This is a genomic window from Ruminococcus sp. NATIVEDY160, assembly GCF_045819885.1.
GTDB lineage: Bacteria > Bacillota > Clostridia > Oscillospirales > Acutalibacteraceae > Ruminococcoides.
The window spans coordinates 1,551,591-1,782,276 of the sequence record NZ_CP162391.1; the positions used below are offsets into that span (position 1 = coordinate 1,551,591).

224 protein-coding genes, 1 tRNA gene, 2 pseudogenes and 1 riboswitch (1 of these 228 running past the window's edge) are annotated in these 230,686 nt (G+C 47.4%); of the genes and pseudogenes, 64 read left to right on the plus strand and 163 right to left on the minus strand.

Annotated elements, in window-relative coordinates:
* Window positions 1-67 precede the first annotated feature (67 nt).
* Both AB1I49_RS07635 and AB1I49_RS07640 read left to right on the plus strand, forming a co-directional pair.
* Complete coding sequence (locus AB1I49_RS07635; RefSeq protein ID WP_316632204.1) at window positions 68-661, plus strand: response regulator; 594 nt, start codon at window positions 68-70, stop codon at window positions 659-661.
* On the plus strand, window positions 658-1,866 hold the full coding sequence (locus tag AB1I49_RS07640) for a sensor histidine kinase (RefSeq protein ID WP_407720587.1): 1,209 nt from the start codon (window positions 658-660) through the stop codon (window positions 1,864-1,866). The genes AB1I49_RS07635 and AB1I49_RS07640 overlap by 4 nt, the downstream gene beginning before the upstream one ends.
* A gap of 451 nt (window positions 1,867-2,317) precedes the next feature.
* On the opposite strand, the gene mobP3 (AB1I49_RS07645) is transcribed toward AB1I49_RS07640, so the two are convergent.
* From mobP3 (AB1I49_RS07645) to AB1I49_RS07720, 16 genes are all read right to left on the minus strand, one after another.
* Window positions 2,318-3,694 carry a MobP3 family relaxase gene (mobP3, locus tag AB1I49_RS07645; RefSeq protein WP_407720588.1) on the minus strand — a complete coding sequence of 459 codons (1,377 nt, stop codon included), beginning with the start codon at window positions 3,692-3,694 and terminating at the stop codon, window positions 2,318-2,320.
* Window positions 3,687-4,097, minus strand: a complete 411-nt coding sequence (locus AB1I49_RS07650; RefSeq protein WP_407720589.1) for a hypothetical protein — start codon at window positions 4,095-4,097, stop codon at window positions 3,687-3,689. Before AB1I49_RS07650 ends, mobP3 (AB1I49_RS07645) begins: the two co-directional genes overlap by 8 nt.
* A 1,297-nt stretch (window positions 4,098-5,394) precedes the next feature.
* Window positions 5,395-5,664 carry a hypothetical protein gene (locus AB1I49_RS07655; RefSeq protein ID WP_407720590.1) on the minus strand — a complete coding sequence of 90 codons (270 nt, stop codon included), beginning with the start codon at window positions 5,662-5,664 and terminating at the stop codon, window positions 5,395-5,397.
* Between the two features lie 20 nt (window positions 5,665-5,684).
* The gene (locus AB1I49_RS07660; RefSeq protein ID WP_407720591.1) at window positions 5,685-6,047 is read right to left on the minus strand and encodes a helix-turn-helix domain-containing protein; all 363 of its coding nucleotides are present in this window, start codon (window positions 6,045-6,047) and stop codon (window positions 5,685-5,687) included.
* A complete protein-coding gene (locus AB1I49_RS07665; RefSeq protein WP_407720592.1) occupies window positions 6,047-6,376 on the minus strand; it encodes a type II toxin-antitoxin system RelE/ParE family toxin in 330 nt (109 codons plus the stop codon). The genes AB1I49_RS07660 and AB1I49_RS07665 overlap by 1 nt, the downstream gene beginning before the upstream one ends.
* Before the next feature lie 327 nt (window positions 6,377-6,703).
* Window positions 6,704-7,267: a hypothetical protein gene (locus AB1I49_RS07670; protein WP_407720593.1), complete on the minus strand. Its 564-nt coding sequence runs from the start codon at window positions 7,265-7,267 to the stop codon at window positions 6,704-6,706.
* A gap of 15 nt (window positions 7,268-7,282) precedes the next feature.
* Entirely contained in the window at window positions 7,283-7,771 is a 489-nt protein-coding gene (locus tag AB1I49_RS07675) for a DUF5684 domain-containing protein (RefSeq protein WP_216523784.1), read from the minus strand.
* A 117-nt stretch (window positions 7,772-7,888) separates the two neighbouring features.
* Window positions 7,889-8,983: a hypothetical protein gene (locus AB1I49_RS07680; protein ID WP_407720594.1), complete on the minus strand. Its 1,095-nt coding sequence runs from the start codon at window positions 8,981-8,983 to the stop codon at window positions 7,889-7,891.
* Window positions 8,984-9,008: 25 nt separating this feature from the next.
* Window positions 9,009-10,307, minus strand: a complete 1,299-nt coding sequence (locus tag AB1I49_RS07685; protein WP_407720595.1) for a M56 family metallopeptidase — start codon at window positions 10,305-10,307, stop codon at window positions 9,009-9,011.
* A gap of 1 nt (window position 10,308) precedes the next feature.
* Window positions 10,309-10,671, minus strand: a complete 363-nt coding sequence (locus AB1I49_RS07690; RefSeq protein ID WP_316613178.1) for a BlaI/MecI/CopY family transcriptional regulator — start codon at window positions 10,669-10,671, stop codon at window positions 10,309-10,311.
* Between the two features lie 190 nt (window positions 10,672-10,861).
* On the minus strand, window positions 10,862-11,353 hold the full coding sequence (locus AB1I49_RS07695; RefSeq protein ID WP_316613179.1) for a hypothetical protein: 492 nt from the start codon (window positions 11,351-11,353) through the stop codon (window positions 10,862-10,864).
* Between the two features lie 14 nt (window positions 11,354-11,367).
* Window positions 11,368-11,892, minus strand: coding sequence for a hypothetical protein (locus AB1I49_RS07700; protein WP_407720596.1), 525 nt, complete (start codon window positions 11,890-11,892; stop codon window positions 11,368-11,370).
* Complete coding sequence (locus tag AB1I49_RS07705; RefSeq protein WP_316610986.1) at window positions 11,889-12,104, minus strand: helix-turn-helix domain-containing protein; 216 nt, start codon at window positions 12,102-12,104, stop codon at window positions 11,889-11,891. Before AB1I49_RS07705 ends, AB1I49_RS07700 begins: the two co-directional genes overlap by 4 nt.
* Window positions 12,105-12,116: 12 nt before the next feature.
* Window positions 12,117-12,596: a DUF2975 domain-containing protein gene (locus AB1I49_RS07710; protein WP_407720597.1), complete on the minus strand. Its 480-nt coding sequence runs from the start codon at window positions 12,594-12,596 to the stop codon at window positions 12,117-12,119.
* 315 nt (window positions 12,597-12,911) lie between these two features.
* Entirely contained in the window at window positions 12,912-13,223 is a 312-nt protein-coding gene (locus AB1I49_RS07715; RefSeq protein ID WP_407720598.1) for a type II toxin-antitoxin system RelE/ParE family toxin, read from the minus strand.
* Window positions 13,220-13,531, minus strand: a complete 312-nt coding sequence (locus AB1I49_RS07720; RefSeq protein WP_407720599.1) for a type II toxin-antitoxin system RelB/DinJ family antitoxin — start codon at window positions 13,529-13,531, stop codon at window positions 13,220-13,222. The genes AB1I49_RS07715 and AB1I49_RS07720 overlap by 4 nt, the downstream gene beginning before the upstream one ends.
* 220 nt (window positions 13,532-13,751) lie before the next feature.
* Here AB1I49_RS07720 and AB1I49_RS07725 point away from each other — a divergent pair, with 220 nt between their 5' ends.
* The 6 genes from AB1I49_RS07725 to AB1I49_RS07750 all read left to right on the plus strand — a co-directional run bounded on the left by AB1I49_RS07725 (window position 13,752) and on the right by AB1I49_RS07750 (window position 19,240).
* Window positions 13,752-14,279 carry a hypothetical protein gene (locus AB1I49_RS07725; RefSeq protein WP_407720600.1) on the plus strand — a complete coding sequence of 176 codons (528 nt, stop codon included), beginning with the start codon at window positions 13,752-13,754 and terminating at the stop codon, window positions 14,277-14,279.
* Window positions 14,280-14,299: 20 nt separating this feature from the next.
* Window positions 14,300-15,001 carry a LytR/AlgR family response regulator transcription factor gene (locus tag AB1I49_RS07730; RefSeq protein ID WP_407720601.1) on the plus strand — a complete coding sequence of 234 codons (702 nt, stop codon included), beginning with the start codon at window positions 14,300-14,302 and terminating at the stop codon, window positions 14,999-15,001.
* Entirely contained in the window at window positions 14,998-16,305 is a 1,308-nt protein-coding gene (locus AB1I49_RS07735; RefSeq protein WP_407720602.1) for a sensor histidine kinase, read from the plus strand. The genes AB1I49_RS07730 and AB1I49_RS07735 overlap by 4 nt, the downstream gene beginning before the upstream one ends.
* A 17-nt stretch (window positions 16,306-16,322) precedes the next feature.
* A complete protein-coding gene (locus AB1I49_RS07740; RefSeq protein WP_407720603.1) occupies window positions 16,323-17,171 on the plus strand; it encodes a hypothetical protein in 849 nt (282 codons plus the stop codon).
* 263 nt (window positions 17,172-17,434) lie between these two features.
* The gene (locus AB1I49_RS07745; RefSeq protein ID WP_407720551.1) at window positions 17,435-18,760 is read left to right on the plus strand and encodes an IS1380 family transposase; all 1,326 of its coding nucleotides are present in this window, start codon (window positions 17,435-17,437) and stop codon (window positions 18,758-18,760) included.
* Between the two features lie 201 nt (window positions 18,761-18,961).
* On the plus strand, window positions 18,962-19,240 hold the full coding sequence (locus AB1I49_RS07750) for a hypothetical protein (RefSeq protein WP_407720604.1): 279 nt from the start codon (window positions 18,962-18,964) through the stop codon (window positions 19,238-19,240).
* Between the two features lie 395 nt (window positions 19,241-19,635).
* Here AB1I49_RS07750 and AB1I49_RS07755 read toward each other — a convergent pair whose 3' ends face one another.
* From AB1I49_RS07755 to AB1I49_RS07765, 3 genes are all read right to left on the minus strand, one after another.
* The gene (locus AB1I49_RS07755) at window positions 19,636-20,046 is read right to left on the minus strand and encodes a CopG family ribbon-helix-helix protein (RefSeq protein WP_407720605.1); all 411 of its coding nucleotides are present in this window, start codon (window positions 20,044-20,046) and stop codon (window positions 19,636-19,638) included.
* 301 nt (window positions 20,047-20,347) lie between these two features.
* Window positions 20,348-20,710, minus strand: a complete 363-nt coding sequence (locus AB1I49_RS07760) for a helix-turn-helix domain-containing protein (RefSeq protein ID WP_407720606.1) — start codon at window positions 20,708-20,710, stop codon at window positions 20,348-20,350.
* Between the two features lie 472 nt (window positions 20,711-21,182).
* Window positions 21,183-21,839, minus strand: coding sequence for a tyrosine-type recombinase/integrase (locus tag AB1I49_RS07765; protein ID WP_407720607.1), 657 nt, complete (start codon window positions 21,837-21,839; stop codon window positions 21,183-21,185).
* Between the two features lie 43 nt (window positions 21,840-21,882).
* Here AB1I49_RS07765 and AB1I49_RS07770 point away from each other — a divergent pair, with 43 nt between their 5' ends.
* Window positions 21,883-23,157 (plus strand): relaxase/mobilization nuclease domain-containing protein, encoded by a 1,275-nt coding sequence (locus AB1I49_RS07770; RefSeq protein WP_207752118.1) that lies wholly within the window; start codon window positions 21,883-21,885, stop codon window positions 23,155-23,157.
* Here AB1I49_RS07770 and AB1I49_RS07775 read toward each other — a convergent pair.
* Window positions 23,154-23,315 carry a hypothetical protein gene (locus tag AB1I49_RS07775; RefSeq protein ID WP_201426591.1) on the minus strand — a complete coding sequence of 54 codons (162 nt, stop codon included), beginning with the start codon at window positions 23,313-23,315 and terminating at the stop codon, window positions 23,154-23,156. The genes AB1I49_RS07770 and AB1I49_RS07775 overlap by 4 nt on opposite strands.
* Before the next feature lie 148 nt (window positions 23,316-23,463).
* Here AB1I49_RS07775 and AB1I49_RS07780 point away from each other — a divergent pair.
* The 3 genes and pseudogenes from AB1I49_RS07780 to AB1I49_RS07790 form a co-directional block, all read left to right on the plus strand.
* A pseudogene (locus AB1I49_RS07780) lies at window positions 23,464-23,655 on the plus strand (IS3 family transposase); the annotation flags it as partial.
* 238 nt (window positions 23,656-23,893) lie between these two features.
* Window positions 23,894-26,491: a hypothetical protein gene (locus AB1I49_RS07785; protein ID WP_407720608.1), complete on the plus strand. Its 2,598-nt coding sequence runs from the start codon at window positions 23,894-23,896 to the stop codon at window positions 26,489-26,491.
* Between the two features lie 90 nt (window positions 26,492-26,581).
* The gene (locus tag AB1I49_RS07790) at window positions 26,582-29,743 is read left to right on the plus strand and encodes a leucine-rich repeat protein (protein ID WP_407720609.1); all 3,162 of its coding nucleotides are present in this window, start codon (window positions 26,582-26,584) and stop codon (window positions 29,741-29,743) included.
* A 145-nt stretch (window positions 29,744-29,888) separates the two neighbouring features.
* Here AB1I49_RS07790 and AB1I49_RS07795 read toward each other — a convergent pair whose 3' ends face one another.
* The 4 genes from AB1I49_RS07795 to AB1I49_RS07810 all read right to left on the minus strand — a co-directional run bounded on the left by AB1I49_RS07795 (window position 29,889) and on the right by AB1I49_RS07810 (window position 32,800).
* A complete protein-coding gene (locus AB1I49_RS07795; protein ID WP_201426594.1) occupies window positions 29,889-31,016 on the minus strand; it encodes a hypothetical protein in 1,128 nt (375 codons plus the stop codon).
* Between the two features lie 249 nt (window positions 31,017-31,265).
* Window positions 31,266-31,862, minus strand: a complete 597-nt coding sequence (locus AB1I49_RS07800; protein WP_407720610.1) for a dynamin family protein — start codon at window positions 31,860-31,862, stop codon at window positions 31,266-31,268.
* Window positions 31,819-32,214, minus strand: coding sequence for a hypothetical protein (locus AB1I49_RS07805; RefSeq protein ID WP_201426596.1), 396 nt, complete (start codon window positions 32,212-32,214; stop codon window positions 31,819-31,821). The genes AB1I49_RS07800 and AB1I49_RS07805 overlap by 44 nt, the downstream gene beginning before the upstream one ends.
* A 151-nt stretch (window positions 32,215-32,365) precedes the next feature.
* Window positions 32,366-32,800 (minus strand): XRE family transcriptional regulator, encoded by a 435-nt coding sequence (locus AB1I49_RS07810; protein ID WP_407720611.1) that lies wholly within the window; start codon window positions 32,798-32,800, stop codon window positions 32,366-32,368.
* 214 nt (window positions 32,801-33,014) lie between these two features.
* On the opposite strand from AB1I49_RS07810, the gene AB1I49_RS07815 reads away from it, so the two are divergent.
* The 4 genes from AB1I49_RS07815 (at window position 33,015) to AB1I49_RS07830 (ending at window position 37,053) form a co-directional block, all read left to right on the plus strand.
* Complete coding sequence (locus AB1I49_RS07815) at window positions 33,015-34,340, plus strand: IS1380 family transposase (protein WP_330054891.1); 1,326 nt, start codon at window positions 33,015-33,017, stop codon at window positions 34,338-34,340.
* Window positions 34,341-34,543: 203 nt separating this feature from the next.
* Window positions 34,544-35,599, plus strand: coding sequence for a serine/threonine protein kinase (locus AB1I49_RS07820; protein ID WP_407720612.1), 1,056 nt, complete (start codon window positions 34,544-34,546; stop codon window positions 35,597-35,599).
* A gap of 117 nt (window positions 35,600-35,716) precedes the next feature.
* Entirely contained in the window at window positions 35,717-36,205 is a 489-nt protein-coding gene (locus AB1I49_RS07825) for a TFIIB-type zinc ribbon-containing protein (protein ID WP_407720613.1), read from the plus strand.
* 26 nt (window positions 36,206-36,231) lie between these two features.
* A complete protein-coding gene (locus tag AB1I49_RS07830) occupies window positions 36,232-37,053 on the plus strand; it encodes a DUF6591 domain-containing protein (protein ID WP_407720614.1) in 822 nt (273 codons plus the stop codon).
* A gap of 203 nt (window positions 37,054-37,256) precedes the next feature.
* On the opposite strand, the gene AB1I49_RS07835 is transcribed toward AB1I49_RS07830, so the two are convergent.
* The 7 genes from AB1I49_RS07835 to AB1I49_RS07865 form a co-directional block, all read right to left on the minus strand.
* Window positions 37,257-37,526, minus strand: coding sequence for a DUF6809 family protein (locus AB1I49_RS07835; protein WP_407720615.1), 270 nt, complete (start codon window positions 37,524-37,526; stop codon window positions 37,257-37,259).
* A gap of 526 nt (window positions 37,527-38,052) precedes the next feature.
* Entirely contained in the window at window positions 38,053-39,582 is a 1,530-nt protein-coding gene (gene mobP3 / locus AB1I49_RS07840; protein WP_407720616.1) for a MobP3 family relaxase, read from the minus strand.
* Window positions 39,575-39,985 (minus strand): CopG family ribbon-helix-helix protein, encoded by a 411-nt coding sequence (locus AB1I49_RS07845; protein WP_407720617.1) that lies wholly within the window; start codon window positions 39,983-39,985, stop codon window positions 39,575-39,577. The genes mobP3 (AB1I49_RS07840) and AB1I49_RS07845 overlap by 8 nt, the downstream gene beginning before the upstream one ends.
* A gap of 274 nt (window positions 39,986-40,259) precedes the next feature.
* The gene (locus AB1I49_RS07850) at window positions 40,260-41,474 is read right to left on the minus strand and encodes a tyrosine-type recombinase/integrase (RefSeq protein WP_407720618.1); all 1,215 of its coding nucleotides are present in this window, start codon (window positions 41,472-41,474) and stop codon (window positions 40,260-40,262) included.
* A gap of 696 nt (window positions 41,475-42,170) precedes the next feature.
* Window positions 42,171-43,550 (minus strand): caspase family protein, encoded by a 1,380-nt coding sequence (locus tag AB1I49_RS07855; RefSeq protein WP_407720619.1) that lies wholly within the window; start codon window positions 43,548-43,550, stop codon window positions 42,171-42,173.
* A 277-nt stretch (window positions 43,551-43,827) separates the two neighbouring features.
* Complete coding sequence (locus tag AB1I49_RS07860) at window positions 43,828-45,153, minus strand: IS1380 family transposase (protein ID WP_407720620.1); 1,326 nt, start codon at window positions 45,151-45,153, stop codon at window positions 43,828-43,830.
* Between the two features lie 80 nt (window positions 45,154-45,233).
* Entirely contained in the window at window positions 45,234-45,476 is a 243-nt protein-coding gene (locus AB1I49_RS07865; protein ID WP_407720621.1) for a hypothetical protein, read from the minus strand.
* A 622-nt stretch (window positions 45,477-46,098) separates the two neighbouring features.
* Here AB1I49_RS07865 and AB1I49_RS07870 point away from each other — a divergent pair.
* A tRNA-Trp gene (locus AB1I49_RS07870) sits at window positions 46,099-46,174 on the plus strand.
* A gap of 394 nt (window positions 46,175-46,568) precedes the next feature.
* On the opposite strand, the gene AB1I49_RS07875 is transcribed toward AB1I49_RS07870, so the two are convergent.
* The 11 genes from AB1I49_RS07875 to AB1I49_RS07925 all read right to left on the minus strand — a co-directional run bounded on the left by AB1I49_RS07875 (window position 46,569) and on the right by AB1I49_RS07925 (window position 61,536).
* Window positions 46,569-47,276, minus strand: a complete 708-nt coding sequence (locus tag AB1I49_RS07875; RefSeq protein ID WP_407720622.1) for a M48 family metallopeptidase — start codon at window positions 47,274-47,276, stop codon at window positions 46,569-46,571.
* Complete coding sequence (locus tag AB1I49_RS07880) at window positions 47,276-50,407, minus strand: type I restriction endonuclease subunit R (RefSeq protein WP_407720623.1); 3,132 nt, start codon at window positions 50,405-50,407, stop codon at window positions 47,276-47,278. Before AB1I49_RS07880 ends, AB1I49_RS07875 begins: the two co-directional genes overlap by 1 nt.
* A complete protein-coding gene (locus tag AB1I49_RS07885) occupies window positions 50,407-51,600 on the minus strand; it encodes a restriction endonuclease subunit S (RefSeq protein ID WP_407720624.1) in 1,194 nt (397 codons plus the stop codon). Before AB1I49_RS07885 ends, AB1I49_RS07880 begins: the two co-directional genes overlap by 1 nt.
* Window positions 51,594-54,236 (minus strand): type I restriction-modification system subunit M, encoded by a 2,643-nt coding sequence (locus AB1I49_RS07890; RefSeq protein ID WP_407720625.1) that lies wholly within the window; start codon window positions 54,234-54,236, stop codon window positions 51,594-51,596. Before AB1I49_RS07890 ends, AB1I49_RS07885 begins: the two co-directional genes overlap by 7 nt.
* Before the next feature lie 149 nt (window positions 54,237-54,385).
* A complete protein-coding gene (locus AB1I49_RS07895; protein ID WP_407720626.1) occupies window positions 54,386-56,338 on the minus strand; it encodes an AAA family ATPase in 1,953 nt (650 codons plus the stop codon).
* A gap of 47 nt (window positions 56,339-56,385) precedes the next feature.
* Entirely contained in the window at window positions 56,386-57,378 is a 993-nt protein-coding gene (locus AB1I49_RS07900) for a hypothetical protein (RefSeq protein WP_407720627.1), read from the minus strand.
* Between the two features lie 477 nt (window positions 57,379-57,855).
* Entirely contained in the window at window positions 57,856-58,788 is a 933-nt protein-coding gene (locus tag AB1I49_RS07905) for a DUF4268 domain-containing protein (protein ID WP_407720628.1), read from the minus strand.
* A 174-nt stretch (window positions 58,789-58,962) separates the two neighbouring features.
* Entirely contained in the window at window positions 58,963-60,180 is a 1,218-nt protein-coding gene (locus AB1I49_RS07910; RefSeq protein WP_407720629.1) for a site-specific integrase, read from the minus strand.
* A gap of 60 nt (window positions 60,181-60,240) precedes the next feature.
* Window positions 60,241-60,651 carry a ribbon-helix-helix domain-containing protein gene (locus AB1I49_RS07915; protein WP_407720630.1) on the minus strand — a complete coding sequence of 137 codons (411 nt, stop codon included), beginning with the start codon at window positions 60,649-60,651 and terminating at the stop codon, window positions 60,241-60,243.
* A 300-nt stretch (window positions 60,652-60,951) separates the two neighbouring features.
* Window positions 60,952-61,314, minus strand: coding sequence for a helix-turn-helix domain-containing protein (locus AB1I49_RS07920; RefSeq protein WP_407720631.1), 363 nt, complete (start codon window positions 61,312-61,314; stop codon window positions 60,952-60,954).
* Window positions 61,315-61,344: 30 nt separating this feature from the next.
* Entirely contained in the window at window positions 61,345-61,536 is a 192-nt protein-coding gene (locus tag AB1I49_RS07925; protein ID WP_407720632.1) for a helix-turn-helix domain-containing protein, read from the minus strand.
* Between the two features lie 264 nt (window positions 61,537-61,800).
* On the opposite strand from AB1I49_RS07925, the gene AB1I49_RS07930 reads away from it, so the two are divergent.
* From AB1I49_RS07930 to AB1I49_RS07940, 3 genes are read left to right on the plus strand one after another with little or no spacing between them, the layout of a single operon-like run.
* A complete protein-coding gene (locus AB1I49_RS07930; protein ID WP_407720633.1) occupies window positions 61,801-62,556 on the plus strand; it encodes a DUF4298 domain-containing protein in 756 nt (251 codons plus the stop codon).
* Window position 62,557: 1 nt separating this feature from the next.
* A complete protein-coding gene (locus AB1I49_RS07935) occupies window positions 62,558-63,271 on the plus strand; it encodes a DUF5131 family protein (protein WP_316613441.1) in 714 nt (237 codons plus the stop codon).
* Between the two features lie 12 nt (window positions 63,272-63,283).
* A complete protein-coding gene (locus AB1I49_RS07940) occupies window positions 63,284-63,847 on the plus strand; it encodes an NAD(P)H-dependent oxidoreductase (protein WP_316621025.1) in 564 nt (187 codons plus the stop codon).
* A gap of 359 nt (window positions 63,848-64,206) precedes the next feature.
* Here the strand turns inward: AB1I49_RS07940 and AB1I49_RS07945 are convergent, their stop codons facing one another.
* From AB1I49_RS07945 to AB1I49_RS07985, 9 genes are all read right to left on the minus strand, one after another.
* Window positions 64,207-64,476: a DUF6809 family protein gene (locus AB1I49_RS07945; protein ID WP_216523429.1), complete on the minus strand. Its 270-nt coding sequence runs from the start codon at window positions 64,474-64,476 to the stop codon at window positions 64,207-64,209.
* A 68-nt stretch (window positions 64,477-64,544) separates the two neighbouring features.
* Complete coding sequence (locus AB1I49_RS07950; protein WP_407720634.1) at window positions 64,545-65,540, minus strand: tyrosine-type recombinase/integrase; 996 nt, start codon at window positions 65,538-65,540, stop codon at window positions 64,545-64,547.
* Window positions 65,541-65,636: 96 nt separating this feature from the next.
* Window positions 65,637-66,209, minus strand: coding sequence for a hypothetical protein (locus AB1I49_RS07955; RefSeq protein ID WP_407720635.1), 573 nt, complete (start codon window positions 66,207-66,209; stop codon window positions 65,637-65,639).
* A 57-nt stretch (window positions 66,210-66,266) separates the two neighbouring features.
* Window positions 66,267-67,349, minus strand: a complete 1,083-nt coding sequence (locus tag AB1I49_RS07960; protein ID WP_316620817.1) for an acyltransferase — start codon at window positions 67,347-67,349, stop codon at window positions 66,267-66,269.
* 31 nt (window positions 67,350-67,380) lie between these two features.
* On the minus strand, window positions 67,381-67,551 hold the full coding sequence (locus AB1I49_RS07965; RefSeq protein ID WP_216523422.1) for an HAD hydrolase-like protein: 171 nt from the start codon (window positions 67,549-67,551) through the stop codon (window positions 67,381-67,383).
* Between the two features lies 1 nt (window position 67,552).
* The gene (locus AB1I49_RS07970) at window positions 67,553-67,894 is read right to left on the minus strand and encodes an inorganic pyrophosphatase (RefSeq protein ID WP_407720636.1); all 342 of its coding nucleotides are present in this window, start codon (window positions 67,892-67,894) and stop codon (window positions 67,553-67,555) included.
* Window positions 67,895-68,012: 118 nt separating this feature from the next.
* Entirely contained in the window at window positions 68,013-68,753 is a 741-nt protein-coding gene (locus AB1I49_RS07975; protein ID WP_216523420.1) for an EFR1 family ferrodoxin, read from the minus strand.
* Between the two features lie 191 nt (window positions 68,754-68,944).
* Window positions 68,945-69,226, minus strand: a complete 282-nt coding sequence (locus AB1I49_RS07980; RefSeq protein WP_407720637.1) for a hypothetical protein — start codon at window positions 69,224-69,226, stop codon at window positions 68,945-68,947.
* A gap of 2 nt (window positions 69,227-69,228) precedes the next feature.
* Window positions 69,229-70,317, minus strand: coding sequence for a ribonuclease III family protein (locus AB1I49_RS07985; protein ID WP_407720638.1), 1,089 nt, complete (start codon window positions 70,315-70,317; stop codon window positions 69,229-69,231).
* A 415-nt stretch (window positions 70,318-70,732) separates the two neighbouring features.
* Between AB1I49_RS07985 and AB1I49_RS07990 the strand changes: the two genes are divergently transcribed.
* From AB1I49_RS07990 to AB1I49_RS08000, 3 genes are all read left to right on the plus strand, one after another.
* Window positions 70,733-71,050 (plus strand): nucleotidyltransferase family protein, encoded by a 318-nt coding sequence (locus AB1I49_RS07990; protein WP_407720639.1) that lies wholly within the window; start codon window positions 70,733-70,735, stop codon window positions 71,048-71,050.
* Complete coding sequence (locus AB1I49_RS07995) at window positions 71,037-71,399, plus strand: HepT-like ribonuclease domain-containing protein (protein WP_407720640.1); 363 nt, start codon at window positions 71,037-71,039, stop codon at window positions 71,397-71,399. The genes AB1I49_RS07990 and AB1I49_RS07995 overlap by 14 nt, the downstream gene beginning before the upstream one ends.
* Before the next feature lie 220 nt (window positions 71,400-71,619).
* Window positions 71,620-72,207, plus strand: coding sequence for a hypothetical protein (locus AB1I49_RS08000; protein WP_330055516.1), 588 nt, complete (start codon window positions 71,620-71,622; stop codon window positions 72,205-72,207).
* Between the two features lie 505 nt (window positions 72,208-72,712).
* On the opposite strand, the gene AB1I49_RS08005 is transcribed toward AB1I49_RS08000, so the two are convergent.
* From AB1I49_RS08005 to thiS, 9 genes are all read right to left on the minus strand, one after another.
* Window positions 72,713-73,096 carry a hypothetical protein gene (locus AB1I49_RS08005; RefSeq protein WP_407720641.1) on the minus strand — a complete coding sequence of 128 codons (384 nt, stop codon included), beginning with the start codon at window positions 73,094-73,096 and terminating at the stop codon, window positions 72,713-72,715.
* Complete coding sequence (gene thiC / locus AB1I49_RS08010; RefSeq protein WP_407720642.1) at window positions 73,096-74,400, minus strand: phosphomethylpyrimidine synthase ThiC; 1,305 nt, start codon at window positions 74,398-74,400, stop codon at window positions 73,096-73,098. Before thiC ends, AB1I49_RS08005 begins: the two co-directional genes overlap by 1 nt.
* Before the next feature lie 26 nt (window positions 74,401-74,426).
* Complete coding sequence (thiD, locus tag AB1I49_RS08015; protein WP_407721659.1) at window positions 74,427-75,224, minus strand: bifunctional hydroxymethylpyrimidine kinase/phosphomethylpyrimidine kinase; 798 nt, start codon at window positions 75,222-75,224, stop codon at window positions 74,427-74,429.
* Between the two features lie 82 nt (window positions 75,225-75,306).
* Complete coding sequence (locus AB1I49_RS08020) at window positions 75,307-75,951, minus strand: HAD family hydrolase (protein WP_407720643.1); 645 nt, start codon at window positions 75,949-75,951, stop codon at window positions 75,307-75,309.
* Window positions 75,945-76,580: a thiamine phosphate synthase gene (gene thiE, locus AB1I49_RS08025; protein ID WP_407720644.1), complete on the minus strand. Its 636-nt coding sequence runs from the start codon at window positions 76,578-76,580 to the stop codon at window positions 75,945-75,947. Before thiE ends, AB1I49_RS08020 begins: the two co-directional genes overlap by 7 nt.
* A gap of 10 nt (window positions 76,581-76,590) precedes the next feature.
* A complete protein-coding gene (gene thiH, locus AB1I49_RS08030) occupies window positions 76,591-77,844 on the minus strand; it encodes a 2-iminoacetate synthase ThiH (RefSeq protein WP_407720645.1) in 1,254 nt (417 codons plus the stop codon).
* Window positions 77,845-77,854: 10 nt separating this feature from the next.
* Window positions 77,855-78,625 carry a thiazole synthase gene (locus tag AB1I49_RS08035; protein ID WP_407720646.1) on the minus strand — a complete coding sequence of 257 codons (771 nt, stop codon included), beginning with the start codon at window positions 78,623-78,625 and terminating at the stop codon, window positions 77,855-77,857.
* An 18-nt stretch (window positions 78,626-78,643) separates the two neighbouring features.
* Window positions 78,644-79,288, minus strand: a complete 645-nt coding sequence (gene thiF, locus AB1I49_RS08040) for a thiamine biosynthesis protein ThiF (protein ID WP_407720647.1) — start codon at window positions 79,286-79,288, stop codon at window positions 78,644-78,646.
* Window positions 79,281-79,475, minus strand: coding sequence for a sulfur carrier protein ThiS (gene thiS / locus AB1I49_RS08045; protein WP_407720648.1), 195 nt, complete (start codon window positions 79,473-79,475; stop codon window positions 79,281-79,283). The genes thiF and thiS overlap by 8 nt, the downstream gene beginning before the upstream one ends.
* A gap of 75 nt (window positions 79,476-79,550) precedes the next feature.
* Window positions 79,551-79,656: riboswitch (TPP riboswitch) on the minus strand.
* 165 nt (window positions 79,657-79,821) lie between these two features.
* On the opposite strand from thiS, the gene AB1I49_RS08050 reads away from it, so the two are divergent.
* A complete protein-coding gene (locus AB1I49_RS08050) occupies window positions 79,822-80,361 on the plus strand; it encodes an aminotransferase class I/II-fold pyridoxal phosphate-dependent enzyme (protein ID WP_407721661.1) in 540 nt (179 codons plus the stop codon).
* A 38-nt stretch (window positions 80,362-80,399) separates the two neighbouring features.
* Here the strand turns inward: AB1I49_RS08050 and AB1I49_RS08055 are convergent, their stop codons facing one another.
* Window positions 80,400-80,660: a TnpV protein gene (locus AB1I49_RS08055; protein WP_407721662.1), complete on the minus strand. Its 261-nt coding sequence runs from the start codon at window positions 80,658-80,660 to the stop codon at window positions 80,400-80,402.
* A 435-nt stretch (window positions 80,661-81,095) separates the two neighbouring features.
* Here AB1I49_RS08055 and AB1I49_RS08060 point away from each other — a divergent pair, with 435 nt between their 5' ends.
* On the plus strand, window positions 81,096-83,228 hold the full coding sequence (locus AB1I49_RS08060) for a leucine-rich repeat domain-containing protein (protein WP_407720649.1): 2,133 nt from the start codon (window positions 81,096-81,098) through the stop codon (window positions 83,226-83,228).
* A 45-nt stretch (window positions 83,229-83,273) separates the two neighbouring features.
* On the opposite strand, the gene AB1I49_RS08065 is transcribed toward AB1I49_RS08060, so the two are convergent.
* Window positions 83,274-85,214 carry a GIY-YIG nuclease family protein gene (locus AB1I49_RS08065; RefSeq protein WP_407720650.1) on the minus strand — a complete coding sequence of 647 codons (1,941 nt, stop codon included), beginning with the start codon at window positions 85,212-85,214 and terminating at the stop codon, window positions 83,274-83,276.
* Window positions 85,215-85,429: 215 nt separating this feature from the next.
* Between AB1I49_RS08065 and AB1I49_RS08070 the strand changes: the two genes are divergently transcribed.
* Window positions 85,430-86,575 carry an IS5 family transposase gene (locus AB1I49_RS08070; RefSeq protein ID WP_407720651.1) on the plus strand — a complete coding sequence of 382 codons (1,146 nt, stop codon included), beginning with the start codon at window positions 85,430-85,432 and terminating at the stop codon, window positions 86,573-86,575.
* A 433-nt stretch (window positions 86,576-87,008) separates the two neighbouring features.
* Here AB1I49_RS08070 and AB1I49_RS08075 read toward each other — a convergent pair whose 3' ends face one another.
* Genes AB1I49_RS08075 through AB1I49_RS08085 form a run of 3 tightly spaced genes read right to left on the minus strand, consistent with a single transcriptional unit; the run spans window position 87,009 to window position 89,388 of the window.
* On the minus strand, window positions 87,009-87,890 hold the full coding sequence (locus AB1I49_RS08075) for a radical SAM protein (RefSeq protein WP_407720652.1): 882 nt from the start codon (window positions 87,888-87,890) through the stop codon (window positions 87,009-87,011).
* A gap of 10 nt (window positions 87,891-87,900) precedes the next feature.
* Window positions 87,901-88,425 (minus strand): nitroreductase family protein, encoded by a 525-nt coding sequence (locus AB1I49_RS08080; protein WP_407720653.1) that lies wholly within the window; start codon window positions 88,423-88,425, stop codon window positions 87,901-87,903.
* 12 nt (window positions 88,426-88,437) lie between these two features.
* Entirely contained in the window at window positions 88,438-89,388 is a 951-nt protein-coding gene (locus AB1I49_RS08085; protein ID WP_407720654.1) for an NAD(P)H-dependent flavin oxidoreductase, read from the minus strand.
* Between the two features lie 124 nt (window positions 89,389-89,512).
* On the opposite strand from AB1I49_RS08085, the gene AB1I49_RS08090 reads away from it, so the two are divergent.
* The gene (locus AB1I49_RS08090; protein ID WP_407720655.1) at window positions 89,513-90,034 is read left to right on the plus strand and encodes a TetR/AcrR family transcriptional regulator C-terminal domain-containing protein; all 522 of its coding nucleotides are present in this window, start codon (window positions 89,513-89,515) and stop codon (window positions 90,032-90,034) included.
* A gap of 24 nt (window positions 90,035-90,058) precedes the next feature.
* Here AB1I49_RS08090 and AB1I49_RS08095 read toward each other — a convergent pair whose 3' ends face one another.
* The 20 genes from AB1I49_RS08095 to AB1I49_RS08190 form a co-directional block, all read right to left on the minus strand.
* Window positions 90,059-90,448: a rhodanese-like domain-containing protein gene (locus AB1I49_RS08095; protein WP_407720657.1), complete on the minus strand. Its 390-nt coding sequence runs from the start codon at window positions 90,446-90,448 to the stop codon at window positions 90,059-90,061.
* Complete coding sequence (locus tag AB1I49_RS08100) at window positions 90,445-90,702, minus strand: GIY-YIG nuclease family protein (protein ID WP_407720658.1); 258 nt, start codon at window positions 90,700-90,702, stop codon at window positions 90,445-90,447. Before AB1I49_RS08100 ends, AB1I49_RS08095 begins: the two co-directional genes overlap by 4 nt.
* Window positions 90,699-91,913: a MalY/PatB family protein gene (locus tag AB1I49_RS08105; RefSeq protein ID WP_407720659.1), complete on the minus strand. Its 1,215-nt coding sequence runs from the start codon at window positions 91,911-91,913 to the stop codon at window positions 90,699-90,701. Before AB1I49_RS08105 ends, AB1I49_RS08100 begins: the two co-directional genes overlap by 4 nt.
* A gap of 546 nt (window positions 91,914-92,459) precedes the next feature.
* On the minus strand, window positions 92,460-93,689 hold the full coding sequence (locus AB1I49_RS08110; protein ID WP_407720660.1) for a deoxyguanosinetriphosphate triphosphohydrolase family protein: 1,230 nt from the start codon (window positions 93,687-93,689) through the stop codon (window positions 92,460-92,462).
* Window positions 93,690-93,790: 101 nt separating this feature from the next.
* Entirely contained in the window at window positions 93,791-97,087 is a 3,297-nt protein-coding gene (locus AB1I49_RS08115) for a DEAD/DEAH box helicase family protein (protein ID WP_407720662.1), read from the minus strand.
* Window positions 97,088-97,156: 69 nt separating this feature from the next.
* A complete protein-coding gene (locus tag AB1I49_RS08120) occupies window positions 97,157-97,807 on the minus strand; it encodes a hypothetical protein (protein ID WP_407720663.1) in 651 nt (216 codons plus the stop codon).
* Window positions 97,808-97,819: 12 nt separating this feature from the next.
* On the minus strand, window positions 97,820-98,968 hold the full coding sequence (locus AB1I49_RS08125; RefSeq protein WP_407720664.1) for a restriction endonuclease subunit S: 1,149 nt from the start codon (window positions 98,966-98,968) through the stop codon (window positions 97,820-97,822).
* Window positions 98,961-100,463: a type I restriction-modification system subunit M gene (locus AB1I49_RS08130; RefSeq protein WP_407721664.1), complete on the minus strand. Its 1,503-nt coding sequence runs from the start codon at window positions 100,461-100,463 to the stop codon at window positions 98,961-98,963. The genes AB1I49_RS08125 and AB1I49_RS08130 overlap by 8 nt, the downstream gene beginning before the upstream one ends.
* Window positions 100,463-101,521, minus strand: coding sequence for a Fic family protein (locus AB1I49_RS08135; protein ID WP_407720665.1), 1,059 nt, complete (start codon window positions 101,519-101,521; stop codon window positions 100,463-100,465). The genes AB1I49_RS08130 and AB1I49_RS08135 overlap by 1 nt, the downstream gene beginning before the upstream one ends.
* Window positions 101,522-101,761: 240 nt before the next feature.
* Window positions 101,762-102,691 (minus strand): DUF4268 domain-containing protein, encoded by a 930-nt coding sequence (locus tag AB1I49_RS08140; RefSeq protein ID WP_407720666.1) that lies wholly within the window; start codon window positions 102,689-102,691, stop codon window positions 101,762-101,764.
* A 171-nt stretch (window positions 102,692-102,862) separates the two neighbouring features.
* Window positions 102,863-104,080 carry a tyrosine-type recombinase/integrase gene (locus AB1I49_RS08145; RefSeq protein WP_407720667.1) on the minus strand — a complete coding sequence of 406 codons (1,218 nt, stop codon included), beginning with the start codon at window positions 104,078-104,080 and terminating at the stop codon, window positions 102,863-102,865.
* Window positions 104,081-104,140: 60 nt separating this feature from the next.
* Window positions 104,141-104,548, minus strand: coding sequence for a CopG family ribbon-helix-helix protein (locus tag AB1I49_RS08150; protein ID WP_407720668.1), 408 nt, complete (start codon window positions 104,546-104,548; stop codon window positions 104,141-104,143).
* Window positions 104,549-104,823: 275 nt separating this feature from the next.
* Window positions 104,824-105,228: a helix-turn-helix domain-containing protein gene (locus tag AB1I49_RS08155; protein ID WP_407720669.1), complete on the minus strand. Its 405-nt coding sequence runs from the start codon at window positions 105,226-105,228 to the stop codon at window positions 104,824-104,826.
* Window positions 105,215-105,409, minus strand: a complete 195-nt coding sequence (locus AB1I49_RS08160) for a helix-turn-helix transcriptional regulator (protein WP_407720670.1) — start codon at window positions 105,407-105,409, stop codon at window positions 105,215-105,217. The genes AB1I49_RS08155 and AB1I49_RS08160 overlap by 14 nt, the downstream gene beginning before the upstream one ends.
* Window positions 105,410-105,584: 175 nt before the next feature.
* Window positions 105,585-105,983 carry a hypothetical protein gene (locus tag AB1I49_RS08165; RefSeq protein WP_407720671.1) on the minus strand — a complete coding sequence of 133 codons (399 nt, stop codon included), beginning with the start codon at window positions 105,981-105,983 and terminating at the stop codon, window positions 105,585-105,587.
* Window positions 105,984-106,133: 150 nt separating this feature from the next.
* Window positions 106,134-106,631, minus strand: a complete 498-nt coding sequence (locus AB1I49_RS08170) for a hypothetical protein (protein ID WP_407720672.1) — start codon at window positions 106,629-106,631, stop codon at window positions 106,134-106,136.
* Window positions 106,632-106,660: 29 nt separating this feature from the next.
* Window positions 106,661-107,518, minus strand: coding sequence for an AAA family ATPase (locus AB1I49_RS08175; protein ID WP_407720673.1), 858 nt, complete (start codon window positions 107,516-107,518; stop codon window positions 106,661-106,663).
* Between the two features lie 4 nt (window positions 107,519-107,522).
* On the minus strand, window positions 107,523-108,332 hold the full coding sequence (locus AB1I49_RS08180) for an SWIM zinc finger family protein (RefSeq protein ID WP_407720674.1): 810 nt from the start codon (window positions 108,330-108,332) through the stop codon (window positions 107,523-107,525).
* Between the two features lie 648 nt (window positions 108,333-108,980).
* Window positions 108,981-109,247: a DUF6809 family protein gene (locus AB1I49_RS08185; RefSeq protein WP_407720675.1), complete on the minus strand. Its 267-nt coding sequence runs from the start codon at window positions 109,245-109,247 to the stop codon at window positions 108,981-108,983.
* 126 nt (window positions 109,248-109,373) lie between these two features.
* On the minus strand, window positions 109,374-109,802 hold the full coding sequence (locus tag AB1I49_RS08190; RefSeq protein WP_407720676.1) for an XRE family transcriptional regulator: 429 nt from the start codon (window positions 109,800-109,802) through the stop codon (window positions 109,374-109,376).
* 168 nt (window positions 109,803-109,970) lie between these two features.
* Between AB1I49_RS08190 and AB1I49_RS08195 the strand changes: the two genes are divergently transcribed.
* The 6 genes from AB1I49_RS08195 (at window position 109,971) to AB1I49_RS08220 (ending at window position 117,322) form a co-directional block, all read left to right on the plus strand.
* Complete coding sequence (locus tag AB1I49_RS08195; protein ID WP_407721666.1) at window positions 109,971-110,945, plus strand: serine/threonine protein kinase; 975 nt, start codon at window positions 109,971-109,973, stop codon at window positions 110,943-110,945.
* Window positions 110,946-111,108: 163 nt separating this feature from the next.
* Window positions 111,109-112,017 (plus strand): DUF6591 domain-containing protein, encoded by a 909-nt coding sequence (locus tag AB1I49_RS08200; protein WP_407720677.1) that lies wholly within the window; start codon window positions 111,109-111,111, stop codon window positions 112,015-112,017.
* A gap of 205 nt (window positions 112,018-112,222) precedes the next feature.
* Window positions 112,223-112,960 (plus strand): hypothetical protein, encoded by a 738-nt coding sequence (locus tag AB1I49_RS08205; protein ID WP_407720678.1) that lies wholly within the window; start codon window positions 112,223-112,225, stop codon window positions 112,958-112,960.
* Window positions 112,953-114,638 carry a hypothetical protein gene (locus tag AB1I49_RS08210; protein WP_407720679.1) on the plus strand — a complete coding sequence of 562 codons (1,686 nt, stop codon included), beginning with the start codon at window positions 112,953-112,955 and terminating at the stop codon, window positions 114,636-114,638. The genes AB1I49_RS08205 and AB1I49_RS08210 overlap by 8 nt, the downstream gene beginning before the upstream one ends.
* A gap of 26 nt (window positions 114,639-114,664) precedes the next feature.
* Entirely contained in the window at window positions 114,665-116,206 is a 1,542-nt protein-coding gene (locus AB1I49_RS08215) for a YeeR family protein (RefSeq protein ID WP_407720680.1), read from the plus strand.
* A gap of 15 nt (window positions 116,207-116,221) precedes the next feature.
* Window positions 116,222-117,322, plus strand: coding sequence for a hypothetical protein (locus AB1I49_RS08220; protein WP_407720681.1), 1,101 nt, complete (start codon window positions 116,222-116,224; stop codon window positions 117,320-117,322).
* Between the two features lie 103 nt (window positions 117,323-117,425).
* Here the strand turns inward: AB1I49_RS08220 and AB1I49_RS08225 are convergent, their stop codons facing one another.
* A complete protein-coding gene (locus AB1I49_RS08225) occupies window positions 117,426-117,668 on the minus strand; it encodes a helix-turn-helix domain-containing protein (protein WP_407720682.1) in 243 nt (80 codons plus the stop codon).
* 126 nt (window positions 117,669-117,794) lie between these two features.
* On the opposite strand from AB1I49_RS08225, the gene AB1I49_RS08230 reads away from it, so the two are divergent.
* Entirely contained in the window at window positions 117,795-118,274 is a 480-nt protein-coding gene (locus AB1I49_RS08230) for a hypothetical protein (RefSeq protein WP_407720683.1), read from the plus strand.
* A 63-nt stretch (window positions 118,275-118,337) separates the two neighbouring features.
* Here the strand turns inward: AB1I49_RS08230 and AB1I49_RS08235 are convergent, their stop codons facing one another.
* The 4 genes from AB1I49_RS08235 to AB1I49_RS08250 form a co-directional block, all read right to left on the minus strand.
* The gene (locus AB1I49_RS08235; protein WP_407720684.1) at window positions 118,338-118,577 is read right to left on the minus strand and encodes a hypothetical protein; all 240 of its coding nucleotides are present in this window, start codon (window positions 118,575-118,577) and stop codon (window positions 118,338-118,340) included.
* Between the two features lie 2 nt (window positions 118,578-118,579).
* A complete protein-coding gene (locus tag AB1I49_RS08240; RefSeq protein ID WP_407720685.1) occupies window positions 118,580-119,677 on the minus strand; it encodes a ribonuclease III family protein in 1,098 nt (365 codons plus the stop codon).
* Window positions 119,678-120,013: 336 nt separating this feature from the next.
* Window positions 120,014-120,367 (minus strand): hypothetical protein, encoded by a 354-nt coding sequence (locus AB1I49_RS08245; RefSeq protein ID WP_407720686.1) that lies wholly within the window; start codon window positions 120,365-120,367, stop codon window positions 120,014-120,016.
* A 186-nt stretch (window positions 120,368-120,553) separates the two neighbouring features.
* Window positions 120,554-121,747 carry a tyrosine-type recombinase/integrase gene (locus AB1I49_RS08250; RefSeq protein WP_407720687.1) on the minus strand — a complete coding sequence of 398 codons (1,194 nt, stop codon included), beginning with the start codon at window positions 121,745-121,747 and terminating at the stop codon, window positions 120,554-120,556.
* A gap of 254 nt (window positions 121,748-122,001) precedes the next feature.
* Between AB1I49_RS08250 and AB1I49_RS08255 the strand changes: the two genes are divergently transcribed.
* The 7 genes from AB1I49_RS08255 to AB1I49_RS08285 are packed head-to-tail and all read left to right on the plus strand — an operon-like array spanning window position 122,002 to window position 127,014.
* Window positions 122,002-122,556 (plus strand): chromate transporter, encoded by a 555-nt coding sequence (locus AB1I49_RS08255; RefSeq protein ID WP_407720688.1) that lies wholly within the window; start codon window positions 122,002-122,004, stop codon window positions 122,554-122,556.
* Window positions 122,553-123,122 carry a chromate transporter gene (locus tag AB1I49_RS08260; protein ID WP_407720689.1) on the plus strand — a complete coding sequence of 190 codons (570 nt, stop codon included), beginning with the start codon at window positions 122,553-122,555 and terminating at the stop codon, window positions 123,120-123,122. Before AB1I49_RS08255 ends, AB1I49_RS08260 begins: the two co-directional genes overlap by 4 nt.
* Before the next feature lie 48 nt (window positions 123,123-123,170).
* Entirely contained in the window at window positions 123,171-124,364 is a 1,194-nt protein-coding gene (locus AB1I49_RS08265; RefSeq protein ID WP_407720690.1) for an iron-containing alcohol dehydrogenase, read from the plus strand.
* Window positions 124,365-124,366: 2 nt separating this feature from the next.
* Window positions 124,367-125,113 carry a hypothetical protein gene (locus AB1I49_RS08270; protein WP_407720691.1) on the plus strand — a complete coding sequence of 249 codons (747 nt, stop codon included), beginning with the start codon at window positions 124,367-124,369 and terminating at the stop codon, window positions 125,111-125,113.
* Window positions 125,114-125,123: 10 nt separating this feature from the next.
* Window positions 125,124-125,711 (plus strand): metallophosphoesterase family protein, encoded by a 588-nt coding sequence (locus AB1I49_RS08275; RefSeq protein ID WP_407720693.1) that lies wholly within the window; start codon window positions 125,124-125,126, stop codon window positions 125,709-125,711.
* 2 nt (window positions 125,712-125,713) lie between these two features.
* Window positions 125,714-126,481: a nucleoside phosphorylase gene (locus tag AB1I49_RS08280; protein ID WP_407720694.1), complete on the plus strand. Its 768-nt coding sequence runs from the start codon at window positions 125,714-125,716 to the stop codon at window positions 126,479-126,481.
* A complete protein-coding gene (locus AB1I49_RS08285; protein ID WP_407720695.1) occupies window positions 126,478-127,014 on the plus strand; it encodes an RNA 2'-phosphotransferase in 537 nt (178 codons plus the stop codon). Before AB1I49_RS08280 ends, AB1I49_RS08285 begins: the two co-directional genes overlap by 4 nt.
* Before the next feature lie 167 nt (window positions 127,015-127,181).
* Here the strand turns inward: AB1I49_RS08285 and AB1I49_RS08290 are convergent, their stop codons facing one another.
* Complete coding sequence (locus AB1I49_RS08290; protein ID WP_407720696.1) at window positions 127,182-128,111, minus strand: phosphatase PAP2 family protein; 930 nt, start codon at window positions 128,109-128,111, stop codon at window positions 127,182-127,184.
* 32 nt (window positions 128,112-128,143) lie between these two features.
* The gene (locus AB1I49_RS08295; RefSeq protein WP_407720697.1) at window positions 128,144-128,686 is read right to left on the minus strand and encodes a DapH/DapD/GlmU-related protein; all 543 of its coding nucleotides are present in this window, start codon (window positions 128,684-128,686) and stop codon (window positions 128,144-128,146) included.
* A gap of 256 nt (window positions 128,687-128,942) precedes the next feature.
* On the opposite strand from AB1I49_RS08295, the gene AB1I49_RS08300 reads away from it, so the two are divergent.
* Together AB1I49_RS08300 and AB1I49_RS08305 are read left to right on the plus strand one after the other, a co-directional pair.
* Window positions 128,943-130,151, plus strand: a complete 1,209-nt coding sequence (locus AB1I49_RS08300; RefSeq protein WP_407720699.1) for an STAS domain-containing protein — start codon at window positions 128,943-128,945, stop codon at window positions 130,149-130,151.
* Window positions 130,152-130,693: 542 nt separating this feature from the next.
* Window positions 130,694-132,709, plus strand: a complete 2,016-nt coding sequence (locus tag AB1I49_RS08305) for a lipase family protein (protein ID WP_407720700.1) — start codon at window positions 130,694-130,696, stop codon at window positions 132,707-132,709.
* 127 nt (window positions 132,710-132,836) lie between these two features.
* Here AB1I49_RS08305 and AB1I49_RS08310 read toward each other — a convergent pair whose 3' ends face one another.
* The 6 genes from AB1I49_RS08310 to AB1I49_RS08335 form a co-directional block, all read right to left on the minus strand.
* Entirely contained in the window at window positions 132,837-133,625 is a 789-nt protein-coding gene (locus tag AB1I49_RS08310) for a response regulator (RefSeq protein WP_407720701.1), read from the minus strand.
* Window positions 133,622-135,463 (minus strand): sensor histidine kinase, encoded by a 1,842-nt coding sequence (locus AB1I49_RS08315; protein ID WP_407720702.1) that lies wholly within the window; start codon window positions 135,461-135,463, stop codon window positions 133,622-133,624. The genes AB1I49_RS08310 and AB1I49_RS08315 overlap by 4 nt, the downstream gene beginning before the upstream one ends.
* A gap of 238 nt (window positions 135,464-135,701) precedes the next feature.
* Window positions 135,702-136,271 carry a flavin reductase family protein gene (locus tag AB1I49_RS08320; RefSeq protein WP_407720703.1) on the minus strand — a complete coding sequence of 190 codons (570 nt, stop codon included), beginning with the start codon at window positions 136,269-136,271 and terminating at the stop codon, window positions 135,702-135,704.
* 103 nt (window positions 136,272-136,374) lie between these two features.
* Window positions 136,375-136,755 (minus strand): SMU1112c/YaeR family gloxylase I-like metalloprotein, encoded by a 381-nt coding sequence (locus AB1I49_RS08325; protein WP_407720704.1) that lies wholly within the window; start codon window positions 136,753-136,755, stop codon window positions 136,375-136,377.
* 132 nt (window positions 136,756-136,887) lie between these two features.
* Complete coding sequence (locus AB1I49_RS08330) at window positions 136,888-137,526, minus strand: GDSL-type esterase/lipase family protein (RefSeq protein ID WP_407720705.1); 639 nt, start codon at window positions 137,524-137,526, stop codon at window positions 136,888-136,890.
* Window positions 137,527-137,552: 26 nt separating this feature from the next.
* A complete protein-coding gene (locus tag AB1I49_RS08335; protein ID WP_407720706.1) occupies window positions 137,553-138,443 on the minus strand; it encodes an aldo/keto reductase in 891 nt (296 codons plus the stop codon).
* A 316-nt stretch (window positions 138,444-138,759) separates the two neighbouring features.
* Between AB1I49_RS08335 and AB1I49_RS08340 the strand changes: the two genes are divergently transcribed.
* From AB1I49_RS08340 to AB1I49_RS08360, 5 genes are read left to right on the plus strand one after another with little or no spacing between them, the layout of a single operon-like run.
* Complete coding sequence (locus AB1I49_RS08340; RefSeq protein WP_407720707.1) at window positions 138,760-139,575, plus strand: SDR family NAD(P)-dependent oxidoreductase; 816 nt, start codon at window positions 138,760-138,762, stop codon at window positions 139,573-139,575.
* Window positions 139,576-139,597: 22 nt separating this feature from the next.
* On the plus strand, window positions 139,598-140,365 hold the full coding sequence (locus AB1I49_RS08345) for a GNAT family N-acetyltransferase (protein WP_407720708.1): 768 nt from the start codon (window positions 139,598-139,600) through the stop codon (window positions 140,363-140,365).
* Window positions 140,366-140,383: 18 nt separating this feature from the next.
* Window positions 140,384-141,184 (plus strand): APH(3') family aminoglycoside O-phosphotransferase, encoded by an 801-nt coding sequence (locus AB1I49_RS08350; RefSeq protein WP_407720709.1) that lies wholly within the window; start codon window positions 140,384-140,386, stop codon window positions 141,182-141,184.
* Window positions 141,185-141,207: 23 nt separating this feature from the next.
* Window positions 141,208-141,876: an HAD family hydrolase gene (locus AB1I49_RS08355; RefSeq protein WP_407720710.1), complete on the plus strand. Its 669-nt coding sequence runs from the start codon at window positions 141,208-141,210 to the stop codon at window positions 141,874-141,876.
* 5 nt (window positions 141,877-141,881) lie between these two features.
* Complete coding sequence (locus tag AB1I49_RS08360; RefSeq protein ID WP_407720711.1) at window positions 141,882-142,859, plus strand: GNAT family N-acetyltransferase; 978 nt, start codon at window positions 141,882-141,884, stop codon at window positions 142,857-142,859.
* 112 nt (window positions 142,860-142,971) lie between these two features.
* On the opposite strand, the gene AB1I49_RS08365 is transcribed toward AB1I49_RS08360, so the two are convergent.
* From AB1I49_RS08365 to AB1I49_RS08425, 13 genes and pseudogenes are all read right to left on the minus strand, one after another.
* Window positions 142,972-143,142 (minus strand): hypothetical protein, encoded by a 171-nt coding sequence (locus tag AB1I49_RS08365; RefSeq protein ID WP_407721668.1) that lies wholly within the window; start codon window positions 143,140-143,142, stop codon window positions 142,972-142,974.
* Between the two features lie 12 nt (window positions 143,143-143,154).
* Window positions 143,155-143,348, minus strand: a pseudogene (locus AB1I49_RS08370) (Fic family protein); the annotation flags it as partial.
* A complete protein-coding gene (locus tag AB1I49_RS08375; protein WP_407720712.1) occupies window positions 143,345-143,587 on the minus strand; it encodes a type II toxin-antitoxin system Phd/YefM family antitoxin in 243 nt (80 codons plus the stop codon). The pseudogene AB1I49_RS08370 and the gene AB1I49_RS08375, both read right to left, overlap by 4 nt.
* A 218-nt stretch (window positions 143,588-143,805) precedes the next feature.
* Window positions 143,806-144,450, minus strand: a complete 645-nt coding sequence (locus AB1I49_RS08380; protein WP_407720713.1) for a GNAT family N-acetyltransferase — start codon at window positions 144,448-144,450, stop codon at window positions 143,806-143,808.
* 1 nt (window position 144,451) lies between these two features.
* Window positions 144,452-145,489 (minus strand): ribosome small subunit-dependent GTPase A, encoded by a 1,038-nt coding sequence (gene rsgA, locus AB1I49_RS08385; protein ID WP_407720714.1) that lies wholly within the window; start codon window positions 145,487-145,489, stop codon window positions 144,452-144,454.
* 699 nt (window positions 145,490-146,188) lie between these two features.
* Window positions 146,189-146,623, minus strand: coding sequence for a GtrA family protein (locus tag AB1I49_RS08390; protein WP_407720715.1), 435 nt, complete (start codon window positions 146,621-146,623; stop codon window positions 146,189-146,191).
* Entirely contained in the window at window positions 146,620-148,224 is a 1,605-nt protein-coding gene (locus tag AB1I49_RS08395; protein ID WP_407720716.1) for a xylulokinase, read from the minus strand. The genes AB1I49_RS08390 and AB1I49_RS08395 overlap by 4 nt, the downstream gene beginning before the upstream one ends.
* Window positions 148,225-148,230: 6 nt before the next feature.
* Window positions 148,231-148,863 carry a haloacid dehalogenase-like hydrolase gene (locus AB1I49_RS08400; RefSeq protein WP_407720717.1) on the minus strand — a complete coding sequence of 211 codons (633 nt, stop codon included), beginning with the start codon at window positions 148,861-148,863 and terminating at the stop codon, window positions 148,231-148,233.
* 27 nt (window positions 148,864-148,890) lie between these two features.
* Window positions 148,891-150,426, minus strand: a complete 1,536-nt coding sequence (locus AB1I49_RS08405; RefSeq protein WP_407720718.1) for a PP2C family protein-serine/threonine phosphatase — start codon at window positions 150,424-150,426, stop codon at window positions 148,891-148,893.
* 63 nt (window positions 150,427-150,489) lie between these two features.
* Window positions 150,490-150,846 (minus strand): STAS domain-containing protein, encoded by a 357-nt coding sequence (locus tag AB1I49_RS08410; protein WP_407720719.1) that lies wholly within the window; start codon window positions 150,844-150,846, stop codon window positions 150,490-150,492.
* A gap of 364 nt (window positions 150,847-151,210) precedes the next feature.
* Window positions 151,211-151,867 carry a hypothetical protein gene (locus AB1I49_RS08415; protein ID WP_407720720.1) on the minus strand — a complete coding sequence of 219 codons (657 nt, stop codon included), beginning with the start codon at window positions 151,865-151,867 and terminating at the stop codon, window positions 151,211-151,213.
* A gap of 88 nt (window positions 151,868-151,955) precedes the next feature.
* Window positions 151,956-152,171, minus strand: coding sequence for a hypothetical protein (locus AB1I49_RS08420; protein ID WP_407720722.1), 216 nt, complete (start codon window positions 152,169-152,171; stop codon window positions 151,956-151,958).
* 54 nt (window positions 152,172-152,225) lie between these two features.
* Complete coding sequence (locus AB1I49_RS08425) at window positions 152,226-153,146, minus strand: alkaline phosphatase family protein (protein ID WP_407720723.1); 921 nt, start codon at window positions 153,144-153,146, stop codon at window positions 152,226-152,228.
* 184 nt (window positions 153,147-153,330) lie between these two features.
* Here AB1I49_RS08425 and AB1I49_RS08430 point away from each other — a divergent pair, with 184 nt between their 5' ends.
* Window positions 153,331-154,320, plus strand: a complete 990-nt coding sequence (locus AB1I49_RS08430) for a hypothetical protein (RefSeq protein ID WP_407720724.1) — start codon at window positions 153,331-153,333, stop codon at window positions 154,318-154,320.
* A gap of 142 nt (window positions 154,321-154,462) precedes the next feature.
* Here AB1I49_RS08430 and ltrA read toward each other — a convergent pair whose 3' ends face one another.
* From ltrA to rpsF, 4 genes are all read right to left on the minus strand, one after another.
* Window positions 154,463-155,851 carry a group II intron reverse transcriptase/maturase gene (gene ltrA, locus AB1I49_RS08435; RefSeq protein ID WP_186834113.1) on the minus strand — a complete coding sequence of 463 codons (1,389 nt, stop codon included), beginning with the start codon at window positions 155,849-155,851 and terminating at the stop codon, window positions 154,463-154,465.
* A 480-nt stretch (window positions 155,852-156,331) separates the two neighbouring features.
* Window positions 156,332-156,571 carry a 30S ribosomal protein S18 gene (gene rpsR, locus AB1I49_RS08440; protein WP_316610491.1) on the minus strand — a complete coding sequence of 80 codons (240 nt, stop codon included), beginning with the start codon at window positions 156,569-156,571 and terminating at the stop codon, window positions 156,332-156,334.
* Window positions 156,572-156,623: 52 nt separating this feature from the next.
* The gene (locus tag AB1I49_RS08445) at window positions 156,624-157,124 is read right to left on the minus strand and encodes a single-stranded DNA-binding protein (RefSeq protein WP_316610489.1); all 501 of its coding nucleotides are present in this window, start codon (window positions 157,122-157,124) and stop codon (window positions 156,624-156,626) included.
* 45 nt (window positions 157,125-157,169) lie between these two features.
* Entirely contained in the window at window positions 157,170-157,466 is a 297-nt protein-coding gene (rpsF, locus tag AB1I49_RS08450) for a 30S ribosomal protein S6 (protein ID WP_316610487.1), read from the minus strand.
* A 297-nt stretch (window positions 157,467-157,763) separates the two neighbouring features.
* On the opposite strand from rpsF, the gene AB1I49_RS08455 reads away from it, so the two are divergent.
* Window positions 157,764-158,135: a dockerin type I repeat-containing protein gene (locus AB1I49_RS08455; RefSeq protein WP_316610486.1), complete on the plus strand. Its 372-nt coding sequence runs from the start codon at window positions 157,764-157,766 to the stop codon at window positions 158,133-158,135.
* A 52-nt stretch (window positions 158,136-158,187) separates the two neighbouring features.
* Here AB1I49_RS08455 and AB1I49_RS08460 read toward each other — a convergent pair whose 3' ends face one another.
* From AB1I49_RS08460 to AB1I49_RS08470, 3 genes are all read right to left on the minus strand, one after another.
* Window positions 158,188-159,702 (minus strand): asparagine synthetase B family protein, encoded by a 1,515-nt coding sequence (locus tag AB1I49_RS08460; RefSeq protein WP_316610485.1) that lies wholly within the window; start codon window positions 159,700-159,702, stop codon window positions 158,188-158,190.
* A 68-nt stretch (window positions 159,703-159,770) separates the two neighbouring features.
* Window positions 159,771-161,051: an ABC transporter ATP-binding protein gene (locus AB1I49_RS08465; RefSeq protein ID WP_407720725.1), complete on the minus strand. Its 1,281-nt coding sequence runs from the start codon at window positions 161,049-161,051 to the stop codon at window positions 159,771-159,773.
* Between the two features lie 3 nt (window positions 161,052-161,054).
* Window positions 161,055-161,897 (minus strand): ABC transporter permease, encoded by an 843-nt coding sequence (locus AB1I49_RS08470; RefSeq protein ID WP_316611882.1) that lies wholly within the window; start codon window positions 161,895-161,897, stop codon window positions 161,055-161,057.
* Window positions 161,898-162,039: 142 nt separating this feature from the next.
* Between AB1I49_RS08470 and AB1I49_RS08475 the strand changes: the two genes are divergently transcribed.
* Window positions 162,040-162,726: a peptidylprolyl isomerase gene (locus tag AB1I49_RS08475; RefSeq protein WP_316611067.1), complete on the plus strand. Its 687-nt coding sequence runs from the start codon at window positions 162,040-162,042 to the stop codon at window positions 162,724-162,726.
* Window positions 162,727-162,773: 47 nt separating this feature from the next.
* Here AB1I49_RS08475 and AB1I49_RS08480 read toward each other — a convergent pair whose 3' ends face one another.
* The 18 genes from AB1I49_RS08480 to AB1I49_RS08565 all read right to left on the minus strand — a co-directional run bounded on the left by AB1I49_RS08480 (window position 162,774) and on the right by AB1I49_RS08565 (window position 183,697).
* Window positions 162,774-164,921, minus strand: a complete 2,148-nt coding sequence (locus tag AB1I49_RS08480) for a Tex family protein (protein ID WP_407720726.1) — start codon at window positions 164,919-164,921, stop codon at window positions 162,774-162,776.
* A gap of 94 nt (window positions 164,922-165,015) precedes the next feature.
* On the minus strand, window positions 165,016-166,158 hold the full coding sequence (locus AB1I49_RS08485) for a glycoside hydrolase family 3 N-terminal domain-containing protein (protein WP_407720727.1): 1,143 nt from the start codon (window positions 166,156-166,158) through the stop codon (window positions 165,016-165,018).
* An 8-nt stretch (window positions 166,159-166,166) separates the two neighbouring features.
* Window positions 166,167-168,131, minus strand: a complete 1,965-nt coding sequence (locus tag AB1I49_RS08490; RefSeq protein ID WP_316610874.1) for a leucine-rich repeat protein — start codon at window positions 168,129-168,131, stop codon at window positions 166,167-166,169.
* 121 nt (window positions 168,132-168,252) lie between these two features.
* The gene (locus tag AB1I49_RS08495) at window positions 168,253-168,738 is read right to left on the minus strand and encodes a CarD family transcriptional regulator (protein ID WP_407720728.1); all 486 of its coding nucleotides are present in this window, start codon (window positions 168,736-168,738) and stop codon (window positions 168,253-168,255) included.
* Between the two features lie 476 nt (window positions 168,739-169,214).
* Window positions 169,215-170,852, minus strand: coding sequence for a PASTA domain-containing protein (locus AB1I49_RS08500; RefSeq protein ID WP_407720729.1), 1,638 nt, complete (start codon window positions 170,850-170,852; stop codon window positions 169,215-169,217).
* A gap of 253 nt (window positions 170,853-171,105) precedes the next feature.
* Window positions 171,106-171,741, minus strand: a complete 636-nt coding sequence (locus tag AB1I49_RS08505) for a thiamine diphosphokinase (protein ID WP_316611514.1) — start codon at window positions 171,739-171,741, stop codon at window positions 171,106-171,108.
* 5 nt (window positions 171,742-171,746) lie between these two features.
* On the minus strand, window positions 171,747-172,631 hold the full coding sequence (rsgA, locus tag AB1I49_RS08510; protein ID WP_316610441.1) for a ribosome small subunit-dependent GTPase A: 885 nt from the start codon (window positions 172,629-172,631) through the stop codon (window positions 171,747-171,749).
* 2 nt (window positions 172,632-172,633) lie between these two features.
* A complete protein-coding gene (pknB, locus tag AB1I49_RS08515; RefSeq protein ID WP_316611515.1) occupies window positions 172,634-174,715 on the minus strand; it encodes a Stk1 family PASTA domain-containing Ser/Thr kinase in 2,082 nt (693 codons plus the stop codon).
* Window positions 174,716-174,732: 17 nt separating this feature from the next.
* Complete coding sequence (locus AB1I49_RS08520; RefSeq protein ID WP_316610436.1) at window positions 174,733-175,458, minus strand: Stp1/IreP family PP2C-type Ser/Thr phosphatase; 726 nt, start codon at window positions 175,456-175,458, stop codon at window positions 174,733-174,735.
* Window position 175,459: 1 nt separating this feature from the next.
* Window positions 175,460-176,497 carry a dual-specificity RNA methyltransferase RlmN gene (gene rlmN, locus AB1I49_RS08525; RefSeq protein ID WP_407720730.1) on the minus strand — a complete coding sequence of 346 codons (1,038 nt, stop codon included), beginning with the start codon at window positions 176,495-176,497 and terminating at the stop codon, window positions 175,460-175,462.
* Window positions 176,494-177,828: a 16S rRNA (cytosine(967)-C(5))-methyltransferase RsmB gene (gene rsmB, locus AB1I49_RS08530; RefSeq protein ID WP_407720731.1), complete on the minus strand. Its 1,335-nt coding sequence runs from the start codon at window positions 177,826-177,828 to the stop codon at window positions 176,494-176,496. The genes rlmN and rsmB overlap by 4 nt, the downstream gene beginning before the upstream one ends.
* A 12-nt stretch (window positions 177,829-177,840) precedes the next feature.
* Window positions 177,841-178,758, minus strand: a complete 918-nt coding sequence (gene fmt / locus AB1I49_RS08535; RefSeq protein ID WP_316611518.1) for a methionyl-tRNA formyltransferase — start codon at window positions 178,756-178,758, stop codon at window positions 177,841-177,843.
* Window positions 178,755-179,234 (minus strand): peptide deformylase, encoded by a 480-nt coding sequence (gene def, locus AB1I49_RS08540; protein ID WP_316611011.1) that lies wholly within the window; start codon window positions 179,232-179,234, stop codon window positions 178,755-178,757. Before def ends, fmt begins: the two co-directional genes overlap by 4 nt.
* A gap of 87 nt (window positions 179,235-179,321) precedes the next feature.
* A complete protein-coding gene (gene priA, locus AB1I49_RS08545; RefSeq protein ID WP_407720732.1) occupies window positions 179,322-181,760 on the minus strand; it encodes a replication restart helicase PriA in 2,439 nt (812 codons plus the stop codon).
* Between the two features lie 3 nt (window positions 181,761-181,763).
* Window positions 181,764-181,970 carry a DNA-directed RNA polymerase subunit omega gene (gene rpoZ / locus AB1I49_RS08550; RefSeq protein ID WP_316611521.1) on the minus strand — a complete coding sequence of 69 codons (207 nt, stop codon included), beginning with the start codon at window positions 181,968-181,970 and terminating at the stop codon, window positions 181,764-181,766.
* Window positions 181,971-181,994: 24 nt separating this feature from the next.
* Complete coding sequence (gmk, locus tag AB1I49_RS08555; RefSeq protein WP_316611522.1) at window positions 181,995-182,555, minus strand: guanylate kinase; 561 nt, start codon at window positions 182,553-182,555, stop codon at window positions 181,995-181,997.
* Window positions 182,548-182,799, minus strand: coding sequence for a DUF370 domain-containing protein (locus AB1I49_RS08560; RefSeq protein ID WP_316610600.1), 252 nt, complete (start codon window positions 182,797-182,799; stop codon window positions 182,548-182,550). The genes gmk and AB1I49_RS08560 overlap by 8 nt, the downstream gene beginning before the upstream one ends.
* 13 nt (window positions 182,800-182,812) lie before the next feature.
* Window positions 182,813-183,697 (minus strand): YicC/YloC family endoribonuclease, encoded by an 885-nt coding sequence (locus AB1I49_RS08565; RefSeq protein ID WP_407720733.1) that lies wholly within the window; start codon window positions 183,695-183,697, stop codon window positions 182,813-182,815.
* A 460-nt stretch (window positions 183,698-184,157) separates the two neighbouring features.
* Here AB1I49_RS08565 and AB1I49_RS08570 point away from each other — a divergent pair, with 460 nt between their 5' ends.
* Complete coding sequence (locus AB1I49_RS08570) at window positions 184,158-185,189, plus strand: hypothetical protein (RefSeq protein WP_407720734.1); 1,032 nt, start codon at window positions 184,158-184,160, stop codon at window positions 185,187-185,189.
* A 21-nt stretch (window positions 185,190-185,210) separates the two neighbouring features.
* Window positions 185,211-185,942: a YebC/PmpR family DNA-binding transcriptional regulator gene (locus AB1I49_RS08575; protein ID WP_316610597.1), complete on the plus strand. Its 732-nt coding sequence runs from the start codon at window positions 185,211-185,213 to the stop codon at window positions 185,940-185,942.
* 51 nt (window positions 185,943-185,993) lie between these two features.
* Here the strand turns inward: AB1I49_RS08575 and AB1I49_RS08580 are convergent, their stop codons facing one another.
* Window positions 185,994-186,842, minus strand: coding sequence for a DegV family protein (locus AB1I49_RS08580; RefSeq protein WP_316610596.1), 849 nt, complete (start codon window positions 186,840-186,842; stop codon window positions 185,994-185,996).
* 168 nt (window positions 186,843-187,010) lie between these two features.
* Here AB1I49_RS08580 and AB1I49_RS08585 point away from each other — a divergent pair, with 168 nt between their 5' ends.
* From AB1I49_RS08585 to AB1I49_RS08595, 3 genes are all read left to right on the plus strand, one after another.
* Window positions 187,011-187,226, plus strand: coding sequence for a hypothetical protein (locus AB1I49_RS08585; protein ID WP_407720735.1), 216 nt, complete (start codon window positions 187,011-187,013; stop codon window positions 187,224-187,226).
* A 570-nt stretch (window positions 187,227-187,796) separates the two neighbouring features.
* Window positions 187,797-188,003, plus strand: a complete 207-nt coding sequence (locus tag AB1I49_RS08590) for a hypothetical protein (RefSeq protein WP_316610594.1) — start codon at window positions 187,797-187,799, stop codon at window positions 188,001-188,003.
* On the plus strand, window positions 188,000-188,299 hold the full coding sequence (locus AB1I49_RS08595; protein WP_407720736.1) for a helix-turn-helix transcriptional regulator: 300 nt from the start codon (window positions 188,000-188,002) through the stop codon (window positions 188,297-188,299). The genes AB1I49_RS08590 and AB1I49_RS08595 overlap by 4 nt, the downstream gene beginning before the upstream one ends.
* Here AB1I49_RS08595 and AB1I49_RS08600 read toward each other — a convergent pair.
* Window positions 188,290-189,129: an HAD family hydrolase gene (locus AB1I49_RS08600; RefSeq protein ID WP_316610592.1), complete on the minus strand. Its 840-nt coding sequence runs from the start codon at window positions 189,127-189,129 to the stop codon at window positions 188,290-188,292. The genes AB1I49_RS08595 and AB1I49_RS08600 overlap by 10 nt on opposite strands.
* Before the next feature lie 113 nt (window positions 189,130-189,242).
* Between AB1I49_RS08600 and AB1I49_RS08605 the strand changes: the two genes are divergently transcribed.
* Together AB1I49_RS08605 and AB1I49_RS08610 are read left to right on the plus strand one after the other, a co-directional pair.
* On the plus strand, window positions 189,243-190,166 hold the full coding sequence (locus tag AB1I49_RS08605) for a S1 RNA-binding domain-containing protein (protein WP_407720737.1): 924 nt from the start codon (window positions 189,243-189,245) through the stop codon (window positions 190,164-190,166).
* A 79-nt stretch (window positions 190,167-190,245) separates the two neighbouring features.
* Entirely contained in the window at window positions 190,246-191,427 is a 1,182-nt protein-coding gene (locus AB1I49_RS08610; RefSeq protein WP_316610271.1) for a DNA recombination protein RmuC, read from the plus strand.
* 118 nt (window positions 191,428-191,545) lie between these two features.
* Here AB1I49_RS08610 and uvrA read toward each other — a convergent pair whose 3' ends face one another.
* The 8 genes from uvrA to AB1I49_RS08650 all read right to left on the minus strand — a co-directional run bounded on the left by uvrA (window position 191,546) and on the right by AB1I49_RS08650 (window position 204,092).
* Complete coding sequence (gene uvrA / locus AB1I49_RS08615; RefSeq protein WP_316610273.1) at window positions 191,546-194,368, minus strand: excinuclease ABC subunit UvrA; 2,823 nt, start codon at window positions 194,366-194,368, stop codon at window positions 191,546-191,548.
* A gap of 133 nt (window positions 194,369-194,501) precedes the next feature.
* Window positions 194,502-196,532: an ATP-dependent zinc metalloprotease FtsH gene (gene ftsH / locus AB1I49_RS08620; protein WP_407720738.1), complete on the minus strand. Its 2,031-nt coding sequence runs from the start codon at window positions 196,530-196,532 to the stop codon at window positions 194,502-194,504.
* 51 nt (window positions 196,533-196,583) lie between these two features.
* Window positions 196,584-197,126 carry a hypoxanthine phosphoribosyltransferase gene (gene hpt, locus AB1I49_RS08625; protein WP_201427674.1) on the minus strand — a complete coding sequence of 181 codons (543 nt, stop codon included), beginning with the start codon at window positions 197,124-197,126 and terminating at the stop codon, window positions 196,584-196,586.
* Entirely contained in the window at window positions 197,104-198,411 is a 1,308-nt protein-coding gene (gene tilS, locus AB1I49_RS08630) for a tRNA lysidine(34) synthetase TilS (RefSeq protein ID WP_407720739.1), read from the minus strand. The genes hpt and tilS overlap by 23 nt, the downstream gene beginning before the upstream one ends.
* The gene (gene dnaB, locus AB1I49_RS08635; RefSeq protein ID WP_186834301.1) at window positions 198,401-199,768 is read right to left on the minus strand and encodes a replicative DNA helicase; all 1,368 of its coding nucleotides are present in this window, start codon (window positions 199,766-199,768) and stop codon (window positions 198,401-198,403) included. The genes tilS and dnaB overlap by 11 nt, the downstream gene beginning before the upstream one ends.
* Before the next feature lie 2 nt (window positions 199,769-199,770).
* Window positions 199,771-200,214, minus strand: a complete 444-nt coding sequence (gene rplI, locus AB1I49_RS08640; RefSeq protein WP_186834302.1) for a 50S ribosomal protein L9 — start codon at window positions 200,212-200,214, stop codon at window positions 199,771-199,773.
* Between the two features lie 5 nt (window positions 200,215-200,219).
* Window positions 200,220-202,202 (minus strand): GGDEF domain-containing protein, encoded by a 1,983-nt coding sequence (locus AB1I49_RS08645; protein ID WP_407720740.1) that lies wholly within the window; start codon window positions 202,200-202,202, stop codon window positions 200,220-200,222.
* Window positions 202,203-202,307: 105 nt separating this feature from the next.
* Entirely contained in the window at window positions 202,308-204,092 is a 1,785-nt protein-coding gene (locus tag AB1I49_RS08650) for a ribonuclease J (protein ID WP_407720741.1), read from the minus strand.
* Window positions 204,093-204,339: 247 nt separating this feature from the next.
* On the opposite strand from AB1I49_RS08650, the gene rnhA reads away from it, so the two are divergent.
* Complete coding sequence (gene rnhA / locus AB1I49_RS08655) at window positions 204,340-204,777, plus strand: ribonuclease HI (protein WP_186834305.1); 438 nt, start codon at window positions 204,340-204,342, stop codon at window positions 204,775-204,777.
* A gap of 113 nt (window positions 204,778-204,890) precedes the next feature.
* Here rnhA and nrdR read toward each other — a convergent pair whose 3' ends face one another.
* The 7 genes from nrdR to AB1I49_RS08690 form a co-directional block, all read right to left on the minus strand.
* A complete protein-coding gene (nrdR, locus tag AB1I49_RS08660; RefSeq protein ID WP_186834306.1) occupies window positions 204,891-205,349 on the minus strand; it encodes a transcriptional regulator NrdR in 459 nt (152 codons plus the stop codon).
* A 112-nt stretch (window positions 205,350-205,461) separates the two neighbouring features.
* Window positions 205,462-206,802 carry a D-alanyl-D-alanine carboxypeptidase family protein gene (locus AB1I49_RS08665; protein WP_407720742.1) on the minus strand — a complete coding sequence of 447 codons (1,341 nt, stop codon included), beginning with the start codon at window positions 206,800-206,802 and terminating at the stop codon, window positions 205,462-205,464.
* Window positions 206,803-206,812: 10 nt separating this feature from the next.
* Window positions 206,813-208,858, minus strand: coding sequence for an ATP-dependent DNA helicase RecG (gene recG, locus AB1I49_RS08670; RefSeq protein ID WP_407720744.1), 2,046 nt, complete (start codon window positions 208,856-208,858; stop codon window positions 206,813-206,815).
* Window positions 208,859-208,992: 134 nt separating this feature from the next.
* Window positions 208,993-210,645, minus strand: a complete 1,653-nt coding sequence (locus AB1I49_RS08675; protein WP_407720745.1) for a DAK2 domain-containing protein — start codon at window positions 210,643-210,645, stop codon at window positions 208,993-208,995.
* Window positions 210,646-210,774: 129 nt separating this feature from the next.
* The gene (locus AB1I49_RS08680; RefSeq protein WP_186834310.1) at window positions 210,775-211,548 is read right to left on the minus strand and encodes a TIGR00282 family metallophosphoesterase; all 774 of its coding nucleotides are present in this window, start codon (window positions 211,546-211,548) and stop codon (window positions 210,775-210,777) included.
* 57 nt (window positions 211,549-211,605) lie between these two features.
* Window positions 211,606-212,784, minus strand: a complete 1,179-nt coding sequence (locus AB1I49_RS08685) for a sporulation protein YqfD (protein WP_407720746.1) — start codon at window positions 212,782-212,784, stop codon at window positions 211,606-211,608.
* A 9-nt stretch (window positions 212,785-212,793) separates the two neighbouring features.
* Window positions 212,794-213,039 carry a YabP/YqfC family sporulation protein gene (locus tag AB1I49_RS08690; RefSeq protein WP_186834312.1) on the minus strand — a complete coding sequence of 82 codons (246 nt, stop codon included), beginning with the start codon at window positions 213,037-213,039 and terminating at the stop codon, window positions 212,794-212,796.
* Between the two features lie 82 nt (window positions 213,040-213,121).
* Here AB1I49_RS08690 and AB1I49_RS08695 point away from each other — a divergent pair, with 82 nt between their 5' ends.
* The 3 genes from AB1I49_RS08695 to AB1I49_RS08705 are packed head-to-tail and all read left to right on the plus strand — an operon-like array spanning window position 213,122 to window position 216,518.
* Window positions 213,122-214,144, plus strand: a complete 1,023-nt coding sequence (locus AB1I49_RS08695; protein WP_186834313.1) for a hypothetical protein — start codon at window positions 213,122-213,124, stop codon at window positions 214,142-214,144.
* Window positions 214,145-214,149: 5 nt separating this feature from the next.
* Window positions 214,150-215,985 (plus strand): asparagine synthase (glutamine-hydrolyzing), encoded by a 1,836-nt coding sequence (gene asnB, locus AB1I49_RS08700; RefSeq protein WP_407720747.1) that lies wholly within the window; start codon window positions 214,150-214,152, stop codon window positions 215,983-215,985.
* A 32-nt stretch (window positions 215,986-216,017) separates the two neighbouring features.
* On the plus strand, window positions 216,018-216,518 hold the full coding sequence (locus AB1I49_RS08705; RefSeq protein WP_316609557.1) for a phosphatase PAP2 family protein: 501 nt from the start codon (window positions 216,018-216,020) through the stop codon (window positions 216,516-216,518).
* Window positions 216,519-216,668: 150 nt separating this feature from the next.
* On the opposite strand, the gene mscL is transcribed toward AB1I49_RS08705, so the two are convergent.
* From mscL to AB1I49_RS08735, 6 genes are all read right to left on the minus strand, one after another.
* Window positions 216,669-217,106: a large conductance mechanosensitive channel protein MscL gene (gene mscL, locus AB1I49_RS08710; RefSeq protein WP_186834316.1), complete on the minus strand. Its 438-nt coding sequence runs from the start codon at window positions 217,104-217,106 to the stop codon at window positions 216,669-216,671.
* Between the two features lie 61 nt (window positions 217,107-217,167).
* Window positions 217,168-218,394: a tyrosine--tRNA ligase gene (gene tyrS, locus AB1I49_RS08715; RefSeq protein WP_186834317.1), complete on the minus strand. Its 1,227-nt coding sequence runs from the start codon at window positions 218,392-218,394 to the stop codon at window positions 217,168-217,170.
* A gap of 270 nt (window positions 218,395-218,664) precedes the next feature.
* The gene (locus AB1I49_RS08720) at window positions 218,665-220,521 is read right to left on the minus strand and encodes a YgiQ family radical SAM protein (RefSeq protein ID WP_407720748.1); all 1,857 of its coding nucleotides are present in this window, start codon (window positions 220,519-220,521) and stop codon (window positions 218,665-218,667) included.
* Between the two features lie 76 nt (window positions 220,522-220,597).
* Window positions 220,598-223,345: an FtsK/SpoIIIE family DNA translocase gene (locus AB1I49_RS08725; RefSeq protein WP_407720749.1), complete on the minus strand. Its 2,748-nt coding sequence runs from the start codon at window positions 223,343-223,345 to the stop codon at window positions 220,598-220,600.
* Window positions 223,346-223,364: 19 nt separating this feature from the next.
* Window positions 223,365-224,348, minus strand: coding sequence for an undecaprenyl-diphosphate phosphatase (locus AB1I49_RS08730; protein WP_407720750.1), 984 nt, complete (start codon window positions 224,346-224,348; stop codon window positions 223,365-223,367).
* Window positions 224,349-224,410: 62 nt separating this feature from the next.
* Window positions 224,411-225,127: a ClpP family protease gene (locus AB1I49_RS08735; protein ID WP_399552654.1), complete on the minus strand. Its 717-nt coding sequence runs from the start codon at window positions 225,125-225,127 to the stop codon at window positions 224,411-224,413.
* A 208-nt stretch (window positions 225,128-225,335) separates the two neighbouring features.
* On the opposite strand from AB1I49_RS08735, the gene AB1I49_RS08740 reads away from it, so the two are divergent.
* Window positions 225,336-226,610 carry a hemolysin family protein gene (locus AB1I49_RS08740; protein WP_186834320.1) on the plus strand — a complete coding sequence of 425 codons (1,275 nt, stop codon included), beginning with the start codon at window positions 225,336-225,338 and terminating at the stop codon, window positions 226,608-226,610.
* A 66-nt stretch (window positions 226,611-226,676) separates the two neighbouring features.
* Here AB1I49_RS08740 and AB1I49_RS08745 read toward each other — a convergent pair whose 3' ends face one another.
* The 4 genes from AB1I49_RS08745 to AB1I49_RS08760 form a co-directional block, all read right to left on the minus strand.
* Window positions 226,677-227,582: an NAD(P)/FAD-dependent oxidoreductase gene (locus AB1I49_RS08745; protein ID WP_407720751.1), complete on the minus strand. Its 906-nt coding sequence runs from the start codon at window positions 227,580-227,582 to the stop codon at window positions 226,677-226,679.
* A complete protein-coding gene (gene trxA, locus AB1I49_RS08750) occupies window positions 227,582-227,887 on the minus strand; it encodes a thioredoxin (protein ID WP_186834322.1) in 306 nt (101 codons plus the stop codon). The genes AB1I49_RS08745 and trxA overlap by 1 nt, the downstream gene beginning before the upstream one ends.
* Before the next feature lie 14 nt (window positions 227,888-227,901).
* Window positions 227,902-228,441, minus strand: a complete 540-nt coding sequence (locus tag AB1I49_RS08755; protein WP_186834323.1) for a glutathione peroxidase — start codon at window positions 228,439-228,441, stop codon at window positions 227,902-227,904.
* Between the two features lie 143 nt (window positions 228,442-228,584).
* Window positions 228,585-229,142 carry a DUF6935 domain-containing protein gene (locus AB1I49_RS08760; RefSeq protein WP_186834324.1) on the minus strand — a complete coding sequence of 186 codons (558 nt, stop codon included), beginning with the start codon at window positions 229,140-229,142 and terminating at the stop codon, window positions 228,585-228,587.
* 301 nt (window positions 229,143-229,443) lie between these two features.
* Here AB1I49_RS08760 and AB1I49_RS08765 point away from each other — a divergent pair, with 301 nt between their 5' ends.
* On the plus strand, window positions 229,444-230,686 hold the 5' portion of the coding sequence (locus AB1I49_RS08765; protein ID WP_186834325.1) for a flavin reductase. Its footprint extends 548 nt past the window's final position; only the first 1,243 of its 1,791 coding nucleotides appear in the window; it begins with the start codon at window positions 229,444-229,446; its stop codon lies beyond the right edge, outside the window.

Sequence of the window (230,686 nt, forward strand, 5' to 3'; positions counted from 1 at the left end):
TTGTATTTCAAAGGCACATCCCTTATAATAAAATAGATACAGTATACTTCCATGAGAGGAAACGCACATGAAGGATTCCTTTGCCGATACCCTGAAACAATTCAGAACTGAAAAAAATCTGTCCCAGCAGCAGCTCGCCGATATGCTGTTTGTGGAACGCAGCACGATAGCAAACTGGGAGACGGGACGGCGGATCCCCGACGCTGTTCTGCTGCTGCGGATCTCCAAATGTTTAGATATGGACATCAACATTTTATTGGAAACGATCGACAACACCGTAGAGGAACCAAACATCATTATGGTTGATGACGAGAGTATCATTCTAAAGGGCGGTATGTCGGTGATCGGTCATTTGCTTCCCAACGCTTTGGTCACGGGCTTTACTTCTCCGACAGAGGCGATCTCATTCGCCAAATCCAACCGCGTACATCTGGCTTATGTCGATATCGAAATGGGCAAGCTCAACGGGCTTGAACTGTGCCGTGAGCTGCTGAAAATCAATCCCCGCACCAACGTGATCTATCTGACCGCCTACCCCGATTACGCGCTGGAGGCGTGGGATACCGGCGCCTGCGGCTTTGCCGTAAAACCCCTTTCCGCCGAACAGGTGCGCGATCACCTCACGCGGCTGAGATTTCCGATAAGGGGGCTGCGGCTATGATGGATTGGACGACATATTTTTCTGCTGTGATAGATTTGTCGACCTTATTGCTCGGTGTGCTCGGAATACTGATCACTTTTATCCTGCGTGATACCGAAAGTCAGTGGCGGAGGTTTTGCATCGTATTCTTTTCCGCGATGATATTAAAAATGGCTGCCTCTCTGATCGGTCAGCTTGCCGATCTGTATTGGAAAAATATACCGCTTCAAACAGCGTGTGATTTCCTCGGCGTTTTGTTTTCATCTACCATTATTCCGCTGTTGACGCTTTACATCTTACGCTGTTGTTCGCAGGAGCCCCGCCAATCATTCCTGTGGAAGCTTATCCTCATCCTTTGGGGATTATCCGCAGCGGCAGCCGTCGGCGACCTGCTGACACGAACGCTTTTTGCTGTTCCGACGCAGGACGGCACAGAGCAAAAGCGTTGGTTGATACTGGTTTATCTGTTTTTTACGGCAATCAGCCTGATCGTCTGCTTTGTCGCGGTGATCCGCAGAAGAAAACAGCTTTCAAAACTCCAATTCATTCTCATATTGGTATATTTGCTGGCGCCTGTTTCTGTCATGCTGCTCGCGATGGAACTGATGCTGTTTGTCGATCAGGGAAAGCGGTATGTCAAGCAAAAGGAAGAAATCGCTAACCAGAAGGTAAGACTTGCCGTACTGCAAATGCGTCCGCATTTCATCTACAACACAATGACGAGCATTTACTATCTGATCGAGCAGGATGCGGCTAAGGCACAGAAGGTAACGCTGAACTTCACCAATTATCTCAGAAAGAATTTTACGACGATCGCCAAGGAAAGAACTATCCCGTTTACCGAGGAGCTGGAACACACAAAAGCGTATTTGTCCGTTGAGCAGGTGCGCTTTGAGGGTAAGCTGTTTATGGAGTTTGATACTGATTACACGGATTTCAGACTTCCTCCGTTGACCCTGCAGCCCATCGTGGAAAACGCCGTCAAGCACGGAGTTGACCCCGACCTTGATCCGCTTACCATCTATATTCAAACCCGAGAAGTAAAGAACGGCGTTGAAATAACCGTTGCCGACACCGGACCGGGCTTCGGCGCGAAGGACAACGACGAGCCGCATATCGCTTTAGGGAATATCCGCGAAAGGCTCGAAATGATGTGTAAGGGAAAAATGGAGATCGCTCCGCGCGACGGCGGCGGTACCGTAGTCAAAATATATATACCTCAATAACGAAGCTGCATTGAAAGCAAAACCGTTATTTCGATCCTATTGAAAGAAACCCGAATCAACCGAGAGTATAACGAAGCGCTTGACGGGTATTTAAAATATTCAGACTATCTTATAGTAAAAAGGGCGTCTGCTATAGGCAAAAATGGATATGACTGCTACACCTGACAAAACGGGTTGTCTCCCACAAATTGTGACAAATGCCCAACACCGCGCAAACAATCCGGCCGGGCACACACTTGTCTTTGCTCAACAAATCGCACACAGGGCGACACACGGCGAAACATAGTGCTAACCTCGTTGTTCACATGGACATACCGTAATATTCATCTTATTCATCTGCATCGTCTTCATCAAAGCCGTCATCAGCTTCATTCAGATATTCAGAATAGTCGTTGTCGAAATCAAATTCATCTTCAGTTGATACAGATTCTTCAGCATCTTGTGTGCTGTCCTAATTGCCGAGCGAAATCAAGTAGTCAAGCATAGTCAGGATACCTTCTGCGGCTTGGCTGTCATAGACTTCTTCATTGATACCGCTGCTGTCCGCTCCTTCTTTCAGCCCATGAGCCAATTTTTTGTCACGGATTTTATCTCGCTCCTTGCTGTCGGTCAGGGGCATCATCTTATTGAGTTCATCTAACCTTTTGCCTGTGCTGCTGACGATTTGCTTTGCCAACATAGAGAAAAGAAATCCTATACGGGCAGTATTTACAGTTGTCTGTGCGTTGAAATTCATACTCAACGCTGTTCTGATGAGCAAATTTTTCAGCGACCTCAACTCTGTATTCTTCTCAATAGGTACATCAGGTTTGTCCTTCGTATCATAGTACAGGCTGAGTTTTTCGCGATTAACCTCGTTCCATTTGGAATAAATTTCAGATAAATCACCGTCTTTGGCGAACTCATGCAGAGCAAAATCTACCAGCTTTTTTGTCTTTCTCGGCAGATAACCATAGAGCTTCTTACCCTTCTGCTGCTGTACTTCGTCACGGATTTTTCTCAACAGAAAAAGATAATAATCTGCGTTGGGAATCGATTGCCTTGCCTGAAGCTGCTGCAACAGGTCATCCAACTTCTCTTTGAGCTCGTTTCTGTAGCCGGTTTCTATCGTCGCCAGCTTGTACTGTTCGTCACGAAAGATGTCCTGTCCAAAGGCTCGGCGCAGTTCTTTGATTCCCTTCTCGGAGAGAAAACCTTCTTGACCTTTCGAGAAAACAATCAAATGGATATGCGGATGGTGCGTTGTATTATGGAATGCGCCGTACCATTCCAGGTCTTCCACCTTGATTCTATGGGCTTTCGCGATCTCGTTGATATTGCGACGAACAAGATCTTTCAACGCTTTGGCATTGTTAAAATGCAGTCGCTCGGCGTCCTCGCGGCGCAGACTGACTACCTCTGTCCAGATAACGCCGTCATGGTTGGCAACTCGTTCCGCTACCGTATCGAGGTCAATCGGCATATCGAATTGCGTAAACAATCCGTGCGAGCCAAGCTTTTCAACGCCGGGACGGTTGGAGATGTAGCTGACCAAGCCCTTCAATTCATCCGCGCGGTCGGCATATCTTTCAGCGACTGCGTCAAGAAATTCATTGGCATTCTCTCTGGTGGGCATTGCGTAGTAGTCCTCATATTCAAGAAACTTCTTGCTTTGAGGAAAATGTTTTACCACCGAAAGAATAAATTCATCCTGTTTTGAGGATGAGAGATTGTATTTCTTTGTGTCCGGCAGCTTTTCAACTCCCTCGCGGGCAGCCATATACCTTATGAGGTCGGCTATATCTTTTGCGCTCTTTTGGAAGCGACACGAGACAATAATCTTAGCCATTTACTTCTCCATCGATGAAATCTCTCGCCTTTTCCAAGTCGAGAACGCCGTTATGCTCAGCGACAAGCTGTTCAGACACAGCGTTCAAATAGTTCAATGCGTAATCATTCAGGTCGCTGTTACGGGCAGAAAGGATATTGCTTTTGCTCACTTCAACCGCCAACTTGATAAGCAATTCACTCAGATTTTCTTCAAAGCGTGACAGCACCAACTTGATATTCTGACTGATGATTGGCGACAAATAGTTGACGTTCTCCTTCTGAGCGCGGTAACCGAGATAGTTATCCACCTCCTCACGCACTAAAGAACTGCGTGAGTAACCTTGCTCACGCTTCATGATTTCGTCTAATTTATCGAGCTGATTTTTTGTAAAACTGATTGTAACTTTCTTATATTCTTCCATATGTTCCTCCATAAAAATTCTTCGTTCACACAAACGCCGCAAATACCGAGGACTACCTCAGCAAACACCGCATGTGTTCTCCTAAAACTGCACAACGGTCGGCTCTGCTGTCCGATGTCATTCGCGGGTCGTCCACCAAAGGACGGCTCGCTTTTACCTGCTTCAAATAATCACCGGCGTTTTTTCGCCTTTTTCGTGTTGCGGGTGATTAATGCTTTTTTCTTCTGCCATAATTGAAGAGTTGCCGCCTGTGGAAAGCATCCACCGCCTGCTTTATCGGCAGAATCCTGTACATCAGGTTTCCGTTTCGTAAAACCCCGTCGTGTCGCTCCACGATAGTACGCTTCGTTTCGATGAGATCCTTCTCCTCTAGCAGCCTCACATATTTCATTACCGTATTTTTACTCTTCCCAAAAATTATGTCAAGAGTATTTCCTGTCGATTTCTGTTATATAGCGACACTTTGTTTTTCCTATTCGTATTACCCAGCCGCATCGCAGCCGTTGAAAAAAGACGTGCGGTTTTCTACTCAGAAAACGCAGTCGGGCAGTGGTCACAGACCACGACAATGACGTGCGATATTCGGGTTTGGCACACGCGATTATGGATAGAATGAAATGCGCATGACGTGCGTATCACACGCGGTAATACAAGTTCTTACTCAAATCAGCGTTTTCGTGTTGAAAAACGCTTGACAAAACCGCGTGTCTGTGGTATCATATTTCCTGCAAGTGAGCGAGGCTCACCACGCAGCAACAGAACATTTAGGGGTATAGCTCAGTTGGTAGAGCCGCGGTCTCCAAACGTCAACCGCGGCTTAATTTCCCGCATTATTACTGGATTTCTCAGGCTTGAAACGTCGGTTTCAAGCCTTTTTTCGTGTTTACAATTTTGCAAGTTGCTAAAGTAATTTATGCAAAATCGAGGTCGAATCCGGCAAAAGATTTCGGAACAGCATCAAAAAACCGGCATTTTTTCATTAGGTTGGGAAAGGCTGTTTTCCGCTGTCTGAAAATGTCTGACTGATACTTTTTCGAGTTAGAATAACTCCAATTTCAAAGCTCTCTCACCCATCGAAAACTAATTTAATTTAACACTCATCATAAATCAAAATTTCTTCTCGATAAAGTATAAAACGCTGCACTCAACAAGTAATGTCAAGTACAGCGTTGCCGATTTAATTGTAAATGCTCACAACTTGCCGTCAGCAATTGCAGCATAGCGGAAAATGAACTATAATCGGGTTTTCGTTTGAGGGGAAAATTGCTTTTCTTTGTTTATGCGTCGCAAATTTTGACTATTTTATTTCCGATAAATCTTTCGTGTATCGCTCTTCGTTGAACGGGATTTTATATTTCATTGTATCATAAATGTGATTAGTGACTATGACCGCGATTTTTTCTTTTGCCTGTTGCTTTGTATAACCCTCTGACAGCAACCGATTAAATGTTATATCCGTAATCGGTGGATTGTTATCTCTCATTTGGTTTTCGACAACTTCAATAATCAACTTTCTTAGTCTCGGGTTGTAACCGTATTCCTCATCACCGGTAATTCTTGCTTTCATCTCGACAACCTCTCTCCTATTTACGCATTTTGAAGCATCTGAACAATTGACGGTTCTTGTTGAATGAGAAACAATAGTTTTTTAGCGGTCGGCGTGGGCGTAGATTTTCCACCCTCCCATGCTTCTACGGTTCGTGTGGAAACGCCGAGCAGTGCTGCGAAAGCTTTTTGCGTCAAGGACAGCGAATGCCGAAGCTCGGAAACGTTAATTTGCGGAAGTGAGCTTTTGCGTGCAAACGTATCCGCCGCAGCCTGCCCTTTTTCAAACGCCAAAGCTTCCTCCAAGCCGCTCTTAACACCCTCAAAAAAGTCTATATTCTTAAAATTATCTTCAATTTCTTCCATTGATAAATTGGTTTTGAAAGTATATTCAGCCACCATCATCACTCCTCTTTTATGGCGTCAATCAGCATTTGCAATTGCTTTTTCTGTTCCGAAGTCAAATCCTCCTGAACATTTTTCGGATATGCGAAAAGCAGATATAATCGTTCTTTTGTCAGTATATCGATGTAAATCACCCTCGCGCCGCCGCGCTTTCCTCTGCCTTCCAATTGAATTCTCAGCTTACGCGCACCGCCCATACCGGGAATTTTATCTCCCTGTTCGGTGTTATTCAACAGAATAAGCTCCAGCGTCTTCGTATCCTCATCTGTTAAGCCCATTGCTTTCCAGCAAGCTAAAAACGGCTTGGTGTACACAAATTCTCTTGTCAAAGCTCCACTTCCTCATACGATATTTTCGTAGCCTTTGTAATTATTATATACGATATTCTCGTAGGTGTCAAGGATAAATATTATTTCATATGCCAAAAACATGCCCGACAGCACATTTAGCACCGCCGGGCAAATTTTATTTTTCGTTACAAAACACTTCCGCTATCAGCCTGATTCTCAAAAATCACCGAAGTCGCGCAACTTAACCTACTTTCTCAAACAAATCGCACACAGGGCGACACACGGCGCGACAGGGAGTTTATTACTCATAGTATTTTTGCTTATAATATTTGCTGCAAAATAAAACTATCCATAATTGAGCATAATTTACACCCAATATTTCAAATTTTTTAACACTAATATGAAAACAAAAGCAAATACGCTTAAAAAAGCCAAAATCATTGTGACTAATACCAAATAATCGAACACCGGCATTGAATACACCACTTCACCATGATTGCGAATGATTCGGTAGTAGCCTAACATATTTGATTTTATATATACATCGCCTTTTTCCGACTCGAAATGATTGATTCGGCATATTGCGCTATATGTTTGTGTGTCTTTCTCTTTTCGGGTTTCGTTGCCTTGCAAATCAAGATAATACGTATTATTGTTTGCCGAAAGAACGATCTCCTGTCCGTTTTTGATTGTGAAAGCATAATCGGTATACTGTATCGGAATATTGTTTATTAGCTTCTGCTCTTTATATACCTCTATGCTATGTTCTTTTCCGATATAAAGATTGTCGCTTGAATCAACCGCATATCCTTTCAGATTCACAGTTACCCGACCTGATAATATCATCAGGAAACAGAAAAGAACAATCGGAGCAACAATACAGATGAATATTATAACAGGCTTCCAGCTTTTTAGCTTTATTTCATTCATATTACCACCGATTTACTAAATCAAATTATTTAATTCCGATCTGCTGAGCCCAAGCATCATAAAGAAAACCGGCGGAATAAAGGTAAGACCTACTGCAAAACCGGGGATCCTCCCAAATGCTCTCGCAAGGCGGTTGTTCAGCTTAAAAAGTATTACAAACTCCGATACAAGCGCACCTATTGCCGCGAATAAAATAAATATAAAGAACGAAGCTCTTATTATAGGCGTTTGGCTGAAAAGCTCGGAAAATCCAAGCACGGGAGCTATAAAACACAATGCGAAGTACACGGCAAAGATCGCAATATATGCCCAAAACAGCTTGATAGTCCAGAGCTTGCGGAACAAAACGCTTTCGCTGTAAAACGGGATAATTCCCTTCCAGCCGGGCAAGCCCATCTTTTTGAATACAAGCCAGCGTCCGACAGCGGTTGCAATCAGTTCCGCGCCTATGAATAAAGCGTAGATGATCACTATTACTGCCATTTTCATTTCTTCACGGTACATTCCAATAATCCTCCCACTTTTTGAAAACAGATTGTTTCGCGGCTATATCACACTCGCCGCAGCCGAGCAGGAAACTGTGCTTCCAAGTATTCCGATCAATGCAAACTTCCCTGAGCGTTAGTTATCCTTTGACGGAAGCTCGAGCTTGTCAAACACACTTTGGTCTATCTCGCGATCGATTGCGATCATAATCGTATTGATTTCTTCAACCACATCGCCCGAGCCGTTCTTCTCAACTCTGTTAAGCATAACTCCGTTATCCTTGTTTATCTCGGCGGTGTAGGTGTGGCTGTGGGTGTTGTAATCGGAATATTTGCCCTTGATTATGAGCTCGTTTTTGCTGTTATCTACCGTTACCGAAACGTCCGTGCTCTCCTTGATTTTATAAAGGCAGAAGTACCACGGGTGATAGTGCTCCTCGGTGTTTATCAGCCCTATGCAGTTGTGGCGCGGAATGTACGCGTTATAAGATATTTCCTCAATCTCTGAGATATCCTGTTTCAGCATATGCGCAACATCGACATATTTCATAATATCGTCGGTCTCTGCGCCGCTGTTCAACCTCGCTTCATCCGAGACGGTATTGACTTGGTTCAATAAAGGCGTATGAAGCAAAGCGCGCGCTTTGTTCGCGACCGCTTCGCTTTTCAGAGCGGTGTAGTCAAAGGCGAGTTTTTCGCTCTGTTCATTTGAGAAAAATCCCTTCATATGATAATCGCCTTCGGCACAGACATATTGGGTCGGGGTTATTCGTTTCTTGTCCTCATCGACCTTGAAAACTATCTCCTTTGCCTTTTCGCTGCGGCGGTCGGCGAGATAACAGCACAGGTTAACCGTTCGGTTTTCGCGCTTAACATAGACCGCCTCGATGGTGGTAAAGTAGTCAAAGGAGTTGCACATCCTGTCCGTGATATAGAGGTCGTTTTCGTCCTTGTGCTGCAGGGTATCGTCGAAGGTGCGCGGCTTTCTGGCGTAAACATCAAAGTTCAAACCGTATTTGGAAAGCATTTCGTAGTCGGTGGTGATGACCGGCTCAGTAACGTCGATTTTATCGCCGACAGGCACGTCAGGCGTGTTGTCGACAGCTGTGGTTTGTTCCGCAACAGTTTCCGTCTGCGGCGGATTTTCGGATTCCGTATTATTGCCGAACTGACAGCCTGCAAACAAAGCACAGCAGACCGCCGCGAGCAGTAAAATATATTTTTTCCTCATTTCATATCACCCTTTTTTAGAATAATCAGCTCAATGGATCCCACTGAAAAACATTGTTTACCTTCGCGTCCGTGTATGGGTCAAAATTATTATCCGAGTAGCTGTTATGAATGAGATCACCACTGCCGGCATAACCGTTTCCATTTAAGCTAAGGCTGTTCATCACAGACTCTCTGTCAAACTCCTGCGGCTCAAACCAACGGTTAGTTACGGTACCTTCGGAGTCGCCGGAGCTGTCCTCTCCGTAAGTATAGCTGTATGGTGCATCATAGATCTGACTGTCATTGGCTGCGAATTCATACACTTCCTCGATTTCCTCATTTTCAGTCGGTGCTTGCGTGAAAGCTTCCGTCGGAGGCTCGGTGATCATCTCTGTGGGTTCCTCTGTCGGAAAGGTATTCTCGCGGCTCTGCACCGGCAAGGTCGGCTCCTGAATCGGACTGAGCGATCGTGAGATCCGCGCTGTAACAGGGGTTGTCAATAAAAACACAACGACCGCCATTGTCGCAGTCACGGCAAAAATGACTTGATAAAACTTCGGTTTATTATATCTCAGAACACTTTCTATACGCTTTTTTACAGGGTGCTCACCGAAAGCGAACGGACACGCCGCCACGGCAAAGCACTTGGCGCTGCATTCAAGCAACACTTCCGAATATTCCTTACGCTCTTTCAGGGGCAATGACTTTACCGCTCTTTCATCACAGGCAAGCTCTGTATCGCGTGAAAACAGGAAATACGCAAGCCATACGAGCGGATTGAACCAATGCACACTGAGAATCAGAAAGGCAAGCGGCTTCCACAGCGTATCAAGCCGTTTGATATGCGCACTCTCATGCAGAAGCACATACCTTTTCTCGTTGTCATTGAGCGTTGAAGGGATATATACCTTCGGGCGAAATATTCCCAACACAAACGGCGAGCCGATGCGGTCACACACAATCATTCCGTTTTCGTCGGGGATATTTTCACTGACCTTACATCGCAGACGAAGATAGCTGACAATCATATAGATAATCATCGCCGTGGCTCCTGATATCCACACGAAAAACAAAAGCTCGGTGAAAATGAGTGTTTTCGTAGGGAATGAGCTTGACTGCCGTATGATTCCGCCGTCAGCAATTAACCGCTCAGGCTCCGGTACGATGCTGAACACAGACGGCACGAAAAGAGGAACGCTCAAACGCAATCCCGCCAACGCCCACATAATCAGTCGTGATTGCTTCGGCACTCCCCTCAGCAAAAGCCGCAAAATCATCACACCGAGTATGACAAAGCCGCCCGAGTAGCTTAGCCTGAGAAGGGTTGCGACAAAAACGTTCATCTCAGTCCTCCGACAAGCTATCGATCAGCCTTTTCAATTCTTCCGCTTCTTCCCTGCTCAATCTGCGCTCACTCGTAAACGCCGCTAAGAATTTTGGAAGTGAGCCGTTAAAGGCACGGTCAACATAGTTCTCACTCTGCATCGAGTAAAACCTGTCACGCGGTATTTTTACGCTTACAAGCTTACCGTCCTTCTGAAAAATTCCGCGATTCGACAACCGTTTTAGCACTGTGTAGGTAGTGGTGCGTTTCCAGTTGAGCTCTTTTTCGCAAAGGGCGATCAGCTCGTTCGTCGTCAGCGGAGCGTTATCCCAAATGATGTCCGCAAACCTCGTTTCTACAGCCCCAAGTGTGTAATTTTCCACTGCTTCATCTCCTTTGTCTACATCATTTCGACAATTATAGTCTACTACCTATCGACGAGCTTGTCAAGTGTTTCTTGGCAAAATTCATCATAAGACTCGGCGGAATTATTTGCGTATTCTTTGTTATAGCGCCGCCAAAAATGAGATGCGTCCAAAATCGCCGATGTCGTGAAACAGGGCGCAAAAGCAGCTACCACGAAATCCACTCAAAGGAACTGTTATCGGGGTATTCGGATTCAAACGCTTCGATACTGTATTTCTGCAAGTCATACCGGATATCAGCGTCCTCTGTTACTTCGATTCCTAAGCTGTTGGTATAGGAAACCGTCGGATATTCGGGAACAGTAAAACTGCTGATATCCAAAACATAATACACGTTGTCCGAAAGGATAAACAGCCGATCATTTTCAAAGGCTGCTTTTTGAAAATCGGCTTCCAGTATCCGCTGCTCCTTGCCGGATTCACCATCAAGATACAAGCCCACATAATCCTCGCGTCGTCCGCGTGCATACGAAAGGTGGACGTTATGATCATAAATGTAATCCGCACCATTTCTGCCGTATAGAATCCTCAAGTCTCCGTCCTGACTCTCAAAAACAGATTGCAGAAACATTCCGATCGGTTTGCAGCCGGATAGAATCAGAACGATTGCAACAGCCATGATTATGATGCGTTTCTTCATATTGGCTACCTCCTTTATTCGATTGTTTTGCAGTTAATCCACCTGTACCGTTCCTGATTGGGATATGCTTCCTCAAATTCATCAGGCGTATATGTGTGATAGAAATTATTGTTCACAAATTCGTGTAATCTCACGTAACTCACACCACCATTTTCTAAATCCAAGCCGTCTTCTTCTGTCGTGGGATAATGATAATCATCAAGATCAAATACATGATATACGCCGTCACAGAGGATAAATATTTTACCGTCTGTATGGACATACTTTTCAAAATCGCCGTAGACAAGCGTTATTCCGCCCATAACGTCATCTTTTTCTCCCAGCACCTTTAGTTTGTCTTTTGATAGTTGAGCAAACTCGCCATGAGTCGGGTGCTCTAAGGTTGCTTTATCGCTATAGTTGAAAAAATTACAATCTATTCCGCTGTAATCCTTTGCTCCGTCCAACGTATAACATCCATAACACGCAGACAGCATTACGCCAATAAGAGTAATTGACAAAACAGATAGAAAACCGGTTATCAATTTTTTCATCATCATTTCTCCCTATTCCGATATTCGAGCAAATCGCCCGGCTGACAGTCAAGCGCTTCGCAAAGCTTTTGCAGTGTGGAGACCTTTATCGCTTTTGCTTTACCGTTTTTGAGTATAGAAATATTCGCCATCGTAATGCCCACGCGATTTGACAGCTCCGTTACACTCATTTTTCGTTTGGCGAGCATTACATCTATATTAAATATGATTTCACCCATATCCGTCACCTCTTAAATCGTCAAATCGCTTTCTTCCTGCAAATCCGCTGCCTTGCGTGACAAATACGATAGAATCGCCGCGGCAGCCGCGATGGAAGCGCCGATAAACGTCAATACAAAGCTCACCATATACACCGCCGGATGATTCATGTTCAACAGAAAGAAAACGGTATTGCCGACAAAGAAATAGACCGTTGTCGTAAGCGCCAGAAGTGAAACCCGACGGAAACGCTTTGCATTGATTGAAGAAAACGCCCTGTCCCTGCCGATCGAATACGAGATTTTCCATGCGTAGACAAGGACCGCGTAATCCGGAATCACCATTAGCTCCATGAAAATCAGCCACGGAAGGTAGCAGTATTGCGAATCGGGTGCATCGGCAAGAAGTTCGCATCCACCGAACGGAACAGCAACGCCGTAAAAGGCGACGCCCAACAGACAGAATAACAGAATGATGACCTTTGCCAGTTTTGAGAGTGTTTTTTGCGTCATATCTATGACCTCCTTTGCTTATATTATAACCCCAAATGTCGCGAATGTCAATAACCATTTATTGTGTTGCGATATATTTTCGATAAAGCAAGGCATTTTATGTTGATTTCAGTTGTATAAAATTTTTCCCTCATCACAAATCTATATCCCGTTCCAATAAAGAAAAAACGCTGCACTTGACATTACTTGTTAAGTGCAGCGTTTACTGTTTAATTTAGTAATCCGTCATAACTCCCGTCAGTATTTTCAGCGACGATAGAAAATCGCCTTTCTTTGCGTGTCGCAAATTTTGAATGCTCGCAAATAGTAATAAAGTCATATCTCCGACAGTAGGTAACGCAAATAATCCGTCCTGCCATCCATGATACGAATAATACTGACCATAGTATTTTCGACTCTATAAATAGCAATGTAATTTGAGAGGACTAAATATCTCAAGTCTGTTTTCTGACCTATCCTTGATGATAAATCCAATCCCAAATTCGGATTGGATTTCAGATTTGAGCACCCCTTCAGTATTCTCTCGACGATTCTCGCTGCTGCTTGAGAATTTGCCAGTTCGTTTTTGACGTAATTCTTTATCTCATTTAAATCCTGTCGGGCTCGCGGCGTATAGCGCAAAATCATGCCTGCACTCCGAATTCAGTCAGCATATCTTCTTCCGAAATCCAATCCGATTCTGACTTTACACTGTCCTCACCCGCCTTGATATCTGCCAGCAAAAGCGCAATTGCCTGCTGACGGATGACTTCCTCGCTGTTTTGATTCATCAGGAACGGCAGTCCGCCTACATTGAGCGACTGCTGAAAGAATGCGTTTACCGCGTCGGTCAATGTCATTCCGCATTTTGCGTATAAGCTTTCCACTTGCTTTTTTACTTCGGGATTGATACGCATCTGAAATGTCCCCGTTTTGGGCGCGTCTACAATATTCATAATATCATCTCCGTTTTGTTTTCTTCATTATACACCAATCGCAAGGGTGCGTCAATACATTGTTATTACATATCTGATAGTTCATTCATTGTCTAACTTTTTGTATTTTCATCTTTACCATAAATCCCGCAAATTTTACCATTTTATTGAAGTTATCAGAAATAAGTGGTATGATATGCATAATAGAATTGCATTAGCAGAGCCATATAGGAGGTATATCATGAAACAAGTAAAGCTGTATTCCATATTACCGATATATCCTATGTTTATCGCGATGTTAATCCCGCCTTATTCCGGTATCCTGTTGGGATGGAATTTTCTCATTCTTTCTGTTATTCTTGTGATCGTTTCTAAGCTGTGCTTTAAGAAAGTCAGCGGAAAATTCTATTGTGATACCATCTTTTCTGCTTGGCTGTTAGGATTCGCGGCAATCGCGATCTGTTCGTTTGTTGGTCTGGCGGAGTTCTTTCTTGACTATTACATAGACTACGATGTTTCGGAAAAACTCGGGTGTGCCGTTAGCTTCTTTGTTGCGGTGGTGATGATTTTTCTCTTCACCATGATGATCACCTTAAATCCAAAACGGCATAAGGATTTTAAAATGACAATGGTGCAAAGAATCCTTACTTCTCTTGCGATAGCGATTTCAACCGCGCCCTATTCTTTCTTCCTTCCTGAAAAATATGCGGTTTTTCTGAGTGATATTTGGGATAATGTATTTTCATTTAATATTCGATTTAATAGTTAAAGTATACGGAATTAATTAAGATGAAAATTGCGATTATAGACGATGAAAAAGCCTTTGCCGAAAGGCTGCGTGCAACTGTTTTGAAAATCTTTTCCGAGCAGCATACCGCCGCCGATGTAACGGTGACGGATGATCCGGAGAATATCCTGTACACCGGAAAACAATTTGACGTCATTCTGCTTGATATTGAAATGCCCGGCTGTTCGGGAATCGACCTTGCTTCCAAGATCAATGAACAAAAAGGCGGCTCGGGCAAGCCGTATATCATTTTCGTTACGAACCGCGACGGGCTTGTGTTCGACGCATTGAAACAGCAGCCGTTTTCCTTTGTACGCAAGTCGCACTTGGAGGATTTAGAACCGTGTTTTGACCGGCTGATCACGCTTTGCGAAAGTGAAATCTACTATCCTATAAAATCAGGCCGTGATATTGAACGAGTGGCGATGAAGGATATCTTCTATCTTGAAAAGCAGAAAAACTATGTGATTTATCACACCGCGCGCGGAACGATTTCCGAACGGACAACGCTCGACAAGAAAACCGATCTACTGCGCAACGGCTTTCTGCGGACGCATATCGGCTATTTGGTCAATATTCGCTGCATCGAAAAAATCCGGACAGGCGAGATCAGCCTTTCGGACGGCACGATCATCCCGTTAAGCCGCAAATACAGCGAAGCGGTCAGAAAACAGTTTTTTGAATGGATGGCGAAGGAAGTATGAATATCGGATCAGTTTTGGAGATCGCGGCAAATACCATACAGCAGCTCATGTCGCTTGTCTTTTTATACCTGTTCTTCGACAAACCCAACGGCAAAACCAAGAGACTGATACCGTTCCTATCGGCGGCGGTGCTTTTGCTTGCCGTAACGATATACGGAACCGTCAGCGCGTTGACCTCCAATTATTTGTATTACCTCATAACGGCAGTCATAACTATACTCTATACGACCGTCTTTCTGAGAGGAAAGCTTTATCTGAGAATCATCATTCCGATTGCCGTGTCGAATATTTCGATCGCCTATCTGACCGTCAGCGTCATGAGCGCATCCGGCACGCTTCCGTTCGCGAAAGCTGTGGCTCTTCTGGATTCATTCCGATACCCGGTGCTGTTCGTCGCCGATATCATCTATGCCGCTTTTCTTTTCATCATTTACCGATTTGGAAAAGGTAAGATCAATATGCGCAGCAAGTCGGATATTCTGGCTTTCATCGTCATTCCGCTGATCACCTGTACCGTGGGCTTGACAGCTCTGATGCTGCTGAAATCGGTGGATTTTGACGGCACCGTTCAGATATATGTGACCGTCATCGCCCTGTGCACCGCCGTGATGGTGATGATATTCTGGTATCTGATGATCAAGAGCGGAAAAGAAGCGCAGATCAAGACGGACTTGATGTTGAGCCGTCAGCGCGAGGAGCTTTACAAAAGCTCCGTGCTGAGCACTCACGAGCAGATCGAAAAAATATCGGTGATAAAGCACGATATGAAAAGCAAGATAATGTCGGTCGGTATGCTGATTTCTCAGGGAGAGTACGACAAAGCGAAAGCGGTATGCGACAGCGTCGGCGAAACGCTTTCGGCAGCATACACGCCCGTTCACACCGATAACCCCACGCTGAACGCGATTATGAACGTTGAGCTTGAAAAAGCGCAGTCCAATGAAATCAACTGCACCTATGAAATTGCCGACACGCTGAAAAATATACGCGACGCGGATATTATTTCGCTGATCGCCAATCTGTGCGACAACGCGATCGAGTATCTCGCACAGATCCCGAAGGAGCAGCGGCAGATGTCGCTTGCGATAAGCTCCTACAAATCATACTGCAGGGTCGTATGCAAAAACGCTGTTGCTTCCTCTGTTTTAGCGGAGAATCCCGACCTTAATACCACAAAGGACGACAAAACACTCCACGGCAAGGGAATGAATATTCTCCGCACTATTGCGAAAAAGTACGACGGTGAGCTTTTGATCAATGAGGACGGCAATCAGTTGACGGTTTCTGTGATGATGATGAAATAAATAACAGAGGTGGATTTATGAAAGCACCGAACCGTATAATACCCATTCTCGCCCTTTCCGTAACGGCTTGTATTCCCACTGCTATCGCAATATTCTGTGCCGCGGCATTCGATTCGCGCAGTGAGAGCAGCTTGGCTTTGCTGCCGTTGATCGGTATCTCTTTCTTTGCGCAGATCATCCTTCAATTTTATATCGGTATGTTGAGCCCGTCATTTCGTTCTGCATTTGCCATCAGTGTTCCGTCATGTCTGTCATTCGGAACAGCGCTGACAGTGTTTTGTACGCGTGCGCAGCTCTTGGTGATCCGGCGTTTGGCTTCGGGTTACCTCTATGGCATCCATTGGAAGGATGATACAAAAACGTGGTACGTATTCATCGCTTTGTTTTTCTTGCTGTCAGTGACGATAACCATGTTGATCATAAAAGGCGTGTCAGCTTACCGTCGTGAGGGAACTTTATCAATGCCTTTTAGAAACCTGTTTGCAATTCTGGCAGTATTGGTTCCCATTGCGACTGTTGTTTACGCAAATGTGTGCTTGTATTTTCTGCACGGAAGTTTTGAAACTCTCGGCATAGCTGTATGGTCGTATATCATCATGTTTTTCGTCAACATTATTACGGGAATGCTTGTAAAAGGTGATCGCCTGATCCTATTCTTTCCGATTTCCGCAACCGTGTTTTATCTTATATTTTTTTACAGCTATTGGATCGGAGCCGGTGGACTGAATTTTCCGTTCCTGCTGATTTTGCTCATTGCTTCATCGTTTCTTGTCGGAGAAGCCTTAGCGGTCAGCGGTATCCGTCATAAATATGAGGAGCGAAAAGACGAGAAATTATTCGAAGGTGAATATTATGAAAAAAGATAAAAAACTGTACAATATGAATAAAAAAACGAAGCTCTTTTTATTAATGAACATCGGCAACTATGTTCTTGTCTTGCTTGCTTTTTTAGGCTTTAGCCTAAATTATTCACGCAAGTGCCGGTAAGGACCCCAACACCGGGGAAAACACTGATAAAATCGAAAAACGGGCTTTCACCTAAAAGATGAAGCCCGCAGGGTATGGAAAAGGGACTTCAAATTTGGTATAATGTAGTTACCACAACAACAAACCAAAGGAGAGAAGTCCCATGGCTATTATATCAGAAACAGTGTTGGAAAGCAATAAGAAAATTCGCGTAAATTTCGATGGCGGCAATCTTTCTTCGGATGGCGGACTGCTTTTGCTCAAGGAGTTTTATCACAAGCTGGGCGTCAATTCGCTGCTCAGAAATCGTTTCCGCACAACGGACACTGCTTCATTCCGAATCCACAAAGATCATGAGAATCTTTTACAGATGCTCTATCAGATTACCGGCGCCTATTTTCAGGACGATCACGCCGACAGCCTGAGAAACGATCCTGTCCTGAACGCTGTTATCGGCAAAACCGCTTTAGCCTCTCAGCCTACTCTGTCCCGTTTTCACAACCGCATGGATGAACGGAGTTTACAGCAGTTGGAAGAGATACAGCGGATTCTTCGCAGAAGAGTCTATTCCGTCGAGAAGCCGGAGCACATTCTGTTCGACCTCGATTCCACCCTGCTGGCTGCTTACGGCACACAAGAGGGCGAAGCGTTCAACTACCACTACCAAGCCCACGGTTATCATCCCCTGCTTTGCTTCGACGGAATGACCGGAGATTTGCTGAAGGTAGAACTGCGCCCGGGAACGCAGTATTGCAGCAACGGAGCAGCCGCGTTTATGCTGCCGCTTCTGGAGGAATATCAGAGAGATTATCCTCAAACAGCGCTCTTTGCACGGGGAGACAGCGGTTTTGCCACTGATGAGCTCTACAGCCTGTTTGAAACGAACGGTACCGGCTATGTCATTCGGCTCAAGGAAAATCCGGTACTGAGAAGACTTGCTCAAGACTTGGACTCTGAACTGTATGATCTTACCCGGGAGGACACTGTTTCTCATGCCGTCGTGTATGGTGAATTTCTGTACAAGGCGGGTTCTTGGGATTACCCCAGACGCGTCGTCTGCAAAATCGAGAAGCCTTACGGTCAGGCGATTCACATGCATACCTTTGTTGTGACCAATATGGAATCATCTCCTGAGGATTTGATCCGCTTTTACTGCAAGCGCGGAAATATGGAAAACTTCATCAAGGAGTGCAAATCCGGATTTGATATGAGCTATGTCAGCAGTTCTTCCATGATTGTCAACGCCAACCGGGTTCAGATTCATGCGCTTGCATACAATCTCTTCAACTGGTTCCGCCGCCTGACACTGCCTGAATCCATGCGAAAGGATCGTATCGACACTGTCAGACTCAAGCTGTTGAAAATTGCAGCCAGAATCGTCAGCTCCGCGAGATATGTGTATTTTAAACTGTGCAGTTACTGTCCGCATCAATCCCGGTTTTTCGAGACTCTCGCCAATATTAAAAAACTCAGTCCGCAACTCGAATAGACGTTACCCCGTGTACCTTGACAGCTTCAAAGAAATCCCGTTCAAAAATTATCTGACCCCCAAGGGAGTAGTGCGCCTTTTTTCGGTGGAAAACTTTGCAGGATGTCAGTGATATTGATGTCTGATAATGCACAACCATTTGCAGATGCAGTTTCGGATGTGCATGAATAATTCAGGTTTAGACTTGGAGCGGGCATATCTGTGATTTTCTTTTTTTGTCAGCCTGCACTTGTATTTGTAAATTATTATGTTTCGCAACGAATTTGGCAGCTTGCCGTATTGTCGGGACATTTGCTTATTTCAACCATCATAGCCAATATGGCGAGTGTACAGCTTTACTATCAATTCATCAGCAGCGATTCCGAAACGCTGTTAGTAGGACGGATTGAGGCGCAAATAGGAATTGTCTATGTTATCATTCTTTCTGTTATTGCTATCATTATTGCTGCGCTCGAAAAACTGAATAACAGGAAAAAATAGAGATATGTTGCTTTCACTCCCGAAAACGCTCAAGATGATAGTTGGATGCTGCATATTCTCACTCCGGAAAGCGACACTCCAAAAAAAATCTGCAACATCAACACAAGGAATATTTACCTTGTAGATGATAAGTGGGTGTATTTTTCAGACTACGGCAATACGATTTATCGTATTTTACCCTCCGGCGAAAATCTGCAAAAGGTGATGTGAGTAATCTGTAAATTGGAAAAGAGATTACGCTATAGATATTTTGGTTTGATCGTTGCCGACCTTACAAAACGGGCTGTCTCTCATAAAACGCGACAAACGCCCAACACCGCGCGAACAATCCGGTCTGGCACACACTTGGCCTTGCTCAACAAATCGCACACGGGGTGACACACGGCGAAACATGACTACTCTTCATTGTACCAACCTTTGGCAATATCCTCGAGCTTAATTTTGCCGCGCGTTCTGCGGACGTTATTGATAGCTTCTCTGCGCATTTCTTCCAACTCATCATCGGTGAAATGATTTGTCTTTGCGATGACTCTCATCAGCATTTCGAGCTGAACCGCGTAGCGGAACAATCCCTTAGAGATCGCTTTGGCATTGTCCTCGGACACATTTTCAATCGCCTTAGCCAGCTTATCACTCAAAATATCATCGCTTGATTTAAGCGCGCTGTCTGCAATCATATTCTTTGCCGCCGTTTCAAAAAATTCATTTCTCGAACGATAGCCATGCTTTTTGATGAATACATCTACCGTTTTTACCGTTTGTTTATCAAGATACAAGCTTACTCTTTGTTTGTCTTCCGAATCCATATTTTTACCTCCGATAATCTTCAAAATAAATTACACCAACATGGTGATCAACCTAAAAATGCCTGTTTTTTCGATAGCCGTGCGATTGTTGAAAACAACAGCGTTATTTGTTACACCAAACCCAAAACAGGTGTCAACCTAAGAATACTGCACAGGAAACCCTCAAAAACGGCTTGCGGTCGGCGTTGCCGGCCGCTGTGAACCGCAACGGCGCAGCCAAACAGCGCCGTTGCTTTCTCCTGTTTGCCACCCGATTTTGGTACCCACTTTCGGTTTGTGCAATACTAACAGGCACTTGCTGCTATTTGTTTCTGCCGTAATTGTATAGCTGACGTCTGTGAAAGGCTTCCACAGCCCGCTTGATTGGCAGAATCCTGAACATCAGGTTCCCATTTCGAAGCGACCCGTCGTGGTGCTCAACAATGGTACGCTCCGTTTTGATGAGTTCCTTCTCCTCTAGCAACCTCACATATTTCATTACCGTATTTTTGCTCATTCGTAACGCGTTGCCGATGGTTTTAAATGACGGATAGCAGGAGTACGTTTTCCTGTCCTCCATCCGCATCAAGAAAGCGTAGAGAGCAATCTCACCCGCGGTCAGATCCATATTGAAAATTTCGTTCGGCAGCATGAAATAGTTTCCTTGCTTCTTTGGCTGTGACATAAAAAGTCACCGCCCGTGTATCACTCCAATCCTGTTATTTTCTAATCTGTTTGCAAAGAACGTTTTGTAAAATCATATCGTGTTACCCTTACCTCTCGCAATGTTTGTACAAAGAAAAACAGCCGGACGCTTCAGGGAGAATTCTCTCACCGTCAATCGCACGACTATTTCGATACTCGTCTTGTTTTCAATAATCAATTTCTCCTTCCTGGATCGCTGTTTTTTTCTGTCTGTAATATTTTAACACACCTGAAAGTAAAAGTCAAGGAAGGTCAGATTTTTGCGTTCTAAAATGCCGTAGTCTTTGTTTGGGCATTGCAAAAATAGAGACGCGCCCAAAAATCGCCGACACCGTGCAAATATCCTCAGTCTGGTACTTACCCTACTTTCCTCAACAAATCGCACACAGGGCGACGCACGGCGAAACAAGGCTGAAAACTCTTTTCCCTCGTTGTTGGCGAGGGGATTTTTATCACAGGTTGAAGCTGTCGGTCAATCCAACTAATCTGGTTGCGTCACGCTTGACGTAGTAGATTTCCGTAATTTCCGAGGTCGTATGACCGAGCAGTTCCGCCACTTGCTTTACGGATAATGCTTTTACTGTTCCGTCAGGTTGCTTGACTCCGTTGATTAGGCGTGTAGCGAATGTATGTCTGAAAGTGTGCAGTCCTTTATGCGGAAGCCCTATCGCGTCGAGGATACGGTAGAAGCGGTTTCGCATATTTCGCGGATTTGTGAAGCTGCCGTTCTCGTCCGGTATCAGGGGATTGTCCTCGCCGAGATATACTTCCTCGCGCAAGCGTCGTATCATTTCTACTGCCGTATCATTGAGCGGAACGTCACGCTTACTCGTCTTGCTCTTCAGCTTGCCGACCTTGACTTCAAGCTTGGCTACATATTCCAGCCCATCTCTTACATGAACTTCTTTCACACCTCGCTGCAGGTGTATGACGCGATTTTCAAGGTCAATGTCGCTGTTGATGATTCCGCACAGTTCACCCGCCCTCAGTCCGGTGTTGAGCATTAGGAAGTATGCCGCCGACTGCTGATAGACAGGTTTGCCATTGGCGAACCGTTTGAAGGCTTCCGCTTTGATTTGCTCCAGCTCCTCGTCTGTGAACACGACCACCAAATCACACTGCGGCTTGCTCTCCTTGTTGCTTCACTACTGTATGCAGGATAAAAAGACCTTGCACAACGGAAGAAAGTTAGTCACCGGAGTCAACTGCGTGGCGCAATCTGCGTTCAACGAAATGGTGAATACCAAGCTGCAATACCGTAAACCGGGCGGCAGACAGTACTACCACATCATGCAATCCTTCCATCCGGACGAGCCGATTACACCCGAGACCGCGCACGAAATTGCTCTGCGTTTTGCCGAAGAAAACTTCCCGGGCTACGAGGTGTTGGTCGCTACTCACGTCGACCGTCACCACATACATTCGCATTTCATTCTCAATTCGGTGAACGCCGAGACTGGTTTGAAGTTCCATTCCGACAACCATGAAATCCAACGTCTGCGCGACGCCTCGGACAAGCTCTGTATGGAATACGGCTTTTCGGTGGTCGTTCCCAAGAGCAAAAAGGTCAAAGGTATGTCCACCGCAGAGTATCATGTAGCTGAAAAAGGTCAGAGCTGGAAGTTGGATTTGGCGATTGCGATCGACGAAGCGATGCGCTACGCCGTCAGCAAAAAGCACTTCATCGAGCTGATGGAGATGGAAGGTTATAAGGTCAAATGGAAGGATACGCACAAATATCTCACCTACACCTGCCCGAACGGCAAGCCATGCAGGGATATTCGGTTGCATGAGGAAAAATATTTGAAGAAGAATATGGAAGATGAATTCAGAATCAGAAAAGAAATCATTGCCCGAGCTGAAGGCACAGGCACAGAGAAATCTGGACGTAGCAAAGCAGACGACGAGATTCGTTTCCGTACCGGAGAGGTCGTGGACGGCAATGGTGCAACTCCAGCAGACACAAATCAATATGCTCGGTTCGATAGCGGAATCGCTGAAAACTCTGGCAACATGGAGCGACCTCTCGGATATGCAGGAGGAACAGTTGGCGCAGCTGACAGCACGAACCGAGCAGACGGAACAGACCCTGACGGCGTTTCAGGAGACGCTTCGGGAGCAAGCGGAGCAGATTCAAGCGTCGACCTCGACCTCAATGGAAACCTTCCAATCACAGGTTGGGAAAGCGAGCGAGAGCTTCTCACAGCAACTCTCATCGGAGGAACAGGCGGTGAACCCCCACAAGCCCTGACGGGTCTGCGTTTTCTTCCGCGCAATGATAGTAACAACCGCTATGCCGACCACCTCTTTCTGTCTAACAGCTCCGTGAGTTTACGGTTAAGCGCGGCGTATTCTTCGGTCAACTGTTCAAGATTTACGCACGAAATCTTTCCCATGTTACTGAGAACAGTATCTCCTGCTTTTTAACTCTCCGGCTCAAGATTCGGCAGTTTGTCTTCACTCCAATCGTCCCTAAGTGCATACTTGCAGACGGTACGATAGTTGAGATTTGTTGTTCTGGCGATTTCCGCCAAACTTTTCTCTTCCTTTTCGTAGAGATGTTTGATATACTGTTGTTGAGCCATTTTCAACACCCTTTCTTCAACTCCTTAGGTTTTTTCTGTACCCTAAAGAGTAACTGATTTTTCAGGTGCTGACAATGGCTTTTTTTATCAGCCCAGCCTATGCACTTTTCGTGCCCATTTTATGCACTTTTATTTTACTAAAAACAACGATAACTCGGTTATGGAAAACTTCTTTGGTATTATGAAGCAAGAAATGTATTACGGTAAAGTATACTAAAGCTTTGATGAACTGAAACAAGCAATCGAAAAATACATCAAATACTACAACACAAAAAGAATCAAGCAAAAGCTTGGCTGGTTGAGTCCTGTCAACTACAGACTCAATCTTTTAGCTGCATAACAAAAGCGCAGTAGTCGCTAAACTACTACGCTTTGTAAATCTAAGTCCAACTTTTTGGGGTCACGTCATAGAAAAATAACCTTCCGTTTTGTCACTATTGCACATATAAACAGATTCCCATTTGTCGGCGTTTACAAACCATCAGCTATTCGTTGTAAAATTCTTGTAAATTGAATAAAAATATCATATAATTTTTATAGAAAACCGTTCTAAACGGGTAATGTAAAGGAGCATGAATATGACAAGAAAACTCATCAGCCTAACACTAATCTTAGCGCTCATTATGAGCATCACATCCATTTCTGTTGTTTATGCCAATGCAGCAAAAGATGACATTACTGTGGGAGCAGAAACGCTGAATACAAATGATCCTCTCTCAATGATCGGCAAATCAAAGCAAGCTATTGTCAACACTTACGGAAGTGGTTACCGTACCACTACAATGCCCGGCGGCGGTCAAACACCTTATATTTACTACAATAACGCAAATATTCCATATATGTTTGGTATGGATAGAAACGATAAGATTTTTGTAGTAAATATTTATCCGCTTAACGGTTTTACTATATATTTATTTGATGGATTAACCAATCGCTCCACATATAACCAGATTCTTCGCGCGAATACAACGCATTATTATACGGCAAACGACCAAGTACATTATGATGATTATAAAATGTGTATCGAGTTTAATTACACACCATATATCTCAGTAATATATAATTGGACGAACACAGATAAAAACTCAGTCGCTGATTATGTGCAGGTCATTAAGAATAATACTGCCTTTTATCCATCTAACTTGTCTGCCCCCAAACTAAAATCTGCTGTCAGCACAAGTAACGGCGTCAAGATTACGTGGGACAAGGTTCAATACGCTGAAAAATACCGTGTATTTTACAAAGGATCGAACGGCTCATGGAAGCGTCTCGGAGATACAGCCAATACCTCGTTTGTAGACGATGACGTTAAATCCGGCTCAACCTATACCTATACCGTCAGACCAATCAACTCTGCGGGCGATGTGTACACAGGTGCGTTTGACAGCAAAGGAATCTCTGCGACATACAATCCGCCAATGCTCGCTGTACCTCAGATTACCGGATTCGAAAGTACCTCCGACGGCGTAAAAATCAAATGGAACAGAGTTAGTAATGCATATGGATATCGCGTGTTCTACAAAGGTCGAAACGGTTGGAAAGGAATGGGTAACACGTCCGAAACCTTCTTTATTGACACCGACGTCAACGACGAAGTGACCTACACTTATACCGTCCGGTGCATTGATAAAAGCGGTAACTTCGTCAGTGATTACAACAATAACGGCTGGCAGTACACTTATTTAAAGCCACAGCTTGCAACGCCGCAAATCACCAAATTCGAGAGCACCGCTGAAGGCGTCAAAATTACATGGAACAAAGTCAGCGGAGCTTACGGCTACCGGGTATTCTACCTTGGAAGAGACGGATGGAAAGGCATGGGCAATACCACCGGCAACACCTTTGTTGATGATGACGTTCGTGATGGCGGCACTTATACATACACCGTCAGATGTATCGGTCAAAACGGCAACTTCACCAGCCGCTATAATACAAACGGCTGGAAATATACGTATGTCAAGCCTCAACTTGCCACACCGCAAATCACCAAATTTGAAAGCACCTTTGACGGCGTAAAAATCACATGGAACAAGGTTGCAAACGCTTACGGATACCGTGTGTTCTATCTTGGAAGAGACGGCTGGAAGAGCATGGGCAATACCACCGGCAACACCTTTGTCGATGATGACGTCCGTGACGGCGGAACCTATACATACACAGTGCGCTGTATTAACGCCAACGGAGATTTTGTCAGCCGCTACAACACCAACGGCTGGAAATACACCTATAGAGTTCCTTGGCTCACTACTCCGCAAATCAACTCTCTCAAAAGTACAGACAATGGTGTAGAAATCAAATGGAACAAGGTTTCGGGAGCAGCTCAGTACCGTGTATTCTACAAAGGCGCAAACGGCAGTTGGAAGCGGCTTGCCACAACCGTCGCAACCTCATTCACTGATGATGACGTGCGCTCGGGAAGCACTTACACCTACACCGTGCGCTGTGTTGACGCTTCGGGTGAAATCTACACAAGCCTTTACGACAACGCAGGCAAGTCGATAAAGTACGTTAACGCAAAAGCGGACTATATTGATAAGCTGATGGATACCGTTGACAGTTGGTCATATAGCGACATGATAAAAAACGGAGCACAATCCGGGTTTACTTTCATGGATTTGGATTTTGATGGTGTAAATGAGTTCATTGTTCAGCGTGCCGGAGGAACAATGCTAAATCATGACGCAGTTGTCTATACCTACAAAAACGGAAAAGTTACAAAAGTACCTAGTAATGAGGAATTTATACAGAACATGAAGCTTGATTATTACTATAATACAAGTACAAAAAAATATTATATTTTTGGTGAAGCGATTCGAGCAGAAGGCACAATGAATAACCGTTCCCTTTTAAACTATACGCTTACCTATGCTAATAATCGTATCACAACAGAGTATTACTCGGCATACTGGCTAAATATTGCTGCGCGTTCACCCAGCGGCAGAGACGAATATCACTATTACGACGGTGCAGACGGATATCGCCCGGGAATCGGAAATCAGAAGGAGATTACCGAGGCACAGTACAACAGAATCAACTCTGACAAGCTAAAGAACTGTGTAAACTGTAATATGAAACGTAGATTTGTCCTCCAGTATGAGTGGAACCCCCTTTCGAAAGCAGAGAAACGCCGACAGATACTTGACGCTTATAATGCTTTCAGCTATACCAAGCATTAATTGAAAATAATTATAACTCAAATAGTTGTTAAATCATCTAATAAAAGAAATATAAGACTAAGATTACGAACATAGCGGGGAGTTGCTTATATGAAAAAAATATTTATCAGCATACTATTAATACTGGCAATTATGCTAAGTGTAGTTTTCGGTACAGCAATCAATGTCGGAGCAATTAATACAGAGGAATCCGTCGGTACAGAAACGACACACATGAGTAATGGATTCATATATCAGGTTTATAGTGAATCCGCAATGATTACCGGCTATACGGGAACATCAAAAAGCGTAACCATTCCTGCCAAATTAGATGGTTATCCTGTTAGATACGTTGGAGATAATACTCCAAACACAGGTGAAGGATTTCCGTTAACTGGTATTGAAAACATAACTTCTGTTACAATTGGAAATAATGTAATTGGTATTTCAGGCGCCGCATTTAAAAAAGCAACAAAATTAAAAACACTTTCCATCAAAGATAGTGTTTCCGAGATTCATTGGGCTGCTTTTAAAGGTTGTTCTTCGCTTAATACTATTAATATATCATCTCACATAAAGTACATGGGCGCCGGTGTTTTTGATAACACTGCTTGGCTGAACGCACAGCCAAATGGAGTAGTGTATGTTGGCAATTTTGCCTACACATACAAGGGGACTATGCCATCCAACTACACGCTTAATATTAAGAACGGAACGTACGGTATAGTTCCCTTAGCTTTCTATAAATGTAATAACTTAAAATCTATTAATTTACCATCTTCTTTGTGCTGCATTGGCAGAGATGCATTTGAAGGAACTTCATGGTATAATTCTAAATCCAACGGCAGTGTATATGCAGGCAAGGTTCTATACAAATACAAAGGAACCGTGCCCGATAAAGTTGTACTGAATAATGATACTGTTGGGATTGCCGAAAATGCTTTTTGGGAGTTCTCAAATTCAAAAGTAGGCTTAAAAGTATTATCGGTTCCTGACACCTTAAAAGCCATCGGTGCGCAGGCGTTTGTGAATTGTGACAGTCTAAGAAAGCTCTATATTCCAGCAAACGTGGAATACATTGGCGATATGGCATATGGCAAGTCGTATCAATATAAATTCATTCCCGGACAAGGTCAATATCAGATTTATGGAAGTTCTGGTTCAGTTGCTGAACTGTTTGCTAACAATAATGACATTCCCTTTTCTAACCGCATTAATGAATACAAAGCATATGAGGGACTCCCTGCCCCCAAACTAAAATCCGCCGTCAGCACAAGCAACGGCATCAAGATTACTTGGGGCAAGGTTCAATACGCAGAAAAATACCGTGTATTTTACAAGGGTTCGAACGGCTCATGGAAGCGTCTCGGCGATACGGTCAACACCTCATTTGTAGACGACGACGTAAAGTCAGGCTCAACTTATACCTATACTGTCAGACCAATCAACTCCGCGGGCGACGTGTACACAGGCTCGTTTGACAGCAAAGGAATCTCCGCGACATACAATCCGCCAATGCTCGCCACACCTCAGATCACCGGATTTGAAAGCACCTCCGACGGCGTCAAAATCAAATGGAACAGAGTCAGTAATGCATATGGATATCGCGTGTTCTACAAAGGCAGGAACGGTTGGAAAGGAATGGGCAATACAACCGAAACATTCTTTGTTGACACAGACGTCAGCGATGAAGTGACCTACACTTATACCGTTAGATGCATTGATAAAAGCGGTAATTTCGTCAGTGATTACAACAATAACGGCTGGAATTACACGTATTTAATGCCTCAGCTTTCTACTCCGCAAATCACCAAATTCGAGAGCACCGCTGAAGGCGTCAAAATTACATGGAACAAAGTCAGCGGAGCTTACGGCTACCGGGTATTCTACCTTGGAAGAGATGGATGGAAAGGCATGGGCAATACCACCGGCAACACCTTTGTTGATGATGACGTTCGTGATGGCGGCACTTATACATACACCGTCAGATGTATCGGTCAAAGCGGCAACTTCACCAGCCGCTATAATACAAACGGCTGGAAATATACGTATGTCAAGCCTCAACTTGCCACACCGCAAATCACCAAATTTGAAAGCACCTTTGACGGCGTAAAAATCACATGGAACAAGGTTGCAAACGCTTACGGATACCGTGTGTTCTATCTTGGAAGAGACGGCTGGAAGAGCATGGGCAATACCACCGGCAACATCTTTGTCGATGATGACGTCCGTGATGGCGGAACCTATACATACACAGTGCGCTGTATTAACGCCAACGGAGATTTTGTCAGCCGCTACAACACCAACGGCTGGAAATACACCTATAGAGTTCCTTGGCTCACTACTCCGCAAATTACCTCTCTCAAAAGTACAGACAATGGTGTAGAAATCAAATGGAACAAGGTTTCGGGAACAGCTCAGTACCGCGTATTCTACAAAGGCGCAAACGGCAGTTGGAAGCGTCTTGCCACAACCGCCGCAACCTCATTCACTGATGATGACGTGCGCTCGGGAAGCACTTACACCTACACCGTGCGCTGTGTTGACGCTTCGGGTGAAATCTACACAAGCCTTTATGATAACGCAGGGAAGTCGATAAAGTACGTTAACGCAAAAGCGGACTACATTGACAAGCTGATGGATACCATTGACAGTTGGTCGTTTGAAGATTACAGGGGAATGGTGGCTCAATCCGGATTCACATTTATGGATTTGGACTTTGACGGCGTTAATGAATTCATTGTCCAGCGCGAAGGCGGCACGATGAGAAACTTTGATGCGGTTGTCTACACCTATAAAAATGGCAAAGTCGTCAAAGTGCCTGCCAACGAGGAGTTCATTCAAAACAACAACTTCCAATATTTCTATAATACCAGCACGAAAAAATATCTGATTGTCGGAACCGCAGTTTGTGCAGAGGGCACAGTGAATAACCGGAAAATATACAACTACTCACTCACGTATGCCAATAACCGCATTACATCTGATTATTATTCTGCATGTTTTGTAAATGTAGCATGGCGTTCACCCAGCGGAAAGGATGAATATCATTATTATAACGGTGCCGACGGCTATTACAAGGGAATCGGAAATCATAAGGAGATTACTGAAGTACAGTACAATACCATCAACTCGAACAAATTGAAGAATTGCGTAGATTGCAATATGAAGCGTAAATTTGTTATCCAGTATGAGTGGAATCCGCTTTCGAAAGCAGAGAAACGCCGCCAGATGCTTGACGCTTATAACGCTTTCACCTATACCAAACATTAATTTAGAATAATTACAAAAAATGCCGACAGAGCAGATGTTCTGTCGGCATTTAGTATGATTATTTTGACAATACAATAAATTGAGCTATCTTAGGATTAATTTCCTTCATCTTTCAGAATCACTGAAATATATATGATGCACAGATTCACATAAACGCATCAGCAGTTGAATCGCTGATTTTAGTTAATTCAATCTGATCAACAGTCATAAAACCGTATCCCATTGAACTGCGTTCCGTAATATCCGCTTCTAAAATAATAGTGTCGCCATCGAAAGTCAGCGTTCCGCTGCCTTTGTTTGTCCACGAATCGGTATAATCAAAATGCGCGACATTATCTTCAATAAAAAGAGTGCTCTTGGGAACAGTAGCGATGTGTCCTGTTGAACCGGATAAACTCATCGAACACTCAATTTTATTGTCTTCAACCGAGAAAATCACGACATTATATCCGCGCCCGATTTCACCGGTGTTTCCCCAACTGCCGAGGTATTTATCATATTTCCCGGAACCGGAATCATTATATTCGGGAATCGCTAATTCTTGAGGCAGAGCGACAATGGCGTAAATATCCGGATTGACCCGATTCATTTCATCGTCATCTTCTTTCTCGGTTGAGCTGTGTTTTGTTCCGGAATAATTATAATATACCTGGATGGTTTTGATTCGCTCCTTATCATATCGCAATATATGCCCAACACGCTCATTTGGCGGAATGGCACCGGTGGGTGCGTAACCATAGGATGCAATGAATTGTTGATAGTTCATATCTGCAGAAATAGAATCGTTCAGCTTCGCGGAATCATACATTGCAATAAAGCTTATAGTTTGATATTTTCCGCTTTTTAGATTTTCGCGGATTTGCACATTAGCCTTATTTTCGCCTTCCGTATTCTTAAGATTTTGATAGTCTTCCTGCGCTTCGTCAATGTAAAAAACAAATCCGGGGAGCTTTTCATCATTATAAATATAGAAACCACCGTCGGAATACCAAATAACGCCTTTGCTTTGGTCAAAACGAAACTCTCCGCCCATAATATCAATTATTTTGGGAACAGTCATTTCAGATAATTCCTCCGCAGTGTATTCTCTTAAAGTTGTTGCAGGCGCGACGGTAGTCGTGGCGATGCTCGTCGAAATTTCAGAAGTAGGTTGCACGGATGTTCCTCCCTCTGTGGTCGACTTTGTGGCAGCCGAAGTGTTATTCTCGGTCTGGTTGCATCCTGTTAAACTGATAAAAAGAACTACTATCATAACCGCAATTGCTTTTCTCATATCTTTGTCCTCCTCGAAATCAAAATGGGTGCCCAAAAATGAATCACGCAGAAACCTGCACGACTCAATTTATATCATAAATATAGTTTACCATATTTGAAAGTAGTGCGCAATCCAAAAATATTCTGCAAATAGTAGTGGAGTTGCACATAGAAAAACACCGCACAGAATTATTTACTCTGTACGGTGTCCTGTTTTGGGCTCCCAATCGGCTGTTTCTCCGGTGTTTTCAAATCATCCTTATGAGTATCAGCCTTTTGTCTGGCTGTCAAGAGATGACTCCAAAATTTCCAGATGCTTTTTGTTGGTATCAGAGTTGGAGCCGGGTGTATCATAAATCACAAAATCAAACTTTCCTACGGGTAAAGAAGAACGGACAAACGGAACGGAAATATCAATAAGCTCTCCAACCTTATGCTTCTCACCGTCCACCAGCTTTTCCTGATTCAGCATAGAAATCAATCTGTTCATACCTAAAACAGGATTTCCGTTGTAGCTAATCTTCGATAATAATTCTTCCTGCATCACTGAATCGGAAATTCCAAGAACAGAAACGTCGTCACCAAAGCAAACTGAAATGAAGCTGTCATCAAGCTCAAAGGAAACACTGTATGAGTCAGAGCAATTGATCCGAAACACCTTCGCGGTAGTTGGATCGGATCCGCTCGGAAGAATCTCCTCGCCAATCAGACTGTTGATAAAAGCGGATTTGCCGGCGCTGTACAAACCCAGAACGCAAACAGAAACAGACGGTTTGATGGTATCCTCATATTTCTGGATCAACTCAACGATACTGCTTTCCTCATATTTTTCCAGCGTGGTCTTGATACGGGCAAACCTGTCCAATCTCTTTCATGACATAATCAGCGTCCCAATAAAAAGACGAATTTTTGGTGCAGACTATGCAGCTATCAGGATAATACAGCGTAATAACACGGCAGAAATCACCGTAATCGTCCGCGTTACCGATGAAATCAATCTCCAAGCCAATATTGCCACGATTGAAATTGCGGTTAATGATATCCAGGATTTCAAACGCGCGGTTTTGGATTGTGGCATAAATATACTTGTCGCTGACCAGTTCAGAACTGTACTCTTCCAATCCGACATATTTGCCTTCGCCGGGGTCATACCATTTATATTCGATAGTTTTGGCATACGGATCGCAGATTATCCTCATTTTATTAATTGTCGACATACTAACACCCTTTCAAAAGCAACAAGAACCAGCTAAATGAAGTTTAATGCAGTATAATTATATCAACTCTATCAATAAAAATCAATATGATTCTGGATTTTTCATACATATTGTATATTCCAATAGTTTTATTGAAAAAGCTGCTCCACTATCACTCCAATATCTTAAGACTATACTCTCCGAGCTTAATATTTGTATTGACGATGCCGATGTGATGTTCCAGACTGAAAATGATGATGGAATCCCTTGTATCGCGCGCATACAGAGGTGCGTAACCGCTCTTTTTCATAAGCTGCTGCGCTTCATCGACAGTGAGATTCAACCCAAAGCAGAGCATGATCACCTTATCACGCGAGATATTTTTCGTCGTCTTGCCTGCCATTATCTCATAACAATAACCTCGGTTCATACCCGAATTGCGAACTACATCCGCTTTTGTCAGCTTTTTGCGCGCCAGATAGAAATCTATCAGCTCGCTCAGTGAACCGAAAAAGATTTCATTGTCATTTTGGTCAAAGTACTCGTCTACGCTCGGCGTACTCCGAAGGATTTTCATCAAATCATCTGTGCTTTTTTTCATTTTCATCTTCCCTTTTCCTCAATTAGTGATAGAATATAAATATAGTTTACCCTGAATTATTCACGCCATCGCCTGGTAATCGCCCCAACACAGGGAAAATACTAAAAAAATGAAGAAACGGGCTTTCACCTAAAAGATGAAGCCCGCAGGGTATGGAAAAGGGACTTCAAATTTGGTATAATGTAGTTACCACAACAACAAACCAAAGGAGAGAAGTCCCATGGCTATTATATCAGAAACAGTGTTGGAAAGCAATAAGAAAATTCGCGTAAATTTCGATGGCGGCAATCTTTCTTCGGATGGCGGACTGCTTTTGCTCAAGGAGTTTTATCACAAGCTGGGCGTCAATTCGCTGCTCAGAAATCGTTTCCGCACAACGGACACTGCTTCATTCCGAATCCACAAAGATCATGAGAATCTTTTACAGATGCTCTATCAGATTACCGGCGCCTATTTTCAGGACGATCACGCCGACAGCCTGAGAAACGATCCTGTCCTGAACGCTGTTATCGGCAAAACCGCTTTAGCCTCTCAGCCTACTCTGTCCCGTTTTCACAACCGCATGGATGAACGGAGTTTACAGCAGTTGGAAGAGATACAGCGGATTCTTCGCAGAAGAGTCTATTCTGTCGATAAACCGGAGCACATTCTGTTCGACCTCGATTCCACCTTGCTGGCTGCATATGGCACGCAGGAAGGCGAAGCGTTCAACTACCACTACCAAGCCCACGGTTATCATCCCCTGCTTTGCTTCGACGGAATGACCGGAGATTTACTGATGGTAGAACTGCGCCCGGGAACGCAGTATTGCAGCAACGGAGCAGCCGCATTTATGCTGCCGCTTCTGGAGGAATATCAGAGAGATTATCCTCAAACAGCCCTCTTTGCACGGGGAGACAGCGGTTTTGCCACAGATGAACTCTACAGTCTGTTTGAAACAAACGGCACCGGCTATGTCATTCGGCTCAAGGAAAATCCTGTGCTGAGAAGACTTGCTCAAGACTTGGACTCTGAACTGTATGATCTTACCCGGGAGGACACTGTTTCTCATGCCGTCGTGTATGGCGAGTTTCTGTACAAGGCGGGTTCTTGGGATTACCCCAGACGCGTCGTCTGCAAAATCGAGAAGCCTTACGGTCAGATGATTCACATGCATACCTTTGTCGTGACCAATATGGAGTCCTCTCCTGAGGATTTAATCCGCTTTTACTGCAAGCGGGGAAATATGGAAAACTTCATCAAGGAGTGCAAATCCGGCTTTGATATGAGCTATGTCAGCAGTTCTTCCATGATTGTCAACGCCAACCGGGTTCAGATTCATGCGCTGGCATACAATCTATTTAACTGGTTTCGCCGCCTGACACTGCCTGAATCCATGCGAAAGGATCGTATCGACACTGTCAGACTCAAGCTGTTGAAAATTGCAGCCAGAATCGTCAGCTCCGCGAGATATGTGTATTTTAAACTGTGCAGTTACTGTCCATACCAAACGCAGTTTTTCGAGACTCTCGCCAATATTAAAAAACTCAGTCCGCAACTCAAATAGACGTTACCCCGTGTACCTTGACAGCTTCAAAACTCCCGTTCAAAAATTATCTGACCCCCAAGGGAGTAGTGCGCCTTTATTCGGTGGAAAACTTTGCAGGGTGTCAGTTTTGCTGCTGTTTTCTCTTACATATCCATTTTCATACGCAATTCCGGATATCCGTGAATAATTCGGGTTTACCAATTCTTTTTTCCGAGGTCAATATGTACGTAAATCAATCTCAGCTGTGGGATTTCTCTCTTGTAAGCCAAATCCGTAAAAATCTTGACTTGGTGCAAAACAAATTCACACGCCAACTGATGGTCAGACGCATTTCTCCCGCGGCGGATTATCCAGTTTTACAAACGCTTTGCAGAATCAAGCACCGCAATCTCATGGAAATATACGACGTAAAAACGCAGGACGGCGTTTGTATCTCGCTCTGCGAATATATCAACGGCATGACGCTTGACATGCGGGTGGAGTATTATCAGCCTTTTGACATCAGATCCGCCAAAGATATTCTTTGCCAAATCTGCGACGGCTTGTCACAGCTGCACATTAACGGGATCGTTCACCGCGACATTAAGCCCGGAAATGTTATGATCACAGACGACGGAATGGTAAAAATCATTGACTACAGCATCAGCCGACTTATTAAACCGGAACAACGCAAGGATACAACTGTTCTCGGCACGGCAGGTTATGCTTCGCCTGAACAATTCGGCTTTACACAGACAAACGGGAAAACGGACATCTATGCCTGCGGCGTTCTGCTCAACTATCTGCTGACAGGCAAATTGCCAAACGAGCAGCTTCATCAGGGACCATTAACAACCGTCATTCAGCAATGCATTGAAATTGACGAGAACAAACGGTTCGCCTCTGCCGACGAATTAAAAAAGGTTTTACAGGGCAAAAAAATCAATCGCCGCAGACCGTTTCGGCCTCTTCCTGGATTTCGCAGCAAGCATGTCTTTCCGAAAATCATTACTGTTTTCTTCTATATCGTGTGGATTTTCATGCTGTTCGTGTATATAAACGGCTTTCCCATGATAATGAGCAGCAGTCTCAAAAACATCATTCAACAGCTGATTCTCATGGCAGATATTTTGGTTTTCTGGTCAGCACTTCCCTATCTGCTGTTCGGTGACGTGTTCCGTATGTCCGAACGAATCAACCCTGACAATCCCCGCAACGGAAAATATGTATTGCGGATTCTGGGTACAGCGAGTATCATTTTAGGGTTTGTACTGATATTTGTCAGCTTATATCTTTAACAATTCAATTATAACACATAAAAAAATAAATATGTCAGCTGCGAGCTGACCAAAATGAAAGAGCAATCGTGTATGATAAGTACATGATTACTCTTTTAGTTTTATGGAGGTGTTTTCATGCAGTCAGCCATTCGTTTGCAGTGTAAAAGTTGCGGAGGTAATCTTACGATTGACCCCCAACGTGAAGTATTGATCTGTCCGTTCTGCGGCTCTGAAGAGCTGATAACAGACAGCGACGCGGTTGCTGTTGAAAAAATCCGTCAGAAAACGACATTTATGCAATGGGAGCGCGAAGATGCCAAGCGAAAGGAAAAGGAGCGTTCCGCTTATCGAAACAGCAAGGCAGGAATTGTTGCGCTTGTCTTTGTCTTTATCTGCGGCGGAGGGTGCATCGGCAGCTTCACGTCAGCTCGCAACATTTACAACGTATTATATGGGACTGTGCTTTTGATTCAAACAGCAAGTTTTCTGCTCTCTTTTCTGGAGCGAAAGGAGGTTATTCATCTGCAAAAGCTGTTGCCCTTCGACGGAAATAAATTGCCGTCGCTGCTGATGGCAGTCGGATTTCTGCTGTTTATTCCGGCTCTGTTACTATCAACACTATAAAATCACGCAATAAAGGAGAATTGGTTATGAAAGTAAAATCCATTACAGCGGTCGTTTTGTCAGCTTGTCTCGCGATATCTTCAGCGGCAATCATGACAGGCTGCGGCAAAAAGAAAAACGCTTACATTTCTGACACGTTCGCAACTATCAAATGGCCTGACAGCAAGTTAGCGCAAATGCTGCCTGAGCCGGAGTCAACTGTCGGGTTGATCAAGTATGACAGAGCGGACTTGCTTGAGGTGTATATCGGCAGCACAACCTCAGAGCAGTATGAAAAATACGTCAGCAGCTGCAAGGAAAAGGGTTTCACCGAAAACTACGACAGCGGCACCGACTACAACAACTGCCCGTATTACCGCGCCGAGAACAGCGACGGCTACAGTTTATCGCTGGAATATCATAAGCTTGATGATGACACCGATTACGAGCCGATGAAGGATTCCATGACAATACAGCTCAATGCTCCTTACGAGAAAGAAACTGAAGCCGAAACCGAAAAACCGACAGAAAAAGCTACCGAAGCTCCCGCTGAGGAATCATCAAATAAAGAAAGCAAGTCAGAAAACAAATCCATAACTGACAATGATACGGTTACTCCGTCATTCAAGGAAATGATGGACAGCTACGAGGCATTTTTCGACGAATACATAGATTTCATGAAGAAATACAAGGAAAATCCAAGCGACCTGAGCTTGATAAGCGAGTACACGGAGTATTTGAGCAAATATAGCGATTATATGAGCAAACTAAGTGCCGTCGATACAGACAGCCTTTCAGCCGCTGATTTGGCGTATTATACCGAGGTGAACGCAAGAATCACGAAAAAACTTGCAGAGGTTGCAGTATAAAAACATAGGTATAACCCGGCGGGTCAGTCCCAAATTCTGTGTAAACTCTAAATCGCGGTGTAAAATAGAGCAAAAAATATTATTCAGGGGCTTAAGCCCCTTGTCAACATTATAAGCGGGAAACGGAATGCATGTCAAGGGCGGCGGCTCGAGCCGCCGTTCATTTTACCCTGGCAGCGTTAGAGCGTTGCCGGGGTTATGCTTTATTCTCCGCAGCAAAACACTTCCACTATCAACCTAACCCCCAGCCGAAAGCCATTTACAAACCCTTCGCACTCACTCAAGCTGCTCTGCTCCGTCAAAGCGTCCTTGAGCTTTTCCAGAATCTCAACTTCCTGCTCATTCAGTGTTGCTTTGAGCGCGGCGTCATGTCTGATTATCAGTTTGTTTAGCTTATCGCCCTCGCTGTCTTTTGAAATGTCGCGCTCATACGGATGAATATTGCCGTAGAATAATTCTCTGATCGTATCCATCTCGATACCTCCTTTTCAAGCACAACAGGATACCACAGAAAACGGAAAAGTCCAGAACTTATTTCGGACTATCTTTGATTTAGCGTCTCAAATTTTGAACAGTCCTGTTGCTCTGTTTTTACTATACACTACGTGTATAGTAAAAAGGGCATATGCTATGGGCGAATATGGATATGACTGCTATCGACCTGTAAAACGGGCTGTCTCTCACAAATCGCGACAAACGCCCAACACCGTGCAAACAATCCGTTCGGGTACTTTTCTCGCCTTTCTCTAACAAATCGCACACAGGGCGATACACGGCTAAACAGCGCGTTTATTGCTCGCAGTACCGTTTTTTGGTTATCGCTCACTATAGCCGAGCACAAACATAACCTTCAAACACCTCTCAATACGGGCTATCGCTCACAAACCGCGACAAACGCCCAACACCGCGCAAACACTTTTGGTCGGGTACTTACCCTACTTTCCTCAACAAATCGCACACAGGGCGACACACGGCAAAACAGGGCGCTAACCTCGTTGTTCACATAGAAAGACCGTAATATTCTTCGTCTTCGTCATCTACGTTATCATCATAACCGTTATCATCGTTATTCAGATAGTCAGAATATGCGTTGTCGAAATCATATTCGATTGACGGCTGAGCATTCGATTCTTCGACAGCCTGCTCATTCTCCTGATTCCCGAGTGAAATCAGGTAATCAAGCATAGTCAGGATACCCTCTGCGGCTTGGCTGTCATAGACTTCTTCATTGATACCACTACTGTCTGCACCTTCTTTCTGACCGTGAGCCAGCTTTTTCTCACGGATTTTATCTCGTTCTTTGCTGTCAGTCAGGGGCATCATCTTATTGAGCTCATCCAACCTTTTTCCGGCACTGCTGACGATTTGTTTCGCCAACATAGAGAAAAGAAATCCTATACGGGCAGTATTCACAGCCGTCTGCGCATTGAAATTCATACTCAACGCCGTCCTGATGAGCAAGTTTTTCAGCGACCTCAACTCTGTATTCTTCTCAATAGGCACGTCAGGCTTATCCTTTGTGTCATAGTAAAGGCTGAGCTTTTTGCGATTAACCTCATTCCACTTTGCATAGATTTCAGATAAATCACCGTCTTTGGCAAACTCGTGCAGAGCAAAATCAACCAGCTTTTTTGCCTTTCTTGGCAGATAACCGTAAAGCTTCTTCCCCTTCTGCTGCTGTACTGCTTCTCTGATCTTTTTGAGAAGCAGCAAATAATAATCAGCGTTGGGGATTGATTGCTGTGTTTGAAGTTGCTGCAACAGGTTAGCCAACTGATCTTTCAATTCATTTCGATAACCGGTTTCTATCGTCGCCAGCTTGTATTGCTCGTCGCGGAAGATGTCCTGACCGAAGGCTCGGCGTAGCTCCTTGATTCCCTTCTCCGATAGAAAACCCTCCTGCCCTTTCGAGAGAATGATCAAATGAATATGCGGATGATGACTTGTGTTATGGAAGGCACCGTACCATTCTATATCCTCCACCTTGATTCGGTGGGCTTTTGCAATCTCATTCATGTTGCGGCGAACAAGATTTTTCCACGCTTCTGCATTGTTGAAATGCAGACGTTCCGCGTCCTCACGCCGCAGACTGACCACCTCCGTCCAGATAACACCGTCATGATTGGCGACCCGATCCGCAACGGTATCAAGGTCAATCGGCATATCAAATTGTGTAAACAATCCGTGAGAGCCGAGCTTTTCAACGCCGGGACGGTTGGAAATATAGTTGACCAAGCCCTTTAATTCATCCGCGCGGTCGGCATATCTTTCAGCGACTGCGTCAAGAAATTCATTGGCATTCTCTCTTGTCGGCATAGCATAGAAGTCCTCATATTCAAGAAACTTTTTGCTTTGAGGAAAGTGCTTCACCACAGAAAGGATAAGGTCATGCTGACTTGAGGTTGCGATTTTATATTTCTTAGTGTCCTGCAGCTTTTCAACTCCCTCGCGGGTTGCCATATATCTTATGAGGTCAGCGATATCTTTTGCGCTCTTTTGAAAGCGGCATGAGACAATTATCTTAGACATTTTCTTCTCCGTCGATGAAATCTCTCGCCTTTTCCAAGTCGAGGACGCCGTTATGCTCAGCGACAAGCTGCTCAGACACAGCGTTCAAATAGTTCAAAGCGTAGTCGTTGAGGTCGCTGTTACGGGCAGAAAGAATATTGCTTTTGCTCACCTCAACCGCAAGTTTGAACAACATTTCGCTAAGGTTTTCTTCAAACCTACCGAGCACCAGCTTGATATTCTGACTGATGATCGGCGACAAGTAGCTGATGTTTTCCTTTTGAGCGCGGTAACCGAGATAGTTATCCACCGCCTCACGCACCAGAGAACTGCGAGTGTATCCTTGCTCCTTTGACATTATTTCGTCCATCTTTTCCAATTCATCTTTCGTAAAGCTGATAGTAACCTTCCTGTATTCTTCCATATTTTCCTCCGAAATTATTTCATTTCACACAAACGCCGCAAATACCGAGGACGACCTCAGCAAACGCCGCATGTGTTCTCCTAAAACTGCACAACGGTCGGCTCTGCCGTCCGATGTCCTTCGCGGGTCGTCCACCAAAGGACGGCTCGCTTTTACCTGCTTCAAATAATCACCGGCGTTTTTGGTGCTTGTTTTTCTTTGTTTTCTGTATCACAGATTTCAAACGCAAAAATGGGTGCAGAGCAGATTCGGCAATCTCTGCTCTGCTTTTGCTTTACAGGTTGAAGTTATCGGTCAGCCCAGCCAACCTTGTAGTGTCGCGTTTCACATAGTAGATTTCTGTAATTTCCGAAGTCGTGTGACCGAGCAACTCAGCAACCTGTTTTACCGAGAGTGCTTTTACGCTGCCGTCAGGTTGCTTGATACCGTTGATCAGGCGGGTTGCGAATGTGTGCCTGAACGCGTGCAACCCCTTGTGCGGTAACCCTATTGCATCGAGTATGCGATAGAATCGGTTTCGCATATTGCGCGGGTTAGTGAAGTTACCGTTCTCATCAGGTATGAGAGGCTTGTCCTCACCAAGATACACTTCCTCGCGCAAACGGTTGATCATTTCTATCGCATTATCATTTAGCGGCACGTCGCGCTTACTCGTTTTGCTTTTCAATTTACCGACCTTGACTTCCAGCTTTGGCACATATTCCAAGCCGTCACGGACGTGAACTTCTTTGACTCCGCGCTGCAAGTGAATCACCCTATTCTCGAGATCTATGTCACTGTTGATGATACCGCACAACTCCCCTGCTCTCAACCCAGTATTGAGCATGAGGAAGTATGCCGCCGACTGTTGATACACTGGTTTGCCGTTGGCGAATCTCTTAAACGCTTCTTCGCGTATCTTCTCCAATTCTTCATCCGTGAACACGACTACCAAATCACATTGAGGCTTACTCTCCTTGTTCTGCGCGGCGAGGTAGTTATCCTTCTTCGTCATGTCGATCATAGCCATCGGATTGTTAGGGATCGCACCCTCTTGATAGAGTTGCTTAAAGAACATCTTTAGAAGTGAGTACGCTTTCTTGCTCGTTGTAAACGCGTAGCCTTTATTCATGTGCTTGGTGAGCAACTTTTTGATATCCGCAGGAGTGACATCTCCGACAGGCTTATTCCCTATGTAGGGATAGATCTGGTGCTCGGCGGTGCATTCGTAGCGATCATAGGTCGTGCGCTCCACCTCCGGAAACTTATACACCCGAAGCCAATTCTTCATGCTCTCTTTCAGTGGGTTCCGGGTCTCATCCGAGTTGGTGACTTGTTCATTGAAGTTCTTGACATACTCAGTCATCTTCGCCTGCAACGTCTTTTTCTTTTTGCTGGAAAAGCTCTTGCGCTGTGTCGCTCCGCATTCATCACGATAACGAACCATCCCGATCCAGCGACCATCTGACTTCTGCCAAATGTTTCCGTTGTCCAATAATTCTCGTTTCATTGTATCGACCTCCTTTTTTGGTAACCACAACAATACCACAAGCACCGGTCATTATCCAGCAAAATCCCTGACAAAAATCAGAGCAAAAACTTGTGGAAAACCGACTATCTCAACTGCCCTACTTCCATTTTACACGAACAGCTGGGCTATATTCAGGACAATGCTTTTCCGGGCATAAAAAATCCCCATAACCCGACAGTTGTCAAGTTATAGGGATAGATTTCCTCTGTTATCTTCATTATAGCGTATATACAAAAACGTGTCAAGAGCATTTACTGCCGATTTTTGTCGAATCACCCAGCCCCATCGCAGCTGCTGAAACTTCTTACGCAAGACGTGTGATATCGAACATGCCCGAACATCGGTCTTCAAACTTTAAAAGTGACTTCGTATAAAGCCTATTTTTATTGCCAAAACCCGAAACAATGGTTTAAAAACCGATTTCTTCTGCAATCAGTGCATAGCTCTTCACAGCAGAATGAAAGCGATTTTCGGCGCAATAATCGAGAAGATTTTGACCAAATTTTTCTGATAGCAGTACCATAGCATCACTTGAGTAGTACCCGCCCGAAAACGTATAAAAACAACCTCAAAATCCACTCGATCTGGAGTCAATTATTTCTCAAAATCCGTTGTATGACACTCTGAAATCACAGGTTATAGGCATCATCTATAGTTAGTTTCAGCGAATGGTAATCAAGTTTGATCAACTTCAAATTTTGCAATAATTTGATTACCATATATTGGGTGATATTCTACATACCCTCCAACAAGATTTCGTCCTGCTGTTCCAACTATATTTTTTGATTCCTCATTTAAATCATGTAAAGTGGAGTCAATCTGGATAGATGAAACACCTTCGTCTTTGCAGATTGTTATCATTCCATCCTTAACGTGCGCTGTTCGAAACGCTTTATCCAGATTTGTTTTTAATGAAAGCCCCACTCCATTTGGCAGATTTGTTTTTAAGTATACAAAGCTTTCATCAATATGTACTTTAAACAAGACACACAATTCCTTTCCTTCTTCTGGAAGTTTTCTCTGCATGCTAGGAGGCAGGGGTGGTATTTCGCCCATTCGAATTTGTCTGCCATTATAATACCAGGTGTGACTAATATCATGGCTAAAGTATTTTGGAGATTTTATAAACCCTAAAAATGTAACTATTTTTTGTTCTTTTTCAGGTAGCGCCGGCATTTTGATCCCTTTTTTCTCAGCCAAAACATTGTTAACTTTTATATATTTCCAAATAGTATCCAATAAGCTTATTCCAAAGAATTGCGCAGCATCAATAAAAATCAAGTCATCACCTTGAAAGTAACCATATTTCTCATTGTATTCATCTCCATATTTTTCAACAAAATCATAAATCATTTTGTCTTCTGGATCATAATCGATTCTTTCATTTAAAAATACGGGTTCTAACAAAGCATTTACACTAGAGGGTATCTGTGTACCATGTCTAAAGAACACGTTTCTTCTAACGTTAGTAAATAGACTATCAACATCAATATTTGGATATAGTATCTCATCACAAATCGCTTCTGTAAACCAACTAAGCCCTCCTTTATCATAAAAAGCTTTATTGCTAAACATTGTTGCATACGCAATATATACATTTTCAGTTGTGGCCATCTCTGAATAGTTCCCAGAGAAAATCTCCCACTCATCCCTACAGGCATCTATTATAAGAATTAAACGACCCTTATTGCCAAATATGGATATAATATCTTTGATATTTATCGCAGCTTCATCAATGCTTCTGTTTAACTCATATGTTGTTGTAAAATCCACTGGATAAACATAATTATCACCTTCAAAGTGACCTCCATGACCTGAGAAATACACAACATGGATAGAATCTTCAGGTGAAATCTCAACTTGTGCTTGTAGTTTTTCAAAAAATTCGCTTTTAGTTGAATTCTCACAAATGGTAACTTCAAAGCCAATTTGTTTTAGCCTTTTATTCATTGCAAACACATCATGCTTCGAAACAGGTAAATTGAGATCCTTATCATAAAACAGATGTGATTCATTATAATGTTCAGCTGAGAAAAGTATTGCTTTTTTATTCATATTGATCTCCTGCCTAAGTATTCACAAAATTGTAACACGATATAATTATTTCTACGAAAAAGAAATCTTGCTAATGTAATGTTAGTTCAGTATTATTTAGCCTGAATTATTCATGCACATCCGAAACTGCATCTGCAAATGGTTGTGCATTATCAGACATCAATATCACTGACATCCTGCAAAGTTTTCCACCGAAAAAAGGCGCACTACTCCCTTGGGGGTCAGATAATTTTTGAACGGGATTTCTTTGAAGCTGTCAAGGTACACGGGGTAACGTCTATTCGAGTTGCGGACTGAGTTTTTTAATATTGGCGAGAGTCTCGAAAAACCGGGATTGATGCGGACAGTAACTGCACAGTTTAAAATACACATATCTCGCGGAGCTGACGATTCTGGCTGCAATTTTCAACAGCTTGAGTCTGACAGTGTCGATACGATCCTTTCGCATGGATTCAGGCAGTGTCAGGCGGCGGAACCAGTTGAAGAGATTGTATGCAAGCGCATGAATCTGAACCCGGTTGGCGTTGACAATCATGGAAGAACTGCTGACATAGCTCATATCAAATCCGGATTTGCACTCCTTGATGAAGTTTTCCATATTTCCGCGCTTGCAGTAAAAGCGGATCAAATCCTCAGGAGATGATTCCATATTGGTCACAACAAAGGTATGCATGTGAATCGCCTGACCGTAAGGCTTCTCGATTTTGCAGACGACGCGTCTGGGGTAATCCCAAGAACCCGCCTTGTACAGAAATTCACCATACACGACGGCATGAGAAACAGTGTCCTCCCGGGTAAGATCATACAGTTCAGAGTCCAAGTCTTGAGCAAGTCTTCTCAGTACCGGATTTTCCTTGAGCCGAATGACATAGCCGGTACCGTTCGTTTCAAACAGGCTGTAGAGCTCATCAGTGGCAAAACCGCTGTCTCCTCGTGCAAAGAGCGCTGTTTGAGGATAATCTCTCTGATATTCCTCCAGAAGCGGCAGCATAAATGCGGCTGCTCCGTTGCTGCAATACTGCGTTCCCGGGCGCAGTTCTACCATCAGTAAATCTCCGGTCATTCCGTCGAAGCAAAGCAGGGGATGATAACCGTGGGCTTGGTAGTGGTAGTTGAACGCTTCGCCTTCCTGCGTGCCATATGCAGCCAGCAAGGTGGAATCGAGGTCGAACAGAATGTGCTCCGGTTTATCGACAGAATAGACTCTTCTGCGAAGAATCCGCTGTATCTCTTCCAACTGCTGTAAACTCCGTTCATCCATGCGGTTGTGAAAACGGGACAGAGTAGGCTGAGAGGCTAAAGCGGTTTTGCCGATAACAGCGTTCAGGACAGGATCGTTTCTCAGGCTGTCGGCGTGATCGTCCTGAAAATAGGCGCCGGTAATCTGATAGAGCATCTGTAAAAGATTCTCATGATCTTTGTGGATTCGGAATGAAGCAGTGTCCGTTGTGCGGAAACGATTTCTGAGCAGCGAATTGACGCCCAGCTTGTGATAAAACTCCTTGAGCAAAAGCAGTCCGCCATCCGAAGAAAGATTGCCGCCATCGAAATTTACGCGAATTTTCTTATTGCTTTCCAACACTGTTTCTGATATAATAGCCATGGGACTTCTCTCCTTTGGTTTGTTGTTGTGGTAACTACATTATACCAAATTTGAAGTCCCTTTTCCATACCCTGCGGGCTTCATCTTTTAGGTGAAAGCCCGTTTTTCGATTTTATCAGTGTTTTCCCCGGTGTTGGGGTCCTTACCGGCACTTGCGTGAATAATTTAGGTTTAGCTATCTTGAAATGCTCACCTAAGATGGTGGATTCTGTTAACGCATAATCCTTTACTTTATTAAGCTGATTCTTTAGCTTATCTGGAATTTTTATCGAATCCTCTATTAAAAACACTCTGTTTTTTATTTCATTGTGAACCACTTCCATGGAATCTATTCCGTATAACGAAATTGAAACAGCCAGATACTTATTGCTGTTGTTTAACTGCGAAGTAATGTCTTGAATTAAATATGTTTTGCCACACCCCACCCGTAACTAAAAGAGCTCCGTTATTTGAATTTTGGTTTATAAATTCCATTATTTCATGTTTAGTGTCCACATCTAACTCCTTGAATATACAAATAAATTATTGGTTTAGTCTATGTCGTCTTCTACTTAGCATCCCCATTGCACAAACGCAAGCTAGATGTAATCTTCTATAACTATTTTATATTATTTTACCACGTATCGGAATCTATGGCAATAACAATCAATACTTTTCTTTAATGGCTGCCACATCGCAGCCGCTGAAATTTCTTTCGCATAACGTGAGATATCGAACATATCCGGGCAGCGGTCAAAGACCACGGAAAGCGCGTGTGAAAGTGCGGCATAGTTTATCATACAAGATTACCACTCGCATGCGGCAGACGTGCGTTTTCCGGATTAGTACGTGCAAAAGAATTGCGTTTCTGCGTTTTTATCAAGAAAACATCTTGACAAAACCGCGTGTCTGTGTTATGATATTTCCTGCAAGTGACAAGTGTTCATTTGCAGCGATTACATATTTAGGGGTATAGCTCAGTTGGTAGAGCAGCGGTCTCCAAAACCGCGTGCCGAGGGTTCAAGTCCTTCTGCCCCTGCCAAACTCAAAAGTCCGAAAAACGGCTTGAACAAGCCATTTTTCGGACTTTTCTTTTTGCTATTCTCACTTGAAAATCTCACGGCGCACGGTCTAAAAATGCCTTTTTGATGCTTTAAATGAGCAGCAAAAGTGCATCCGGCGGCAACAAATCCAACGTTTCCGTCCGGTATAGCATCAAAATAGCAGCAGTTTTCAGCAGGCTAATAACGTAATTATTCGCAGTTTTCTCCTAGAAATCACTTAGCAACATCTTTTCAGGTGCTGCGGAGTTTTGCGTTATCTTTGATTAGCGTCGCAATTTTTGACTCTAATTTTATGAAAATGAAAACTGTACTAAGCGAAAACCTCAATATAATTATATCAAATTCAGTAAATGCCAGATTTTACAAATTCAATCAATAAATAGGCAAGTAATCTAAAATCTGTTCATTAAGTGATTTTCTTATACTTCTCCAATTTGGCATAAAAGAATCCATCTTAGCTATAAATGATGAGTCATGGTTCTTTTCTTCAAGATGAATTAATTCATGAAGTATAACATACTCAAGACACTCATATGTCTTTTTTGCCAACTGAAGATTAATCCATATCTTTCGTGTATTAATGTTGCAGGTTCCCCACTTTGTAGACATATTTTTAATCTGCCACGATGAAGGATGAAGTCCGGTAATGCCTTCCCACTTAGGTAATGCTTTCTCAATCTCGACTTTTAAAATCTCGCGGTACCATTCGTTAACATATCTCTCACGCTGTTCTGCGGTACTTTCTCTACGGACGGTGAGGATTGCTTTATCTCCATCAAGAATCAGCGAATTGCATTTGTTGCTGTAATTCACCAAAAGGTAATACTGGATTCCCCAAACATAGAAAGCCTCTCCAGACACATATTCCCTTTTTGTTTGGCGAGGTTGTGCATCAAATTCTTCTCTCTGCCGTTTTATCCAACCGATTCGAGTGCGTACAAACATCTCAATACTCTCATCACGCATAGTCAATGGTGCAGAAACCTCTACTCGTCCATCGGGGGGCTTTACATAGAGATGCAAGTTTTTGATTGGTTTTTTAATGACATTAACATCTATGTCATTTACGGTAATCAGCATTAGTATTCCTCTTGTTCAACAATTATTTTAAATATACGTTCAACTTCATTTTTGTCTTTAAGAATCTTATATAACTCTCGTTTTATTTGTTTTTCTTTTACAGGATTATTACGGAATCCATCCATTCTGGAACGAAGAACCGCCTCATGAAGATCTATAGCCAAATCAGCATTATATCCTGTATTATCATATAATGCTCGCAGTGCAGCGGTATGCCGTACCGTTTCCGGGTAATCCTCATTTTCTTCAGGCTTGGTAACATTACGCGCCAAATCAATATATCTTTTGAGAAGCTCCGCATAATCGATAACACCCTGTCTGCGTTCTTGAATTAGCTTATCAAGAATAGCTGACATTTTATCATAGTACTTTGGATTGACCAATTGCCTTTCCACAATTTTTTTGCGAACATTCTTCTCAATTGTTTCTGCGGCACTCTCCTGCTTTCTGCTGTCAGAGTTTTCACCCGTCAGCTTTTCACGTTGGTCAAGGATGAAATCCAACAGCGTAAAGTCGTCGAAGTCCCCTATCTTTTCCGTTCCTTCAGATACAATGTAATTATCAATCAGGAAACGCATATCAGGCTCATATGCTTTGAGATCGATGAAATCTCCACTGGCGCGTCCAATCTGTGCTTTCAGCGCTACATAAAAGTTGACTTCCTTATCCAACTTCTCCTGCTGTTCGGTAGAATACTCAAATTCGGTCATAATCGGCTTGAATTCGGAATAGGCACGAATGAGCGCGTTGACCAATCGATACAGCCTTTCACGCAATCTTGTATACACTTCATCGTCATCAATATCAATGCCATTTTCACCGCAGAAATATTGTTGATAAGCTAGTTCATCCTTGGGAATCGGTACTCCGTCGCAAAGTGAATCAAGCTCATCCAGAATCATTTCAAAGCGAGTTTTAGCCTCTTCCTTGCGATCTTTAAGGAGACCTTCAACATCTTCTTCGGCATATCCTTCAAAGGCGCCTGCGGTGTATTTGTTCATAGCGTCGGTCAATGCGCCGAACAGCTGACGATAATCAACGATATAACCAAAATCCTTGGTTTCACCGTCAAGTCGGTTAACGCGACAGATGGCTTGGAACAATCCATGATCCTGCATTCTCTTGTCAATATACAGGTAGGTACAGGGAGGCGCATCAAAACCGGTCAACAGCTTATCGACAACAATCAGCAGCTTCATATTGTTTGGCTCTTCAATGAACTTCTCTTTTGCTTTGGTCTCGAATTCCTCGACCTTTTTAGCAATACCCGCCGTATCGCCCGAATCCGGGTCAATTCCGAGCATTGTCAGATAAATGCGGTATTTCTCAAAAGCATCTGTTTCATCTTCATCACTGACTGTTTCGGTACGCAAATCACTGATATTTGGTTCGTAAGAAGAGATTATAGCACACTTTTTGAAGTTCAGTCTCTGGAAAATCTCATAATACTTGCAGGCGCTGAGAATACCGTCCGCTACGAGGATCGCATTACCCGTTCCATTTGCAAGACGTGCTTTGGTGCCGAAATCACCGACAATATCCAAAGCGATTTTCTCTAAGCGCGAACCGGAGCTATATACCGATTGCATCGTTCCCCATGCTTGCTTTAAGCGGGCTTTAGCACGAGGCATCAAGCCACGTGTCTTGGCATCAAACCATGTGTCGATGGCGGTCTGTGACATGATCTTTTGCGCAACATCTCTATATTCATACCTTAAATCAAGAATAACGCCGTCATCGACGCCTTCGTTGAATTTATAAGTATGGATAAAACGTCCGAAAACTTCAATACTGGTCGCTTTATTCTTTTTCAGTAACGGTGTACCTGTAAAGCCGATAAGTACCGCATTGGGCATGATCGTTTTCATAGCGAGGTGCAGCTTGCCAGACTGGGTGCGGTGACACTCGTCTACAAAAACATAAATTTCATCTTTTGCGCTGAATCCGGCAGGGAGCGACGCTTTCAGCTCTTCTATGTACCTGTCATAATCTTTGTCGGTCGCTTCGCCGCCACGCTTACCGAATTTATGAATCAGCGAACACAGTAGTCTGTCCTCGTGAGAATTCAGTCTGGTCAGCAAATCCTTTCCGCTTTTTGTACGGATGATCTTTTCATTAACGCCCTTATAGTTCTTTTCAATCTGCTCGTCCAGTTCATCACGGTCGGTAACGACAAGCACGCGGGCTTTCGGATTGTGTGACAGCAGCCACTTGGAAAGCCAGATCATAGTGAGCGTCTTACCGCCGCCCTGCGTATGCCAGATGATACCGCCTTTTCCTGTTGCAAGGCGCTTTTGGGCGCGTCTGATGCCATAATACTGATTATAGCGACAAACCTTCTTTTGTCCCTTATCAAAAATGATATAGTCGTGTATCAGCAACAGAAAGCGCGCCTTGTTATACATCGCATACAAGGAGCGGTCGAGGGGATTACGGATATCGGTGCATTTTTCTTCGATACGCAGCTCCAGATCGTGGCGTTCTTCAGAATACTGTTTGAAGCCGTCATCTTTCCATTCCAAGTAGTATTTCTCTTTAGTTCTGATGGTACCGTAGCGCAGACCTTCGCTGTCGTTGCCCGCCATACAGAACTGGATAGTGGTAAAGAAAGGCTCAATGAACATACCGCGCTGATTGGTCAGGTTCTGACGGATACCGTTTGAGACGGAGACGGTGCTCTTTTTCAGCTCGATCACCGCAACGGCGATACCGTTGATGTAGATGACCAGATCGGGACGCTTCTCGTTATTTTCGATGATAGTGACCTCTTCGGCGATCTCAAAGAGATTATTCCCCGGGGTATCCCAGTCGATAAAATAGACGGTGGTCTGGTTTTCATCGACGGTTTCTCTGACCTGTGCGCCGTATTTCAACAGACGATAAACCTCTTGATTAGCGGCATACAGACCGTTCTGGAGGTTCGTCGACGCTTTGACGAGTTCATCAACGGCACGGACCGCAAGCCCCTCTGTATAACCGTGGTCAGTCAGCCACGCTGTCAGCTTAGCTCTGTCGATATTGGTATTCTCATCATCTCTCAGATTGCCGATATAATCGTATTTTAGCTCGGTCTGAAAGAAGTTGATCACTCTCTTTTGCGTCACAGATTCGGGCTTTCCTACTCTGTCCATTACGCGCCCTCCTTTTCTGTCAGTCTGATATGACCGCTCAGCAGCTCGCTCATCATACCTTGCTTAAGATTACGGTATTTTGCGAGCTTCTTTTCCAGTTCTTCGATCTCATTATCCATGTCGGATAATATGGAGGCGATAGCTGTTTGTTCCTCAATAGTTGATGGCATAAATACAGTTAGTTTTTCAATGCTGCTATGAGAAAGATGTTTTACAGTAGTAGCGCCGACTCCTTTTTGTATTTCTTGCAGTGGCTTAAATAACAAATAATAAACAAATAATAGATCAGCATTCTTAGCGATTAATCTACCAACTCGCTGATTCAATAATGCTGTTCCTCTTTTCCATCTACACGGAAGAAAATCTCCATCCATTCCAATTAGAATATCATTATTATTCACCAAGTATTCATTTTTGTATTGTTCCGTGGTATAGAATACATTTTCGTCATTCTTCAAATCACCGTTTTTTATTAGACGTAGACCTGTTGATTGCTTATTGAAATACTCAGATGAAAAAGGATAGCCAACTTGAAAACTAATACAATCACCTATAGACGCCATTAACCATTCCCCGTCAAATCCAGGTAATCTGCGCTTACCGGTCAGCAGTTCCTGCATTGCGCCCCGCTTGATATTCTTTTTCTTTTCAACCAGCTTTTCGAGATTGTCAATCAAACTATCTATGTCACATAGAGCAGATGAAATTGCTTTTTGCTCAGGTTTTGGAGGAACAGAGATTCTAATAGCAGATAGTTGTTTTCCATTTGTTAATGCACGCGTCGTATAGGTACAGTTACGAACAATTGATTCGCGTATACTTTTTTCAGAAAAGCAATAGCGGCAATACTCCGAAAGGAACATATTATTCTTTGGTCTTCCGCGCAGAACAAAACCGCTGAATACACCATCTTCAATGTCTTCAAGAAGAACAGAAGATATACCGACTTCTTCCGGTGTTTCGGATGTTCTTGTAAAGAATACATCTCCCTTTTTTATATTGAAACGATTGATTTCATTTAAAGACAGAGATACTCTTCCATTAATATCTTTTTTGACAAGGGAACGATTATGATAAACGTCCATGTAATTGACAATAGGTGTACCATAGCCAAAAAACTCTTTGGCTTTATTCAGTCCGTTTTTGAAGTCCAGATAATCACCGATTATTGCAGTTTCCCAACGTTCTACCATTTGAATCCCATCCTTTCCAGATGAGACTTCACCTTGGCTTCATAGCTACTGACTAAGGATTCGAGCGTGGGGAGTGTATCCTCATAGCGTTCGGCGAGCTCGAGGATCCTGTCAGTCATCCGGTGAGAGACTGCTTCATAGAGCATGTCAATACCGTTATAGAGGGAATAATGCCACTTTTTGTTGACGGTCAGTTCCTTGATCTCATCGATCGTCAGCGCAGCGTAACGCGCTTTGACCAGTTCTTCCAGAGCGGCGCGTAAATCCTTGACAAGCTTTGACTGTTCTGCGTTCTTTTCGATCAAACGATATAGCGTCATCAACTGCTCATAATCTTCCGCGTCAGTTTCTGGAGCGGGTGCAGTCTCACGGATAACGCTGATTCGGGCGTTAATGGATGATTTATTAATGTTACCCTTATCATTGCGCGCCAATTCGCACAGAGGATGCTTATTGACATACGCTTCCAGCTCCTTCTTCTTTAAGGGAAGCTTTTGAAGCAGTTTTTTTAGCTCTGCCGATTCTTCCGTTTCGATCTTGTCACGGATTTTATCAATTGCTTTCTTCAATGCCTTTGGCAACTTATCGTCATCATCAATAGCCTCTTTCAGAGCAGAACCTTCTTCCGCGCTTTCAATTATTTCATCTATTTGTGCCTTGGTATCATCAACAATTATTTCAGCTGCTTGAATTGCTTTTGCTTCCTCATAAAAATATTCGTTGATAATAATATCCTTTGGGATAAGCTTGCCATCCCAACTCTTTATTTTATCGGTAACGACAGTAATCTTTTCGCCGTTTTCTTCCTTTTCTTTCGTAACATACTCATAGCTGAGTTCACGACCAACTTTATAACCGTCATGAATAATCAAATAGACGTCATCTGACATTGTTTCCTGCCAATACTCCATGAGCACTTCATAGACATCGTACTTGTCGATGAGCTCCAGCGATTCGTACAATGACAAAATCTGTTCAGAAAGAAACAGTATCAACCGCTTTGGATTATCCTCTTTTGTGAGATTACGGAGTTTTTCGTCTACAGTATCACACCATGCAGTGAACGCGTCCCCGATCTTTTGGGAATAATCGGTGAACTCTGCGTCGGAATAGATCAGCTCGCGAACTTCTTCTTTCGGTAAATTCAGTTGATAATACCCCTCGCGCAGAGGAGAAAAGAGCTTGTTTCTGAGCTCAGAGAAGATTCTCCAGTACACGGCCATGCTGTCGATATCAGAAGCAGGTATGCCTCCTTTGAGATGTGCCTCAATGTTCTGAAAATCTTCCTCAATACCGGAATCAATATAACGCGATATATTCAGGTTATAATTGTTCTTGTTCTTGCCCTTAATCTCGTCATAAGGAACAAATCTGGCATAATGCGGATCATCAATGATCTGATTGTTGAAGGTCGTAACGATTTTATATACATCACGCTCGCGCAAACGGTTCTTGTTACCGTCCTTTACAAAGTCACGACTGGCGTCGATCATAAAGATTCCTGTGCGTTCATCGGCGCATTCTTTGTCAATGATAATAATGCACGCTGGAATACCCGTTCCGTAGAATAAGTTTGCGGGCAAGCCAATAATGCCTTTTATATATCCTGTTTCAATCAACGCTTTACGGATATCTCCTTCAGCATTTCCACGAAACAATACACCGTGAGGCAAAATAACAGCAGCCTTACCGTTTCGTTTCAGAGACTTTAAGATATGCATCAGCCATGCATAGTCGCCGTTCTTTTCGGGCGGTCTTTCAACGTACCCATCAAACCGACCGTATTCTTTCTTTAATCCATCAGTCCAGTTTTTAATGGAGAACGGTGGATTGGCTACGATGTAATTGAATCTTCTGAGCACCGTATTATCTGTGTTCGGTTCAAAATACTGAGGATCTGAAAATGTGTTGCCGGGACGGATTTCTGCGGTAGCTAGGTTATGCAGTACGGCGTTCATCTTCGCTAATCCTGCTGTAGTCGTATCCTTCTCCTGTCCGTAGCCGGAAAGAGAGACGGGAGCCTCGTTGATGGCGCGAATTAACAGTGAGCCAGAGCCGCATGCCGGATCGTAAATAGTCGCGTTGCGATCTTTTTCTTTAGATATTCCGATGATCTTCGCCAGAATACGGGAAACCTCGGCAGGGGTGTAGAACTGACCCTTGCTTTTGCCGCTTTCTGTAGCAAATTTACGCATCAGATATTCATATGCGTCTCCGATCAGATCATCGCCCTCAGCACGATTGCCCGAAAAATCTAATTCGGGACGGCGGAAAATATTGATTAGCTTTCCGAGTTTATCGACCATCTCTTCGCCTTTTCCGAGCTTGTCAGGATCGTTAAATGAAACCTTATCAATGACGCCTCTAAGGTTATTCGCTTCAGCAAGTTTCGCGATAACCTTATTGACGCCTTCACCAATATTCTTGTCTCCTATTAGGTTGACCATATCGTCAAAACTTCCGCCTTCAGGTATATCAATATCAGGATAGTCAACACCTTTGTATCTGTCTGATACATACTTTACAAACAACAAAGTTAAAATATAATCCTTATATTGAGAAGCATCCATGCCTCCCCTGAGTGCATCACAGCTTGCCCAGAGAGAGCTATATAGTTCACTTTTCTTTACTGCCATTTTCCTACCCCGCAAAATGTTATAATTAATATAATTTTATCACATTTTTGCAAGCAAAGCGGTCACATTATTGTAAGTTGAGTTTACAATTTAATCAACTATAACTAATCTGCAGCACAGAATATACCTGTTCAGTCACACACTTGCCACTAATCTTCCAATTCTGCAATCTGTCTATTCAAATTATCACGCTTTTCTTTTAATAACTTTATTTGATAATCTTTTTTGTCTTTAGTACATTGCAGAAGCATTGTCTTTAATTTATTCTTTACAACATCATTACCGATAAGATTTATTCTTTGGGTGAGGGTTTCAATTTGCTCAATCTCAAACTCTCTGTAGTTGTGACTTTCATCGAGCAATATATTTATAATACTGTTTATATAATCCAGTGCATATTTTCCCATTGAATAGTTTTCGATATAAAAGCTATCCTCTAACAGATTATATATATCTAGACCAAAGGTCTGTTTGTGTTGGCTTCGGTTATCTACGACTGTTTTTCCGTCGTTACCTCTGAGATAAACTGTATTCTCTTTTGGTATATCAGAAAGTAATAAAGGAGAATGAGTTGAAAACACCAGTTGGATTTTTTTATCCGGAAATTGCTTTTCAAGCTCATTCAGTAAAACACTAATAAACTCTTGTTGCCACTCAGGATGCAAATACAAATCTATTTCATCAATTAGTAATAAATAGTTATTAGAATACCTGTAATCTCCTGCAATAACAGTGTTCATTTTAGGGACAAGATTTAGTCTTGAAAAAAGGTTTTGAAATGCTCGTTCACCTGTAGACATTCCCATATTATCAAACTTAATATACCGCAATACAAACACTTTATCCTGATTAAACAATTCATTAATGAAATTCACGAATGCTTTATAATTCAACTTGCTTTTATCATAATTAATTATAACATAGTCTTTGTAGCTTGGAATATCTCTTGGTCTGTAACCGTTATCTGGAATTTCGCTATTTTTTATAATTGCAATGAACGATTTTAGTTCGGCTATTGCTTTTATAAAGTATTCTTCATCAGTGTCAATGATTTTTTCAATCCACTCTATTTCATTGTCCAACAAACCATCAAAAGAAGGCATTCCTTCATGATTATAAAACAAACAATATTCAAATACCAATGTAATCGATAAAGAAACCATTAAGAATTTATTAGGTGGTAATTCATTTAAACTACTGAAAAACTTTTCAATTGCACAATAAAATGGATAAAGGTTGTTGCTGGTTGTTCTTTCATCCGGATTTGATTTTCTAAAGTCAGGATTTCTTTCTTCCATAAGACCAACTATATTACGGTATTTTATATAAATCACAGTTGATTTCTTGCCCATGTAATTGTCAAACTTTTCGTCCTCAATCAATTTGAAGTAATACAAATTATCACAAACACTTTGAAAATCATTGGTCGTTAACTCGTTTTGTAAATAAATCTGCGCCCAATGATTTAGATGATTATAATCATCGGAATTAACTGGATGATTTAAGTCCAGGACTCTCCTGTAAAACGCTCTGCTTATATATTCTATATCGCTGTTTGCAATAGATAAATATTTAATACTATCTTCCAGATCTATCCTAAGCCTATCCTCACTGGAATAGTTACTATTCGTAAAGAACAAATCAAATAAATCATAGAGCTTCATTACATTTTCATCCGAAAACATATCCATTTTGAGTTGGCAAGATAAATATGAAGTTTCATTATAAAAATTTTCCTTACCTGTGTTATAAAACACGACAATTGATCCTTCATCTCTACCAACCACGATCAACTCATTTTCGGGCAAGTCGAATTTCCCTTCAGCTCCAGGAATACAACTCTTTATTTGCCTATGCATTTGGTAAAGAAACTTTAGCAAGGTCGTCTTACCCGCACCATTTTTACCAACAACTGCTGTTACATTTACAATAGTATCAGTCTTAAAAATCGATTCAACACCCTGCCAATTCATATCTTCTTTAAAATATACACCAGTTTCGGTTACATCCACAACAAAATTGAATTCGGGAGATAAATTTATACCCTGATTTTCAAAAACATTATTTTCACTCTGATTAATCCAAATATATAATAACTCCATATTTACTCATTCTTTCTTTATAATAATCTCAAAAAATATAATAGTCGTTAATGACTCTCATCATTTCTTGCTTCATTTATTTCAAAAACAATGTCTTGTGTAAGCTTCGATAATGGTCGTTTATGTATGTCATCTCTGGAAAGAGGAACTCCAAATAACAACTCTTTGACTTCTTCGGAAGAAGAAAAAATCTGAGGAAAACTTGTTCGTAAACTGTTTATATACACATCCGAAAACACTTCTGATTTTCGAATAATATCGAAAACAATATCATTATGCAATTCATATAACTTTGAAATTTTAAGCGTTTCGAGTTGATCAGAATACAAATCTTCCGTCGGAGTTGTTTCAACAATTATTGAGTTTTTATTTCTTAAAAAATCCGAATTGATGGGTTTATAAGAGAATCTCATAATATCTATTGCTTTATTTTTCTGATCGTATGGATAAAAATCAAAATCGTTTGTTCCCTTTAACCTATTACAGGTTGAACAGCATGGTATAAGATTGAAAAATGAAACTGCAAGTATTGGATATTTCTCCTTGCTAAAAAAATGATCCAGTTGACAAGTGATGACATTTTCATTTGAAAAAATATAGTTTCTATTACAATATGGACATACAGATATTCCCACTTTCTTTAATAAAAGCAGTTTAGCTTCTTTATTTTTCGAACTTAGACTATTATACAATGTGTCTTTTATATAACAGGAATTTCTCTTTTTTTCATTTTCATTTTTCTTTTTTCTTTTCCTTTTTTTATTTTCTGCTTTATATACTTTATTGTGGTTGTATAAAAAACAATTGTATTGGTCTAAATGATTATCATCAATTTGTTTTTTTAGTTTTTGTAATTCACTATAGTCAGCCTTGACAACTTCCTCAAAAGAATACGGCTCTCCATTATCTTTTCTAAGATAATCTTGACACCATTTTTCAATTTGTTTCTTTTTTTCATCATCCATTTTATCAGTCAATATGCTATAATATTTTGATAAAGCATTACTGTCAACTTTATCTCTTAAATCAATAAAAATCATGTAAATCCACCTCACATTCTCATATTACCATAGATATATAGACTGCGCAACAAATAATTCAACATAAATAATACAACACTTACGTCTAAAGTAATACTTGATTCCTATTTGAATATATTCAAAAATAAAACTACTCCGCTATGACTTAAAACAGTCACTGCGGAGTATAGAGTTATCTTTGTTTACCGCATCACAAATATTGCGATAAATATCTCTTATTATCTTTTGTTTGAGTTGTCAAGAAGAAAAACTTATTTCTTGAAAGCTTTCCTCATCAGCTTGTTTAATATAGTTATCCGCCCCGCTATCACTGTAAACGTATACAAAATGCACAGGTGGTTTTCTTAGGCAAAAGCTTTGGCATACGTATCTAATACATCACTGATAGGTTATTCTTTTACTTACAACCACTGTTTTGACACCTTATTTTCTTTAGTAGAATTGATCAGTAAGTACCAGGCAAATTCCTCAATAGTATCATGATTTGTTGATAAAAGGAGTAAACGCAGAACGCATTACGATAACTAAATCAACAATCTTATTCATCAGTTCCGGGTAATTATCTTGCTTGTTGTAATTCAAACCGGGAATGTATGTGCAGATTATTGCAGCCTTTTTACCATCGAGCCTGTCCCAAACGAAATGACAACCTGCAATATCTTCGATTTCATCCTTGTGTTCAAAAAAATTATCATACAATTCCTTATTATCGGGAACCCAAACTCCAACTCTGATTCTATGTTCTTTGTTCACCAAATCTATCGAAATATGGCATTGTGATGAACCGATTGCAACGGAGTACCAATGATCAGGTGTCGCCTTGCGTTTATTGAACGGCTTACCTCTTTGTTCTATCACATCATTGAACTGTGTCCAGAACTGAATTCGGTTTGTTTGTGTTTCGTTCAATTCTCCTTTATGAGCAATTGATTTGACGGTTTTGGCAAAATCATTTGGCTGCTCGACAATCTTGAACATCGGCGCAGGAGCGGAATCGCCAATGGTATATGCATGCACCTCAATTAAGAAAAATGATAAGTCATCATCAGTGTGTTTGTTCAGCCATTCGATCGCACTGGCGTGTTCATCTCTGGCTTTCGCCACAATCCATACCACAACGCTGGCATCTAATCCGGAAGCGTAAGTAATAATCTTTCCGAGATGGTCGTGATTCGTCTGCTCAAGTTGGTTTTCAATCAGAACGGATTTGCCTGTGAGTTCATCTTTGCAGATAATATCACAACGGTAACTGCCAACAAACCGTTCCGTGTCAACATCCGTCAGTGAGAGGTTCATTTCTTCTCCAAGAGCCCGAATGTTCTCTTCTTCGGCAAGCCACTTTGAAAAATCATATTGCTCATGCGGCCATACAGAACGTATATCAACCTCTTTTATTCTACCGAGTTTCATTTTGCTCCTAGTCCTCCCCAAGCAGTTACAAACTAAACCACCGTTCATATTTTGCTCTTTGGTAGAGTATACCAAAGCTATTTTTAGTTTACACCACTCATAGAATTATTGCAATGATTTATCGAAAATAGTATGAAACAATTTGAGCGTGAGGAGAAAAATCGCTTTGATTTCTTACAACTCAAACCCGTCTGTGATCCCGTTGAGCATATTCGTATCGCGTTTAACGTAGTAGAGTTCGGTGATTTCCGAGGTGGTATGGCCGAGGAGGTCGGCTACTTGCTTGGGGGTGAGGGATTTGATTTTGCCGTCTTTGTCTTTGACACCGTTGATCAATCGGGTTGCGAAGGTGTGGCGGAGGCTGTGGAGACCTTTTGTTTCTATGCCGGCGGCGGTGAGGATTCTGTAGAATCTTTTGCGGAAGTTGACGGGTCGGGTGACTTCGCCGTGGTCGTCGGGGATCAGAGGACTGTCCTCGCCGAAGTAGAATTCTTTGCGGAGGTCTTTGATCATCTCTATTGCTGTATCGTTAAGAGGGATGTCGCGTTTGCTGGTGGCGCTCTTGAGTTTGCCGACGATCACCTCTCGCCCACTCTTTCCGGTGACGCCTTCGCGTTTGGAAGCCTCTTTCACACCGCGCTGAACGTGCATGACGCGGTTGTCTAAGTCGATGTCGGAGTTGAGTAAACCGAGGGCTTCGCCCGTTCTTAATCCTGTGTTCAACATCAGAATATACGCTGCCGCTTGTTGGTATTTTCTCTTGCCGTTGCCGAACACACTGAATGCTTCCGCCTTGAACTTTTCAATTTCTTCCTCTGAAAAGACCGTGATGGTCTCCGTCGGAGGGAGATTTTCTTTGCCCTGGGCTGACATAAAGTTGGCTTTCTTGAGCATTTCCACGTTTGCCATCGGGTTTTTCTTAATGATTTCCTGCTGATAAAGGTATCGAAAATACTCGTTGAGCAGCGTATAAACCTTCTTGACCGTCGTGTAAGCGTAGCCCTCGGTCATCCAATAGTTGAGCAGCTTTTTGATATCCGCGGCTGTGATATCGCCGACGACCTTCTTGCCAAGTTGAGGATAGATCTGGTTTTTGGCGATGGATTCCGCTCTGTCGTATGTCGTTCGTTCCACTGCCGGGAACTTGAAAACCTGTAACCAATTCTGCAAACTCTCCTGCAAGGTCTTTAAGGATTCTACAGAATCGTTTTTATCCTCGTTGAACTCCACGATATATTTTTTCATTTTCTTATTGACTTCCGCTTTCGTGGTACCGGAAAAGCTCTTGCGCTTTCGCTCGCCGTGCTCATCCTTGTACCAGACAACGCCGCACCAGCGACCGTCGGTGCGCTTAAATGCGCTGCCGTTTGTGAGTATTTCACGTTGTGACATGGCAGTTCACTCCCTTCTTTAGCTCAACAATATACCACAGGTTTTTGCGAATATCCAGACTTATTTTTCGTTGTACCAGCCCTTTGCGATATCGTCGAGCTTGATTTTACCGCGCGTTCTGCGTACATTATTGATGGCTTTCCGGCGCATTTCATCCAGTTCATCATCAGTAAACTCATGCGTCTGCGCGATGTAACGCATCATCATTTCGAGCTGAACCGCGTATCGAAACAGACCTTTTGAGATCGCCTTCGCGTTGCTTTCCGTGGCCGCTTCGATGGCTTTGGCGAGCTTTTCGCTCATCACATCGCCGCCTGATTTGATAGCTTCGTCTGCAATCAGGTTCTCCGCTGCCCTTTCAAAGAACTCATTTCGCGAGTGAAATCCGTACTTTTTGATGAACGTATCTACCGTTTTCACCGTTTGTTTATCAAGGTACAAACTTACCCTTTGTTTGTTTTCCGAATCCATATTTTTACCTCCGTCAACCCTCCAAATAAATTACACCAACATGGTGAGCAACCCAAAAATGCCTGTTTTTTCGATGGACATGCGATTGTCGGAAATAACAGCGTTATTTGTTACACCAAACCGAAAACAGGTGTCAACCTAAGAATACTGCACAGGAAACCCTCAAAAACGGCTTGCGGTCGGCGTTGCCGGCCGCTGTGAACCGCAGCGGCGCTCATAAAAGCGTCGCTGCTTTCTCCTGTTTGCCACCCGATTTTGGTACCCACTTTCGGTTTGTGCAATACTAACAGGCACTTGCTGCTATTTGTTTCTGCCGAAATTATTAAGCTGGCGCCTGTGAAAGGCTTCTATTGCGTGCTTGATCGGCAGAATCCTGAACATCAGATTCCCATTTCGAAGCGACCCGTTGTGATGCTCCACAACGGTATGCTCTGTTTCGATGAGCTCCTTCTCTTCTAACAGCCTGACGTATTTCATGACTGTATTTTTGCTGCCCATCTTCAATGCTTCTCCGATCGTTTTGAACGCCGGATAGCAGGTGAAGGTTTTCCTGTCCTCCATCCGCATCAGGAAAGCGTAGAGCGCAATCTCTTCTGCGGTTAGATCCATATTGAAGATTTCATTCGGCAGCATGAAATAATTTCCTTGCTTTGGCTGTGACATAATGCCACCGCCTGTTCACTCACTCCTATCCTACTTTGAAACGTTTTTGTTGATCCATTCGATAAATCTGTCTCTCGGAACCACGACTCTCGCGCCGATTTTCAGCGTTGGGAAACCTTTTTCCTTCGCTAAAACATACGCGCTTGATTTTGAGATGCCGAGAACCTCCGCGACGTCATGCACGGATAACATCAGCGGAAGGTCGTCATAGTTTTTGTACATTCATTTACCTCCACATTTTTCGAAAAGAAAAGCCGATGGCGTCAAGGCTTTCCCTGACTGCTCACGGCTGTTCACAACTGATTCGGTTGTCTTTTGATGCCCCCTCACTACCTTGATGATTCTTTCGCTGTTTTCTTTTCACTATTATTTTAACATAGCTCAAAACAAAAGTCAAGGAAAGTCAGAGTTGGATTTTGTCGACGGCTCTTGACAAATATTCGGCTTGTTTATAGAATAGAATCAGAACAATTTTGGAGCGATTATATGAGCTATATCACCACCGTGACCGGCAAACATTTTTATCCGCTGAATCCAAATCCGCAGGATATCGACATTGAGGACATCGCGCACCCGCTGTCGCTGATTTGCCGCGCGAACGGACATTTCAAATACTTTTACTCTGTTGCCCAGCACTGCATCGCCTGCGCTGAGGAGGCGGTTGAGCGCGGGTGTTCTGTGGAAGTGATCCTCGGCTGCCTGCTGCACGACGCGAGCGAGGCGTATCTGTGTGATGTGACGCGTCCGGTCAAGAAGCATATCACTCAGTATCTGCAGGCGGAGGAAAAGCTGCAGGAAGTCATCTGGAAACGCTTCATCGGTAGGGAGTTGACGGACGTCGAGAAAAAACAAATCTTTGAGATCGACGATCATACCCTTTCACAGGAATTTCACCTGCTGATGCCTGAGGACTTGAACGAGGAATACTTCAATCTGCAAAGTGAGTGCGCTTGCGAGTACCAAGACCCGCGGGAGGTCAAAGAGCGGTTTATTCAATTTGCGCGTATTTTGAAATACGAGATCACTATGCGCGAAACAGAAAAGCTTTTGCGGGCAAAAGAAAACGCCGACAGGCTACAAAGCCTTATCAGCGAATTGGAAGCTTATTATACAAGCGACGAGTGGAAGCGGGATTTCGCTGACGATGAAAAAGGACTGCTCCCGAAAAAGCTGCCGCGCGGTGTGCTCTCCGAGGACGGGATTTACAATTTGTTAGATTCATACCGCGAAAGAGGAAGTTAAAATGAGCATCTGGAATCCGTGGCACGGCTGTCACAAAATCAGCGAGGGCTGTCTGAACTGCTATATGTTCCGCCGCGATGCAATGTATGACAAGGACAGCACCGTCGTCACCAAAACTGCGAACTTCAACGCGCCTGTCAAGCGCAAACGCGACGGCAGCTATGCGATACCGAGCGGCGTGGTTTACGCCTGTATGACCTCCGATTTCTTTATTGAGGAAGCGGACGATTGGCGGCTGGACGCGTGGCGCTTCATTCGCGAGCGCAGCGACCTGCATTTTGTCATCATCACCAAGCGCATCCACCGATTCGAGGTGAGCCTGCCCGATGATTGGGGCGACGGCTACAACAACGTGACCGTCTGCGCCACCTGTGAAAATCAAAGGAGAGCGGACGAGCGTATTCCGCTGCTGCTTAGCTTTCCAATCAAGCACCGCAAAATCGCACACGAGCCGATGCTGGAGCGCATCGATATTGAGCGATATTTGGAAAGCGGTCTGATTGAGGAAGTCACCTGCGGCGGTGAGTCGGGAGACGCAGCCAGGCCCTGCTGCTACGACTGGATTCTCGACGTCCGGGAACAGTGCCGCAAAACCGGTACGTCGTTCCATTTTCATCAGACGGGCGCGAACTTCATCAAGAACGGCAGACGATATCTTATCCCGCGAAAAAAGCAAATGTCTCAGGCACGCAAGGCAAATATCGACATCCGATAAAGGAGATAATTTATGACATTATACATCAACTGCTGTGTCCGCGAGGAATCGAGAACCGAACGATTAGCGCAGGCTGTTTTGCAGAAGCTCGGCGGAGATTTCACGGAGCTGAATCTTTACAACGAAAACCTCAAGCCGCTTGACGGAGAAATGTTGAACAAGCGCACCGCGCTGATCGAGCAGGGCGACTACAGCGATCCGATGTTTGACTATGCGAAGCAATTTGCAAGTGCGGATACAATCGTCATCGCCGCACCGTATTGGGATTTATCCTTTCCAGCATCGTTGAAAACCTACATTGAAAACATTTACGTCACCGGCATCGTTTCCGCTTATAACGAAAGTGGTCTGCCTGTCGGCTTATGCAAGGCGACGGAGCTTTACTACGTCACGACTGCAGGCGGTCCCTACGACCCGACCTACAGCTACGGCTATATCGAGAGCCTTGCAAAAAACTTCTTCGGGATTCCGGAAACGCACTTGGTAAAAGCCGAAATGCTTGACATCATCGGCAACAACGCGGAAGAGATTTTGAATCAGGAAGTCAGCAGAATTTTGGGAAACGCTATTCTTTGATTTAGCGCGGCAAAAATTGAGATGCGCTCAAAAATCGCCGACACCGCGCAAACATCCTCAGTCGGGTACTCACCCTACTTTCCGTAACAAATCGCACACAGGGCGACACACGGCGAAACAGGGCTGAAAAAACAGCTCTGTCCTTTATTCTTAACAGAGCCTTTGTTGCTCACGCAGCGAAAAAATGAGACGTGCTCAAAAATTGCCGACACTGCGCAAGCGATCTCAGTCGGGTACTAACCCTTCTTTCCTCAACAAATCGCACACAGGGCGATACGCGGCGAAACACGCTTAAAAAATCCATTACGCTGAATAAACCGCAAAAGAGTTGCAGCCCCATTTTTCAGGGCTGCGATTTTTTATTCTTCGGTGTGCAACGCTTCCACCATCAGCCTTATTCCCAATCGAAAGCCGTTGATAAAGCCTTCGCATTCGTTCAGACAATTCAGCTCTGTCACCGCGTCTTTGAATTTCCCGAACAGCTCGATTTCGCTTTCATTCATTGTTGCTTTGAGCGCTGCGTCATGCCTGAGAATCAGCTTCGCGAGCCTGTCGCTTTCGCTGTCCTTCTTGATATCGCGTTCGAATGGGTGGATGTTTCCGTAAAATAGTTCTCTGATCGTATCCATGCCGATACCTCCTTTTGCACAACACAATACCACAGTTTTTTGAAAAGTCCAGCGAAAATCTACTTTTTTCACAGCTCAAATTCATCGGTGATTCCGCAGAGCTTATTCGGCTCGCGCCTGACATAATATTTTTCCGTCACAGATGATGTGGTGTGTCCGAGCAGGTCGGCGACCTGCCTTACCGTCAGCGTTTTTAGATTGCCGTTTTCATCTTCAACGCCGTTGATCAGCCGCGTGGCGAAGGTATGGCGCAGACTATGCAAGCCCTTGTGAGAGATTCCGGCGAAATCAAGCAGCGTGTACCATCTCGAGCGGAATGTAGATGGTCTTGTGAAGTCTCCTACTTGATTTGAAATCAGCGGACTGTCTGCACCGAAATATCGATCAGTGCGCAATATCAAAATCATCTCTATTGCCGTGCTGTTAAGAGGGATCGTGCGCTTTGAAGCGGCTGTTTTCATACCGCCGACAATCAACTCGGTTCCGCACGCAGCACCGTCCTTATCGCGTTTGCCGACCTCCTTTACCGCGCGGGTAACGCTCAGCTCTCTTTTATCTAAATCAATGTCGCTGTTGAGCAAACCGAGGACTTCTCCCGTTCTCAATCCCGTGTTGAGCATCAACAAATACGCTGCCGCCTGTTGATGCTTTAATGCTCCTTTCCTGTTCCGTGTAAATACCGCTTCTCTCAAACGACGTATTTCTTCGTCATTCAAGACCGTGACGGCGTCGCTCCGTGCAATAATTTCTCTGCCCTGCGCCGCGAGGAAATTCGCTTTTTTGATCATACGGACATATGCCATCGGATTTTTTGGGATGTGCTCTTCATAGCAGAGATAGCGGAAATATTCTTTGAACAGACTATAGACATGCTTGACGGTCGAATGCGAATATCCCTCATTCATCATTTGCGTCAAGATCCCATTCAAGTCCGCGGATGTGATCTCCGATATGATCATATCGCCGATTCTCGGGTAGATATAGTGCTTGGCGCAATCCTCTTTTCTGTCGTATGTCGCTCTCTCAACCGTGCCGTACTGAAACACCTCCAGCCACTTCTGCATACTTTTTCTCAGCGGCTTCTTCGTTAAATAACGTGAACCGCTATAGCGAACAACGTAAAACAGCAGCTTCCGCTATTATGGCGGGGCTGCTGTTGTTTATGATTGGCTGTTTATGATCTCTTCAAAAGTCCGCGGCGTGTAGTTCATCGCCGGCATCATCACGCCGACGTTGAACATACGGCACGGCGCGTTCAGGCGCTGTTCGGATAATCTGCGGAATTCCTCCGTCAGAATCCATTCGTCGGAATTGTGGACGTGTCCGTAGAAGTGAACCGCGCCCTCAAACCGGTTATTGAAGCTGATGATCGGGTAATGCGAAAGCACAAGCATTTCGTGTCTTCCGTTATGCGGAACTTTCATCTCCAGATAGTCCTGTATGCTCTCAAAGCAATTGCGGAATGCATCATTTTTTAAGAGCTTTTTGTCGTGATTGCCGATGATCAAATGCTTTTTGCCGCGCAGCTTTTTCAGTATTTCAACCGTCTGCTCGGGCTTGAGCCGGCTCACGTCGCCGAGGATATAACACTCGTCATCATCATTCAGTGCGCGGTTCCAGTTTTCAATCAGCGATTTGTCATGTGCTTCGATATCCGCAAACGGCCGTTTGTCGTGTTTGAGCACATTCGCGTGCCCGAAATGCGTGTCGGCTATAAAGAATGATCTTTTCATGGGCGATTGTTTCCTCTCAAATTATGTTGCATTCAGCGAGCGCAACGCACATCAGCACTATTTCAATCTCTTTGATTTTGTGCCCATCAAAAAACAAAGCGCGGGTATTCTCAAGCATATCTCCGAGCAGAGCAGCGTTGCGGCAAAGGCGCAGATAACCGGCACAAGGAACAGCAGAACCGTATTGCCGCTGAAAATATCCGCAAACCAATATTGGAACAGAACGATCCACAAAAAATGCAGACTGAAATACGGAAAAGATCTTTGCGACATGTATTCCGAAACTGAATTTTTATCATCAAGCCTATTCTTTCCGATTCCGATCAGAGCCAATATCATAAACCATTCGGCAAAGGATTTTGCAATCAGGTTGATTGCTTCATAATCCTTTCCCGACCAGATAAACATATACACGTTGGCAGCACTTGCCGCAAGACCGATTGCAAGAGAAATATACCTGTACTTTTCGGCTTTTTCGATTACCTTATCATACGACAAAACATAGTAACCGATCAAAAAAACATAGAGATACTCGGCAAAGCTCTTTCCTCCGACCGACAGCACGCCATACAAAAGCGGGAGCGGTATCACCATCAAACAGATTGCCCAAAACGGGAGTTTTTCCGCCTTTCCCCGGTTTTTGATCATCTTATTTGATAATGCAATGATCCCTACAGACGCCAATGATATGATGAACAGGAAATACAGGAACCAAAACTGCCCGACCGAAAAGCCGCCGTCAAAGCCCGACAAGTCCGTCCATTTTGTAAAGAATACGATATAATGCGCGAAAAATCCGCCTTCGTATGCGCAATTGTTCACATCGCCCATGTAAGACAGTATCGGGCAGAAAACCAGCGTCCCAAACACGAACGGCACGAGCAGGCGTTTTATCCTTTCAATAATGTATTGTCCGTATGTACGTTTCATTAACGCATACCGTGTACTCATACCCGCCAAAAGGAAAAGAAGCGGCATGAAAAACGGACTGAAAAATACAGTAAAACTGCTGATTGCCCGTTTCGGCGCAAAGCATATATAATTCAGCTCGCCCCAAGTATTAAAGGCTTGCGCCGCGTGATACGGAATAAGTAAAAGAACATCCATCCACCTTAAATTGTCTATAAACTGTTTTCTCATATCAACCGTTCCTTACGATAAAAAACGATAGTTATTCACTCTTTATCTCAAAAATACTTAATAGCTTGTTAAGGTTATCTACTGTATAATCAGGCTGTTCATCTTTTGATTTTGGTTCAGCCAACCCACCAAAACCTTGTTTTATCCACACGGTTGTCATTCCGATTTTGTTAGCAGGAATAATATCATTATTGTTCCTCATATTAAACCAAGATTTCCGTCTTGAAAAACTTCTCCTGAAAATCCGTTTTTTCGGTAATCTCTTTCTCGCTGAATGACATATTTTCAGGGCATACTACCCACTTGTCCTCAACATCGTCAAGGCGGTGAATAACCCCGATGACCTTGCCCGTAAATTCTTGAATCGGCTCGTCCACGCCGAGAATATACGCGTCCTGCCACTCGCCGTCGGGAACCGTTATACCCTCAACATAGCCGTAGCTGATCGGATAGAAAATATCCCTATGCTTTGGGTGAACGCTCCCCATCGGTCGGTCGACTGTCACGGTGACAATGGAACCGATGACCGAAGCACAGTTTTTCATTTGCAATGCTCCTTAATTTTTTGCTTTTATCATTGTTTGCTATTTCTGAACTTTTCCAAGCGGTACAGCCGCTCCTCGTCGGGACGGTCAATGCCGTTTTGGTACTCATAATAACCGTTTACGGATGATGGTACTGCCCGTGCTGCTTGGTTTTGCCGTCGCCGTACTGAATGGAAAATTTCGGGCACAGGTGCAGGCAGCGCAGACATAGCGTGCAGTGCTCCTTTATCCAGACGGGCTTACCGTTTTGGATTTCGATCGCCTTTACAGGGCATTGCTTTGCGCACAATCCGCAACCGACGCAGCTGCCCTCAACATAGAAATTACTCGTCCTGCGCGCTTTCAGATACAATTTATCGGACATTGTGCGGACAAAATACGGCGCTTTGGGCGTGGCGTGGTTGCCATTCACCCTCGCTTTGATATTTCCGATCAGCAGCGCGAGGTTTTTGTCGGCTTCTTCATTTTGGCGGCGCACCTTTTCGGCGTCGCTGAGGTCGAACATAGGCGTCCAGTTATCGGGCATTTTCAGGCTGAATGCCGCACTGAGATCAATGCCCTTCTTCTTCAAAAGTTTCTTCGCATCCATTCCGCTGCAGCCCGGTGTTGTTCCGTAGGTCGCAATGGCAAAGGCGTAGTTTTCTCTCTCTGCGGTTATGCTTGCTTTCTCCAGAAACTCGCGCATGATGGCGGGAATTTCCCAAAAGTGCGTGGGAAATACAATGCCGAAAATCTCACCCATTTCCAAAGCGATTTTGCCGCCGCTGTCCTCAACAGATACAGCCGTATCACCGACCGCAGCCGCGATCTGTTCGGCAACATATTTGCAGTTGCCCGTTCCGCTGAAATAGAGTATCATCCGCTCACTTCCTTTTCACCCGGTTTCATTTTCATTCTACCATTTCATTTGAAAGAACACAAGGATTTTAAGAAGTCAAATCAAACGAATCATCCCCTTGACTAATGTTATCATATATGATAACAGTTTGTAAGGCGTCCTGAAAAATCAGCAGCCCTGTTTTTCTGAACAGAGCTGCCGGTTGCGTTCATTTACCAATCATCATCGTCATCCCAAGAGCTGCTAAAGCCGTTGCGATTATCATCATTCCAAGAGCTGCCAAATCCGTTACGATCGTCGTCATCCCAATGGCTGCCAAAACCGTTACGATCATTGTCGTCATCATCCCAGCCTGACACAAAATGCAGCGCACCTGAGTCCATATCCATCGCCATATTATCACCCACGCGCATCATCATATTGCCGTCGGAATCCATTCCCATCGTATCGGATATTTGAAATCCGAAATCACCGTCGTCATGGTCAAAGAACATATTTAATCCTCCTCGTCAAAGTATTCCAACACATAATTGAGCATTTTAAGCGCCGCTTTTTTCTTTGCTTTCTTTTTTGAGGAATCGGTGGCGTTGAACACCTTATCCACATCATCGATCATACACGTTACCTGCCATATAGGGTTGCCGTTTTTGTCGTGGGTTTCCGTGTATTTGTATTCCGGCAATTCAAAATAATCCCGCCGCGCAAGAATTTCAAGCTGATTGATCGCAAGCTGTTCGTCGGGCTCATCGATTTCATCTTTGATGGAATGAAGCAAGCCATTCTCTTTCAGGTATTGATAAGCAAATCTATATACGTTATCCCTTGCCTCGGCGCATTTGTTTCCTGTGGACACAAACTCTTTATGATAATTCCCAAGCGTCAAATGACACACACACAAGCCGCGCGAATTTATAGATGGGTCTACCAAACATTGTAAAGGGGAAAAATATGAGTTAAAGCAAGTTGACGGAACACAGCCATATTCATCTATTGTCCATTGAACCACATCATGCACGTGATTATCATCGAATAATAAATCCTTGGGGCAAAGCATAACCTCAACCACATCCTGCATTTTCTTCAGATCCCAGCCGGAATCAATCGCCACAGCCCCCAATATAGCTTCAAACAAATCCTCTCTAACAGAATCCTTATCGCGAGCACCGTTGTTTTCATCGCTTTTCCCAAGCAACAGATACGGCTCTAAATCCATATCATATATTCTTTGCGCAAGCGTTTGACGGCTGACAAGCAGCTTTCGCAATTCTGTCAGTTTACCCTCGTTGTAATCGGAACAGTATTCTCCATTCTGTCCTGTCGGGCTTCGCCATGTATACATAGGCATGGCTCCGCTTGGCGATATGCGTTTGTCGCTTTTTTCCCGAACACTTCCATACCATTCCGAAAAAAGCTTTCCGACAATAAATTCCAGAACCTTATCGCCATAGAATTCCAAAACCTCATTGTTTTCCACGTTGTGTTCCTGCGAATAGGAACGCCGCACAAAAGCCTGCTCAAGCAGACCTTTGTTTTGAAAAGTGTAGCCTATTTGACCTTCAATTTCTAAATAATCATTTTCGTTCATAAAAAACACCTCTCTGTAATTACTACAAAAAGGCACAAAAACGTCCGACAAGTTGCACTGCTCCCTGGGAAAGCAATGTTCTGTCGGACAAAACAGAATAAATTTAATTCTTTGTTAAAATGTGTTTACTAAGGTTCACTTGCATAAACGGTAATAAACAACTGAAAACAATGTTTCAAATTTATAAAGCCATGCCCTTTTGCTGCTTTTAGTATATCACCCGGCAATATAGATGTCAATCGTTTTCATACCAACAATTTAGAAATATTTCATCTCTCAAAAATCAATTCGTCTCTCATTTTCTTTTGCAAACATGAGAGATGAAACACAAAGGGTCTTTCTTTTTTTGCTTGACTAATCAACGCGGATTGGTTACAATAAAAGCATAGAACCATATCATCGGGGAGGTCTTTTTATGAGTAACAGAGTCTACACGCTTGAAGAAATCGCCGCTATCATAGCTCCTATCGCCGCTCGTTACGGCGTTGACAGAATATATATCTTCGGTTCTTACGCCCGCGGAGAAGCCGATGAAAGCAGTGACATTGATTTGTGCATTGAAGCTGTCGCCATCAAAGGTCTTTTCGCTCTTGGCGGATTGTATTCCGATCTTGAGGAAGCGCTTGGAAAAGAGCTTGATTTGATTACGGTTAAATCATTAAAATATAATGACGACAACGATTTCAAAGAGAATCTGGAAAAGGAACGGGTATTGATCTATGAAGCAGTATAACCGTGACAAAAGCATACTACAGCACATGATTGAGCATTGCGATAAAATTCAAAAGGCGATTAATCGTTTCGGTGATGACTTTGAAACATTCAAAAATGACGACGTCCTGAGAGATGCTGTCAGTATGAACTTACAGCAAATCGGAGAACTCGCCAAGAAGTTTTCGGATGAATTTCTGACCGCAACCCGTCCTGAGATGAACTGGCGCGCTATTACCGGAATGAGAAATCTGTTTGCGCACGATTACGGATCGATGGATATTGAACGCATTTGGGAAACCGCAGTCAACGACATTCCGACGCTGTCAGAGTATTGCAAATGCAAACTTGAATCAGGCATTTATGACTGATAGGTACTCTTTGATTAGGATTCACAAAATAATGATACGTGTTCAAAAACGCCGACACAGCGCAAACACCATTAGGTAGCATTTATAGAACAGATTAAAGATGAACTTGAACCAAACTCCGCATGAGTATGTAGAGGGAGAATAACCTTTATGGGCAAATTTTCCAAACACTGTTTGGAAAATCTACGGATATAATGTGTTGTGACGCGAGGAGATTTGCATGACAAAACAAGAAGTAAAACGATTCTTAAAATCACACCGCAACTTGGAATATTCCGCAGCAAAGTTTGAATACTCAATGTTTTTATACAAAGACATCGAAGAAGAAATGAATGAATTTGTGGCAAAAACGGTTCCCGGAAAGGAACCGGAAAAAGCAGCAAATTTGCAAATGATAGCAGAAGCAAAAAATGCTGAGGATATTGTAAAGCTCATGCGAAAAGAGACGCTTGTGGGAGACAGATTTGAATTAGTACAAAAGGCTCTTGAAATGGAAGAAGAGACGCTTCCTCTTATCCAAAAACGAGCGCTTACCAACAGACATGATGTTTTTATTGAAAACACACTCAAGTATCTTCTGCATTGCAAAACTAATTGCTGTGCTTGGATATTGGAAAATTATCAGAATTTTAAAAGCGAATATTTGAAATCTATGCTTTGCTTGGTATTAGGCTTTCGTGGTGACGTCAGCATGATAGACTTTTTGATGAGTGAAGCGGAACGGTTGGAGAACGAGTATCCAGACGAATCCTTTGATCAGGGACCCACATTGGCTGTTCAAGAGTTGGCAGTCAGATTTTTGAACTGAGTTTTTGAAATCGCTTATCTTTGATTAAGCGTCGCAAATTTTGATTTCTATGCTCAACGTCGGTGTATACCCAGAGCATCACTCTCGCTCCGTTTCCATCAAAATTCTTTTGCAGAATAACCAATAGCATCAAAATAGCATCAATAATATCTCGCAGGGTCAAAAATGGCTTGAAATCGGCATATCCATGTGCTTTTCGGGCTCTCTACATCGCCTCCAAAACCGCGTGCCGAGGGTTCAAATCCTTCTGCCCCTGCCATTCAAAAAACGGCTTAAACACTGCGTTTAAGCCGTTTTTCTATTGCGTTTGCATTCATATTTACAGGGCTTTTTCTACCGTTTTTCTACCAAAATATCGCATGAAATGCTTTAAATTCCACCGTTTTCGTCCGGTACATCATCAAAATAGCATCACATTTTCGGTGTGTTTTTTGCGATAAAACCTTGTATTATTCACATAAAAATATTCTCCGCAACACCATCTTAGGTGCTGCGGAGTTTTGCGTTATCTTTGATTACAGCGTCGCAAATTTTGAGATTGCTTTAGCTCTTTTTTGAGTAGTCGTGAAAGAAGCCGTTCTTTTTGGCGGCTTGCGCCCACAACACCAATTAAAAGGAAATCGTCAAATCCTCTTTTAATGGCCTCCTTGACAGCAAATACAGTATCGGTATCATCTTTTTCGCAAGGCAGCACAATAGTTTCCACACCAAGGTGCGGGTTATCGTGGGAGTCAAAATCTCCCACGATAAGTCTGGGATTTACTTGCAAAGATTCTAAATGATTCAGTCCGCTGTCGCAGAACACGATGAAATCACCGTTGCGCAAACAGCTTTTGATGTATTCATAATTGTTTATGTCAGCACCGCCGACAATAACACAACGTTTCATTATAGAATATCCACCATTTCGTTATTAAGTGCCTTGTTCATACTTCTGACCGCGCAGAACTTACCGCACATAGAACAGGTATCTTCGTGCTCGGGCTTGCGCTTGTCACGGATGCACTTTGCCGTTTCAGGATCAAGAGCACATTCCCATTGAGCCTCCCAATCGAGTGCTCTTCTTGCGTCTCCCATGCGGTCATCAATATCTCTTGCGTGAGGGATCTTCTTTGCAATGTCGGCTGCGTGAGCTGCGATTTTTGATGCGATAATACCTTGCTTTACGTCATCCACGTTGGGAAGTGCCAGATGCTCGGCAGGGGTTACGTAGCAAAGGAAAGCAGCTCCGCTTGCGGCGGCAATGGCCCCGCCGATGGCAGAGGTGATGTGGTCATAACCGGGAGCGATATCCGTAACAATGGGGCCGAGCACGTAGAAGGGTGCACCCATGCAGATGGTCTGCTGCATCTTCATATTCGCTTCGATCTGGTCCATAGGCATATGTCCGGGACCTTCTACCATCACCTGAACGTCCTTTTCCCAAGCACGCTTGGTCAACTCCCCAAGGCGTACAAGCTCCTCGATCTGGCAGACGTCGCTTCCGTCGGCAAGGCAACCGGGACGACAAGCATCGCCGAGAGAGATGGTCACGTCGTACTCACGGCAAATCTCAAGGATCTCATCGTAGTATTCGTAGAAGGGATTCTCTTCGCCGGTCATACACATCCAGGCAAAGACAAGCGAACCGCCACGGGAAACGATGTTCATCTTTCTCTTGTGCTTACGGATCTGATCAATGGTTTTGCGGGTAATGCCGCAATGGAGGGTTACAAAGTCAACGCCATCTTCTGCGTGAAGTCTTACTACGTCGATAAAATCCTTTGCGGTAAGGGTTGCAAGATCTCTCTGATAGTGAATAACGCTATCGTATACGGGAACCGTACCAATCATAGCAGGACATTCGCTGGTTAGCTTTCTGCGGAAGGGCTGAGTGTTGCCGTGGCTGGACAAATCCATAATTGCCTCAGCACCCAAATTAACGGCTGCCATAACCTTTTCCATCTCAATATCGTAATCCTTGCAGTCTCTCGATACGCCAAGGTTGACGTTGATCTTGGTGCGAAGCATAGAGCCGACGCCGTTGGGATCAATGCAAGTATGTAATTTATTTGCACAAATAGCAACCTGTCCTTTGGCAACAAGGTCACGGATTTCTTCCTCAGTTCTGTATTCTTTTGCAGCAACTGCCTTCATTTCAGGGGTAATGATGCCTTGTCTTGCGGCATCCATTTGTGTTGTATAATTTCTCATTGTTTTTGGTTCCTTTCAAGTACATTTTATTTAGAAAACTTACCGGTCAGATCAAAAGCATGGTTCATAGGTCCGGATCCTTGCCCCAGATCGAGCATATCGGCAAGTGCAAGAGAGATATATTCTTTCGCTCTCTGTACAGACGCTCCAAGATCATAGCCTTTTGCGAGGTTGGAGGCAATTGCAGATGACAAAGTACACCCCGTACCGTGTGTGTTCGGATTGTTGATGCGTTTGCCCTTAAACCAACGGTATGTACCATCTTGATACAAAAGGTCGTTGGCATCGTTAATACTATGACCGCCCTTGAGCAAAACAGCACAGTGATAGGTATCGCCGATCTTCTTTGCCGCTTCGACCATATTCTCTTCATCTCGGATGGACATAGCCGCCAGGACCTCTGCCTCGGGAATGTTGGGTGTCACAACGGTGGCAAGGGGTATCAGGTATTCCTTAAGGGTATCGATTGCATCCTCGCTGATGAGTCTTGCTCCGCTGGTTGCCACCATAACGGTATCCACAACGATATTCTCTGCCTTATGATATTTGAGTCTGTCAGCAATAGCTTGAATAAGCTCACTTGAAGATACCATACCGATCTTGACAGCATCGGGACGAATGTCCTCAAATACCGCGTCGATCTGCTGTGCTAAAAATTCGGGAGTCGCTTCCTGTACTCCTCTTACACCGGTCGTGTTCTGTGCCGTCAGTGCTGTGATCGCACTCATGGCATAAACACCATTCATCGTCATTGTTTTCAAATCTGCTTGAATACCGGCGCCTCCACTGCAGTCGCTTCCTGCAATGGTCAATGCTGTTTTCATTTTCATAAAAATACTCCTTTCATTTTTCAGCATCGTTTTGTATAGCGGCATAAGGTGGTGCCCCCAATCTGCCGCTTGTTTGTTATATGGTTTTCAATATAGAATCTGCAAAATCACGGATATAATAATCAGCAAGACTTTGCAGTTCATTCTGTCGGTTTTCGTGCCTGTCATAAACGCCAACAGTTGTAAATCCGTCTGCCTTTGCAGTCTTGAGCGCAAATAAAGCATCCTCAAAAATGCAGGTTTCTTCTTTAGTTGTACCAAAATGCTTCAATGCCTTTCGATAGATGATCGGCTTGTCCTTGCCGAAACCAACCTCAGCGCAGGTGAATATCTCGGAGAAGTAATGACGGATACCAAGTCGTTCCAACGTTTCTTCCACAAGATATCTGTCTGTCACCGTGGCAACGCACATCTTAACGCCGTTCTCCTTAAGCCAACGAAGATACTCCGCAATGCCAGGTTTGAGAGTGACCTTTGTTCTGTAGATTCCCTCAACCATAGCGTTGACGCTGTCCACAATTTCTTTGACAGAAAGTGTGACGCCGTAGTGCTCTCGGTAATATTCGGCTGCCTCCTCCAAGGTAAGCGTCATAAATATCTCTTTCAGATCCTCATGCGGTTCTTTACCAAGTGTTCGCAGATAATCCTCGCCGATGGTTTCCCAGATAAACATGGAATCAAGAAGCGTTCCGTCAAGGTCAAAGATGGCTCCCTTTAGCATAAGCCAAGTTCCTGCGCTCTTGCTTTCAATTCCATCGCCGCCGTCTTGGGATCATCCGCTTTCATAATGGCTGACACTACACAAATTCCGGCAATGGGAATGCCTGCAAGCACGTCAATGTTATCCTTGTTGAGTCCGCCGATGGCATTCGCAGGAATCGGAACAGCGTTGCATATATCCCGAAGGGTATCGGTAGAAGTCAGAACAGTCTTTACTTTGGTCGTGGTAGGATAGATTGCTCCTACACCGAGATAATCAGCACCCTGCTCGTAGGCTTCCTTTGCCCACGGAACCGTCTTTGCCGTTGCGCCTACGATCTTATCTTCGCCTATGAGTTTTCTTGCGGTTGCAACGGGCATATCCTCAGCGCCCACGTGAACGCCTTCTGCATCAATAGCGAGAGCAACATCCACACGGTCGTCAATAATCAGCGGCACATTGTAACGCTTGGCGATGGCGTGAACCTTTTCGGCAAGCTGGATATACTCTCGTGTGCTCTTATTTTTTTCACGAAGCTGAAGAAAGGTTGCACCGCCAATGAGCGCCTGTTCCACACGATAGAGGAATTCTTCCTCGGTGTAGTTCGTGCTGTCGGTGATAAAATATAAACTTGGATCAAACTTTTTCATTCTCTTTACCTCACACATATAGATAATCGTTCAAGACAGGCTGTAAGCCTTCCTCGGCAATATCCTTGTACATTTTATCAAGGCTGCGGTTATCGTCTATTTCAAACTGCTCGTCGCCTTGCACATCACCCGTTTCTTTGCCGGTGTATTTGCTTTCGTGATCGCCGATACCGGTGGAAACTCCTGCCGAAACCTTTGTGGCGGCGATCTTCACAATACCATTTCTAAACTCAGCACTCTCACGGGAAGATACCGTAATACCAACGAAAGGCAAGAAAATACGGTAAGCACAAAGAACCTGACAAAGCTGCTTTTCATGAACGTCCAAGGGGTTGATCTTATCGTTATTGATAATAGGTCTGAGTCTTGGACAGGATAAGGACATTTCGGCGTGAGGATATTTCCTCTGCAAGTAATAGACGTGCAACGCACTTGCCAAAGCATCCTTACGGAAGTCCGACAGACCAAGGAGTGCCGAAAATGCAACACCACGCATACCGCCGCGAAGCGCACGTTCCTGTGCATCAAAGCGGTACGGCCAAACACGCTTGTGACCGAGCAAGTGAAGCTGTTCGTACTTATCGGTATCGTAGGTTTCTTGGAACACCGTTACATAGTCCGCACCGCATTCGTGGAGATAGTTGTATTCATCGGTATTAACGGGATAGATTTCAAGCCCGACCATACGGAAATATTTTCTTGCCAGCTTGCAGGCTTCACCGATATATTCCACATTGCTCTGTCCTCTGCTTTCACCGGTAAGGATTAGAATTTCCTCCATACCGCTGTCGGCAATGACCTTCATTTCTTTTTCGATCTGCTCCATAGAAAGCTTCATACGCTTAATGTGGTTGTAGCAATTAAAACCACAATATACACAATAATTCTCGCAGTAATTAGCTATGTAAAGAGGGGTAAACAAATAGACGGTGTTACCGAAGTGCTTACTTGTTTCAAGTCTTGCACGCTGAGCCATCTGTTCAAGGAACGGCTCTGCCGCAGGAGAAAGCAGTGCCTTAAAATCTTCAACAGTGCAATTGTCGTGCTCCAAAGCCGCCTTTACATCAGCGGCGGTGTATTTTGAATAATCATAGGAGTTCATCTGTGCCATCACATTTGCACACACATCCGATTCAATCACTTCCATCCCCGGCAGATATTCCATATGGTTCTTTCGGGAGGATGGATCGGTTTCAAGACGATGCTTCTTCGCAAGTGCTTCCGGCGATAAATGCTCCGAATCTACAAAAAATTGATTTTCCATAGTTTTCACCTTAATCTCTGAGGAAACCTGTTAGCGGATCGGATGCAGAAGCTCCACGTGTCAGCACTCTGCCAAGTCCTGCAAGGTAAGCTTTACGTCCTGCTTCAATGGCATTCTTGAATGCAGATGCCATCATAGGAAGGTCACCTGCAGTTGCAAGAGCGGTGTTCGCCATAATAGCAGCGGCGCCCATTTCCATTGCTTCGCAAGCCTGAGAAGGTCTGCCGATACCGGCATCTACAATTATAGGCAGGTCGATCTCATCAATCAAAATCTGAATGAATTCTTTTGTGGCAAGACCTTTGTTAGACCCGATAGGAGAAGCCAATGGCATAACGGAAGCTGCACCGGCGTTTACAAGGTCACGAGCTACATTCAAGTCGGGATACATATAAGGCATAACCACAAAGCCTTCTTTGGCAAGAATCTCGGTCGCCTTGATAGTTTCTTGATTATCGGGGAACAGATACTTGGAATCACGCATAATTTCAATTTTTACGAAATTGCCGCAGCCAAGTTCTCTTGCAAGACGAGCTATACGAACAGCTTCTTCTGCATTTCTTGCACCACTAGTGTTAGGAAGCAAAGTAATTCCTTCAGGAATGTAGTCGAGGATACTTTCCTGCTCCTTGGTATTTGCACGGCGAACAGCAAGGGTGATGATCTCTGCTCCTGCATCCTTCACTGCTGCTTCAATCAGTTTCATCGAATACTTACCGGAGCCGAGAATAAAACGGGAGTTAAATTCGTGTCCGCCAATAATCAGTTTATCGTTATTCATTTTTGTTTCCTTCTTTCATTAAGTTTCAAATTGTTCTGCTAAGATTCTGAGTACAGTATGGGCTTGATGAGCTGCACAGAGCATTACACGGGAAGATACGAGACCGCCTCCCGATTGCACGTCACTTTTCTCGTCGCCACATAGATAAAACTTGCTTGTGATTTTTCTCGTCCTGATAGAATTAGCACTACCGAAACCTGCCATACCCGATGCCGCAACAAGATATTTGTCGGGCATTTCTTCAAGGACAAGATTGGTAAGCATTGCTTTGCACTCTGCATCATCAAAGGCTTCGCAGATAATATCTGCACCTTGCAACAAATGGGTGGCATTTTCTTCTTTTACACAGATAGTATGCGTTTCAAGAGTAACATACGGAGCGATCTCTAAAAGATTATCCCGCAAGGCATCCGTCTTGTTCATCCCAAGCTGATTCGCTTTATACTGCTGTCGGTGCAAATTGGTAATATCCACACGATCAAAGTCAATAAGAATCAGTTTTCCAATACCCGCACGGGCAAGAGAAATAGCGACATTAGAGCCGAGACCGCCAAGACCGCAAATGGCAACCGTTACCGATGAGAACTTCGTTTGCAGCTTCTCGCCGTGTCGCTCGGCTAAAGCTTTATTCCATTCTTCTTTCGTTGGGATCAGATTAACCACCCCCCACAAAGCTGACAACCTCTACGCTGTCGCCGTCCTGCAATACGGTTTCGCCATACTGCGATTTGGGAACGATATCTCCGTTTCGCTCTACTGCGATTCGCTTGGGATCGTAGTTTGTAGTTGCAAGGTATTCCGCTACTGTCTTACCTGCAATATTCAGTTCTTCGCCGTTGATCTTTACCATAAAAACACCTCCAAAAACAACAAAAAAGGAAGCTACCGATTTGGTAACTTCCTTAATGTACTTCGTTATTCCTAATATCCTTGTATCAGGCATCCCTACGTTGGCATTATCCAAATCAGGTTCTCGGTCGAAGGTCACACCTTCCTCTCAGCCCGTAATACAAGCTCCCGTTTATTTAGTCGTTTTATTTATTATACATCACTTCGTAAAAATATACAAGTCTTTTTGGTGAAAAAAGTTTGAACAATTGAAATTATCCCTCGTAAGGACGAATGCGAAGTGTTGCACCAACAGATTCACAAATTTTTCGACAGATCTCCTGTTCTTCCTTTGACACCACTATGCTATCGAGTCGCCTTCCTATAAGAAGATTGAACAGGTATATAAAGCGACGCATATTTCATACGAGTCTCTTCCACTGACAAACTCCGGTATTAACAGCAAAGCCCTTGCTGAATCGAAAGCCGATATATTACATACCACTCCTTTCCGTAGCTACCCCAGCGGTGTTACAGCAACAGCATCCAAACGTCATGAATATATCCGTTGGTCTGAAAAGGACAACAGATATATTATTGAGGACGATTTTGAATCCGAGTTCTCAGTATCCACTAAACCTACGGAAACACTGTTTGCTCTTTCTAATAGTGATAATGTCATCTATCTTAATACCTTTTCAAAGACGATTTCTCCTTCGTTGCGTATTGGCTATATGGTTCTACCAAAACATCTTGTAAAAACCTTTGATGATAAAATAGGATTTTACTCCTGTACGGTGCCCACCTTTATGCAGTATGTGCTTACTGATCTAATTAACAATGGTGACTTCGAAAGGCATATTAACCGGGTTAGAAGAAAAAAACGTAAGGAATTATCGTTCATATAGAACTAAAGGCGGTAGAGAAAAAAATCTACCGCCTTTAGTTAATTGTAAATTATATTATGGTTTATAATTTCTGTGGCTCTGTTGCGGATGTTGTTCATCCGAGCAACCCACTCCATTTGATTTTCTGCTTTAAGTTGTTCGGTAATGCCTTCGGACTCTTTTAATTGCTTGATTAGTGTATCAAACATTTCCTCTGCTTGAGAATTTATATCGCAAAGATGGAAATTTAGTTTACATTCCGTTTGAAGTCGGTTGTACGTGAATTTGCGGTGATGTTTAAGATAGTCCAAATGCCACATACCCAAAAGCAATGGTTGACCGTTCAGATCTATGCGTTTTCTACGTTACGCATAGGAGTGGCGGTGCTTATCAAACGCTGCGATATGCAGAAAAGGCAAATGCAAATATTATCAATCTATGTGAATGATTCAACTTTTCGGTTACAGTTTTGCATTTCTGTATGAAGAAAGTTTGTGTTTATCCATCACGTTGTTATCATATATGATAAGCGACAAGGTTAATGAAAGTCAAAAACAACTCAAATTTATTGACCCAGTGCCCAAACGAAAAGCAAAGACTCATCAGGTTTTCGTTGAACTGCCTAAACTTTTTGCCGTAAAAAAAGTTTTTCACTCTTTCTCTTGCGCGGAGCAACTCTGTTTTGGTATGATGTGGGCAGTCAAACAAAGCGCTTTTTTGACATGACAATACTTTATTTCAAAGGAGAATTTGTTATGTTAACACTTAAATCGAAAATGAATACCAAAGTAAAGCCCGAGCCGCTTCCGGATGATGTTATCGTTATCAGAAACGACCTCGATTATGCCAAGCTCTTTGAACACCCGGATTGCGTTTGCGCGGTAGTGGAATGGTGCGGCTGCGTTGAGAATAACGCTTTTACAAATATGCGGCAGCTCAGGCAGGTGATTTTGGGCGATGATATTGAGGATATCGGCGCAGAAGCGTTCAAGGGCTGCTTCAATCTGTTAAAAGTGGATTTGCCTGCTCGTGTGAAAAATATCGGGCTTTTTGCCTTTGAATCCTGCACTTCGCTTGAAAGCGTCACCCTTCCGTACGGCTTGGAAGTAATCCGGTCAGGCACGTTTTCAAATTGCAGAAAGCTAAAAGAAATCCATATTCCTTCCACGGTGACATGCATTGAGTCGAGCGCTTTTGCCGATTGCACGGAGCTTGAAAGGGTGTATGGCGGCGAAGGGCTTGTGACGATTGAAAGGGAAGCGTTTTTTAACTGCAAATCGCTGAAAAGCTTCCCGTTTTCTCCGTCCGTCTGCCACGTTAACGCAAGAGCGTTTATGGGCTGTCCGTTACATTTGCCGGTTACCTATTATCGCGCGCTGTCGCCTCGGGTAAAATACGGAAACAGAACCTTTGCTGTGCCGGACGGCGTGCAGACCATCGGCGCATTTTCGTTCGGCGGCTCAAAAACGATTAACCGTGTTGTACTGCCCGACAGCGTGCGTAATATTTCGCGCTATGCGTTTTCCAACAGCATGGATTATGTAGAAGACGGCTATGATGACATCTATGATATTGTTGATGACTTGCCCGAAAAAATGAATATGCCCAAGGGCTATATGAAGCAGCAGGAGCAGTTTGACGCAATCATGGCACTGACGTTGTGCAATTCGGTTTGGAAAGGCATGACCGATGAAAATGATTTCGCCTCCGTTGCGCTGTTTCAAAACGACAAAACCGCACGCTTTCTTGCGGCGGAAATCATTAAAGAAAAAGACCGCGACAACCCGTATTTGGATATTAGAAAGAACTCAATTGCGTATATGCGCGCGCAATACCGCCATACCCCCGGCGATATGCTTCATCTTGCGGAGTTTATGTCCTTTTTCAACTGCCGATTTTATGGCTACGGACTTGACCCGGAGCTCTATTCCTTTTTCGAAAGTTCTTTTCATGATGGAGAAGCCATTGACAGCCTTTGCCGCGAGGCGATTCAGTGCGGCGCCGGGCAAGCTGTTGATTTGTTTGAAAAATATTGCCGCCTGCCATCCGGCGGAGTACCTTTTGTCTGCATGCTTATCTCTCCTTATGAAGCGGATTGGCTGCTTGCATACCGCTTTGAAAACGCGGCGCTTATCGGCGAGTCGGATTTGCACTATTCCACGGGCGAATGTGTACCAAGGGAGTTTGTGCGCTCCATGGCTGCATCGTCCATTCGGAATGACGTGTTGAACAGCCTGCTGCCGGGCTGTTTTGAGGAAAAACATTCGCCTGAATTAGAAGAATATCAGAAGGCGTTTGCTTTGGTTCCTGACGAGGATTGGCTGATGCTGCTGCGCAGAAATCCGGAGCAGGAACGGGATCTTTTGACTATGATGTGCCGCTACAGCGATGATGGCATGCTGAAAAAACTCTTTGAGCATTATTGCAGGCTGTCGGAGAACTGGAGCTACACGGAAGAAATTACAAGAACGAATATGTGGTTGCAGGCTTTTAATAATAACGAGTCCTATACTGCCAAAAAAATTTGCGCTGAGCTTCTTGAAATTCTTGAAGACCTCGAAGACGAGGAAGAATACGAGTTGGAAGATTGGCACTTTGATTGGCAGGAATCCTCCGGCGAACAGAACGAACAGAGCAAGACGGAATCCTTTGATGGCTGGGACGATGATTGGGAGGAATCCTCCGGCGGCGAAACCGGCGAGCAGAGCAAGACGGAATCCTTTGATGGCTGGGACGATGATTGGGAGGAATCCTCCGGCGGCGAAACCGACGAACAGAGCGAACAGAGCACGTCGGAATTCTTTGACGACACGTATTATGAAGAAGGCATGGATATCTTCGGCGAGCATTACGCGGATGACGAAGAAGATTGGGAAGAAGATATGTAAAAAATCCCCCGGCTTTAAAGCCGGGGGAAAGCTTTGTGCGGTATATTACAGAATTTGTCCGTCCAAATAAAAATTAAAATTCTCATTTGACGTTGTTTCATTATCATAGTTCGATAAGAATAAAATTTTACCTTTGGAATAATTAAAGACAACCGCGTAGTAATACTTATCGCCGAATGGATATTCTGTTTTACGTTGTTTTTGACGTGTACGGTTGCTCAGCGCAATGGTTTTATGCTCACCGTTATTGAAATAGATATGAATGTATTCTGTAAGCTCGTCGCCCGAACCCTCAACCGCCAATTCAAATCGACCGTCGGGCTTTTCGGTTTTAATCAGCTCTTTGACCTCATTTTTATCCGTAACATCGTTGTTGATCCAGATTTTTTTTCCGCACAGCACGTAGTATTGAGGAGCGGCTTTCCCTCCGGGTTCAACAACCACAAACTGAGGCGTTTTGCAGCTGCTGTCATAATAACCCAGATAGTGGCTGAGCAGCGGATACGGATTTGCAGGCAGATATATCATGTAGGGATACGACAGTTCCGCTGCCAAAAACAGCGTTTTGCCTGTTTTGCTGTCTTGCGTTAAAAGCTCCTTCAGCGTTTTGCGCTTATTGTCAAACGGAGAGGTACAGATGGCTGCGTTCATTCTCTGATTAGCCATTGTTTTGTCGGGGTTTTTCTCATCCTTTACAGTCGACTCAAAGCATTGCTGAACGACGTCTATATTCTCAAAATGCGCATCGATATAATACAGCTTTGATATCAGAAAGATATATTGGAGTTTGTGCGATTCATTGATGGAAGGAATCATATTCTGAGGATAAGGGTAATGCACGGAAAAAACATTTTTGTCGGGAGTAACGGAATATTGCTGTGTGCATGTGAAAGAATCAAGCCGGCCGTTTTGCAGTCTTTTCTTGAATTCTTCCATAGATTCTCCGTCATGCGGATTCAGCAAATCCACCTTATCGGGCTCACGCTCCGCTTTTTTCGGCGGCGGATTCAGCAAATCCACCTTATCGGGCTTACGCTTCGCTTTTTTCGGCGAGGGCGTATATTGCATCAACATATACCGCTTGCCTTTTTTTGTATTGTTGTTTGTATTGTTGTAGGATAAAAAATTCTGAGACCATTTTCCCAATTTCTTTACCGACCAGAAGCATACAGGCGCGTCCGGCTCCTCAGGGCAGATTCCGCCAATATCTTTCATACGGTTGTGCGCCAAATCATATTGCTTTGTCCTGATAATAGTCTGATAAGATTGATCCAGATAGTTGCCGAATTTGTGGTACACTATCCTTTCAGAGTCAATCATATCAAATATTTGTTCTTTCGTCATTTTCTCCAGACCAAATGACTGCAAATCCTTTATGCTAAGTTCCTTTTGCAGATACTTTTTGATGATGTCGGAAAGCACTGCACGCCAGTTTTCGTCTGTGAGTTTGTAAGTATCAAATTTTCTTCTGAGAGCGTTTTCTACGTCGACCTCAGCTTTAGTCAGCAATTCTTCAAAGTTGTCACAGCCAAGCCGCAGACAGTCTTTTGTTCTATTTCGCAATTCATCCTTTGGTAATTCATTGAATTCATTGGTATCAATAAGGTGTGAGCGTTGTTCGCCCAAATCATCCTTGCCGTTATTATTACCGTTGTAAAGCTTATAACCCATTGTGCGGAAAGCGTGCATCACAAGCGTTTCATGATCCAGAAGGATATCGTGTTGGTTTTCGTTTTCGTCAAGGTTGGTTTCGGGATACCACACGCGCAGAATTGTGAATTCTTTTTCGCGTTCATCGACAAGATTATAGTTGCTGCCCTTTTTTTCTCTGGAGGCAATGCTGTTGATGTGCGAAAGCCATCGGTGATAAAAATCCAAAGCCAGTCCGACATAGACCTTCTTTTTCTTCGGTTGCACGATAGCATAAACGCCGCTGCTTTGTTTCGCGTATTTCTCCACTTCGATATTTTCTACAAGTATTTTCATGGCGAGCCTCCCTAAATAGTTCTTAAAGAATTATATCATGGGGGTTTTGGAAAGTCAACATTTAGGAATATTCTCCATAACTAGTCACTGCCTTCAAAACAAGCAATCAGTATAATTCTCGATAAACAGTGCATTTTTCATCGAAATGTGCTATAATAAGTGCAAGAAAATAATCAAGAGCAATAAAAAAGCTTGCACTTAAGTTAGAGGACAGTATGTATAAGTTCCATAGAAATCAACAAATGAGTTTTACAGATTTCAATCAGCCCGCAGGGATGCAGATGGATCCTGAGAACCGCTGGGTAAAGAAGGCTGCGAGTATACCGTGGTACGACATCGAGATAAAATATGCCGCGCTGTTTCCGAGCGAGACCGGTATGCCGGCAAAACCTTTACAAACAGCTCTCGGGTCGCTGATGATCCAGAAGAAATATGATTATTCCGACCGTGAGCTTGTCGAGCAAATCAAGGAGAATGCCTACTACCAATACTTTATCGGACTTCCGGGATATTCTTATGAAGCGCCTTTTGCGCCGTCACTTTTGGTAGAGTTTCGCAAACGTCTGACAGATGACATCCTTGAAGATATCAACGAAATGATGATTCAATTCAATCTGCCTGAAAACAATGAAGACGATAATTCGGATAACAACAGTCACTTCGATGGCGGCGAGGATGCTGAAAGCAAAGAGAATGAGAACTCCGAAGCAGACAACAAAGGCACATTGATTCTTGACGCTACCTGTGCTCCTCAGAACATCTCTTACCCGCAGGACATCAATCTGCTGAACGAGGCAAGAGAAAATCTTGAATCCATCACAGACGATATCTGCTATACCTACAATTTTTACAAGCCAAGGATGTATCGCAAAAACGCGAGAAAAGATTATCTGAATTTGGCGAAATGCAAAAAGCGTACCAAGAAAAAGATCCGCAAGGCAATCAAGCAGCAGTTTCAGTATATTCGTCGAGACCTCGGTTATATCGATATGTTTGTATTAGCCAACGGAGTAGTTCTTACCGAAAAGCAAGCCAAGCGGTTAACGGTCATCAAAGAGCTGTATGAACAGCAAAAGTATATGTATGACAACAATGTTCACAGCGTCAAAGACCGCATCGTCAGTATTTCTCAGCCGTATATCCGACCCATCGTGCGCGGCAAAGCAAAAGCTCCGGTAGAATTCGGTGCAAAGTTGGATATGAGCATTGATGAAAACGGATTCGCACGGTTAGAGAGATTATCCTTTGACGCTTACGTACCGAAAAAGTCAGCTTGGAAAAGATTAAGGCAATATTACAATCTTTGGGATAATTGCTTTAGTCATACTTTCCTGTATGTTCTCCGGAAAATAGTTGTATAATGTATCAAAAACAATCCATGATGATTATTCAATTGCAATCGGTTTGATTTACCTTACCAGTGACAGCGTTCCTTCTGCCCCTGCCATTCAAAAAACGGCTTAAACACTGCGTTTAAGCCGTTTTTCTATTGCGTTTGCATTCATATTTACAGGGCTTTTTCTACCGTTTTTCCACCAAAATATCGCATGAAATGCTTTAAATTCCACCGTTTTCGTCCGGTACATCATCAATATAGCATCACATTTTCGGTGTGTTTTTTGCGATAAAACCTTGTATTATTCACATAAAAATATCCTCCGCAACACCATCTTAGGTGCTGCGGAGTTTTGCGTTATCTTTGATTACAGCGTCACAAATATTGATTCAACACTTACAATTATCTCTATTTGCTCGAAATCAGGAAATGCTTTTTTACTTTTATATTCTTTTCTATCATAACGACCTCTTGCTCCTTCTGATCGCGGCGAGCATATCCATATTGCCGTGCTCGATCTCGTTTCTCAGCGCCGCGACGATCTGATCCTTTCGCTGTAGAAAATCCGGACCAGTCAGGTTCTTGCCCGACACGGTATGGTGGGTGATGAAGGTGCAATCACAGGTCAAATTTTCAACAAACAGCAGTAGCTCTTCCAGCATTTCCTTTTCGGAAAGCGGCGTAAATTCTCCGCGCTGCGCTTCTTCAAGCAGCGGCGTTCCGGGAAATAAGGCCAAGCCGCCTGTGCCGACGAGCATGGGCTTGCACTGACTGAAAATGATTGCCGAGTTGATGGCGTGATCGCGGCTGTGTTCTCTGCCTGCCGTTCCGTTGAGAAAGGTCATCCAAAAGTCGATGCCTGCCTCATGCAGTTTGTTGCATTGCTCAATGATGTCTGAGGCGTGATAACCCTTGTTTATGCGGTCAAGCGTCCAATCATCGCCGCTCTCCACGCCGAGGGAAATTTCTTTCACACCCAGCTCGCGCATTTTCTTCAATTCTTCAACGGTCTTGTTGCGAATATCGGTAACGCGGGTCGCGGCGTAGATATATTCCATCTTGGGAAGATACTTGTTTATCATCACAAGTATCGGCTCTAATTTGTCAAATGAAAGTGCAAGCGGATTTGCGCTCAATAACTGAATTGTCGATGCGTCTGGCTTAATAGCCGCGATCTCCTGCAAGTCCTCCTCGATATGTTCAATAGGGGACATCCTGAAAGGAACGTCGCGGTACATCGTGCAGAACTTGCATTTGTTGTGCGTGCAGCCCTGCGTGATCTCCAAAAGCGGAAAAGTCGGCCAATACGGATTGCGATAAACGGTTCCTGTAAAATGCATAACGTCCTCCTTACAGCTCTACAGCCATTTCTTCTATGGGCTTGTTGCGGTAATGCCACGCATGCGCCTTGGACTTTTCATTCGGATAGCCGAGTCCAAGAAACATCACAGGGATGATATTCTCCGGCAGATGAAAGGTGTCGACAACTGCTTTGGAGTCAAAACCGCGAATCCAGATAGAATGAACGCCGAGCTCCTCTGCCTCGTACATCATCGTTGCAGCCGCAATAGACGCATCCTGCTCACCGGAATTATAGTTATGATAATAGCTATCTTGCGAATTTGTCCAGACGGTATTTATATCATAGCAAACCAATATCATCAGCGGCGCTTTATAGGTGAATGGCGTGACCGTTTTTGCGGTCGCAAGCGCCTGCTCACTTTTAAGCACATAGAACCGCTGCGGCTGGTAGTTGCAGGCTGTCGGCACGATTCTTCCGGCTTCCAAAATCTTATCGATCTTTTCCTGCTCAACCGGTCTGCTGTCAAAGTTGCGCTCGGAATATCTATCTCTTGCCAATTCAAAAAAGCTCATTTCAAAACCTTCTTACTCTACAAAAATACTACCTAATTCCTTTACGATCTTCTCACACGGGTCGATCGACTTGATAAGGCTCGCTACACTGCAAACGGTGTTGACTCCCGCGTCGGGATCGCCCTTGAGCATATCGTAGAAGAAGCTGCCGGAAGGCGGATCAAAGTCGCCGTTTTTGTTCGCTTCAATGCCCTCTCTGCCGATTTTGTTCGGCACGGTTCTCCACTTTGAAAAACCATCGCTCTGCGTGAATACAAGAAAATCATCGGGATGCGTGTTCAAAATATCCTGCTTGGTTTTATCCGCTGCACGGCATTCCTCGGAAAGAATAAAACGTGTGCCGACAAATACGCCCTCTGCTCCGACGACCTGAGCGGCTTTTGCCATCTTCTCATTGACGATACCGCCTGCGGCAAGCACGGGAATGCTGACATATTCGCTGAGCAGCGCGGTTGCGACAGTTGTACCTGTCGAGAGAGAAGGCATACAACCGCCCTCGTCACAGCCTGTAGCGACAATGATATCCGCGCCTGCTTTTTCGGCTTCGATCGCACCTCTGACAGAGGGATTCGCCTCGCGCATGATCACGGTGAAGCCGTCCGCTTTCCACTGCCTGATCTCATCGGGAGATACATTTCCGGCGACGACAAGGATCATCACGCCTTCTTCCTTCGCCAGTTCGATCATCGCCTTGCTGAAGCCGTAAGGATCGCCTGCTTCGGGGAATACGTTGATTCCGAAGGGCTTGTCGGTCAGCGACTTGGTGTTGCGGATCGCCTTGCGCATTTCCTCAACACTCTCTTGGATTCCGCGGACGATCTCGGTAGAGTCGGCGCTTGTTCCCAAAACGCCCAGACCGCCTGCGTTCGATACAGCTGCGACAAGCTCGGACGAGGTGATCCACGCCATAGGTCCCTGGATAACGGGATATTTAATGTTTAAGATTTCACATACACGGTTCATAAAATCAATCCTTTCAATTTGTTGTCTTTATTTTACCCGAAAATATTGACAATTTCCACTTACAGAAATATAATTATGATAAGTTATTTTACAAAACTATATTTTTGTAAGAAAAGAGGTTGTTATGGCTGAAATCACAAAGCTGTGGATAGCGGACAAAATGAAAGAATTAATGAAGCAGAAACCGATCGACAAGATCCGCGTGACAGAAATTTGCAAGGCGGCGGAGATAGAACGTCCTACCTTTTACTATCATTTCAAGGACAAGTATGATCTGGTGGCGTGGATATTCTTTCAGTCGGCAAATAAGACCAATATTGTTTCTATCGAGTCAGCTGCCGAGAGTATGAAGCAGATGAAACAGGATTTTTTGTTCTACAAGCGCGCGTATGAGGATTCATCGCAAAACGCGCTGTGGAGCTATATGCTTGAATATTTTGTGCAGCGCTATGAAAAGATCGCAAAAGAAAAGCTGCGTACCGAAGTGCTCGATACACAGCTCAAATTCAGTATTCGCCACTACTGCTACGGTTCTGTGGGTATGACAAAGGAGTGGCTGTTATATGACAATACCACCTCTGCCGAGGTCGTGGTCGAAATGATGTTCAATTCTATGCCGAAAGAATTATACGAAGTATTTCTCTGAATCAATATTTGATCGTATTGATCTTTATTTTACAATCTCACCCGTCCATGTATTTGTGCCGCCAAATTCATATACATTGGTATATCCGATATTCGCGAGCTTTTGAGAAGCCTCTTTGCTCCTGCGTCCGCTGCGGCAGTAAACCAAAATAATTTGGTTAAGATTGGGCAGTTCCTCCGGCTGCTTATCCGTGATACTCTCGTTGGGAATGAGCACCGCGCCGGGAATATGCCCCTCGTCATACTCATCTTGACGGCGCACGTCAACGATGATATGACCGTCATCCTTTGTCATCATCTCTTTGGCTTCCTCCTGCGTGATCTGCTTGTAGGAAACTGCAGAACTGCCTGACGGCTGTGCACAGCCTGACAGCAGAACAATGATCACAAAAAATACGATTGCTAATCTTTTCATCTCTTTTTCTCCGAACTGTTTATTAATTCAAGTTTTTCAAGCCGGGACAGCCTCTTGATGTGAAATTCCCGGCTCATCGCTTCCTGTTTGGTTTCAAATTCTTCGTAGTAAACCAATGCAACAGGCCGCCGCGTCCGCGTGTATTTTGCAGCTGTGCCGGCATTGTGGGCAGCAAGACGCTTTTCAAGATCATTAGTCCATCCACAGTAAAGCGTGTCATCGACACATTTGAGAATATAGGTGTAATTACTCATACAAAAACAAATCTTTTCAGTCTACCGAACGCTTCCGTTACAAGTGAATACGGAACGGCGAGGTTCATTCTTATACCCCATTCATCATGGAACGGCGCACCCTGCTGCCACGCTACACCTACATCCCAACCTCTCTGAATCAATTCATCAATCGTGAGATCGTGTTTTTTACAATAATCCTCGCAGTGCAGGAACAGCATATATGTGCCTTCGGGTTTCGATACCTCTATGCCCTCAAATTCGTTTTGTATCAAATCATAAGCATAATTGATATTCTTTGACAGCACCTCGCAGAGCTCGTCCACCCACTGATGCCCTTCGTCCTTGTATGCGCCGATCAGGGCGTGCATGGAGAGAACGTTCATTGAATTATAATGAGTCGCGTCCGATTCCCGTTTCATTCTGTCCTTGAGATAGTTATTGTAAATGATATGATAACTGCCGATCAATCCGGCGAGGTTAAAGGTCTTGCTCGGAGCGTAAACGGCAATCGTTCTGTTCTTTGCGTCCTCGGAAATGCTTTGCGTCGGGATATGTTTGTTGCCGTTCAAAAGTATATCAGACCAAATCTCATCGGAGATAACGATACACTGATTCTCCCTGAAAATAGCCATCGCCTGTTCGAGTTCTTCCCTCGTCCAAACTCTGCCGCAGGGATTGTGCGGACTGCAAAGGACAGCGAGGTGTATGTGATTCTCTTTGATTCGTCTGTCCATATCCTCGTAATCCATTCGCCATATGCCGTTTTCATCTTTCTTCAAAGGACTGAGCTCAGCGACTCTGCCCGTGTTTTCCAAGACATGAGTAAATCCTATATAGGTCGGGCTGTGGAGCAGAATCTTTTCGCCCGGTGCGGTAAATGTCTTGATCGCAGTACTGACGCAGCCGAGCACACCGTTCTCATAGCCGACATTCTCCCTTGCTAAACCGGTCACGCCGTTGCGTTCCTTATGCCAGCGGATGATTGAATCGAAGTATTCATCTGTCGGCAGATAGTAACCGTAAGCAGGATGTTCGGCTCTTTTGATGATCTCATGCGGGATAGTCGGCACGGTCGCGAAATTCATATCCGCTACCCACATAGGAATCACCGTAAAGCCGTTTTTCGGCTTTGTGGGAACAACAGCCCAATCTACGCCTGCGCCGATAGCGTCAACCGCAAGCGCGTCTTTACCTCGACGATCCATAATCGTTTCAAAATCATATGTCATAACCGGTATCTCACTTTCTATTATTCTTCGCCCCGCCAAGAGCGAAAAAACTCATTTATTATCCCTCATAAATTCCTTTTTATCTTATTTAATAATACATCAAGCCCAGACTTTTGTAAACTGCAAAGAAGCGCCTTTGCCGCATTAATTCTCCATATCGAGTACGTTTCTTACTCTTTTGGGAAACCACGACACAGGCGGATTCTATTGGTTATAGTGTACGAGCGAAAAATGCGTGTAACTGCCGATAAAACCGCATAACACTCACAAAAAATACTCTCCGCAACACCTATCCCGGTGCTGCGGAGTTTTGCGTTATCTTTGTTTACAGCGTCGCAAATTTTGAATCATTCTATTTATACATGGTTTTTCCCATCCGCATGGTTTGATATTTTGCTAAAAGTAAATGTTTTAACCCTTTCTTTTACTTTTCAAATCCCCCCACTTTACTTCAGATTATATAATCTTAAATAATTTTGCATAAATAGTTTTTTTACAGATTATTATGATTGCTAATTTTCAATTATATCAATACTATTTTGGTAACTAATATTTTAGCAGTTCGTTATATACCTCAATAGCATATCGATCAGTCATTCCAGCAATAAAGTCAATAATAGCCTGAAGATATATTATTTTTGTTTCAAGGCTACCATAGATTTTATCGTTATTATATCTTTTATATTTCCCTGGGTGTTCGCCCAATAAATCTAAGTAAACGTATTTATCCAGATAATCTATAAAATCATTAATTAGTTTTGGATAAACTTTCTTAAGTTTTAATAATGAAGTAATAGTGTTTTGCGTATCATATGCTTCAATCAAAACCATATAAATTGATCGTATTAACGATTTTACATAATTACGGTATACATCAAATTTTTTGTTGCGATATATCTTATCATAGTTATACGCTTTAATCTCATTAAGTAAATCATTGTATTCATCACCAAGTCGAATACCACTTTCAGGTGAACTGTTCTCGCAAATGCTGATAATAAAATTATGCATTATAACAGTGGTGTTAATTGCTTTTTGACCATATTTTTTTGATATTCTTCCAAGTTCAAACAGATCTTGCCGTGTTAAAAAGTGTAATCTAACGGCATCTTCAATATCTCTACCGAGGTATGCGATTTTATCTGAAATTTTCACAACACATCCTTCCCACGTAAAAGGTTGATATTCTCCCGAAGTACTAAATGTGTTTAAATCAATTGCTGATTTTCTTGGCTTAATTCCGTTTTCATCCACTTCACCGCAATGAGAAATAATTCCATCACGTACTGCATAAGTTAAATCAAGATTGCAATAATTTCTTTTTTCATTTTCCAATAGTTCTAACTTATCTACTACTCTCAAACCATTTCGTTCATGCCAAAACTTATCTAACCCATTTTCTTCTCTGATTTTTGTTAATTCTACTTCTCCTTCGTGTCCAAAGGGAGCATGTCCGAGATCGTGCCCTGTTGCAATAGCTTTTGTAAGATCTACGTTTAGCCCAAGATGTTTCGCAATTGTACAGCTGACTGATTCTACATGCTGTACATGCTCCATTCGAGTACAAATGTGATCGTTATCTATATTAAAAAACACCTGTGTTTTATGCTTTAATCGTCTGTACGCAAGACTATGTAAGATTCGTGTATAATCACGTTCATACGGGGAACGTATATCATTTTCACGCTTATAAAGCGGTTTCTCTCGCGCAATATGAATATCCCAGTTGTTATTATCTGACGTAGATGATACTTCATTAAATCTTTTTTCTTCCATAGTTCTTCTCCTTGATATTTAATTCAATTTTTCTTTATCAATTAAATTTAAAATCATATTATAATAAATCAATGTTGCAGTTATATAACTAAAAACAAATTCTACGCCGCTGCATTCGCATTAATGTTATCGATCGTCTGCCGGATTCTCAACCATAAAGAAGTGTCGCTGAATACCTCTACAATGCTTCCTCTATCCGTGAACGGCGGTTCCTGTAAAACCGACAGATCCTTCATCACACCGTTTTGAACTATATACTCAACGATTTGATTAACGAAATAGATTTGTCTGCTGTCAAGGCTCACATCATTCAAGTATTCGGCAAACGCTTCCTTGGCGGCGTTCATATCCATTCCGACGATCTCGCGGACAAATTCGCCCAGCGGCTTTGCGCCAAACTGCTGTTCATATTCTGATTTAGAGCCAAGCTGAGTCCACAATATACTCTCCAACTCATCAACATCAGACTGATCAAGCGGGATATTGCTCCTCAGCTTTGCGATAGCTCCCTCGTCCAGATGACTGCGCAGGTAATACTCAACCTTTTCGTGATAGTTCTTCAGATCATCATTTTCCAAATCCGAATCGACCCAGTCGACAGACAAAATCTCATCATCAAAATTCGTGTTATATATTTGTCCGTCGTGAGGCAGATACTTCATCAAATTTCGGAGCTGTTCTCTAATGTACTCAAAATCATTGATACCCGCGTTATTAAAATAATCGGTATGTAAAATCTTATTGATCAGCTCGGACTGCGCCATGATCTCCGGGATATTCGCCACGCTCGCAATACCGCTTACCTTGTCGAAGAAATCTCTGCGGCGTTTGCCGTAGCCTTTGCCGGCGAGATAACACAGCTCTATCCCGTACATAAGCGCGTCAAATCGCACCGCCTTGGCGTCGTCATCATCGGGAGTGATAAGCGGCGCAAGCTCATCCCTGATATTGAGCGTATCCTCATAGGTCAAAGCCGCGTAGTTCTCCTCTGCGGAGAATTTTTCAACATAACGCAAATGCTGGCGCACGGCGAATTTTTCGCGGTTAAGCTCGGAAGCTTTGCGCACCATATCGTCAACAAGCGATTTACGAAACGCCTGCAAGTCATTCGTCTGATAAGCCAAATCCTGCAGCTTAAAAGCGATCTGAGCTTTCAGATAAAAAATCGCGCTCTGCAAAGCGGCGTTATTCGCGCTCGGCTTGCCCTTATTCATACGGAAAAACGCGAAGTTTCCGCAGAAATCAAAAATATAAAACTTTTCCTTGTCCTTGCCGTCTCTGAGTCCTTCGCACAAGCGCGTACCTCTGCCGATCATTTGCCAGAACTTCGCCTTGCTCATCACCTTTTTGAAAAATACAAGGTTAAGCACCTCGGGAACGTCGATCCCCGTGTCGAGCATATCTACCGAAATGGCGATCTGCGGCATTTTCTGCGGATCGGAAAATTCATCAATAAGGCTTTGGGCGTAGTTTATTTTATTATCGATTACCTTGGCAAAGCCGTGAGCCAGATGAGGGTATTCCTGATTAAAAACCTCGAGTATCTTCTCTGCGTGATTGTGATTCTTGGCGAAAATGATCGTCTTGCCGATTTTCTGCCCGTAATCGACTGTCAAGCCCTGAGTCATAAGGATATTCAAGACCTCGCGGATCGTGTCTTTATTGAAAATCCAGTCGTTAAGCGCGCCCGAGCCGATTTTATCGGGCATTTCTCCGTCCTCATCGGTAAAAGTATTCTCATATTCAGCCTTGTCCTCGTCCGAGAGCTCGTCATATACTATTCCCTCTTCGATGAATTTGAGGCGGGTTTCAACGGACATAAAATCGACCAAAAAGCCGTCCTTTACCGCCTGACTAAGCTCATATGCGTAAGTCGGCTCATTGTCGGCAAGCTCAAAAACCTCATAGGTGTTTTTCTCGACCTCGTCCTTCGGAGTAGCGGTCAAGCCGACCAAAGGCGCGTCAAAATAGTTGAAAATGTCCTTGTATTTGTTGTAAATAGAGCGGTGCGCCTCGTCGCAAATCAGCAAATCAAAATGGCCGCAGGTAAATAGCTTTCCGTCCTCATCCTTGACCTCGTCAATGCAGTTCATCATCGTCTGATATGTCGAGAAAACGCAGTGCGCCGTGTAGTCATTTTTGCTCTCGCAGAGATTCGTCACGCTCAAATCGGGCAAAAGATTCACAAAGCTGCGCTTTGCCTGGGTGACAAGTGAAGTACGGTCGGCGAGGAAAAGGATATTCTTCACCCAGCCGTGGCGCAAAAGCACGTCACAAAGCGAAATTATCGTCCTCGTCTTGCCCGAGCCCGTTGCCATAACGAGCAGCGCCTTGCGGCGGTTTTTATTATCAAGCGAATCGCACACCGCTTTGACGGCGGCGACCTGATAATACCTGCCGGCGATATCGGGGTTTATCATAACGTTTTGCAGGCTGCGGCGCATGGTTTGAAGATTAAAGAGCTTTTCCAAATCGCGTTTTGAATAGAACGCGGCAACGCGCCTTTCGGGGTATACTCCGTCGTCAATGCGGGTGTCAAAGCCATTAGTAAGGAAAATCACCGGACGTCTGCCGTGCTGTTTTTCCAAAATATCGGCGTACAGCTTTGCCTGCTGACGTCCGACAGAGGGATCCTTGCAGGTGCGTTTGGCTTCTATGACCGCCAAAGCCCTGCCGTCGTCGCCGTAGAGCACATAGTCGGCGTATCCGATACCCGAATCGCTCGGCATACCGTGCAGCTCGACCTCGTTTATCCAGTTTTTGCCCTCGATCCATCCGGCGTCCTGGAGCATCGTATCAATATATAGCTTGCGGGTTTTGAACTCAGAGAGGTCGATCGGGCGCGGCGTATATGTCTGCTGCTGCTCGGCACGGCGGGCAGTCAGTTCCTCTTTGAGCGATTTGTTTTCTTCGATCAGCTTTTCAATGTCGATCTTATCATCGCCGGTCACCATTTCCATAGCTTCCGAGGCGGTAAGCTCTAACAAAGACGGATCAAAGGTCTGCTCATGATAATCCTTGCCGTAGCAATACGCGACGAAATCAAGGAAATAAAAGAGGTTTTCAACGCATAGCTCCGCCTGGGGAACAGTCACCTTTGTGGCTGCGTGAGCGGACTTGTTGCCCACCCTGCGGATATAGTCCATGCGACGAAGCATGTCCGCGCCGACGATATCGCGAAACTCATCGGTAGACATCAAAACCACAAGGCTGTCGTTATAAGGCATAACCAAATCACTGTCCACGGAATACATCCACTTGACGGCAAACTCCATCGCCCTGCGGCAGTTGAAAGCGCAGGCGTCGGGGTCAATATGTAAAATCTTCTCCGCGCTGATTGCCACATCGGCAAAGCTCTCAAATTCCTTGTCATTTTTTAAGAAATCAAAGTTGGTCATAGTTTTTCACCCACTTATTTGCTTACTATCGATATATCAAAATCGTATTATTCTTATCATAAAATCACTTTATTGTTTTGTTATAAAATATGCGATCAATGCGCCAGCCAAAACGCATAGTAGATACCAAATAAAGTTTGATGCAAGATTAGTCATTATTGCATTGAATACTTTTCTGAATTTTGATTCCTTATTTGCGCCCGCGCCGCTGTTATTATTTGCGTTTGAAACATTCACTTTTTTGCTATTGCTTACTATAGTAGCTGTGCTATTGTTATTTGCGATAGCATTGTTTCCACCGTTTATTGTAATTTGATTAGTTACTGGTTTGGAATTATTGTTGTTTATTTCAGTTCGATTAAATATGTCTACTAAATTCTGTAATACCACCTTATCGTTTGAATTAATATGTAATTCATCCTTTGGTATAATACTGTTAGTAATAAAAACATGTATATCCGTGTCTTCATAAAAATCAACACTTATTTGTAATTCATAAAATGTAAAATCTGAAACTCCATATGCATGCTGAATGAATTCATCTATACCTACTGTAGTACAACGCATTTCGCCAATAGAAAAGTGAAATTCTGCGTCAAAGTATTTTTGGGGCATGTTGAGTTTTCTTAATGATTCAACGATCCAATCGTAAGTATCTTTTACTGATTGAAAAGTTTCATCACTATACTTATTTTTTATATTAATTGAAAAATCAGCCATAACGATTCCTTTCTATCCAAAAAACTTTTGCATGAGTGATTTTTTTAATGTTTCAAGTTTATCTATGCTTTTTTGTACTGACAATTTCGATTTATCGATTTGTGCTACGAAGTCGGCAAACTGGTTTTGTAACGATAAAGGTGGCACAATCATAGGAATAGATTCTATTTGTTGTTTTGTTATAGCCTCTCTTGTTGCTCCGCTTCCTGCTATCTCTAATAAGTATTTTTGAAAACTATCGCTTGTAAATGCTTTGCAAACGAATATAGGAATTACATAATCATTGCATCGAATAACACAAACGTGCTGATTAACTCTTGCAGGTAAAATATCATCGGGCACTATACAACATCTTGCAACAGAAGCCCCTGTGATATTAAGTAAAACATCTTTTTTTTGAATTGTAACATTGCTAAGTTTTGTCGCTTGTTCGTCTGAAATATGGGCTAAGTCCTTGTATTCAAAGAACCCATTGTGTACATTCATACTTCGGATTAAAGAAATGCCATCTATACAATAGCTATCACGCCCACCTCTTGGTGTCGCTCCAGAACCAATTTTATTTGTTAATTCATTTAGTTGTTGTCTGTGCCATTTCATAGGATTTGAAACCGGATCCCCAAACATCTCCACAAACCGTGATTTGACAAGCTTGTCCAGTTTTTGTGCAATTACCTTGTATTTGTGTATTAGTTTATCAACTGTAATAATTTTTTTTGAAATCTGTTTTTGTGTGTCTTTATCAGGCAGTGGAAATAATGTGTTATCAAATCTAGGTTTTGTTATATGTTTCATTGTTGAGCCGTGAACTTCACTACCCATTCTTTTTAACAAATACTCTACGGTTAAGCAAAAGTAATCTTTATCAACATCAATTTTATCAAATACAACCTTAAAAATGTGCTGATTAAGTAGAGCATCCTCCTTTTCCCATACAAACACTCCTAAACTTGCAGACCAAGAAATAAGAACATCACCTTTTTTAACTAAATACTTTGGGTTATATTCTTTGTTGTAATAGTTAGTTTGATAATCGTTTCCTGTAAGATTTTGAATACGAATTATCGGTAATCCATTGTCTGACCAATCGGACGGCTTGAATGCATAGCCATTTATATATGTTGCAACATCCCCCAATCGAACGGTTCCTTGATTACTCACACAACATCCCCTCCAATTCTTCCAGACCTTTGGCTATTTCCTGCTCGAGCGTTTTGAGGTCGGCGAGGAGCTCACTTGTCGGCGGATATTCTACGGGGACATACTCCACCTTTTTGTACTTATTGATAGAGAGGTCGTAATCGTTTTCGACAATCTCATCCTTGGGAACAAAGAACGACTGCTCGGTGCGCTCGCGGCTTTCCTCCTGCTCGCGGTTTTGGAAGCGGTTGATTATATCGGGGATATCGTTTTCGGTTACGGGCGTGCGCTTGTCGTCGAGCGAGAGCCCGTCGGATTTCATATCATAAAACCAAACCTTGTCCGTTCCGCCGTGCCCTGTCTTTGTGAAAATCAAAATTCCGGTCGATACACCCGCGTATGGCTTGAACACGCCCGAAGGCATTGAAATGACCGCTTCAAGCCTGTTTTCTTCTACCAACGCTTTACGAATTGCCTTATGCGCCTTTGACGAGCCGAAAAGAACTCCGTCGGGTACGATACAGGCGCATCTTCCTCCGACGCGGAGCATTCTCAAAAACAGCGCGATAAACAGCAGCTCAGTCTTTTTGGTCTTGCATGTTTTGAGCAGATCCGCAGAAACCGTGTCATAATCAAGACTGCCCTTGAACGGCGGATTAGCAAGGATCAGGCTGTATTTGTTTTTATCCTGATTCTGGTCGCTAAGGCTGTCGCGGTATTCGATAAACGGGCTTTCGATCCCGTGGGTCATCATATTCATCGCGCCGATACGCAGCATCGTCCTGTCCATATCGTAGCCGAAAAACATATGGTTCATATAATGATCTTTCTTTGCGCGATCAAAGAAAATCGCTTCCTTGTGCGTCTCTTTCAGGTACTCGCCCGCCGTTACAAGGAATCCCGATGTTCCGCAGGCAGGGTCGCAGATAACCTCATCGGGAGTCGGCTGCATAAGCTCTACCATCATACGGATAATATGGCGCGGAGTGCGGAACTGTCCGTTGAGTCCCGACTGGGATATTTTGCTGAGCAAATACTCATAAACATCGCCGCGCACATCAGCGCTTTGCTCCTTATCCACCAGCTCGTAGATATTGTCAAGCGCGTCAACGACCTTTGACAACACAAGCGGAGTCGGCAATTTAAAAATCGCGTCGTCCATATATTTTGCGTAAGCGCTGTTTTTATCGGCGTGAAGGTTCTTGATAAACGGGAACACATCTTCCTGCACAACTGTGTACATCTGCGTTGCGGGAAAATCGTGGAACACCGACCATTTTAGCTGCTGTCCGTTGACTTTTCGTTCTCCGATAGTCACTTCATCCGAAAAAATGCTCTTGAACGGCAAGCCGAGCATAGCGCATTCCTTTGCCTTTGTGTTATCAGCCTCGTCCAGATCGTGTATAAACATCAGATATGTGATCTGCTCAATAACGTCAAGGGGATTAGTCAGTCCGCCTGTCCAAAATATTTCCCAAATACTGTCAATTTTGCTTTTTAACTCACCTGTAATCATCATTCATTCTCCCTGTTCCAAGTGTAAGAGGTGTAGCGACCTCCGCTGATTTTGATTATCTCTCCCTTTGCCAAAAGGTCTGCAAGCGTGCGCTGCACCGTGATCTGGCTGATATCCGGACACTGTTCCATTATTTCGGATTTTGTTATCTTACCGAGCGTGTTTTTGATAACCTCACGGATCCTGTCGGGCTTGGATATGCTTTTTGACGACATAATCTGCACTCTTGAGGTGAAATCCCTGTGCGCGGATATAATGACGCCGAGCATATAGGTCACAAACGGAGCATAATCATTCTTTCCCTCGTGCCATCCTGCGGAGCTGTTTTGAAGCGCGTCATAATATGTGTCCTTTGACTTTTCAATTATCTTTTCAATACTGATATACTTTCCTACGATATATCCGCTGCGATACAAAAGCAAAAGCGTCAGCAGGCGGCTCATCCTTCCGTTGCCGTCGTTGAACGGATGGATGCAAAGAAAATCAAGAATAAAAATCGGGATAAGCAGCAGCGGATCGGCGTCCGGATTCTTTAGCGCTTCATTATATGCGTTGCAGATCTCTTCTACCGCCCCGGGCGTTTCCCACGCGTGAACGGGCTGAAAGCGCACGCTTTTATTGCCTTCGCTATCCTCTTCGGCAATTATATTATCCGCATTTTTATAGCTTCCTCCAATCGAGCTTCCGCTGAATTTGTAAAGATCACGGTGAAGCTGCAGGATCGTCCCGGGCTTTAGCGGAATGTAATCGTAATTATCGTGGATCGTAGACAGAACATCGCGGTATCCGGCGATCTCCTGCTCGCTTCTGTTCTGCGGATTTGTTTTATCAAGGACTATTTTTTTCAGACGCTGATCTGAAGTATAGATGCCTTCCAGTTTATTTGAAGCCTCTGTGCTCTGGATTTTGGCAATTTCGAGCAACTGTGTAAGCGCGTCACGTTTTGCTTCTATAAACAGCGTTTGCTCCCCTTTATATTCGTGGATTTGGGTAAGCATCGTTACGATATCGGGCTGTAAAAGCTTCTTGATCTCAGCAATATAATCAGGCTTTTTCATTTTATCGTTTTCCTTTTCAATTTAATCATATTGTCTGCAATGATATAATTAATTATACCCCTTGAAATACACATTGTCAACGGTTTAATTTAATCATTTTTTGAATTTTGAGTAAATTAAATGCATTTATTTAAGATTTCGTTTATGCATACGAAATACATAAAGGTTTTTCAATCAGCCGCCCCAAAAATAACATTCCCCAAAAACGAAAAGGGTTCGTTTTTGGGGAATAGCTTTTTCTTACTTGTTTATAAAAGGAGTAAACGCAGAACGCATTACGATAACTAAATCAACAATCTTATTCATAAGTTCCGGGTAATTATCTTGCTTGTTGTAATTTAAGCCGGGAATGTATGTACAGATTATAGCGGCCTTTTTACCATCAAGCCTGTCCCAAACGAAATGACAGCCTGCGATATCCTCGATTTCATCCTTGTGCTCATAAAAATTATCATACAAATCCTTATTATCGGGAACCCAAACTCCAACTCTGATGCGATGTTCTTTGTTCACCAAATCTATTGAAATATGGCATTGTGATGAACCGATTGCAACGGAATACCAATGATCAGGTGTCGCCTTGCGTTTATTGAACGGCTTTCCTCTTTGTTCTATAACATCATTGAACTGAGTCCAGAACTGAATTCGGTTTGTTTGCGTTTCATTCAATTCTCCTTTATGAGCTATTGCTTTGACGGTTTTTGCAAAATCATTTGGTTGCTCAACGATCTTGAACATCGGCGCAGGAGCGGAATCTCCAATAGTATATGCATGAACCTCTATCAAGAAAAATGATACGTTATCATCAGTGTGTTTGTTGAGCCATTCGATTGCGCTGGCATGTTCATCTCTGGCTTTGGCAACAATCCAAACCACAACACTGGCATCTAATCCGGAAGCGTAAGTAATAATCTTTCCGAGATGATCGTGGTTCGTCTGCTCAAGCTGGTTTTCAATCAGAACTGATTTGCCTGTAATCTCATCTTTGCAGATAATATCACAACGATAACTACCAACAAACTGTTCTGTATCAACATCCGTCAGCGAAAGATTCATTTCTTCTCCAAGAGCCCGAATGTTTTCATCTTCGGCAAGCCATTTTGAAAAATCATATTGCTCATGTGCCCATACCGACCGTATATCAATCTCTTTTATTTTACCGAGTTTCATTATAATCTTAGTCCTCCCCTGTCAGTTACAAATAAACCACCGTTTATTTTGAGCTCTTTAGTATAGTATACCGGAGCTATTTTTAGTTTACAACACTCATAATAATAATTCAATGATTTATTGAAAATAATATTTTAATATTTGAGCGTGAGGAGGAGAGTTATAATTATTTTACAACTCAAACCCGTCCGTGATGCCGTTGAGCATATTCGTATCGCGTTTGACGTAGTAGAGCTCGGTGATTTCTGAGGTGGTGTGACCGAGAAGGTCTGCTACCTGTCGCGGCGTTAGGGATTTGATGTTGCCGTTTTTGTCCTTCGTTCCGTTGATCAATCTTGTAGCGAAGGTGTGGCGGAGGCTGTGCAAGCCTTTTGTTTCTATCCCCGCCGCCTTGAGTATTCTGTAGAAGCGTTTGCGGAAGTTGACGGGTCGGGTGACTTCTCCGTGCTCGTCAGGAATGAGCGGACTGTCCTCGCCAAAGTAGAACTCGTTTCGCAGGTCTTTGATCATTTCGATCGCGGTGTCGTTGAGCGGGATGTCGCGCTTGCTGGTGGCGCTTTTCAGTTTGCCGACGATCACCTCTCGCCCGCTCTTTCCGGTTACACCTTCGCGCTTTGAAACCTCTTTCACGCCGCGCTGAACGTGTATGACGCGGTTCTCCAAATCGATGTCGGAGTTGAGCAAGCCAAGGGCTTCGCCGGTTCTCAATCCTGTATTCAGCATAAGGACATATGCTGCCGCCTGCTGATATTTTCGTTTGCCGTTTCCGAATGTACTGAACGCTTCCGCCTTGAACTTTTCTATTTCTTCCTCCGAGAATACCGTGATGGTCTCTGTCGGAGGGAGATTTTCTTTGCCTTGAGCGGACATATAGTTTGCTTTCTTGAGCATTTCAACGTTCGCCATTGGGTTCCTGACGATGATCTCCTGCTGATATAGGTGACGGAAAAACTCATTTAGCAGGACGTAGATTTTCTTTACCGTTGTGTAGGCGTAGCCCTCGGTCATCCAATAGTTGAGCAGCTTTTTGATATCCGCGGCGGTGATATCTCCGACGATCTTCTTGCCGAGTTGAGGATAGATTTGGTTTTTCGCTATCGACTCCGCTCTGTCATAGGTCGTCCGCTCCACTGCCGGGAACTTGAACACCTGCAGCCAGTTTTGCAAACTATCTTCTAAAGTTTTCAAAGACTCAACCGAATCATTCTTGTCTTGGTTAAATTCTACGATATATTTTTTCATTTTCTTGTTGACTTCCGACTTCGTTGTGCCCGAGAAGCTCTTGCGCTTTCGCTTGCCTTGCTCATCAAGATACCATACCACGCCTCCCCAGCGACCGTCGGTTCTCTTGAAGGCGCTGCCGTTTGTCAGGATCTCGCGTTGTGACATAGCTGTCATCTCCTTTCTTCAGTACAACAACATATCACATCTCCGGTCATTTATCCAGACCTAATCATCATAATATCCGTCAAGAATTTCTTCAAATCTAACTTTGCCGCGCGTCCTGCGGACATTGTTGATTGCTTCGCGGCGCATACCTTCGAGACAATCCTTATCAATACCATTGGTCGCCGCGAGCACTCTGCACATCATTTCAAGTTGGACAGCGTAGCGGAACAGTCCTTTTGAGATTGCTTTGGCGTTGTCCTCAGAGTATTTTGCGATAGCCTTTCCGAGCTTATCGCTGACGGCAGACTCGTTAGAGCTGAGCAGATAGTCGGCGATATAATTTTCAACCGCCTCCGCGAAAAATTCATTTCTCGATTTGAAATGAAATTGTTTTACCATGTCGTCCGCGCGTTTTACCAAATCCTTGTCCAAATATAGACCTACGCGTTTCATATTTTCAGAATCCATAAATACCTCCAAAAACTCGTGTTAATCAAAATCAACCCACTTCAAAACCGCTTGGAACTGCCGAAACTCGTGATTTCACCTCGAAATATGCGCCTGATCCAGCACCAAAGGGTAAATAACGACACACAGATTGACGCATTTTAAAAATGCGTAAAAACGGCTTAAACAGTCGGCATTGCCGGCTGAAGTGGTCCGCATAGGCGCCTAAGTTAGCGCCTATGCTTTCCCCTGCTTCTTTTTCGACCTTGTTTTTAATGCGTGTTTTGCTGATTCTTTTACTTGATTCCGCCGCTATTGATCTGCTTTTGGTGGAACTCGTCCACCGCACTTTTGATCGGAAGAAGTTGATACTTCAAGTTACCGTTGCGTTTGAGTCCCGCGCTTGTTATCACACTCGTATGCTCGGTGGTTATCAAACCTTTTTCTTCAAGGCTGTGAACATATTTCATCACAGTGTTTCGGCTCATACGAAGCGCCTTGCCGATCGTTTTGAACGAGGGATAGCAAGAATAAGTTTTGCGGTCTTCCATCCGCATCAGATAACTGTACAGCGCAATTTCTCCCGCGCACAAATCTAAATTGAAAATATCATTGGAAAGGGGGAAGAAATTTCCAACGCGGGGCGGAGATTTATAAACAAAGAATTCGCATAGTGATTTGACAATGTTACCCGCCGACATTGTCGTTCACCCACTTAATAAATTTTTCCTTCGGCACTACCATACGCGCGCCAATCTTCAAGGTCGGAAAAGATTTTGTGTGCATCAATTCATACGCTCCCGAGCGCGAGATGCCAAGCACGCTCGAGACGGTTTTTGCGTCGATGAACAAAGGTAGTTCATCATAGGATTTAAAATCCAAGTTTCAATTCCTTTCTTTCGGGTAACAAAATGACCCGTTACTTGTCATGCCGCAACAAACCTTCCCCCTTTGTAAGTTGCGATATGTAAGAAAAGTAAACGAGTCAAACTCAAAATACGCTTGATGATATCAAGCTATGTAGTAAGTATCTTAGTCGTTTTGCTGTATTTTTCAATTAGCAAAACGGGGGATGATAAATTTTGTTTGTACCTGCCTGCACCGAATAGCTTGTCTGCGGCGCGGGCGTTGCGCTTTGATCTTTGTTCTTGTTCGCCGCGCCTGATGCTATACCTATCAGCAGATATAAAACCCAAGCGGCAATGATAATGCCTGCCTTGATCAAGGGTTTCAGTTTTTTATTCCGCGCGATTATGATGGTGAGCGGTATCGGGAAAATAAAAATCCAGCCGAGTACCCACCAGAAAATTCTTTTCTTTTTCTGCGGCGCGGGCTGAGCAGGAACATTCCTTGCCGCATACACTTCGTGCTGTGCGCGTTGCCGCCCTTTTTCAAACGCATAACCCGCATTTTCGGCATTGTCGATTTGAAGGTGCTGAACCTCATCATCAATCAAGATCTGCGCTCCGCAGTATTCACAAAACGCTGATTGACGGTCAGCGTCAATGCGCAGATTCGCGCCGCATTTAGGGCAGGTCGTATCTATCAATTTCATAGTGAAACCTCCTTTTCATTTTCATACAGTCAAGAACTGCGCAAGTAAAATTTATTGATCCGCGTGCTCGTTATAATAATCTTCCGCGTCCTCGTAATCATAGAAATCATCATAGTGATCATAGTAGAAATCATCCGCGTCAACATAATCTTTAGCGCTGAATTCATCCTCGGATTTGCTCGATTTGGATTTTGAGGAGTAGTTTTTATACGTTGTTTTCTTTGTAGTTGGCTGAACAGTTGAGGATTCCGTTTTGCTCTTTAAAGTGTAAGAAGATTTATCGGAGTCGGAACTCTTTGCGGTCGAAGAATATGACGAAGTGCTGTACGAACTCTTGTATGAACCGGACGATGTTGACCTTTGCTTATTACTTCCGCACGAACCGAAAACACAGAGCACGATAATTACAAGCACAATAATAATCGCAGTTGTTCCGCAGCCCGAACCGCGCTTGCCGTGCTTGGACGGTTTGTTGCCGCTTTCTTTCATAGATTCCTCAAAAATTCTGTATTCAATATATTCATCTAAAAAGTCATCATGCTTAGACATAACAGCACCTCCTTGTTTTGCGTTATTTTCTAAAACTCGTCTTTGTGAAAATTAAAGAAATCATAATATGTTCTTACGTTTTCAAGTTCTGTCCATTTTGAAGTTGTTACGGGAATCGAATCAAGATTATAAATCTTTGCAAATTTCTGTGCCAGCAGAAACGGAGAGTGCGTTGAGATAATAAATTGACAATTATAAAACCTTGCTGCTTCTTCAATAAACTTTGTTAGTTCAAGCTGACGTTTTGCTGACAAACTGTTTTCAGGCTCATCGAGCAAATACAATGAGTTTTGTTTTATCTTTTCTGTAAAATATTTGAAGGCGCTTTCTCCGTTTGAATACTCTCGGACATTTTTAATCAGATTATTGTCAATATATTTTGACTGTGATTTTCTTCTTGCCTCATTGACTTTTTTTAGTCTTTCGTAATCTTCCATCGTGCGGAATTTAAAATTGGAATTCTTATTTTCAATGTATTCTTCGAATAGTTCTTCTCTTTTGTTGTGAATACCATCGTTAAGATTTCTGACATCAATCATATAGTCGAATACATCATCACTGGTGATAATTCTGCTTTCCCGCGGAATTCTTCTCATAATATCTGCCGAACATTTTGAAACATAAATGTCGAAAAAGTTTGACCTGTTAAAAACGGAATTTCTTATCAACCTCAACTTTTCTGCAATAATGTTCAGAAGCGTTGTCTTTCCTGTTCCGTTTCCGCCGTAAAAGATTGTAACAGGCTCAAACTCAATTTCTTTAAATTCCATTTTCGGAAAAATTTGAAACGGATAATAGGTATTAAAGCATGTCCGAACTTCACCATAAACAAAAAATCTCCATTCCGTATTCTCATCTGGCAATTTAAACCGATTCAAATAAATCATTTCTTCACCCCAACACTATCTTTCCGCTTTTCTCGCCGTCAACGGCGTAGGACAACAAAACGCCTTTGCAGATTGCGGCGAAGTAATCCGATTTGAGGTGTTCGTCGTCGTAGTTTTCCTCAATCTTTTGCAGCGTTTCGCGGAGCTGTAACAGAACAGCGAATTCGTGCTTGCAGTGGTATGAGCAGAAGCAGCCGCAGTTGAGGTTTCGGATTTCTCCGCCGGAAAATTCAAAGCTGACCTCATACACCTTGCTGCCCTCAACAAGCGCTCTGCCTTTATTGCCGTCCACGCAGATATAAAGCACCTTGTTGCGGTTGTAATAATCATAGCCTCTGTCGAAGATTTCACTACGGATATTTAGATTGCCCAAATCACTCAGCGCAAAGCTCTCGTCATCATAACCGACAGCGACCTCTGTGTCTGTCTCTGGAGGAAGGAACCATCCGCGGATTTTATCATACGGAATAACGTCCTCGTCAAACGCGATAAGGTGTGAACCTCCGAGATAAAACTCACCCTTAACGTTCGTATCAGCGACAGCGATTACGCGCTTATAGTCGGAAAGTTTAATCTTGAATGAGCGCGACACCTCGGTGACAATGCCCTGAAAACCCTCGAGCTTGCCGTCAACAAAAACGATGTCGCCGACGCGCAAATCAAATTTATCGTTGTAATACGCAAGCGAACGCCCCTTACTCGGAAACCGCACCTGCACTACAGATTTTACAGGTCTGCTCTCGCGGATTTTCGCAACCTGCAAATCCTCTTTTTTCTCTTCCTCATAACCCTTAAAACCGATTTTGAATTTCATAACATTGCCTCCTTTATATTTCTTTTTTGCTTTTGTCAAAGTGAGCTTTTGCTAACCGGGCAAAAATTTCGAAAAAATCGTAACTTCACTTTGTCAATTTACGTTTTCGATACTATAATTATCTCAAAACCACTGTATCATTTAAAGGACAATGCAATTTTGTATTATAATTTCCTTTGATAATTGCAATATTTAATTATCATTTTGCTTGACAGACTGCTTTTCTTTGATTGACAGTCATATTTTAAAACTCGCTCAAAAACCGCCGACAGCGCGAAAATATCATTGTTCGGGTACTTTCCTTATTTTACGCAACAAACCGCACACAGGGCGATTTTCGGCGCAACAAGGCGCAAAAAACGCAGCCCATTAAGAGCTGCGTTTTTCATTCTGCCAGTAGCTATTCTGTTATAAGAAGTCAATATTTCTTTTTAAAAAGCATTTCATCTCTCAAAAATAAATTCATCTCTCAAAAGTATTTCAAAAATGAGAGATGAAATTTATATTTCGCAAGCAGCTCAAAAACTGCCGACACCGCGGAAATGCCTTTTGACGGGTACTTACCCTGTTTTTCGCAACAAACCGCACACAGGGCGATTTTCGGCGCAACAAGGCACAAAAAACACAGCCCTTAAGAGCTGCGTTTTCTTATTCTGTCAGCAGTGATTCTACAGTCAGCCTAACTCCCAACCGGAAACCGTTGATAAAGCAATCACATTCGTTCAGACAATTAAGCTCTGCCCATACGTCTTTCAGTTTGCCGAAAATTTCCGCCTCGCTTTCATTCAGAATCTTTTGAAGCCGCGCTTCATGGCGTAGAACCAGTTTTTCAAGCCTGTCGTTCTCGCTGTCCGGATTAATATCGCGCTCGCTGGGATTGATGTTGCCGTAGTACAGCTCTCTGATTGTGTCCATGCAGACACCTCCTTCAAGCACAACAGAATACCACAAAAATCGAAAAAGTCCAGACCTTTTTCATAATCGTTTTCTTTGATTACAGCGTCGCAAATTTTGACAGAACATCAAATTCAAATACAGCTCTCATTCCAGTATTTCCAAGCCATACTCGCCCAGCTTGATGTTCGTATTTAATATATCCGTGTGGTGCTCTAAGCAGTGAATAATAATTGAATCTCTGGTATCTCTTGCGTAAAGCGGAGCGTAACCGCTCTTTTTCAAAAGCTGCTGCGCTTCATCAACCGTCAGCCTTAACCCGAAGCATAGCATAATCACCTTATTGCGCGATATGTTCTTTGAGGTTTTGCCCGACAATATTTCGTAACAGTAGCCTTTGTTCATCCCTGAGCCGTGAACAACCATTGATTTTGTCAGATTCTTTCGCGCAAGGTAGTAATCTATCATCTCGCTTAATGAACCGAAGAATATTTCGCTGTCGTTTTGATCAAAGTAATCTTCAACGCTCGGTGATTGTTTGAGTATGTTCATCAAATCATCAGTACTCTTTTTCATTTTACATCTTCCTTTTTCTTTGATTTGTGATAGAATATAAATATATTACCAATAAAGACAAACGAGGTCAATATGGTTACCAATCAATATAACTTATGGAACTTTGCATTTGTCGCACGAATACACCGTAATATTGACTTGGTGCGCAACAACATCACGGGACAGTTAATGGTCAGGCGGATTTCTCCTGCCGGGGACTTCGCCATACTGCAAGCCTTATGTCAAATCAAGCGCCCTAATCTTATGGAAGTTTACGATTTAAGATTTCAGGACGGTGTTTGTATCAGCCTTTGCGAATTCATCAACGGAACTACGCTTGCGTTTCAGGTGGAAAGCGGCAATTTGTACGACGTTAAATCCGCGAGGAAAATACTTTGCCAAATCTGCGAAGGTCTTGCAGAACTGCACAGTCGCGGCATTGTTCACCGCGACATTAAGCCCGAAAATATTATGATAACAGGCGACGGCACGGTGAAAATCATCGACTACAGCATTTGCCGTTTGATTAAGCCGAATCAGCACAAGGACACGACCGTACTCGGAACGGCAGGCTATGCCTCTCCCGAGCAGTTCGGCTTTGCGCAGACAAGCGGAAAAGCTGATATTTACGCCTGCGGCGTGCTGCTTAATTATCTTTTGACAGGCAGGTTGCCAAATGAAGAGCTGCATCAGGGTGCGCTTAAGCACGTTATCGTGCGGTGTATTGAGATTGACGAAAGAAAGCGTTTTCAGTCTGCCGAAGAATTGAAGATGGTTTTGCTCGGCAAAAAGTCAAATTCGAGCAGAGCATACCGGCCGTTGCCGGGCTTCCGCAGCAAGCACATTTTTCCGAAAATAATCAGCGTGTTGTTTATCATTATTTGGCTGATTATGCTGCTGATATATATCGCGGGATTTCCTCTGATAATGCAATACGAGCTGAAATACCGTATCCAACAGCTTATCCTGATGGCGGACTTTTTGTTTTTCTGGACATTATTTCCGTATATTCTGTTCGGTGACGTATTCCGCCTGTCAGAGAAAATAAGCCCAAACAATCCCCGAAACGGAAGGTACATAATGCGTTTCCTCGGCGTACTCAGCATTCTGCTTGGCATAGTACTGATTTTTGCCGGACTGCATATCACAAATAATATGATGTAGATATTATAGCACACAAAAATTATAAATGTGTCAGCTGCCAGCTGACCACAAATTCAGAGTAATCGTGTATGATAAATACAGGATTACTCTTTTTGTTTAACGGCAAAAATGAAGTACTTCTACCGCCCTAAAATAATATTTTTTATCGAAAGGAAGTATGAAAATGAAAAAACAATTAATTATTTCAATTACCGCAACGATATGCGCCGCATCTATGCTCATATGCGTCTTATCGGGCTGCAACGCAAAAACCGATGAAAGCTCAGACTCAAAATCATCTTCAAGTGTTTCAAATTCGAGCAAATCCGAAAAATCATCCGATAAAATGATCGATTTTTCAAAACTTGACTGGAAAGTCGAAGAAGAAATAATCGACGGTGAAAGACGACCTATTTTTAGCTATACAAACAATACCAATGTCACTGTATGCGATTTTGAACTGGTGTTCAAGCAAAAAGAAACGACAACAAGAGAGGATTTATCTGTATTCAAAGAGGCTACAGACGCGCTTAAAATCTCCGGCGACGCGCTTGATAAGCTTAACTTTACAGCGTCATGTAAACTGTTTACAAAGCCCGGTGAAACGAACGGAAACGACACAATAGCCATAGACAACAGAGTCGGTTACCGCGTTACGGATATGAAGCAATACGCATTGATGGAACCCGATTACGCCACTGTTGCCTTTCTTGACGGCGGATATATTTACGGAATGAACTATGATTTTAAGAACGAAAAAAGCACACCTGTCAAGAAAGCGGTCGAGGCTTATAATTGGACAGATTCCGAATTAGGCAAAGCTATCCCGAAGCTTGAATGCGAGGTCACAAGAATAGGACTTGACGACGAAGATACGTTTTCAGTGACCGGATATGATTTTTCGGAAGAAATGAAAGACGCTTATCTCAACGCGTGTATAGATATGGGGTATAAAACCGACGACAAGCTGACCGACAATTATATTGACTTAAGTAAAGACAACTATAAGGTCAATGTGGATTACTATGATAAAAACAAAGAGTTAAGAATTAGGGTTGAGAGCAGTAAGCAAGAAAGCTCAAAAGTTGGTTAAGGGAGCTCATATGCCGATAAAAACACTATAATTCCCAGTGCTAAAACAGTGCCGCATTACATCCATTTGCTGCGACACTTTCTATCTTAATTCTGTACCATTCTTAATCTTGATTTTTGTTGTATTTTTAATTGAATTTTTCTATTGGTATGTTATAATATAATAAATGGATATTTATATCTTTTGATATACTGGAGGAGTTTATATGATAGGCGGAATGGTGAAAAAATTAATAATCGTTACAGGCGAAAAAGAAAATGTATATGCAGAATTATTATCATCATTGATTTCGATAAATTATGATAACACAAAAAACGTACAGGTTGCTGGCGCTAAAGGAGAAAGCATAGAAGCCATTGTATGGACAGAAAAAATATACAACCAAAACAAGATACAACTAAGCTCAAATAACAAGATTATCTTTGTTGGAAAAACAAAAGCAACTGAACCATTCGTTGTTAGCATTCGTTTCAACAAAAATCTGGAAAAATTCGGCATAAAGCTTGGCTGGTTAGGAAGTAAAGCAATCGTTTATGTTGAACCTGATAAGCTTTTGGGAGATAAGAATCTCTACGATGAATTTTATAAGTCATATGTTGAATTGTCAAAAAAATATGATGATAGCATTGTAGATACTGAGGCTATAAAAAAAGCAAAGCATTCCGAAAATTTGATAAATACGCTTGAAAAAGGCACCCAGACAGTCGGTAATTTCTTTGGCCGATTATTCAATAAGAAAAAAGAAGAAGCTCTACCAGAAAGTGTTCAAGATAAGGATGAATCGGTAATAACCGAAAGCCAAAATAACGAAATTGCCAATTTCTTTGATTTTGGCGCTAAAATCGAAGCTGGCAATTTGATACCTGATCAGTTATTTAGATATGCAATACTAAGTTTTTATATAAACCATCTCACAAATTTTTTAGGTATAAACAATGAGTAATGTAAATAAGTGCTTTAAGGAAGGTTATCAATTTTATTGTGACAGTATTGGAGCCGCTTACTCTACAGGAACAAGCGTTCACGTTCTTGATAATCAATTTGAATATGTTTTCTGTCAACAAGAACAGATTGACAAACTAATTTCTGAAATAAACCACATCACTGATACTTACAGAAACAATCCCGAAGGATCTCGTCAAGGATTTCTGTTTGAAACGTTTCAACGCAAGACATATGACTACAATAGAATTGTTAATCATCAAGGTCACGTTCCTGAAGCTCAACAACCGGCAATGAGCGGATACGCCTCTCCGGATGCAGTTGTCGATGGAGTCGAATACAACGCAAAGGTATATGCGGATGCTCATAAGACTTTCAGAGATGCTATAGCCGTAACGCATCGAAGCGAATACAATAAACTCAAATCTCCAATTTCCGAAGAACAGTTTAAATCTGAAAGAGGGATAAAAGGTAGTTTAGATAAGCTAAAGCAAGAAGGAAAAAAACACCTTGTAGTCTCAGATCAAAAAGATGATATTATTCGTGACGCAAAAAGCGCTGCAAGAGCATCCGTTAACAAGGGAACGGTCAAAGGAGAAAACTACAGAGAAATTGCTCGTGATACGGTTGACCATATAGAAGACCAGTATGGCAACCAATCAATACCAATTTCAAAAATCAGTCTGGAAGAATTAGACAGACAGGCAATAAATAAACAAATCAGTCCTGAAACTCTCAAAGCATTCGGGATAGATCCTTCAACAACTATAAGTTGGGAACAGTTAAGACAACAAATGATTCAGCAATGTTTAAAAACTGGTACTTCAGCAGCATTGATTGCTGCTGTATTGAATGCTGTTCCTGTTATTATCAATGCAATTTCCTTGTTGATAGAAGAAGGTGAATTGGACAGCGATTTCTTTTGCCGTTTAGGTTATCAATCATTAAGCGCACCAGCAAAGGGATTTTTGATTGGATGTTCAACATCAGCGATTATTAATTCAACAAACTATATTAGGCTAAATGAGGTAGCAAAAGGAGCTACCAATATTAGACCATTAACCGGATTACAATCCTCAATGATTGCATTAGCAGTTTCGGTTTTGATATGTACTGTAGAAATTGCCATACAGAAAGCATTAGGAAAGATAAACCACGCCGAAATGGCAGATAGAATTTTTGATTGTTGCCTAACATCAACACTATCAATTATCGGAGGTCTGGTATCTCAAAATATTATGACCTCTTTAGTCAGTGCCGCAAATCAAAAGGCGATTAATGCATTGTTTACTTCATTAGTATCAAAAGTATTTGGCACAGCGTTTACTGCTGCGTTTCCTGCATTCAATATTCTTGCTTATTTAATTGGCTCAGCAGTGGGATTTGCAATCGCTAAGATTGCCCATTATGGAGCGAAACGAATGATTCTCTCTTTCTGTGTAGAATCGGGCTGCACTTTCTTCGGCTTGGTGGATCAAAATTATGAGTTACCGCAGGAAATATTAGATGAAATCGGAATCGATGTTTTCGAATACGAAAAATTCGATTATGAAACTTTTCAGTATGATAGCTTTCAGCTCGATTCCTTTACTCCGGATGCGTTTGAATATGACAAATTCGGCATTACTATTATACGTCGTGGAGTAATCGGCGTTGGCAAAATCGGGTATCAATACTAAATGGTGGATGTTGTTTGGAGTACGATATGAAAACTAAGATTACTAAAACAATTTCCCTTGTAATTGTTTTTACGATGCTGTTTTCTTCTGTGCCTTTCTATGCTTTTGCAACAGAAGATATTAAATTAGAATCCACTGAAGATGAAGGCAAAACAATTACTATAGGTGAAGCAGGCGGTTATTTAATTGGAAATCTTAAAACCACAAATATACTTTATGCTGACAGAAAATTTAGCCTTCCGACCGGTCACGGTTTTGCCGCTGAAAATGGCAACAATTTATATGATAGTTTAAGTGGAAGAAAAGGAAAAGTTGTTGGTGATAATAACGTTAAAAATGGAGCTGACCGCATTGTTTTCAACAAAAACGGAACCACTACACTAATACAGGATAAATACTACAGCACCCCTCAACGATCAGTGAATGCAGCTTTTGATAGTGATGGTTTTTATAAGTATGTTGATGGTGATGGTTATCCTATGCAATTAGAGGTACCTGCGGATCAATATGATAGTTCTGTTTCATTGATGAAAGAAAAGATAAAAGGAGGAAAGGTTAGGAATGTAACCGATCCAGCTGAAGCAGAGAGTATTATCAGAAAAGGAAAGCTCACATATAAACAAGCGGTTAATCTAACTAAAGCCGGTAACATTGATTCACTAAAATATGATGCAACAACCGGAGTTATAACAGCAGTAAGTGCAGCAGGCATTTCGTTTGTATTGAATCTTGCTATAGCTTCAATTAACGGAGAGGATATATCTTCCGCTTTAACCGATTCTATAAAAGACAGTTTAAAAACAGGTTCTATTGTTGGAATAGCTCATATCCTTGTTAGTCAATTATCACGAACAAGTATTAATAAGCTTTATGTTCCTGTCGGGGAAGCACTTTCAAAAGTGATGGGTGAAAAAATATGCAAAGCTATTCTTGAAAGTGTCGGTATTGCCAGTGCGGGAAAAAGTGTTCTCAGTAAAGCAGCGAAAATCATTTCAAGCGAGATTCATTTACAAGTTGTCTTACTTGTAATTTTGACTATTCCAGATATTGTAGACCTTTTTAGGGGAAGAATATCACCAGAACAGATTATCGCAAATCTAACTGTTACTGCATCAGGTCTTGCAGGCGGTGCATTAGGAGCGTGGGGTGGCGCAGCGTTAGGTGGTGCCATTGCTAACGCTCCGGGAGCCGTTGTTGGTGGCATAGTTGGAGGGGCCCTAGGCGGAGCCGGACTATCTATAGGAACGCAATTATTGATTGATAACTTCACAGAGTCTGATGCAGAAAAAATGTGTTCAATTATTCAAGAAGAATTTGAAAAATTATCTGCTGATTTTATTGTATCAAAAGATGAGGCAGATAGGATTGTTGATGCTGTACAGAAAAAATTAGACGGAGAAACATTAAAAGAAATGTATTCCTCTGAGGACAGAAACAAATTTGCCAACGACTTGATGATTGAGGAATTCGAAAAAGAAGTTGCTAATCGAGAATTATCAACTCCATCTGAGTTTGATATCCGTGTAGAAACAAAAGAATTGCTTAAAAACGTCATTTTTATTCATTGACGGAGGAAAACCAGATTGAAAGAATTAAAAGACGCATTGTTAGAAAATGGTTATTCGGGAAAAGAAGAACTACAAGAAACAGAGATACTAAACGAAGGATTATCGTTCACAAAACTAAGAGACAAACTATACTCTTTGGGTGATATTGTTTTTGAGGATCAAAATAATCATATTTATATTGTCAATGTCAAGTCTTCTTTTCTAAGCAATACGGTTACTGTTGCTATCAAATGGAAATCAAATAAGATTTGTCTTTGCGGATATTGTAGCAAAGGATTGATAAAAACCAATTCAGTTCAAAAAACTTTCAAAAAAATCGAAAACGTAATCATTAGCGATTCTTTACCAAACAAGAAATCCATAAAGAAGTTGATTATCATTGCTATATGTAGCGTAATACTTGTATTATTGGGTATCTTTTCTATTCGTGTAATAATGATAAGAGTGGCTACTGATGATTATAATAATGCTGTAAATGACTTTAATAAGACAGTTGAAGAATACAACGGCATTGCAATTAAAGGTGATGTTAAATCGGTATCAGACCTTCCTGAATCAATGGAGACAATCGATTTGCAAAGTACAGATTTAATATCAATGATTGGAGTTTCCTTAAGCAATAACAGCAGCGAAAAAATCCGAAAAGACACCGATACGGTGCGAGAAATAACAACTGATAACGAAAACGCAATAGCGATAGTAAATCAGTTAATTTGTCCTAAACAGGATTTTGTTATTCAAAAACTGAAGTCAATTGATTCTATCAAAGGAATCGAAGCAGTAACAAAAGAAAACAATCCAGATGGATTGCTTAACAAAGATGGCGGATATTATGGTTGCTTGTATTTTACAACAAATCTATTAGATGAAAAAACTATCCCGGGTAAAAGCATTGTAGATAAAGGCACCGATGCAGGCGGTGCAATTGAGTTATACAATTCACTTGATGATGCAAAAAAGCGGTGTGAATACCTTGCTTCTTATGATGGCACAATTTTAACAACAGGTTCGTATGTTTTAGTCGGCACAATGGTGATTAGAACTTCATTTAAGTTAGATGATAACGAACAATACAAATTAACAGATAGCATAATAAAAGCGATGACAACAGTTTAGTTTATTAAACTCTCTGACTATGTTAGTTTTTAGTAACAATCGTTTTCTTTGATTACAGCGTCACAAAAAAATGAGCTACCCGAAATTTATCGGATAGCTCATTTTACTTTATTTCCTGTTCTGTTTCATCAAACAACGGGCTGTCAAAGAACTCTCGGACGGTGATTTCAAAACCGTCGCATAGTTTCTTGATAGACACCACGCCCGGGTTCTGGCTCTTTTGATTGAGCATACTGTATATGGTTGACGGCGAAACGCCTGAAATATTTGCAAGGGCATTAACAGCGATGTTTCTCTCACGGCACAGCTCTAAAATGCGCTGCGCGACAGCTTCTTTTGTTCTCATAGCCTTCTCCTTTGCGATTTATCGTAATTTAATTCTACAAAAATGTGCGATAAATCGTGTGGGATATATCGCAATTATTAATAATATGTGTTATAATTTACGATATATCCCACAAAGGAGATTGTTATGTTTTCAATTTATACGGTATGTTTTTTCGGGCATAGGCAGGTAGATGATTTTATGGCAGTTGAGCAAAAAGTCGAAGTGCTTGTTGACAAGCTACTCAATGAGCACGAATATGTTGAGTTCCTCGTCGGGCGCGAAGGCGAGTTTGACCTTCTAGTAACCTCTGCAATCCTTCGTTGCAAAAAGCGATTTGATTCGGCAAACTGCTCCGTCATTTGGGTTATGCCTTATCTGAAAGCGGATTATCTCAAGAATAAAGAAAGTTATGATAACTACTACGATTCTATTGAGGTTTGCGAACAATCTGCCAACGCTCATCCGAAATCGGCTATTCAAATCAGAAACCGAACATTGGTTGACCGTTCCGATTTTTGCGTTTTCTGCGTTACGCATAAGAGCGGCGGCGCGTATCAAACGCTTCGATACGCGAAAAGCGTTGGAACAAATATAATAAATCTTTCGGACTTGATTTTTGATTGAAAAAAGTAAAAGAGCGTGCAGGCAGATAAACCGCCGACACGCTCTGTTTGTACTTATGGATTTTTACCAATCGTCGTCATCGTCCCACGATGAACCAAAGCCGTTATTATTGTTGCACGAAGATTTAAAGCCGTAATCATCATCGTCGTCACGATCCCAACCGGATACCATATGCATTTCGCCCGAGTCCATATCCATCGCCATATTGTCACCCATGCGCATCATCATATGTCCGTCGGAGTCCATACCCATGTTATCGGAAATGCCGAAAATCATATCGCCGTCGTCTATATCAAAAAACATAATTAATCCTCCTCATCATAGTTTTCTAAAATATAAATCAGCATTTTAAATGCCGCTTTTTTCTTCGCCTTCTTTTTTGATGAATCGGTGGCGTTGAACACCTTATCAAAGTCGTTGACCATACACGTTACCTGCCATACAGGATTGCCGTTTTTATCGTGGTTTTCGGTATATTTGTATTTTGGCAAATCAAAATAACCGCGCCTTGAAAGTGTTTCCAATTGATTGATTGCCATTGATTCGCTTGGTTCTTCGATTTCATCTTGGATAGGGTTCAGTAAATCTTTTTCTTTTAAGTGCCTGTACGCACATCTGCAAGCGTTATCTCGAGCTTCACCAAGTGATTTTCCCTCTGCATAAAACAAATACTGATATTCTCCCAGCTTCATGTAACAGTGATTACGGCTTGGCGGATATTGCATTGATTCACGATCACAAATTGTATTTTCCGTCCTGCTGTACATATACGAAAAGCCACCATAATAGAACTTCGGCACACAACCATACTCCTTGATTGTCCATTGCGCGACATCTTCTACAAAGTTTTCATCGAATAAAACTGCACTGGGACATAGCATTACCTCGACAGCTTTTTGCATTTGCTCAATACTCCAAGCAGAATCTAACGCCACCGCTCCGAGTATTGCCTCAAACAAATCCTCACGAACAGCATCATTGTCACGTACATTGTTTTCTTCATCACTGCGACCGAGGAACAGATATTTTTCGAGATCTAAGTCATAAATTCTTTGAGCGAGTGTTTGACGACTGACAAGCATTTTCCGAAATTCCGTGAGATGTCCTTCATCATAATCGGAACTGTACTCTCCTATTGTTTTATTGGAATGTAATAGGTCAATATTGAGAGGACGTTGTTGGATTGCTTTTTCATACTCTTCGAACTTTCCAAACTTCTCTGCAAGTATTTTTCCTACAATGAATTCCAAAACCTTGTCTCCGTAAAACTCCAAGACCTCATTGTTTTCTCCGCCGTGTTCCTGTGAATAGGAACGCCGTGTAAACGCTTGTTTTATCAAGTCTCTGTTTTTAAAGGAATAGCCAATTTGATTTTCGATTGCTTCATAATTGATTTCACGCATAAAAAATCACCTCTCTGTAAATTTTACAAAAAGGCGTAAAATGCTGACAAGGTACACTGCTCCCCGGGAAAGCAAAGCTTTGTCAGACAAGGTAAATTAAATTCAAATCTTTGTCAACCTGTGTTTACTAAGGTTCACTTGTATAAACGGTAATAAACAACTGAAAACAATGCGTCAAATTTAAAATACTACGCCCATTTGCTGATTTCAGTATAGCAAATCAAATGGGCGCTGTCAATAATTATTTATCTCGTTTTTTGAGTTTTATTATTTGTTGAATAACAAATTGCATTTCCGGGTTTTCCTGTTTCTGATTCTACAATTTTCACCTTGCTGTTATTGATACAAAAAAGCGATGGTGCTCGAATTGCTCCGGGAATCGTAAATAGCTTTTATGGTTCCCCACGGAAAGGTGTTCACATCCGACAAGCCGTATTCAGCTAAAATTTGTCTGTGCAGTAAGGCTCTTTTTTCTTCCTCCTCAAACGGAACATCCATATCGACACACGCCAAAGAAATCATATATAGCTTACCGTCACGGAAAAACAAATTCACAATATACTTATGATCGTCTATCTCCTTGGCGCCGTTCAAGGGAATGATTCTGATCCCGTCCTGATTCGTATAAAAAGGTGTTTTCTTAAAATCCTCAAATGTATAACCCGGGTAGAACTCTACACCGTCAATCATAATTTTCCCTGTTTCAGGATACATAGTTTCACTGACTTTCCTGTTTAGTTGAGAAACTTTTTCGTTTCAATTTGTGAGATAATTTTACCATATGATCAGTACGATGACAAGAACGGGAATTGACATTTCATCTCTCAAAAATCAATTCATCTCTCAAATTCTTTTCGGAAAATGAGAGATGAAATTTTACAGATCAAAGTCATCGGTTATGCCTTGTAGGTTTTTCAGCTCGCGCTTTACATAATATTTTTCTGTCACCGTAGAAGTTGTATGCCCGAGCAGATCGGCGACCTGCTTGACCGATAATGTCCGCAGATTGCCGTTCTCGTCTTTTACTCCGTTGATCAATCTTGTCGCGAATGTGTGCCGAAGCGAATGGAGCCCTTTGTGCGGAACACCCGCGTCATTGAGCAGAGCGTACCACCTTGATTGCAACACGCTCGGACGCGTATATCCTCTGTCCTCGTCCGAGATCAGCGGACTGTCCTCTCCAAAGTACCTTTCTATGCGCAAGGCCTTGATCATTTCTATCGCGGTTTTGTTCAAGGGTACCGTTCGTTTGGAAGCGGAAGTTTTCAGGTTACCGATGATCATTTCTTTTCCGTTGACAGCTAAATTTCTGTCGCGTTTTGATACCTCTTTTACAGCCCGGTTGATGTGCATTACGCGATTAGCCAAATCAATATCGCTGTTGAGCAATCCGAGAACCTCGCATTTTCGCAGTCCCGTATTCAGCATAAGGATATACACTGACGCTTGATTATGATAAGGCACTTTGCGTTTGATCCTTTCGATCTCTTCCTCTGTCAGGACAGTGATGCTGTCGCTCAGAGGAACATCGTCTTTGCCCTGCGCCGCTAAGAAGTTCGATTTTTTTATCATCCGAACTCTCGCCATCGGGTTGTTCGGGATCCACTCCTCCTGATACAAATAGCGGAAGAATTGATTGAGGATAATATAGATGCGCTTCACGCTTGAGTGGGCATATCCTTCACACATCATCTTTGCCAACAAGCCGTTCAAATCGTCTGCGGTGATTTCGGCTATGATCTTGTCTCCGAGGACGGGATAGATATACAGCCTCGCGGCATTTTCGCGGGAATCATAGGTCGACCTTTCTACCGACGGGAAGCAAAATATCTCCAGCCATTTTCGCATCACTTTTTCAAGCGTTTGATGTGTAAAATCAGCTTCGGCGATCTCTTTTTTAAATACGATAATATAGTCCGATATCTTTTTGAGGATCGCCTTTTTTGTAACGCCAGAGAATCCCTTCCGGCACACCTTGCCGGTTTCATCAAGATACCGGACCGCTCCTCCCCAATATCCGTCGTTGCGCTTGTAGACCGTTCCTTTGTTCAGCAGCTTTTTCAGCGCCATAATAACACCTTCTGTCAAGCTGAACAGTATACTCCTAACCTTAGAAAATATCCAGACTTTTTCAGAAGTTTTTCGCGAAACAAAATCCTTATCTTTGATTACAGCGTCGCAAATATTGACACGGTAACAGCTGCAACTTTGTTATATGGCAACCCGGAATTCAATATAATTTTTTTGCTTGACAAACCCGGTGCTTGTTGTAGAATAGAATCATAACAAATAAGTGTTTTTTGCTTAGAAATGAAGTATACAAAATGAAACGAATACCGAAAACCATCAGCCTGTTTCTGACCTTTATGAAAATAGGGCTGTTCACCTTTGGCGGCGGCTACGCTATGATTCCTTTGATCCATCGCGAGACCGTCGATAATAAAAAATGGATCAGCGATGAGGATATCCTTGAGATCATCGCTATCGCGGAATCCACACCCGGTCCTATCGCTATCAACGCGGCGACCTTTATAGGCTATCGCGTCAGTGGATTTTGGGGCGCGTTCGCGGCAACGATCGGCGTGGCGCTGCCGTCCTTTGTGATTATTACCGCAATTTCCTTTATTCTTGCTGAGTTTCAAAGCATCCGTTGGATCCAGTACGCGTTCAACGGCATACGCGCAGGCGTTTTGGCTTTGATCGTAAAGGCTCTGTGGTCTATGTACAGGCAAAGCCCTAAAGGGATTTTTGCTTATATCATTATGCTCGGCGCATTTGCCGCGACCGCGTTTTTACCTGTCAACGTTATCTTTGTGATACTGATATGCGCGGCTGCCGGGATCGCTCAGGCGCTTATAGCGCGCAGGAGGAACAAATGATGATTTATCTTGAGTTGTTCCTTACATTTTTCAAGGTGGGACTGTTTACCTTTGGCGGCGGCTACGCGATGCTGCCGATGATCAGAGAAGAAGTAATATCCCACGGCTGGCTCGGTCAAAGTGAGCTGATCGATTTTATCGCCGTCAGCGAGAGCACGCCCGGGCCGTTCGCGGTGAATATCGCAACCTTTATCGGCACACGCACAGGCGGTATATTTGGCAGCTTGTGCGCGACCTTGGGCGTGGTTCTGCCGTCGTTTATCGTTATTATGATAGTCGCAAGGTTCTATCAAAAATTCAAAAGCAGCAGGTTAGTAATCGGCGCGATGACCGGCTTAAAGCCCGCTGTGGTCGGTTTGATAGCGGTAGCGTTGCTTTCGCTTTCGCAGACCGTATTTTTCCCTACCGGACTGACAACGGAGGTCTTCACGACAGCGCAGTTTTATGTATCGCTCGGTATTTTTGCGGCGGCGGTCGTTTTAGCTTTCAAAAAGCTCCACCCGATTTTCATAATTCTGCTTTCTGCCGTTGCCGGAGTGATATCCGGATATTTATTGGCGGCATAGTCTTTAACAAACAATCAAAAATCAAACATAAAAAGGAGTTGGGTTCACATGGATAATTTCCGATTTTTCACTCCCACAGAGGTCGTATTCGGAAAAGGCGTTGAAAATCACACCGGAGCTCTCGCTTCGAAGCACGGCACAAGAGCGCTGATCGTTTACGGCAAGGGCAGCGTTGTCAAGAGCGGATTGTTGGCACGAGTTATGCAGTCGCTCAAAGATGCGGGCATAGAATGTGAGGAATTCGGCGGTGCACAGCCGAATCCTACCCTCAGCCATGCTGAGGAAGGCGTTCAAAAAGCGCTTGACTTCCGCGCTGACATCATTATCGGCGTTGGCGGCGGAAGCGCGATAGACACCGCTAAGGGCATTGCGCACGGCGCGGCAAATCCCGGACATAAGCTGTGGGATATATGGACAAAAAAGGTTCCGCTCACCAAGTCCCTGCCGGTAGGAGCAGTGCTTACTATGCCTGCCGCGGGCAGTGAGATGAGCGACTCCGCCGTGCTTACCAATACGGAGCTTGGCAAAAAAGCGGGGATCGGCACGGAATTCAACCGCTGCCGCTTTGCGGTGATAAACCCCGAATGGGGCGCAACGCTTCCGGCTTATCAGCTGGCAGCGGGAATCACGGATATTATGATGCACACAATGGAACGGTATTTTATTCCCGGTATAAAGTGCGACCTCACCGACGAGATCGCCGAGGGCTTGCTGCGCACCGTTATCAAAAACGGCGCTGTTGTCGTGCAAGACCCATCCGATTATGACGCTATGGCTGAGGTGTTTTGGGCTTCGAGCCTGTCGCATAACAATCTGACCGAATGCGGCAGAGGAAAAGACTTCTCCGTTCACAAGCTCGGTCATCCGCTTTCAGCGCGCTTCGGCGTAACTCACGGCGCGTCCCTTGCATGCGTTTGGGGCGCGTGGGCTGCCACACTGTACCGTGACGCGTTGCCGCGCTTTGCGCAGTTCGGCAGACGTGTTTGGAATGTATGCGAAGAGGATGACGAAGCCGCCGCGAAGAAAGGCATTGAAAAAACCGTCGCGTTTTTCCGTTCAATCGGAATGCCTGTTTGTCTTGCGGATCTGAATGTTGATGTCCCCGAGGATATTTTGCCGCAGCTCGCGCTTGACGCGACAGCAAATGACACACTTCGCTTGTCAAGGATCCGTCCGCTTAACGCAAAAGATGTTGAAGCGATATACCGTTTGGCGATAGATTTTCCGCAGAAAGGGTGCTGATCGTGACAAAACAAAAGCCTAACGTACCCTCAGCTGTGATTTCATGGTTCTTTCTGCTGTATTTCGTGATACTCTTTGCAGAACGGCTGCAAAGCCTGATTCGCGCGGCTGCTGCAAATCAGCTTTTTATGGACGCGTTTGAAGGCGTCGCGAGTATAATCGTTTCGCTTTCGCTCTTGTCCGCAGTTATACTGCTTGCGTTTTGCAACAAACCCTTTTGGAAATCGCTGACCGGCAAAGCGGAGCCGGACTATAATATGATGACCGTCACCGCAGGAGTGATCCTCGTTTCGGGGATGATACACACGGAATACACCATCCCGGCCATACAATTCGCTTCCTACGGTATGCTGATAGTCGCTATGATCTTGCGCGCGATACAGCTAATGCCCGAAAGCAAAAACCGCTTCGGGCTGTGGTATTCGCTGATTTACCTTACCGTCTTTTCGATGGCGATACCGGTTGTTTACAAGCATTACACGCTGACGAACGCGACTCTGTTTCACGTTATTGAATACTGCGTTATGTTCGCCTTGGTGTGCTCATTCACTTTGATGCTGCGCCGCTTGTTTTTGGGGCGCGGAGAAAACCTTCTCTTATGGCTCCCGTTCGCGATCATGGCGGTCGGAGACGCAGTTGTTCTGTGGATGGGTTGGACAGCAGAAGTCAACACCTTCGTGCTGATTTTCGCGGCGCTCTCGGTCGTCCTTTTCGTCATCGGAAAAATCATTTTTGCAATAAAAAAATAAGGAGATATGAATGATGCTCCAACGCCGGATATTCTACATAGCCGATATGCACTTTGGGCATAAGAATATACTAAAATATGATAAGCGGCCTTTTGCTGACACCGAGCAGATGGACGAAGAGATCATCCGCAGGTGGAATGAGCGCGTGTGTGATGATGACACCGTGTATGTCCTCGGCGACGCGTTTTTTAAGGGCGAGGAAAGAAGCATTGAAATAATGAAGCGCCTGAACGGGCACAAACGCCTTATCCGCGGCAATCACGACCGCAACAACGGCAAGCTGCTAAAGCTGTGGGAATCCGTCAGTGAGTACGAAGAAATCAAGGACGGCGGACATTTGGTCGTGCTGAGCCATTATCCGATGATGTTCTACGATCATCAGCACGACGGCGCAGTGATGCTGTACGGTCACGTGCATAACACCGGAGAATGGGAGCTTGTCGAGAAATGGCAGCAAGAGCTTTTGCAAATGGATATTCCTGCGCGCATCATCAACGTCGGATGTATGATGGACTATATGAATTACGCGCCGAAAACGCTTGATGAATTGCTTGCCGCCCGCAGCGATAAGTCAGCAAAAACGAATCAGGAGGTATGATCATGATAACCGAATCCTTCAGTGAAGAAAGAGAAGCGCTGTTTTCACCGGGTGCTTTTTTAGGCGAACGGAAATACCTTTGCGATACCGCGATCGCAACTTTTTCGGGCGAGATCTATCAGGCTGTCATCGACAAATACCCCCACCGCGAGGTCGCGCATATCGGTTCGGCAAACGGCTGCAAACCGGTCTATGCCATTGAGATCAACGGTAAGGAAATCGTATTTTATTTATCGTCGATCGGCGCCTGCCTTGCCGGGATAGATATCATCGAAATGCAATGGCAGACGGGCGTCAAAAATCTCATTATCTTCGGCTCATGCGGCGCATTGGACAGCGAAGCGACCAACGGAAGATATATCATCCCCACGCAGGCGTACCGCGACGAGGGTATGTCCTATCACTACGCGCCGCCTGCCGATTATATGGAAATCAAAAACAGCGAAAGGCTTGCGGAGATATTTGAAGAGCTGCGCCTTCCGTTTGTCAAAGGTCGTATCTGGACAACGGACGCGCCTTACCGTGAAACAAAAACCGCTGTTGAGAAAAGGAAAAATGACGGCTGTCTCGCGGTGGAAATGGAGCTCGCGGGTGTTCAGGCTGTCTGTGATTTCCACGAGATAGAGCTATACAGCTTCGTGATGACCGGCGACGTGCTTGACGGAGAAGAATACGTTCTCGAAGGCTTGGATGAGGCAAATCACTGCCTTGATAATTTTAAAATCGCCGTGAAAATCGCCGAGATCATAGAAAGGGGAAAAACAAAGTGAACTTAAAACGAATCAGCGTTAAGCTGTCGTGGATGCTGCGGCATTGTCAAACGCCGCGTTATATCGATCTCAACGGCGGTTGGGCTGATGTTGATGTTATCATAAAGGCGCTCAAAGAGAGATTTCCCGATTTTGAACGCAAGACGTTGGAGTTGATCGTTGCTCAGGACGAAAAGGGACGTTATTCCTTTGATGAAACCGGCACTAAGATCCGCGCTAATCAAGGTCACTCTATCCCTGGTGTGGTTATCGAAATGGAATCTCCCGAGCCGCCTGAGTTTTTGTATCACGGCACAGCCGAACGGTTTTTAGATGCGATCCTCAAAGAGGGTTTGAAGCCGATGACGCGGCAATTCGTGCATATCTCCCCCGATTACGAAACCGCCGTCAAGGTCGGCAGAAGACACGGCAAGCCCGTGATACTAAAAATACGTGCAAGGGATTTCAAGAACGACGGCAACGAGCTGTACCGCTCCTCAAACGGAGTGTGGCAGGCAAGATATGTTGCTCCCGAATACTTTACAATTTGCTAATTTAACAAAACAGCTTCCGCAAACTCTCTGCGGAAGCTGTTGGCTTATTAATGGGTATTTAATTCATTAGATGCTTACCGACGATCGTGTACACATTCTCGGTGTTGATCAAAGCTAAACCACCTGCTTGCTCTTATGCTATATAGCTGTAACAGTTAATCGGCAACTTATTTCTTGCGCTTGAAAATGCGGTCGCCGAGCCTGAACAGGAATGGGTACACGCCGATGGTAACGAAAATGATGACGCAGTATCGTGCCGCGCGTACCGCGTAGGACGCCATAGTTGCAGCGTCGAGGAAATCCTTGCTAAGCGGTAGCTTTAAGAGGGTGTTAAGTCCGAAGTAGACGCCCACGCCCAGCAGGATACGCAGGATGCAGCGCAGGACATTGCGCGTATTCTCAAATTTGACAAATCTATTCTCAAATTCAACCGCGAGGATAAAGCCGATCAAAATACCGAAAGCGGTGTAGTAGTCGTTGCTCCTGCAATAGAACCATCCCGGAAGGGCGATCAGCACCAACAATCCGTAAAATAGCCAGCGGTTTTTGATGGCGCGCTGCAGTGCGGGAACAAGGAAAATGACGATCAAGCCCAGCGCCCAGCCGAACAATACATCCGTCGGATAATGCACGCCTACGCAAAAGCGTGAGATACCCACAAACAGAGGGAGAACGATTCCGATAATCATCAAAATCCTGTTCTTTTTGTAGCGAGCGAGAGAGGTATACAAGGTCACGCCGTTCGTCGAGTGACCGCTTGGAAAGGAGTAGCCCTGTGCCGAAATATCATAGATGTCGGCGCCTCTTTCTACAGGTTTAAGGCATTTGATCCCTGCGTGATCGAAGTACGGTCTGCGCCTGAGAAAGATGTTCTTAATCATAGGATTAAGAGTGATTCCCACCAACACATTCAGTCCGACATATTTGCCGTATTCCTTCTCCCAACACCAGTACAGAAAACCGAGTACGGCGACGCACACAAGCTGTTCTCCCATTTCGCTGAACAAGGACGCGATCACAGTGCCGACAGGGCCGAGCCATGACTGGATCCATTCCATCAGCGCGACTTCCCATTCAAAATAAAACGTATTTCCCATAATGCTATTTCCTTTGCTGATAAATGTTGCTGTTATTCAAACTTTTCCGCATCGAGCGTTTTTATCACTCTTGCAGGGTTACCGACAACCACCTCATAGTCGCCTACGTCATGCGTGACAACGGCTGATGCTCCTACGATGGCATATTTTCCGATGGTCACGCCGGGTGTGATAGTCGCGCCTGCGCCGATCCACGCGCCTTTCTTGATAAGAATAGGCTTGCAGATAAGGATCTGCCTTTCATACGGGTCGTGGTTATTCGTCAGAAGCTGGACGTTTGCCGCTATCTGCACGTCGTCCTCGATCGTTATTCCGCCGCGAGCCATCGCAAGAAGATTATTGTTGATAAACACCCTGTTTCCGATGGTGACTTTATCGAGCGCTGCTCCCGCAAGCGGTGCGCGGACAAAGGAATCCTCGCCTATCCTGCCGTCAAACAGCTCGCGCAAAATATCCATATATTCCGCTGTGCGCGGCATGGTTTGGTTGAGCTTAAAAAGCAGCTCCTCGTGCTTGGCGTACAGCGCCATATCCTTTTCGTTCATTTCACGCAAATCTACTCTGATTTCTTCCATTTCAAGCACCTCTGTTTGTTGTGATAATTTTATGATAAACCTTTGAGGGTTCTTCGTCAAGCCTTGAAGGTATTTATTTGTTTTTCGTTTTCTATTGATTGCAATAAAGGAAATTAACTTGACTACTCCTTCCGGTTTGAGTACAATATTTTCATAAGAGAAGATCACTCAATGACTTCATTATAAACAGAAGGGAAACTAATTATGAATTTAAATTTACTGGAGCAAGTAAACCCTGTTTTTCAACACCGCAAAAATGACGGTCTTCCAGCTTGCGTCAATTGGAGATAAAGACGCGGCTGAAATTGTCGAGAAGCTTAACCTGACTTTTGAAGAAACCCAGAACAGCGCAACTTCAAAAACTTCTCCCGAACTGATGGCTCTAAACAATATTATGCTTGAAACACGTTATCGTACTTCTGTCGCGATCGCTCAGCATTTAGGTTATCATACATTCGTGGATCTGCCCTGCGGATATACGCCGAGAGCAAAAACGTTATCACAAAAGGGTATCACATATTATGGCTTGGATCTTCCTGCCGCGATCGCAGAGGCTGAGCCTGCGATCCTATCCCTGATCGATGAAGATAAGCGTTCCGCGGTGCATTTTTGCGGCGTGGACGCAACTAACGGAGAATCACTTAAAAAAGCGCTTAAAGACGCTGAGGGGCCTCTTTGTATCACGACCGAAGGATTGTTGATGTATTTTTCCGATTTCGAAGCAGGTGCCCTGTGCGATAATATCCGTATGCTCCTTAAAGAACACGGCGGTTACTGGCTGACTTCCGATTCCGAAGCCTCTTTGCAGTACCTGCTGACTCTGCAGCCGATCGCAGGAGATAGATTCAAGGAAATCTTAATGCAAAGTTTGAACAGAGTGCAGGACAAATCGGATGTCAGCGTAGGAAAGAACGCGCTTAACGTCAGTGCCCGGGGCGACACGGCTCAGAATATGAAAAACGCGATGATGTTTTTAGCAAGTCACGGGTTGAAAGCGGAACGCATTATCATCGCGGATCATATGCCCGAGCTGAAAAGTCTTAGCAATGTCACACCTGATCAGGCTCAGACGATCAAGCAGAATATGCAAAAATGCGCCTTCTGGAAAATCACAGCGACGGATACTGCCGCAGCAGTTGACACAGCTGATTTGAAATCCAAGAGCTTTGATATGAAAGCTTCTGTGGTAAACGGCACATTGAACCTGTGTCTGAAAGGCAGGGTCGATACTTTGACCGCTCCCAAAATGCTTGAGATGTTTGAACGGGTCAAAGCAGAGCATAAGCTTAGCTCCGCTGTGATAGACTGTCGTGAGCTTAGTTATATTTCATCGGCAGGTCTGCGCGTTCTACTCATTATGAAAAAGGAATGTAATGAAGGTGTGAAGCTTACCGGTATCACTCCCGCCGTCAGAGAAATATTGGAGCAAACCGCTTTCGACTCTATTTTAGATATAACCGATTAGGTGATACCAAAACAGTAAAGCTTCGTCTATATTGTTTCCTTGCAATTTTTGAAACTATTCCCCCAAAACAAACCAACATCATCAAAAGAGCGCCCATACGCTCCCGACACTTTTTCAATAACGAAAGAATGGCTCAAAAACGGCTTAAGCACTGCGTTTAAGCCGTTTTTCTATTTCACATGAAAATTCTCCGCAACACCTTCTTAGGTGCTGCGGAGTTTTGCTTTATCTTTGATTACAGCGTCGCATTTTTTGTTCACTGCCATATCAATAATAAAAAACTTTTGAAAAGGCAAAAATTTGTAAACAAGCTGTCAACATCGGTTTGATATGCTTTGATCACAGTAAAGGACAGACGAAAAACAAATCAAAAAATAAAATTTCAAAAACAAAAAGATTTGTAAACAAGCTGTCAACTTCGACCTGATATACTGTAATCAAGATAAAAACAAAACAAAACGAAAGGGGCTTTCAAAATGAAAAACTTATTCAAATCAAACAAAACCAATACAAATACAACAAATTCTAAAGGAGTGAAAACAATGAAAAAGACAAGCATTTTCAAGAAGATCATCGCGGGCGTACTTTCCGCAATCACCGTTTTCTCGGTTGGCACGGTAGCGCTGACAAGCGCATCCGCCGCAGAGACAGGCGTAGTAGAATCGGTAAAATATAAAGGCAACACGATCTACTATTCAGACGATTATTTCAGACATTCTTCGACAGAATACGATGAGCATTTAGCTACTCTCTCCTGCATCATGACCAATTTCTCGGTCCCGCTGGATAACCCGAGCAGTCTTGACAGTGACTGGTACCTCAAACAGCCGGAAAGATTATACGGTTTCTTCGGTTCCATCGGCTTCAAGGATTTCGAGACCAACGAAGATTATGTATCCAGATCACGCTTTGATTCGATCGGCGTAGGATGCGCGAACAAGCAGGTAGATGATTACACCGTGATCGGCGTAGGCATCAGATCCGGCGGCTACTTCCGCGAGTGGTCGAACAACGTTTACCTCGGCGACGGCACAAAGTCGGATTACATGCACGAGGGCTGGTACAACGCAGCAAACAAGACCATAGATTATATCAACGAGTATATCTCCGCAAACAGGATCACCGGTAAGATCAAGGTATGGATTGCAGGCTTCTCCCGCGGCGGCGCAACCGCTAACCTTGCGGCAGGTCTGCTGGACAACAAGATCTTGAACGATGAAGAAATCTTCTCAAACGACGTAACCCTCACCCGTGACGACCTGTACGCCTACACCTTCGAGGCTCCCCAAGGCGCGAACTACAACTCCGAGACCGTCGAAAAGCCCGGCAGCGAGCTTTATAACAACATCTACAACGTAGTCAACCCCAACGATCTGGTGCCCAAGGTAGCTATGAGCGAGTACGGCTTCACCAGATTCGGTATCGACAAGTTCATCACCACAGAGTTCTTTGACCCCGATAATTTTGCCGACAACAGAGACGTCTTCCTGAATCTGTATGAAGAGAACGGCACACCCCGCAGCGAATACAAGGCGGATGATTTCAAAATGTACGGCACACCCCTCAAGAAGATGGCTCCTCTGGTCGCAGAACTGGTTGCTTGCCTCCCGGCAGGCGTTGCCGAGGTCGTTTCTCAGATCAAAGACGGCACTATCCTTGTGAAAGATGATACAAAGGCAAACTACGACGCAAATATCGCAACCTATCTGCTGCTCGAAGAGATGACTAAGAACATCGGCAGCCGCAGCGACTACTGCAGCAAGTATCAGCAGGGCGTCAGCAACTTCCTCCTCACCCTCATGAACGACGTAGACGCTCTCAAGAAGGACGAACTGGAATACCTGGCAGGCAAGCTCCTCCTGAGCGAGGCTGTCTCCTCCGTACCCGGCTTCGGTGATTTGGCAGAAGACGCTATCAGAGATGTTCTGCCGGCAGACACAAACGCTGATGAAGTAATCGACTCTATCGGACCCCTCCTCGATGTTGTAGGCGACGTATACTGGGAGCGCCCCAACGAGCTGATCTCCGTAGGACTCTATGTTAAAGAGATATTCCAGAACCACGACAACGGTATCAACATCGCTCACCTCGAAGCTCAGGACAGCTATTACGTAGCAAACTACAACAATAACCACGGCATCCTCATGCCGAAGGTAGAGCTCAGAGATTCCGCTGATTTCGGCAGAGTGACCTGCAAGGATTACAACGATATCGGTCTCTACAACGAGAACGGCAAAATCAACCTCGTAAGCGTAAAGGGTGCTAAGGGAGTCAAGAGCGAAGTCAAGAAATGCACAAAGGGCTTCGCGGTAGGCTATTACTCCTACGCAACTGAGGAAGGACTGGAGCTGTTCGTGCCCGTCAACCGCAAGTACATCCTCAACATGATGAGCTACTCCATCAAGCCGAAGCACACCGTTTCCTACAGCGCATTTTATCAGTCAGTCAGCCCGAACAGCGATTGCCGCTTCAGAGACGGCAGAGGTAATTTCTCCGACTGGTACTTCATGAACAGTGATTTCCTGCAGCGCGGCGTGAACATGAACTACTATAAGTAATCGAACGATATGTGAGGCAATAAAAAAGTTGCAGATCCCTTTTAAGGACTGTTCGATCTCAAAAGATAAAAGCAGATAAACAATCGACCGCTCCGGACTCAGTTGAGTTCGGAGCGGTCTCGGTATATCAATATAAGTCTTCGTCATATAAAAAGTCAGCCCAATAATACTGGCTCATGTATTCGTTCTGATAGGCGTTGACCGCGCCGACGTCCAGCTCCTTGAAGCGGTAATAGTCGCAGTCGAGCACATCGGGATTGACCGCAAGGGCGTTGTAGCTGCGCACTACTGCCTCCTCCGCACCGACCGCTTTAAGACTTTTTATCATTGCGTAAATAAGCTGTTGAATGTGGTTTTTCTGTTTGGTATCAAACGGTTCGTCCTCAAACAGCGCTGCCGCTAACTCTCTGGTAGTGCAGGAGCTGCCCTGGCGGTGCACAAGATAAGCGAACACTTCCTTTGAACGCTGCCGTTCAAAGTGCATATGCGAGCCGTCGGGGAGAAATACGTCGAAGTTGCCGAAGCACTGCACTCTCAGCAGCGCGTTGCTTTTCGGTACGATCGGGAATCGAAGCTCGGAAAGCTCCTTTTCTATTTTCTCCTTAGTGACGGGCTTCATTATATATCCCGAGGCGTGCAGACTCATCGCGTCACCGGTGTACTCCGAAAAGCCCGTGACAAAAATAATATTCATCTTCGGGTTTACGGCTTTTAACTCCTTTGCAAGCTCTACGCCGTTTATTCCGCGCATATGGATGTCGAGAAAAGCAACGTCGCAGCCGTTTTGCCTTGCGTCTTCCAAAAGATCGGCCTGCTTTTTGTACGCGGTCACATCCGCGTCGGGCTTTGCTTCTTTGACCGCCATCTCAAGCATTTTGAGCATCAGCGGCTCGTCGTCAACACACAGTATTCTCATTTTTCGGGTTCCTCCTTTTTCGGGATGATCATTTTAGCGGTCGTACCTTTACCTATCTCACTTGTGATGATAACTTCTCCTCCGCACATATCATAAAGACGTTTTTTGGTGTTTTCCATTCCCACATGGGATCTGCCGTCGTCCTTTTTGGCGTTTGTGTCAAAGCCGACGCCGTCGTCTTCAATTATGACCTCATGGGCAGTTCCGGTGTCGCGTGTTGATATTTTTACGGTACCGCCGCCTTCTTTTTGCCCTACTCCGTGCTTAACAGCATTTTCGACCAAAGGCTGAACGGACAATAGCGGTATCTCAAAATCGGTATCCTGTATGTCATACTCGATTTTCAGCTCATCATCGAACCTCAGCTTTTCTATATACAAATATTTTTTTAAATGTTCTAATTCCGTTTCAAACGGTACGGGCGCGGTTTGTTTGAGCGAATCCATATTGCCGCGCAGATAGTCGGAAAAGGTCACCGTCGCGTTATAAGCAGTGTCGGGATCAAGCTTGCACAGGATCGCGATCGAGCTCAGTGCGTTGTACATAAAGTGCGGTCTAATCTGGCTGACCATCACGCTGACCTTTGCTTCGTACAGCTCGCGCTGTACCTGCTGATAGCGGATCGCTTCCTTGTACTGTCGGCTGAAGTCCATGCCGAACCGTACCATCTGATAAATGATCGTGATCGCAAGACCGATTTGCAGATATTTGGATCCGGAGATGTGCAGATAGAAGTCAAACATATCGATCATCAGAAAAATGCCCAGCGGCAGCCATGAAATCAAATAATCAATGAGAACAAAACCCTTTTTGCCGCGGATCTCGATACACAGCAGCACGGTCATGATCGCAGCAAGCACGATCACGGCAAGATATCTGATCCCTGCGGTCGCCATCATATCCGCCGTATTTGCAGCATGCAGGATAACACAGAGAACCGTAAGTGCAAAAAATGCCGTAATAACGAAGTTCGCAATTATTTTGACGGCCTTTCCGCGCAGCAGCGAGCGCAGATAGATCAGTACGGCGCTCGCAAAGAAACAGCCCGCGAGCTTATCCGTCATCATACACACGGTGGGATCGATAATCCACAGATTCATATATCCGCTGATTTTGTTAACGACCATGAACAGACCCGCAAAAAAGCACAGTATTCCGAAATCGATATATCGAAAATCGATCCGTCCCAGCAGCCCGCTCGCTATGGGGAAAAAGAATACGCCGAAGAAGCATACCAGCAGGAACATCAGACCGGCAGGCAATATCTCAAAAAAGAAATTGAGATACAGTCCGTCGGAATAACTCGTCATAACGTAAAAACAGTCGGAGAAGCTCTCTGTATCAAGCTCATAGGGATACTCTACCACCAGCGTGAACTTATCGTCGCTTTTATACTCGGGCTCTATCTGAACATATTCTGTCATGATATAGTAGCCGGGCGTGTTGATCATTTTTTCAGCCATGTAGCCGGAGCCTTCTTCCATATCTCCGGGGCTTCGCCTGTACTCATCCAAGACCTCACCGCTGCTGTCATAGAGCGTGTACCACACGTTTTTGGATACTATATCCATCGTCGTGGTGTGGTTGGCTTTGACCTGTTTGGTGAAATTTCCCTTGAATACAGCCTTGTGAAAATGCTCGTTTATAGGCTTTGTGTTATCTATGGACTTCCATTCACCGCCGTCAAGCGAGTATTCGCCTTCGAGCATGGTGGTTGATTTGACGGAGTTGTCGATACGCTCGGATACCCTCAAGTTCTGCCATACCGTCCAGCCGAGCAGCAGAAGGATACCGAGCACGATCACCGACATCCATATGCTGCCTTTTACTTTTTTCATTTTATCCCTTCTTTGCGGAAGAATCTTTTATCTGATATTGCGGAGCATTGTTTGACATCTACCGTCAACCCTATTATAGCTTTAATCAGGTAAAATGAAAAGACTTTTTTGAAAAAATTGTTTTTTCGATCTGTTTTTCGCTGCAAACCGCATACAGGGCGATTTTCGGCGCAACATAGCGCAAAAAACGCAGCCCATTCAGAGCTGCGTTTTATTACTTATGATTATTACCGGGAATTTATTTCATCAAATTCTTGCCTGCGTTCCACGCCTTGCCGGCCTTGTCGCCGCTGACATAGTAGCCGTGCTTAAACTGGTCGAAGATAAGAGCTTGCAGCTTTTCGACCTCGACCTTATCATTTTCGTCAAGGATGCTTTCTTCGGCTTTTGTATCGACGATCTTTCCGACGATTGCGTACATATTCTCGGTGTTGATCACCTCGGCAAGCTCACATTCCATTACATAGGGGAATTCATCGATAACCGGTGCGTTGACAACATCGCTTTTAACCGCGTGATAGCCTGTTCTCTCAAACTTGTCAGCCATCTTGTTGCCTGTGGCGATCCCGAAGAAATCCGCAACGTCCATATGCTCCTTGTCGGCGATGCTTACGGTGAAGGCTTTTGTTTTCAGCAGGTTTTGTGTGGTCTTGTGATCCTCATCTATGAACAGCGCGATCTTATCCATAGCGCAAATCATACCCCACGCGGCGTTCATGACATTCACCTTGCCGTTTTCGTCGTATGCGGCTACCATCAGTACAGGCATCGGATAAACACCCGGGAATGTTCCTAAAGATTTTTTCATTTTTATTACCTCGCTTAAATATTTGATATCGCGCCGGCGATAGGCGTATCACCTGAACGCATTTTAATGACTTTTTTGTGTTTTTTATTTTTTCTTACTTATTTTATTCATGCAATTCAAGCGGTAATCCGTCCGGATCGTGGAAAAAAGTCATCTTCTTTCCGGTATAATCATCTTTTCTGATTGGCTCTGTCGGGATACCCAAGCGGTTCAGTTCGGCAACAGTTTCCTCGATGTTTTCTACCGCAAAAGCAAGATGGCGCAGTCCGCAAGCCTCAGGATTACTTATGCGCTTCGGAGGATTCGGCTCGCAGAATATTTCAAGCTCGGCGCTTCCCAACCTTAAATCCAGCTTTATGTCGTTGCGCTGTGGACGATAGTTCTCGCGGATAACCTCAAAGCCCAACAAATCAACATAAAATCGCTTTACCAGTTCATAGTCAGATGTGATAATAGCTATGTGATGAATACTAGTCAGTTTCATTTTTACTCCTTTTAAAAATGTCTTTTCCCGAAAATCGTCTTGTAGAAATACTGTTTGACGCTATGCCTGATTTCCATCAATTTCATTACAAATTCTTCTGTTTAAGATTTCGTTTATACCAACACAAGGAGCTTAATTTTTCATATCCATTGAAACAATACTTTTCAAAACAGCCTCAAACAACGCGCGGTGACCTTCCTCTGTCAGGTGCTGTCCGTCCAAGCTGCTTGCCTTAGCATGATCCGAAGCGGCGAGGAAAGCAGTATTGTATTTATCCGCCAATTCCCTGTAATCCCGCTTCAACTCTCTGCTCACCGCAATGGAACGGTCATTAAAGCCAAAATCAAAAGCTGCCGTTTCAAGATAAAGCGGAGAAATCAGCAAGATGTTTTCAGGGGCAACAACATCAAGGAGCTTTTTAAGGCACAACTCCAAGCCTGCCGTGATCTCCTTTGACGAAGCGTTAAATGCGCTTTTACAGTCGTTAGTACCAAGCATAATGACCGCCGCGTCAAGCGGTTGATTTGCTTTCAGTATCGCAGGCAATGTTACAAGACCGTTTCTTCCGTCACATTCTTCATCATCAAAAGCGGTCGTTCTGCCGCACAAGCCTTCTTCAAGTACCAGCGCGTCTTTACCGAGGGCTTTTTGCAGCAAGCCTGTCCAGCGGATATCTTCGGGATACCGCTCTAATGTAATCGGGACAGAACCCCATGTTACCGGGTCAAAGCCCCAAGTGTTGGAATCGCCGTAGGCAAGAATTCTTTTCATTGTAAACCTCCGTGGTTTTTATACTGTTACCAATTTTCATAACGTTGGTTTTTATTGACCGCCGCGATTTGCCGCATTTCATCATCGGTCAGTTCAAAGTCAAAAATACGGTAATTCTCGGCGATATGGTCGGGATTGGATGAACCGGGAATTGCGATATAGCCTGCCTGCAAATGCCAGCGCAGTATGACCTGAGCCGAAGTTTTTCCGTGACTTTTTGCGATCGCCGTAATCGTTTCATTGTTAAAATTCTCTGACGTATGACCTCTGCCGCCGAACGGATACCACGACTCCACCACAACACCGTATTTACGAACGTATTCCTGCAAAGCGGTGTTTTGATAATAAATGTGGTTTTCGTTTTGAATAACGGCGGGCGGAATCTGCGCGTATGACATCACCTCGTCAAAGGCTTCGGGCGTGTAATAGTTGGAAATGCCGATGGAACGCACCTTGCCGTCGCGCACAGCCTGCTCCATTGCTTTGTAAACCGCTTCATCATTGCTGCCGGGCTGATGGATCAACATCAGGTCGATATAATCAAGCCCTAAATCCCGCAGTGAGTCGTCGATTCCCTGCGCGGCGCGTTCGTAATCGCTCGGCATGATTTTACTTGTGACAAACACATCTTCGCGCTTCACAATACCTTCTTCAACCGCTTTTTTAATTCCCTTGCCGACGCCGGTTTCACATTGATAGTAACGCGCAGTGTCGATCAAGCGGTAGCCGTCTTTGAGTGCGTGATAGACCGAATTTTCCGCTTCCTCGTTGGACAGTGTCCACGTTCCCAAGCCGAGTATCGGCATCTCATATCCGCTGTTCAGCTTCACGGTTTTTGAATCAAAATCAAACTCCGACGCTGATGTTTCATCCTTGGCAACAGGCTGTGCAGTAGTAGGTTGTGCAGTAGTTTCCACTGTTGTATTCTCCTTTTCCGTTACGCTTTGCGGCTGTTCCTTTTGAGATTGAGTACAAGCCGCCATAACAAAGAATACAGATATTGTCAATAAAAATGTAATCGCTTTTTTCACCGTTATCACTTCTTTCGCGCTTTCTTCTACTATAATACCTTTTTCAGAGGAGTCCGTCAACTAAAAACTGCGCTTTGATTTCCGTTTCTTTGATTAGGCGTCGCAAGTTTTGACAAGTTTATAGAAACCATAATATAGACAAATCTGTTTTTGTCTGTTATCATAAAAGTGAACGATTGAAAAACCGGAAATGAGGATATATATGATCGATTACGGCTTAAAAAACAGAGTAGCACTGATTACGGGCGCGAACAATCCGCAGGGGATCGGAGCAGCGACAGCCCTTGCTTTTGCGCGTGAGGGCGCAAAGGTTATTTTGGTTTACAAAAAGATCATTAGACCGTTTGATGTAGTCAAGGCAAGCAAGAACGGAGCGGACAGATACTACAAAGCAAATGCGGGAAACGCGGATATCGTTGAAAGCAAGCTCCGTGAGATGAACGCCGAGTATCTCATTTTGGAAAGCGATATTTCCGAAGAAAAGGCTGTAAAAGAAATATATGCGACAGCATTGGAACGATTCGGTCGGGTCGATATATTGGTAAACAACGCGGCGACAGATGATGAAACCGGCCTCGACACCATCGAAAAAATCACCCAAAAGGTGATCGACGACACTTTCGCGGTCAATGTTCGCGGAAGCATTTTGATGACGAGGGAATTCATCAATCGCCGGCATGATTACGGAAGAATCATCAACATCTCTACGGACGCGGCGCAGGTCTTTGCCGGTCAGATCACATACGGCGCGAGCAAGGCGACATTGGAAGCGCTTACCCGCAGCATCGCTCTTGAGACTGCCAAATACGGAATCACCGTGAATTGTATCGCGCCCGGTCCGACGCAGACAGGCTGGATCGACGCAGAGCTGGAAAAAGCGGTTCTTCCGCTAATTCCTATGGGCAAGCTGATACAACCCGAGAACATCGCCGAAACGATTATGTTTTTGGCAAGCGAACAGGCGCAAATGTTGACAGGACAGGTCATAAAAGTGTCCGGAGGTCACGCGCTCGGATAGACTTAATGAAAGAGTAAGAGCTATGACAAATAAAGAGATTTTAGAAATCGCGTTGAAGCAGTCGGCATATGATTGCAACTGCGCTCCAGCTGATTTTTTGTCGGAACAGAACGTTGTGACGATCTCAAAAACGAATCCAAAAGCGAGGAGATATATACCTTTGCCGTTGGAATGCGACCTTGTTTCATACGGCAACAACATTGTTGCACAGGTGAGTGAACGGACAAAATCCGCGGTATCGGAGTATATCAACAAAATCGATGTGTACCACTGCTTTGAAACGCCGCAAATCAATCTGCTCAATGATTTGCTTGCTCCGTTTGATTTGAAGGTCTGCTTTATGGCGGAGTATTTTCTCCCTGACATGACACAACTAAAGGAACTTGACTGCAGTTATGACTTGCGTGTTCTGCATATAGAAGACTTTGCGGATTTGTACACGCAACAGTGGAGCAACTGTCTGACCTTCAATGAAAGAGAACGCGATGTATTAGCCGTCGGAGCTTATGAGAACGGTAAGCTCATAGGGCTTGCGGGATGTTCCGCCGACTGTGAAATGATGTATCAAATCGGCGTTGACGTATTGCCCGAGTACAGGCGCAAAGGTATCGCTTCCGCCGTCACAAGCAGATTGGGTCTTGAAATCTTGGCGTTGGGCAAGGTGCCTTTTTACTGTGCCGCGTGGTCGAATATCAAATCCGTCCGAAACGCCATAAAGAGCGGTTTTCGCCCTGCGTGGGTGGAGCTGACGGCGAGGAACGTTGATTTTATAAATAAGATGATTAGATAACAAAACGGAGAATCAAAAATGAGAGATCCTGTTTTGCCGGAAGCGATCCGAAAAGCTGTCGGGACAGAAAAATATACGGTTGATAAAATCGGAGAATCCGGTTCCGAGGTCAGGATTTATGACAATTATGTATTAAAAATCCAGCTCCAAAGCCCGGAAACAGATAATGAATATATTATTTCAAACCGGCTTAGCAGTTGTCTGCCGGTTCCATCCATACCGCTGTATGAAATACATAACGGACTTTCCTACACGCTGATGACCAAAGTTGAGGGTAAAATGCTGTGCGATATGGATTATCTGCAAAATCCGGAGCTTGTGATAGATATTGCTGCAAAAGGGCTGAAAAAGCTGTGGAAAACTGATGTGAGCGATTATCCGTGCAACGTAAGCAGGCTTTCAAACCGTTTGAAGGCAGCCGAATACAACGTCGCTCACGATCTTGTAGATATTGAAAACACAGAGCCGGAGACTTTCGTAAAAGGCGGCTTTAAAAATCCCGCAGAGCTTCTCGATTGGCTGAAAAATAACCGCCCGCCGGAGGATATCGTTCTGACGCACGGCGATTACTGCCTGCCGAATATTTTTGCCAAAGGGGATCGCATAAGCGGTTTTATTGATCTCGGCAAGGCAGGACCTGCCGACCGCTGGCAGGATATAGCGATTGCTATCAGGAGTCTGGATCATAATTTTGACGGCAGATATTTTAACGGTAAACCTATTTTTGATTTCAAACCTCAGATGCTTTTAGACGCTCTGGGAGTGGAAATGAATGAGGGGAAATACAGGTATTACTACTTGCTTGATGAGTTGTTTTGAAAAAGGATATGAGGTGCAATCAAATGGTAAAAGCAGTTTTTATAGATTTTTACGGAACATTGGTGCATGAGGACGGCGCAATCATCAGAAAGGTTTCACAGATTATTTTTGACACAGGCGTAGTTCAAAACTATTCCGATATAGGAAGCTATTGGTGGAACGAATTTCAGACGATGTTTCACAACGCTTACGGAGAAAGCTTTGTAACTCAAAGAGAGCTTGAATACCGCTCGCTTCAAAAAACGATCGAGCATTTTCATTCGACCGCTGACGCGGCAGAGCTGTGCGAGATGATGTTCCGACACTGGACAGCGCCGCCTGCTTTTCCCAAAGCAAAAGTGTTCTTGGAGGCTTGTCTCGTTCCGGTCTATATCGTCTCCAACATCGACACCTCGGATATCAACAAAGCCATCGCATTTCACAGCTTTATGCCTGACGGCGTTTTTACGAGCGAGGATGCACGATCATATAAGCCGAGAAGCGAGCTGTTTGCATACGCAATGCGCAAAACGGGGTTTTCTCCTTATGAGGTCGTTCACATCGGCGATTCCTTGAGCAGCGACGTCAAGGGAGCAGGTGCTGCCGGTATCAAAGCCATATGGATAAACCGCAGCGACAAAACGGTTCCCGACGGCGTGATTGCCGTTAATAACTTATTGGATATTTTTGGCACTTCGTTTTTTCGGGAGTAATGGATATGGAATTATGGGATTTATACGATAGAAACGGCAACCTCACGGGTGAGGTCTGGGAGCGGCGTCACGGGAATTATATGAACATTCCCGAAGGGCGGTATCATCTGGTGAGCGATATTTTAGTGCAGCACCGTGACGGCTCCTATCTTTTGACAAAACGGCACCAAGGCAAGGACTTATATCCCGGCTATTGGGAAGCGAGTGCGGGCGGCTCAGCACAGCTCGGCGAAGATCCCGAGGATTGCGCCAAGCGCGAGCTGTTTGAAGAAACAGGCATTTTGTGCAATAGTTTCGAGCTTGTCAAAATCACCTTCAGCAATCGCAGCCCAAGCCTGATTTATTCCTATCTCGCAAAGGTAGACTGTGACAAGAACTCGGTTGTCCTTCAGGAAGGCGAAACGACCGAATACAAATGGGTCGACGCTGCCGGACTGATAGAATACGCGGAATCGGAGCTTGCAATCAAATCTAGCGTTGAGCGATACAAATCATTTTACGACAAGGTGAGGGCTCAAATCAGTATGAATATAACCGATATGGAGCTTTCTCATATCTCCGAATACGCCGAATTGTTTATTTCCGTTTTTAATTCGGAGCCGTGGAATGATGAATGGACAAAAGAAACCGCTCAAATCAGAATTGAGAATATGATGAAAACAGAAACTTTCATCGGAAAGGCTCTTTATGCCGACAACGACCTGAAAGGGCTCATCTGGGGGCAGAAAAAGCAGCACTACAACGGAACGCATTTTCATATAGAGGAATTCTGCGTCAAAACACCGGAGCAAAACAAGGGCTTCGGAAGCGCGCTGCTGAAAGCATTGGAAAAAGCGTTGTCGGAAATCGGAGTTGACAATATTTATCTGATAACTTCAAAGGGCGAAAAAACGGAAGGGTACTACAGCAAAAGGGGATTTGTTTCTTCCGAAAATATGGTTTTGATGACAAAACACTCGTTTTGTGAAACGGAAAAGGTATGATCTGTGCCGAGTCATCCGGAATCAGATAGATAAGAACAGACGCCGCAGAAAAGAAAACAGACCGAAAACCCCGTCAAAAAACAGATGACGAGAAATTCGGTCTTAGTCTTCATTAGAGTTGGTGATTTAATATCCACTCTGTTAAATCGTTTAGTTCGGCAGCCCCTGATGCGATATCGAGGATGATCGTGTACAATTCTTCTTGCTTGTAGTTGAGTTCTATGCCATTCAGCGCAAGCAGAACCAGCATGACGTGGGCTCCGATTCGTTCGTTACCATCCACAAAAGGGTGATTGTTTATCAATCCGAAAGCAAGCCGTGCTGATTTCTGCTGAATTGTGGAAATAATTCTTGATTGTCAAATTTCTGAAACGGCGCATTGTATGCGGAATCGAGCAATCCTTCGTCACGTAGTCCATGTGAACCGCCTGTTTCTTCAATGAGCTGCTTATGGAGATCGATAATTTGTTCTTTGCTGATAACTATCATTTGGCAAGAACCTCATAAGCTTCTCTGTTTTTGGCAATCAACCGTTTAGAGATAGCCATCACATCTTCGTTAGAGGCGAGTTGTTCCTCTTCGGCTTTGCTGAACTCAACGATCAAATAACGAGGAACATTGTTTTTTAAGATGACAGCAGATCCGTTTTCATCAACAAGTCTTGCTACTTTAGAAAAGTTTTGATTGGCTTCTGTGATGGATACGAGAGATTTTGTATTTACATTCATAGGATAGCCTCCTTCAATAATTAATTTGAAATAGGAGAAATATCTCCTAAAATTAGTATAAACAATTATCATAAAAAAGTCAATAGTTTTCTAACAAGGGGAAACTATACCTATTCTGTGACAGCATCGCCCTGTCACGATGATACTCTACCCGAAAACACCTCTTTGCAAAGAAATATGAAAAAGCATATACTTGTCGGCCTTACTCATATATTTCCTTACCTCCACTGATGCGGCAGAACCTTCTTTTCCATATAGGGGAAGCTTTTATCAAACTCATCGACTGCTTTCATATACGCTTCATCGTGTACATCACAGTCAAAAAAAGGATCTTCATAAAACTTTCCGGTCACACCCTTTAATGCGTCCTTCCGAAGCTCATAACCCATAAAAGCATCAAAATTGGAGCCGTCGGGCATTGTTATTCCAAACGTATCGGCAGTCTTAAAGCCGAACTTGGGATAGTACGTCGGAACTCCGCAGATCAAGATCGCTTGATATCCATTTTCAGTTGCCAAACGCATAGATTCCAATAAAAGCTTTTGGCCGATACCCATCTTTTGATGATCGGGATCAACACATAAAGGACCAAAAGTCAGAACCCCTATGTTGCCGTGATTGGTTTTGATTTTAGCTTTTGAATACAAAATAGCCCCGACGATTTTATTATCAACTTCCGCAGCCAACGAGAGCTCAGAAATATAACAGGGCTCATTCCAAAGTCTGTGAACCAGATAATGTTCATCACAACCGGGCATATTCAAATTCCAAAAAGCTCTTTTAGCAACTGATTCTATATCATAATGATCTTTGTCTGTAATATTACGAATGATAATATCCGTTGATTTGATAATTCTTTTCAACTCAATACACATCCTTTCTCTTTTTCCTTTCGCTGATTGCGATACTCTTAAAAAACTGTTCCTTCTGTCTGCGATAATCCGCTGAACTGCCGCTGTATTTTGCCTCGGCTTTTATCTTTTGATAGCTCTCAAAGCGGCCAGCGCTCAGCTCGCCGTTTTCAATCGCCCTACGCACTGCGCAGCCGGGCTCGTTTTCGTGCCTGCAATCGCGGAATCTGCACATATGCGCAAGCTTTTCCACGTCGAAAAACGCGTCGTCCAAGCCTTCTGTGACGTCCCACATACCGAGCTCACGCATACCGGGAGTATCAATGATCATCACACCGTTTTGGAGCATGATCAGCTCACGGTGGGTGGTGGTGTGTCTGCCCTTGCTGTCGTCCTCACGAATGCCGTTGACGTCCATAATTTTCTCACCGGCAAGAGCATTGACAAGGCTCGATTTGCCAACGCCCGAAGATCCCAAAAACACAAGCGTTTTTCCCTTTTGCAAATAGGGCGAAAGCTCCTCCATTCCGTAGCCTGTTTTGGCGCTGACGATGCAGGTTGGGACATTCTCCGCTACACAGCTCGTTTCGAGAATATAAGGCAGATAATCGTCGGTCAGATCCGCCTTTGTCAAAACGATCACAGGCTCAGCCTTTGACTGACGGGCAGCGGTCAGGTAGCGCTCCAGCCGCTTGGGGTTAAAGTCGTGATTGAGCGACTGCATAATAAAAACATAGTCAAAATTTGCGGCAACAGCCTGTTCTCCCCTGCCCTTGTCGGGGTCGCGGCGCGAAAAGTAAGTTCTACGCTCCAGCGTTTTGATAATGCGGCTGTCTCCGCTTCTGTTGTGATCGATCAGCACAAAATCACCCACCGTCGGGAAAACCTCGTTCTCGTAATAGTATTCCTTTCCCTTTAACTGAGCGTAGCCCTCGCCAAAATCGGACACGATGGCAAACCGTCCCTTGTGAACGGCAGTGATTCGCGCAGGAGTGCCGATACTTTCGTTAGAATTGATCTTATAATCAAATCCGTAATCTTTAATATTCAATGTTTATTCCTCCAAATTCAGTTTTATATGATTTCAAATAAAATGCTAACTGAATTCGGACGCAGCAACGTGACGTTGCATCCGATCCCGCCTTTTACAACCTTCTGTTTGAAGGAAACTATACTCAACGGCGGGGTCAAACATGGCAAATAAATATGCCGCAGCAACGTGACGTTGCATCCAATCCCGCCTTTTACAACCTTCTGTTTGAGGGAAACTATAATCAACGGCGGGGTCAATCAAGGCAAATAAAAACACCGCAGAAAGTAACCCGTTATGGGATTTCTGCGGCGCGCCGGATATTTTCGGACAAAAGAAAGCACACCCTTCTCGAGTGTGCTGTTAGCAGTCAAAAATCACGAAAGGTTACATTAAGCGGCACAACAAAAGCAGGGGCTTTCCGTCCCAAAACTTAAAACGTGCCAATATTCAGTTAGCCGGAATATACCTCGCTGACAATCATATTCGTTCTCCTTTCGCATTTGCCTATATTTTTTGTCGGCAAATTGTTACCGATAGTATAGCATTGCCGTTTCGTTTTGTCAATAGGATTTCTACGCACTTATTGAAAACGCCGCCAAGGCGGGTTTTGATTTGATCCCCAGAAACATCGGATTATGTACTAATTCTCTAACCATTTTTTGAATACTCCTTAAGGAATCCGTTCTTCTTCGCGGCTTTTTTCATCAGGGAATTTCATTAGTCTTTCTTCTGAGTATTCTTCAATGCTTTTTTGTTTGTATCGATCGTCTTCCCAAATACGAAAAATCGATCATAAAGATATTCGGTCGTCAGATTGAGCGCCATGTTCAGAATCGTCACGAGAAGCCCGTTCCATCCGCAGCTTTCGGCTAACCAGTTCCCCAGAATAGTTGAAAGCGGTGTGAACACGGCATAATAGGCGGCGACCTTCAGCATGGCGATAGGCACATTTCCCGCGGAGCGGAATGTAAAATTTCGGTTTAATGTGAAATTCCAGAGCACAGACAGGATCAGAGCAATCAAATATTTCGGCCAGTAAGCCCACGGCGTAAAGGCGTCCAGCAACGCAAAAGAAACAAATTCAATGACGCCGGCAGAGATGGAGAACAGAACGAATTTGACGCCTCTGGTTAATTCTTTATGTTTTTTCAACTCCTGTTACCTCCGTTTATATCCTTAAAGTTCGATGCGTTGGTCTTGTAGAGCTTTTTGAAAACCCTGTAGTTGCGTTCGTAAACCCCCTTGTTTGCGGGATCGGGAACGTATACATGATTGGCTTTTACCAACCGGCGCGACAATTCAAGCACATCCTCGCCTTTGACGCCCGCCGCAACAACGAGCGCCGTTCCGATCGCGCCGACCTCCTGAGCGTTGTCGACTGTCTCTATTGTTCTGCCCGTAATGTCGGCAAGCATCTGGCAGGTAACGGAAGACAAGGCTCCTCCGCCAACAAATCGGATCGTATCAGATGTTTTTACCTTTTTCTCTTCGCATTCCAGCAACCAGCGCAGATGATAACAAATGCCCTCCAAAACCGCGCGGATCATATCTCTTTTTCCGTTTTCGATCCTGATATTGAAAAACATTCCTCCCGCGTTGGAGTCCTCAAACGGGCAGCGGTTACCGTGCATCCAAGGGGTAAATATCACGCCGTTTGCTCCGGGCGGAACCTTTTTGATCTCTTCGGACAGGTAATCATAGAGGCTTATATATTTGCTTTCAATATCATCTGCCACAGTAGAATTGCTCAGATAAACGCCGATCTCATCCAGCGCAAGATGCTCCATGACCCATTCAAAGCACTTTCCGGCTGTTTCCAGTTCCGCGTAATAATTGAAGTAACCGTGTTTGGCAGACAGAACGCCTGTTATCATGGCATTGATATCAACGGTTTGATGATCCATAAATGTGGATACCCATCCCGATGTACCGACATAGATATGCGTGTCTCCCGGCGTTGTGCATCCGGCGCCGATATTTACGAAGGTGGTATCTCCTCCTCCGCCGAAGACAGGGATCCCTTCAACGAGTCCGAGCTCCCGAGCCGCTTTATCTGTGAGTCCGCCGACTAAATCCGTGCAGTCGATGATGTCGGGCATATGGTCGGGATTAACCTTATACATCTTTAACAGACCTTTGTTCCAGCCTTCCTTGCCTTTTCGCGTGTCATAAAGGAAAGTCGCAAATGCAGTGTCTGCGGTTCTGACGATTTTTCCTGTACAGCGCGATACGAGGTATTCGCTGATATCCAGCCACTTATAGATTTTTTTAAAAACCTCCGGCTCGTTGTTTTCCACCCACTTGTACTTCCATACCGGGTCTTTTGCGCTGGTTGAGCCGGCGTAATTGACAAGCAGATTCCGCACAAGCTTGTATAGGCTGCAACCGGAAACCTTGATGACGCCGCTGCCCATACATTCCTTGTATTCTTTAAATCCCTTCTGATCGAGATAGTTCATCGGGCGTCTGAGGGCGTTTCCGTTCTCGTCGACAAAAACCGATCCCTGCATCTGTGAGCAGAACGCCAACCCTTCTATCTCTTGGGGCTTTATACCCGATTTTTTTAACACATCACGCGTAGTCGAGCACAGCGCCGCCCACCATTCCTCCACATCCTGTTCCGCGCCTCCGTTGTCAGAAATATAAAGTCCGTACTCGGCAGAAGCTCCCGCTGTAAGATAGATTTGTGAATCGATTTGAAACAGACAGGTTTTTACGCTGCTTGTTCCGAAGTCATAAATAATGATATACATATGTTCTTACTCTTCCAAATGTACGGTCCATCCGGTATCAACTTTCTCACGGACCTTAATAAGGGTTTCCTCGTCCAGCTCAGGCCAGTCAACTACGGTTTGAGCTTTATCTTTTACCAAATACGCTTTTTCGGCGCACAGCGCAAGCGGCGTATCCGCAAGAGAGTCGGAATAAAAATTATCGATTTTCGGAAAGCCGTGGTCGAATATATACCGCGCCTTTTCCTGCGCATACATCAGATTATGCACAAACACCCCGTATTTGCGGTTGAATTCCGTTGCCATAAAGTTCACGCCGAGCCTGTTCGCAATAGGCCCGATGATGCAGTCGGGCGACGCGCTGATGATCAGATCGTCGGGTCTTTTTTGTTTGAGATACCAAGGAACTATCTTCTTCTCGTTTTTATCCCAATACCGCTCGATCTGTTCATCAAAATCATCGATCAGCGTCAGATAGCAAAAAAATTCACGCTGCATCAGATACTCCGGCATTTTCCCCATTTTACGCTTAATCAGGTTTATGACCACCTTCGGAGCAAAGGTGAAACAGAGCTTAGGGTGCCGTTTCATGCACCAGATAAAAAAGTCTATCGAACAATCCGTAGGAAATATCGTTCCGTCAAAATCATATACATTCATATTGTTGCCTCTTAGTTATATGTTCCTTCATGCTTGTGCCTGCGTTGCGGCATCATCATGAGGACCGTTGTATTTTAATCCGACCATCGTCAGATCGTCAAATTGAGGAGCTTCCTTCACAAAAGCGTCAACAGCAGTGCGCACGCCTGCAAGGATCTCTTTTTGCGAAGCACCCTCGGGGATCGCGTTGAGTGCTTCAACGGTGCGGTCTGTACCGAACAGCTCATTGTTCGCGTCGGTCGCCTCGGCAACGCCGTCGGTGTAGACAAATATACTATCGCCCTTCTTGAGCTGGATCTCGGTGTTCTTATACTTGGACATTTCAAATGCGCCGACCGCCAGACCGTGCTTGTCCTTCAACAATTCATATTTTCCGGTCGTGTTGATTATAGGATACTCATGACCGGCGCTCGCGGTGGTGAGTTTACCGGTGCTGATCTCAAGGATACCCAGCCATACCGTTACAAACATATGGGCTTCGTTGTTGGCGCATACCTGCTTGTTCACTCTTGCAAGTATCTCTGCCGGAGAGCCGCCCATAAGGGCATGGTCGTTGATCAAAATCTTCGAGGACATCATAAACAGCGCCGCCGGAACGCCCTTTCCGGATACGTCCGCGATCACCATCGCAAGGTGATCGTCGTCTATCATAAAGAAGTCGTAGAAATCTCCTCCGACCTCCTTCGCCGGATCCATGGAAGCATAGATGTCAAACTCCTCTCGCTCGGGAAAAGCCGGAAAGATGGAAGGAAGCATACCGGTCTGGATCTCGGTCGCCATATTCAGCTCGGTTTCCGTGGACGCAAGCTTTCTGCTCTTGGCGTTGAAGATCACGCAGTACATAATGATCAGCGACATCAGAACGATACCGTACTGACTGGCTTCGCCGAAGCTGCCGCCGATCAGGATGAATTCGATAAGCGGTAAAATGATGAACGTCAGAGCCGCCGCCTTCTGGCTGAACGGGTTGTGGGACATAAATATCATTATGGCCGTAAGAACAGATGTCACGGTAAGGAAAACTTCCTCGACCAAGACGATCTCCGTATCCTGATACATCCCTGCGGCAGTGACCGTGAAGGTGAGCGGTGTAAAAATATTTGCAAGCAAAACGAGCGTTTGGAAGGCCAACAGAATGGGGATGAGCTTTTCCGCAACACGGGCAAGCTTTCCCTCAAAGCCGAGCGTTTCTCTTACATACAGGTAAAAGAGGAAGATCATCGCAAGATCGATCAGCTTGCTCAAAAGGCAGAAAACGAAACAGAGCGTGCGGCTATCCGGCACAAGTACCGTATAAGAGATCACTTCGTTGACTACAAAGCAGGCACTTACCAAAAGGATCAGTATTCTGAAGGCTCTTATCCCTTCGCCTTTCTGCGTCATACATCCAAAAAACAGCGCCGCGCAGATCAGTGCGCCCAATGAATCTATGCCGGCATTATACAGAAACGGTTGCAATCTTGCTTCGGTAAAAAAGGGAGTGCTGAATACTATGATAAATAAAGCGGACGCGATGGAAAAAATCGCTCCGTATAATCGGATATCTTTCAATTTCTTAATCATATGTTCTCTCCGTTATATCGCTGCTTCACCGCCATCATAAAACGGCGTAAGGTCATACAGCTATTATTTTATATTGAACAAGCGGCCGAATCCGGTCAGCTCAAAAACCTCATGTACAGGCTGAGTGAGATTGCGAACGACCATCTCTCCTTTGTCTTCCATGTTCTGCAGAGTGCCGAGCAGAACACGCAATCCCGCGCTGGAGATGAATTCGAGCTTAGCAAGATCCAAGGTCAGCTTCGTTGCATCACCAATGACTTCATTGATCTTGCTTTCAAGAGCAGGAGAAGTGATCGTATCAAGTCTGCCTTCCAGCAGGAAGGTGTATTCGGATCCGTCTTTTGTCATCGAGATCTTCAGATGGCTGTTGCCGCCCGAACTAGATGTAGTATCCTTATTCTTTTTGTTAAAAAGTCCCATGTATGTTTTCCTCCTTATACCTATTCATTGTAATTGTATCACAGACTGAATGTAATATCAATAGTTCAGCCGAGTTTACGTCCGGCGGTTTTTGTGTATATGATAATGAAATGAAGCGTTAGTTTTGTAACATACCGTCAATACTATAACAACGCGCTTCAAAATGTAAGAGCACCGTTTCGGCGCAGCAATCAACGACAGCAAAAAAAATCGTATCATAAATTATAATAACAGCCAAACTCAAAAGTCCGAAAAACGGCTTAACAAGCCTTTTTCGGACTTTTCTTTCTGCTTATTTCTTCAAAAACCCGGCGGTGCGGGCTTTGATTTGATACCCAGAAACATCGGATCGTGTACTAATTCTCTAACCATTTTTTGAATACTCCTTAAGGAATCCGTTCTTCTTCGCGGCTTTTTTCATCAGGGAATTCAATATGCCTCTTTCCAAAATATCGTTATAGCAATTCCCCCAGCACATTCCTGCGACATCCTTTGCCGACATCGTTTTGTAGAAATCCTTGGGGAGATTGATGTCCACCTCACCTCCGCCGGTATTGCCCGCGGATATGCCTTGACATTTTTCATCCTGATTGATATACGCGCTGCCGTCCTGATAAAAGCACAGCGTGAGGATATCTATCCCGCGCTCGAAGTAATCGCCTTCCCTTGCAATCACCGTATCTGTATGGAGAAAACGCAGGCGGTTCTCTTTTGCAAATACTTCGGCTGAGGTATCGAACGCGCCTCTGATGAGCACGTTGTTCTTTTGGAAAAGCTCTTTCTCCTCTTCGGACAGATACAGCCTGCAATCAGGGTTGAGCATCCTGAACTCACAAATCGTCGGTACCAACTCAAAGAACCCCTGCTCAACCTCTTCGACTTCTTCCGAAAGCTCAAAGCAAATGCCGTTTGGATCGGTTCTTTCGGGAAGGTTCATCCAGAAATCCATATCCTTTTTTTGAAGCAGTTTGCCGCCGTGCGCGTCAAATCCGTTTTTTCTGTAACCGCTGCTGACTATCATATTCTCACACCTTGCTTATTGTAATAAAATACCCATCCTTGATCGCTCAACTTGTTATCCCTGCGTCAGCGTCCAATTGGAGAATTCCCTACTTCTTCTCAATCACGATAAACGGGATCCTTCGTTCTGCTTCGGTCAGCCCTGCATGAACTCCGCGCATTTCCCGGGTATGAAAATGGGTAATAAATATGCTCTTGTCAGAGATCGCCAATGCGATATAATCGCCGATCATATCTTCTAAGCCGTCACGATCATTTCCCGTTCCAAACAATCTCTCGGAAAGAGCCTCGTCTTTTGTCAGCAAAACAAAGGAATCTCCAAAATACTTATTGAAAATCTTCGGAAAAGTTTCCTTGTATTAATCTTTCACAAAGAGGTTCAGTGTGCGCGGCTCAAAGGAAGGCGGACGAACAAGACAGCGCATGATCTCAGGATAATCAAGCAGGCAATCATTCTTGCTGTCTATGTGGCCATGATCCGCAGTAATCAGAAACAAAGTATCAGATAATCCCGATACTGTTTTCTCTACCATTTTTTCAAGATCTGTCACGATCCTGTGTGTTTCCGAACTTCCCGTTCCCGTCTTATGCATGGTGCTGTCCGGTTCATTCCAATATGCATAAATGAACTTTCTGCCCGGTTCATGACATAGCTTCTCCACACGGTTCAAGACCGCGTCCGCGCTTTGAGGATACGGCGGCATGAACGGCATAGCGGCATATGCGCTGCCCCCTGACTCGTTTATGATCTCGACGATATTTTTGTACGGAGTGTATCGAAAGCCGACATTGTACTCCGCTGCTGGTGGAGCCTCCTCCAACGAATCCATCGCCCACCTCTTTTTTCCATCCGGATCAGTGGCAGACGGAACAGCGTTTTCTTTTTCCTTTAGCTGTTCTGTGTTCGTAAAAACGGTCACGTTTTTATTGATCTGCGGATAGTAGACGTCCCATCCCAGCCATCCATGTTCATTCGGATATAATCCGCTGAGGATCGAAGTTGTCGCAGCAACCGTTGTAGGCGGATATACGGAATCAAGCGCGCCTGCCATATGGCTTCTGAAAAACCCGTTCTTTTCAAGATGCCTCTCAACGATGGATGATCCCAGCGCATCCAGAATAAGAAGCACCACATTCTTATACTCCCCTTCAAGATACTTATCCGCAAGGGAAAGCGTCCCGGCTGTTGTCCGCGCGCCAAATCTCTTTAATATGGAATTGGATAGGTTCACAAGACAGTTGTTATAGTCCGGCAGAGCGAACCGTATATTTCTGCTCATTTCTGATATTTTTCTCCCTATAGTTCTTCTTTTTTTAGCCTATATATTCCGATTTATCTTTCTATGATTATCATAGCAGAAGACTCACGTTTTGTCCACAACAAACAAGGATTAATAAACAACTCTTGACAAACCGTTTGGCAGTTGTAGAATAGAAGCAGCGAATTTTTCGGAGGAGTTTTTAGTGAGCTATATTACAACCGTTACAGGGAAGCATTTCGATCCGATGAATCCGGTTGACTGTGAAATCGACATTTTGGATATTGCACATGCGCTGTCACTGATGTGCCGGGGCAACGGACACATCAAGACCTTCTATTCTGTTGCGCAGCACAGCATTGCCTGTGCCGAGGAAGCCTTTGAGAGAGGATACACATCGATCGTTATGATGGGATGTTTGCTTCATGACGCAAGCGAAGCATATTTGTCGGACGTGACACGTCCGATCAAGAAGGATTTGCCGCAATACCTGCAGGCAGAGGATAGATTGCAAAACGCCATCTGGCGGCGCTTTATCGGCAGAGATCTGACAGAAGATGAGAAAGAAAAAGTCTTTGAGATCGACGACCTTATGCTCTCGATGGAATTTCATCAGCTGATGCCCGAGAAACTCAATGACGACTATCGGAAGCTGGTAAAAGATGTTGTGTGCGAAACGATGCCGACAGAAATCGTCAGAGATAAATTTCTACAGCTTGCTGCCAATGGATATGAGGATTTTGCCATCCATATCGCAACTGAGGATGAGCTGAAACAAGTGCCGGATATATGCGCTCCCGATATTGCGTCGTCGGCAAAGAAAGAGCCGTTGTGGGTGATGGTCTATGAAGATGAAATCATTGGATGCGGCTATTATGACAGTAGCTCAGCGGTATGCAAATTTGCAGCTGAACCAATCAACTTTGTTTATCCCTCTTTTCTGAGATCCGCCATCATGACGAAATCGAAAACCTGCAACACCTACGACGAATTATGCAGCTATGAAGGAAAAGCAGTAATACTGACTACTACCGAAAACGAAATATTTTATGGCTTCGCCTCTCACCTGCCGGCCGAATACTGCCTTCATGAATTCGGCGTTGAAGAAGAAGCTATCCAGATCGGTATGTACGTTTTTTATCCGTGGGATATTAAAGGCATAACGGATTGGCAAATATCAAAGGTGGTTATTTGATTCCCGTTTTCTTTGATTACAGCGTCGCAAATTTTGACTATCTATTTATAAATAAATCCAACATCAATCGAGTAGGAGGCTGCCCATTAATTGAGCAGCCGACCTCTCACACCACCGTGCGTACGGTTCCGTACACGGCGGTTCAATAGTTTGAGTGCAGTACCTTGTATCTGTTGAGTATGTCATCATACCCGACGGATGCAAGGTATTCGTTTGTTAATGACCTGTGCAGAATATAACTATCGGCAATTCGCCAATATGCTTTTCTGCTGTTCGCCCACTCCCACGCTTTAGAGTTGTTAATGCCAAGCCGCACAAGGTTATCGTGCTTTGTCTTGATTTTCTTCCACTGCTTCCAATATATCTGCCGTATTCTGCGCCTAATCCATTCATTAAGTCGCTTGATGTGGCTCTCCATATCGGCTATGGAATAGTAGCCAAGCCAGCCTGTTGTGTAACGCTTTAAGCGTTTGAGTATCATCTCCACCGACCTTGCCTGTTTGCGGCTCGTCAGTTCTCGGATTTTGTCCTTGAATCGCTTGATACTCTTTTGATGTGGGCGTATTCCTGCCTTTCGTCCTGTTTTGTACAATGAAAATCCCAGAAATTTCAGTCTGATCGGTGAGCCGACCTGACTTTTCGTTTGGTTGACTTTCAGTTTCAGTGTACCCTCCAAGAATTTCACGCAGTTTGCCATTACTCTTTCGGCTGCTCTGCGGCTTTTGACATAGATGTTGCAGTCGTCGGCATATCTCACGAATTTATGTCCCCTGCTTTCAAGCAGTCGGTCAAACGCCGTAAGATAAATGTTGCTCAAAAGCGGTGAAAGGTTACCGCCTTGCGGCGTTCCCTCTCTTGTCGGACTAATCAAGCCGTGCTCCATTACGCCGTTTCTCAGATACTTGCGGATTAATTGCACGACTCTTTCGTCCTTGATTTGCTCCCTTAGCATACCTATTAGAATTGCGTGGTTCACAGTGTCGAAATACTTTGCAAGGTCTAAATCCACCACATAGCGGTAGCCCTGTTCGTAGTATTCGAGTGCTTTGCTTATCGCCTGATGTGCGCTGCGTTTCGGGCGAAATCCGTAACTGCTGTCGGAAAACAGCGGTTCATACATCGGTTGCAGAACCTGTACGATTGCCTGCTGTATCATTCGGTCAACGACCGTTGGTACGCCGAGCTTTCGCACTCCTCCGTCCGGCTTCGGTATTTCCACCCTGCGCACCGCCTGCGGCTTGTACCTGCCGCTTTTCAGCGCGTTGAGCAATTCCCCGCGGTGTTCCTTTAGGTATGGCAGCATTTCCTCTACTGTCATTCCGTCAACTCCTGCCGAGCCTCCGTTTCTCTTGACTTTCAGGTATGCCTTGTTCAGATTATTTCTGTCAAGTATCCTTTCAAGCAAGTCCTCTGCACCGTCTCTTCTCTCCGTTTCAGTCAAAGCAATACTGCACGCTCCCCTGTTACTCTCTGTTTCCAACATACCCTCGCAGGGGCAGCCGGCTTGCGCCGTTTTCTGTGGTCTTTGCATTGCTCCTTCCTCCTTTCGTTTCCAAGACTGCTATTGTTCGGTCCTTCCCGAAAAATACCTTCGGTACTATGACCTCTGCTGACTTCTTGCAATTCAGCCGTACGTCACCGCACGGGTTCGGCGGGTGTCAATCTTCCTGTCCTTCGCCGCCTTGCAAGACCTCCCCGATTAAGAACAGTAACCTTCCTCTCATATATCTGCCGCATTTACACCACGGGGTTCGTGCAGTATTGGACTTTGTCTTGTTGAGCAGACTCGTCCGCCCCGCAAATGCCTTATATGCGATTTCTGTTCGTCAGACCGAGAGTTTGCCTTAGGCTTACTTCAGATTCCGCCTCACAACGGACACCCTTGCCCTCAGCTAACACTTCCTACTGCCAAGCGTGTAGCGGACTTTCACCGCCTAGTTACTGCCCATTTCGGGCAAACTCAAAAAAGGACAGGCATGAAGCCTGTCCTTAGTTGTTAATCAATAATCGCTTAGTCTGCTGTATAGGGAAGCAGAGCGAGGTGACGCGCACGCTTGATGGAAGTTGTGAGGTCACGCTGATGTCTTGCGCAGGTACCTGTTACACGGCGGGGAAGGATCTTTCCTCTCTCGGACATATAACGGCGAAGACGCGCAATATCCTTGTAATCGATATGCTCTACCTTATCAACGCAGAATCCGCAAACCTTCTTGCGGCTCTTTCTGCCACGGTTGTTAGGTCTGTCAGCCATTTCGAAGTTCTCCTTTCAATGAGAATAAATAAATGTAGTTAATTTCAGTTAATTAAAATGGTAAATCGTCATCGAGCGGCATATTCTGGAAATCGTTGTTTGTTCCGCTCTGATATGAAGTCTGGGGCTGCTGATAGGACTGCTGTGCAGGAGCCTGATAGGTCTGCTGAGAGGGGTAGGAATTACCGCCGTACTGCTGCTGACCGTATCCGCCGTTGTTATTGTTATTATCGCGGCGTTCGCCCGTGAAGGATACGTTGTCGGCAACAACCTCTACAACATAGCGGTTTGTGCCGTCCTTCGCCTGGTACGTTCTGGTCTGGAGCTGTCCCTCAAGTGCGATCATCGAGCCTTTGCCGAAGTAGCGGCAAACAAATTCCGCCGTATTTCTCCAGCACACGATGTCGATGAAATCAGCCTTTCTCTCCTCGCCCGCCTTGACATAACCGCGGTCAACGGCGATGCGGAAGCTGGTGACGCTCAATCCCGAGTTTGTGGTTTTGAGTTCGGGGTCAGAAACAAGTCTGCCCATTAAGATTACACGATTTAACATTTTCTTCGTCCTTTCGTAATTCGGGTAATTTACCCTACAATGTGATTATTCGTCTTCCTTCTTGATAATGAGTGAACGCATTACGCCTTCGGTGATCTTGAAGATACGGTCAAGCTCCGCGGGGAACTCGGCTGTGCTCTCAAAATCGAAGAGAACGTAATAGCCTTCGCTTTCCTTGTTGATGAGATAAGCGAGCTTTCTCTTGCCCCACTCGTCTACATTCTTCAAAGTGGCATGCTTTTCAATGAGGTTCTTGAACTTCTCGACGATAGCCTGAATGCCTTCCTCGCCCTTCTTCATTGAAACGATCATTACGGTCTCGTAATTTGCTGTTACTGCCATTTCTTTGCACCTCCTTCTGGACATTATGGCGGATTTCTCCGCAAGGATTTGAAGCCCACGCGCTTTGACGCATAAAGCAACAAATATTATTATATCACAAAAATCCCATTTGTCAATCTTTTTTCTCCGCCTACTTAAAAAGATTCAGCGAACTTTTAGGTTTCTGCAACGGCGGGTCAAAGGCAGTCCCGAGGAAGGATAATACTAATACGCCTGCCAAACGCGATACTCTGCTTGCTTATTTTCGGAATATATGCTACAATAAAAGCTAAATCATAGAACAAAAGGAGTGTGTTTATGAAGCTGATAAAAAAATATTTCATCGTACTGCTAGGTATCCTGACAGCTGCTCAGGCTTGCTCCTTAGTTGCCGCTGCTGCCGAAAGCGACGATATCAACAACAAAATTGTCGGCGACGTTGACGGCGACGGGCTTGTCACGGTTCTTGACGCAACCTTGATCCAGAAATATATCGCCGATATTATCGGTAATGACGAACTGAACACCACAACCGCCGACGTCAATCTTGACGGAAAAATCAACATCAACGACACCACGAAAATACAGTCCTACGCCGCCGGCATTTCCGACTCGCTCTACGCGGGCATGACCGTTAAGGAAGCAATAAAAAAGAAAAACAACAAACCGATCGTGACTCCGATCATTTAGTGGCATATAAACAGCGCTGCGTTAGCCGACGCAGCGCTGTTTTTTTTCTTTATTAGAATTTTGCGTCATGCCAGAGCAGGAAGGCGTAGATCGCATAGAGGCGATTCCAGAGGAATTCCTCGCCGCCGAGATAGCGGTTCCACATATCCTTCAGGGTATCCTGATTGAAGAACTGACGCGAGGTTTCGCCGAAGAGCTTGTCGGCAATCGGGCGGTTGTAGCGCTCGTTTTTCAGCCACATTCTTATCGGAACGGGGAATCCGACCTTCTTTCTGAACGCGACCTCATACGGCAGCTTCGAAAGCGCCGCCTTTCTGAAAACGCACTTGTTCTGCTCGCCGTCGAACTGGTACTGAGCAGGGATCCTGCGCGCGACATTGAACAGGCGCAGGTCACTGAACGGTGTGTGGAGCTCTACGCCGCAGGCGGTGCTTGTGCGGTCGGTATTGAGGTAGATATCGCCCTCGAGCCAGAGTGAAATATCAATAGTCAGCTTCTGGGCGAGCGGATTCTGTCCCTGAACCTCGCTCCAGAGTGCCGCGACAGGCTCCTCGGCGCTGACGTTTTCGTCATAGTCGAGCATGAGCGTCTTGATGAAATCCTCGCTCATGATGTGTGAGCAGGTGAGGTAAGTCCACTCCTTGGGCAGCTCGCGCTTGTGGGCGTTGTAGCCGCCGAAGAACTCGTCGATACCCTCGCCGGAATACACGACCTTGGCGTGCTCTCTGACAGCCTCGCAGCCGATTGAGAAGGCAACCGCAGACGCGTCGCCGAGAGGCTGACCCATCTTGTCGATAACGGTGGGAATGCGGTCAAAGTATTCCTGTGCGCCGATCATTCTGACGTTGAAGTCCTTGCCGAGAATCTCGGCGGTATGGCGCGCAAGCTCCGACTCGTCAAAGCCGCTCTCCTCGTAGCCGACGGTATTTGCCGCCTGAGCGTCGCCTGCGGCGAGAAGATAGGACGAATCAACGCCGCCCGAGAGGAATGACTCCTTGTAGGGAAGCTGCTCGTCGGCGCGTTCCTCACCGAGAATCTCGTCGACGACCGCGCGTATCTCCTCCGCGAACTCGTCGGCTGTCTTGCTCTCATCGGGCTCAAATACGGGCTTCCAGTAGCGTGTGAGCGTAACTGTCTTGCCGTCGGACTCGGCGTAGTGACCGGGACGGAGCTTATAAATGCCCTCATAGAAGGTTTCAGAACCGATCGGGTAGCCGTAGAAAAGATACTGCTGGAGCATACGGCGGTTGAGCTTCTTCTCAACACGGGAGTCGGACGCGATCTCGTCGATATCGCCCGAGCAGAGGAATTCTCCGCCCGCTGTGGTGTAGAACATCTGCTTCTGACCCACGTGGTCGCGGAAGCAGTAGACCTTATCTCCGTCGCTCAACGCAAAGGCAAAGGCTCCGTAGAGGTGGTCGACGATCGCCGTGCCCCATTTTTCAAAACCCTTGGCGAGGATCTGCTGCTCTCTGTCCTCGCGTGAAAGCGGAAGGGTGATTCCGAGCTCTTCGCAGAGCTTCTTATAATTGCGGATATAGCCGCTGTAATATTTTATCTGTACCATAGTGTACCTCCGTGTCGTTTGCTGTCAGAATTATAGCATTTTGAGGCGGCTTCGTCAATGCGCGCGGGTCAATTATTTTCATTTCCGACAATTTCGACGCCCTTTGACACAACGCTGCCCCACGACTTCTGCCAGCGCGTATCTCCCTCGGTGCGCAATCTCTTGCGGATCGTCAGTCCCGCCGCGATTTCAACCGATTTGGGCTTTGCGTCCCTGTTGGCGCAGGTGAAGAACACATAGCGCACGCAATAGGTGCCCTGAGCCAGAGCTGAAATATCGAGCCTGAGCTGCAAGGTTTGGCTCTCGCCCTTCTTGCCGCCGCCCGCGTTCTCGATCACAAAGGCTGTGATCGGATAGTGGCGGATATCGCTTATTTCAACGCGCAGGCCGAGCCGCTCTACGTCCTCGAGATATGTCCAGTCAAGCTCGAGCGGAACCTGCTCGTCGTCATAGAACCAGCTGCTCGTCCGTCCGAAGAACTTCGCGCGCGTCAGGTTGAGAAGCTTGCGGCGAACCTTCTCCTTGTGCTTATCGTCGACGTACTCAAAGGAATACAGCTCGTCGTTCTCGCCGCCGAGGTATAGCTTGATCGCCTCGTCGACCTCGCCGTCAAAGACCTTTCTGCCGTGCTCGAGCACGACGCAGCGGCTGCACAGCTCCTGGATAGTGCTCATATTGTGCGAAACATAGAGCACTGTGCGGTTCTCGTCAATCGCCAGCTCGCGCATCTTGGCGATGCACTTTTTCTGGAACTTCATGTCGCCGACAGCAAGAACCTCGTCCATGATCAGGATCTCGGCGTCGAGGTGAGCCGCGACCGCAAAGGCGAGCTTGACGAACATTCCCGAGGAATAGCGCTTGACGGGCGTGTCGATGAAGGTCTCGCACTCCGAAAAGCTGATGATCTCGTCAATTTTGGCGTCTACCTCGGCTTTTGTCATGCCGAGAATCGCGCCGTTGAGATAGATATTCTCCCTGCCTGTCAGCTCGCCGCTGAAGCCCGTGCCGACCTCGAGCATGCTCGCGATTCTGCCGCGGTAGGCGATTTTACCCTCCGTCGGCGAGGTTATGCGCGACAGCAGCTTGAGGAAGGTCGACTTTCCGGCGCCGTTCGCGCCGATGATGCCGACTCTCTCGCCGCGCTTTATCTCGATATCGAAGTTCTCAAGAGCGGTAAAGATCTCGCCCTTCTCGTACTCTCTCGCGCCGATCCTGCGGTTAGGGTCTTCCCTTCCGCGCTTTTTGGCGTACCAGCTCTGCAAATCCCTGCGCAGGGTGCCCGAGCCGATCACTCCGAGGGTGTACCGCTTCGTCAGATGTTCGGTTTTTATTACACAATCCTTGTCCATAAATTACACCGTATCGATAAAATTCTTTTCGACCTTATTGAAGATCACGAGCCCGAACAGCAGAATCAGCGCCGTAACGCCGAGGCTGACGAGCCAGTAGACCCAGTGGAAGGCTCCGCTGCCGAGAAAGGCGTAGCGGTAGGTTTCGACGATCGGTGCTACGGGGTTGAGCAGCAGCACCGTTCCGAGTCCCAGAGGCGCCTCTGAAATCGGATATACAACGGGCGTGATATACATCAACAGCGAGATGCCGAAGTTCACGAGGATATTGAGGTCGCGGTACTTTGTGGTTATCGAGGAAACGATCAGTCCGATTCCCATTCCGAGCAGCGCCGTCTGCAAAACGAGCAGCGGCGTCAGCAGGATCATCAGGTTCGGGTGCACCCCTGTTCCCATCAGCGCGTACACAACGACGAGGATAATATATACCACCGTCTGAAGCGCGAAGTTGATGAAGTTGAATATCACGTTCGCGATCGGCATGACGAGCCGAGGAAAATAGACCTTGCCGAATATCCTGGCGTTGCTGAGGAAGGTCGACGAGCCCTTGTTGAGGTTAGAACTGAAAAAGCTCCAGAGCACGTTTCCCGACATATAAAACAGAAACGGCGGCACTCCGTCGGTTGAGATGCCAGCGATCACGCCGAAAATCACCGTAAAAACAGTGGTTGAAAGCAGCGGATTGATCAGAATCCAGATCGGGCCGAGCACGGTCTGCTTGTAGGAGTTCACCAGATCGCGCTTGACAAAGAGCCAGATGAGGTCGCGGTAACGGAAAAGCTCCCTAAAATTGACGCTGAACAGCTTGTTTTTGGCTTCTATATAAGTAATGTTATCGTTTGACATAGCTTCACTTCCGAAACATATTTGTGCATATTTTCACATATTAACTATATCACAACTTAGATTTTGTGTCAATTACGGTTGATTTGTTTCGGGTTTGGTGATATAATATTTTTTGCATATTAAAAAAAGGAAAGTGATTGAAATGATAAGAACATCAACAATACGGCTCCTGAGCTTCGCGCTTGCTCTCATGCTCTGCTTCTCAGCTGTGGCTCTCACCGCCTGCGGCAGCAAGAACGAGCAGACAAGCAGCAAGACCGAGCAGACCACGGCGGCTCAAACCACCCAAAAGGCGACTGAGGCTGAAGTTGACGCGTCCGCGCTCGAAGGCACAAAGGCTGTCATCGACGTTAAGGACTACGGCAAGATCACCGTCGAGCTGTATCCCCAGTACGCTCCAAAGACCGTCGCAAACTTCGTTAAGCTCGCCGAGAGCGGCTTCTACGACGGACTGACCTTCCACAGGATCATGGAGGGCTTCATGATCCAGGGCGGCGACCCCAAGGGCAACGGCACAGGCGGCAGCGACGAGAACATCGTCGGCGAGTTCTCAGCGAACGGCTTCACACAGAACACACTCAGCCACACAAGAGGTGTTATCTCGATGGCGAGAAGCAGCGATATGAACAGCGCAAGCTCGCAGTTCTTCATCGTTCATAAGGACTCGACCTTCCTCGACGGCCAGTACGCGGCGTTCGGCGAGGTAACAGACGGCATGGACGTTGTTGACAAGATCGCGACAGACGCAAAGCCCGTCGACGGCAACGGTACTATCCCCTCCTCAAAGCAGCCCGTTATCAACTCCGTCACTATCGAGAGAGCTCAGTAACAAATAAACGCGAAAAGGACAGCCACGCGGCTGTCCTCTTTTTTTGTTTAAAACCTCATTGTGAGCGAAATTCTGTTTTTCTTGGGGTCGACGGAGAGAATTTTTACATTTACCACGTCGCCGACCTTGAGCACCTCTGACGGGTGCTTTATGAACTTATCGCAAATCTGGGAGATGTGAACAAGGCCGTCCTGGTGCACGCCGATATCGACGAACGCGCCGAAATCAATGACGTTGCGGACTGTGCCCTTGAGCTCCATGCCCTCCTTGAGGTCGTTGATGTCGAGCACGTCGGTACGCAGCATAGGCGCGGGCATCTCGTCGCGCGGGTCACGTCCGGGCTTCGATAGCTCCTTGACGATATCATCGAGGGTGGGAAGTCCGATTCCGAGGGTATCGGCGAGAGTCTTGGTGCCCTTCGCCTTTACCCTGCCGCTGATATCGGTGAACTTCGCGGATTTTATTTCTTTATCAGAATAATCAAGCAATCCGAGCAGCTCCTTCGCGCTCTTGTAGCTCTCGGGGTGAACGCCCGTGTTGTCGAGCGGATTGCGGCTCTCGGGTACGCGCAAAAAGCCCGCACACTGTTCAAAAGCCTTTGGTCCGAGCTTGGGAACCTTTTTTAATTCTGCACGAGAACTAAACGCACCGTTTTCCTCGCGGTAAGCGACGATGTTCTTGCAGACGGTGGAGTTAAGACCCGACACGCGCAACAGCAGCGCAGGTGAAGCGGTGTTAAGATCAGCGCCGACGGAGTTTACGCAGTCCTCGACAACGCCGTCGAGGGTTTCGCCGAGGCGCTTCTGTGGCATGTCGTGCTGATACTGACCTACGCCGATCGCCTTTGGCTCGATCTTGACAAGCTCAGCGAGCGGATCCTGCAAACGCCTTGCGATCGATACCGCCGAGCGAAGGGTCAGGTCAAGCTCGGGCAGCTCTGTCGCGGCGAGCTTTGACGCGGAATAAACCGACGCGCCTGCCTCGCTGACTACCATGTAATAAACGGGTCTTTCTATTTCCTTTATCGCGTCGGCGGCGAACATCTCGGTCTCCTTTGATGCGGTGCCGTTGCCGATCGAGATGATGTCGACGCGGTGCTTTTTGATGAGTTGAAGCAGCTTTGCCTTTGACTCAGCCGCCTTGCGCTCGCCGTGTGTCGGGTAAATTACGGCGGTGTCGAGCACCTTGCCGGTGCCGTCGACGACCGCGACCTTGCAGCCGGTGCGGTAGCCGGGGTCAAGGCCGAGGACGACCTTTCCCTTGACGGGCGGCTGCATGAGAAGCTGCTTGAGGTTGACCGCGAAAACCTTCATGGCGTTCTCGGCGGCGTTATCCGTAAGCTCAGAGCGGATCTCGCGCTCGATAGACGGGAAAATCAGGCGGCTGTAGGCGTCCTCTCCGGCGGCGCGGAGAATATCGGAGCAGAGCGGATTTCTGCCCTTGTCGAGCAGGCGGTAGATAACAGAGAGCGGACGCTCCTCGTCGAGCTCTAGGCTGACCTTGAGGAAGCCCTCCTTCTCTCCCCTGTTGACGGCGAGAACGCGGTGACCCGCGATTTTCTTGACCGCTTCGCCGAAGTCGTAGTACATTGTGTAGACGCTCTCCTTCTCCTCGTCAGCGGCGACCGAGCGGAGAACGCCGTTATTCTGAGCGATTTCGCGGATACGCTTGCGGATCTCAGCGCTGTCGGAAACCTGCTCGGCGATGATATCCATTGCACCGGCTATAGCCTCGTCGGCACTCGCGACGCCCTTCTCCTCGCTGACGAATTTCGCGGCGTAGTCACGAGGGCTGAAGCCCTTCTCCTGCTTTATGATTTCAACCGCGAGCGGCTCAAGACCCTTCTCCTTCGCTACGCTCGCGCGCGTCTTTCTCTTCGGGCGGAACGGGCGGTAGATATCCTCGAGCTCGCTGAGAGTCTGCGCCTTTTCGAGAGCGGTGGCGACCTCGTCGGTGAGCTTCTCCTGCGCCTCGATCAGATTGCGGATCTCCTCTCTGCGCTTGTCAAGACCGCGCAGGTAATCTAATTTCTCGCTGAACTGACGGATAAGCTGGTCGTCCATCGAGCCGTGCATTTCCTTTCGGTAACGCGCGATAAAGGGAATCGTGTTGCCGTCGTCGAGCAGCGCGATGATGTTCGCGGCGTACTCCTCACTGATTTCAAATTGCTGTGCCAGAACCTTTGAATACTCCATATATATCCTCCGTTTTTTATTGCCCAATGATTATACCACAAACCCGATTTTTTTGCAAACAAAAAGGGCGCGACACGCACGCCCTGATATTTATTTATTTTATCAGTCCCAGATCCTGCTTCCATTTGAGCACGCGGATAACGCTGCGGTCGATCTGCTCCATCGGGATCTCCTGCTTCTCTACCGCCTCGAGCACCGCGGGGTACTGAACCTCGAGGTCTGAGCAGCAGAGCATATCGTTGCCTGCCTTTGCCGCGAAAACCGCCGCCGCGTCGCTGCCCGTATATTCAGAAATCGCGCCCATGATGAGGTCGTCGGTCATGACAACTCCGTTGAAGCGCAGGTCGTTCCTGATGATCTGATGAACCTTGTCCGAGAGCGAGGCAGGATAATCCGCGTCCATGCACTCTACGATATTGTGAGAAACGAGAATGCAGTCCGCGCCTGACGAGATACCCGCCGCAAATGGCTTGAAGTCGTTGCTGAGAAACTCGGAATATGAACGGCTGTCAACGGTAATGCCCGTGTGGGTATCGGAGTTGTCGCCGTAGCCCGGGAAGTGCTTTAGCACGCTGCCGAGCTTCTTTGAGCGGTAGATGCCGACCGTCTTTCCGACAAATTCCGAAACCTCGTCCGCGTCGCCCGAGAACGAGCGCTCGTACATGAACAGCTCGGGATCGCCCGTAACGTCGCAAACAGGCGCGAGGTTGACATTTATTCCGAGGGAAAGCAACAGGTCTGCCTTCTCCTCCTCGGCGCCTTCAACGGCTTCCCAGCCGCCGTTGGTGTAATAATCGCGCGGCGACATGAACGGCTCGTCGCGCAGGCTTGAGCTGACGCGGACGACTGTGCCGCCCTCTTCGTCGGTGCCGATGAGCATCGGGATATCCGACGCGTCCTGATAGCTCTGAATGTTCGCCCTCACCTCGTCCGCCGTGAGTCCGTCAAAGTCCCTGCCGAAGAGGATATAGCCGCCGAGGTGGTACTTCGCGGCAGTTTCCGCCGCGTCCTCGTCGGGGCAGCGAGCAAAAAACATCTGCCCGACCTTCTCCTCGACAGTCATCTTTGCAACCATCTCCTCGAGCATATCGGTCTCGGGCTCGGCAGGCTCGGTGGAATCCGTACCTGCGGCTGACTGATTCTGTGTCGGAGACGGCACGGACGACTGACCCGCGCTCTGACACGCCGTGAGGCTGAGCAGGCAAGCGAGCATTAATATCGCAATAAATTTTTTCATCTGTTCTCCTATCTTACCCTGACAAGGCAGTCGGTCTTAACGCCGTTCGAGAGCTTGCAGGTGATCACCGCGTTGCCGCCTCTTCTCGCTGTGACAACGCCGTCGCCGCTGACCTGAGCCACCGACGAATCGGAGGATTCGTAGCTGATATCCTGTGCCGCCGTTCCCTCCAAAAACGCGGGCACGAGCGACATATGCTGGTTGCGCGCGAGAGTCGCGTCGGTCTTATTAAGATAGAAACAGAGCGGATTCTGCTTTACGTCGACCTCGAAGCCGACGATACGTCCGTCGGGAGTTTCCGCGCGAACCATCGCCTGACCGATGGCTTCGGCTGTAACCTCGCCGCTCTGTGAAACAGTGACGACCTCCTCGTCCGACGAAGTCCAGCTCAGCTTGCCGCTGTAAGGCTCTGAACCGAGATTGACCGTCAGTTTTGCATTCTCGCCCTTGGCGATATCGATTTTCTGCTTCTCCGCCGAGAGTGTGTTTCTCTCCGCGAAAAGCTCGTTCAGCTTCTTTTCGACAAGCTCACCGTATACCTTGTCCTGGGCGTAGGCTACGGGGTGGATCTCGTCGCCGACGTCCTTGTCGTCGTTGCAGTAAAAGTACTGCTTGTTTATCTCTTCGTTGACGGCGCGAAAGTCTGTTTCGCTGCAGATATCCACATACGGGATCTCCCACTTGTCGAGCACCTTGCGCAGCATATCCCAGTAAAGCGGCTGCCTGTCGTCGCAGTCATGGCAGAGGACAAATAGCTTTACTGCATCTTTATAATTCTTTGTGAGAAAATAACAAATTTGTTCAAGCGCGCCTGCCGTCGTGGTAATGTCGTAGAAGCCACCCTTGTTGCTGTCGGGAGTGACCTCGCCGACCTTGACCTTCAGGAATATATCATTGAAACCGCCGTCGAGCAGAATAACGTCGTAATCCTCATGCATAGTGAGCACACGCTCCAGAATACTTGTGCCCGAGCTGAGCGGATTTTCCTTGATTTTGGCAAGAGTAGTGCCGCCGACCGCGTTGGTAGTGAAGTCCATCGAGTACTTCTCGGCGAGGTAGTAGGAGTAGGAGTGGAAGTCCTTGCCGAAGGTGTCGGTGCCTGTGCCCTTCGCTACGCTGTCGCCGTCGCTGTAGAGCTTCTTTCCGTAGAGCCAGCTATGTTCAGGCATGCGGAAGCTGTTCGCAGGGATATCGTAAAGACTGATTTTGCCGCTGATGTATGAACGCAGCAGCTCGAGGTCGGACTCACCGACAGAGCCGTCGCAGTCGAGGTCGGAGTTGAACTTCTCGGGAGTTGAGAGCCTGCCGCCGTTGATATAATTCTCTACGAGAATTATATCCTTGCTGTTGATGCTGCCGTCGGAGTTTACATCGCCAAATGTGAGAGTATCGCTGCCGCTGAAAACGAGCTTTTTGTCCGCAGCGTACTTTTCGGCGGCGGTTCCGATGCAGCCCTTGATCACAAACGAGGTGTTGACGCAGTAATACTGCTCTCCGACGCGCCTGTCGTTGAGGATATCGGGAATACCTGTGCGCGTGCGGCAGTTTACGGCGAAGGCGTCGCTGCCGATCGAATAAACCGTCGGCGGAAGCTCAATTTCGCGCAGAGAGGTGCAGTTGAGGAACGCGCCGAACGAGATCGTGCCGAGTCCGCGTACGAGCTTCACCTCGCTTAGCCTTGAGGAGCCGTAAAACGCCCACCAGCCGATTTTGCGAACGGTGGAGGGAATAGAGAGCTTTTCAATTTTGGAGCGGTAAAACGCGGCTGTGCCGATTTCCGTTACGGTATGACCGCCGAGAGAGGACGGCACGGCAAGCTCGGTATCGCTGCCCGTGTAGCCAGTGACGACCGCCTCGCCGTTTTTGACGGTATAGAGCCAGTCGCTCATGGAAGCGTCGTCTGATGCGAACGCGGGTACGGCGCAGGACAGCCCGAGCATCAAAGCCAGTAATAATGCCACTATCTTCTTCATAATAACACCCAAAAACACAATATATAGTTATTGTACTATTCTTTTACTAAAATGTAAATGGTTTCGGGCAAATTTTGTCGAAAAATAAAACACTCCCGATCCGGGAGTGTTAAACGAGTTTTTAGCCGAGAATCAGCGCGATCGCCTCTTCTCTTGTGACGCCGAGCGACGTTGCGATTTCGTCGCCGGCCATCTTCTCAGCCTCTCTGAGAATGCGGTCGTCGGAGATGTGGAGCCGCTTGCCCTGAGCGGTCACAGCCGCTGCGCGGGCGTGAATAAGTCTTACCAGCGCGACAAGCTCGCGGCAGTCCTCGCCCGAGATGATCCCGCGGAAGCGTTCGGCGCGCAAGTTCTTGTTGTCGATCCAGTCGATGGAGAACGTCCTGTCGTCGAGGATCGCGCGCACTTCATCAGCGGACTTTACAAAGCGCATGCGGCTCACAAGGGTATCGTTGCCGGTCGGCACAAAGACCGTGGAGCAGTCCGACCGGACGGGCTTGAGGACGTAGTACTCCATTTCCGAGGAACCGACGCGGCGCGTGGTTATTTCCTCGATGCGGCACACTCCGTTCGCCCCGTAAAGCACGGTCTGACCTACTGAAAACATATGGCAGTCCTCCCCTTCCTTTTGTTATTATTTTATCATATTATGAAATTTTTTGTCATAGGCAGAATAGACAAAATTAAGGAGAGGTTTTTTCGGCAATTAAACATAGAAAAACAACCGAGAAAACTCGGTTGCCTTTCGGGGGTATATTGGGTTATAGAAGGAATAATCTGAATAAATCGTAAGGACGAAATACGCGCCGCAAATTGTAAATGTTAAAATCAGAACTCCTAAATAAATCACCTAAAAAACAAAGAGAGCGGCGCATATTCCGTTCATTGTCATTTGACACTTATATTATACACAATCCTTTTAGCAGTTTCAGTTGCATTTGCAACATTTTTCGTTTTGACAGGGAAAAGAAAAGTGTGATAAATTGTGCAGTTTTTACAATTTGCGTACTAATTTGTGACGAAACTGTTTGGTACAAAAAAGGCAGCGAATAAATCGCTGCCTCTGAAAAAATCAATGAAATTTTACGGAGCGGTGGTTGCCGTAGGCTCCTTGCCCTTGCTCACGATGATGGTGATATTGGTGCCGTACTCGACAGTATCGCCCACCTGATGATTTTTGTAGCCGATAACTCTGCCCTCGGCGTACTTGTCGCTGTAGGAGTACTCCGCGGACGCGAGCAGACCCTGCGCCGCGATATCGGACGAAACCTGGTCGAGCGACTGTCCCTCGATCTTGGGCAGCTCGCGCATCTGGGCGCCCTTGCTGACGGTTACGCTTACGACGATGTTGCCGTCCTGGCTGACCTTTGAGCCTGCCGCGGGACTCTGAGCCATAACGACGCCTTCCTTGTAGCTGTCACTGTGCTCGTCGGAATAAGCGCGCATGAGCGTTACGCCTGTGCTACCGCCCGCTGCCTTGACCGCTTCCTCGTATGTCATGCCGACGTAGTTAGGAACGGTCGGACCTGTCCACTCTGTGCTCAGGGTCGACTCCTGGGTGGCGTTCTGGTTGCCGCCGAACATTCCCAGGAAGGGATTCTGGTTCTGCATAAGCAGGATAGCGCCCGCGATGCCGAGGATAACAAACGTCGCTGCCGCCGCGATAATCACGATCGAAACGCGGGACATGCCGTTGCGGCTCTTCTGCTCCTTTTCGGAGCGCGAGATATTCATGCTCGCCGTGCGCGAGATCTCGTCCTGGATAGCCTTTGCAGTGTGTGCTACGGAAAGCTGTGAGCGAAGCTCGTCAAAATCCGTGATACGGTTCTCACGCTCAACCTGCAGACCGTTGGCAAGCGCCGACACAACGTGAGGCGGCAGCTTCTTGACGGTGGTGGTGCTCATGAGAAGGCGGCTGTCCTTGAGACGCTCGGGAGCTGCCTTGGGCAGGTGACCCGTCAGCGCGTAGAACAGAGTCGCGCACAAGCCGTAGATATCGGTGATATCGTCGAGCGGAAAGGCTACCTCGTACTGCTCGGGCGCCGCTGCTCCCGAAAAGAGCTGGCTCTTGAGCGAGGTGCCGCGCTTGCGCTCGTTCTCGGTCGCGAAGCCCGAGATCTTGAGCTTGCCCGACGAGGTGATGTACATATTCTTCGGTGAGATCGCGTAGTGACCGACGCCTCTCTTGTGGAGAGCCTCGAGCGCGGAAATGACGGGCATAAAGAGCGGACGCGCAACGTCCCAGTCAAGACTTCCGCCGCTGCGCTCGACGTATTCCTCAAAGGGAATGTAGTCCTCGCTGTCCTCGATCACGTAGGCGGTGTTGTTTTCCTCAAAAATATTGTGGACGTTCATCAGCGCCGAAAGCTCGCGCAGATCGGCAACTACGCGGTAGTAGTTGATAAAGTCGTCCTTGAGCTTATTGTAAACCAGACGGTTTTCGTAGTTAACGCGAACCTCGGTCTCACCCTCGGCTCTGCTGAAAAGTCCGACGGGGAGAAACTCCGCGACGATCGCGATGTCGCCCGTCTGCTTGTCGTAGCAGAGATAACGGGTGCTCTCGCCGTTGGTGTCGATTCCTGCGCCTACTATGTATCTGTTCGCGAGCACCGTTCTGTAAGGAAGGAACGGTGCCTGCTGTTTTTCCGCATTATCAAAGCCGCACTCGGGACAGAAGCGTCTGTCGCCGATTTCCTGCATACATCCCATGCACAATGCCATACTTCTATTCACTCCATACTGTTAAAACTTCACAATCCAAACATTTCTATCATTCCAACTTGAATTATAGCATACTACTATATTTCTTTTCAAGATTTATAGATGTCATTTTCATTACATTTTTGTTATTGTCAAAACGGCCGTCCGCGCCGGCAAAAGCCCATATTTTCCGCCGAAAAATTTCATTCAGCAGAAAAACATCAATATCCTGTGTGGCGCGGTCTGTAACCGTTTGTTATTTTCGTTTTTAGAATTATATCCAGCGGTCATCGCGATTGATTATCATCAGCAGCTTGCCGCTGTGAACCTCGATTTCACACCTCTCGCCCTCAAAAATATTCGATACGCCGACAGGATTGCGGCTCTCGTAGACGTAATTGTCGAGCGGATAGTGCGCGCCCTTAATCGAGAGCGTGACTGAGCCGCAGCCAAGCGGAAACAGCGAAAAGGTCAGCCCGTCCATACCCTCGAAGGAATGCTTTCCTTCGGTGAGCAGGCGGATTTCCTCGTGCTCGGAGAGCAGGGTCACGCTGCCGCCTCTTGAGCCGGCATACTCAAGGGCGTAGAGGTTCGCGACGGTGTGGTCGAGCCTGCCGCCCGTTGCGGCAAGAACCACCATCTCATCATACCCCTTTTGGAGCGCGTTGTCAATACAGTGAACCGTGTCGGTGTATAGCTTTTCGCGCTGAAGGGTGATAGTTTCTGCCGTATCGGGCAGAGCGTCGGCGCAGGAATCAAAGTCCCCGATGATAACCGACGGGGAAACGCCCGCCGCCTTCGCGTATGAGTAGCCTCTGTCGGCGCACAGCACAAAGGCGTTCTGCGGTATTTCGTTTCTTATAAATTCAATGTCAGGCGACGGCGCGCCCGCGATTATGTAACATTTCATCAGAATCACTTAAACTGCCACGGCTTGAGATCCTTGACCTCGTTGTACATGGCGACGTAGCTTTTGTGGCGGGACGGGTGGATCCTGCCCTCGCGTACCGCCTCGAGGACTGCGCAGCCCTTTTCACAGGTGTGCGCGCAGGACGTGAACTGACACTGTCCGAGATATTCCTCAAACTCGGGGAAGCAGTACTGCAGCCTGTCCTTGTCGATCATCTCGTAGCGCTGCAAATCAACCGTCGAAAAGCCCGGAGTGTCGGCAACAAGGCAGCCGTTCTCCTCGAACAGTTCAACCACGCGCGTGGTGTGGCGACCTCTGCCGAGCTTGTCGCTGATCTCGCCCGTTGCGAGCTCAAGACCCGGGAAGAGCATATTGAGCAGCGTGGACTTGCCGACGCCGCTGTTGCCCGTAAAGGCGCTGACCTTGCCGCGCAAAAGACTGAGCAGCGCGTCAGCCTCCTCTCTGCTGTCGGGCGAGAGCTGAAAGACCTCTATGCCGCTGCCGCGGTAGATGTCCGCGATCTCGTCGCCGTTTTTGATGTCGTTCTTCGACACTGCGATCACGGGCTGCATTCCGTTGTTGACCGCCGCCGCCGTCATCTTGTCGATAACCGCGAAGTTCGGAAGCGGATCGACGGTCGAACAGACGATAACAAGAATATCGATATTCGCTAGCGCGGGTCGCTTGAGCTTGTTTTTGCGCGGAAGGATCTCCTCAATGGCGCAAAAGCCGTCGTCGGGCACGGTAATCCGTACCCGATCGCCCGCGACAGGCGAGCTGCCGCGCTTGCGGAAGCTGCCTCTCGCCTTACATTCATACATTTCGCCGTCGCAGCGGACGTAGTAAAAGCCGCCGACGGACTTCATCAGAACTCCCGAAAGCTCCTTCATACTCAATAGATCACGTAGTCGCCCGAGCCGTCGTCAACAGGAGCTTCGGTCGGGGTTACGGGCGCCTCGGTTACGGGCGCTTCTGTTGCCGGCGCTTCTGTTGCGGGCTGGGTGGGAGCCTTGTACTCGTGGGTGACTGTATTGGTGACAGCCGCCTGCGAGAAGTCGATAGTGTACTCGCGGTAAACCTGTCCGTCGAGCTGAACCACGACGTTTGAGGTGCCGCTGCCCTCGAACTTGAGGGTGCAGGTGCTGTTGTACGCGGGAATGAGCGTCTTTGACTGCGATGAGTCGATCGCGCCGTCGACGATTACGGTCATTTCAACCGAGCCCTCGACGTTTGTGGGCAGGTCGACATAAACCTCGACGCTGCGCTTGTCGCCCTTGCCCGAGCTGACAATGAGGGTTACAACCGTACCCTTGTCAACCTTGCCGTAGGGCAGCGGTGACGATGCGATTACGGTGTCCTTCGGCTCCTTGCTCTCGTCGTTGTAGGTGACCTCGACAGTGAGGTTGAGCTCGTTGAGCTTTGACTGGGCGTCGCTGAGGGTCGAGCCGATGATCGCGGGGATCTCGGCGGTCTCGGCGCGCGCGCCGTTTGCGATATAGATATAAACGGTGGAGCCGATGGTCTCCTTGGCTCCCGCCGCGGGGAAGGTGTCGATTACATAGCCCTTCGGGGTCTTGGTGTTCTCAACATAGACGACCTGAGGCATGAGGCTCTTGTCCTTCATCGCACGCACGGCTTCGCTCTCGCTGTAGTTTGTGACGAAGGGTACGCTCATTTCGGTGTCGGTGCCGTTGACTGTGAGGGTGATGGTCGAGCCGGACTTTATCTTCATCGAACCTGCAGCAGGCTCCTGAGCGATGATCGTACCGATCTCCTTGCTCTCGTCGTACTTGCTGTTTATCTCAAAGACGAAGTTCTCGGGGTTGTCCTCCTTCGCCTGAACGAGCGTCTTGCCGACGTAGTCGGGAACCTCTACGTCCTTTGTCTGTCCCGACTGGAACGCCTGGATCAGCGCGAGCGCGAAGAACACAACGCATACGGTTATCGCCGCGATGAGCACGCCCTTGACAACATAGAACATTGCGCCGTGCTCGACGATCACGTTCTCCTCTTCCTCAAAGTCCTCGTCCTCGACCTTGAAGCGGTTTACGCCGTTGCCCTCGTCCTTGGGTCTGTCCTTGATGTTCGAAACGTACTTTGTGGGCTCGTTGTCGACAAAGGAATTGCCGTAGTCAAATACTACCGAGGGATTTAGTCGGAAACGCTCGAGCTCGCTGAGCATTTCGGCGGCTGAGGTATAGCGGTCGGACGGCTGCTTCTGCATTGCCTTCATTGTGATCTGCTCAAGTCCTATCGGAATACCGGGGTTGACCTCGCGCGGACGCTTGGGCACGGACTGGAGCTGCATGAGGGCGACGGAAACAGCGCTGTCGCCGTCAAAGGGCAGCTTGCCTGTGAGCATCTCGTAGAGCATTACGCCGACGGAGTAGATGTCGGTCTTGCCGTCGGTAACGTCGCCTCTCGCCTGCTCGGGCGCGATGTAGTGAACCGAGCCGATTGCCTGATCGGTCATTGTTCGCGTAGCCTTGTCGGAGAAGCGCGCGATGCCGAAGTCGGTTACTTTGATCGTGCCGTCCTGCAGCAGCATGATGTTCTGCGGCTTGATGTCGCGGTGAACGATGCCACACTCGTGCGCGTGCTGCAATGCCTTGAGTATCTGGGTGGTGAGATGGAGCACGTCCTTCCACTCGATGATGCCCTGGCGCTCGATGTACTCCTTGAGAGTTACGCCGTCGATGTACTCCATTACTATATACTGAATCATATCGCCGAAGCTCACGTCGTATACCTTTACGATATTCGGGTGCGAGAGCATGGCGATAGCCTTTGACTCGTTTTTGAAGCGGCGGATGAATTCCTCGTTGTTGAGGTACTCGTCCTTCAGGATTTTGATCGCGACCTCGCGGTCGTCCACGGTGTCGTTGCAGCGGTAGACGTTCGCCATGCCGCCGACGCCGATTAGCTCGTGAATCTCATAGCGCCCGTCAAGACGCTTTCCGATGTACTTATCCATTTCTACGCCTTCCTTTCTCAGTAAATCACGGTGACGGTGATGTTATCGCTGCCGCCGTCCGCCTTGGCGCAGTCAACCAGCTTGTTGATAAGACTGTCGCCGCGGTTTTCATGACAGATCTTGACGATATCGCCGGTGGTGACGTGGTTCGAGAGTCCGTCGGTGCAGATGAGAAGCACGTCGCCGTAGATGAAGTTCGCCACGATGTAGTCGAGTCTGAGAGATTCCTTGATTCCCAGCGCGCGGGTAATGAAATTCTTGTTGGGGTGGTGCTGAGCCTGCTCGTAGGTGAGCTCGCCGCGGCGTACCATCTCCTGTACAACGGAGTGATCCTCGGTGAGCTGCTTGATCTTGCCGCCGCGGATAGCGTAGGTGCGGCTGTCGCCGACGTGGACTACGTGAACCGTGGTGTCCTTGACAAAGACAAATTCGCAGGTGGTTCCCATGCCCGCAAGCTCGGGATCCTTTGACTGCAGCTCAAACACCGCCTTGTTCGCCTCCATGACGATCTCAGCCATGAGCTCGCCGATCTGATCCTTTGTCATGTCGGCCTTGTAGAGTGATGTGATTTTTGTGCTGATATACTCAACCGCGGTGGCGCTGGCAATGTTGCCGCCGTTGGCGCCGCCCATTCCGTCGCAGACGACCGCCCAAACGCAGCTGGGAGAAATAACTCCGAAGCGGAAGTCATCTTGATTTTGTGTTCTGACAAGACCGATGTCGCTTTTGCTGAATACTTCCAAGTTATTTATCCTCCTTTTTCAAATGTTTTCTTCTTAGCTGGCCGCAGGACGCGTTGATGTCGCTGCCGAGGGTTCTCCTCACGGTCGCGGCAATACCCCTGCCCTCCAGAATATTGACAAAAGACTGCTGTCTTTCGAGTTTACTTTTGCTGTAGCCCGTGCCTTCAACGGTGTTTACGGGAATGAGGTTGACGTGGCAGCTCATGCCGCCGAGCCTAAGAGCTAGCTCGCGCGCACATTCGTCGCTGTCGTTTACCCCGTCGATCATCGCGTACTCAAACGTCACGCGCCTGCCCGTAGTGTCAAAATAATCGCGGCATGCCTTCAAAAGCTCGTCCATCGGGTATACCTTCGCAATGGGCATCGTCCGCGCGCGGATTTCATCATTCGGCGCGTGCAGCGACACCGCTAAATTTATCGGCAGCCCTTCCTTTGCGAGCGCGTAGATCTTCGGCACAAGTCCGCAGGTCGAGAGCGTTATGTGCCGCGCGCCGATGTTGAGGCTGTCCTCTGAATTGACAAGGCGGATAAAACGCACGACGTTGTCGTAATTGTCGAGCGGCTCGCCCATTCCCATGAGCACGATATTCGATATCCTCTCGCCTGAATCGCGCTGTGCCGCCTCTATCTGGGCGAGCATCTCGGACGCTGTCAGCGAGCGCGAAAAGCCGCTTTTGCCCGTCGCGCAGAAGGTGCAGCCCATCTTGCAGCCCACCTGTGTGGATATGCAGACAGACGTTCCGTGGCGGTAGTGCATGACCACCGATTCAACGCACTCTCCGTCGGCAAAGGCAAAAAGATACTTCACTGTTTTATCATACCTTGAAACAAACTTTTTTTCAATAGTTGCAACAGAAATGTAACAATAATTCTGTATATAATTTTTCAAATCTGAGGGTATATTGCGCATTTCATCTGCGGAAACGGCTCCCTTTCTGAGCCAGTCCGCAACCTGACGCGCGCGGAACTTCGGAAATCCGTTTTCCGTTATCAGCGCGGTCAGCTCGTCGAAGTTGAGGGATTTGAGGTCGGTTTTCATCGTGACCTCCTTGTGAACGCCGCGCAGTAAAAGCCGTCGGTGTGCGCCTTGTGCGGCATGAGCGTTATTTCATATGCCTGCTCGTCGAAGGCTCTCTCAACCCCGTCGGGCAGAGTTAGCGGCACGCCCTCAAAGTCGGGGTGCTGTGATAGGAACCTCGCGGCGATCTCGTTGTTCTCGCGAGGATTGAGCGTGCAGGTAGAGTAGACAAGCCTGCCGCCCGAAGCGAGATACTCTGCGCTGTGCTCGAGGATTTTGTACTGGAGCTGCGGCAGATCCACGGTCAGAAGCCCGTCCTTGCAGCGGATCTCGGGCTTTCGCGAGAGGATTCCCAGTCCCGAGCACGGAACGTCGCAGAGAATCCTGTCGGCGACGGGCAGCGGCATTCCCACAGCCGCGTCACGGACGGAAGCGCGTACCGAGCCCAGCCCGAGCCTCTTTGCGCCGCTCTCCATCAGCCTGACCTTGTGGTCGTAGAGGTCAAAGGCGAGCACCTTTCCCCTGTCGTTCATGAGTTCCGCCGCCGTAAAGCTCTTGCCGCCGGGCGCAGCGCAGACGTCGAGCATTAGCTCGCGCGGCTTAGGGTCAAGGAAGCTGACGCATAGCTGCGAGGACGCGTCCTGAATGTGGAACAGTCCGTCGCGGAAAGCTCTGAGGTTCTCTATCGCGCCCGTGTTGCTTAAATAAAGCGCGTCGGGCAGAAAGGCGATTTTCTCAGCCTTTACTCCTTCCTTTTCGAGCAGGGCAATCAGGCTGCCGGCGTCGGTCTTGGTCGTGTTTACGCGCGCGCAGATCGGCGGTCTGCCGCTGAGGGATTCGAGTATTGCGACGGCGTTTAATTCTCCGTAAGAATTAATCCACAGCCGCACTAAGTCCTGCGGCGCGGAGTATTTTATGCTGTAATAATATATCTTGTCCTTATCGTCGGGCAGTCTGAACCTGACCTCGGCGCGTGAAATGCTGCGCAGAATGCCGTTGATGAAGCCCGAGGACTTCTGTAACCTGTGCTTCTTCGCGAGGTTGACGCTCTCGTTGACAGCGGCGCTGTCGGGCACCTTATCCATAAAGAGAAGCTGGTACACTCCCATGCGGAGAATCAGCTTTGTTTTTGTTTCTATTTTCCTTAAAGGAATTTTAGAGTACTGCTTGATGATGTAGTCGAGGGTAATCTGCCGCTCGAGCACTCCGTAAACAAGGGCGGAAACAAAGGCGCTGTCCACTCCGCTGAGACGGCTCTCGCGTATCGCGTTCGACAGCGCGAGGTTCGAGTACGCCTGTTCCTGTTCAATTTTAAGCAGTACGTTCAGCGCAACGTTACGTGGATTCGCCATAATATCTCCCTGTTAAATAGTATCTCCGATGTTCAGCGGGTGACCGAGAAGGTACGCCTCGGCTGTCATTCGCTTTTTGCCCTCGGGCTGCAGCTCTGTGATTTCGAGCGCACCCTCGCCGCAGGCAACGACGAACGGCTTTACACTGAGCACTGTGCCTGGCTTGCCGCTGAGGTCGCTCAGGCGCGAGGAATGGATCTTAAGCCGCCTGCCGCCTATCTGAGCGGTCGCGACAGGCCACGGAGAGAGTCCCCTTATCTGGTTATGAAGCTGTGCCGCGGGCTTTGTAAAGTCGAGCGGACAGCGGCTTTTGTCGATTTTTGATGTATGTGTCGCGAGGGATTCGTCCTGCTTTACGGGGGTTATCCCGCCGCGCTCGAGCTTGTCGAGAGTTTCAATGATAAGCTCGCCGCCGAGGATTGCGAGTCTGTCAAACAGCTCGCCCGCGGTTTCGTTCTCACCGATCGGCGTCTCGGCGGTCAGGAGAATGTCGCCTGTGTCAAGCCCTACGTCCATGAGCATGGTCGTAACGCCCGTGACAGCCTCGCCGTCGAGGACAGCCTGCTGTATCGGTGCCGCGCCGCGGTATTTGGGCAAAAGCGAGCCGTGGATATTCACACAGCCGTATTTCGGCAGGTCGAGGACGGTTTTGGGCAGAATCTGACCGTATGCCGCGACAACGATTACATCGGGATTTAATTCCTTAAGAGAATCAAGAGCCTCCTCGGACTTCATGCTCGCGGGCTGAAAAACGGGAATGCCGAGCTTCTGTGCGCAGACCTTTACGTCCGGCGGAGTGAGAATCATCTTTCTGCCCTGAGGCTTGTCCGGCTGGGTGAAAACGCCGGCGACGGCATGCTCGGCGCAAGCCGCCAGTTTTTCGAGGGCAGGCACCGCGAAATCCGGAGTGCCCATGTAAACTATTCTCATGAGTTCTCCATTTCCTCCACTTCCTTGGGTGTGAGGATACGCTCGGCGACGTCCTTGAACACAACGCCGTTGAGGTGGTCGATCTCGTGGCAGAACGCCTTTGCGAGCAGCTCTCTGCCGTCGAGGGTGAACTCATCGCCGTTTCTGTCCTGAGCCTTGACCTTGACGTACTCGGGGCGCTTTGTGATGCCCCACTGTCCCGGGAAGGACAGGCAGCCCTCAAGACCCTCCTGCTCGCCGCTGAACGCGATGATCTGGGGGTTTACAAGCTCTATCACGCCTTCGCCGATATCGATAACGACGACTCTGCGCAGCATTCCGACCTGCGGAGCCGCAAGACCTACGCCGTTAGCCTTGTGCATGGTCTCTGCCATGTCGTCGAGAAGGGTGGCGAGCTTGTTGTCGAATTTTTCAACGGGACGGCAGCGCTTCTTGAGAATCGGGTCGCCGTCCTTAACAATATTTCTGATAGCCATAGTATCACCTTGGTTTTATAGTTGTGAATAAAAATCGGGTGCGGGTGTCCCGCCCGAAATTTTCAATTTTCCACTTTCAATTTTCAATTAACAGACCAGCGCGTTCATGTCGGCGTAGGCGGTCACCTTTTGGAACTCCTTCTCCCCGCCGAAGTTGAGCAGCGCGTCTGACATCAGCGCGCGGAACTCGCGGTTGTTTCTGCATTTTATTATCAGCTTGTATCGGTATTTATTGCTCACCTTGACAACAAGTGCCGGCGACGGGCCGAGAATGCGGAGTGGCAGCTTGCTGTGTTCGCTCTGCGCAAGCCCTACGAAGATATCGAGGAACCTTGCCGCCGCGCGTAGTGTGAGCTGCTGGTTTGCGCCGACAAAGCCGACAAGACAGATATCCGCGAACGGCGGATAGAGCATCATCTCGCGCATTTTTATCTCGGTGTCGTAAAATGCCGCGTAGTCCTGACGCGCCGCCATGCCGATAATCAGGTTGTCGGGCGTGTAGGACTGTATCACCGCGACGCCCTTGTCCTTGCCCCTGCCGCTTCTGCCGACTACCTGAGTTAGCAGCGAAAACGCGCGCTCGTAGCTGCGGTAGTCGTCGGCATAGAGCGCGTGGTCGGTGTTGAGCACGCCGACAAGAGTCACGTTCGGGAAATCAAGTCCCTTCGCGACCATCTGGGTGCCGACGAGAATGTCGTAATCGCCGTTCGAGAACGACGAAATCATGCGCTCGTAGCTCGCCTTTGACGAAGCCGCGTCGGTGTCCATTCGTAAAATACGCGCGTTCGGGAAGATCTCCGCTATGTCGCGCTCAGCCTTCTGGGTGCCTGTGCCGCCGAGACGCAGCGTGTTGCTGTGGCAGGTCGGACACTCACCCGAAAACGGCACCGAATAGCCGCAGTAGTGGCACATCAGGCGGTTGTTGCGTATGTGGTAGGTGAGCGAAATCGAGCAGTTCGGACAGGTCACACTGTCGCCGCAGTGGGTGCAGGTGACAAAGGAATTGTGACCCCTGCGGTTGAGCAGCAATATGCTCTGACGTCCGTGCTCGAGGTTGCTTTCAAGATGTTCGAGCAACACCTGGGAAAATCCCGTGGTGTTGCCTGACTGCACCTCAAGGTTCATGTCCGCCGTAATCACGTCGGGCAGCTTTGCCTCGCCGTAGCGGTTATTCAGAACATTGAGGGAATATCGCCCGGTCCGGGCGTAGTAAAAGGTTTCGACGCTCGGGGTCGCCGAGCTCAATATCAGCAGCGCCTTATCGCGCAAGCAGCGGTACATCGCAATCTCACGCGCGTGGTACCTCGGGGAGCTTTCGGACTTGTAGCTGTACTCCTGCTCCTCGTCCATGATTATCAGACCGACGTTATCAAACGGCGCGAAAACCGCGCTGCGCGTGCCGATAACGATCTGCGCCAGTCCCTTTTTGACGCGCTTGTACTCGTCGAGCCTCTCGCCTAGGGAGAGCGCGCTGTGGAAAACAGCGATTTTATCTCCGAACCGCTTTGTGAACAGGGCTACGAACTGCGGCGTGAGCGATATCTCGGGCACCATAACGATGATACCCTTTCCGTCGCCGAGCACGCGCTCGATCAGCTTCATGAACACACTCGTTTTGCCCGAGCCCGTTACGCCGTAGAGCAGGCTGACATGAGGATTTTCGTCGCGGTACTCGTTATAGAGATTATTGCAAGCCTGATTCTGCTCGTCTGACAGAACAAGCTCGCCGATGCTGTCGTCGGGCTGTCTGTCCCCTATGCGGAAAACCTCCTCGTCAAAGAGGACGACTATGCCCTTCTTGACAAGAGCGTCGATCACCGCTGAGCTGACGCCGGTGTAGTAGCGGACTTCCTTGACGGGAGCCGCGCCGACCATCTGCAGCAGCTCTACCGCGCTCTCCTGCTTCGGCGTGAGCTTATGAGCGGAGAGGTCGCAGTTCGGCGCGATCGCCGCCATCTTCGTTACCGCGTCGTTTACCCTGCGGAAGGCTTCCTCGGACTTGTAGAGCAGTCCGTCCTGTACCATCTCGTCGGGGACGCGGCTGTCCGTCAGCGCGAAGTCGTCCATCAGCTTTTCGAGGCGGACAGGCTTGCGCTTTGAGTAGATATAATTATAGATACGCTGCTTTTCCTCGTCGAGGATCGTGCCGCCGTCCTCGGCGCGGACGCTGTAGACCGTGCTCAGGCGGTAGTTTATCCCCGCGGGCAGCATTGTCTTTACCGCGTCGTAGAAGGTGCAGAAGTAACGCTCCTTCATGAAACGCGCGACTCCGAGCAGCTCCTCTGAGAGCACCGGCTCTGTGTCGAGCACCGAGAGCAGCTCCTTGAGCTTTTCGTCGGGTTCGATATAGTGCAGCCCGGTCACAATACCCTGACGGCGGCGGTTGCCTCTGCCGAAGGGTACCAGAACGCGCTTGCCGACCGCGCATTCGTCCGCCATACGCGGCGGTACGAGATAGTCAAATTCGCGGTCAAAGGAAAATGTGGTATTTTCAACCGCCACTGAGACGGCCAAAAGCGTTTCCATTCCTTAGATTTCGTCCTCGTCGGGCTCAACGAGGTCAATCTCGTGGTTCTTGATTTCTTCAATAGCCATCAGCACGGGCTTCTCCTCTGTGACGACGCCGTCGCGCTCGAAAACCTCGGTGATCTCTCTGGCTCTCTTTGAAACGCCTACAACCAGAGCGTACTTGCTCTGCTTGCCCTCAAATAAATCGTCTACATTAACCTTATGCATGGTGATTTCTCCTTTCGTGCGCCGTTACTGCGCGTGAATAATATCGTAAACCTCTTTGACTGCTGTGTCGAGGTCGTTGTTGATTACGTTGTATGTGTATCTGCTGCGGCAGCCGATCTCTTCCTTAGCCTTCTCGAGCCGCCTTTCGATCGTCGCCTCGTCCTCTGTGCCGCGGCTTCTGAGCCTGCGCTCGAGCGTCTCGAAGTTCGGCGGTAACACAAAGATACTGAGGATATCGGGGTACTTCTTCATTACCTGCAAAGCGCCCTCAACCTCAATCTCGAGAAATACGGTCTTGCCCTCGTCGAGCAGGTCTCTGAGCTGCTGAATGGGCGTGCCGTAGAAATTGTGGCAGTACTCCGCGTACTCGAGATAACCGCCGGAAGCGATCTTTTCCTTGAAGTTATCGCGGGTGACGAAGTTGTAGTGAACGCCGTCGATCTCTCCCTCACGCGGCTCGCGTGTTGTGTCGGACACGGAGAGACAGACGTTTTCGTCAAGCTCCATGAGCTTTTTGAGAATCGTGCCCTTGCCGACTCCCGAGGAGCCTGAGTAGAGCACCAGCTTTCCCTTTTGATCAGTCATCTTTTTCCTCACTTTCCTCGGCGCGGTTCTGGATAGTCTCGCAGGATACCGCCGAGAGCACTACATGGTTGCTCTCGCTCACAAGCACCGATTTGCACTTTCGTCCGCAGGTCGCGTCTATGAGCATTCCGCTCGCCTTCGCCTCCTGCACGATTCGCTTGACGGGCGCCGCGTCGGGCGCGACTACCGCGATCAGCTTGTCGGAGCTTACGAGATTGCCGAAGCCGATATTTATTAATTTCATATTCCTTCTGCCTTTACTCGATATTCTGAACCTGTTCGCGGATCTTCTCGATCTCGCTCTTGATGTCGACGACCTTGTGGGCGAGAACGGCGTCCTGTACCTTGGAGCCGATGGTGTTCGCCTCGCGGTTCATCTCCTGAATGATGAAATCGAGCTTTCTGCCTACGGGCTCGTCCCTGTCGAGGAACTCCCGAAGCTGGTCGATATGGCTGCGCAGACGGACGGTCTCCTCGGCTACCGCGACCTTGTCTGAGAAGAGCGCTACCTCTGTGAGCACGCGCTGCTCGTCGATCTCGACGCTGAAGCTGTCGAGCGTCTGGCGGATACGGTCGAGCAGACGCTCCTCGTACTCCTTCACGGTCTGCGGAGAACGCTCCTCGATCTCTGAGACGATAGAAAGAATGGTTTCTGTCCTGCCGAGAATATCTTCCTTGAGCTTCTCGCCCTCGGCGGCGCGCATCGCCACAAACGCGTCGAGAGCCTTTGCCGTCGCTGTCAGAACGTCGGCTGTTATCTGTTCCTCGTCCTCAGCCGCCTTGTGAACCGTGAATATGTCGGGGAACCGCGATAACGATACCGCCGTAGCGTCGTCGGCTACGCCGTAGGTCTCGCTGATCTCCTTCATTGCCGCGAGATATCCCGCCACGAGCTGGTGGTTCACAGCGACCTCGGAAGCGACCTCGTCGCTCGCGCCGACAGATACGAACATATCTATCTTGCCTCTTGACACGCGGGTCGATGTATAGCTCTTGAGCTTCTCGTCAAGAAAGCTGTAGGCTCGCGGAGTACGGCAGTTGAACTCGAAATAGCGGTGGTTCACGCTCTTGATTTCAACAGAGATTTCACGTCCGTTTATTTCAGTTTCACAGCGACCGAAGCCTGTCATTGAATGTATCATGTTAAGACTTCCTTTCACCAGAATTTTTTATTCTTTTCGTATTCTATATATTATACCACCGCAATGGTGTTTTGGCAATGGTTTTGTAACCGAATTGTAACCGTTTTTTGTAAGTTGAAAATTGAAAATTGAAAATGAAAAATTAAGGGTCGCTTTCGCTCCGATTTATATTTTTTCAGTCTGTTTATTATCGGTGTAATTAAATAGAACAGGTGCAGTCAGAGTTAGCTGAACACTTCCCGCGTAAATGGTGACAGAAATATCAAACCTTTCAGCAAGAGCGGTCGGAATTATATCAATCTCTCAGTAAGAAAAGGTGCAGTCAGAGTTAGCTGAACACTTCCCGCGAAACTCAGACGTTTCCAATATAAAAAACCTTTAGTACGCGATTTAAAAAACTTGATTTTTGTGTTTAAAAGTAGTATTATAGAGGGTAAGATTGTAAAGGAGGTATTAAAAGTTGGACGAAAATAAGGAATTCAACAATGAAACCGTTTCCGAAGAAAATGTAACAAATACCGAAGCGGAAGCTGCCGAGACTGCGGCGGAAGTTACCGAAGCAGCCGAGGACGCTGCGGAAGCTGCCGAGGAAGCAGCTGAGGAATCCGCAGAGGTGATCTCAGAAGCAGATACCGCTTTTGGCGAAGAGCTCGCCGAGGTTGAGGCTGACGCTCCCGCCGAAGCTCCCAAAAAGAAGAGCCTTATCATGAAGCCCGTGCTCATCGCAGCAGGCATCGTTATCGTCGTGGCTCTCGCGGCTCTCGTGATCAGACTGTTCTTCAACACAGGTCTTGACGGCACATGGCACTATGTAAGACAGGTTCCCATGCTCGCTTCCGATGCCACCAGCGACGAGGCTGTCGAGAATGTCGACGTAGACTACTACTTCACCTTCAGCGGCAGCGAGGTCAAGGCGACCATCGGTACCGTCACCAGCAAGGGCACCTACGAGGTACACAAGAATGACGACGGCAAGTCCGTTATGACCATGGAGCTCACAGACCTTATCACAAGCTACAACTTCCTGCCCTACGGCGAGTACGAGGTCAACGTAAGCGGCAACGCCTTCACAGGCAGAAAGCTCACCCTCACGACCGCTTCCGACGAGTCGGCGACTATCGAGATGACTTCCGCTTCTTACTCCGCTCCCGAAATCAAGCGCGAGAACGACTTCACTCCCGTTGAGTCGATCCAGGGCAAGTGGATATTCAATCAGGAAGGCTATGACCTCAGCTATGAGTTCTCTAAGGACGGCACAGCTACTTATCACGAGAACGTCAGCCAGATGAATATGTACACCGGCGCGAACATGACGATTGACTACACGATCGAGGGTATCTACGACGTCAACGACACCTCGATCACCATGCACTTCTATTACACCAAGGACAGCTCGATGGACATCACCTACCAGTCCGACGGCGACACCCTGTATATCAACGGCTTCCCGTTCGTAAAAGAGGGAACCGCTACCTCGGCTGAGGCTGAATAATATAGAAAAAGGATTGATTTCATGTCAGGACATAACAAATGGAGCACAATCAAACAGAAAAAGGGTAAGAACGACGCTGCCCGCGCTAAGGTATTCACCAAAATCGGCAGAGAGCTGATCGTTGCTATCAAGACAGGCGGAAGCGCTGACCCTAACGTAAACTCCAAGCTGCGCGATACCATCGCAAAGGCTAAGGCGGCTAACGTGCCCAACGACAACATCGAGAGAATCATCAAGAAGGCTGCCAACGACAGCGATTCCACCAACTACGAGGCTGTTACCTACGAGGGCTACGGTCCCTGCGGCATCGCGGTTATCGTTGAGGCGCTGACCGACAACCGCAACCGTACCGCGGGCGAGGTCAGACACTACTTCGACAAGTTCGGCGGCAACATGGGTACACAGGGCTGCGTAGGCTTTATGTTCCAGCGCAAGGGCGTGCTCGTGATCGAGCGCGAGGATCTTGAGAAGGACGAGGACGCCGTTATGACAGACGCTCTCGAGGTCGGCGCCGCTGACTTTGAGGCTGACGAGGACGTTTTCACCATCTACACCGAGCCCGATGATTTCGGCGCGGTAAGAGATGACCTCGAGAAGCTCGGCTACACCTTCGTTTCCGCGGAAATCGAGATGGTTCCCGATACCTACACAAAGATCGAGGACGAGGACGCTGCTGTCAAGATGCAGAAGATGCTCGATATGTTCGAGGATAATGATGATATCCAGAACGTTTGGCACAACTGGGAAGAATAATTCTAGTATAGAAAAAAGCTCGGACGATTGTCCGGGCTTTTTTTGTTGGTATTACGCCTTGCGGATAAACAGCACGCCTAGAGTACCGGGTCCGCAATGCGAGGTTACGGTGCAGCCCGCGGTGGTCTCGAGGATTTCGTCAAAGCCCGGCTGCAGCTCGTTGATCTTGTCGCGGACGGCGTTTACGGTGTCCTCAGAGCAGCGAGTGTGGGTGATGAAAATGCGGTGCTTGTCGATGTCCTCGCGGTTCTGCAGGCGCTCTGTCACATAGTTGATGATCACCCTGTCGATCGTGCCGCGGAACTTCTTGCCCGACTGCATCTTGCCCTCAGTTACCTCGATACAGGGCTTTAGCTTGAGCAGGTTTGCGCCGAGAGCAGCAACGGAAGAACAGCGTCCGCCCTTGTGGAGATAATCGATGCTGTCAACAACGAAGCTCGCCTCTACCCTGCCTGTCAGCGCACGGCATTCCTCGGCGATCTCCTTTGCCGACGCGCCGTTTTCAGCCATCTCGCAGGCGTGTAAAACCACAAGTCCCGAGCCTGTTGAAAGGTTGCGCGTGTCGACGACCTCAACGCCGCCTACCTCCTCGGCAGCCATGCGGGCGGTCGCGTGAGAGCTCGAGAATTCGGAGCTGATGTTGAAATGGACTATTTCATATCCCTGATTGCGCCAGTTGCGGAAGGCGCTCAGAAAGTCGTTGAGGTTCGGCGCGGAGGTCTTGGGCAGCTTGCCGCTCTGTGAAACATATTCGTAAATGTCCTCGGGAGTTGCCTCAATACCGTCCTTTCTGATCTTGTCGCCCATCACCACGTATAGCGGAACGATACTGATGTCATATTTTTTGACAAGCTCCGGCGATAAATCGCTTGTGCTGTCTGAAATGATTTTTACCTTCATAATATTATCCTCCTATTAAGTTGTGGTATTTTGCACAGTTTTATTTTAACATTCTTCGTTAGATTTTACAAGTACAAAATTATAAATTGCATATTTTTTTGCAAACGCGTTTTTTCTTGCATATTGATATGCAATTAAACTATTGCTTCTACGAGCGTATGCGGCCGCATGCGATCGCATACAAGAAGAAAAAGAAGACAAAAAAGAAAAAGAAAACGAAGAAGAACACTCTTTATTTTGCGTGCAAAACAAAAGCATTCTACGGCCGCATGCGATCGCATACAAGAAGAAAAAGAAGACGAAAAAGAAAAAGAAAACGAAGAAGAAAACAAAGAAGAAAACGAACACTCTTATTGTCAGCGCGCGCTTGCCCTCCGGAAGTAAAAGGCGTTTAAAACGCAAAGCAGACCATCATCAGACGGTCTGCCTCGCGATTGTGTGTTTTATGAAAATGAATGTCCCATTAAGAGCATTGCATTTTACCGAAGTTTGGAAAAATCACCAAACTGACCCAAAAGCTCAGTGTTTATGCGGTGTTTGAATGATTTTCTGACTACTATTATACAAAAAAATTCCGTCATTTTCAAGGGGAAAATGACGGATTTGTCTTTTCTAGACAGGAGAAATGACAGGTTGCACATAATTTCGACACAAACTTTGTACAGTATTTTTCGGAATTCTTTGATAAAACCTCAAATTCATGGTTTTTGAATTTTGCCTATCGGCAAATGATACAAAAAAGTGTTCGGTATTTTGACGGGTTATAATTCTTATACAGAAATTCAGCACACGATTATATCGAATCTGAATTTTTTTCGAAATTATTCGAACATTTGTTTGCAATTTCCGAAATTATGGGTTATAATAGAATTACAGGGATTTCGAAACGCCCCGTCGGAAAACCTGAACGAAAAGATAGTAACGAATAATTCACTGCAAAAGGAAGGACGAATAATGAATTATCTTGCATGGTCAAATGAATATAAAAGCACCGCGGACGAGCTTGCCAAGGTGATAGATAAACTCAAGTCAGAGCGGAAAGCCGCCTCGCCCTCCTGCAAAAAGGAGCTTGACCGCAAAATCGCAAAGTTCCGCGTTTATTTCCGCGAATGCATGGAAACCGCTGCCCTGCTCAGAGAAAGGCACGGTGACGCAGCGTGAGAACAGAGGTTTATCACATCAACTCAGAGAACGAGAACCGCTACGGAATGATGAACTCAATGTACAGCCGCGGCTCTGACAACAGCGCCGAGCGCAGGAGAATGTGTAAAGTCCTCACTAAGGCTATGTACGGCTCGCTAACCAAGAAGCAGCTCGCCTGCATGCTCGGTTACATAAACGGCAAACCCCAGAAGCAGATAGCCGAGGAGCTTAACCTCTCGGAATCAACCGTTTCGCGCCACATCAAGGCGGCGAAATACAAGCTGCACAAGATCGCGTATTATTATCACTCCTGACCGCGCTTCTGGGCGGCGTTCTCGTGGAAGAGCACGTCGCTGATAGCCATTTTACGAATGATGTTGCGCACGGTCACGTCAAGACCGCTGCCCTCGCGGTAGTCGGCAGGATAGATGAAATCCACCCTGTTGCGTTCGAGGAGCGCTTCAACCTTCTTCCTGTCCTGATAGACCGCGATAGAGTAGCCTCCGTAGGCCTTCATCATCTTCATACACGGCACGTCGCTCAGTCCGTCGCCGATGTAGATCATGTTGCAGAACGGCACGCGCTTGCTGTCGTCGGGCATCGAGCGGTTGAGGTCGAGGTCGTTCTCAACGTCGAGCACTCCCTTGTTTATGCGGTATACAAACTGGGTCTTGTTTGTGTAGTTAACGTCGGTTTTCGGCCAGACGGGCTTGCCCGAGGAGTCGTAGAGAAACTCGCAGGCAAAGATCGAGCGGAACTTATCCGCGATTTTGGTGCCCTCGATGATCTCCTTCATTCCCGAGGAAATAATGTAGTGCTCGACCATCACTCCGCACTCGCGCCCGAAGACATTCACGCGGTCAAACCAGTCCTCTACCCCGTCGAAAAACTCGACGCTTCTGCCCATCTCGACGAGCTGGCTGCGGCGAAGAGGTATGCCGCGCTGTTCGGACATGCGCACCATGGCGTAGAGATAAGCGAGGACTGAGTCCATGTGCTCGCGTGTGCCGAGATCGTTTGCGAAGCTCCAGAACTCCGCGCTGTCCATTCCGAGCCGCGGAATGAAGCTGAACTCCTGCATATCGCGCGTCGAAAGCGTGCGGTCAAAGTCGTACATGATGGCGACGATCGTTTTTTCGGACATGTTTAGCACTCCCTTCCATTCAAATAATAGCACATCATGCCGCCGAATGCAATCATATCTCCGACGAAAAATTCATATCCTGTTTTGTAAGAAAATATGACGGAGGTAATAAAATGTCAGAATATCTGCCCGAGGGCAGGCTGTCCGCCGACCCCTCGAATTTGCATAAAATGAGCTCGCCGAAGCACCTGCACGAGGCGGCTCAGACAGGCGATGTGCTGGAGGCGAGAGCCGTGATGTGCGACGCCGCTCACAACCTCACTGTCGACCTCGGCTGTATGCGCGGAGTGATTCCCAGAGAGGACGGCGCGCTCGGTATCCGCGACGGCAGCGTCAGGGATATCGCGATCATATCTCGTGTCAACCGACCCGTGTGCTTTACGGTGACGGAGTTTCGCACAGACCGGAGCGGCGCGGAATACGCCGTGCTTTCGCGGGAGAACGCCCAGAAAAAATGCATGGAGAGCTTTATCTCGTCACTCAGAAAAGGCGACGTGGTTGACGCGAAAATCACCCACCTCGAGAGCTTCGGCGCGTTCGCGGACATAGGCTGCGGTATCGTCGCGCTTATGCCGATCGACGCGATTTCCGTGTCGCGTATCGAGCACCCGAAGGAGAGGTTCTCTGTCGGAATGGACATTCGAGCGGTGGTGCGCTCAAAGGAAAACGGCAGGATCAGCCTAAGCCACAAGGAGCTTCTCGGCACGTGGGAACAGAACGCGGCGCGCTTCCGCGCGGGCGAGACGGTATCGGGAATTGTGCGCAGCGTAGAGCACTACGGTGCGTTCGTTGAGCTCGCTCCGAACCTCGCGGGTCTTGCGGAGAGCAGAGACGGAGTTGAGGCGGGTCAGCAGGCGAGCGTGTACATCAAGAGCATTATCCCCGAGAAAATGAAAATCAAGCTGATCATCATCGACACCTTTGACTATAAGTACAATCCGAAGCCGCCCGAGTACTTCTGCAAGGAAAGGCACATCGACCGCTTTCTATACTCGCCCGAGGGCTGCAAAAAACACGTTGAGAGCGTATTCGACTGAGCATTGTCCGATATACTGCCCTATGCTCACTTGAAATATCGACCCTTCTGTGGTATGATATGAGCAAGGAGTTGATGAAATGGAAACGGTACTTCTTGTTATCGGAATCGCCGCCGTTATTTTGCTTGCGGCGCTGATTGTCATAGTTCTTTTATCGAATAAGAACAAGGTCGACGAACAGTATCTCGCGCGGCAGATCAGCGCCGATATCTCGCGGCAGCAGAGCGAGCTGCGGCAGGAACTGACCGCGCAGACCCAGAACTCTGTCGGCGCGATGGGCGGTATGCTCGAGCAAAGGCTTCAGGGCTTTGCAGCGGAAAATCAGCGCAGCCTTAACTCGATCCGTGATACCGTCGAAAAGCGGCTCAACGAGATTCAGACTGACAACGCCCGTCAGCTTGACGAAATGCGCAGCACTGTCGACGAAAAGCTCAACAAGAGCCTGGACGAGAAGTTCAGCAACAGCTTTTCTCTCGTCAGTCAGCGGCTCGAGCAAGTATACAAGGGCTTGGGCGAGATGCAAAACCTCGCGGTGGGCGTCGGCGACCTCAAAAAGGTGCTCTCGAACGTCAAGACGAGGGGTATTCTCGGCGAAATCCAGCTCGGAAGCATTCTTGCGGAAATCCTCTCTCCCACCCAGTACGAGGAAAATGCCGCGACAAAGCAGGGCTCGCGCAACCGCGTCGAGTTCGCCGTTAAGCTGCCTGCTGACGAGGGCGGATTCATCTACCTGCCTATCGACTCGAAGTTCCCGGGCGACACATACCTTGCTCTCCGCGATGCCGTTGAAAGCGGCGACAAGGCGCAGATCGAGGTCTGCGAGAAGGCTCTGCTCGGCACTATCCGCAATGAAGCGAAGGACATTCACGACAAGTACATCGACCCGCCGCACACAACCGACTTCGCGGTGATGTTCCTGCCGTTTGAGGGCTTGTACAGCGAGGTCGTCAACCGCGGAATGGTTGAAGAGTTACAGCACAAGTACAAGGTCAGCATTGCCGGCCCGAGCACGATGGCGGCTCTGCTCAACGCGCTGCAGATGGGCTTCCGCACCCTCGCGGTTCAGAAGCGCAGCGCGGAGGTTTGGGACGTACTAAGAAGCGTCAAGAAGGAATTTGACAGCTTTGCTGATGTTCTCGAAAAGACTCAGACGCGGCTCGACCAGGCGAACAAAGAGCTTGACAACCTCGTCGGAGTCAGGACAAGACAGATGCAAAAGCAGCTCGCGAAGGTAGGCACGGACGAGGGAATTGAAAATTGAAAATTGAAAATGAAAAATGGAAAATTGCGGGCGGGCTCTGCCCGCACCCGATTAAAAAATCAAACGGAAAGGTCTGACAAAGCGTCAAGCCTTTCCGTTTTTTCTATTAAAAAATATTTTACTCCTGCAGCAAGGGTTTAAGATATTGTCCCGTAAACGAATCGGGGTTCTGCGCCACCTGCTCGGGTGTGCCCTGCGCGATGATCTGTCCGCCCATATCGCCGCCCTCGGGGCCGAGGTCAATAATATGGTCGGCAGTCTTGATCAGGTCGAGGTTATGCTCGATGACAACGACCGTGTTTCCGCCCTCAACGAGCATCTGCAGCACGTCCACAAGGCGGTGAACGTCGGCGATGTGCAGTCCAGTCGTCGGCTCGTCGAGAATATATATCGTCCTGCCAGTGCTGCGCTTCGACAGCTCCGTTGCGAGCTTGACGCGCTGTGCCTCGCCGCCCGAAAGCGTAGTTGCGGGCTGACCGAGCTTGATATAGCCCAAACCTACGTCGTAGAGCGTCTTTAGTCTGCGGTAGAGCTTCGGGAGGTTCGCGAAAAACTCCATCGCTTCCTCGACAGTCATGTCGAGCACGTCCGAAATGCTCTTGCCCTTGTATTTGACCTCGAGGGTCTCGCGGTTGTAGCGCTTGCCCTTGCAGACCTCGCAGGGTACGTAGACGTCCGAAAGGAAGTGCATCTCGATCTTGATTATGCCGTCGCCCTGACACGCCTCGCACCTGCCGCCCTTGACGTTGAACGAGAAGCGGCTCTGGTCAAAGCCGCGCATTTTTGCGTCCTGAGTTGTGGCGAAGAGCGCGCGGATATCCGTGAACAGTCCCGTGTAGGTCGCGGCGTTCGAGCGCGGAGTCCTGCCTATCGGGCTCTGGTCGATCTCGATCACCTTGTCGAGGTTCTCGACGCCGCGCAGCTCCTTGTGCTTGCCCGAAATCGTCTTGGCGCGGTTCAGCTCGCGTGCGAGCGTCTTGTACAGTATCTCGTTGATCAGCGAGCTTTTGCCGGAGCCGGAAACGCCCGTGACGCAGACGAGCTCGCCGAGTGGAATTTTTACATTGATATTCTTGAGGTTGTTCTCGGCGGCTCCTCGTATCTCGAGGAACTTGCCGTTGCCCTTACGCCTCTCCTCGGGTACAGGCACGGCGCGCTTGCCGCTAAGGTACTGTCCCGTGACGGAGTTCCCGCACGCCTTTATCTTATCCACGTCGCCGGTGCAGACGATCTCGCCGCCGTGTATACCCGCGCCGGGGCCGACGTCGACAATGCAGTCGGCGGCGTACATGGTCTCCTCGTCGTGCTCGACTACGATCACCGTGTTGCCGAGGTCGCGAAGGCGCTTGAGGGTGCCGAGGAGCTTTTCGTTGTCGCGCTGGTGAAGTCCGATGCTCGGCTCGTCGAGGATATACAGAACGCCCATCAGAGAGCTGCCTATCTGGGTCGCGAGGCGGATACGCTGGCTTTCGCCGCCGCTGAGAGTGCCCGCGCTGCGCGAAAGGGTCAGGTAGCCCAGACCGACGCTCTTGAGGAAGTTAAGGCGCTCGGTGATCTCCTTGATGATTTCAGCGCCGATGATACGCTCCTTCTCGCTCAGCTCGAGCGACTGAATAAAGTCGATCGCGTCGACAACGCTCTTTTTACAGAAATCTGCTATATTGATTCCGCCGACTGTGACGGCAAGGCTCTCGCGGCTCAGGCGGTCGCCCTTGCAGTCGTCGCAGGGGATCTCCGCCATGTAGGTGCGGATCTCGTCCTTAATCCAGTTGGACGAGGTCTCGCGGTAGCGGCGGTCGAGGTTGTTTATCACGCCCTCAAACGGGTGCTCGTAGGTGCCGCTGCCGTAGACGGACCGGCGGTGCAGGGTGAGACTTTCGTCACCGGTGCCGTAGAGGATCTTATCAACAACGTCGTCGGGCAGGTCGCGTATCGGCGTGCTCAGCGAGAACTTGTATCTACGAGCGAGCGCGTCAAAGTACATCGCCGCGATCGTGCTGCCCTCCATCGCCCAGCCGCCGCCTTTGATACCGCCGTCTTTTATACTTTTATTCCTGTCAGGAATTATCTTGTTCTCGTCTATCTTGAGAAAAACGCCCAGACCCGTGCACTTTGGGCAGGCTCCGAAGGGATTGTTGAACGAGAACATTCGCGGGGTGAGGTCGTCGATGCTGACGCCGTGGTCGGGACAGGCGTACTTCTGCGAGAATATCACGTCCTCGTCGCCGAAGTTCACCATGACGATGCCGCCGCTGTGCTTTGACGCGGTCTCAATGCTGTCCGAAAGCCGCGAGGATATCTCGGGCTTGATGACAAGGCGGTCGACGATGATCTCTATATTATGTTTTTTATTTTTCTCTAAAGGAATTTTTTCCTGCAGATCGTAGACGATACCGTCGGCGCGCACGCGGACAAAGCCCGCCTTTCTCGCGCTGTCGAGAACCTTGGCGTGCTCGCCCTTTCTTCCGCGAACCACAGGCGACATAACCTGTATCTTGGTTCCCACGGGGTACGCCATGATTTTGTCAACAATCTGGTCAACCGTCTGCTGGCGTATTTCGCGGCCGCAGACCGTACAGTGCGGCACGCCTATCCGCGCGTAAAGAAGTCGCAGATAGTCGTATATCTCCGTGACGGTTCCGACGGTCGAGCGCGGGTTCTTGGAGGTCGTCTTTTGGTCGATTGAAATCGCGGGCGAAAGTCCCTCTATGCTCTCTACGTTCGGCTTGTCCATCTGGCCGAGGAACATTCGAGCGTAGGACGAAAGGCTCTCGACATAGCGGCGCTGACCCTCGGCGTAAATCGTGTCAAAGGCGAGCGAGCTCTTGCCCGAGCCGGACAGTCCCGTGATAACAACGAGCTTTTCGCGCGGGATCTCAACGTCGATATTCTTGAGGTTGTGTTCCTTCGCGCCTTTTACAATAATCTTTTCAAGTGACATAGCTATTTTCCTGTCGTTTTGTATTTATATTAGTATACCACATTAATTTGAAAATATCAAGTGTTTTTCGCAAGTTTGTTCGAGGTTTCAGCGGTAAAAAGCGGCGGAAGCTCCTGACCTCCACCGCCTGTTATTATTCTTCTGCAGAATTATCTTCCGCTTCGTCGGGTGCCTCGACAACACTCTCGTCAGCCGTTTCAACAGTCTCGGAAGCAGGCTCTGTTACCTCTTCCTCAGGCTCTTCCTCGGGCTCGACATAGGTGCCGTTCATGACAGCCTCGAAGTCCGCACCGCTCATCTTCTCGTGCTTGATCAGATACGCGGCGATCTCATGCAGCTTGTCGATATTCTCGCTGAGGAGCTTCTCGGCACGCGCGTACGCGTCGTTTACGATCTCGAGAACAAGCTCGTCGATCTTCGCCGCAGTCGCCTCGCTGTAGTCCTGAGTGCGCGCCATATCCCTGCCTAGGAATACGCTGCCGCTCTCGGAGCCGTAGTTGACGCAGCCGAGCTCCTTGGTCATGCCGTACTTGGTGACCATTGCGCGCGCGGTCTTTGTTGCGCGCTCAATGTCGTTGGACGCGCCTGTGGAAATGTCGTCGAGGATCAGCGCCTCGGCAACGCGTCCGCCGAGGGATACCACGATATCCTCGAGCATCTCACTGCGCGAATTGTATGACTTGTCCTCAGTGGGCAGAGGCATTGTGTAGCCGCCAGCCATTCCGCGGGGAATAATCGAAATCTCGTGAACGGGATCCTGCGTTTCGAGCACGTCGAAGAGGATAGCGTGACCTGCCTCGTGATAGGCGGTGAGCTTCTTCTCCTTGTCGCTCATGACCTTGCTCTTCTTCTCCGCGCCGACAACGACCTTGATGGTCGCTTCCTCGATCTCCTTCATGGTGATCGCCTTCTTGTCGGCACGTGCCGCGAGAAGCGCCGCCTCGTTGAGCAGGTTCTCGAGGTCGGCTCCTGTGAAGCCCGCGGTGGTCTTTGCGATCGTGCGCAGCTTTACGTCGGGCGCAAGAGGCTTCTTGCGCGCGTGAACCTTGAGGATAGCCTCACGGCCGTTGACGTCGGGATAGCTTACTACAACCTGACGGTCGAAGCGTCCCGGTCTGAGAAGCGCGGGGTCGAGTACGTCGGGACGGTTGGTCGCGGCGATGAGGATTACGCCCTCGTTCACGCCGAAGCCGTCCATCTCCACGAGAAGCTGGTTAAGGGTCTGCTCGCGTTCGTCGTTGCCGCCGCCGAGACCTGCGCCTCTCTGTCTGCCGACGGCGTCGATCTCGTCGATAAAGATAATGCAGGGCGCGTTCTTCTTCGCCTGGTCAAAGAGGTCGCGGACACGCGACGCACCTACGCCGACGAACATCTCTACAAAATCCGAACCCGAAATCGAGAAGAACGGTACGCCTGCCTCGCCCGCGACTGCGCGCGCGAGAAGGGTTTTACCTGTTCCGGGAGGGCCTACGAGCAGTACGCCCTTGGGAATGCGGGCACCTAACTTGTTGAACTTCTCGGGGTTCTTAAGGAACTCGACGACCTCGGCAAGCTCTTCCTTCTCCTCGTCGGCTCCTGCCACGTCGTCAAAGGTCGTCTTGCGCTTTTCGTCGTTGGTGTTCTTGATCTTTGCCTTGCCGAAATTCATCTCTCTGCCGATGCCGCCGCTTCCCATGCGCTTCATCAGGAATATCCACGCTCCGATGAAGATTGCGACCATAATGATCGTCGGGATAAGCTCGAGCAGGAACGAATTGTCGCTCGCGCGGATGTAGTTGTACTTTACAGGCTCGTCGGGCGACGACTTCTCGTTTATCTCCTCGATGAAGAGGCGGATATCGGCAAGCTGTCCCTTGACGACGACCTTGGACTTTGAGTCTGTCTGCTGGTCTGTGCCCGCGAGAGCTGTCAGCGGATTGCTCGCCGCGCTCTCCTCGGTCTTGGGATACGCCTTCTCGCCCTCCTTGAGGGTGATCTCGACAGCGCCGGAGCCGTAGTTGATAGTGTAGCTCTCAACCTTGTCGTCGATGAAGTACTGCACGAGCTCGGATGTCTTTGGTGAATCCGACTGGCGCGTACTCAGAAAAATCGCCGCGACAACAATCAGCACAATCGGGATTGCGAGATAGAGCAGCAGGTTGCGCGTCCTCTTTTTATTGTCCAAATTATTTCACACTCCTTGGGTTTGTTGACCGCGGGGTCGCCGCCGTCTGTATCATTCATAAACGGAACGTTTGAGGATTCCGATATAAGGCAGGTTGCGGTATTTCTCGGCATAGTCGAGGCCGTAGCCGACGATGAACTCGTCGGGGATCTCGGCGCCGCAGTAATCCGGTACGAGAGGTACCTTGCGGCGTGAGGGCTTGTCGCAGAGGGTGCAGACCTTGACGGAATTTGCGCCCTTTGTCATAAGATAGTTCATGACGAAGTTGAGGGTGTTGCCCGAGTCGATGATGTCCTCAACCACCAGAACATCCTTGCCCTGAACAGGCAGAGTGAGGTCACTGACGATCTTGACCCTGCCCGAGCTTTCGGTGCCGCTGCCGTAGCTCGAGGCAACCATGAAGTCGATCGAAAAGTCGAGATTCACGCGCTTCATCAGATCCGCCATGAACGCGACGCTGCCCTTGAGCAGTCCGACCATCATAAACTCTTTGTCATTATAATCTTTTTCTATCTGTTTTGCAAGGGACTTCACAATTTTTTCAAGTTTTTCCTGCGAAAGCAGTACGGATTCAACGTCCTTGTGTAACATCATAGCACTTCTCCCCGTTCAGTTCAATGGTTAGATTTTGGTTTTGGGTGTATATTTTACCCTGAGTTGAATATCCCAGCGCCTCGCACCAGAGTACAACGCTGCCCTCACACAGGCAGATCACGCTGTCCCTGAGCTTTGAGGGTACTCCAATCTCGCGCAGAGCCTTGCCGAGAGATTTGGTTATATTTCTTTTTTGGAAAGAAAACATATCTCCCTCGCGGCGGGTGCGGAAAATCAGGATTTTATTTTCTTTATTAGAATTATCTATCGACGCGGCGACGAGCTTGTCTATAAAGCTGAAGCTCACGCTGCCGCGCAGCTCGACTTCAGGCATCTCTGGGCTGCCGCTGCCGGCGATACAGAATATATTGCGCCTGCAAACCGCGGTATATTCGCGGCTAAGCTCTGCAGCGCCGCCGTTTCTGAGGATATCAGCGATAAGTCCGAGCTTCTTGGAATCGGTTTGAATATAATATTTCTTTAACAGAATATTAATTGCCGTTTTCAGGACGGCCGGGTGGTTGTCAAGCAGCCTGTCCGCGAAATATCCGTAGTCGGTTTCGGCGGCTGTGAGAGCGGCGTCCGCCTGAATGTCGAGGTAATCCGAGACCTCGGCTGCCGTGTCGGTGAAGCGCGTTACCGCAGCTTCAAACGACGGATTCAGCTCACGAAGTACGGGAATCACATGGTGGCGGATTTTGTTTCGGGTGTACTCATCTCCGAGATTTGTGCTGTCGGTGACGAAGTCAAGCCCGTTCTCCGCGCAGTACTCCTCAATCTGAGCACGCGTGACCTCGATCAGCGGACGGATGATCCTGCCGCGCTTCGGCGGAATGCCTGCCGCGCCGCGAAGAGAGCTTCCCCGCGCGAGGTTGAATATCAAGGTCTCGGCGTTGTCATCAGCGTTGTGGGCGGTGGCGATTCTTGCGTTATGCGCTTCGGCGAGCGTTCCGAGAAAGGCGTAGCGCTCATCTCTGCCGCAAAGCTCCTCGCTGACGCCGCGCTGCTTTGACAGAGCGGGAATATCGAGGGTCTTGGAGTAAAACGGTATATTATATTTCTCACAGAGAATTTTGCAAAACCGCTCGTCGCGGTCTGCTTCCTCGCCGCGAATGCCGTGGTTAAGGTGGGCGGCGAGAATCGTGAGGTTGTATTTTTCTTTTACAGAATAAAGAAAGTGAAGCAAAGCGGTGGAATCCGCTCCGCCCGAAAGAGCGACAAGCACGGTGCCGCCGTCTTCGAGCAATTTATATTTTTCGCAGGTCGAGAGAGCCTTATGCGTCATACTTCTTCTCCATGCCCGTGAAGCGCATGAACTCGCCCTGCCAGTGGAGGTTGACGGTGCTGGTCTCGCCGTGACGGTTCTTCGCGACGATGCACTCGCCCGAGTTCATATCCGCCTGAGGAGTCGGGTTGTCGCCGTTTTCGCGGTCGTAGTAGCCCTCGCGGTAGAGGAAGAGCACGATGTCCGCGTCCTGCTCGATCGAACCCGAATCACGCAGGTCTGAGAGCTGAGGACGGTGGTCGCCCGTGCGCTGCTCGGACGCACGCGAAAGCTGCGAGAGCGTGATGATCGGGACGTTGAGCTCCTTCGCCATGATTTTGAGGTTTCGGGTGATCGCGGATATCTCCTGAACGCGGTTGTCGATACGCCTGCCGCTCGCCATTAGCTGGAGGTAGTCGATGACAACAAGATCTACCTGCTTGAGCCTTCTCAGGCGCGCCTTCATTTCGGTGATTGTGATAGTCGAGGTGTCGTCGAGGTAGAGGTCGGCGTTCTTGAGCACGTCGCTCGCAGGGATAAGCCTTCCCCAGTCGCTGTTGTCGAGCTTGCCCGTGCGCAGCTTTGTGCCGCTGACGAGAGCCTCGGACGACAGAAGTCGGCTCGCGAGCTGCTCGCGCGACATTTCGAGAGAGAAAAACGCGACGGTTTTCTTTGACTGGCAGGCGACGTTGCGCGCGATGTTCAGCGCAAAGCTCGTCTTGCCCATACCGGGACGGGCGGCGAGAATGATGAGGTCGCTGCGGTTGAGTCCCGTGATCATGCGGTCGAGGTCGCCGATACCCGTCGGAATCGCGCGGGTGTTGCTGTCGCGTTCGGAATTGAGGTCGTCGAGGCGGTCAAATGTCTGCAAGATAACCGAATTGATGCGCTCGAGTCCCTTGGAGTTCTCGTCGCTGCGGATATCAAACAATCTCTGCTCGGCGGCGTCGAGAATCAGCGAGGTGTCCTCGGCTCCCTCGGTTGCGTCGTCGATGATCGCCCTTGACGCTGTGATAAGCTGTCTGAGCTTGTACTTGTCCGCGACGATCTTAGCGTACTGTCCCGCGTTGCTGTAGGACGGACAGGAGTCCGCAATATTGATAACGTAGGTTTTTCCGCCGCTGCTCTCAAACTCGGGATTGCCCTCGAGCCTGTCGATCAGCGTTACGGGGTCGACGGGAATGCCGTTGTTCATCATCAGCATCATTTCCCTGTACATCAGCTTGTGGACGCCGACGTAGAAATAATCGGGGCTTTTGATGAAGTCGAGCACCTCGTCGAGCATCGAGCTCTCGAGCAATATCGCGCCGAGAACACTCTGCTCAGCCATGGTGTTGTATGGCATTACGCCGAGGTCGGAAGTGAACTCCTCAGCCATGATTACGCCTCGGAAACCTGTACGTCAATCGACGCGGAGATGCCTGTGTAGAGCTTGACCTCCGCCTTGTAGGTGCCGAATTCCTTGATGTCGCGCTCGAGCACGACCTTGCGCTTGTCGACGGCGATGCCGTACTGCTTCTTGATCTCCTCGGCGATCTGCTTTGAGGTGATGCTGCCGAAGAGCTTGCCGTTGTTGCCGTTCGCCTTCATCTTGAACACCTTGCCCTCGAGCTTTTGCTTGTCCTGCTCAGCCTGAGCCTTGGCGGTGGCGATCTTGTAGTTCTTGGAGTTCTCGGCGTTCTTGTACTCGTTCATAGCCTGTGCGTTGGCTTCCTTAGCGAGCTTCTTGGGCAGCAGGTAGTTTCTGCCGTAGCCCTCGCTCACCTCAGCGAGCTCGCCCTTTTTGCCGAGTGCCTTTATGTCCTGCAGAAGAATTACTTTCATTTATATCAGTCCTTTTTTGGTTTATTTTGTTTGTCGGAGTTGTCCTCCTCGGCTTCGTCAAGCACGTTGTCGATAGCTTCCGTCAGCTGCTTTCGCGCTTCCTCGATGGACGAATTGTAAAGCTGGGTCGCCGCCATTGTCTGGTGGCCGCCGCCGCCCATTTTTTCCATGATTAGCTGGACGTTTATCCGTCCGTAGCTGCGCGCGGAGATGTTTATCTTCTTGTGGTCGCCGAAGATTACGAACGACGCGACTATACCCTTGAGGGTGAGCATCTCGTCAGCCGCCTGCGCAGACGCGAGACGTATGTCGTCGGTGAGCTTGTCTGAGGTCGAGATCGCACAGCCGCGGTGAACCTCGCTGCGGACTACGATGTCGACCTTCTCGCGGTATGTATCGATGCTGCCCGAGAACAGCTCCTTTACCGTGAGGGTATTCGCGCCCTTGCGCCTGAGATACGCCGCCGCTTCGAAGGTGCGCACGCCCGTCTTGAGCACAAAGTTCTTGGTGTCGAGCATTATGCCCGAGAGCAGCGCGTCAGCCTGAATGTAGCCGAGCGGCTTGTCGTCGAGGTAGCTGATGATCTCGCAGCACATCTCGCACGCTGACGAAGCTGACGGCTCATGACAGAACACGAGCGCGTTGTTTATGTAATTGACCGCCTTGCGGTGGTGGTCAATAACGACGATCTTCTTTGCCCTCTCGTATAGCTCTCGGCTCTCGAGAGAGGTCGCAAGGTGGGTGTCGACGATAATCAGAAGCGATTTCGGTGTGATACCTCTGAGCGCTTCCTCGGGAGTGGTGTAAATATCGCTCTCGAGCCTTTCGTCGGTGTACTCGATAAGCTGCTGCGCCATCGAGGTCTCGCGGTTTATGACGACCTTGCTGTACTTCTTGAAGGTCTTGTCCATGATGCACTGCATGCCGATCGCCGCGCCTACGCAGTCGAGGTCGGAGAAGCGGTGTCCCATGACGTACACCTTGTCCGCGTCGGCAACGGCACGGCTTATCGCGTTCGCGATGACGCGCATTCGAACCTTGCTGACCTTCTCTGCCGCAGCCGCCGTTCCGCCGAAGAACTCGTAGGTATTGTCGCGGATTATCGCAACCTGATCGCCGCCGCGTCCCAGAGCCATCTCGAGCGCCTTGCGCGCGTTGAGCTCGCTCTCGCGGACGGTCTTGCTGCCGCGGCAAAGTCCCACGGATATCGTCGCGACGTGGCGCGCGGTGCCGATAGAGCGGATATCCCTTAGTATCGGGAACCGCTGGTTGACCATGTGGTCGATGTCGGCGTCGCGGAAGATTATCATATAGCGGTTGTTGGTGATCTTCTTGTACATCGCCTTGTACTCGTTCGCCCAGCGCTGCAGATTCGCCTCGACCGAGATCGCGACGGTGGAGTAGTACTCCTCGGAGCTGGAAACAAAGTCCTCGGCGTTGTCGAAGGTTATCAGCGCCACGCACGGGATCGACGCGTGGTACTCGCGGACGGTGGACTTGTAGTAGGTGTTCTCAATGAAGTGGCAGACCGTGCTGCCGTCGGCATTGAGACAGTAGACGGTGAATTCCCTGCCGTCTACCGCTACGTCCACGCCGTCGCTGTCTATGATATCGACGATGTCGTAGCCTGATATATAGTTGTTGATATGGTCGCCCTCGGGGCTGCGTCCGCCGATCGCCTTGCGGAACCGCGCGTTGCACCACACGATGTCGCCCTCCATTCCGACGACGGCAACGGGGTACTTGTAGCGCTCGAGGTAGTCGCGGTCGATGCCGTTGATCCTGTCCGCGGTCGACCTGACTATTCCGCGTATATACGCGCTGAAACGCAGGCTGAGCGCGATCACGGCGGCAATCGACAGCACCGTTATGCCCAGCTCAACGTAGAACACGATTATGTTGTAGTTTGCGGAAATAGTCGTCATCAGCAGCATCACAATCGTGAAGATTATGAACCACGGCGACAGCATCCAATGTTTTTTTCTCATAGCAGTCCTTTTGTTAATTGAAAATGAAAAATTGAAAATTGAAAATTTCGGGTCGCTTACGCTCCGAATTGTATTTTTGGGTCAGCGGCAGTTTCCAAACCGTCCTTATACTTCCTGTAAGATCGGGAGGATCATCGGCGCGCGGCGGGTTCTCTGTGCAATGAGCTTCGAGATCTCGTCCTTGATGCGGTTCTTGATGATGCCCCACTCGTGAATGTTGTTGTCAGCGCAGTCCTCAAGGATATCGAGCGCGAGCTTGCGCACCTCCTCGAGCAGCTGCTCGCTCTCGCGCACGTATACGAATCCGCGCGAAACTACGTCGGGGCCGCTGATAACATGGCCGTCGTAGACGTCGAGCGAGGCGACGATGATGATCAGGCCGTCCTGTCCGAGGTGCTTTCTGTCGCGCAGAACGATGCTTCCGACGTCGCCGACGCCGAGTCCGTCGACAAATACCTTGCCTGCGGGTACGGGCGCGATCTCCTTCATGTAGTCCTCGTTGATCTCAACCGTGCTGCCAACGTCGCCGATGAAGATGTTCTTTCTGTCCATGCCGAGGAATTCGGCGAGGTCGGCGTGCTTGCGCAGATGCTTCTGCTCGCCGTGGACGGGAATGAAGAACTTCGGTCTGACAAGGCGGTGAATGATTTTCAGCTCCTCCTGGCAGGCGTGACCCGAGACGTGTACGTCGTACATAGACTCATAGATGACCTTGCAGCCGCGCTTGAGCAGCTCGTCAACTACGTTGCCGACGGTCTTTTCGTTGCCGGGGATAGGATTCGCGGAGATGATGATGAAGTCGCCCTCGCCCACCACGACCTTGCGGTGGTCGGAGTACGCCATACGCGACAGCGCGCTCATCGGCTCGCCCTGACTGCCCGTCGTGACAAGTACGATCTGCTCGCGCGGATATTTGTCGAGCATGTCGAGGTCGATCAGAATATTGTCGGGCACGTTAAGGTAGCCGAGCTTCTTGGCTACGTCCATGTAGTTGACCATGCTTCTGCCCGAGAAGGCGACCTTTCTGCCGTACTTCGCGGCGCAGTCGATGATCTGCTGGACGCGGTTGACATTCGACGCGAAGGTCGCGATGATAATGCGGTAGTTCGCCGCGTTGTTGAAAAGCATATTCAGGCTGTCGGACACGAGCCTCTCTGTGCGCGTAAAGCCCGGACGCGATGCGTTGGTGCTCTCGGCTAAAAGTGCGAGTACGCCCTCGTCGCCTGCCTGCGCGAAGCTCGAGAAGTCGATAGCGTCGCCAAGGATAGGCGTGCAGTCGATCTTGAAGTCGCCCGTGTGTACAAGCGTGCCCGCGGGTGTGCGGATAGCAAAAGCCACCGCGTCGGGAATGCTGTGGTTGACGTGAATGAACTTGACTTCCATGCAGCCGAGTCTGATTGTGTCGCCGGCGTTGACGACGTTGAGCTTCGCCTTGTTGAACAGGCTGTGCTCCTTGAGCTTGTTGCCGACAAGTCCGAGCGTCAGCGGCGTGCCGTAAATCGGTATGTTCACGAGAGAGAGAAGATAAGGCAGTCCGCCGATATGGTCCTCGTGGCCGTGGGTGAGCACGATGCCCTTCACCTTGTCGAAGTTCTGCTCGATATAGGTGAAATCGGGGATTACAAGGTCGACGCCGAGCATGTCTCCGTCGGGGAACGCCATGCCGCAGTCGATTATTATCATATCGCCCTCGCACTCAATGAGGGTGATGTTCTTGCCGATCTCATTCAGTCCACCGAGGAACGATACCTTCACAGACGGCTTTGTGGGTCTTTGAGGCCGGCGGTTTGCCTTCGGCTTCGAGCTTTTAGCGCTCTTGGACTTTGCCTGCCCTTTCCCGATATTTGTATTTTTGAGCTTAAAGTTTCTGTTATTGCGTTCTTTGCTCACAAAATTACCTCCATATTCTTCAGATTTGTTCCGATCATATATTAATCCATTACGGATAAAAACCAAAATGGGTATACTGATTTCAGCATACATATACATTGTATATTTTACCTCAAACGCCGCTTTGCTGTCAATATGTTATTGGAATTATGAAAAAGTTTTTCCAAATTTCCCCTGCCCTCTTGTTATTATGGGCGATTTGTGAGAAAATATATCCGTGACAATCAGATGCAAGAAGGAGATACATATGAAAAGAGTTCAGGTCTATACGGACGGAGCGTGCAGCGGCAATCCCGGCCCCGGAGGCTGGGGCGCCGTACTGAGGTACAACGGAGTGGAAAAGGAGCTTTCGGGCGGCGAGCGTGAAACCACCAACAACCGCATGGAGCTATGCGCGGTGATTTTCGCGCTGGAGGCGCTAAAGGAGCCTTGCGAGGTCGAGCTGTACAGCGACTCGCAGTACGTCTGCAACGCGCTCAAGCTCGGCTGGGCAAAGAAGTGGCAGGCTCAGGGCTGGATGCGCAACAAGAAGGAAAAGGCTCAGAATCCCGACCTCTGGGAAAGGCTGCTCAGGCAGTATGACAGGCATCAGGTCGAGATAAACTGGGTCAAGGGTCACGCCGGTCACCCCGAAAACGAACGATGCGACAGGCTCGCTGTCGCTCAGGCGAAGAAGTTTTCTTGATAATTGAAAATTGAAAATGGAAAATTAAGGGTCGCTTCGCTCCGATTTTTATTTTTCATTTCAACAACCAAAAAAGCCGCCCGATCGGGCGGCCTTTGCTCTTTAATATAGTATTACTGTTTCTCGGTGAGCAGCTTGTTGAGCTCCTCGAGGAAGGTGTTGATGTCCTTGAACTGGCGGTAAACCGACGCAAAGCGCACGTAGGATACCTCGTCGACTGTCTTCAGCTCCTCCATCGCGAGCTCGCCTATCTGGCGGGTTGTGATCTCGCGGTCGAGCATGCTCTGGATCTTCGCCTCTATCCTGTCGACCATTTCCTCGATCTGAGTGAGTGATACAGGGCGCTTTTCACAGGCGCGGAGAATGCCCGCGGTGAGCTTGTTGCGGTCGAACACCTCGCGGGACTTGTCGCGCTTTACGACGATGATCGGAACGGTTTCGATCACCTCATGGGTGGTGAAGCGCTTGCCGCATTTCAGGCATTCCCTGCGGCGGCGGATCCTCTCTCCGTCGTCCGCCGATCGCGAGTCGATAACCTTGCTCTCCTCAAAGCTGCAATATGGACATTTCATAACCTGTCACCCCGTCTTTGTGATACTATATTTTCTTATAATAATTCCATAAAGAAATTATACCACAAGATGTTGTGAATTACAACTACATATTGTTTACAATTTAATTACATCAGAAGTTGCGGTACTTCTTGACCTTCCTTCTCTTTCTCTGTCTGTTGCGGTGGATCTTGCCTGCGATGACGTAGCCTGCAAGGATGAGCAGGATCGCCACAATAATGACAATGAACCAGTAGGACCGGAAGATCGTGCCGATTACGTCGAGCACCGCGAGGATTCCGCTGCGGTCGAGATTCTCAGATGGCACGAGGTTTACCGTAGCTACGATCTGCTTGTCGCCTGTCTTTGTGTCGACGTAGTAGACTGCCGCGGTACCTACGGGCGTATCTGTCCTGAGAGGAGCGGATATCACCTCGTCAACATCGGTTTCAACAACGATATTCTCAGGCGTCAGATCCTTTGGCATTACGGCATTGAGGTTCTTCTCGGGAACGAGTGTCACCTTGTCCCTGCCCCAGGCGAGCTTGACCTTTGCCTCGCAGATCGGAGTCTGGGTGGACTTGATCGTCTGCATCTGGAGGTCAACAAGCGCCCAGCGGAACAAATCGGCAGCGTCGGTGAAGGTGTAGTACTCCTCCATCTCGCCCGCCTTGTACGGAGCGCCGAGAAGGATAAGGATATATGAGTTGCCGTCGGCTGAGGCGGTGGTGACAAGACAGCGGCCTGCTTCATCTGTGGTGCCGGTCTTGACGCCCTCGGCGTACTGGTAGTAATACTCGCCGCCGCGGTACTGGTCAATCAGGTAGTTGGTGGTGGTCAGGGCATATTCGTCGCCCTCGCACTTGTACTCCGTGGTGTTCGATATCTCGAAAAAGTGCGGCAGCGTCAGCGCGTAGGTGGTAATTTTGTAGAGGTCGCGCGCTGTGGTGTAGTGGTCGTCGTCATGGAGACCGTCGGGGTTCATGAAGTGGGTGTTCTCGCAGCCGAGCTCGTCGGCCTTCTCATTCATCATGTCGACGAACTTGTCGATATCGCCGTCGCCGACGTAATCTGCGAGAGTCAGCGCCGCGTCGTTGCCCGAGGGTACCATCATCGAATAGAGCAGGTCGATCGCGCTCATCTTCTTGCCCACGTGGTCGGCAAGGTTCGCGGAGGAACTGTCGGTGCCCTTGAGCTTGTCGAGAACCGACTTCTTGATCGGGATACGGGTGTTTTCGATGTCGTCGATGTGCTCGTAGGCGACGATGTAGGTCATTATCTTGGTGGTAGATGCCGGATAGCGCTTCTCGTCGGCGTCCTGCTCAAACACAACCTGACCGATGTCGCGGTTAACCATGAGAATCGACTTTGAGCGGGTGACGACGTTGTTTGAGAAGCTGATTGCGCCTGCGGGCAGGGTCGCCGCACCGAGCAGCACACAGAGCGCGCACAGTACGCAAATGAACTTTTTCATATACTCACTCCTAATTCATCGTATTGTGACCGCCGCGGCTGAACAGCCTGTCGATTTCGGCGTTGAGCAGCCGAAGCTCATCGCTGCGGAGGTCTTTGTATCGGAACATGATCTCGTCGGCGATCTTCTGCGAGAGCTCGAGGCTCTTCGTATCGGCAAAATCGGCTATGGCGAGCTGCGGAAGTCCGTGCTGGCGCTCTCCGAAGAAGTCGCCCGGTCCGCGCATTTTCAAGTCCTCGTCGGCGATTTTGAAGCCGTCGTTGGTCGAGCACATGACCTCCAGACGCTGACGCGTGACCTGATTCATGCGGTCGCTTATCATCACGCAGAAGGACTGCGCATCTCCTCTGCCGACGCGGCCGCGGAGCTGGTGGAGCTGAGAAAGCCCGAACCGCTCGGCGTTTTCTATGAGCATGACAGAGGCGTTCGGAACGTCAACCCCGACTTCGATCACGGTTGTCGCGACGAGTATTTTGTATTCATTCCTGGCAAAACCGTCCATGACGGCGTCCTTTTCGGCGGGCTTGAGCTTTCCGTGAACCACGCCGACGGGTATATCGGGGAAGTACTTTAGCATCAGCTCGGCGGCGTACTCCTCGGCTGAGGCTACGCCCTCGAGCTCGCCCTCCTCGACGAGCGGACAGACGATATACGCCTGCCTGCCGCGCGAAACCTCCTCGCGGATAAACTTATATATCCTGCCGCGTCCCGATACGGGCAGCAGCACCGTGCGGACGGGCTTTCGGTTCGGCGGAAGCTCGTCGATTACCGAGATGTCGAGGTCGCCGAAGATTATCAGCCCGAGTGTGCGCGGAATCGGCGTCGCGCTCATGACGAGCAGGTGCGGATTGTCGCCCTTTGAGAGCAGCTTCGCGCGCTGTGCGACTCCGAATCGGTGCTGTTCGTCGGTTACCGCAAGTCCGAGATTATTGAACTCCGTCTTGTCGGTGATAAGCGCGTGAGTGCCGATCACGAGCTGTATCGTGCCGTCGGCGAGGCCTGAGCGGACGCGCTTCTTATCGCTCTCCCTGAGTGAGCCTGTCAGCAGTCCGACAGTGACTCCCGTACCCTCCAAGAGCTTTTGGAAGGTCTCGTAGTGCTGTGCAGCGAGAATCTCGGTCGGCGCCATGAACGCCGCCTGAAAGCCGTTCTTTATCACGGTGAAGCAGACCGACGCGGCAACCGCCGTCTTGCCCGAGCCGACGTCGCCCTGTACAAGGCGGTTCATCTGGGACGGCTTACTGAGCATATCGTTAACGCAGTCGGCAATCGCCCTCTTCTGCGCGCCCGTCAGCTCAAACGGAAGCAGCTCTTCGAACTGAGCGGAGAAGTCCTCGTGTATCTTCATGCCGCTGAGCGTGCGGCTGTGGTCGCGCAGGCTGCGCATTCCGAGATTGAGCACGACAAGCTCCTCGGTGACGAGCCTTCTGCGCGCGTGCTCGAGGTCTGCGGTTGTTTTCGGGAAATGGATATCCTCTATCGCCTTTCGCAGACCGCAGAGATCAAACTTCTTCCTGATACCCTCGGGCAGCGGGTCGCCGACCGTTTCGGGCAGCATTTTCAGCGACTTCTGCACCGCGCCCTCTATCGTCTTTGAGTTCAGCCCCGCGGTAGAACGGTAAACAGGGTGGATATGAGGCCCCTGACGCGCCGGTGAAAACGCGGGAGCGACCATCTGGGAGCCGTAGCTGTCGAAGGTTATTTTTCCGTAGAAGAAATATTCTGCTCCGTAGGCGAGCATCTGGCTTATGTACTTGTTATTGAAAAAGACGAGCTTTATGGTGCCCGTGTCGTCGTAGACGGTGGTCTTGCATATAAACCGTCCACCCGCGAGCATCGTGTTTGATACCGCGGAGCCGACAACCGCCTTGACGCAGTAGGTGCCCTCTTCGGTGATATCGGCGATTTTCGTGATCTCGCTCCAGTCCTCGTAGGCTCGGGGATAGAACTGTATCAGCTCGCCGACTGAGGATATTCCGAGCTTTTCAAACTGCTCGGCTCGCTTTGGCCCCACCCCCGAAAGAGCGGAAACGGGTGTTTTGAATAAAGATGGCATAGTTTTTAATTGAAAATCGAAAATGAAAAATGGAAAATTTCGGGTCGCTTGCGCTCCGATTTTTTAGTTGGTAATAAAAAACGGTCAGCATAGGCGAATCACCGCCGGACGCTGACCGCAATATTCTGTTGAAATTACTCGATGCTGAGAATGAAGTAGTATACGGGCTGGTCGCCTTTGACGAGAGAGATGTCCGCGCGTGAACCGAACTTGTCCTGAAGCTCGTCAAACGCCTTCTGAGCGTCCTCCTCCTCGATGTCCTCACCGTAAATCAGGGTGATGAACGAGGTGTCGCGGGTAACCATGCTCTTGGCGAGCTTTACGAGAGCCTTGACGGCGCTCTTCTCGGTGATGGTGAGCTTGCCGTTCTCAAGGGCGATGATATCGCCTTCCTTGATCTTCTTGCCGCCGAACTCGCTGTTGCGTGCCGCGAAGGTTACAAGTCCCGTTCCGACGTTGCGGGCCGCGTCCATCATCAGCTGGGCGTTGCTGTCGGCGGAAATCTCGGGGTCGAAGTTGAGAAGCGCGGTCATGCCCTGCGGAATCGTTCTGGTGGGAACGATGATGACGTTTCTGTCGTTGACCATGGGCACGGTCTGCTCAGCCGCGAGAATGATGTTCTTGTTATTGGGAAGCACGATGACGTTCTTCGCGGGCGTCGCGAGAACAGCCTCGTAGATATCGTCGGTGCTGGGGTTCATGCTCTGTCCGCCCGATACGACGTTGACGCAGCCAAGCTCCTTGAAGAGGTTCTTCATGCCCTCGCCTGCCGCGACTGCGACAAATCCGATATCCTCGGTGGGCTCTGCGAACTCGAACTTCTCCTTTTTCGCCTTCTTGGACTTCTTGCTTGCCTTCTTGGCATTCTTGTGCTGCTCCTTCATGTTCTCAACCTTGACGGCTAAGAGCTGGCCGTATGTAAGACCCTGCTCGAGAACTACGTTAGGAGTCTCGGTGTGAACGTGAACCTTGATGATCTCCTCGTCGTTGACTACGACTACGCAGTCGCCGATCGTCTGTAAATATGTGCGAAGGTCGTCGGGATCGAGTGTGCACTCGGTATCTCTGCCGACGATGATTTCAGTGCAGTATGTGAATTCGATGTCGTCGTCAAACTCAGCCGCAGCGCTCTCGAAGGTATCGACCGTAGGAGCTGTTGTCTCCTCGTAGGGAATTACCTCGCCGTCGCGGAAGAAGGTGAGCATGCCCTCGAAGATCGTGCAAAGACCCTTGCCGCCCGCGTCTACTACGCCCGCCTTCTTGAGTACAGGGAGAAGCTCGGGAGTGAGAGCCAGTGCGTCGTTTGCCTTGTTGACGATGGTCTGCCATACATAGATCGCGTTGTGGTTCTCCTTGGAAGCCTCAACGCCTGCCTCGTATGCCATGCGGGCTACAGTGAGGATAGTACCCTCGGCAGGCTTCGTTACCGCCTTGTAGGCAGCGTCAACGCCGATTCCGAGAGCTGCGGCAATGTTCTTGCCGTTGACCTCCTCCATGTCCTTGAGTCCCTGACCAAAGCCGCGGAACAGGATCGAGGTGATTACGCCCGAGTTGCCTCTCGCGCCGCGAAGCATCGCCTTTGCTGCAAGCTGAGCTACCTCGCCCGCGTTTGTGCTGTCGCAGTCCTCGAGAGCCTTCGCCGCCGCCATTACGGTCATCGACATATTTGTACCTGTGTCGCCGTCGGGTACGGGGAAGATATTGAGATCGTTGATGTGATTCTTCTGGGCGCTGATATTGTGGGCGCCGGAGATAATTGCCTGCTTTAGCATCTCACCGTTAATCATAAGCTGCACGTCCTTTTTGTAAACATAAGAAAAATGACATTCTATCAAACATACCTATTATACAAGGTTTCTGCAAATTTTTCAATAGTTAAAACAGATATTAATACGTATTTTCTCTGTAAAATTTTATTACTCTATGCGCAAACTTTCAGCAGTTACGCACTTTCCGCTTTTGTCATCAACTTCGAACAGCACAGCCTCCATCGAGCACTTGCCCGCTGCCTGCTCGAACCGCTCGGGCAGCTTGGTTTTGAGGCGGTTGATGATTATTTCGGTTTTTACGCCGAGGACTGAGTGGATAACTCCCGTCATTCCGACGTCGGTGATGTAGCCCGTGCCCTTCGGGAGAACCTGAGCGTCCGAGGTCTGAACATGGGTGTGTGTGCCGAACATCGCCGAAACCCTGCCGTCGAGATAATATCCCATCGCGCGCTTCTCGCTCGTGGTCTCGGCGTGAAAGTCGACGATGATGATTTTGCTCTCAGCCTGCTCGAGCATTCTGTCCGCGCACTCAAAGGCGTTCTCGAGTCCGTCCTCGACGCCGAGATTGCCCATGAGGTTAATGAGCGTGACGATCCGCCTGCCGGTGTCGATGTTGATAATCCCCTTGCCGGGCGTGGACTTTGAGGGGTAGTTTGCGGGTCGGACTATGAAGGGATTTTCGTCGAGCAGCTCATAGACCTCCCTGCGGCGGAAGGTATGGTTGCCGAGGGTGAGCGCGTCGACGCCGCTGTCAAAGAGATACTGCGCCGACTGCGGCGTTATTCCGTTGCCGTCGGCTGAGTTCTCGCCGTTGCATATTACCAGATCAACTCCGTGGAACCGCTTGAGCGCGGGCAGCTTCGAGCGCAGAAATTGACAGCCCGCGCTGCCTACCACGTCGCCGATACATAAAATTCGCATAAATTAAGCCTCCGTTTCGGTGCGGAAAAGCTCCGCTTTTTTTATTGTAACATATAATCAGTCCTCTGTCACGCTGAATTCGGCTGTTTCGGCAATATTTTCATTGAATACGCAGTTGAATTCGCAGGAAAAGCCGTCCTTGCTCTCGCTGACGGTCAGGCTGCGGCTTACAGGCCGGCTGTCTGGACGTGAAAACGCCTCATACAGCAGCTCGTCGTTTCGGAAAATCTCCCGTGCAGCAGCCTTGTCGGTCGCGGCGTGCTTTTGCTCGAGCTCATGCGAGGTCTCAACGCTCGTTCCGACAGGCAGGACTGTGCCGTTGAGCACGAGAGAATTGTCGCGGACTGTCACCGTGCGGTACAGGCAGCTTCCGAAGCTCAGCGACGCGGGCAGCTCGAACCAGAGGAACCTCAGGCGCGTGCGGTCTATTTTATTTTCTGTTAAAGAATAATAATCGTACTGTTTGGGAATTTTTAATTCTCTATTGGAAATAACATCAGCGTAGATATCCGCGTCGGCGTGCATATATCTCACACATCCCTGCTTTGTCGGGTTGAAGCCGCTGACGATAAGCTCGCCCTTTGCGACTCCGCTGCCCTCCTTGACAGCGGCAAAGCCCTCGCGCACCTTGAGCTTTGTGATCACTCCGTCGGCGGACGCGACTATATTGCACGGCTCCATGCTCTGTATCTCGGGCTTCTGCGCCTTCTGACGCACCTCGACGTCGGCGGTGCAGCCCATAATATTGACGCTCACCCACGTTATGCCGTCGAGGTCGCGCAGGATATGCCGCTCTATCGGCTCAACATCGAGATTGCCGAGATACGTGCCGACCGAAATTCCGTTTTCGGCGAGAACGCGGCGTATCTGCTGCTCGCTCATGCTGTCCGCGCCGAGGATACGGTATGACCAGAGAAACTGCGAGAGCACCGCGATAAGAACCGCCCCCAGCGCCGCGCCGACGAACAGCCCGAGCCTGCCGCGGTACTTTCGAACAGCGAAGGGCAGACCGCGGCGCTTCGTCACCCTCATGCGGACTCTTGCCTTCCTCGCGAGCGGACGGACCCGGCGGTAATCGGACACCGACATTATTCCGCTGACTCCGCCTTCAACCGGACGCGGATCTGCGATATTCACTCCGCGCACGGCGGCGAGATTGAGCAGCCGTTCGGGAAACCTGCCCTTCGCCGTGAAGCCGACATAACCGCGGAACCATCTGACAACTCCGACTAACATACTCCCACCTCAGCTGATAAACTCGATTTTTGTGATGAAGCCCTCGATTTCGACGCACGAGCCCGAGATACAGCGCACGCTCAGCCCGCGTCCCTCGAACGAGAGCACCATGCGGTTCGTGCTGACCTTGATGTTGCTCGTTTCGTAGAGCAGGATCCCCGTTGAACCCTCGACGTTTACGCGGCGGTTGCCGCTCATCTCAATCAGCGGCGCAGTTCCGAGGTCGAGCTGCACCGCGCTGAGGTTCTTTTTCATAAAAGCATCTCCTTTTCGGGGAAAATTACCCCCTACGGGAAATATTTATGCGGCAGCGGTCATATATATTAGCGGTGATGTGATGTTTGCACGGATTTCCACGCGGCGTTTTGGAGCAATCGGCGCGGCGGTCACGGCTGCCCTTTGCTTTGCGCTGATGATCATTTTCCCGGAGGGCTGCAAAAAAGGCGCCGCCGAGGGACTGAACCTATGTCTCGGCGTGCTCGTTCCGTCGCTCTTCCCCTTTATGGCGGCGGCAGGACTGGCGGTGAAGCTCGGGCTGTGCAGGTTCGGCGGCAGCAGGCTTCCGCTCATGCCCGTCATGCTGCTATCGCTTATCGGCGGCTACCCTGTCGGCGCTAAAGCGGCTGCCGAGATGTACCGCAGCGGTCAGCTAAGTGAATCGCAGGCGAAAACCGCCGCCTACTGCCTTGTCTGCGCAGGGCCGGGATTTTTGCTAGGGTTCGTCGGCAGCATGTACGGCGACGAAACGGTCGGGCTGATTATCTACACGGCTCAGGCGGCTTCGGTCGTACTGCTCACCGTCGGAGCAAATATTCTTTTTCGGAATAATAAATCACCGGCTGCAGCTGTACGCTTCACGCCTCTGCCCTTCGGCACAGCTCTTGTTGAGGCGGCTCACGGCGCGGCGGTCAGCATGGTGAGTATCGGCGGTCTGGCGGTGCTGTTCGGCGCGTTCGGCGGCATACTCGATATTGTCATTCAGAATGAGGATGTGCGGCGGTACCTCTTGTCCTCGCTCGAGGTATGCACGGCGGTGAAGCTGGTCGGCGGCTGCCCGATAGAGTTCTGCGCTTTCGCTGTGGGCTTCGGCGGATTATGCGTGCACTTTCAGATTTTCGCCGCACTCGGCGAGCTGAAAATCAACAGGTTGTTATTTTTCTTTATCCGAATATTGCAAGGACTGATCACCGCTCTGCTGACACATTTCGGGCTGCGGCTCTTTGTCAGAAAGACGGCTGTGTTCTCGACGGCGGCGGTGGACAGTTCGGGCTTTTTCGGCGGCAGCGCGCTCTCGGGCGCGGCGCTGCTGACAGTCGCGGTGTGCTTTCTGTTCACACTGCGAAATCAACTCAGGAGGTAATTTTTATGTGCGGAATAGCGGGCTGGATCGAAAAGGACTGTATGATGACGGAAAGGCGCGAGACGCTGCAGGCGATGTCTGAAACTCTCACGCGGCGAGGCCCCGACGAAAACGGTATCTACCTCAACGGCGACGTCGCGCTTATACACCGCCGCCTTGTCGTTATCGACCGCGAGAACGGCAAACAGCCGATGGCGGCGCGTCACGGCGACGCGACATATGTCATCGTTTACAACGGCGAGCTGTACAACACCGAGGAGCTGCGTGAGGAGCTGCGCTCAAAGGGCTTTCACTTCCGCGGTCACAGCGACACGGAGGTCGTGCTAAAAGCCTTCATTCAGTACGGCGAGAGGTGCCCCGAAAAGCTCAACGGAATATTTGCCTTCTCCGTTTTCAACACGCGCGACAGGACGCTCTTTCTCTGCCGCGATAAAATCGGCGTAAAGCCGCTGTTCTATCATGAGTACGACGGCGGACTTATCTTCGGCTCCGAGATAAAAGCCCTGCTCAAAAGCGGAGTTGTCAAGCCGCAGATCGACGAACAGGGACTGAACGAAATATTCTTCCTCGGCCCTGCGAGAACTCCCTCGTGCGGAGTGTTTAAGGGCGTTTTTGAGCTGAACCCCGGTGAGTGCGCCGTCTACAAAAACGGGCGGCTCAGGCGCAGGACTTACTTCTCGATCGAAGCGCGAGAGCACGGCGAGAACGAGGCGGAAACTATCGAAACCACGCGGTACCTGCTGACAGACGCGATACAGCGGCAGCTAATCAGCGACGTGCCGAGGTGCCTATTCCTGTCTGGCGGCTTAGACAGCTCGATCATCGTCAAAACAGCCGCGATGTACCACCGAGAAAACCGCATGGGCAGGGTACACACCTACTCTGTCGAATACCGCGACAACGCGGAGTTCTTCCAAAAGAGCCTGTTTCAGCCGAACAAGGACTCCGACTACATCGGGCTGATGGTCAAGGACGCGGACACGAAGCACCGCGAGGTTATCCTCGACAACAAGCTCCTTGCAGACGCTCTTTACGACAGCGTTGAAGCGCGCGACCTGCCCGGGTACGCGGACGTCGACTCTTCGCTGCTGCTCTTTTGCCGCGAAATAAAGAAGGACTATACCGTCGCGCTCTCGGGAGAATGCGCCGACGAGCTCTTCGGCGGTTATCCGTGGTACCACAACAAGGACATTCTCTTTGAGGACTGCTTTCCATGGTCGCGGAGTCAGGACGTTCGGCGAAAGCTGCTCAAGAAGGGCTTACTGCCGCGCGGCGAGGAGTACGTGCGGCAGCGTTACCTCGACACGATCTCAATAGCGCCGAAGCTGAGCACAGACAGTAGGCTTGAAGCGAGAATGCGCGAGATGTTCTTCCTCAACTTCTATTGGTTCATGCAGTGCCTTCTCGAGAGAAAAGACCGCTGCTCGATGTACAGCGGTCTTGAGGTGAGAGTGCCGTTCTGCGACTACAGGCTCGTTGAGTACGCCTACAACATGCCGTGGAAGCTCAAGGCTTACGGCGGCAGAGAAAAGGGGATCGTGCGCAAGGCGTTTGAGGACGTTCTGCCAAAGGAGATCGCGTGGCGCAAAAAATCTCCGTACCCCAAAACCCACAACCCCGTGTACTTTGAGGAATGTGCCAAGCGCGTGCGGTTAATTCTGCAAAAGAATAATGTTCTCACCGAAATGCTCGACAAAAAAACGGTGGAGGATATTATCGAGAGTCCCGAGAGCGTTACAGAGCCGTGGTACGGTCAGTTGATGAAGGCTCCGCAGATCCTCGCGTACATCATTGAGCTTGATTACTGGTTCGAAAAATACGGTGTTGAAATCGTCGGCTGAGTGTGATAGAATAATGCCGAGGAAGTTGAACTATGAACAGAAAACGCTACGAAACAACTGTGCGGTTTTTTTCCGAGAACAAAACCGCTAATACATTTTTACTGATAATATACAAGGCGCTGCCGTACATCGTGTTCGTCGCCTACCCTGCCCTGCTGATCTACAAGTTCTTTGAGATCGGCTACGGGATAGAGTGGCAGAAGCTGATTCTGGTGCCGCTCGGTGTGCTGATTCTGGTAACGGTGATGCGAGTCGTGATCAACGAGGAACGCCCTTACGAGAAGTACGGCATGGACTCCGTGTTCCACAAGACAACCGTCCGCAAGAGCATGCCCAGCCGCCACACCGCGAGCGCGTACATCATCGCGATGACCTTTCTCAGCGTGAACCTTCCGCTCGGCATTGTCGCGCTGTGCTTCGCCTCAATGATCGAAGCGTCGCGCGTTATGGCAGGCGCGCACTTTATCCGCGACGTTGTCGTCGGCGCGCTGATAGGGATTACCGCGGGCGTGGTGTTTTATTTCATTCTATAAAAGAAAAAAAGAGGTAATGATCGGCAGAAGCCTTTCATTACCTCGTTTTATTTGTATTGCCCGCTCAGTTGCGCCCTGCGTGCGCACGAGCGATGGCTGAAAAAAGCGCACGCACAAGGTGCGCACGCTTTTTTATGCGAAAAATTATTATTACTTCTTGTCGAGTTCGCTTGTGCAGTGCGGGCATCTTGTAGCCTTGATGTCGATCTCGCTGCAGCAGAACGGGCAAACCTTTGTTGTGGGCGCTTCTTCGATTTCTTCCTTCTTCTTGAGAGAAGCGAGCTTGTTGAAGCCCTTAACGATCAGGAAGATGATGAACGCCATGATGATGAAGTTGATGATCGCGGCGATGAACGCGCCGAAATCGATCGGGTTGTCGGCGGGGCCGACCTTGAGCATGCTGGTCATCTCCTCGATGCTCTTGCCCGCGATCGTGCCGATGATGAGATTGATCAGCGGAGTGATGATCTTTTCGCAGAGTGCGGTTACGATCGCGTTGAACGCGCCGCCGATCATAACGCCGACTGCGAGGTCGAGCACGTTGCCGCGGCTGATGAATTCTTTGAACTCACCGAAGAATTTTTTCATTGATACTTTCCTTCTTTCCTCTTTTTTATAAATTAGCAGAAAACTCTGCCTGAATCCAATATTATTTCAGTATCGCCTTGTGGAATACCTTCTTGCCCTTCTTGATTACGACGAAGCCCTTTTCAAACGCTTCCTTCGTAACCCTTGCGGTAGCCTCGGTCACCTTCTCGTCGTCGAGCGATACGCCGCCCTGCTCGATAAGACGTCTGCCCTCTTTCTTTGATGGGATAAGTCCGCACTTTGAGAGCAGGTCGAGCACGCCGATTCCGTCGTCGCCGAAGTCTGCGTCCTCAAGCTCGGTTGAAGGCATGTTGTCGGTGTTCTGCTTGCTGCCGAACAGTGCGCGCGCTGCCTCCTGAGCCTTGTCAGCCTCTTCCTTGCCGTGGATCATCTCTGTCAGCTCGTGAGCGAGGATCTCCTTAGCCTTGTTGATCTCGCTGCCCTCGAGCTTTGAGAGCTCCTCGATCTCGTCGAGAGGCAGGAAGGTCAGCATCTTGAGGCACTTGACAACGTCCGCGTCGTCGATGTTGCGCCAGTACTGATAGAAATCATATGGGCTTGTCTTTTCGGCGTCGAGCCATACTGCGCCCGACTGTGTCTTGCCCATCTTCTTGCCCTCGGAATTGAGAAGCAGGTTGATAGTCATGGCGTAAGCGTCCTTGCCAAGCTTGCGGCGGATAAGCTCCGTACCGCCGAGCATATTGCTCCACTGGTCGTCGCCGCCGAACTGCATGTTGCAGCCGTAGCGCTGATAGAGAGCGTAGAAGTCGTAGGACTGCATGATCATATAGTTGAATTCGAGGAAGCTAAGGCCTCTCTCCATTCTCTGCTTGTAGCACTCTGCCGCGAGCATTCTGTTTACGGAGAAGCACGCGCCTACCTCGCGGAGAAGCTCTACGTAGTTGAGGTCGAGCAGCCACTCGGCGTTGTCAACCATCAGAGCCTTGCCGTCGGAGAAGTCGATAAAACGGCTCATCTGCTTCTTGAAGCACTCTACGTTGTGCTGGATCTGTTCCTTTGTGAGCATCTGGCGCATATCGGTACGTCCCGACGGGTCGCCGATCATTCCTGTACCGCCGCCGAGAAGCGCGATAGGCTTGTTGCCTGCCATCTGCAGGCGCTTCATCAGGCAGAGCGCCATGAAGTGGCCTACGTGAAGGCTGTCGGCCGTGGGGTCAAAGCCGATATAAAATACCGCCTTGCCTGTGTTGACCAGTTCTCTTATTTCTTCTTCGTCTGTTACCTGAGCAATCAGACCTCTTGCAATGAGTTCCTCATATACTCCCATCAATCTATTCCTTTCTTATACTGATTCCTTATAGAAAGCGGACTTGGATTTGCGAGGATATTTTTCGCAAGACAAGGCGAAGGACGCCGCAAGGCTGACGCCTTGCAAGGACGACAACGAAGTATTGCGAAAAACAGACCGCAAAGGCTGTCCGTTTTATATTAGGTATCAGTATTAGTTAATACTTTTATATTATAGCCTCTAAACACATTTCGGTCAAGGCTTTTTTAGTTAATAATGCATAATTTTCGGCGTTATTTGCGCAAAAGGCTATTTTTTCTTGCGCGAGTACCGCGAATACTTATTCTTTTTGGGCTTCTGTTTATCCGCCATTCCCGCGGGTGCCGTGACGAGGCATTTCTTGCCGCTGCCGATCAGATCGCGCCGTCCCGCCTTTATCAGCGCCTTGACAACGAGCGGCTTGTTCTCGGGTATGAAATACTGCAGCAGCGCGCGCTGCATAGCCTTCTCGCTCTCGGCTTTCGGCACGTAGACAGGCTCGAGGGTGTACGGGTCAAGCTCCGTGTAGAACATCGCCGTCGAGATCGTGCCCGGTGTGGGATAGAAGTCCTGCACCTGCTTCGGGTGGATATTCTCAGCCTTGCAGAACAAGGCAAGCTCTACCGCGTCCTTAAGGCGCGAACCGGGGTGGCTGCTCATGAGATACGGCACGACGTACTGATCCTTCTTTGCCCTGCCCGTAAGAGAGTAGAACCTGTCGCAGAAGCGTTTGTATACCTCGATATGCGGCTTGCCCATCTTGTCGAGAACCGCCGCCGAACAGTGCTCGGGCGCGACGCGGAGCTGGCCGCTGATGTGGTGCTTTATCAGCTCTGAGAAAAACTCGTCGCTCTCGTCCTCCATTAGGTAGTCAAAGCGGATTCCGCTGCGGATAAATACCTTCTTTATGCCGTCGAGCGAGCGCAGCTTTCGCAGCAAACCGAGGTATTCACTGTGCGACACCTGCATATTCGGGCACGGCGTCGGAGCCAAGCACTTGCGGTTCTTGCAGAGTCCGAGCCTGAGCTGCTTTTCGCAGGACGGCAGGCGGAAGTTTGCCGTCGGGCCGCCTACGTCGCTTATGTAGCCCTTGAAGCGCGGATTCTCAAGAAAGCTCTCGGCTTCCTTTATCACACTCTCCTCGCTGCGGACGGTGACGGCTCGCCCTTGGTGAAACGCGAGCGAACAGAAGTTGCACGCGCCGAAGCAGCCGCGGTTGTGAGTTATCGAGAACTCAACCTCCCTGACGCCCGGCACTCCGCCCTGTTTCTCGTAGCACTCAGGGTACCACCGCATATACGGCAGCGAATATACCCAGTCGAGCTGCCCGGTATCAAGCGGCGGCATAGGCGGATTTTGCAGCAGGAGGTAATTTCCGTGCCGCTGGATAAGCGTCTTTCCTCTGACCGCATCGGCTTCCTCGAGCTCTCGCCGTGCGGCGATCGCGTAGTCGCGTTTACTCTCGCGGACGCGCTCATATGAGGGCAGCTCGACCGCTGACTTCGGCACGTAGTCCTTCGTCCTCACCTTGAAGCAGGTGCCGCGGATATCCTGCAGCGCTTCAGCCGGGTAGCCTTCGCTTAGTCGCTTTGCGATCTCAACAGTCTGCAGCTCGCCCATGCCGTAGACGAGCAAATCCGCGCCGCTGTCAAAGAGTATCGACGGCATGACACTGTCGCTCCAGTAGTCGTAGTGCGCGAACCGCCGCAGAGAAGCCTCAAGTCCGCCGATGATTATCGGGCTGTCGGGGTAGCATTCTCTGACTTTGCGGCAGTAGACCGTGACCGCTCTGTCGGGACGTCTGCCGTTTTTGCCGCCTGCGGTGTAGGCGTCGTCGTGACGCTTGCGCTTGGCGACGGTGTAGTGGGCAACCATGCTGTCGATGTTTCCAGCCGACACCATGAAACCCAGACGTGGCCTGCCGAACTGTGTAAAATCACGCGTCTTCCTCCAGTCGGGCTGCGCGAGAAACGCCACGCGCATTCCGCAGTCCTCGAGCACGCGCGTGATTATCGCCGCGCCGAAAGAAGGGTGATCGACATAGCTGTCGCCGCTGACATATACAAAGTCAACTCCGTCCCAGCCGCGCGCCTTCACCTCGGCGGCGTTCATAGGAAGGAAAGCCATGTTGATCACCCCGTTTTTAATGTAAAATTGAAAATGAAAAATTGAAAGCTGCGGGCGGGCTATGCCCGCACCCGTTTTATTCTTCCCTGTTCTGCAGCGCGTTGCGGCGTTCAAGCCACTCGCTGTAGGTCATCAGAACGTCGCGCGGCTTTGAACCCTGGTGAGGGCCTACCACGCCGAGCTGTTCCATGTCGTCTATCATTCGTCCCGCTCTCGCGTAGCCGACCTTCAGGCGGCGCTGGAGCATGGACGTGGACGCTTGTCCCGACTCGATAACGAACTGGATAGCCTCTTCCATCTTGGAGTCGACGTCAAGACCGTCGTCGCCGCCGTCCGAGCCGCTCTTCTTGCCCTGGGCGATCTCCTCTGTGGCGATGCGCTTGATACTCTCCTCGATCTCGGCGTTGTACTCCGCTTTTGAGGACTTCTTGATGTAGCTCGTTACGCCCTCGATCTCTTCCTCGGAGGCGTAACAGCCCTGAACGCGGACGGGCTTGGGCGCGCCTACGGGCGAGAACAGCATATCGCCGCGTCCGATGAGCTTTTCGCCGCCGCCCGTGTCGAGAATCGTGCGGCTGTCCATGTTGGAGCTTACCTTGAGCGCGATTCGGCTCGGGACGTTCGCCTTGATAAGACCTGTGATTACGTTAACGGTCGGTCGCTGGGTCGCGAGAATAAGGTGCATGCCCGCGGCACGCGCCATCTGAGCCAGACGGCAGATGCTGTCCTCTACCTCGCTCGGCGCCGCCATCATCAAATCCGCGAGCTCGTCGATAGCGATAACGACGCGGCTCATCTTCTCCTTGGCGACGGGCAGTCCGCCAACCTCCATTACGGGCTGGACAAGCTCGCCCTCCTCGTTCTCAACGGGAGGATTCTCGCGCATATAGCGGATATTTTTTTCTATCAAAGAATTATAAGAGTCGATATCCTTGCAGTCGTACTCCGAGAATATCTTGTAGCGGTTGAGCATTTCGTTGACAGCCCAGCCCAGAGCCGCGGCTGCCTTCTTCGCGTCGGATACGATCGGCACGAGCAGGTGCGGAATGCCCTTGTACTTCGAGAACTCTACCATCTTCGGGTCGATAAGCAGCAGCTTGACCTCGTCGGGAGTCGCCTTGTAAAGAATCGAGATAAGAATTGAGTTTACGCAGACGGATTTACCTGAGCCTGTGGTACCCGCGATGAGCAGGTGAGGCATTTTCGCGATATCCGTGACGACAATATCGCCCGAGATGTCGCGTCCGAGCACCGCGGTCAGCTTGCTCTTTGAATTGCGGAACACGTCGGAATCGATCAGCTCGCGCATCGAAACCATGCTGACGACCTTGTTAGGCACCTCGATGCCGACAGCCGCCTTGCCCGGGATAGGCGCTTCTATTCGCACGCCGTTGGCGGCGAGGTTGAGCGCGATATCGTCCGAGAGGTTCGTGATCTTGCTGATTTTTACGCCCGGCGCGGGCTGCAGCTCGTAGCGTGTTACGGACGGGCCGCGGCAGATATTGACGATCTTCGCGTTTACGCCGAAGCTCTGGAGCGTGTCCACCAGCTTGCGCGAATTCTGCTCAAGCTCCTCGCGCGCGCTGAGGTCGTTGTTGTTTTCGTTGAGCCGCAGAAGCTGTATCGGCGGATAATGATAGACCTTCTTCTTTTCAACCGGCTGCTCCGCCTTGTAGCCGGCGTTGTCGAACTCCGACGGCTCAGCGGCAGGCTCTGCAGGCTTCTTGGGCGGCTCGCGCTTCGGCACCTCGACGGGCACGGTCTCGGGGTCAGCCTGAACCGCTCCCTGTGAGATGTGCTGCGAGCGCTTCTCCTGAGAGATATCGTCGGCGATATGCTCGACGGTCGAATCTGTATTGTGGTCGTAGGAACGCTCCGCGCGGCTGATGATATTTATCAGGTCGGTCGAAAGGTCAAGCTCGGAGGCGTTGCCCTCGTTGGAGTCGGAATAATCGACCTCGGTGTTGCTCTGCTCGACCTTCTCCTCGGGCACATCCCTGCGCTTGCGGCGCTTCTTCTTGGGGGAATCGAGCGGAATATCGATCGCGCCCGTATTCGACGGCGTGTACTGCGGAAAATCCGTCGCGTACCTGTCGTTTATGTACTCCTCCTGCTCGCGCTGACGGCGTTCCTCCTCGTCACGCTGACGTCGCTGCTCCATGCGCTCACGGTAGCGGCGGCGCTGTTCCTCGCCCGCACGCTTCGCGCGGTCCATTGTGCGGCTCGCGGCTCGCGCAACGTCCTTTACGCTGAGGTTGGTGAGGATAAATATCAGAACGGCGAGCGCGACTATGGTGAGAATAAGCGCGACCGTGCTGCCGCAGAAGAACGCGAGCGGATAGCCCAGAATGCCGCCAATCAGACCGCAGACAAGCGGAATGTAGCCCGTGTCGTTAAACGCGTCGAGGTAGAGGTTGCCGAGCGCCGCGAAGTAGTTCATATTCTGGTGCTTCGCGCCGCCGAGCATATAGACGAACGCGCCCGCGAAGAGTATCGTCAGCACGCACAGCGCGACCTTCGCCTCAAAGTGCGCGACGTACCTCTCTTTCTCATTCATCACGGTCATGTAGATGAAAAACGCGGGAATCAGCAGCATTCCCAGACCGAAGATGCCGAAGAAGAACGAGCGGATAGCCGTCCAGACGTTGCTGCCGGGAATGAATACCATCACGCCGAAGATTATCGCCAGAGCGACGTATAGTATCGACTTTATTCTCGGGCTGAGCCGCGGCTTCTGCGGCTGCGGCGATTTGCGCTTTGCGCGGGTGCGCGCGGCTGTTTTTGATTTAGCTGTAGATTTTTTTGACTGCTTTTTTGCTGCCAAAGCTGTCACTCCTATTTAGTTATCCTGCGACGGGCATCGGGAAAAGATTGTTTCCGATGGGCGCGCCTGTGAAGAGGTTGGTGCCGTTCATGATCTCGATGATTGAAACGACGATAAGTCCGATGCCGACTACCGCGGTGTAGACTACGAAAATGATCATCTTATCGGACTTGAGGAACCACTTGAAGATCCAGATAGCAAGGTAGCCGACTACCGCCGAGACCGCCATGCCAATAAGGGTGGGCACGAGCTCGACATTGGCGGAAGCGGGGTTCTTTACTACGTCGAGACCCTCCATAGCGGCTGCCGCGATGATTGCGGGAGTGCCGAGAACGAAGGTGTAGTCGAGAGCCTTCTGCTTGTTGATGCCGCGCATTTCACCGACCGCGAGGGTTGAGCCCGAACGCGAGATACCCGGGAAGATAGCCGCCACACACTGCATAAGACCGACGCAGAGCGCGTCGACTACGGTGTAGCTCTCTCTGCCCTTAGCACCCTCGGAGCTGCCCTTCATGTGCTTGAAGGAAACCTGAGAGTTGCGCTTGTTGCAGATGATGCCGACAAGAAGCAGGGCGCTCGTTACGCACAGCGAGATTGCCGTGACCAGAAGCACCGGCGACGCGGAAAATACGTCCGCGAGATCCTTGACCTTCATGCCTGTGCCCGGAATCGGGATAAACACCAGAACAAGCGGAAGAAGTCCGATGATGAGCATCATAATGAGGTTGCGCTCGTAGTTCATGTTCTTCCAGCTGAACTTGCCTGTGAAAATGTCCTTGAGCATGCGGAAAAACTCCACGATCAGGCTGCCGATCAGCTTGTGGTAAAAGATGATTACCGCGACAAGTGTGCCGATGTGAAGCATTACGTCGAAGAACAGGTTGCTCTCGCCGCTTACTCCCAGAATATGCTGGGTGATGGCGAGGTGGCCGCTGCTCGACACGGGCAGAAATTCGGTCAGACCCTGAACTACGCCCTGGATTACTGCGTCTAGAATTGTCATATGTAGCCTCCTTGGTTTTTGGGCAAACGCCGCTGCCGCTAAAGGAAACGGCGTTCGCGTTTTTATTGGTTGATTATGAGTTCATACAGCGCGTCTATCGCGTCGGAAACAGTGCCGACGCTGTCTATCAGACCCTCGCGCACCGCGTCCTCTCCATCGAGGATAGTTCCGACGTCGGTGACAAGCTCGCCCGTGTTTAGCACAAGCTCGCTGTAGCGCTCGGGTGTGATGCCTGAGTTTTCGACCACAAAGTTCGTTATCCTGTCCTGCATTCTGCGGAAATACTCAAAGGTCTGCGGCACTCCGAGCGTCAGCCCCGTTGTTCGCACGGGGTGGACGGTCATGGAAGCGCTCTTCGCGATAAAGCTGCGCTTCGCCGCTACAGCGAGCGGTATTCCGATAGAGTGACCGCCGCCGAGTACGATCGACACGGTCGGTTTTCTCAGCCCCGATATCACCTCGGCTATCGCAAGCCCCGCCTCGACGTCGCCGCCGACGGTGTTGAGCAGAATCAGCAGTCCGTCGATCCGCTCGTCCTGGGCGATCGACACGAGAAGCGGAAGAATATGCTCGTACTTTGTGGTTTTGCTGCGGTCGGAGAGCAGGTAGTGTCCCTCAACCTGACCGATTATCGTCAGGCAGTGTATTATCTTGTCCTTGTGGGCAAAGAGCATTGAGCCTGTGTCGGGAAGCTGGCACGGCTGACTCTCCTCATTCTCCGTCCCGGGCTCCATATCGCCCGGACAGCGTACAAATTCATCATCGCTTTGCAAAATCATTTTCTGTTTCGCACCTCCGCGGTTATTTTTCCCGAAAGGCGGACAGTAATGCATATGAGTTTCGCGAAAACGATATGAAACCATTTTGTATTATATCATCAAACGCATTCTTTTTCAAGATTTTCACGTTATATTTCTAATAAATAATAATTATTTTACGGAATTATTGTACTATTATTGTAATTATACAATTATGGAGTGAGTTTCTTTGGATTCCAACATAATAATGGGCGTCGTCATCGGTCTGCTCGTGCTGCTGTCGGCATTCTTTTCGGCGACCGAAACCGCGTTTTCCTTTGTCAACCGCATACGCGTCCAACATTCGGTTGAGAACGGCGACAAAAACGCGGAAAAGGTGCTGTACGTTATCGAGCACTTCGACAACGCCCTGACCGCTATACTTATCTGCAACAACATCGTCAACCTCGGCTGCTCGTCCATTGCGACGGTGCTCTGCCTGAGACTTTTCGGCGACGTAGGCTCCGCTATCGCCACAGGCGCGACCACCCTGCTGATCCTGACCTTCGGCGAGGTTATCCCGAAGTGTCTTGCTAAGGAGCACTGCGACGACTTCTCCGCAAAAACCGCGGGTCTGCTCAAATTCATCACCATCGTGCTCACACCTCTCGTTTTCATCTTCATGAAGCTGCGCTCGCTCGCGCTCAAAATCGCGGGCAAGAGCGAGGACGCTCCCTCCGTAACCGAAAACGAGCTGAAATACATCGTCGAGAGCATTGAGGAGGAAGGCGTTCTCGAGGAGAGCGAGAGCGAAATGGTTCGTTCGGCTCTCGACTTTGACGAGACGACCGCCGAGGAGATACTCACGCCGAGAGTCGACGTGGTTTTTATCAACATCGAGGACTCACAGCAGAAAATCAAGGACATCATCATCGAGAACCGCTACTCGCGTATTCCCGTCTATGAGGAAACGATCGACAATATCGTCGGCATTCTGCACACACGCGACTATCTCGAATGCCTCGCGGACGGCAAGGCTCCCGAGCTCAAGGAGATCATTCAGCCGCCGTTCTTCGTATTCAAATCACAGCAGCTCTCAAAGATCCTGAGCAACTTCAAGCGCACCAGAAACCACATCGCTATCGTCACCGACGAATACGGCGGCACGCTCGGTATCGTGACGATGGAGGATTTGCTCGAGGAAATTGTCGGCGATATCTGGGACGAGGACGAGGAAATCGAGCACACCTACTACAAAATCGGCAAGGACGAGTTCCTTGTCAACGGCGACATCGAGCTTGACGATATGCTCGCGCTCTTCAACATCGACGAGGGCGCGCTTGAAAGCGACTCCATCACCGTCGGCGGCTTCATTCTCGAGCACGCGGGCACTATCCCCAAAAAGCGCGAGAGCATTGAGGCTGACGGCTTCCGCTTCACCGTCATGGAGGTCGAGAATCAGCGCATCATGCGCGTTGTGGTCAAAAAGCTCGAGGAATCCGCAGAAGAGGAAGCGGAGTCATAATCAGCAATCTAAAACCAATACATACAAAAACAGGAAAGGTCTGAAAATTCAGCCTTTCCTGTTTTGTTATTTTGTATTGATATAGCTTACCGCCGCTGTTGCCGCGACCGCTCCGTCGGCGGCTGCGGTGACAAGCTGGCGCACTTCCTTAGTCCTGTTGTCGCCCGCGACGAAGATACCGTCCGTCTTTGTGCGGCAATCCTCGCCTGCGACCGCGTAGCCTGAGCCGTCAAGCTCGATGACGGACGCGAAGTCCCGGTTCTCGGGAGTCCTGCCGACCGCGACGAAGAGTCCGTCGACCTCGATTTTTCTCTCGGCTCCCGACTTATCCTCAACCGTCACAGCGCTGAGCTTCTTTTCAAAATGCAGCTCCTTTACGGTGCTGTTGAGCACGAACTCGACGTTATCGCGCTCTCTGAGCAGCGAAACCGAGGCTTCCTCGCCCCTGAAGGAATCGCGGCGGTGAATCAGATATACCTTTTCCGCGACGTCAGATAGATATAGCGCGTCCTCAAGGGCGGTGTTGCCGCCGCCCACTACCGCGACTGTCTTTTTGCGGTAAAACGCGCCGTCGCAGGTCGCGCAGTACGAGATACCCCTGCCGACGAGCCGGTCCTCGTTCTCAACGCCGAGCTTACGGTTCTCGCTGCCCGTCGCGATGATCACAGCCTTCGCGGTGTATTCGTTCTTCTTGGTTCGGACCAGCTTGTCCTCTCCCCTGTCAACGATTCCGAGAGCCTTCTCAAACTTGAACTCCGCACCGAGCTCTTTTGCCTGATTGTAAACGCCCGTTGCAAAGTCGAAGCCCGAAAAGTGAGCCGCCGCTGGGTAATTCTCGATGTCGGGGGTGTTGATAATCTGACCGCCGTAGCTCAGAGCCTCGAGCACGAGCACGGTCTTGGCGGCGCGGCGCGCGTAAATCGCGGCTGTCATGCCGGCGGGCCCCGCGCCGATTATGATTATATCATACATTACAAAAGCTCCTCAAGCGCCTCGCGGGGCTTTAAGCCGACGCTTCTGTCGACCTCCATGCCGTCCTTTATCAGCACTACGCAGGGAATCGCGCTCACGTCGAACTGCTCGGCGAGCTCGTCCTCCTCGTCAATATTGATCGATACGACCTTTACGTCCTGTCTGTCGTCTGAGATCTCCTCAAGAATCGGTCTGAGCATTTTGCAGGGACCGCACCAGTCAGCGTAGAAATCCGCCAACACGGGTCTGTCGGACTGTAATACTTCCTTCTCAAAGCTCGCGCCTGTAACTTCCAATACTGCCATATTTATCCTTCCTTTCAAATCAGCTTTGCTATATCCGCGTCGATGTCCTTCGGCGGACAGGTCGGGCTGTAGCGCTTTACCACATTGCCCTCACGGTCTACAAGAAACTTCGTAAAGTTCCACTTGATGTCGGAGTCAGCCTTGGCGCTCGTGCTCATCTTGGCTATCGCCTTCATCGTGAGCTTGTTTTTCACGCCCTTGACCTCCTCCGAGGGAGCCTGAGCCTTGAGGAACGTGTAAAGCCCGAGCTCGTTTTCGCCGTTTACTTCGCTCTTTGCCATCTGGTCAAACTGAGTCTTGAACCGCGCTGTGCAGAACTCGTGTATCTCCTCATCTGTACCCGAAGCCTGATTCGCGAACTGGTTGCAGGGTATGTCGAGCACCTCAAAGCCCTTGTCGTGGTACTTCTCATACAGCGCCTCAAGTCCCTCGTACTGCGGTGTGAAACCGCAGCCCGTGGCGGTGTTTACAACGAGCACCACCCTGCCGCGCCACTGTGCGAGGTCAAGCTCGCCGCCGCGGCGTTTCTTCAGCTTATAATCATAAAATCCCATTTGCTCATCTCCTTTGATTGTGTTCAATTAGATTGTATCAAATCTAATTCCATTTGTCAATAGTATTATGCAAATTTTTTCGCGGATTATAACAAGAGGCCTGACGAAACCGCCAAACCTCTCCGCGTATACATATCTTATATTTACGCCCACGGGTCAGAGCTCTCGGGCGGTCTTATTCCGACTAAAATGAACTGCTCCCAGAGATACCACCTGCCGTCCTTTGCAAGCCTGAGCTGCACCTGACGCGGACTGTCCGCGCCGCCCGAACGTATATGGAGCGTAGCGTAGTTCTCATTCTGATAGGAGTAAGGGTTCTCGCTGACGCGCACGCGGTACGGCTCCTGCGGCAGATAATCGTTCTGCGGAGTCGCGCCCTCAAAGTACGAGCGCGGCACATAGTCGCCGTCGCGGAAGCGATCCATTATGAAGCTCTTGTCGTAGCCGCTGAGCGGTCTCGGCCCGCGAAGATATTCTATCATCGAAAGTGACAAATCGGGGTTATCGGGGTAGTAGCAGAACGCGAGCACAGTAAGCGCCGCAGTGTCAAACGGAGTCGCAAGGCGCGCCTGCGGTAATGACAAAAAATCCTCAAAGCTCTCGGGAAGCTTTTCAAAAACGATCTCCTCTGTACGGTTGCTGTCCGAAGAATATCCCGACGGCTTCGGCGCGGATTTGTTCACGCTGTCAAAAAGTCCCATCTGTCAATTCCTCCTTCTCATTCTTACTGATACTATTGTACAACTAAACTCTGTGAAAATCAACAGCTTTATCGTTAAAGCCGGATAATTTCGCGCATTCCGAAAAGCTGTCATTATGCACAAATCGCACAGAAGGAATTTGACGAAGCAGCACCCAAACGGGCGGAAATCGCGCAGAGATTTTCAAAAGGGCGCAGATTTGCTAATAAAAAATACAAAAGCACCTTGTAAACCGCCGGAATTTATGTTACAATTTAAGAAATATATAATCATCAATAAAAACGAAAGTGAGGAAAATCTTATGGAAATCACCAAAGACATCCGCTATGTGGGCGTTAACGACCACAAAATCGATTTGTTTGAGGGTCAGTACGACGTTCCCAACGGCATGGCGTACAACTCCTACGTGATCCTTGACAGCAAAATCGCCGTCATGGACACCGTTGACCGCAACTTTACCCACGAGTGGCTCAACAACCTCGAGGACGCTCTCGGCGACCGAAAGCCCGACTACCTCGTTGTTCAGCACATGGAGCCCGACCACTCCGCGAATATCTTCAACTTCATGAAGAACTACCCCGACGCGACTATCGTATCATCGGCAAAGGCGTTCAACATGATGCAGAACTTCTTCGGCACCCAGTTTGAGGAGAGAAGAATCGTCGTCGGCGAGGGCGATACCCTCGAGCTCGGCGAGCATACCCTGACCTTCGTCACCGCTCCGATGGTTCACTGGCCCGAGGTCATCGTGACCTACGACAGCAAGGATAAGGTTCTCTTCTCGGCGGACGGCTTCGGCAAGTTCGGCGCGCTCGACGTTGATGAGGACTGGGCTTGCGAGGCAAGACGCTACTACATCGGCATCGTCGGCAAGTACGGCGCTCAGGTTCAGAACCTGCTCAGGAAGGCCTCTAAGCTCGACATTCATATCATCTGTCCGCTTCACGGTCCCATTCTCACCGAGAACCTCGGCTACTACCTCGACCTCTACAACACATGGTCAAGCTACTCTGTTGAGAGCGAGGGCATTATGATCGCCTACACCTCCGTTTACGGCAACACAAAGAAGGCAGTAGAGCTGCTCGCCGAAAAGCTCAGAGTCAAGGGCTGCCCGAAGGTAGTTGTAAACGACCTCGCGCGCGAGGATATGGCTGAGTGCGTTGAGGACGCGTTCCGCTACGGCAGGATCGTTCTCGCGACCACCACCTACAACGCCGAGATCTTCCCCTTCATGCGCGAATTCATCAACCACCTCACCGAGCGCAACTTCCAGAACAAGACTATCGGTCTTATCGAGAACGGCTCGTGGGCTCCTCTCGCGGCAAAGACGATGAAGAAGATGCTCGAGGGCTGCAAGAACCTCGAGTTCACCGACACCACCGTCCGCATTATGTCCGCGCTCAACGACCAGAGCAAGGAACAGCTCGAGAACCTCGCGAACGAGCTCTGCAAGGATTACCTCGCCCAGCACGACGAGACCGCCGACAAGAACGACCTCACCGCGCTCTTCAACATCGGCTACGGCCTGTATGTAGTTACCTCCA

Bases quoted from the DNA above. Each gene is read 5' to 3' on its own strand.
- AB1I49_RS08290 (WP_407720696.1), bottom strand. From the start codon at position 128,111: ATGGGAAATACGTTTTATTTTGAATGGGAAGTCGCGCTGATGGAATGG.
- AB1I49_RS07635 (WP_316632204.1), top strand. From the start codon at position 68: ATGAAGGATTCCTTTGCCGATACCCTGAAACAATTCAGAACTGAAAAA.
- AB1I49_RS07815 (WP_330054891.1), top strand. From the start codon at position 33,015: ATGGCTATTATATCAGAAACAGTGTTGGAAAGCAATAAGAAAATTCGC.
- AB1I49_RS08685 (WP_407720746.1), bottom strand. From the start codon at position 212,784: ATGTTAGTCGGAGTTGTCAGATGGTTCCGCGGTTATGTCGGCTTCACG.
- AB1I49_RS07785 (WP_407720608.1), top strand. From the start codon at position 23,894: ATGACAAGAAAACTCATCAGCCTAACACTAATCTTAGCGCTCATTATG.
- AB1I49_RS08245 (WP_407720686.1), bottom strand. From the start codon at position 120,367: ATGATTGACGGTGTAGAGTTCTACCCGGGTTATACATTTGAGGATTTT.
- AB1I49_RS07855 (WP_407720619.1), bottom strand. From the start codon at position 43,550: ATGAATAAAAAAGCAATACTTTTCTCAGCTGAACATTATAATGAATCA.
- AB1I49_RS07900 (WP_407720627.1), bottom strand. From the start codon at position 57,378: ATGATTTTTATTGATTTAAGAGATAAAGTTGACAGTAATGCTTTATCA.
- mobP3 (WP_407720616.1), bottom strand. From the start codon at position 39,582: ATGTCTAAGATAATTGTCTCATGCCGCTTTCAAAAGAGCGCAAAAGAT.
- thiE (WP_407720644.1), bottom strand. From the start codon at position 76,580: ATGAAAAAGTTTGATCCAAGTTTATATTTTATCACCGACAGCACGAAC.
- AB1I49_RS08300 (WP_407720699.1), top strand. From the start codon at position 128,943: ATGACGGTCTTCCAGCTTGCGTCAATTGGAGATAAAGACGCGGCTGAA.
- AB1I49_RS08330 (WP_407720705.1), bottom strand. From the start codon at position 137,526: ATGAAAAGAATTCTTGCCTACGGCGATTCCAACACTTGGGGCTTTGAC.
- AB1I49_RS08495 (WP_407720728.1), bottom strand. From the start codon at position 168,738: ATGTTTTCAGTAGGTCAGACCGTGCTTTACGGGGCGAACGGAGTGTGC.
- AB1I49_RS08105 (WP_407720659.1), bottom strand. From the start codon at position 91,913: ATGACATATGATTTTGAAACGATTATGGATCGTCGAGGTAAAGACGCG.
- AB1I49_RS08280 (WP_407720694.1), top strand. From the start codon at position 125,714: ATGATAACCGAATCCTTCAGTGAAGAAAGAGAAGCGCTGTTTTCACCG.
- AB1I49_RS07640 (WP_407720587.1), top strand. From the start codon at position 658: ATGATGGATTGGACGACATATTTTTCTGCTGTGATAGATTTGTCGACC.
- AB1I49_RS07995 (WP_407720640.1), top strand. From the start codon at position 71,037: ATGAAGCAGTATAACCGTGACAAAAGCATACTACAGCACATGATTGAG.
- AB1I49_RS07955 (WP_407720635.1), bottom strand. From the start codon at position 66,209: ATGAAAAGATCATTCTTTATAGCCGACACGCATTTCGGGCACGCGAAT.
- AB1I49_RS08150 (WP_407720668.1), bottom strand. From the start codon at position 104,548: ATGGATTCTGAAAATATGAAACGCGTAGGTCTATATTTGGACAAGGAT.
- AB1I49_RS07705 (WP_316610986.1), bottom strand. From the start codon at position 12,104: ATGGGTGAAATCATATTTAATATAGATGTAATGCTCGCCAAACGAAAA.
- AB1I49_RS07805 (WP_201426596.1), bottom strand. From the start codon at position 32,214: ATGTCGACAATTAATAAAATGAGGATAATCTGCGATCCGTATGCCAAA.
- AB1I49_RS08735 (WP_399552654.1), bottom strand. From the start codon at position 225,127: ATGATTTTGCAAAGCGATGATGAATTTGTACGCTGTCCGGGCGATATG.
- tilS (WP_407720739.1), bottom strand. From the start codon at position 198,411: ATGACGCATAAGGCTCTCTCGACCTGCGAAAAATATAAATTGCTCGAA.
- thiD (WP_407721659.1), bottom strand. From the start codon at position 75,224: ATGAAAACAGCATTGACCATTGCAGGAAGCGACTGCAGTGGAGGCGCC.
- AB1I49_RS08675 (WP_407720745.1), bottom strand. From the start codon at position 210,645: ATGATTAACGGTGAGATGCTAAAGCAGGCAATTATCTCCGGCGCCCAC.
- AB1I49_RS08255 (WP_407720688.1), top strand. From the start codon at position 122,002: ATGAAACGAATACCGAAAACCATCAGCCTGTTTCTGACCTTTATGAAA.
- AB1I49_RS07740 (WP_407720603.1), top strand. From the start codon at position 16,323: ATGAAAGCACCGAACCGTATAATACCCATTCTCGCCCTTTCCGTAACG.
- def (WP_316611011.1), bottom strand. From the start codon at position 179,234: ATGGCTATCAGAAATATTGTTAAGGACGGCGACCCGATTCTCAAGAAG.
- AB1I49_RS07850 (WP_407720618.1), bottom strand. From the start codon at position 41,474: ATGAAACGAGAATTATTGGACAACGGAAACATTTGGCAGAAGTCAGAT.
- AB1I49_RS07680 (WP_407720594.1), bottom strand. From the start codon at position 8,983: ATGAGGAAAAAATATATTTTACTGCTCGCGGCGGTCTGCTGTGCTTTG.
- AB1I49_RS08340 (WP_407720707.1), top strand. From the start codon at position 138,760: ATGATCGATTACGGCTTAAAAAACAGAGTAGCACTGATTACGGGCGCG.
- AB1I49_RS08140 (WP_407720666.1), bottom strand. From the start codon at position 102,691: ATGAAACTCGGTAAAATAAAAGAGATTGATATACGGTCGGTATGGGCA.
- AB1I49_RS08240 (WP_407720685.1), bottom strand. From the start codon at position 119,677: ATGCGTGAAATCAATTATGAAGCAATCGAAAATCAAATTGGCTATTCC.
- rlmN (WP_407720730.1), bottom strand. From the start codon at position 176,497: ATGAAAACCGACCTCAAATCCCTCAACTTCGACGAGCTGACCGCGCTG.
- AB1I49_RS08190 (WP_407720676.1), bottom strand. From the start codon at position 109,802: ATGAAAAAGAGTACTGATGATTTGATGAACATACTCAAACAATCACCG.
- AB1I49_RS08225 (WP_407720682.1), bottom strand. From the start codon at position 117,668: ATGAGAACAAAAGAAGCTGTCGCGCAGCGCATTTTAGAGCTGTGCCGT.
- AB1I49_RS07810 (WP_407720611.1), bottom strand. From the start codon at position 32,800: ATGAAAATGAAAAAAAGCACAGATGATTTGATGAAAATCCTTCGGAGT.
- AB1I49_RS08605 (WP_407720737.1), top strand. From the start codon at position 189,243: ATGTCAGAATATCTGCCCGAGGGCAGGCTGTCCGCCGACCCCTCGAAT.
- AB1I49_RS08565 (WP_407720733.1), bottom strand. From the start codon at position 183,697: ATGATACATTCAATGACAGGCTTCGGTCGCTGTGAAACTGAAATAAAC.
- AB1I49_RS07660 (WP_407720591.1), bottom strand. From the start codon at position 6,047: ATGATGGTGGCTGAATATACTTTCAAAACCAATTTATCAATGGAAGAA.
- AB1I49_RS07715 (WP_407720598.1), bottom strand. From the start codon at position 13,223: ATGATTTTGCGCTATACGCCGCGAGCCCGACAGGATTTAAATGAGATA.
- rplI (WP_186834302.1), bottom strand. From the start codon at position 200,214: ATGAAAGTAATTCTTCTGCAGGACATAAAGGCACTCGGCAAAAAGGGC.
- AB1I49_RS08375 (WP_407720712.1), bottom strand. From the start codon at position 143,587: ATGAATGTAAATACAAAATCTCTCGTATCCATCACAGAAGCCAATCAA.
- thiH (WP_407720645.1), bottom strand. From the start codon at position 77,844: ATGGAAAATCAATTTTTTGTAGATTCGGAGCATTTATCGCCGGAAGCA.
- AB1I49_RS08230 (WP_407720683.1), top strand. From the start codon at position 117,795: ATGTTTTCAATTTATACGGTATGTTTTTTCGGGCATAGGCAGGTAGAT.
- ltrA (WP_186834113.1), bottom strand. From the start codon at position 155,851: ATGCAAAGACCACAGAAAACGGCGCAAGCCGGCTGCCCCTGCGAGGGT.
- AB1I49_RS07830 (WP_407720614.1), top strand. From the start codon at position 36,232: ATGAAAGTAAAATCCATTACAGCGGTCGTTTTGTCAGCTTGTCTCGCG.
- rsgA (WP_316610441.1), bottom strand. From the start codon at position 172,631: ATGAAGGAGCTTTCGGGAGTTCTGATGAAGTCCGTCGGCGGCTTTTAC.
- hpt (WP_201427674.1), bottom strand. From the start codon at position 197,126: ATGATGTTACACAAGGACGTTGAATCCGTACTGCTTTCGCAGGAAAAA.
- AB1I49_RS08705 (WP_316609557.1), top strand. From the start codon at position 216,018: ATGAACAGAAAACGCTACGAAACAACTGTGCGGTTTTTTTCCGAGAAC.
- AB1I49_RS08060 (WP_407720649.1), top strand. From the start codon at position 81,096: ATGTTAACACTTAAATCGAAAATGAATACCAAAGTAAAGCCCGAGCCG.
- thiC (WP_407720642.1), bottom strand. From the start codon at position 74,400: ATGAGAAATTATACAACACAAATGGATGCCGCAAGACAAGGCATCATT.
- AB1I49_RS07770 (WP_207752118.1), top strand. From the start codon at position 21,883: ATGCAGGATAAAAAGACCTTGCACAACGGAAGAAAGTTAGTCACCGGA.
- AB1I49_RS07880 (WP_407720623.1), bottom strand. From the start codon at position 50,407: ATGGACAGAGTAGGAAAGCCCGAATCTGTGACGCAAAAGAGAGTGATC.
- AB1I49_RS08680 (WP_186834310.1), bottom strand. From the start codon at position 211,548: ATGCGAATTTTATGTATCGGCGACGTGGTAGGCAGCGCGGGCTGTCAA.
- AB1I49_RS07925 (WP_407720632.1), bottom strand. From the start codon at position 61,536: ATGTACAAAAACTATGACGACCTTCCGCTGATGTTATCCGTGCATGAC.
- AB1I49_RS08695 (WP_186834313.1), top strand. From the start codon at position 213,122: ATGTTTGCACGGATTTCCACGCGGCGTTTTGGAGCAATCGGCGCGGCG.
- AB1I49_RS08215 (WP_407720680.1), top strand. From the start codon at position 114,665: ATGAAAACTAAGATTACTAAAACAATTTCCCTTGTAATTGTTTTTACG.
- AB1I49_RS08120 (WP_407720663.1), bottom strand. From the start codon at position 97,807: ATGGCTGATTTTTCAATTAATATAAAAAATAAGTATAGTGATGAAACT.
- AB1I49_RS07980 (WP_407720637.1), bottom strand. From the start codon at position 69,226: ATGTTCTTTGACCATGACGACGGTGATTTCGGATTTCAAATATCCGAT.
- AB1I49_RS08000 (WP_330055516.1), top strand. From the start codon at position 71,620: ATGACAAAACAAGAAGTAAAACGATTCTTAAAATCACACCGCAACTTG.
- AB1I49_RS07845 (WP_407720617.1), bottom strand. From the start codon at position 39,985: ATGGAAGAATACAGGAAGGTTACTATCAGCTTTACGAAAGATGAATTG.
- AB1I49_RS08600 (WP_316610592.1), bottom strand. From the start codon at position 189,129: ATGTCCGAAAAAACGATCGTCGCCATCATGTACGACTTTGACCGCACG.
- AB1I49_RS08275 (WP_407720693.1), top strand. From the start codon at position 125,124: ATGATGCTCCAACGCCGGATATTCTACATAGCCGATATGCACTTTGGG.
- AB1I49_RS07860 (WP_407720620.1), bottom strand. From the start codon at position 45,153: ATGGCTATTATATCAGAAACAGTGTTGGAAAGCAATAAGAAAATTCGC.
- AB1I49_RS08095 (WP_407720657.1), bottom strand. From the start codon at position 90,448: ATGAAAAGATTAGCAATCGTATTTTTTGTGATCATTGTTCTGCTGTCA.
- AB1I49_RS08100 (WP_407720658.1), bottom strand. From the start codon at position 90,702: ATGAGTAATTACACCTATATTCTCAAATGTGTCGATGACACGCTTTAC.
- rpoZ (WP_316611521.1), bottom strand. From the start codon at position 181,970: ATGCATAAGGTTAATGTAGACGATTTATTTGAGGGCAAGCAGAGCAAG.
- AB1I49_RS08350 (WP_407720709.1), top strand. From the start codon at position 140,384: ATGAGAGATCCTGTTTTGCCGGAAGCGATCCGAAAAGCTGTCGGGACA.
- AB1I49_RS07890 (WP_407720625.1), bottom strand. From the start codon at position 54,236: ATGGCAGTAAAGAAAAGTGAACTATATAGCTCTCTCTGGGCAAGCTGT.
- AB1I49_RS08475 (WP_316611067.1), top strand. From the start codon at position 162,040: ATGATAAGAACATCAACAATACGGCTCCTGAGCTTCGCGCTTGCTCTC.
- AB1I49_RS07865 (WP_407720621.1), bottom strand. From the start codon at position 45,476: ATGGAAGTGGTTCACAATGAAATAAAAAACAGAGTGTTTTTAATAGAG.
- AB1I49_RS08500 (WP_407720729.1), bottom strand. From the start codon at position 170,852: ATGGCATTGTGCATGGGATGTATGCAGGAAATCGGCGACAGACGCTTC.
- AB1I49_RS08485 (WP_407720727.1), bottom strand. From the start codon at position 166,158: ATGAAAAAATTTATTGCGATATTAATGCTCGCTTGCCTGCTCAGCCTC.
- AB1I49_RS08130 (WP_407721664.1), bottom strand. From the start codon at position 100,463: ATGATTACAGGTGAGTTAAAAAGCAAAATTGACAGTATTTGGGAAATA.
- AB1I49_RS08110 (WP_407720660.1), bottom strand. From the start codon at position 93,689: ATGGAAGAAAAAAGATTTAATGAAGTATCATCTACGTCAGATAATAAC.
- AB1I49_RS08035 (WP_407720646.1), bottom strand. From the start codon at position 78,625: ATGAATAACGATAAACTGATTATTGGCGGACACGAATTTAACTCCCGT.
- AB1I49_RS07755 (WP_407720605.1), bottom strand. From the start codon at position 20,046: ATGGATTCGGAAGACAAACAAAGAGTAAGCTTGTATCTTGATAAACAA.
- AB1I49_RS07735 (WP_407720602.1), top strand. From the start codon at position 14,998: ATGAATATCGGATCAGTTTTGGAGATCGCGGCAAATACCATACAGCAG.
- AB1I49_RS07935 (WP_316613441.1), top strand. From the start codon at position 62,558: ATGAGCATCTGGAATCCGTGGCACGGCTGTCACAAAATCAGCGAGGGC.
- AB1I49_RS08070 (WP_407720651.1), top strand. From the start codon at position 85,430: ATGTATAAGTTCCATAGAAATCAACAAATGAGTTTTACAGATTTCAAT.
- AB1I49_RS08730 (WP_407720750.1), bottom strand. From the start codon at position 224,348: ATGACAATTCTAGACGCAGTAATCCAGGGCGTAGTTCAGGGTCTGACC.
- AB1I49_RS07775 (WP_201426591.1), bottom strand. From the start codon at position 23,315: ATGGCTCAACAACAGTATATCAAACATCTCTACGAAAAGGAAGAGAAA.
- AB1I49_RS08305 (WP_407720700.1), top strand. From the start codon at position 130,694: ATGAAAAAGACAAGCATTTTCAAGAAGATCATCGCGGGCGTACTTTCC.
- AB1I49_RS07760 (WP_407720606.1), bottom strand. From the start codon at position 20,710: ATGTCACAGCCAAAGAAGCAAGGAAACTATTTCATGCTGCCGAACGAA.
- AB1I49_RS08200 (WP_407720677.1), top strand. From the start codon at position 111,109: ATGAAAAAACAATTAATTATTTCAATTACCGCAACGATATGCGCCGCA.
- recG (WP_407720744.1), bottom strand. From the start codon at position 208,858: ATGCCATCTTTATTCAAAACACCCGTTTCCGCTCTTTCGGGGGTGGGG.
- AB1I49_RS07940 (WP_316621025.1), top strand. From the start codon at position 63,284: ATGACATTATACATCAACTGCTGTGTCCGCGAGGAATCGAGAACCGAA.
- AB1I49_RS07825 (WP_407720613.1), top strand. From the start codon at position 35,717: ATGCAGTCAGCCATTCGTTTGCAGTGTAAAAGTTGCGGAGGTAATCTT.
- mobP3 (WP_407720588.1), bottom strand. From the start codon at position 3,694: ATGGCTAAGATTATTGTCTCGTGTCGCTTCCAAAAGAGCGCAAAAGAT.
- rsmB (WP_407720731.1), bottom strand. From the start codon at position 177,828: ATGGCGAATCCACGTAACGTTGCGCTGAACGTACTGCTTAAAATTGAA.
- rpsR (WP_316610491.1), bottom strand. From the start codon at position 156,571: ATGGCTGACAGACCTAACAACCGTGGCAGAAAGAGCCGCAAGAAGGTT.
- AB1I49_RS08505 (WP_316611514.1), bottom strand. From the start codon at position 171,741: ATGAAATGTTACATAATCGCGGGCGCGCCGTCGCCTGACATTGAATTT.
- AB1I49_RS08745 (WP_407720751.1), bottom strand. From the start codon at position 227,582: ATGTATGATATAATCATAATCGGCGCGGGGCCCGCCGGCATGACAGCC.
- AB1I49_RS07990 (WP_407720639.1), top strand. From the start codon at position 70,733: ATGAGTAACAGAGTCTACACGCTTGAAGAAATCGCCGCTATCATAGCT.
- AB1I49_RS08320 (WP_407720703.1), bottom strand. From the start codon at position 136,271: ATGAAAAAATCTTTAGGAACATTCCCGGGTGTTTATCCGATGCCTGTA.
- AB1I49_RS08080 (WP_407720653.1), bottom strand. From the start codon at position 88,425: ATGAGCTTTTTTGAATTGGCAAGAGATAGATATTCCGAGCGCAACTTT.
- AB1I49_RS07820 (WP_407720612.1), top strand. From the start codon at position 34,544: ATGTACGTAAATCAATCTCAGCTGTGGGATTTCTCTCTTGTAAGCCAA.
- AB1I49_RS08425 (WP_407720723.1), bottom strand. From the start codon at position 153,146: ATGAGCAGAAATATACGGTTCGCTCTGCCGGACTATAACAACTGTCTT.
- AB1I49_RS08185 (WP_407720675.1), bottom strand. From the start codon at position 109,247: ATGGACACAATCAGAGAGCTGTACTACGGCAACATCAATCCCAGCGAG.
- AB1I49_RS08395 (WP_407720716.1), bottom strand. From the start codon at position 148,224: ATGTATATCATTATTTATGACTTCGGAACAAGCAGCGTAAAAACCTGT.
- AB1I49_RS08445 (WP_316610489.1), bottom strand. From the start codon at position 157,124: ATGTTAAATCGTGTAATCTTAATGGGCAGACTTGTTTCTGACCCCGAA.
- AB1I49_RS08155 (WP_407720669.1), bottom strand. From the start codon at position 105,228: ATGTCGGCGGGTAACATTGTCAAATCACTATGCGAATTCTTTGTTTAT.
- AB1I49_RS08345 (WP_407720708.1), top strand. From the start codon at position 139,598: ATGACAAATAAAGAGATTTTAGAAATCGCGTTGAAGCAGTCGGCATAT.
- trxA (WP_186834322.1), bottom strand. From the start codon at position 227,887: ATGGCAGTATTGGAAGTTACAGGCGCGAGCTTTGAGAAGGAAGTATTA.
- AB1I49_RS08560 (WP_316610600.1), bottom strand. From the start codon at position 182,799: ATGAAATTAATAAATATCGGCTTCGGCAATCTCGTAAGCTCCGACAAG.
- AB1I49_RS08415 (WP_407720720.1), bottom strand. From the start codon at position 151,867: ATGATAGTCAGCAGCGGTTACAGAAAAAACGGATTTGACGCGCACGGC.
- rnhA (WP_186834305.1), top strand. From the start codon at position 204,340: ATGAAAAGAGTTCAGGTCTATACGGACGGAGCGTGCAGCGGCAATCCC.
- AB1I49_RS08075 (WP_407720652.1), bottom strand. From the start codon at position 87,890: ATGCATTTTACAGGAACCGTTTATCGCAATCCGTATTGGCCGACTTTT.
- AB1I49_RS08455 (WP_316610486.1), top strand. From the start codon at position 157,764: ATGAAGCTGATAAAAAAATATTTCATCGTACTGCTAGGTATCCTGACA.
- AB1I49_RS08465 (WP_407720725.1), bottom strand. From the start codon at position 161,051: ATGGACAAGGATTGTGTAATAAAAACCGAACATCTGACGAAGCGGTAC.
- AB1I49_RS07920 (WP_407720631.1), bottom strand. From the start codon at position 61,314: ATGTCACAGCCAAAGCAAGGAAATTATTTCATGCTGCCGAATGAAATC.
- AB1I49_RS08410 (WP_407720719.1), bottom strand. From the start codon at position 150,846: ATGGGACTTTTTAACAAAAAGAATAAGGATACTACATCTAGTTCGGGC.
- AB1I49_RS07725 (WP_407720600.1), top strand. From the start codon at position 13,752: ATGAAACAAGTAAAGCTGTATTCCATATTACCGATATATCCTATGTTT.
- AB1I49_RS08310 (WP_407720701.1), bottom strand. From the start codon at position 133,625: ATGAGAATACTGTGTGTTGACGACGAGCCGCTGATGCTCAAAATGCTT.
- AB1I49_RS08145 (WP_407720667.1), bottom strand. From the start codon at position 104,080: ATGTCACAACGCGAGATCCTGACAAACGGCAGCGCCTTCAAGAGAACC.
- AB1I49_RS08460 (WP_316610485.1), bottom strand. From the start codon at position 159,702: ATGGTACAGATAAAATATTACAGCGGCTATATCCGCAATTATAAGAAG.
- AB1I49_RS08470 (WP_316611882.1), bottom strand. From the start codon at position 161,897: ATGTCAAACGATAACATTACTTATATAGAAGCCAAAAACAAGCTGTTC.
- AB1I49_RS07960 (WP_316620817.1), bottom strand. From the start codon at position 67,349: ATGAGAAAACAGTTTATAGACAATTTAAGGTGGATGGATGTTCTTTTA.
- AB1I49_RS08085 (WP_407720654.1), bottom strand. From the start codon at position 89,388: ATGAACCGTGTATGTGAAATCTTAAACATTAAATATCCCGTTATCCAG.
- AB1I49_RS08720 (WP_407720748.1), bottom strand. From the start codon at position 220,521: ATGGCTTTCCTTCCTATGAACGCCGCCGAGGTGAAGGCGCGCGGCTGG.
- AB1I49_RS08235 (WP_407720684.1), bottom strand. From the start codon at position 118,577: ATGTTTTTTGATATAGACGACGGCGATATGATTTTCGGCATTTCCGAT.
- AB1I49_RS07695 (WP_316613179.1), bottom strand. From the start codon at position 11,353: ATGAAGAAACGCATCATAATCATGGCTGTTGCAATCGTTCTGATTCTA.
- AB1I49_RS08295 (WP_407720697.1), bottom strand. From the start codon at position 128,686: ATGGAAGAAATCAGAGTAGATTTGCGTGAAATGAACGAAAAGGATATG.
- asnB (WP_407720747.1), top strand. From the start codon at position 214,150: ATGTGCGGAATAGCGGGCTGGATCGAAAAGGACTGTATGATGACGGAA.
- AB1I49_RS07655 (WP_407720590.1), bottom strand. From the start codon at position 5,664: ATGAAAGCAAGAATTACCGGTGATGAGGAATACGGTTACAACCCGAGA.
- AB1I49_RS07670 (WP_407720593.1), bottom strand. From the start codon at position 7,267: ATGAATGAAATAAAGCTAAAAAGCTGGAAGCCTGTTATAATATTCATC.
- gmk (WP_316611522.1), bottom strand. From the start codon at position 182,555: ATGACTGATCAAAAGGGAAAGCTGGTGCTCTACTCAGGCTCCTCGGGA.
- AB1I49_RS07675 (WP_216523784.1), bottom strand. From the start codon at position 7,771: ATGTACCGTGAAGAAATGAAAATGGCAGTAATAGTGATCATCTACGCT.
- AB1I49_RS08020 (WP_407720643.1), bottom strand. From the start codon at position 75,951: ATGCTAAAGGGAGCCATCTTTGACCTTGACGGAACGCTTCTTGATTCC.
- AB1I49_RS08180 (WP_407720674.1), bottom strand. From the start codon at position 108,332: ATGAAATTCAAAATCGGTTTTAAGGGTTATGAGGAAGAGAAAAAAGAG.
- AB1I49_RS08760 (WP_186834324.1), bottom strand. From the start codon at position 229,142: ATGGGACTTTTTGACAGCGTGAACAAATCCGCGCCGAAGCCGTCGGGA.
- AB1I49_RS08405 (WP_407720718.1), bottom strand. From the start codon at position 150,426: ATGATTAAGAAATTGAAAGATATCCGATTATACGGAGCGATTTTTTCC.
- AB1I49_RS08325 (WP_407720704.1), bottom strand. From the start codon at position 136,755: ATGAAACTGACTAGTATTCATCACATAGCTATTATCACATCTGACTAT.
- AB1I49_RS07790 (WP_407720609.1), top strand. From the start codon at position 26,582: ATGAAAAAAATATTTATCAGCATACTATTAATACTGGCAATTATGCTA.
- AB1I49_RS08195 (WP_407721666.1), top strand. From the start codon at position 109,971: ATGGTCAGGCGGATTTCTCCTGCCGGGGACTTCGCCATACTGCAAGCC.
- AB1I49_RS08115 (WP_407720662.1), bottom strand. From the start codon at position 97,087: ATGACCAACTTTGATTTCTTAAAAAATGACAAGGAATTTGAGAGCTTT.
- AB1I49_RS07930 (WP_407720633.1), top strand. From the start codon at position 61,801: ATGAGCTATATCACCACCGTGACCGGCAAACATTTTTATCCGCTGAAT.
- AB1I49_RS07965 (WP_216523422.1), bottom strand. From the start codon at position 67,551: ATGAGGAACAATAATGATATTATTCCTGCTAACAAAATCGGAATGACA.
- AB1I49_RS07835 (WP_407720615.1), bottom strand. From the start codon at position 37,526: ATGGATACGATCAGAGAATTATTCTACGGCAATATTCATCCGTATGAG.
- AB1I49_RS08490 (WP_316610874.1), bottom strand. From the start codon at position 168,131: ATGAAGAAGATAGTGGCATTATTACTGGCTTTGATGCTCGGGCTGTCC.
- mscL (WP_186834316.1), bottom strand. From the start codon at position 217,106: ATGAAAAAATTCTTCGGTGAGTTCAAAGAATTCATCAGCCGCGGCAAC.
- AB1I49_RS07910 (WP_407720629.1), bottom strand. From the start codon at position 60,180: ATGTCACAACGTGAAATACTCACAAACGGCAGCGCATTTAAGCGCACC.
- AB1I49_RS08135 (WP_407720665.1), bottom strand. From the start codon at position 101,521: ATGAAAAAGCCTGATTATATTGCTGAGATCAAGAAGCTTTTACAGCCC.
- AB1I49_RS08480 (WP_407720726.1), bottom strand. From the start codon at position 164,921: ATGGAGTATTCAAAGGTTCTGGCACAGCAATTTGAAATCAGTGAGGAG.
- AB1I49_RS08175 (WP_407720673.1), bottom strand. From the start codon at position 107,518: ATGATTTATTTGAATCGGTTTAAATTGCCAGATGAGAATACGGAATGG.
- AB1I49_RS07970 (WP_407720636.1), bottom strand. From the start codon at position 67,894: ATGAAAAACTGTGCTTCGGTCATCGGTTCCATTGTCACCGTGACAGTC.
- dnaB (WP_186834301.1), bottom strand. From the start codon at position 199,768: ATGGCTGAGGAGTTCACTTCCGACCTCGGCGTAATGCCATACAACACC.
- AB1I49_RS07975 (WP_216523420.1), bottom strand. From the start codon at position 68,753: ATGATACTCTATTTCAGCGGAACGGGCAACTGCAAATATGTTGCCGAA.
- AB1I49_RS07985 (WP_407720638.1), bottom strand. From the start codon at position 70,317: ATGAACGAAAATGATTATTTAGAAATTGAAGGTCAAATAGGCTACACT.
- AB1I49_RS08580 (WP_316610596.1), bottom strand. From the start codon at position 186,842: ATGAAGGTAAAAATCATTTCAGACAGCACAAGCGATTTATCGCCGGAG.
- AB1I49_RS07875 (WP_407720622.1), bottom strand. From the start codon at position 47,276: ATGCTGATTACCGTAAATGACATAGATGTTAATGTCATTAAAAAACCA.
- AB1I49_RS08250 (WP_407720687.1), bottom strand. From the start codon at position 121,747: ATGGCGCTGAAAAAGCTGCTGAACAAAGGAACGGTCTACAAGCGCAAC.
- AB1I49_RS08210 (WP_407720679.1), top strand. From the start codon at position 112,953: ATGAGTAATGTAAATAAGTGCTTTAAGGAAGGTTATCAATTTTATTGT.
- AB1I49_RS07905 (WP_407720628.1), bottom strand. From the start codon at position 58,788: ATGAAACTCGGTAGAATAAAAGAGGTTGATATACGTTCTGTATGGCCG.
- AB1I49_RS07795 (WP_201426594.1), bottom strand. From the start codon at position 31,016: ATGAGAAAAGCAATTGCGGTTATGATAGTAGTTCTTTTTATCAGTTTA.
- AB1I49_RS08170 (WP_407720672.1), bottom strand. From the start codon at position 106,631: ATGTCTAAGCATGATGACTTTTTAGATGAATATATTGAATACAGAATT.
- rpsF (WP_316610487.1), bottom strand. From the start codon at position 157,466: ATGGCAGTAACAGCAAATTACGAGACCGTAATGATCGTTTCAATGAAG.
- tyrS (WP_186834317.1), bottom strand. From the start codon at position 218,394: ATGGGAGTATATGAGGAACTCATTGCAAGAGGTCTGATTGCTCAGGTA.
- AB1I49_RS07685 (WP_407720595.1), bottom strand. From the start codon at position 10,307: ATGAACGTTTTTGTCGCAACCCTTCTCAGGCTAAGCTACTCGGGCGGC.
- AB1I49_RS08355 (WP_407720710.1), top strand. From the start codon at position 141,208: ATGGTAAAAGCAGTTTTTATAGATTTTTACGGAACATTGGTGCATGAG.
- priA (WP_407720732.1), bottom strand. From the start codon at position 181,760: ATGGAAACGCTTTTGGCCGTCTCAGTGGCGGTTGAAAATACCACATTT.
- AB1I49_RS07945 (WP_216523429.1), bottom strand. From the start codon at position 64,476: ATGGATACGATCAGAGAACTATTTTACGGAAACATCCACCCATTCGAA.
- AB1I49_RS08260 (WP_407720689.1), top strand. From the start codon at position 122,553: ATGATGATTTATCTTGAGTTGTTCCTTACATTTTTCAAGGTGGGACTG.
- AB1I49_RS08690 (WP_186834312.1), bottom strand. From the start codon at position 213,039: ATGAAAAAGAACCTCAGCGCGGTGCAGCTCGACCTCGGAACTGCGCCG.
- AB1I49_RS08755 (WP_186834323.1), bottom strand. From the start codon at position 228,441: ATGGGATTTTATGATTATAAGCTGAAGAAACGCCGCGGCGGCGAGCTT.
- AB1I49_RS08585 (WP_407720735.1), top strand. From the start codon at position 187,011: ATGCGATCGCATACAAGAAGAAAAAGAAGACAAAAAAGAAAAAGAAAA.
- AB1I49_RS07650 (WP_407720589.1), bottom strand. From the start codon at position 4,097: ATGGAAGAATATAAGAAAGTTACAATCAGTTTTACAAAAAATCAGCTC.
- AB1I49_RS07950 (WP_407720634.1), bottom strand. From the start codon at position 65,540: ATGCAGAAGTGGCTGGAGGTGTTTCAGTACGGCACGGTTGAGAGAGCG.
- AB1I49_RS08400 (WP_407720717.1), bottom strand. From the start codon at position 148,863: ATGAATGTATATGATTTTGACGGAACGATATTTCCTACGGATTGTTCG.
- AB1I49_RS08665 (WP_407720742.1), bottom strand. From the start codon at position 206,802: ATGAAAAAGTTCATTTGCGTACTGTGCGCGCTCTGTGTGCTGCTCGGT.
- AB1I49_RS08265 (WP_407720690.1), top strand. From the start codon at position 123,171: ATGGATAATTTCCGATTTTTCACTCCCACAGAGGTCGTATTCGGAAAA.
- AB1I49_RS08360 (WP_407720711.1), top strand. From the start codon at position 141,882: ATGGAATTATGGGATTTATACGATAGAAACGGCAACCTCACGGGTGAG.
- AB1I49_RS07915 (WP_407720630.1), bottom strand. From the start codon at position 60,651: ATGGATTCGGAAAACAAACAAAGGGTAAGTTTGTACCTTGATAAACAA.
- AB1I49_RS07720 (WP_407720599.1), bottom strand. From the start codon at position 13,531: ATGAATATTGTAGACGCGCCCAAAACGGGGACATTTCAGATGCGTATC.
- uvrA (WP_316610273.1), bottom strand. From the start codon at position 194,368: ATGTCACTTGAAAAGATTATTGTAAAAGGCGCGAAGGAACACAACCTC.
- AB1I49_RS08005 (WP_407720641.1), bottom strand. From the start codon at position 73,096: ATGAAACGTTGTGTTATTGTCGGCGGTGCTGACATAAACAATTATGAA.
- AB1I49_RS07885 (WP_407720624.1), bottom strand. From the start codon at position 51,600: ATGGTAGAACGTTGGGAAACTGCAATAATCGGTGATTATCTGGACTTC.
- AB1I49_RS07730 (WP_407720601.1), top strand. From the start codon at position 14,300: ATGAAAATTGCGATTATAGACGATGAAAAAGCCTTTGCCGAAAGGCTG.
- thiS (WP_407720648.1), bottom strand. From the start codon at position 79,475: ATGGTAAAGATCAACGGCGAAGAACTGAATATTGCAGGTAAGACAGTA.
- nrdR (WP_186834306.1), bottom strand. From the start codon at position 205,349: ATGAAATGTCCATATTGCAGCTTTGAGGAGAGCAAGGTTATCGACTCG.
- fmt (WP_316611518.1), bottom strand. From the start codon at position 178,758: ATGAGAATAGTTTACATGGGCACTCCGGATTTCGCGGTGCCTGCCCTC.
- AB1I49_RS08090 (WP_407720655.1), top strand. From the start codon at position 89,513: ATGGCTGAAATCACAAAGCTGTGGATAGCGGACAAAATGAAAGAATTA.
- AB1I49_RS08065 (WP_407720650.1), bottom strand. From the start codon at position 85,214: ATGAAAATACTTGTAGAAAATATCGAAGTGGAGAAATACGCGAAACAA.
- AB1I49_RS08645 (WP_407720740.1), bottom strand. From the start codon at position 202,202: ATGAGAAAAAAACATTGGATGCTGTCGCCGTGGTTCATAATCTTCACG.
- AB1I49_RS07710 (WP_407720597.1), bottom strand. From the start codon at position 12,596: ATGACGCAAAAAACACTCTCAAAACTGGCAAAGGTCATCATTCTGTTA.
- pknB (WP_316611515.1), bottom strand. From the start codon at position 174,715: ATGGATAAGTACATCGGAAAGCGTCTTGACGGGCGCTATGAGATTCAC.
- AB1I49_RS08610 (WP_316610271.1), top strand. From the start codon at position 190,246: ATGGAAACGGTACTTCTTGTTATCGGAATCGCCGCCGTTATTTTGCTT.
- AB1I49_RS08575 (WP_316610597.1), top strand. From the start codon at position 185,211: ATGTCAGGACATAACAAATGGAGCACAATCAAACAGAAAAAGGGTAAG.
- AB1I49_RS07745 (WP_407720551.1), top strand. From the start codon at position 17,435: ATGGCTATTATATCAGAAACAGTGTTGGAAAGCAATAAGAAAATTCGC.
- AB1I49_RS08315 (WP_407720702.1), bottom strand. From the start codon at position 135,463: ATGAAAAAAGTAAAAGGCAGCATATGGATGTCGGTGATCGTGCTCGGT.
- AB1I49_RS07700 (WP_407720596.1), bottom strand. From the start codon at position 11,892: ATGATGATGAAAAAATTGATAACCGGTTTTCTATCTGTTTTGTCAATT.
- AB1I49_RS08205 (WP_407720678.1), top strand. From the start codon at position 112,223: ATGATAGGCGGAATGGTGAAAAAATTAATAATCGTTACAGGCGAAAAA.
- AB1I49_RS08590 (WP_316610594.1), top strand. From the start codon at position 187,797: ATGAATTATCTTGCATGGTCAAATGAATATAAAAGCACCGCGGACGAG.
- AB1I49_RS08055 (WP_407721662.1), bottom strand. From the start codon at position 80,660: ATGTGGCATTTGGACTATCTTAAACATCACCGCAAATTCACGTACAAC.
- AB1I49_RS07895 (WP_407720626.1), bottom strand. From the start codon at position 56,338: ATGGAGTTATTATATATTTGGATTAATCAGAGTGAAAATAATGTTTTT.